A 226,623-nucleotide genomic window follows, 5' to 3' on the forward strand; every position below is an offset into this window, starting at 1 on the left:
TTGGCTCACACGTGAGCGTGAACTGGGACTACGGTCTCTACTTGCGGGATGGGTGGCACATTGAGGGAACTTTGGGATTCATCTCCTTGACTCCCTTTGAGAACAGCTTGCCGATCCGCGAATGTGTCTCGCATACTCCCTGGGACACCTTCAGTAGCACCGACGTGAACTGTGAGGGGCAGCCGATGCTCCCATACTCGCATCTGCGGGGCTACATCTCGCAAGCCCAGTTGCCAGGTACTGTTCCCCTGTACCGCTGCCGCCATCTCTGGGAGGGGAAGTCGCGGCATTTTGATACCCTTCGCGCGGATTGCGACGGGGCGCCTGGCGCTATCCTTGACGGTCCTTTGGGTTACGTCTTCATGTGATCGCCTGCTGCCCAGCCATGGCTGGGCAGTTCAAGGTACGGGCAATCGCAGATTCTCGCCGTTGTTCCGCGGCGACGTGTTGACCGTGCGACTGACGCGGGAGGCCTCCATCACCGGCGGCTAGCTAGTCGTCCTTTCGTATCCACGCGAACATGTGGGGCACATAGTCTGCCTTCCCCAGGGGGATGCCGTTGTGGCGTAGGATGCAGTAGGCGGTTATCAGGTGGAAGTAGAACTGAGGTGTTGCCCAGTTCGCTGCGTACTCCTCGCCCTTCATATCGAAGGCGAGGCCATCGGCTAGTTCGATCGCAACATGACGCGACGCGCCGGCATCGATCTCTTCCGCTTCACTGGTGGTCAAGTACTCCAGCGTTTGGTCTATGAGCGCACGTGCTTCGTCCATGTCGCTCGGAGGCTGGAGTGTCGGCAGGGGCTTGCCACCGAGACGGCTGATCACTTCACGGGCTTGGGTGCATACGAACTGAATCTGCTTGGCAAGGGGGTGCATATCTGGCGCCAATCGCGCTAACAGCAAGTTGCCCGGATCATATCCGAGGGTCTTGGCGTGGGCCTCGGCCTTTTCCAGTTGACCTCGGAGGGCGCGGAGCATCTGTGCTGAGCCACAAACGTTCAGTTGATGAATGGACATCGGGCTACCTTGTTTGCTGGAAACCTAGGCGGAATCGCTGGACCTTAGCAATTCGACGATCTTCTTGGCTCGGATGCATCGGGTTCACTGGACAGAACGGGCATAGAACATACATTTTTGGCTGACTTGAGGGGTGGCCAGACATCCCTGCATGGGTCTAGCGTTTTTGGTTCGGCGCGGCGCTTGGGGCCGCAGGCCGCTCGACCGGGGCGCGTGAGGAGCGGCTCGCCGACAAAGAGTCGAACCAGGCTCGACCCTGCGATTTTGGCAAATTGACGATTTCGTCCAGCGCCGATCAGTCGCCGGTGGGCGGCGCGGCAACTGGCTTCGGTGGCAACAGCGGTGGTGCTTCGGCAACGGCAACTGGGCAACCGTAGGTGCCAGCAACGTCCATGTACAGGCTGTAACGCTGGGTTGAAGCAAAACCCAAGCGCCATTCGGGATTGAACAACGGCCTGGGCCCAGGTGAAAGGCCTAGGTCCATCGGGAGGTTCAGAACTTCGTCGCCAATCATCACCGGCGTGGTTGCTTCCACGTACTGGATATCTTCGCTGCCTTCGGTGGTGATCACGTTCTTGCGCCGTATAGCAGCTGCCGGTGGGCGCGCGGGCAGCGTTCCGCGCGCCTGGAAGCCACCGTTGAATCCGGTATCCACCTTGACCAGCACATTCTGCTTGCCGGCACGGATCGGATAGCGGACGTCATACGCATCGCCCCACAGCGAGGATAGTGTCGCCATCCGTCGCGCGCATGGCACCGGGCTGGCAGCGGCCTGGATCACAAGGGCGTTTTGGTTGATACGCACCCGTCCAAGCGCGCGCAACACGTCCAGGCCGATGCGCGGTAGATCGTCCTTGCCCAGCACTGCAAAGGAGACATCGCGCACCAGAACACTTCCGATGTCCAGAGTCACCGGCGACGCCAGCGCATACACCGCCCCAGCCTTTCCATCGGCAACCATGAAACCTTCGGTGAGTTCCAGCCCGAGTTCGGCTGCCAGCGTGCGCCCGATGCGCGAATGCGCTGCGCCACTGTCCACGTGTACGCGCAGCTCGCGCTCACCGGCCTTAGTGCGAATCTTCAGGCTGAGTGTCGGCAGTTCGTTTTGCAATTGGATGGGAACATGGATATCGCTTGGAGGTGTTTGTGCCGCCAAGGCAGTGCGTGGCCAGGCTGTGAAGCGCTCGAAATGCGGCTCGCTGATGCCCGCTAGGTGGATGTCGCCCGCTTGCTGTTTGAGCATTGGGCGGATATCGCGGTCCAGCAGCGTTCGAACTTGGATCATCTGCGTCGCCCATCCGGCAATATCGCCCTGGATGAGTAAGTTGCCTGCCAAGGAGGCCGCACATAGGTACTCGATACCTTTTACCTGTTCGCGGGGCTCGTTGGCCACCGCCTGAAGACATTGCTCGGCGGCCTTGCTGGAGCGGTCGATTTCGCCGCGGACACGGTAGAAGCCTGTCTGGCCAAGCAGCCCCTTAGCGCCCTGCGTCTTGCCCATCGCCTGCAGCGCGCCCAGTTCAGCACGGCGTACGCTGCGGGTATAGCCGTAGGGATCGCTCAGTTCACCCTCGGGTGTGTCGGCTGTCGCAGCTGAAGCCACTGCCGTAACGAATAATGCACTCACGCCCCACCAGCGTCGATTCATTGAGGTTGCTCCCTTCTACCCGGTTGGAACCTAGCATGGCGGCCATCACGACTTCCATCGCCGCCGCTCGACCCCTGAACGACGGTATATGGGTTGCCTCGTGGATCAGCAAGGATGGTCCGGGCGGGCCGTTCCGCTGGTGCAGCAGCTACGCAGCGCCGCGCCGGTTCAGATCCAGTGGGCAGTGCTCCAGCCATAGTCTCGGCTTGCCAATGGACGCGCCCCATGAGCATCCTCAATGTTCTGATCAGCCGTGACCAGCTTGTCATTGCAGTAGATACGCTTGCGGAGGATGCGCTTACCGGTGCCCACTCTGCTGGTGCCAAGATGCTCCTGATACCGCAGCACAACGTGCTGCTGGCGGCGAGAGGTGCGGCCCAGTTTTTCCTGAAGATCTACGAGCTGGTCCTGCAGGCTAGCTTCCGTGCGGATTTCTCCATTGAGAAGCTGTCCGCCGAGATGGGATCAGTAATGGACCAGCTGTGGCTGAACTACGAGAGGGCGGCGGCGGAGGCTGACCTACCAATCGAACAACTGGGGACCGAGATCATCCTGGCCGGTTGGTCGTCGGGAAGTGGCCGGATGATGGCCACTGCCTATGCCAAGAGCAACAGTCGGCGCGCAACCACGGTCCAGCCGATTGGTGGCCATTTCGCATCACCTGGTGATCCACTTAAAGGTGTCGCGCCCAGCATGCTGCAGTCCGATCTGATGACGGCTGGGCGGCTCCAGGCCAACTACCTCAACGAGCAGATGGGCCGGCAGGTCGCTGGTGGCCGTCTGCTAATCGGGTTCCTTCAGCAGGGCCAGGCGGTCGTGAAGGACCTAGGGCCGATCTGGCGATTAGGGGCAGGAAGCTGGACGAATCGGTCACACTAGGCCGGAGAGTAGTCCGGCCGGCCGTGCCCGGGGCGTGTAGGCCAGCGGGAACCAAACTGTGACGGCATCCCATGGGTCAGCACGCGTCGTGAACATGTGTAGGCATAGGCTTCACAGTCTCTAGAGGATGACGGAGCCGGCCGTGCCAAATCGAGCGGTGGTATTTGTGAGTGAGGCGATGCCAGGGCTCGACAGTGCTCACCTTGTAGGGCTGATGGCGGACGCGAGGCGGTTCAACCGGGATGCAGGGGTCACTGGCGTGACCCTCTTCGATGGCAGCCGCTTCTTGGCGTACATGGAAGGCCCGCCAGATGGCTTAGATGTGGCCTTCTCCAGAGCCGCGGGCTCAACCAGCCACATTGAACTGATCGAGCTGGCCAGGGGGCGGGTGGGGCAGCGTCGGCTTCCATACTGGCCGATGCGTTTGGTCCCCGTATCGCCTGGAGAACTTTTGATGTTGGTTCGTGCTGACTGGATCGGCTTCCTCCAGCGCGGAGCCGAGCGCACGCCGCCAGCGACAGCCATGGAGATGCTGGGTGCGCTGGTCGAACCATTCGCCGAGGCTGCCTGAGCAAGGACGTTCCGGCGGCCAGCATCAGTCAGGGCAAACGCTATGCCGAGCGGTGGTGTGCGGCCAGGCTCTACCCGGAGATGCGCCTGCGCGCGGCTGTGGCGCGGCTGACTGACACCACGCCGATCCAGCCGGCACCCCCACCACCTGGCCTGCCGCCGACCCGCGAGCAGCAGCAACAGGCCCGGCGCCTGGCCGAGGCCGGAGCGAAGGAGGTCGAGCGGATCAAGGCGGCACTGGCGCCACGCAAGCCGCCGGCCGATACCAAGCCTAGGGCGAAGGATCCGATGAAGGCTTGGGTGACGGCAGGGCGGCGAACGCAAGGGCAGCCCTAAAAGGTAGCGCCCGGATAGACCGGGCGCTATGCATCAGAACAGGCTCAGCTGATGCGGGTAAGAGCGCCAGTGCTGGCAAACATGCTCCAGGCTGCCGAAGCGAATCCTGGTGTAAGCACGCACGCGCACGCTCTTGGGCTTGGCTGCAATGCAGTCCATGGCCAAAGTCCTCTAAGGGGCTTTGGAGGCGATATTTGCCCGCAGCCTAAAACGGGTGTTACAGTCCGCCCGTCTTTAAGAGACAGCTGCAGGTGGCAGAGGGACGCTCCACTGCCATGCCAGAGCCCGATAGCGTTGCCGCGCTATTGGGCTTTTTTTGGGGCCAGTTGACATGACTGTCAGCAAGAGCCAACATCATCCGCTCGGCCGAAATCTATGTTGTTCGGGGATGGCGGGTGAGCACCATTTGCATCCTCCATACCGAGTCAGCCCCTTCGGTTCGGGTCAGGTCCATCACCTGCGTTACTCCTCCTCTGACGCGGTTGCACCCGCGTCAGAGGGTTCAAATTTGATATCGCGACGCGCCGGTGCGTCGATGTAATTGCGACCACGTTCCGATAGCACGTACCGTCCGTCTGCTTGCAAGTCCAAAAAGCCGTACTTGGTTCGATAGGCGTACAAGAACGTGCTAAGTGAAGCGCGATTCATTTTGATACCGCGTCGCTCAGTGAACGCGAACGTTGTATCTGATGTGGCTGGGGCGCGCAGAAAGCGCAGGAGCTCAATTGCCTGTGCCGAGACTTGACGCTTCGGCAACACGAAATCGCCACTTTCGGACCTATGGACGCTTTCCCCTTTAAGTGGGTTCAGCATCGTTGGTCCTGGTGGTGGAGCAAAAAAGAAACTGGGCAGCGCAGCTCGCCCAACGAACGGCCCTGGCGGTGGCAGTGGCGGTGGCGGGACGAGTGTAGACGCCGTCGACCCGGACTGTACGGATGGATCAGTCTCAGCAGTAGGCAGCTTTGGAAGCGGCGGAGTCCCTGGATAAATCGGAGGGGAGTAGGTAGCTAGCGAGGGCGGCGCGGCAACTCGCGTCCGAACTTCCTCGCTTTCAACGGTGTACCAGTCCCCGCTGTCCAATCCCTTTAGCTTCCGTTCCAAGGCTGCATCGACATCGTCCGGTTCAGCATCAGCCAACCCCTCCAGCGCCGCGATGCGCCCGCGGCAAGCCGCGATCCGCTTCTCATACTCGGAAATCTTCGCGCGCTCCATAGCGATGGCAGCGGCATAGGGGTTGTTGAGACTGTCCATGATGCGAACTGTACCGCCCAGCTCAGCCAAATGGAAGCGTGATTCGGGATTCGGTCACGATTTCGCATGTGACCTTGGTTCTCGTCGCACTTTTATTAAATAAAATCAACAGCATACAAATTCATTTTGATGATTTGAATCATCTGACGTGGGGTGTCCGGTGATCTGGGGTGATCTGGGATGACCCACAATGAAGTCGCATAAGCTGAGATTCCCGCCGCCACGACTCGATTCGGTTATTCTTCGTTCATTAGATAGTTGGCCCAAGCTGCCATCAGGGATCACCGCTTTTCGAGCATAGTTCCCCTTTTATAGGCGGCCTTCGCCTTGTCGCGAATCCGATGGGCGAGTGCGGCTTCCGACAGGTCGTCGGGGAAGTCGGTGGTCTCGCTGGACCAGTCCTTGAACGTCGATCTGAACCCATGGACGGTAACGTGGCGATAGCCCATACGTTTCAGTAGGGCGAGCATGGCGTTTTCGCTTAGAGGCTCATTGCTGACATCGTGGTGAACAGAAGACGGAATTCTGTGTCGGCCTGGTCAAAATGGCTTCAGGCTTACTCTCGAGCCTCTGTCGCAGGACGAGTTGGACCGACCCATGCTGATCATCGTAGGGTCCGATGAGCGCTAACTGAGGGACGCCCGCAAGGCCTGGGTGTGGGTAGGGCTACAACAGCTGCGGCGGGGTGTTTGAGCGAAGCTGGACCCAAGCCGGTCCCAGCAGTCTTGCAAGTCATTGATTTAACGCGCGGTGGAAGCCCCCTCCTAAGGGGAAGGTCGCCCGTTCGAATCGGGCCGGGGTCACCAGAATCAGTCACTTGCGACGATTGGTGATCGTGTGGCGCTCCTTGTTCCACGGCACCTTCCAGTGCTTTGGTCGCAGTGGTCACAATGGCCAGTCAACAGGCGGCCCTCGCCACGAAGCCGTCCTCCCCTTCAGGCATCAGGTGCGCAGAAGGGCCCAGACTGTCGAGCCTGTCATATTTGCCCATATACCTGCGGGGTAGACTCGGTTGGCACGCATGAGGCGTGCACTACGCCAATACCGAGGACGATAGTCATGTTGAAGGGATTGAAACCTCTCACCGCTGCCGCCGTGTGCCTGCTCGGCCTGTCTGCCTTTGCCCAGAGCGCTGCTGCGGCACAATGGGTAGACAGCGGCCGCACCGCGTACGTAAAGACCAGTTTCTTCGGCAGTTTCGTCTACCACACCTGCGACTCCAGCGGTGCGCAGATCCAGGGGTATCCGGGTAGCTGCGGCAGCGATGCCGGCAGTGGCTGGACGTCCAACTACACGGCCTCCAGTGACCTTGCCAACAGTCAGCTCATGGCCTGCAACCACAATCCGTTCCAGCTCGGCTCGGCCTGCTACGGCCTGGCGTATGCGATCAATGGCCAAGCGTACGCTGGCGGGCTGCCTGCCGCCTGCAATCTTGGCGCGCGCGCGGTGGTCACCGCGTCCAGCATGGAAACCGTCGAGATCCAATACGAAGAGCTCGACGTGGACACCATCGAATCGGCACGCGAGTACGTCTGCCGGTAAAGCGCCGACAGGTCGCCGCCGTCGAGTGCGGCGGCTTCCTGCAGGGGACATCCGTCCCACGCACTGTTACCGCAGCCCAGTTCGCGCAAGCACGTCCGCTGCAAGCGCCTGCTCATCACCCTGCAATCCAGGCAGCGACCGCGGCAGGTTGACGGGACCACACAGGCATCCATATGCCCGCACAGTTGCAGCCGGTTCAACCTCGGCATTACCCGCGTATCGCTGGCTGGCTCGATTCGGTTGCAGCGACGTAACGCTGGGCTGGCCCGGGCGTTGCGTTTCCTCTGCTGCCTGAGGCATTCGCACGGGCTCTTGAACTGGCCGAGCGCCCGGGTTGGGTGCTGTTGGACGGGGAGGGTGCTTGCATGGGGTTCGGCCAGTACTGGTTGACCGCGCCCGGCACTGCCCACCTGGGCCGCATCATTGTCTCGCCGCAGGCGCGTGGGCGCGGCCTGGGCCGGGTGCTGATGCAGTTGTTGTGTGCCGAGGCCCTGCGGTCGCCGGATGTGCAGCGCCTGAGCCTGCGTGTCTATCGTGACAACGTCGCAGCGTTGGCGCTCTACCGCGATGTCGGCTTCCAGCCGGTGGAAGATGCCTCGACGCTGGAATTGTTGTTCATGCTGCGCAGCGAGGGCTGAGCCGTGATCACGTGGGCAGCGGTACGGTCTGCTGCGCCTGCCATTCCCTGGCAGTGATGCGGCTGATGTGCTCGGTGCGGTAGTCGGCGAGGAAGCGGTTGAACTGGTTGACCTCGGTGTGGTGATGGCGGAAACCGCATTTGGCCTGCGCGCTCATTGATTGCAGGTTGTCGGCGAAGTAGCCGCACCACAACGCATCCAGCTGCAGATCCAGGAAGGCATGCCGCATCACCTCACGTACAGCTTCGGGTACCAGGCCACGACCCCAGTACGGTACGCCGATCCAGTAGGCGATCTCTCCCTCGCGCTCGCCCAAGCTGAAGTTGCTGTCAGCACCGATCAGGATGCCGACGCATCCGATGGCACGCCCGTTCTCGCGGCTCTGCAGGGCGTAGACCTCCGGTCGGTTGAACACGGTGCGGATGATGTCGGCACTCTCCTCTACGCTGGCATGCGGTGGCCAACCGGCGATGGGCCCCACGCGCGGGTCGCGGGCGTACTCGTACAGATCGGCGGCGTCACTGTCGCGCCAGGGGCGCAGGATCAAGCGTTGGGTGGCCAGTTGCATGGCGGGTCCGTCGGTGGAAAGAGAGTGCACAGGCTAGGTTTCGACGGGCGGGGAGCACAGGGCGGGACCTTGATGGTTTCGGTACTTTTCACAACTTCTTCGTTCGGGCGGATATGCTCTGCCGCGATATCCCAGTGGATCGGCCCATGGATCGCATTCCCCAGCTTCTGGAACAGGACGAATCCATGCGCTTGGAAGTCAGTACGTTGGCTGAAGGCTTGGGTGTTCCGCTGTCGTTCGGGCACGCCTATCTGACGGTGCTGGTGTGCGTGTCCGGGCGTGCGCGGTTCGCACTGAACTTCCGCGAAGTGGCGGTGCAGCGGCACGACGTACTGGTGCTGGCGGAGGATACGCTGACGCTGCTGCGGCAGCGTTCGCGCGGCTTCCTTGTGGTGGCCTGCCTGGTGCCGAAAGCGCTGGCCTCGGAGGTGGCCTATGTGCTGCCCAATGCACTGTTCAAGTTCCTGCACGAGCACCCTCATTGTGTACCGTCACCGCTGGAGGTGCCGCTGCTGCAGGGTTGGCTGCAGCAGTTGATGGATGCCCAGCACAACGGTGGCCGCCATCGGCAAGTGATGCTGCGCAACCTGCTGCAGACGTTTTTCCTGAAGTTCGCCACACTGCTCCCGGCATACTACGAGGCGGCGCCGCCGGTCGGCCGACGCGAGCGCCTGGCCTGGAGCTTCTGGGAACTGGTCGGCCAGCGCAGCACGCGCCAACGCGACGTGCAGTCCTACGCCGAGGCGCTGTGCATTACCCCGTTCTATCTCTCGCAGGTGACCCGGGAATGCTTCGGCGAAACGCCGAAGGCGTTGATCGACCGCCAGGTGGTGCTGGAGATCAAGGCGCTGCTGAGCTACAGCGAACTGCCGATCGGTCGCATCGCCGAACGCCTGTGTTTCGAGGACGCGTCCTACCTGTGCCGCTATTTCCGGCGGCACACCGGCCAATCGCTGACCGGCTACCGCCGGGCGGGGCAGGGCGGTATCAGTGCGATACGAACAAGGGCGCCGGTACTTCGGCAAGCAGATCCTCGGTGACCCCGCCGAGCACGCGTTCGACCACGCGACTGCGGCTGTAGGGCCCCAGCACCAGCAGATCGGCTTCGGCATCAAGTACATGCTGGCGAATGGTGGCAGCTACGCCCCCTTGGCTGGAGCTGATCGCCTGTATCTCCACTTCAACGCCGTGCCGCGCCAGATGCTGGGCCATTTCAGCGCCGGGTGCCGCTTCAGCCTTGGGCGTGTCGACCATCAGCAGGTGCACGGCCTGCGCCCGGGCCAGCAGAGGCAGGGCATCTGCCACCGCACGACGGGCCTGCTTGCTGGCATTCCAGGCCACCACGATACGCCGGCCGACCTGCTCGCCCTTCCAGTGCGGCGGCACCAGCAGCATCGGTACCCCGGTCTGGCGCAGCGTGCCCAGTGGATGCCAGCCGGAGGGCGCGCCTGGTGTGTGCGGATAGCCGGCGATGATCAGGTCGCAGTACAGCGACTGCAGCGCCAGGTCGGCGCCACCCAGGTAGTCCGAGACGATGCGCAGTTCGGTGCTGATCTGCAGCGGCTCGGACACGGCACGCAGGTTCTGCATCAGCTGTGCGGTGCAGGCGGCATCCGCGCGGGCCTCGTGGTCCAGCGCGGCGGCGATGCCGGCACCGCGCGCGAAGCCGTTGGCGATGTCGGTGGGATGCAGGGCCGTGGAGACTGCGACCAGATGCGCCTGCTGGGCCTGCGCCAGGTCGGCGGCGATGTTGAGAACGCGGTGCCCGGTGTCGCTGGCGTCGAACAGCACGGCGATATCGCGTAGTGGGTGCAGCATGGCGTTGTCTCCCTCGATGCCTGTGACGCGTTCCCTGCCGTGCACCGACCCGGGTGCACCGGACGCACCCCCGTTGTAGCGCATCCGTGATTCGGATGAATCATATTTGATTCAGTTTATTAATTGATGATTCATGCTAGCGTGAGGGCCAGCCCACACCCCATCGCTTTTCATGCGACCTGCCGCAGCACGTACACGACGCGACCTGCCCCATGCGCTGGCGGCCACCCTGGTCAGCCATCCACGCTGCACCCTCAGCGAACTCGCGCGCGGGGCGGGCATCAGCCGCGCGACCCTGTACCGGTTTGCGCCTACCCGGGAGGCGATCGACGAGGCCCTGTTCGCGGCCGGTTTCGAGCGCGTGGAAGCTGCGGCGGCCTGGTTCGACCAGGGCGGTGATGCACGCCACGTGCTGGAGCAGGTCACCGCCACGCTGCTGGCGGACTGGGAGCTGGTGACGCTGCTGTTCGCACGGATGATGGAAGAACAGCAGCGCCTGGGCGACCTGCACCTGCTGCCGGAGCGCTGGGCGCCGATCGGCGAGCGCTTCGAGGCCTTCTTCCTGCGGGGTCAGGCGGCCGGAGAGTTCAACGTCGGTTTCACCGCGGTGTGGCTCGCGGACTTCTACTGGAGCTGTTTCTACGGCATCACCTGGTCACTGGCACGCGGTCGGCTGGCGCCGGCAGCGGCAGCCTCTACGCTGCTGGCGTCGTTCCAGCGCGGGGCGATGATGGGTTGACCGCAGGGGTTTCCTGCGGGAGCGCCGTGGCTTACGCCTGCCTGAGCAGCTGCACCAGCTGGCGCAGGCGATAGGGCTTGGGCAGGAACTCCACCTGCTCGGGCAGCGGCGGCAGCTGCGAGCGGGCATAGCCGGACGAGAGGATCATCCGTGCCTGCGGCTGTTCGCGTGCCACATGCTCGCTCAGCTCGATGCCGGACATGCCGTTGGGCATGCTGACGTCGCTGAACACCACGTCGAAACGTGCTTCGCCCTTGAGCAGTTCCGCCGCCTCGTGGCCATCGGCGGTCGTGGCCACATCGATGCCGAGGTCGCGCAGGGCCAAGCCGATCATTTCACGCAGATCGGTCTGGTCTTCCACCATCAGTACGCGGATCGGGTCATCGGTCATCGGCAGGGTCCTCCATTGCGGGTAGCAGCAGGCTGACCGTGGTGCCGACACCGGGCGTGGTGGACACGTCGACGAAGCCGCCGCTCTGGGTAGTGAATCCGAACACCTGGCTCAGGCCCAGGCCGCTGCCTTTGCCGATGTCCTTGGTGGTGAAGAAGGGCTCGGTGGCCCGTTCGGCGATGTCGGCCGCCATCCCGTGGCCTTCATCGCAGACGCTGAGAGTGACATAGCCACGTTGCAGCGTGGAGTCCGCGTCCGGGTCGAGGCGATGCTCCAGCGCGGTGCCGATCAGGATGCGGCCGCCTTCAAGGGTAGCATCGGCGGCATTGGCGACCAGATTGGCCAGCGCCGTCTGCAGCTGCAGCGCATCGGTGTTGACCGCAGGCAGGCCGGGTGCCAGCTTGGCATCCAGCATCACCGTGGACGGGCAGGCGCGTTGCAGGTCCGGCAGCCACTGCTGTATCAGCACATTGATATCCAGTGGTTCGCGGATCAGGGTCTGGCCAGTGCTGAACGCCAGCAGCTGGCGGGTCAGCAGCGCACCACGATCGGTCGCGCTCTGCGCGGCATCGAGCAGCTCGGCGGCGCGCGCATCGTCACCGCCAACGCGCAGGGACAGCAGGTCCAGTGCGTTGCCGATGGTGGTCAGCAGGTTGTTGAACTCGTGCGACAGGCCGCGGCTGAGTCGGCCGACGGTCTCGAACTGTTGGGTATTGCGCAGCGCTCGTTGGGCATCACGCAGCAGGCGCTGTGCCTGCCACTGCTCGGTGATGTCGCGGGTGATCTTGACGAAGCCGAGCAGCTCACCCGCTTCAACCACCGGCTCGATGACAACACTGGCACGGAATGACGAGCCATCGCGGCGTACCCGCCAGCCCTCATTGGCAACGTGGCCATGCTGCGCTGCATGACGGAGCAGGCGTTGCGGTTCTCCTGCCTCGCGGTCGGCGGCCAGGTAGAAGCGACCAAAGTGGGTGCCCACCACTTCATCGGCTGAATAGCCCTTGATGCGCTCCGCACCAGGGTTCCAGCTGCAGACGATGCCATCAGGATCAAGCAGGTACAGCGCATGGTCGCGCACGCTGTCGATCAGCAGTCGCAGTTGGCGGGAAGGGTCCGTCAGCACGGACGTCGTAGAGGCGGCAGCGTCCACGTAAAAATAAGTGTTACCCCTGTGAGGGACGTGAAGCTAGGCATTCAAGTGTGAAGGAGGCGTGGAGGCGGGACACGTGCCATTTGTCCTGTGCGGCTGAATACGACACGGAGTACCATCACCCACCCTTTTTGTTCTGGAACCGACCTGCATGCGTCCTGGTGCGACTACGCGTGACCGCTGGATCTGGATGACGTCCGCCGTGCTACTGGCTGCGACCATCGCATTGGAGCTGGTGGTACCGCTCGGTTATGCAGTATGGCTGGCGTATTTCCTGGCCGTGGGCGTCACGGTGTTCCAGCGCAGTGCGCGCGCGCCGTTCATCGTGGCTGTGCTCGCCTGCGTCCTGCTGGTCATCGGTTTCAACATCGCCCCGGCCAGCTCGAACTCGGCGTTCTCGCTGGTCAACCGAAGCATCGGTGGTTGTGCGTTCCTGATGATCGCGCTGATCGTCTCCCGCGCGATCCAGGCACGCCGGGACGCAATGCGGGCGTTGTGGCTGCAGGAGGCCGAGAACGCGGTAGCGATGAGCCTGCGCGGCGACCTCGGCCCGGAGCAGATTGCCGAGGCGGCAGCCACCAGCTTGGGCGCGCAACTGGAGGCCGACGTCGGCGCCGTGTACCGGCTGGAAGGCGGACGACTGCAGCTGACCGGCGGCCTGGCGTTGCCGTCCGGCATGCCGGCGTCGCTGGCATTGCAGGAGGGCGTGGCCGGGCAGGTGGCGCGGGATGAGTGCATCCGTCACCTGGAGGGCAGCGACGATGCCGTACTTGAACTGCAGACCAGCCTGGGGCGGTTGCCGGTGCGCGAGCGCATCCTGGCGCCGATCAGCAGTGACGGCACCGTGGTAGGCATCGTCGAGCTGGGACGCGCCCGGGCGGGTGCGCAGCGCGACCTGGATCGCGAGCTGCTGGAGCGCTGCGCCGAGACCATCGGCATGGCGCTGCGTGCATCGCTGCTGCGCGCACAACTGGTGGTGCTGCTGGAGGAATCGCAGCGCCAGGGCGAGGAGCTGCAGGCCCAGCAGGAAGAGCTGCGCGTGGCCAATGAGGAACTGGAAGAGCAGAGCCGCAGCCTGCTGCAGTCGCAGAGCCATCTGGAAGAACAGCAGGCCGAGCTGGAACAGAGCAACGTCCAGCTGGAAGAGCGGACCCACGAGCTGGAGGCGCAGAAGCAGGCACTGCTGGTCGCGCAGAGCCAGCTGGTGCGCAACAGCAACGAACTGGCCGCGACATCGCGCTACAAGTCCGAGTTCCTGGCCAACATGTCGCACGAACTGCGCACGCCGCTGAACAGCTCGCTGATCCTGGCCAAGCTGCTGGCCGACAACAAGGACGGCACGCTCACCGAAGAACAGGTGAAGTATGCGCGTGCGATCCTGTCGTCCAACAACGATCTGCTGGCGCTGATCAACGACATCCTGGACCTGTCGCGCATCGAGGCCGGCCACGTCGAGCTGGCCGATGAAGTGGTGGTGACCGACAGCGTGCTGCAGCGCCTGCGCGAGACTTTCGAGCCGATGGCGCGGCAGAAGGGCCTGGCCCTGCAGATCGAGGCCGATGCGCTGGCGCCGAGCCAGCTGATGGTCGACAGCCAGCGACTGCAGCAGATCCTGAAGAACCTGCTGGCCAATGCGGTGAAGTTCACCGAGCATGGAAAGGTCAGCCTGCACGTGCGCGCGGCCGGCCAGGGGCGCATCCGTTTCGAGGTCTGCGACAGCGGTATCGGCATTGCCCGCGAGCAGCTGCAGGTCATCTTCGAAGCCTTCCGCCAGGCCGATGGCAGCACCCGTCGCCGCTACGGTGGCACCGGCCTGGGGCTGTCGATCTCGCGCGATCTGGCCGAGCGCATGGGCGGCAGCATCCAGGTCGACAGCGAACCGGGCCGTGGCAGCTGCTTCATTCTGGAACTGCCGTTGCAGGGCGCGCCCGCGTCGAGCGCCGCGGACATCGCCGCAGCCCCCGTGGCCTCGCCGGTCGCGGCCGCTGTGCCGGCGATGCAGGTGCCAGCAAGGGCTCCGGTGGCGCCGACGACGACGGTGCCCAGCGTGGCCGACGACCGCGGTCGTCGCCAGCACCCGGGCCGCCTGATCCTGGCCGTCGAGGACGACGCCACGTTCGCCGAAGCGCTGGTGGCCCTGGCCCATGAACTGGATTTCGACTGCGTGGTGGCCGGGACGGCCGAAGAGGCGCTGGCCCTGGCCGGCGAACTGCGACCGAACGGCATCCTGCTCGATATCGGCCTGCCGGACGTGTCCGGCCTGAGCGTGCTGGAGCGCCTGAAGCGCAACCCCGATACCCGCCATATTCCTGTGCACGTGGTCTCGGCAACGGACCGCAGCCAGGTGGCGCGCGAGCTTGGCGCGATCGGGTTTGCGATCAAGCCGACCACGCGCGAGCGCCTGGTAAGCGCCATCGAGCAGCTGGAACAGACCAGCCAGCGCGACGTGCGGCGCCTGCTGATCGTCGAGGACGACAGCGAGCTGCGCCACAACCTGGAACTGCTGCTGGGCCGTGATCAGCTGCAGATCGTCGCCGTGGGAACGCTTGCTGGCGCGCTGGAGCAGCTCAGCACGGTCACCTTTGATTGCATGGTGATGGACCTGTCACTGCCTGACGGCAGCGGCTACGACCTGCTCGAACACATGGCCGGCAACGATGACGTCGGCTTCCCGCCGGTGATCGTCTATACCGGTCGCGCGCTCGGTCGCGAGGAAGAACAGCGCCTGCGCCGCTATTCCAAGAGCATCATCATCAAGGGCGCACGTTCGCCCGAACGCCTGCTGGATGAAGTCACCCTGTTCCTGCACAGCGTGGAAGCCAGCCTGCCCACCGACCAGCAGCGCCTGCTGCGCGAGGCGCGCCGTCGCGACACCGTGCTCGATGGACGCACCGTACTGCTGGCCGAGGACGACGTGCGCAACATCTTTGCGCTGTCCAGCGTGCTCGAGCCGCTGGGCGTGACGCTGGAGATCGCGCGCAATGGGCAGGAGGCAGTGGACCGCCTGGCCGAGCGCGAAGTCGACCTGGTGCTGATGGACATCATGATGCCGGAGAAGGATGGCCTGGCCGCGATGCGCGAGATCCGCGCGCAGCGTCACCTGCAGGACCTGCCGATCATCGCGCTGACTGCCAAGGCCATGCCTGACGACCGTGAGCGTTGCCTGCAGGCGGGCGCCAACGATTACATCGCCAAGCCCATCGACGTCGACAAGCTGGTCTCGCTGTGCCGGGTCTGGTGCTCGCGGCAATGAACGAACAGGCGCTGTTCGACCTCGAACTGAAGGTCCTGCTGGAGGCGCTGTACCAGCGCTACCACTACGATTTCCGCAGCTATGCGGTGTCGTCGCTGCGCCGACGCATGCGCCAGGCGATGCAGCGCTATGAGTGCGAGCGGCTGGTCGACCTGCAGTACCGGCTGCTGCACGAGCCGGACCTGTTCGCCCAGGCCATGCAGTTCTTCACCGTGCAGGTCTCGGAGATGTTCCGTGACCCTGCGTATTTCCGTGAGCTGCGCGAGCAGGTGGTGCCAGTGCTGCGTACCTATCCCTCGGTGAAGCTGTGGGTGGCCGGCTGCAGCACGGGCGAGGAAGTGTGGTCGCTGGCGATCCTGCTGCATGAGGAAGGCCTGCTCGAGCGCAGCATCGTCTATGCCACCGACATCAATCCGGCCGCACTGGCCACCGCCGAGGCGGGCGCCTATGGCATCGACCGGATGGCCCAGTTCAGCCGCAACTACCTGGCCGCCGGTGGCACCGCGTCGCTGTCGGACTACTACGCTACCGCCTACGATGGTGCGGTGTTCGACCGCCAACTGCGCCGCAACGTGGTGTTCGCCGACCACAGCCTGGCCACCGATACCGTGTTCTCCGAAGTGCACCTGGTGTCGTGCCGCAACGTGCTGATCTATTTCAACCGCGACCTGCAGGATCGTGCCGTCGGCCTGTTCCGCGAAGCGCTGGTGCACCGGGGCTTCCTTGGCCTGGGCAGCAAGGAGTCGCTGCAGTTCGGGTGCCACCACGATGCCTTCGAGGTCTGTTCGCGAGAGCACCGCCTGTACCGGAAGGTGGCCTGATGACGCTGCCGGTGCGTCCGGCCGTGCTGGTGATCGGCGCGTCCGCCGGTGGCGTGGCGGCCCTGCAGGCGGTGCTCGGTGCACTGCCGGCGAAGCTGCCGGTACCGGTACTGGCCGTGCTGCACCTGCCGCGTGACCGTACCAGCCGCATCGCCGAGGTGCTGGCGCCGTACTGCGCGTTGCCGGTGCGCGAAGCCGAAGACAAGCAGCCGTTGCAGCCGGGCACGGTGACGTTCGCGCCGCCGGATTACCACCTGCTGGTGGAGGACGAGGGGGCGGTGGCGTTGTCGGTGGATGCACCGGTGCTGTTTTCCCGTCCGGCCATCGATCCGCTGTTCGACTCCGCTGCGGCGGTGTTCGGCGCGCAGGTATTGGCCCTGCTGCTGACCGGTGCCAGCAGTGATGGCAGCGAGGGCGTTGCCGCCGTGCGCCGTGCCGGTGGCCATGCCTGGCTGCAATGTCCCGAGGAAGCCGAGGCGTCGATGATGCCCGCTTCCGCCCTGCAGTACGCCGGCGCCGATGCCGTGCTGCCCCTTGAACTGATGTGTCGCCGCCTGAAGGAGTTGTTTGCATGAACCTGTTGCCACCGGAACCTGCGCAGTCGCGGACCCCGGTCAACCTGCTGATCGTCGATGACGTGCCGCAGAACCTGGTAGCCATGCAGGCCCTGCTGCAGCGCGAAGGGGTCAACCTGCTGCTGGCCGGCTCGGGCGCGCAGGCGTTGGAGCTGCTGCTCGAGCACGAGGTGGCATTGGCCCTGCTTGACGTGCACATGCCGGAGATCGATGGCTTCACCCTGGCCGAACTGATGCGCGGTTCGCATCGCAGCCGCGACGTGCCGATCATCTTCCTGACCGCCTCTCCGGATGATCCCCTGCGCGTGTTCAAGGGCTACGAAAGCGGTGCGGTCGATTTCCTGCACAAGCCGGTGGCGCCGCAGGTGATCCTGAGCAAGGTCAACGTCTTCATCGAGCTGTACCAGCAGCGGCAGCTGCTGAAGGCGCGCAACGAGGCACTGGAGCGCGCGCTGAAGCTCAACGAGACGATGGCTGCCGTTTTGACCCACGACCTGCGCACGCCGTTGTCGGCGATCCTGCTGTGTGCCGACAAGCTGGCGCTGGAGCTTCCGGAAGACAACGCAGGCGCGCAGCAGACCCTGCAGTACCTGGAAGCCAGCACCCTGCGGATGGCGCGGATGGTCGAGCAGCTGCTGGATTTTTCGCGGATCCGCAGCGGTGGCCTGAGGCTGGAGGCAAGTGCCTGCGATCTGGCCGACGTGACGCGCGCGGTAGTCGCCGAGGCGGGCAGCGCGCATGGGGCGGACCGGATCCACCTGGACCTGCAGGGAGACACGCGGCTGCAGGGCGATCTGGATCGCCTTGGCCAGGTCGCCGCCAACCTGGTCGGCAATGCGCTGACCCATGGCAGCGAGGCGAGGGTGGAGGTGGATGGGCGCGACCCGCGCGGCGTACTGCTGCGGGTCAGCAACGCCGGCCGGATCGATGACGCGCTGTTGCCGCGACTGTTCGAACCGTTCAAGGCCAGCTTCCACCAGAGCAAGGGCCTGGGCCTGGGCCTGTACATCGTCGATCAGTTCGTCCGCGCGCACGGCGGGCGCATTGCGGCCCGCAACGAAGCGGGCCAGGTGGTGTTCGAGGCAATGCTGCCACGACGCTGCGACGGCACGGTCTTGGCGGCAACCTGAACGCTTCGGCCAGCGTTCCGGCGGACTGAGACGGACTGGTCCGCAACTGCCAGCGTGGGTGCCTATTCTCGCCAGCTTTCCTGCAGTGACTGGTCCGGATTCTCCCGGCGCCTGCAGGGCGATCGTTCGGCACCGACGCCAGTGGACCTGCTCGATCAGGTGGTGCAGCCGGCGCTGCACGCAGGCTGATGGTCTGCGCCGGATTCAGCGCGAAGCAGCACCGCAGTACGCCGCATGCAGCGCCTGCAGCACGCCCAGTGCGGGCCCTTCAAGAACCCGGTAGTGGATCGCCTGCGCTTCGCGCCGGGTCGCCACGATATCCAGTCCGCGCAGCACCGCCAGATGCTGTGACAACGCCGATGCGCTCAGGCCGGTCAGTGCCTGCAGTTCCGGTACCGACGCTTCACCTTCCACCAGGCGGCACAGCACCCGCAGCCGGGCCGGGTGGGCCAGGCTTTTGAGCAGCGTGGCTGCCTGCGACGCGTGTTCGGCCATCGCGGCGCTGTCGAGCTGGGTCCGGGCCATGGTTGACCATTTTGTTTAGAATGATCTAATTTAGAATAATCTAAACAAATGGGCAATCCCATGTACGGCAGCGAAGAGGGCAGGGCATGAACCTGCCATGGAGTGCGGCGGCAGGTGGTGCGTTGATCGGCGCCGCCGCGGTGCTGTTGCTCGCCACCATCGGACGCGTGGCGGGCATCAGCGGCATCACCGCAGGCAGCCTGCGCGCAGGCAAGGGCGAGCGTGCCTGGCGCTGGGCCTTCCTGGCCGGCCTGACCGCATCGGCGGGGCTGGTGCTGTGGTGGCAATCGGTGCCCGAGGCATCGCCGCGTGCGCTGCTGCGTGATGCGCTGCCGGCATGGCAGTTGATGGGAGCCGGCCTGCTGGTCGGCTTCGGTACGCGGCTGGGCAACGGCTGCACCAGCGGTCACGGTGTGTGCGGCATGGCCCGCGCTTCGAAGCGATCGCTGGCGGCCGTGCTGGTGTTCATGGCCTGCGCGATGCTGACCACCTTCCTGGTCCGTCATGGCGGAGGCCCAACATGAGCCGCGCAGTCTGGGCCGCCGGCGCGGCGGGCGCATTGTTTGGCATGGGGTTGGCACTTTCGGGAATGACCGACGCGCGTCGTGTCCTCGGCTTCCTCGACATCACCGGTGACTTCGATCCCACGCTGCTGTGGGTGCTGGGCTCGGCGCTGCTGGTCAGCGCGATCGGGCAGCGGTGGGTGTTGCGGCGACAGCAGCCGCTGTACGCAGACCGCTTCCGGCTGCCTGTTACCCGGCGTGTGGATGCTCGCCTGCTGCTGGGTGCCGCGCTGTTCGGGATCGGCTGGGGCTGGGCGGGCTATTGCCCAGGCCCGGCCATCGCCGGGGTGGCCGTGGCGTCGCGCGAAGCCCTGTGGTTCGTGCCTTCGATGCTTGCAGGATTCTGGCTGCACGACCGCTTCGTCCGTTGAGGCTTTCACCCCTGTCTCACCCTGCCTGGGGTCCTATCTTCGGATCACGGGGAAAAGGAGTGCAACGACATGGCACGGATGAAGTGGATGGGAAGGGGAATGCTGGCGGTCGCGCTGGCCGCAGCCGTGGCACCGGCACTGGCCTGCACGCGCGCGGTGTACTTGGGTGACAACGGCGATGTGATCACCGCGCGCTCGATGGACTGGAAGGTCGATGTGGCGACCAACCTCTACATACTGCCGCGCGGCATTGCGCGCACCGGCCAGGCCGGCCCGAAGTCGCTGGCGTGGACCGCGCGCTACGGCTCGGTGGTGGCCACCGGCTACGACGTGTCGACCACCGATGGCATGAACGAAAAGGGCCTGGTAGCCAACCTGCTGTGGCTGGTCGAATCGGAGTATCCGCAGCAGCGTGGCAACAAGCCGGGCCTGGCGATTTCGCTGTGGGCGCAGTATGTGCTGGACAACTTCGCTACCGTGGAAGAGGCGGTCGCCGCGTTGAAGCGCGAGCCGTACTCGATCGTCACCGACAAGGTGCCCGGTGAAGATCGGCAGGCGACGCTGCACCTTTCGCTGTCCGATGCCAGCGGCGACAGTGCCATCGTCGAGTACATCGGCGGCCGCCAGGTGATCCACCATGACCGGCGCTACCAGGTGATGACCAATTCGCCGATCTTCGAGCAGCAGCTGGCGCTCAACAGCTACTGGCAGCAGATCGGCGGCACGGTGATGCTGCCGGGCACCAACCGCTCTGCTGACCGTTTCGCGCGCGCCTCGTTCTACATCAACGCCATTCCCAAGGCCGAGGATCCGGTGGAGGCCCTGGCCAGCGTGTTCAGCGTGATCCGCAACGCGTCGGTGCCGTATGGCATCACCACGCCGGGTGAGCCGAACATCTCATCCACGCGCTGGCGCACCGTGGCCGACCACAAGCGGCGGCTGTACTTCTTCGAATCGGCATTGACCCCGAACACCTTCTGGGTCGATCTGAACAAGGTCGATTTCGCCGGCAAGGTACTCAAGCTCGACCTCGGCAAGGACCAGCGCAATACCTTCGCCGGTGATGCACTGGGCCAGTTCGTGCCCAGCGCACCGTTCGCCTTCCTCGGCGTCGACGGTTAGTTCGACGCCTGGCTGGAGGCCGGGTAGACCGCCTGGATCGTGCAGCTGCCGCGCGTGTACTGCGGCAGCGGGGCGATGCTTTCACCGCGCAGATCGTCTGTCTCGAATTCGGCAGTCATGATCCGATCGCCGGGATTGCCACAGATCAGGCCGTTCTGCAGGCCCGAGTGGAAGCTCAGCTGCGGCGTGCGGTCGAGCTGGCGGCAGTGGCTGCCGAGTTCTACCCGGTAGTAGCGATGGCCGCCATTGCGGCGCGGGTTGGTCTCCACCAGCATGCCCTGCGGGTCGGATGACCAGGCACGCACGTTGCGCGTGGCAAAGCAGTAGGACGGTGAGCCGCCGAAGCTGCGACGCACCTCCTTGCGTTCGCGGATGGTCACGGCAGGCAGGGTAGCGGTGCGCAGGCGCTCGCTGTCGCGGGCGACGCTGGCATAGTCGCGATTCTGCAGCGGGGTGACTGCGCTGATGGTGCATTGGCGGCCGTCGACCACGACGCGTTCGCTGGGGCGGCCGCAGGCCCAGCCGGCGGGGGCTTCCAGTTTCAGCGAGGTGGCACTGCGGACGCCGGGACAATCTTCGTTGAAGTCGATCCGAAAGGGCTGGCCGGAGGCGGCGCGCAGTGCGATCGAGCGCGGTGATGCCTGCTCCACTTCCTGTACGCCGACAGCGTTCATGCAGTGCGGAGCCGGTGGCGTACGCGCCTGTGCGGAGACCGAAGCTGCGAGCGCCAGGCCGAGGCCGGTGGCGAGCGCCAGGGACACCTGCTGATGGGTCATGTCCTGCACTCCCTGCGTTGGATGACGGATCGACTATAGCAACGGTTTGCACGGCCGTTGTTACACGCGCACACTGCCCGCATGGGCGCCATCTTCCATCTGCGGCACTACGGCCAGGCCACCGGCCTGGACCGCCATGACTACGCGCAGTGGGTGCTGCCAGTGCAGGGTGAACTGCAGTTCGAAATGGAAGGCCGCGGAGGTCGGCTGGACGTGCTGCAGGGGGCATTCGTGGCCGCCGGTGAGGCGCATGACCAGATGGCTGATGGTCCCAATGGTTTCGTGATCGTTGACTGTCCTCCGGGCGTACTTGATGACGGCACGCAGGAGCATCTGTGCCGGCAGCGCTGGCTGCATCTGCCGCTGGCATTGCGCCGACGCCTGGCTGAGGTGCAGGCAGGGCAGTCAATGCCGGCGCTGCTGCCGCAGTTGCTGCAGGTATTTGCACCTGCCGGCAGTGGCGCGCGCATGCAGGGTCTGTGTGCGGCGGTCCAGGCCGACCCCGGGCAGGCGTGGCCGGTGGCGCGCATGGCGGGGTTCGTCGGGGTCAGCGAGAGCCGTTTGCATGCGCTGTTCCGGCAGGAGTTCGGGCTCAGCCCGCAGGCCTGGCTCAGTGCAAGCCGGTTGCGTTGGGCCAAGCACCAGCTGCGCACCAGCGTGGCGCCGATCAGCGATATCGCGCTGGCCGCGGGCTATTCCGAGCAGAGCGCACTGACCCGCGCGCTGCGCCGCGAGTGCGGCCAGACTCCCGCAGCGTGGCGCCGGGGCGCCGGACTGTAGGGTCGAGCCACGCTCGGCTTTGCACACGCGCGGCCGGTCAGGGCAATAGCCTCGGTCAAGAGCGCCCGCTGGCCAGCGCTTACACTGCGCGGCCTGTTCTCTCCCCCCGAAGAACCCGAATGCGCAACAACCCGATGGCCCTGGGCATCGCCAATGGCGTTGCCGCTGGCGCGCTGTGGGGCGTGGTCTTCCTCGCGCCCGCCGTGCTGCAGTCGTTCAACGCCCTGCAATTGTCGGCCGGTCGCTATCTGGTCTACGGCCTGATCGCCGTAGTACTGCTGCTCCCGCGCTGGAAGCGGCTGGCACCCCAGCTGGGTCGCACCGAATGGATCGGGCTGCTGTGGCTGAGCCTGGCCGGGAACCTGGTGTACTTCCTGCTGCTGGCCACGGCGGTGCAGTGGGCTGGCGGTGCGGCGGCGTCGCTGATTGTCGGCCTGATTCCGGTGGTGGTCACCCTGGTCGGCGTGCGCGAACAGGGTGCAGTGCCTTTGAAACAGCTGCTGCCGGCACTGGGCCTGTGCGTGCTGGGCGTGGCCCTGGTTGGTTGGGAAGCACTGATGTCCGAGCACCTGGCAACCCCGTGGCGGCAGCGCCTGATCGGCCTGCTGTGCGCGTTCGGCGCGCTGTTCTCGTGGGCGTTGTACTCGATCGGCAACAGCCGCTGGCTGGCGCGTCGACCGGACTTGTCCAGCCACGACTGGTCGCTGCTGACCGGCGTCACCACCGGCGGCCTGGCCCTGCTGCTGGTGCCGATGGCCTTCATCGGGCACACCAGCGGGCACACGGCGGCGCAGTGGAGTGGTTTCTGGGCAATCAGTGCCGGTGTGGCGGTGGTGGCCTCGATCCTCGGCAATGCGTTCTGGAACCGCGCCAGCCGCCTGCTGCCGCTGACCCTGACCGGACAGATGATCGTGTTCGAGACGCTGTTCGCGCTGGCGTATGCCTTCGCCTGGCAGCAGCGCTGGCCTTCACTGCTGGAAGCGCTGGCGATCGTGTTCCTGGTGGCCGGCGTGATGCTGTGCGCGCATGCCCATCGTAGTCCACGGGCGATCGCCGAACATGCCGACTGAATGCGTGCGTCAAGCGTGCTGATGCTGCCTTGGTCTCAGATGCAACCAAATGCCGGCACGTTGAGCGATGATCGCGGCACTGGTTTTTTGCATCGCAGCACTTGACAGCAGGCCGGCGCACAGTGTTTTCTGTGCGTCATGGTTCTTGATGCCGCCCACGCCAGCCTGATCGCTCCCGCTACCGCGGGCCGTTCGACTGCGCCGGTCGCCACCACCACCATTACCACCACCACCGTCACCACTGCCCTGGTGCGGCCCGTCGTCTTCGTGTAACTCCCGAAAACCACGGCCCCGCACCATACAGGTGGCGGGGAAACTCGACACCTGCATGCGACGGGGCCTCCTGCCGAGGTCTGCATGTCTTCCCACGCCCCCGCTCATCCCGTTGCCCCGGCCGATCTGGCTGCACCGTCCATCGTCGTGCACAAGTTCGGCGGCACCTCGGTGGCCGATGCCGAACGCTACCGCCATGTCGCGGGCCTGCTGCTGGCCCGTCCCGAATCGCTGCAGGTCACTGTCGTTTCGGCAATGAAGGGCGTCACTGACGCGCTGATCGAGCTGGCCCAGCTGGCGGCCAAGGGCGACGAAGCCTGGCGCGAGGCCTGGCATGCGCTGCGCGCGCGTCACCGTGGCGCCGCCGTGGCCCTGCTGGGCGAGCAGGTGGGCGAGACCGTCGAATGGATCGACGCCCGCTTCGATCAACTGGCCGAAGTGCTGGCGGCGCTGGCGGTGATCGGCGAGCTGCCGCGCGAAGTGCTCGACCGCGTGCAGGGCCTGGGCGAAGTATTCTCCGCGCAACTGCTTGGCACCCACCTGCGTGCCTTGGGCGAAGACTGTGCGGTACTCGATGCACGCGACGTGCTGGTGGTCGGGCATGGCGAACTGGGTGTGGATGTCGACTGGGAGTCCAGCGCGGACCGCCTGGCCAAGTGGCGCCTGCGGCATCCGCAGATGCGCCTGGTCGCCACCGGTTTCGTTGCCCGTGACCGCCATGACCGCATCACCACGCTCGGCCGCAATGGCAGCGACTATTCCGGCGCGATCTTCGCCGCGTTGTTCAATGCCGATGAACTGCACATCTGGACCGACGTCGACGGTGTGCTGTCGGCCGACCCGCGACTGGTGCCCGAAGCGGTGCAGCTGGAATCACTGAGCTACGACGAGGCCTGCGAGCTGGCTTATTTCGGCGCCAAGGTGGTGCACCCGCAGACGATGTCGCCGGCCATCCGCCTCGGCCTGCCGATCTTCATCCGCAATACCTTCCAGCCGGCGCATCCGGGGACGCGCATCAGCGCCGAGCGCTCGCCGCGCGGGCCGGTGAAGGGCCTGACCCTGAGCCCCGGGCTGTCCCTGTTGAACCTGGAAGGCACCGGCCTGATCGGTGTGCCCGGTACCGCCGAGCGCGTGTTCGCGGCGCTGCGCCAGGCGCAGGTGTCGGTGGTGATGATCTCGCAGGGTTCGTCAGAGCATTCGATCTGCTGCGTGGTGCGCGCTGCCGAAGCGGCGCGTGGCCGTGAGGCACTGCTGCACGCGTTCGCGCATGAACTGTCGGTAGGGCAGGTGCAGCGCGTGCAGGTCAGTGAGGGCGTCAGCGTGCTGGCGGCAGTGGGTGACGGCATGGCCGGCCAGCCCGGTGTGGCGGCGCGCCTGTTCGAGGCGCTGGGACGCGCGCAGGTGAACATCCTGGCGATCGCGCAGGGCTCGTCGGAGCGCAATATTTCTGTGGCGGTGGACAGTGCCGATGCCACCCGCGCATTGCGGGCCGCACATGCGGGCTTCTGGCTGTCGCCGCAGACGTTCGCGGTCGGTGTGATCGGGCCGGGCAACGTCGGCGCGGCACTGCTGGACCAGCTGCTGGCGGCCCGCCCGCAGCTGCTGGCCAAGGCCAATGTGGATCTTCGCCTGCGCGCGCTGGCCTCGCGTTCGCGCATGCGGATGGAAGTGGATGGCCTGCACGCCGATTGGCGGGAGGCATTGCAGGACGCGGGCGAGCCCAGCGACCTGGATCGCTTCACCGAACATCTGCTGGCCGCGCACCTGCCGCATGCGGTGGTGATCGACTGCAGTGGCAGCGCCGACGTGGCCGAGCGCTATGAGGGCTGGCTGGCTGCCGGCATCCACGTGGTGACCCCGAACAAGCAGGCCGGTGCTGGCCCGCTGCCGCGCTACCAGCGCATCCGTGCTGCTGCGGCGGCCAGTGGTGCGCGCTTCCGCTACGAAGCCACGGTGGGCGCGGGCCTGCCGGTGATCACCACGCTGCGTGATCTGGTCGATACGGGCGACGAGGTGCTGGCGATCGAAGGCATCTTCTCCGGCACGCTGGCGTGGCTGTTCAACCGCTTCGACGGCAGTCAGCCGTTCTCGCAGCTGGTCGCGCAGGCGCGGTCGATGGGCTACACCGAGCCGGACCCGCGCGATGATCTTTCGGGCGTGGACGTGGCGCGCAAGCTGGTGATCCTCGCCCGCGAGGCCGGCCACGCGCTCAGCCTGGAACAGGTACAGGTGGAAAGCCTGGTGCCGGCGCTGCTGCGCGACGGCAGCGTGGATGACTTCATGGCGCGGCTGGGCGAGTCCGATGCCAGCCTGTTGCAGCGGTTGCAGGACGCGCGGGCGCGTGGCGCGGTGCTGCGCTACGTGGCACGGCTGGGCGCTGACGGTGCCTCGGTGGGCCTGCAGGAACTGCCCACCGACCACGCCTTCGCCAACCTTCGGTTGACCGATAACGTGGTGCAGTTCCGTACCCGTCGCTACTGCGACAACCCGTTGGTGGTGCAGGGTCCGGGGGCCGGCCCGGAAGTCACCGCCGCCGGTGTGTTTGCCGACCTGCTGCGGGTCGCGGCCGGTGAAGGAGCGCGCCTGTGATCGCACGTGCGTTCGCGCCGGCCTCGGTGGCCAACGTGGCGGTGGGCTTCGACATTCTTGGTCATGCCATCGCCGGTGTTGGCGATACCGTGAGCGTGCGCCGCATCGATGAACCGCTGGTGCGCATCGAGGCGATCCGTGGCAGTGCGGTCGAGCTGCCGCTGGAGGCAGCCGGGAACACCGCCGGCGCTGCGCTGACGTCACTGCGCGAAGGCCTGGGCCTGGATTTCGGATTCGCGGTGGAGATCGACAAGGGCATTCCGTTCGGTTCCGGCATGGGCGGTTCGGCAGCGTCATGCGTTGCGGCGTTGGTTGCCGGCAACGCGCTGCTGGATGCACCGCTGTCGCGTGAGGCGCTGTATCCGTTTGCGCTCGATGGCGAGGCAGTGGCCAGCGGTGGCCGCCACGGCGACAACGTGGGGCCGCTGCTGCTGGGTGGTCTTGCGCTGTGTACGGCCGACCGCCTGCTGCCAATTCCTGTGCCGGCGGCCTGGCACAGCCTGCTGGTGCATCCGCACGCGGTGCTGGAAACACGCCGTGCGCGCCAGGTGCTGCAGGGCAGCTACGCGCTGGGTGAATTCGTGGCACAGAGTGCGAACCTCGCGCTGGTACTCAGTGGTTGCCATCGTAGTGATGCGGCGCTGGTGCGGGCTGGATTGCGCGATGTGCTGGTCGAACCACGGCGGGCCGGCCTGATTGCAGGTTTCGAAGCAGCCCGCGATGCGGCGCTGTCGGCCCATGCAATGGGTGCGGGCATCTCCGGTGCCGGACCCAGCGTGTTCGCCTGGTTCGAGGACGCCGACCAGGCCCGCGCCGCTGCCGCACCGGTGCAGGCGGCATTTGCCGCCGCCGGTTTCGACAGCGATGCCTGGGTGTCGCCGCTGGATGCAGCGGGAGCCCGCTTGTGCTGAATCCTTCCCCTTTACTGGATACCGAACCCATGCAATTTGTTTCGACCCGGGGTCAGTCCCCGGCCGTTGGCCTCAGTGCGGCGATCGCTGCAGGATTGGCGCCCGATGGAGGGCTGTATGTTCCGCAGGTGCTGCCGGCGCCACGTGAGCTGCGGGCCGGCGCAACGCTGGCCGATACCGCCGCCGATCTGCTGGCACCGTTCTTCGCAGGTGATGCTCTGGAGGCGGCGCTGCCATCGATCTGCCGCGAGGCGTTCGACTTTCCGGTGCCGCTGCGTCCACTGGGCGGCGGTGACCATGTGCTGGAGCTGTTCCATGGGCCGACGGCGGCGTTCAAGGATATCGGTGCGCGCTTCCTGGCCGGAACACTGTCGCGGCTGCAGGCCGGCAAGGACCGCGACCTGACGATCGTTGTCGCCACCTCTGGCGATACCGGTGCCGCCGTGGCGGCAGCCTTCCACCGCCAGCCGGGCGTGCGTGTGGTGGTGCTGTACCCGGATGGCCGCGTGTCACCGCGCCAGGCGCATCAGCTTGGCTGCTTCGGCGACAACATCCAGGCGCTGCGTGTGGCCGGGGCGTTTGACGATTGCCAGGCCATGGTCAAGCAGGCGCTGGCCGACCGTGACCTGCAGGCGCAGGTGCCGCTCAGCTCGGCCAACAGCATCAGCCTGGGCCGGCTGCTGCCGCAGATGAGTTACTACGCACATGCGGCGTTGACCCATTACGCAGCGCATCGTCGTCGGCTCAACCTGGTGGTGCCGACCGGCAATCTGGGCAATGCGATGGCGGCCGTGCTGGCGCGCGCGCTGGGCGTTCCGATCGGGCAGATCGTGCTGGCGAACAATGCCAATGCGGTGCTGCCGGCGTACTTCAACGGTGGCGACTATCAGCCGCAGGCCAGTGTGGCCACGGTTGCCAACGCAATGGATGTGGGGGCGCCCAGCAACTTTGAACGCCTGCGCTGGCTTTACCTCGGAGATGACGCCGAGCTGCGCGCTGCGTTCCGCGCGTTCGCGGTGGATGACGTGACCATCCGCGCGACGATTGCGGCGGCGCATGCCAGCAACGGCGAACTGTTCTGCCCGCATACGGCCACAGCGGTGAAGGTGCTGCAGGACCTGCGTGCGCGCGGCGCCAAGGGCGACTGGGCGGTGGTGGCCACGGCGCACCCGGCCAAGTTCGAGGCCGTGGTCGAGCCGCTGATCGGCGAAACGGTGGCGGTGCCGCCTGCGCTGGATGCGTTGCTGCAGCGGCCCGCGCACGCGGAACCGTTGGCCGCGGAGTATGCGGCGTTGCGCGAGGTGTTGCTGCGTTGACCGGAGATGGACGTGGTTGCCGGCCAGCGGCCGGCACTACCCGTGCTGCGTCCACCTGGTAGTGCCGGCCGCTGGCCGGCAACCCAGCCAACCGCGATGCGGTCAGATCAACCCTTCACCGGCCAGCGTGCGCAACCCGTCCTCGTCGAGGATCTCCACTACGTTCAGGTGGGGCAGGGCGATCAACCCCTGCTGGCGCAGCTTGGTGAAGGTACGGCTGACCGTTTCCATGGTCAGGCCCAGATGGTCGGCGATGTCGCCACGCCCCATCGGCAGCGAGACGCGCAGGCCATCGCCACCCAGCTTGGCCTCGCGCGCGGCCAGGCGCAGCAGGAAGTCGGCCACTTTCTCGGCCGGCTGCAGCCGCGCCAGTGCCAGCGCGGCATCCTGGGCGGCGTCCAGCTCCTGGCAGGCACGCTGCAGCAGCTTGCGTTCCAGGTGCGGGAAACGGCTGCGAAGCGCCTTCATCTGCGGCAGCGCGACACGGCATACGCGGCTGTCTGCGATGGCCTCGATATCGTAGCGGTGGTGGTCACTGCCGCTCAGGCCCAGGTAGTCGCCAGGAAGCACGAAGCCATTGATCTGGCGGCGGCCATCGGCCAGGGTGCGCACCAGGCGCAGGGCGCCGCCGGTCAATGTATAGACATGGTCGCGCTCTTCGCCGGTGCGGGCCAGGGTACTGCCCATGCTGACCTGCTGGGAAACGGTGACCTGTTCCAGTGCCTGCACTTCATCGGGCGACAGCGCCGAGCACACCGCAAGGTGGCGAACCGAGCAGTGCAGGCAGTCCAGCGTGTTGCAGGACGGCGAGGCGGGATCGTTGGTGGCGGGCGGAGCGCCGGAAGGCCGTGACATGTTGCGGGGGCGTATCGCGGGCGGGGAGGGCCTTATGATACTTCAAGCGGCCGTTCGACCCTGCCCGAGGCGGGGGCGCTAGAATGTCGCCCCCTCCCACGTCCCGTTCCAGCAGGAGTTCCGCCCGTGATCAAGCCCCGTACCCCGCCCGGCACCCTTGAACTGTTGCCGCGCGAGCAGATTGCGTTCCAGCGCATGCTGGACGTGATCCGTCGCAACTACGAGCGCTTCGGGTTCCTGCCGGTGGAGACGCCGGTGTTCGAGCTGTCCGACGTGCTGCTGACCAAGTCCGGTGGCGAGACCGAGCGCCAGGTGTATTTCGTGCAGTCCACCGGTGCGCTGGCCAACGCCGCCGAATCGGGTGACCGTTCGCTGCCGGAAATGGCGCTGCGCTTCGACCTGACCGTGCCGCTGGCGCGCTACGTGGCCGAGCACGAGCATGAACTGACCTTCCCGTTCCGTCGCTACCAGATGCAGCGGGTGTACCGCGGCGAGCGCGCCCAACGCGGCCGCTTCCGTGAGTTCTACCAGTGCGACATCGACGTGATCGGCAAGGACAGCCTGAGCGTGCGATACGACGCCGAAGTGCTGGCGGTCATCCACGCGGTGTTCTCGGAACTGCGCATCGGTGACTTCAGCATCCAGCTGAACAACCGCAAGTTGATGCGTGGCTTCTTCGAGAGCCTGGGCGTGGCGGAGGGCGAGCGCCAGCTGGCAGTGCTGCGCGAAGTGGACAAGCTGGACAAGCGCGGCGCCGATTACGTGCGCGAGACGCTGGTGGGCGAGGGCTTCGAGATTCCGGCCGAGCAGGTCGAGAAGATCCTGGCGTTCGTGGCCGTGCGTTCGCAGGGCCATGCCGATGCACTGGCGCAGCTGGCCACGCTTGAAGCCGACGCCGGTTCTTCGGAGATCCTGCGTACCGGCGTCGCCGAACTGCGCGAAGTGCTGCAGCTGGTGCAGGCGCTGGGCGTGCCGGAAACCGCGTACTGCCTGAATTTCTCCATTGCGCGCGGCCTGGACTACTACACCGGCACCGTCTACGAGACCACGCTGACCGACCACCCGCAGATCGGTTCGATCTGCTCGGGCGGCCGCTACGAAGACCTGGCCAGCCACTACAGCAAGTCGAAGCTGCCGGGCGTGGGCATCTCCATCGGCCTGTCGCGCCTGTTCTGGCAGCTGCGCGAAGCCGGCCTGATCGATGGCATCGAGGGCAGCAGCGTGCAGGCGCTGGTGGCGCTGATGGACGAGCAGGGCATGCCGCAGTCGCTGGACATCGCGCGCCGCCTTCGCGCCGGTGGCATCAACACCGAAGTGCAGATGGAGCCGAAGAAGATCGGCAAGCAGTTCCAGTACGCAGCCAAGGCCGGCATCCGCTTCGTGGTGCTGGCCGGTGAGGACGAGCTGGCGCGCGGCGTGGTGGCAGTGAAGGACCTGCTGCGCGAGCAGCAGTTCGAGGTCTCCCGCGACGAGCTGGCCAGCACCCTGCAGGTCGAGCTGGAGCAGTCGAAGGTGATGTAACGGCCGGTTGGCCGCACGCCGACACGCCACGAAACGCCCACCACCCGGTGGGCGTTTTCGTTTCCGGGCCGCGTTCCGGGGTCAGAGCCGTTTTCCTTCAGAAAACGGATCCGACCCCTTGCTGTTCCAACAGCTCGCAGGAAACTGTCGACGGCGGGGTGGGGCCGGAGGCAGGGGTGTCCGCGGCATGGATGCCGCGGACAAGCCCCCATGGACGGGTTTACGGCGTCCCCTGCCACCGGACCCACCCCGCCAACCCTCAGCCATCCAGCATTTGACGTCGCTTCGGCATCTAGCGGGTGCAGGGCGCAGCCCTGCCCACAAATCCCCCCAGATTTGACGCAGTGCGCAAGAATGCGCTAATGTACTAACGCGCTATTACATTGATGCATGGAAACGACCCCGTGAAAGCCCGCCCGGAGATTGCCGCCAAAGACCCTAAGGCCGACCTGGAAGCCCTGGCCCAAGCCTTTGCCGCCCTGCGCGAGCCGGAACAGGTCGAGGCCTTCCTGCGTGATCTGTGCACCCCGGCCGAGCTGGAAGCCATGGCCGACCGCTGGAAGGTGGTGCCGCTGCTGCAGCAGGGCGTGCCGTATCGCGAGATCCACGAGCGCACCGGGGTCAGCGTGACCACCACCGGACGGGTGGCGCGAACGCTCGAGCATGGCCATCGAGGTTATGCCGCCGCCATCGACCGCCTTGCTTCGCGCTGATCCGCGCCCCGTTCCGAACTTCGAGACCTCCCCCATGAGTGCAACCCAGGCAGCGCCGGCACGAGACCGGCTGCGTATCGCCATCCAGAAGAGTGGCCGGCTGGCCGAGCCCGCCCGCAACCTGCTCAGTGCCTGTGGCCTGAGCTGGCGCGAGAGCCGCGACAAGCTGTTCTGCTACGGCGAATCGCTGCCGGTGGACCTGCTGCTGGTGCGCGACGACGACATCCCCGGCCTGATCGCCGACGGCGTCTGCGACCTCGGCATCGTCGGCCGCAACGAGCTGGACGAGCAGGCTGCGGCACGTCGCCAGATCGGCCTGCCGGTTGCCTACCAGGCACTGCGCGGACTGGGCTTTGGCCAGTGCCGGCTGATGCTGGCGGTACCCGAGGAGTGGCAGTGGCAGGGACCGGCGCAGCTGGCCGGCACCCGCATTGCCACCAGCTACCCGGCCATCCTCAAGCAATGGCTGGCCGAACAGGGCGTGGACGCACAGGTGGTCGAGCTGTCCGGGTCGGTGGAAATCGCCCCGCGCCTGGGTACCGCCGACCTGATCTGCGACCTGGTCTCCAGTGGCGCCACGCTGCGCGCCAACCAGTTGACCCCGGTGCACAACCTGCTCGACAGCGAGGCGGTGCTGGCCGGTGCGGTGCGCGTGCCGGATGACGCACGTGCATCGCTGCGCGCGATGCTGCTGCGCCGCCTCGACGGCGTGGTGCAGCGCCAGGATCGCAAGCTGCTGATGTTCCGCGCCAGCGAGGATCGCGTCGACGCGCTGGCGCAGCTGCTGGCCGATGCCGAGCCGCTGGTTCGGCTGCCGGCCGATGGCGGCGCGCTGCGCCTGCAGACCATGTGCCCGGGCCCGCTGAGCTGGCAGCGCATGGAGGAACTCGAGCGCGCCGGCGCGCAGGGCTTGATGGTACTGAGCGTGGAGCGGTCGCTGGCATGAACCGTCTGATCTGGTCCCGACTTGATGAGACCGCGCGCAGCGCGGCGCTGACCCGCCCGGTGCAGACCGTGGCGCAGCAGACCCGCGACGCGGTGGCGACGCTGATTGCACAGGTGCGCACACAGGGCGACGACGCGCTGCGCGCGATCACCGCACGCTTCGATGGTGTCGAGCTGTCGTCCTTTGAAGTGAGCGAAGCCGAGTTTGCCGCGGCGGAAGCTGCGGTGCCGGCTGAGTTGCGCCAGGCCATGGTGGAAGCTGCCGAACGCATCGCGCGCTTCCACGCCGCCGGCATGGGCCAGGGATACGTGGTGGAAACCGCCCCGGGCGTGGTCTGCGAACGCATGCTGCGCCCGATCGGCCGGGTGGGCCTGTACGTACCGGCCGGTAGCGCACCGCTGCCGTCCACCGCGCTGATGCTGGGTGTGCCAGCGCAGCTGGCCGGCTGCCCGCAGGTGGTGCTGTGCACGCCGCCGCGTGCCGATGGCAGCGCGGATCCGGCGGTGCTGGTGGCCGCACGCCTGACCGGCGTGCAGCGCGTGTTCAAGCTGGGCGGCGCCCAGGCCATCGCTGCGATGGCTTACGGCACGGCCAGCATTCCGGCCTGTGACAAGCTGTTCGGGCCGGGCAACAGCTTCGTCACCGAAGCCAAGCAGCAGGTCGCACAGGACGGCGCCGCCGCCATCGACATGCCGGCCGGTCCCTCCGAAGTGCTGGTGATTGCCGATGCAGGTGCAAACCCGGCGTTCGTTGCAGCCGACCTGCTGTCGCAGGCCGAGCACGGCCCGGATTCGCAGGTGCTGCTGCTGACCGACGATACCGCGATGCTGGCGGCGGTCGAGGCTGAAGTCGAGCGCCAGGTGGCCTTGCTGCCGCGCCAGCAGATCGCACGCCAGGCGCTGTCGGCCTCGCGGCTGATCCAGGTCGACTCGTTGGACGAAGCCTTCGCGATCAGCAACCGCTATGCACCGGAGCACCTGATCCTGGCATTGCGTGATCCGCGTGCGTGGCTGGACAAGGTGCAGGCGGCCGGCTCGGTGTTCCTGGGTGATTACACCCCCGAGGCACTGGGCGACTACTGCAGCGGCACCAACCACGTGCTGCCCACCGCGGGTGCCGCACGTGCCTACAGTGGTGTCAGTGTGGCCAGCTTCCAGAACCTGATCAGCGTGCAGAGCGCCAGCGCCGCCGGCCTGGCAGCGATTGGCGGCTGCGCGCGCATCATCGCCAGTGCCGAAGGCCTGGATGCACATGAACGTGCGGTCGCAGTGCGCATGGAAGTGGCAGCATGAACGCGGCTATCAATGATGTGCTGGCACTGGTTCGCCCGGATCTGCAGGGCTTCGCCGGCTACAGCTCGGCGCGCAGTGCGGCGGTGCAGGGCGAGGTCTGGTTGAACGCCAATGAATCGGCCTGGGCCAATCCCGCTGATGCCGCGGGCAGCAGCCGGCGCTATCCCGAACCGCAGCCGTTGGCATTGCGTGAGGGACTGGCGGCGCTGTACGGCGTGACGCCACAGCAGCTGCTGATCGGTCGCGGCAGCGACGAAGCCATTGATCTGCTGGTGCGCGCGCTGTGCGTGCCGGGCCGCGATGGCGTGCTGGTCACGCCGCCGGTGTTCGGCATGTACGCCGTCTGCGCACGCCTGCAGGGCGCCGCATTGATTGAAGTGCCGCTGGTGGACAGCGAGGATGGCCTGCGCGCCGATCTGGATGCGGTGATCGACACCGCCAGGGCGCGCAATGCCAAGCTGGTGTTCCTGTGCGCACCGTCGAACCCGGCCGGCAGTGATATCGCCCTGGACGAGGTCGAACGGGTGGCGGTTGCGTTGCGCGGGCAGGCACTGGTGGTGGTGGACGAGGCCTATGTCGAGTACGCGCAGCGTCCGTCGGCGACCACGTTGCTGGCCGTGCACGCCAACCTGGCGGTGCTGCGCACGCTGTCGAAAGCACACGCACTCGCGGCCGCGCGCATTGGAACGCTGATCGCCGCGCCGGAACTGATTGCCGTGCTGCGCCGCTGCCAGGCGCCGTATCCGGTGCCGACCCCGTGCGCGGAACTGGCCGTGCAGGCCCTGCAGCCGGCCGCGCTGGCACGCACCGCCGAGCGCGTGGCCACGGTCATCGCCGAGCGCGAACGCCTGCGAACGGCACTGGCCAGCCTGCCCGGTGTACGCCGGGTGTACGCCTCGTCCGGCAACTACCTGCTGGTCCGCTTCGCCGATGCGCAGGCGGCGTTCGATACGCTGCTTGCTGCAGGGGTGGTGGTGCGCGACCAGCGCGCCGCGCCGCAGCTGGGCGATGCGCTTCGCATCAGTATCGGCAGCCCGGAAGAGAATGACCGCGTGCTCGCGGCCCTGTCGGCGCGGAGGGCCGCAGCATGACCCCGATCCTGTTCATCGACCGCGACGGCACCCTCATCGAGGAGCCGTCCGATTTCCAGATCGACGCCTACGAGAAGCTGCGCTTCGTGCCGCAGGTGATCCCGGCGCTGCTGAAGCTGCGGGATGCCGGCTACCAGTTCGTGATCGTCACCAACCAGGATGGCCTGGGCAGCGACAGCTACCCGCGTGCCAGCTTCGATGGCCCCAACGAGCTGATGCTGCAGATCTTCGAAAGCCAGGGCATCACTTTCCGTGACGTGCTGATCGACTGCAGCTGGCCGCACGACAACGCGCCGACCCGCAAGCCGGGCATCGGACTGATGACGGCTTATCTGCAGGACCGCAGCATCGACTGGGCGCGTTCGGGCATGGTCGGCGATCGCATCACCGACCTGCAGTTTGCCGACAACCTCAACATCCGCGGTTTCCAGCTGCGCACCGCGCAGTTTGGTGGCGAGTGGGATTGGCCGGGCATTGCCCATGCGCTGGCCGATGCGCCGCGCACCGCCGTGGTCCAGCGCAACACGAAAGAAACGAAGATCCGCGTCGAACTGGACCTGGATTGCGCGGGTGATGCACGCATCTCCACCGGCCTGCCGTTCTTCGACCACATGCTGGAACAGATCGGCAAGCACGGTGGCTTCGCGCTGGACATCCAGGCCGAGGGTGACCTGCACATCGACGAACACCACACCATCGAGGATACGGGGCTGGCCCTGGGCCAGGCGCTGCGCGAGGCGCTGGGCGACAAGCGCGGCATCGGCCGCTACGGTTTCACCCTGCCGATGGACGAGACGCTGGCCAGCGCTGCGCTGGACTTCAGTGGCCGCCCGTACTTCGTGTTCGAGGGCGAGTTCAAGCGCGAACGCGTGGGCGATATGCCGACCGAGCTGGTGCCGCATTTCTTCCGCTCGCTGTGCGATGCCAGCGGCCTGAACCTCAACCTGCAGGTACGCGGCGACAACGATCACCACAAGGTGGAGGCGTGCTTCAAGGCCCTGGCCCGCGCGCTGCGTCCGGCGCTGGCCCGGCAGGGCACGGCACTGCCGAGCACCAAGGGGGCGCTGTGAGTGACGTTGCGCTGATCGATGCCGGCGGCGCCAACCTGGGCTCGGTGCGCTACGCACTGGAGCGCCTGGGTGCGACTGTGCGGCTGGTGCGCGATGCGGACGGTCTGGTCGGTGCGCAGCGGGTGATCCTGCCCGGCGTCGGCGCCGCCGGTCCCGGCATGCAACGCCTGCATGCGCAAGGCCTGGTGGAACCGCTGCAGCGACTGGAGGTGCCGCTGATGGGAATCTGCCTGGGCATGCAGCTGCTGTTCGAACGCTCCGAGGAGGCGGGTGTGGAGACACTGGGCCTGATTCCCGGCGTGGTGCGCAAGCTGGTGCCGGCCTGCGGCATCCGGGTGCCGCACATGGGCTGGAACCGCCTGCTGCCGCTGCGCGAATCGCTGCTGCTGCGCGGCGTGCCGGAGCGTGCCAGCGCCTACTTCGTGCACAGCTACGCCGCGCCCCTCAATACCCACACCGTCGCTGCCTGCGACCACGGCGGCCTGTTCACTGCCGTGGTGGAGCAGGGGCGTTACTACGGCGCACAGTTCCACCCCGAGCGCTCCGGCGAGACCGGCTCGCTGATGCTGCGCAATTTTCTCGAGGGCACTGCTGCATGAGTTTCATCGTCTACCCCGCGCTGGATATCCGCGACGGCCGCGTGGTGCGGCTGCGCCAGGGCGACTACGCGCAGGAAACCTCGTATGGCGACGATCCGTTGCCACGCGCGCAGGCCTTCGCCGCGCAGGGTGCGCAGTGGATGCATCTGGTCGATCTGGACGCTGCGCGCGCCGGTGGCTATACGCTGGCGCCGCTACTGTCGTCGATCCGCGCGCAGACATCGCTGCAGGTGCAGACCGGCGGTGGCGTGCGCGGCCGCGACGATGTGGCGCGCATCCTCGATGCCGGCGCCGGTCGCGTGGTGGTCGGTTCGCTGGCGGTGCGTCGCCCCGATGAAGTGGTCGGCTGGCTGGAGGAATTCGGCGCCGATCGCATCACGGTTGCGCTGGACGCGCGCCAGGACGCACAGGGGCAGTGGCAATTGCCGGTGCATGGTTGGACCGAGAACGCCGGAGTGACCCTGGATGACCTGGCCCAGCGCTACGCGCGCGCCGGCATGCGCCACCTGCTGTGCACCGACATCGCCCGTGACGGCATGCTGGCCGGGCCCAATATCGACCTCTATCGGCACCTGTCCGGCTTGTTGCCGGGTGTGGCGGTGCAGGCGTCCGGTGGCATCCGTGACGTAGCCGATGTGGCCGAGGCCCGTGCCGCCGGCTGCGGCGGTGCGATTCTCGGCAAGGCACTGCTGGAGCAGCGCATGGACCTGGCGGAGGCACTGGCATGTTGAGCCGCCGCATCATTCCCTGCCTGGACGTGCGCGATGGCCGCGTGGTCAAGGGCGTGCGCTTCCGCGACCACGTCGACATGGGCGACATCGCCGAGTTGGCGCAGCGCTATCGCGACCAGGGGGCGGACGAGCTGGTGTTTTATGACATCGGCGCCAGCCCCGAGGCGCGTTCGGTCGACGTGGCGTGGATCGAGCGTATCGCGCGGCTGATCGACATTCCGTTCTGCGTGGCCGGTGGCATCGACAGCGTGGAGACCGCGCGCCGCGTGCTGTTTGCCGGTGCCGACAAGGTGTCGATCAACTCGCCGGCGCTGGGGCGCCCGGAGCTGATCACCGAGCTGGCGGACGAGTTCGGCGTGCAGTGCGTGGTGGTGGGCGTCGATTCGGTGCGCGAGGCCGACGGGCAATGGCGGGTGCGTCGTTTCAGCGGCGATCCGGACAAGACCCAGGCGGTGCCGCTGCGCACCCTGGACTGGATTGTCGAGGCGCAACGGCGTGGCGCGGGCGAGATCGTACTGAACTGCATGGACAGCGATGGCGTGCGCCGTGGCTACGATGTCGTGCAGCTGCAACAGGCGCGGGCACTGTGCCAGGTACCGTTGATCGCCTCGGGCGGTGCCGGTGCGATGGAGCACTTCGCCGAAGCCTTCGACCAGGCCGACGTCGACGGCGCGCTGGCCGCCAGCGTGTTCCACAGCGGCGCCATCGCCATTCCAGAATTGAAGCGCTACCTGCGCGGACAGCAGATCGAGGTGCGGGATGTCTATTGAAGTCAGGCCGTCGTTGGACGCATTGCAGGCGCTGGACTGGGCCAAGGGTGACGGCCTGCTGCCGGCGGTGGTTCAGGATGCCGATACCCTGCAGGTACTGATGCTCGGTTATGTCAGCGCCGAATCGCTGGCGGCCACGCTGGCCATCGGCCACATGACCTTCTTCAGCCGCAGCAAGCAACGGTTGTGGACCAAGGGCGAGCAGTCCGGCAACGTGCTGGTGGTGCAGTCGATCAGCGTCGACTGCGATGCCGATACTTTGCTGGTGATGGCACGGCCGGCGGGGCCAACCTGCCACACCGGTGCAGAGAGCTGCTTCGACCAGGCGCCGAAGGATTTCCTGGGCGGGCTGGGCCAGCTGGTGGCGATGCGTGAGGCGCAACGCCCGCCGGGCAGCTACACCACCAGCCTGTTCGAGGGCGGCATCCGCCGTATCGCACAGAAGGTGGGCGAGGAGGGTGTGGAGACCGCCCTGGCGGCGGTGGCGCAGGATGACGAGGCGCTGCTCGGCGAGGCCTCGGACCTGCTGTACCACCTGCTGGTGCTGCTGCGCGCGCGCAGGCTGTCGCTGGATGATGCGCGTGCGGTGCTGGAAAAACGCCATCGTTGACGTGTGGTAGTGCCGGCCGCTGGCCGGCAAGCCCCGGATGCCCGACGATCATGAGGTTGCCGGCCAGCGGCCGACACTACCGGCAATGCGTCATCGCGTGCGCGATGTCATCAACGGAATCTACAATAGGCGGTCTTTCTTTCCCGGACCGCCCATGAAACTGCCTGCCGCCTGGCTGTGCTGCCTGTTGCTGACCTCGCCGGCCTGGGCCGCGGACACCGTGGTCACCGGCAAGGTGTATCTGGAGCGTGACGGCAAACCTGGCCGCGGTGCGACCGATCCGGGCCTGGCCGGGGTGCAGGTCTCCAACGGCGAGGCCATCGTCAAGACCGCCGCCGACGGCAGCTACAGCCTGCCGGTGCGCGACGGACAGACCGTATTCGTGATCAAGCCCGATGCGTATTCGTTCCCGAAGGCGGCCGATGGCCTGCCTTCGTTCTGGCGCCACTATCGCCCGAACGGTTCGCCGGCGCTGAAGTACGGTGGCATCGCCGCCACCAGCGATGTCACCCGCAACTGGGATTTCGCCCTGCAGTCGGATCGCCATGACAGCCGCCGTGGTTTCCAGATGCTGGTGTTCACCGACTCCCAGACCGCCAGCCTGAAGGATATCGGCTACTACCAGCAGTCGATCGTCGCGCCATTGGTGGGACAGACCAAGGCGCGCATGGGCACCACCCTGGGTGACATCGTCAACGACGACCTGACCCTGTATCCGGCGATCAACAAGGTCACCACCGGACTTGGCGTACCGTGGTTCCACGTGCCGGGCAACCACGATCTCGACTTCGATGCGGCCAGCGACGAACACTCGCTGGACAGCTGGCGCAACATCTACGGTCCGGACACCTACGCGGTGGAAGAGGGCGGCGCCAGTTTCGTGTTCCTGGACGACGTGGTGTACGACCCCAAGGCCAAGCCGAAGTACATCGGCGGCCTGCGCGAAGACCAGTTCGCCTTCCTCGCCAGCTACCTGAAGAGCCTGCACAAGGATCGCCTGCTGGTGCTGGGCATGCACATCCCGCTGTTCGACGCGGCGCCGGGACGCGAGACCTTCCGCCATGCCGACCGCCAGCGCCTGTTCGACCTGCTGAAGGACTTCCGCAACGTGCTGGTGCTCAGCGGCCACAGCCACACCCAGCAGCACGTCTACCATGGCAAGGCCGAGGGCTGGAACGGCGACAAGCCGCTGCACGAATACAACGTCGGCGCCAACTGCGGTGCGTTCTGGTCGGGCGTCAAGAACGCCGCCGGCGTGCCGGACAGCACCATGAGCGATGGCACGCCGAAGGGCTATGCGTTGCTCGACGTGGCCGGCAATGGCAGCTACAGACTGCAGTACCGCGTGGCCGGAAAACCGGCCAGCGAGCAGATCGGCCTGCATGCGCCGAAGGTGCTGCGCCAGGGCGCCTACCCGGCCTGGGGCATCTATGCCAACGTCTACATGGGTGAGGATGCCAGCGTGGTCGAGTACCGCGTCGATGGTGGCGCCTGGCAGCCGATGAAGCAGGTCAGCCAACCCGATCCGCGCCTGATGGTGGAGAACGTGGCCGACGATCTTGCAGACAGCCTGCGTGGCTACGACCGCTCGCCGGAGGCCACCGCATCGCCGCACCTGTGGCGTGGCGCGCTGCCGACCGATCTGGCCGTGGGCAGCCACAAGGTCGAGGTACGCTCCACCCAGCCTGATGGTGCAGTGTTCACCGCCACCACCAGCTACAGCCTGCAGACTGCCCAGCCCTGATCCACGGCGCCGCTGCCCAACGCGAAAGGACCCCGCATGGATATCCGCTTCATGGCCGGCACCACGCCGGTGACCCTCAGCCGCCACTGGTTCACCGGCGCGATGCTGCTGCAGAGCGCTACCGAGAAGGTCTGGGTGCAGCACCCGCTGCATCCGGGCACCCACTTTTCGTTCTCGCTGGTACAGTCGTGGATGCGGCGGATCGCCGGCCACGAAGTACTGGTTGAGCGCACCCGGCCGTTGTTGTTCGCCGGCTTCCGCCCGCAGCGGCTGCGCGTGCTGGTGGATGGGGTGCAGGTGGCCGAACAGGAAGGCATGTAGGCCAACCTGAACCACCGGCGCGCTAGGCAAAGCCGTCCCGATGCCTGAGAATCGGGGCGATTCAATCGATCCAAGCAGGCCAGCGTGACCATCGCAGCAGCGTCCCCGGTTTCCTCCGACTCCGCCCGCGGCGGTCTTCCGCGCCATCTGGTCGTCGCCGATGTCGGCGGCACCTTTGCCCGCCTTGCGCTAGCTGAAACCCGATCCGGCCAGGCACCCCTGCTGGGCAGCCATCGCACCTATGCCTGCGCCGAGCATCCCAGCCTGGCCGCGATCCTGGCCGATTTCACCGCTGGCCTTGGCCAGCCGGTGCAGACCGCGGTGGTGGCCATTGCCGGCCTGCTCGATGGCGATGTGCTGATCAATTCCAACCTGCCGTGGACGGTGTCGCTGTCGGTCACCCGCGCGCAGTCCGGGCTGCACGAGCTGCAGCTGATCAACGATTTCGAGGCGGTGGCGCTGGCCATCCCTTATCTGCAGCCGGACACGCTGGTGCCGCTGAACGGCGATGCTGATCCGGCGCAGGCATTCCCGGCGCTGGTGCTGGGTGCCGGTACCGGCCTGGGCGCCGCACTGCGCTTTGCCGACGGCGAGCGCCCGGTGCTGGCCAGCGAGATCGGCCATGCCGCGCTTGGCGCCGGCAACGCGCTGGAACTGCAGGTGCTGGGCAAGCTGCTGCAGCGTTGGGCGCACGTGGACAACGAACGCGTGCTGTCCGGCAGCGGCCTGATGAACCTGTACCCGTGCCTGTGCGAACTGCGCGGCGTCACCCCGGTGTGGACCAGCACCGAGGCACTGATCGGCGCCGCACGCAGCGGCGAGGATGCGCTGGCCGTGGAAACACTGCAGGTGTTCTGTGCGTGGCTGGGCAGCCTGGCCGGCGACGCAGCGATCGCCGTCGGTGCACGTTCGGTGTACCTGGCCGGAGGCATTTCCGCGCATGTGCAGGATTTCCTGGCCGATGGCCGCTTCCGTGAGCGCTTCCTCAACAAGGGCGTGCTGACCGAGGTGCTGCGCCAGGTGCCGGTATGGCGAGTGGAGCACGGCCAGTTGGGCGTGCTCGGCGCAGCGGTCTGGCACGCCGCACGGCAGCCCACGCACGACTGATCGGCAGGGTCGGCATCGGGCCGGCCGTGCATTGCAGACTGGGAGGGGAAGATGATGGATCGCAGGCAGTTCCTGCAGGCCGGTGCACTGGCTGCAGGCATGGCGGCTTTGCCGGGCGTGCAGGCGCGCACGCAGAGTGGGGCCAAGGTGGTTTCGACCTGGGACTTCGGCGTACCGGCCAACCAGGCCGCGTGGAAGGTACTGGCGCAGGGCGGCAGCGCGCTGGATGCGGTGGAAGCAGGCGCACGCTGGGCCGAGAGCGAGCTGTGCAACCCCACCGTCGGCCATTGTGGCAACCCGGATCGCGACGGCGTGCTGAGCCTGGACGCGAGCATCATGGATGGCGATGGCCGTTGTGGCGCAGTGGCCGCGCTGGTCGACATCCTGCATCCGGTGTCGGTGGCCCGCAAAGTGATGGAGAACAGCCCACACGTGCTGCTGGTGGGCGAGGGCGCGCAGCAGTTCGCGATGCAGCAGGGTTTCGAGCGCAAGCACCTGCTGACGCCGCAGGCCGAAGCGGCCTGGCGCGAGTGGCTGAAGACGGAGAAGTATCAGCCGCAGATCAACGCCGAGCGCCGTGGTATTCCCGGCAACAGCGACAACCACGACACCATTGGCATGCTGGCGCTGGATGCCAAGGGCCACCTTGCAGGTGCCTGCACCACCAGCGGCATGGCCTGGAAGCTGCACGGCCGGGTCGGCGACAGCCCGATCATCGGTGCCGGCCTGTATGTCGACAACGACGTGGGCGCGGCCACTGCTTCGGGCGTGGGTGAAGAGATGATCCGCAACGCCGCTTCGTTCCTGGTGGTCGAACTGATGCGCCAGGGGCGCTCGCCGGCACAGGCCTGCCGTGAAGCCATCGACCGCGTGGTGCGCAAGCGCCCCGAAGCGAGCAAGACATTGCAGGTCTGCTTCCTGGCCATGAACAAGCAGGGCGAGGTGGGCGCCTACGCGTTGCATCGCGGCTTCGTCTACGCCGTGTGCGATGCGCAGCGCCAGGATGACCTGCGCGACTCGCCGTCGATCTACACGAGCACCCAGGCGTGAGCACGCGGCTGACCCTGGAGATCGCCAGCAACTCGCTGGCCTCGGCGCTGGCCGCCCAGGCCGGCGGCGCCGACCGCATCGAGCTGTTCGACAACCTGGCCGAGGGTGGCACCACGCCGTCGTTCGCCAGCATCGCGATTGCGCGCGAACGCCTGTCGATTCCGCTGTTCGTGCTGGTGCGACCCCGCCCGGGCGACTTCCACTACGACGCGCTGGAAACCGAACTGATGCTGCGTGACATCGCGCAGTGCCGCGCGTTGGGTTGCGATGGCGTGGTGATCGGTGCGCTGGATGTGCAGGGCGGCATCGACCTGGCGCTGTGCCGTGAACTGGTGCAGGCTGCAGGGTCGCTGCAGGTGACCTTCCACCGCGCCTTCGATGCCGCCCGCGATCTGCCGGCGGCACTGGAACAGGTGATCGAACTGGGTTGCCAGCGCGTGCTGACCTCGGGCGGGCAGGTCAGTGCCGAGGTCGGTGCCGATGTGCTGGCGGGCCTGGTCACCCAGGCGGCGGGACGTATCACGGTGATGGCCGGCGCCGGGCTGGGCCCGGCCAATGTCGCCGCCGTCGCACGACGCAGCGGCTGCACCGAACTGCACGCCTCGGCCAAAGGCCTGCGGCGCTCGGCCATGCAGTTCCAGAACCCGGACCTGCGCGGGCTGGACCCGGACTGGAGCCAGACCGCCACCGCGACCGTGGCCGCGCTGCGACAGGCGCTGGACGGCTGAGAGCTGCCCGGGGTCGGATCCCTTCGCAGAAGGGCTCTGACCCCACCCGACGCAATCGGGTCAGAGCCCCTCTGCGAGGGGATCCGACCCCGGACGCTGGCTTGCGCCGGACAAACCCGTTCCGCGCGCGATTGTCGCGATCATGTCATTGACGTGTGCGCTGTTCTCTCAGCGATGTTTCGCAACCCTTTGATTGTTCTGGATACCTGCGGCCGATAGCGGCATTGCACCGGGCATTGCTGCGTCGCCGCATGCCCGGCGTGGTTCAGCTGTGCTTTAGTTTGGATCGATCCACAGGGGAGGGCGTCGGGACGGTCTTGAACCGATCCAGGTGCCCGGATCAGCTGTAGTGCCGCGCCACCACCCGTCCGTGCGTCCACACTTTCGAAGAGCAACCACCCATGGCTCAGATCGTCCGCAAGCGTCGTCACCTGCTGTCCCAGGCCCTGGTCCTGGCCCTGTTGCCCCTGGCTGCCAGCGCGCAGGAGGCCGCCAGTTCATCCACCAAGGATCTCGACGCGGTCACCGTCACCGGCTCGCGCATCAAGCGCGCCAGCGTCGAAGGCCCGGCACCGGTCAACGTGATCACCGCCGCGCAGATCCAGAAGGAAGGCTTCGTCAGCGTGTACGACGCGCTGAAGACCCTCACCGAAGCGACCGGCACTGTTGAGGCCGCCTCGCAGTGGGGTTCGCATACGCCCAATGCCAGCGGCCTGAACCTGCGCGGGATGGGCCCGAACCGCTCGCTGCTGCTGGTCAACGGCCGTCGCGTGGCCGACTACCCGCTGCCCTATGGCGGCGAAACCAACTTCTCCAACTACGGCAACATTCCCGCTGCCGCAGTCGAACGCATCGAAGTGCTGACCGGTGGCGCCTCGGCCATCTATGGGTCGGATGCGATCGCCGGCGTGGTCAACGTCATCCTCAAGACCAACTACGACGGCGACGAGGTGCGCGTGCGTGGCGGCACCTCCACCGAGGGTGGGCGCGACACCTGGGACCTGTCCTGGGCCGGCGGCAAGACCGGCGACAACTGGAGCGTGACCTACGCGCTGCAGTACACCAAGCGCGATCCGTTGTTCGGCCGTGACCGCCCGCAGATGGACGACGCCGATGATGCGCCGTACCCGTCCTGGAACATGGAACAACGCAAGGTCGGCTTCCGTCCTACCGCCGGTCTGGCGCTGATCGATCCGACCACGGGCCAGCGCCTGGCGCCGCCCACCGGCACCTGCGAGAAGTTCGGCAGTGAGTACTACACCGCCGATCGACTGGTCTACAACTACGCCGCCAACACCATCACCAACACCGGTCGCCTGTGCGGCATGAGCGCCGACTACGCCAACTGGCTGCTTACCGGCGGCGCCGAGAACGTGTCCGGCAACCTGTATGCCACCTTCGATTTCAGCAATGACCTGCAGGCCTGGACCAATCTGGCGGTCTACCGTTCCGAAGCGATCTGGGGCACCAATCCGCCCGGCGTGTCGCTGGTCGACGATGACAACGGCTACTACTGGGACGCCAACCGCAACCGTCCGATTCTTGGCGTGCGCCAGTTCACCCCGAATGAGGTTGGCGGGCTGGATACGTTGCGCAACACCAACCGCGAACTGTCCTGGGACTGGAGCGCCGGCCTGCGTGGCCGCCTCGCCGACCGCTTCGACTGGAGCGCCACGGTAGGGCGCTCGTACTACCGCGTGGAAGAGCGGCAGAACGTGGTCGACAAGCAGAAGTCGTACGACTACTTCCTCGGCCCGAAGCTGGGCACCACGGCCGATGGCGAGGCGATCTACGCCTTGAACGAATCGCGCTGGTGGAATCCGCTGACGCCGGACCAGTACTGGCAGATGGGTACGGTGGCGAAGAACCGTGCGGCGTCCTGGGTCAACCAGGCCTCGGCGGATATCACCGGCGAACTGTACCAGGGCTGGGCCGGCCCGATCTCGTTCGCCGCGGTGGCTGAAGTCGCGCAGCAGGGTTATCACCTCAGCCCCGACCCACGCGCCGGCATCGACTTCGACCTGCAGAACGTCGATCGCGGTGGCGGCGAGCGCACCCGCTATTCGGCCGGCGTCGAATTCAAGATTCCGCTGCTGGACAGCGTGACCGCCACTGCGGCCGCGCGCTATGACCGCTATGGCAACTACAAGGCCGACGACAGCAGCGAAGCACTGAACATCGGCAGCCAGAAGGAAACCACCTGGAACGTCGGCCTGGAATGGCGCCCGGTTGAATCGTTGCTGGTGCGTGGCTCCTATGCCACCAGCTTCCATGCGCCGGACATGCATTACCTGCTGGGCCAGCCGAGCAGCTCCGAAGTGCAGACCTATGACCGCCTGCGCTGCATCCAGAGTGGCGCGTACCTGGTCAACAACTGCGGCGTGGGCAACACCGATGTCTGGTACACCTTCGACGTGAACCGGCGTGGCACGCCGCTGCTGCGCTCGGAAACCGGTGATTCGTGGACGGTCGGTTTCGTCTGGGACGTGATGCCGAACCTGTCGGTCAGTGCCGACTACTGGGCGATCAAGCTGGAAGACATGATCGTCGACGTCGGCGCCGATGAGGTGCTGGCCAGCGAGGCCGGCTGCCTGACCGGCAAGAACATCGATGGCACGCCATGGGCCAATCCGGCCGGTGGCGAATACTGCGCCGGCATCCTGGCCCGCGTGAACCGTGACAGCAGCGGCCGCCTGGTGTCGATCGAGCGCGGCCCGTTCAACCTGGCCAGCCGCGAAGTGCGTGGTGTCGACCTGACCGCACGCTATCGCCTGGAAACCGCGCAGTGGGGCAGCTTCCAGCTGGGCCTGAACTACACCAACCAGATCTCGACCAAGGAACAGCGCTACGCCAACGATCCGAATCCGGAACGCCGCGACCGCGACCTGCGCAGCAAGCTGCGCGCGAGCCTGGCCTGGCAGCGCGGCAACTGGAATGCCAATGTCTATGCCGACCGCGTGGGCTCGGTGCCGGGCGTGCGCTACCACTGGGGCACCGACCGCCTGGACAACCCCGGCGGCTGCCTGCCGTTCGCCGACGGCTACGTGCCCAGCGACAGCCCGTCGCTGAACTGCCTGGAGCCGGCGACACGTCCGGACGGCTCGCCGAACCCGAACCCCAATGCCGGGCAGCAGACGGCGCGCTACTACGGTCGAGTGGGGCCGTTCATCACCTGGAACTTCAACGTGGGCTACCAGGTGACCGAACACGCGAAGGTAAACGTGTACGTCAACAACGCCTTCAACGCCGCCAGCTGGAACCACAAGGACCCGTACAAGCTGGATTACGACTTCGCCCCGACCCGCCTGCTGGGGGCGGTCGGCCGCGAGTTCGCGTTGGAGTACGTGTTCACCTTCTGAGCAGACCCGCAGGGGGCGCCGGGCCTGATCCGCCTGGCGCCTCCGTCCGCTCAGCAGTTCCACGCCATGCGTGGATGAACCCCATCATGAACCCCCGGGGTGGCTGGATTTGACCTTCCCACGATGGCAAGGTTTAGCCTGTCCGCATCCAGAAGGAACCCCGGGAATCCGATCATGAGCATGCCCCGCGCCACTGCAGCCCCCGCAAGCCCTGCCACCATCAGCCTGCCCATCGAGGGCATGACCTGCGCCAGCTGTGTCGGCCGGGTCGAGGCGGCGCTGTCCAGGGTCGAAGGCGTGGGCAGTGTTTCGGTCAATCTGGCCACCGAACGCGCCGATATCCGCCCGTCCGGTCCGGTCGATCGGGCCGCGTTGATCCAGGCGGTGGAGCGGGTGGGCTACGACGTGCCCCCCGCCACCGTTGAACTGGCCGTGGAAGGCATGACCTGCGCCTCCTGCGTGGGCCGCGTGGAGCGCGCGTTGCTGGCGGTGCCAGGCGTGAGCCAGGCCAGCGTGAACCTGGCCACGGAGCGTGCGACCGTGCGCGGCGTGGCTGATACGGCCGCCCTGGTTGCGGCCATCGACAAGGTCGGCTACGCCGCCCGCCCGATCGAGGCCGGTGTGCAGTCTGATGATGAAGCCGCTGAAAAGAAGGATGCCGAGCGCGCCGAACTGAAGCGCGACCTGATCGTGGCGACCGCGCTGGCGCTGCCGGTGTTCGTGCTGGAGATGGGCTCGCACCTGATTCCCGGCATGCACGAATGGGTGATGGCCACCATCGGCATGCAGGCCAGCTGGTACCTGCAGTTCGTACTGACCCTGCTGGTGCTGGCCATTCCCGGCCGCCGTTTCTACCAGAAGGGGTTCCCGGCACTGCTGCGGCTGGCGCCGGACATGAATTCACTGGTGGCGGTGGGCACCGCCGCGGCGTTTGGCTACTCGGTGGTGGCGACCTTTGCACCGCGGCTGCTGCCGCCGGGCACGGTGAACGTCTACTACGAAGCGGCCGCGGTCATCGTTGCGCTGATCCTGCTCGGCCGCTTCCTCGAGGCCCGCGCCAAGGGCCGTACCTCCGAAGCGATCAAGCGTCTGGTCAACCTGCAGGCCAAGGTCGCCCATGTGTTCCGTGACGGCCGCACCGTCGACATCCCGGTCAATGAAGTGCAGAGCGGCGACATGGTGGAAGTGCGGCCGGGCGAGCGCGTGCCGGTCGATGGCGAGGTGGTTGAAGGCCGCAGCTACATCGACGAATCGATGATCAGCGGCGAGCCGATCCCGGTCCAGAAGCAGCCGGGCAGCAGCGTGGTGGGCGGTACGGTCAACCAGAAGGGCGCACTGACGGTACGTGCCACGGCGGTGGGCGCGCAGACCATGCTGGCGCAGATCATCCGCATGGTCGAACAGGCGCAGGGCTCGAAGCTGCCGATCCAGGCGGTGGTCGACAAGGTCACGCTGTGGTTCGTGCCGGCGGTGATGCTGGCCGCGCTGGCGACCTTCCTGGTCTGGTTGATCTTCGGTCCGTCACCGGCGCTGAGCTTCGCGCTGGTCAATGCGGTGGCGGTGCTGATCATTGCCTGCCCATGCGCGATGGGGTTGGCGACGCCGACCTCGATCATGGTCGGGACCGGCCGTGGCGCTGAAATGGGTGTGCTGTTCCGCAAGGGCGAGGCGCTGCAGCTGCTGAAGGACGCGCAGGTGGTGGCGGTGGACAAGACCGGTACGCTGACCGAGGGCCGCCCGCGCTTGACCGATCTGGAGATCGCCAGCGGTTTTGACCCCGGCACGGTGCTGGCGGCGGTGGCGGCGGTGGAGTCGCGCTCGGAGCATCCGATTGCCCGCGCCATCGTCGATGCAGCCACCGAGCAGGGCATCGCGCTGCCGTCGATGGTCGATTTCGAATCGGTCACCGGCATGGGCGTGCGTGCCAACGTTGATGGCGCGCGGGTGGAGGTCGGTGCCGATCGCTTCATGCGCGACCTGGGCGTGGACATCACTTTGTTCGCGACGCTGGCGGCAGAGCTGGGCACCCAGGGCAAGTCGCCGCTGTATGCCGCCATCGACGGCCGCCTGGCCGCAATCATCGCGGTATCCGATCCGATCAAGCCGAGCACGCCGGCCGCAATCGCGGCACTGCATCAGCTTGGCCTGAAGGTGGCGATGGTCACCGGTGACAACGCTGGTACCGCGCAGGCGATCGCGCGCCAGCTCGGCATCGACGAAGTGGTGGCCGAGGTGCTGCCGGAAGGCAAGGTCGAGGCGGTGCGCCGCTTGAAGGCCACGCATGGCCATGTCGCCTTCGTCGGCGACGGCATCAACGATGCGCCGGCACTGGCTGAAGCCGATGTCGGCCTGGCCATCGGGACCGGCACGGATATCGCAGTGGAATCGGCCGATGTGGTGCTGATGTCGGGCAACCTGCAGGGGGTGCCGAATGCCATCGCGCTGTCGAAGGCGACGCTGGGCAACATCCGGCAGAACCTGTTCTGGGCCTTCGCCTACAACACCGCGTTGATTCCGGTGGCCGCCGGCGTGCTGTACCCGGTCTGGGGCGTGCTGCTGTCACCGGTGTTCGCGGCCGGTGCAATGGCACTGTCCAGCGTGTTCGTACTGGGCAACGCGCTGCGCCTGCGCCGTTTCCAGCCACCGATGGCAGATGCCGCCGCAGCGACCCATTGAAGGAGATCCGTATGAACATCGGTGAAGCTGCCAAGGCCTCCAGCGTGTCGGCGAAGATGATCCGCTACTACGAACAGATCGGTCTGATTCCCGCCGCTGATAGAACCGAGTCGGGCTACCGGGCGTATTCGCAGGCGGACATCCACCGTCTGCGCTTCATTCGCCGCGCGCGCGATCTCGGCTTCCAGGTGGCCGAGATCACTGATCTTCTGGGCCTCTGGAATGACACCTCGCGGCACAGCGCCGACGTGAAGCACCTGGCCGAACAGCACATTGCCGATCTGGAACAGCGCATCGAGCACATGCGGCAGATGGCCGACACGCTGAAATCGCTGATCAGTTGTTGTGCCGGCGACGAGCGCCCGGAGTGCCCGATCCTGCAGCGGCTGGGTGAGGACGATCAGACGCCGGTGCCGGTCGATACCGCGAAGACCGGTGCGGTGCGGCGGCGTACGCACAAGCATTGACTCGATATCGCATGCATGAAAAAGCCCGCCGGGTGCAGCGGCACCGGGCGGGCTTTCCTGTGTGAGACGGGGGCAGGGGATCAGGCAGTACGCGGCGGGAAGCCTGCGTCGTTCACTGCGGCGAAGACGTCTTCCTGCGATGCGGTGGTCTGCACCTTGACCAGGCCGGTCGGCGGGTCGGCGACCACGCTGGCGTTGGGATCGATCTGCTGGATCGCACGGGTCACGCTGCGCGCGCAGCCGCCGCAGGTCATGCCATCGACATGGAATTCCATCTGTAGCTCCTTCGGTGCTCTTGGGGTGGAGTCAGTGTGCACCTTCCAACGATGGCAGGGTCAAGCGCCGGGCTGAACGAAAGGCAAGCGCCGACAAGAAAAAACGGCAGCCACCTGTACCAGCGCGGCTGCCGTGGAGGAACGTCCCCGCCAGGGCGGGGCGTGGGTTGCACCGGGGCACGCCCGGGCAACCCGGTGTTGCCTTAGAACTTCCAGGTAGCGCCGAAGTACAGCTGGCGGCCTGCATAGGTATTGGAGATCAGGCGTGCCTTGGTGTCGCTTCCCAGGTGCACGCGCTGCTCGGACTTGGTGGCATTGATCACCGAGGCGGTCAGGGTCCAGTCCGGGGTCAGGTTGTAGGCCACGTTCAGGTCCAGCTGGTCATACGGCTCGGTGTAGACGGTGAGGCCATTGTTGAGCCCACCGACCACCTGGCCGCGACGGTTGAACGAGGCGCGCGCGAGGAACTTCTCGTTCTCGTAGAAGACCGTCACGTTGGCCTGGTTCTTGGCGCTGCCGACCAGCGGCGAGGAGCCGATTTCCTGGCCGTCCAGAACAATGGAAGCCAGGTTGGTGTCGTTGTAGGTGTAGTTGGCCTGCACGCCGAAGCCGAAATCGAAGGTGTACTGGCCATACAGCTCGACGCCCTGCGACACACCATCGCGGCCATTGGCCTGGGTCTCGTAGCGCTGCACGTTCACCGCTTCACCGTTGATGACCATGGGCGTGTCGCGCACCACCGGCAGGGTGAAGTTGTCCACGTTCTTGCGGAACAGGCTGACGCCGGCGACCGCGCCCGGCTGGAAGTACCACTCCAGGCCCAGGTCGAACTGGGTGGCCTTGAACGGCTCCAGCTGCTTGTTGCTGCCCTGGCCGACCCAGCCTGCGGTCGATGCGCCACCGGCAACGCGGCGATCATTGACGTACTCCTCGCTGTAGTAGCTCAGTGCGCCCGGTGCTGCGATGTCGGTGTAGCCAGGGCGGGCGATCACCTTCGATGCGGCACCACGCAGCACCAGCGTGTCGGTGATGTCCCATGCAATGTTGAAACTCGGCAGCACGTCGGTGTAGGTGCGGTCCACGCCGATCAGGCTGTAGGTCTTGCTCTGCGCCAGGTCATGCGGCAGGCGCACGAAGCCGCTCTCGCAGCTGTAGGTCGGGTAGGCCGCAGCGGCGGGATCGGTGCACGCCATCGGCGCGCCGGACGCGTTGTCCAGGAAGTAGTCGTTGAACTTCTCGATCGAGTCGGAAGACTGCGCGAACTGCTTGGTGCGCACCACACGCACGCCGACATTGCCGCGCAGGCGCTCGGTGCGGAAGTTGGCCTGGAAGTAGCCGGAGTAGATCTTCTCGTTGACGTTGTAGACGAAGTCTTCCTCGGTACGGTTGTGCGAACCACCGTAGGTCTTGTTCAGATAGTCGATGTACGCCGGGTAGTTGATGCCCGGGAACACGTTGGCATTGAAGCCACCGGCAATGTTGCTGATCGGGTTCGACAGGAAGAAGCCGGGCTGCGCATCGCCGGCAGTCGGATCGCAGCCACTCTGGTAGCGGCTGTTGTCATAGTCGGCCGGGTCACGGCCCGGGCATACCCAGTAGGTGTTGCCGGTGTTGCGGTGGACCTTGCCATCACGGTACTTGGCACCGAACTGGATCGAATCCAGCCAACCGGACTCGAACAGCTTGGTCACGTCGGCCTGGAAGTAGTTCTGCTTGACCTCGGTGCGCTTCCACGACGAATCGGTCGAGCCGGTGTCGACTTCGGCGATGCCGTTCATCAACTGCTGCTGCAGGTCGGGCGAGAAGGTGGCAGACGGCGTGCCGGTCAGGTCCCATGCGCTGTACTGGTTACCGGACAGGTAGTCGTTGCCGACCTTGCGGCGCGGCTTGGCCGACATGCGGAAGTTCATCGACGGACCACCTTCAGACCAGGTGCGGCCACCGGTGAACGAGGCCTTCCACAGCGGGCTGATGTCCCAGTCGATGGTCAGGTCGGCGGTCTGCGACAGCGCCTTTTCCTTGCTGTAGCCACCGGTCAGCTGCGGTGTCGGAATCGTGCAGTCGTCCGGGCCCCAGCCGCCGGGCTTGAGGCCGGCGGCCTTGGCCTGGTCTTCGCTGCAGTAGTAGGTCTTTCCGGCCAGCTTTTCGAACTGGGCACCGGTGACGGTGTTGCCGCTGGGGTCGAAATCCAGGCCGTTGAGCAGGCGGCCGCCGGCCCAGTTTCCATCGCCGTTGAAGCGGGCCATGCTCCATTCCGGAATCTTCAGCATGTTCTGGGTGTAGTCACCCTGCAGCTCGAAGCGGAAGTAGTTGGCGGTCATCGTGACGTTGTCGACCGGCTTGAACTGGAAGGTCAGCTGGCCGCCCTTGCGCTCGCGCTTTTCTTGCTTCACGGCGAAGTTGACCGAGGTCGGCATGAAGAAGTCGCTGTAGTTGCCGCCGGTCTGGTTGTTGAAGCCGGACTTGCCCCACCAGTAGTGGATGCCGTCCTGCTGCTGCACGTTGCCATAGGCGTCGCGTGCCTTGCCGGCGCCGTACCACTGGTAGTCCTCGGTGCTGGCTTCCATGGTACGGGTCGTGCGCTTCTGCTGCGTCACGCCGACCAGCACGCCGAAACGCTCATCCTTGCTGTGCCACGAATACAGGGCCGAGGCCTGCGGGTCGATATCGTGGTGGGTATCGGAGGAGGTGCCCTCAAGCGTGACGAAGCCCGAGTTGGACTCCATGTCCAGCGGACGGCGGGTGTGCAGGATGACCGTACCGCCGATGCCGCCTTCGTCGATGCGTGCTTCCGGCGACTTGAACAGCTCGGCGCTGGACAGCATGTTCGACGGCAGCAGGGTGTAGTTGAACGAGCGGGTGGCTTCGTCGTTGGTTTCCGACGTGGCCACGTAGTTGCCATTCAACTGGGTCAGGGTCAGGTCCGGCGCAAGGCCGCGCACGCTGACACTCTTGCCTTCACCACCGCTGCGGGTGATGACCACGCCGGGCACGCGCTGCAGTGCGTCGGCCACGTTCTTGTCGGGGAACTTGCCGACGTCCTCGGCGGTGATCACTTCGACAACGGCGTTGGCGTCGCGCTTCTGCTCAAGGCTCTTTTCGATGGCGTAGCGGTAGCCGGTGACCTGGACGCTGTCCAGGTTGGTGGCTTCCTGCGAGCCGCTGGTGGTTGCCTGCTGCGCGGCGGCGCCGGCCGGAACGACGGCGGCGGCCAAGGCCAGCGCGACGGCCAGCGACAATGCGTCCTGGCCATGCGTACGTGTTGAATGCTTCATTCCCATCTCTCCCTCTCTCCTGGATTGATCCGGTGACGTGGCACGGACAACTTGAATCGATCTAATTTGAAGTGACATTGTCGCTATCGCCATGCAGTGGCAGTTGCACCGTGCGCGTGGCCTGGTACGTCCTGTTGCCGCTCCCCCAACTCCCGGCCATCGCAATGTCGTCTTGGATCGATCTAAGCGATGGGCGGGCGTTTTTTAGCATGGGTCGCCCGTGGGCGCATGCTGCTCCGCAATATGGTACTGGCGTGGCGAAGGGATGACGGTTTGCTGAAAACAGTGAAATCGTTTTCGTGCGCAGGGGAGGGTGGGTCGGCAGGGCTGCGCCCTGCACCCGCGGTGTGCCGGCCGCTGGCCGGCAACAACCCAAAGCCAAAGCGGCTCTGGTTTTCTGCTGGTTTGGTGGGGCGGTGTGGGCTGGCAGGACACGCCGTAAACCCCCCTTCCGGGGTCCGGCCCAGCCGCTGGCGGCTGTGCGTTCGGGCGCTTGCGAAGCAGTGCTTCGCAAGCAAAGCGCCCTCACCCCTGGGGGCTCGATGGCGCCATCCATGGCGCCAACGGTCCTGCCAGCCCACATCGCCCCACCTTTGACAGTTTCCCGGTGACGGTTGGACTGATCCTGGAACTACATGGGGTCCTGGGGTCAGATCCGTTTTCCTTTGGAAAACGGATCTGACCCCAATCGATTTCGATATCCGACAGAGATTCATCCACGCATGGCGTGGATCTACAGATCGCGGAAATCTGTCGAAGGCGGGGTGGGTCCGGTTGCGGGGGTGTCCGCGGCATGGATGCCGCGGCCAAGCCCCCAGGGACGGGTTTACGGCGTCCCCCGCAACCGGACCCACCCCGCCATCCCACGGATAGTCGGCTTTTGCTGTTGCTTCGGCTTCGGCAGGTGCAGGGCGCAGCCCTGCCGAACACCCCCTCTCATGCTGCGCCGCAGAATGCATTCGGCTGAAGCCGCATGCTCTACTTGAATCGATCTAAATCCACGGTCTGGTGGGTCGGGCGTCATTCCAGGGGGAGCTCTCTGCAGGTCAGGGCAGGGCTCAGCGGAACGGTGCCGGACGGCCCCGGCCGTCTGCCTCCGCGTCATCGACTACAGGAACCCGACATGCGTCCAGTGCCGTCCGCTCCCGCCGTCCCATTGTCCTCCCGCCCGCTGGCGCGCCTGGCCTGTCTGCTGGCGCTTTCGGCCATGCCGATGCTGCTGCAGGCCGCTCCGGCGGCGCTGGAGCGCGAGGTCAACACCTTCATCGGCAGCAAGGACGACGGCAATACCTTCCCCGGCGCATCGGCACCGTTCGGGCTGATCCAGGTCAGCCCGATCGGCAGCCACTATTCCGGCTGGCGCTACGACGACGAGAAGATCCGCGGTTTCGGCCACTCCTTCATCTCTGGCGCCGGTTGCTGGGAGCAGGGCGGGCAGGTGTCGATCCTGCCGGTCACCGGCAGCATCGGTCCGGGCGGCGATTTCGATACTGCTGACGCCAAGAACTTCAACCACAAGACCTATGCCGCTTCGTACACGCATGACGGCGAGATCGGCCAGGCCGGCTATTACAAGGTGCGCCTGACCAGCTACGGCGGCATCGATGCCGAGGCCACCGCGCGTACACGTGCCGCGGCCGAGCGCTACACCTTCAGCCAGCGCCAGGGCGAGGGCCACGTGCTGGTCAATGTTGGCCAAGCCAATGAGCGCCATTCGGTGATCGGCAGCGTGGTCGATGTGGTCGGCGACCGCGTGGTCGAGGGCAAGCTGGTGACCAAGAGTTTCTGCGGCGGCCATCAGTACACCACCTGGTTCCGCATCGAGTTCGACCGCCCGTTCAAGGCGCATGGCACCTGGGGCGAGGGCGGCGGCCTGCCGGGTGCGCGCCACAGCATGGAAGGCGAACAGAAGCCGAATGGTGCCTGGCTCAGCTTCGACCTCGCCAAGGGCCAGTCGGTAACGGCGATCAGCGCGATATCGCATGTGGATGCCGAAGGCGCGCGTACCAACCTGCGCGCGGAAGGCATGCAGGGCGGCGCGCTGCTCGGTTTCGATCGGATGCGGGCGCTGTCCCAGCAGTCGTGGCGCGAGCAGCTGGGCCGGGTGCGCGTGCAGGGCGGCACCGCCGACGACCGCGCCGTGTTCTACAGCGCGGTCTACCACGCGCTGCTGCAGCCGATGACCGGCAACGACGCCGACGGCCGCTACCGCGGCTATGACGATGGCATCCACCGTGCCGATGGCTGGACCTACTACGAGTACTTCTCGCTGTGGGATACCTACCGCGCGCAGAACCAGTGGCTGGCACTGACCCGCCCGGACGTGGCGCGCGACATCGGCCGTACCCTGCTGGCGATCGACGAGCAGGGCGGCTGGCTGCCGCGCTGGGGCTATGCCAACTTCGAGACCAACATCATGACCGGCGATCCGGTCACCCCGTTCATGGTCGACCTGTGGCGCTTCGGTGCGCTCAAGGGCCGTGAATCGCAGGCCTGGGATGCGCTGCGCCGCAATGCCTTCGGCACGCCGCCGCTGAACTCACGCATGGCCGGCCGTTCCGGCAACCCGACCTACCTGGACAAGGGCTATGTGGTCTACGACCGCGCGTTCCCGTCCAAGGGCATGGACGTCGATCCGCACCACGGCGGTTCGGCTACCTTGGAATACGCACTGGCCGACTGTGCGCTTTCGCAGATGGCCGATGGCCTCGGCCATGCGCAGGACGCGGCGACGCTGCGTGAGCGCGGCCGCAACTGGCGCAAGGTGTGGGACCCGCAGGTGCGCGACGCCGAGACCGGCTTCACCGGTTTCCCGCGCCCGCGCACCGAGGATGGCCAGTGGTACACCCCGGCCGATGGCCACTACAGTCCGCGTTCGCACCACGGTTTCCATGAGGGCACGGCGTGGCAGTACCAGTGGCTGGCGCAGCAGGACGTGCCGGGGCTGGTCGAAGCGATGCAGGGCCGCGAACAGGCCGGCCGCCGCCTCGACGCGTTCTTCGCCATGGACGCGCTGCAGGCCGATCCGCTCAATGCCGCCCGCAAGGAGTGGGTGGTCGGGCCGTACAGCTACTACAACCAGTTCCGCTACAACCCGAACAACGAGCCTGACCTGCACTCGCCGTGGCTGTACACGCTGATCGGCCAGCCGTGGAAGACCGCGGCCGTGGTGCGTGCCGCGCAGCAGCTGTTCACCAATGCGCCCAATGGCGTGACCGGCAACGACGACCTCGGCACGATGTCGGCCTGGTATCTCTTCAGCGCCATCGGCGTGTATCCGGCGGTGCCGGGCAGCGGCCAGTTCCTGCTGCACACCCCGCGCTTCAGCAAGGTGGAACTGGACATGGGCAATGGCCGGACGCTGCGCATCGACGCGCCGGGTGCCGATGGCCGCCGCCTGCAGTACGTTCAGGGCGTGCAGGTCGATGGCCAGGCGCATGCGCCGGTCTGGCTGGACTGGAACCAGCTGCAGCAGGGCCCGCGCCTGCAGTTCGCGCTTGACGCGAAGGCGCCGGAGCAGGGCTGGGGTACGGCGGTGAAGGACCTGCCGGTGTCCTGGTGCGCGGCACCGGGCAGCCAGCTGCGCTGAGCCGGACTGTGCCGTTCGCGGTGACCCAGCGAACGGCACGGCACGACACGGCCCTGATCCATTAGGCTTGAGCCTCCAGCGGAGTCCGGGAAGACGATGAACGACAACGGCAGCAGTCCCAGCAAGCGCGCCGGCAAGGCAGTGACGGTGACCGACATCGCGCGTGCCATCGGCGTGTCACGGGCGACCGTGTCGCTGGTGTTGCGCGGCAGCCCGCTGGTCAACGTCGATACCCGTGCCAAGGTCGAGGCCGAGCTGCGCCGGCAGCGCTATGTCTACAACCGCGCTGCCGCCAACCTGCGTCGACGTACCTCGTCGAGCATCGCGCTGGTGATCAACGATCTTTCCAACCCGTTCTTCGCCGAATTCGCGTCCGGCGTGGACGAGGCGCTGGGCGGACGCGGTTACGTGACCCTGCTCGGCAGCACTGGCGAATCGCCGGAGCGCCAGCAGGCCGTGCTGTCCACGTTGATGGAGCACACCCCCGCCGGCCTGATCCTGTCGCCGGCCGAGGGCAGCGATACCGTGCAGTTGCGACAGGCACTGGGTGCCAATGCCAACGTGCTGCTGTTCAACCGCGAGCTGGAAGGGGCCGACTGGGATTTCCTCACCTTGGACAACCAGCACGGTGCCTATCTGGCCACGCGCCACCTGATCGAGCGCGGACATCGCCAGATCGCCTTCTTCGGCGGCCACGCCGCATCGAGCTCGTGCCACCAGCGCCGTGCCGGTTTCCAGCAGGCGCTGGCCGAGGCCGGTCTGCCGCTGCCGCCGGGCTGGATGATCGAGTCGGCACCGAACCGCCTGGAAGCCGCAGCGCGCACCGATGAGCTGTTTGCCGATGGCCATCGGCCGAGTGCGGCGGTCTGCTACAACGACACCGTCGCGCTGGGCCTGATGCTGGGCTTGAATTCACGGGGCATCCGTCCGGGAGGTGACTTTGCCGTTACCGGCTTCGACGATATTTCCGAGGCTGCGGTGGCGGTGCCGCCGTTGACCACGCTCACCGCCGATCCGCGCGAGCGGGGCCGGCAAGCTGCGGCGCTGCTGCTGCAACGACTGGACGAACCGGACGCGCCGCCACGGCGCACGGTCGCGCCGGTGCAGTTGCGCATCCGCGAAAGCAGTGCCGCACGACCGAACTGATTTATTCCATACACCCCTTCCACGCAACAACGACCTTCCGCGCATCGAGGCGCGTACCGCATGCCGATCTCCGCAACGCCCCGTCCAACGGGATCTTCGGGCAACGCACCTGCCGTCACCAACGGCAAGGCGCTGGCCGTGGTCACCACGATCTTCTTCATGTGGGGCTTCCTGACCTGCCTCAATGACATCCTGATCCCGCACCTGAAGGCGGTGTTCGAGCTGAACTACGCCAAGGCGATGCTGGTGCAGTTCACCTTCTTCGGCACCTATTTCCTGATGTCGCTGCCGGCGGGTCGGCTGGTGGCGGCGCTGGGCTACAAGAAGGGCATCGTGGCCGGCCTGGTGATTGCCGGTATCGGTGCGCTGGGCTTCTGGCCGGCGGCCGAGCTGCGCGTGTATGGCGCCTTCCTGGGCGCACTGTTCGTTCTGGCCACCGGCATCACCGTGCTGCAGGTTGCTGCGAACCCCTACGTCGCGCTGCTGGGCCCGGAGCAGACCAGCTCCAGTCGCCTGACCCTGGCGCAGGCACTGAACTCGCTGGGCACGGCCATCGCCCCGATCTTCGGCGGCATGCTGATCCTGTCCAACACGGTGAAGAGTGCCGATGACATCGCGGCACTGCCGGCCGCCGAACAGCTGGCCTACCGTGCCGCCGAGGCGCAGGCCGTGCAGGGCCCGTACGTGGGGCTGGCCGTTGCGCTGGTGCTGCTGGCGCTGTTCGTATACCTGTTCCGCCTGCCGGCACTGAGCGACGCCACCGAGCAGGCCGACCAGGGCCACCACCACAGCTACCTGGATGCGCTGCGCAAGCGCCACCTGCTGCTGGGTGTGCTGGGCATCTTCTTCTACGTCGGTGCCGAAGTTTCGATCGGCAGCTTCCTGGTCAACTACCTGTCGATGCCCAACATCGGCGGCTTCAGCGAGCAGGAAGCCACGCATTACGTGTCGGCCTACTGGACGATGGCGATGATCGGCCGCTTCGCCGGCTCGGCGCTGCTGGCGCGCTTCTCGCCCAGCCGCCTGCTGGCGATCTTCGCGCTGGTCAACGTGGGGCTGCTGGTCACGACCATGCTGACCTCCGGCAACATCGCGCTGTACTCGGTGGTGGCGATCGGCCTGTTCAATTCGATCATGTTCCCGACCATCTTCGCGCTGAGCATCGAGCGCCTGGGCCCGCTGACCAACAAGGGTTCCAGCCTGCTGATCATGGCCATCGTCGGCGGTGCGGTGGTGCCGTACCTGCAGGGCGTGCTGGCCGACCACATCGGTGTGCAGGCCAGCTTCATCCTGCCGCTGCTGTGCTACGGCTACATCATTTTCTACGGACTGGTCGGCGCACGTACGCCGGCTTCCGCAACGCAGGGAGGCTGAGTCCGGAATGGGTTCCATCGTTTGCTTCGGCGAAATTTTGATCGATCTACTAGCGCAGCCGCCGGCCTCGGCCGATACGCCGCGGGCGTTCCTGCAGTACGCCGGCGGTGCGCCGGCCAACGTTGCCGTGGCCGCTGCGCGGCTGGGCGCGAAGACCCAGTTCGTCGGCATGCTCGGCCGTGACATGTTCGGTGACTTCCTGGCCGACAGCCTGGTCGAGCACGGCGTGGGCACGGATTACATCGTGCGTACCGATGCGGCGAAGACCGCGCTGGCCTTCGTCGCCCTCGACGCCAGTGGCGAGCGCAGCTTCAGCTTCTACCGCCCGCCGGCCGCCGACCTGCTGTTCCGTGACAGCGATTTCCAGGCCGCCTGCTTCGACAGCGCGCAGTGCTTCCACGTCTGCTCCAACAGCCTGACCGAGCCGGGCATCGCCGAGGCGACCTTTGCCGGCATGGACCGTGCACGTGCGGCCGGAGCGGTGGTCAGCCTCGATCTGAACCTGCGTCCCGCGCTGTGGCCGGCGAACGAGGATCCGACGCCGCGCCTGTGGCAGGCGCTGGAACGCGCCGATCTGGTCAAGCTGTCGCGCGAGGAACTGGACTACCTGGCCGCGCCGCTGGGCAGTGACGGCGAGGCGACGGTGCTGCGGCGCCTGCTGGCCGCGCAGGCGCGCTGGGTGATCGTCACCGATGGTGCGGCCACGCTGCACTGGTACACCCGCGACAACCACGGCACGGTCACCAGCTTCCGCGTGGCCACGGTCGATACCACGGCCGCCGGCGATGCCTTCGTCGGTGGCGTGCTGGTCGGCCTGCTGGAGCGCGGTGGGGCGGGTGCTGGTTTCGCTGCGTTCTGCCAGGATCCGGAGGCGATCACCGCCACGCTGCGCTTCGGCGCCGCCGTGGGGGCGCTGGCTGTTACCCGCAAGGGCGCGTTCGCCGCGATGCCCTCGCTCGATGAAGTGCAGCAGCTGCTGCAGGCCCAGGACATTACCGCATGAGCACCTTGCCCGATTTCCGTTCGCCCGCGTTCCTGCGCGCGCACATCGCCGATACCATGGCGTTCTACCATCCGCGCTGCATCGATCCGGACGGCGGCTTCTTCCACTACTTCCGGGATGACGGCAGCGTCTACGATGCCAGCCACCGCCACCTGGTGAGCAGCACGCGCTTCGTCTTCAACTACGCGATGGCCTACCGCGAATTCGGCAATGCCGAGTACCGCGAGGCGGTCGAGCACGGCGTGCGCTACCTGCGGGACGTGCACCGCAACCCGGCCACCGGTGGCTACGCCTGGACCCTGCGTGATGGCAAGGTCGAGGACGACATGAACCACTGCTACGGCGTGGCGTTCGTGCTGCTGGCCTACAGTTGCGCGCTGAAGGCCGGTATCGAACAGGCGCGTGTGTGGATGGACGAAACCTGGAAGCTGCTGGAAGCGCGCTTCTGGGAGCCACAGCACGGCCTGTACAAGGACGAGGCCGATGGCCAGTGGAACTTCACCGGCTATCGCGGCCAGAACGCCAACATGCACATGTGCGAGGCGATGCTGGCGGCGTTCGAGGCCAGTGGCGAGCAGCGCTATGTCCAGCGTGCGCTACAGCTGGCCGACAACATGACCCGCCGCCAGGCGGCCAAGGCCGGCGGGCTGGTCTGGGAGCACTACGATGAGAACTGGGAGATCGACTGGGACTACAACCTGGACGACCCCAAGCACCTGTTCCGCCCATGGGGCTTCCAGCCCGGCCACCAGACCGAATGGGCCAAGCTGTTGCTGATCCTCGATCGCCACGTGCAGGCCGACTGGCTGGTGCCGACCGCGCAGCACCTGTTCGATGTGGCCGTGGCGCGCAGCTGGGACGAAGCGCGCGGTGGTTTGTACTACGGTTTCGCACCGGAAACGCGCCGACAGCCGGGCATGGACGGTGCGCCGATCGGTGGCGACAGCTTCGTCTGCGACGACGACAAGTATTTCTGGGTGCAGGCCGAAACGCTGGCCACCGCCGCACTGATGGCCAAGCGCACCGGTGATGACCGCTACTGGCAGTGGTACGAGCGCATCTGGGCGTACTCGTGGGAGCATTTCGTCGACCACCAGTACGGTGCCTGGTTCCGCATCCTTGATGCGGACAACCGCAAGTACAGCGACGAGAAGAGCCCGGCCGGCAAGGTGGATTACCACACCATGGGCGCGTGCTACGAAGTGTTGAACGTGGTGCGCTGAAGATCGTTTGAATGCAGTAATGCCAGGCCATGCCTGGCAATCCGGAATCGGTAGCGCCGGGCGACGCCCGGCGGAAAAACAGGAGCTCCGCGTGCATCGCCTTTCCCTCGTTGTCCGTCTGCTCCTGCTGCTGATCGCAGCCTCCGCCTTCCCGGCAACTGCAGCCCCGCTGCAGGCACAGTGGGAATTCCGCATGCTGCCCGGTGATGCGCAGGGTGCAGCCCACCCGGGCCTGCAGCAATGGCGTGCGGCGAAGGTGCCGGGCAGCGTGCACACCGACCTGCTCGCCCACGCGCTGATCCGCGATCCGTACGTCGGTGCGCCTGAGGCAGAGCTGCAATGGATCGGGCTGGCTGCCTGGGAATACCGCGCCCGCTTCGACGTGGATGCGGCGACACTGGCCAAGCCCAATGCCGAGCTGCGCTTCGACGGGCTGGATACCTATGCCGAAGTCAGCCTCAACGGCAGGCCGCTGCTGAGCGCGGACAACGCGCACCGCACCTGGCGTGCGCGCGTGGACGGGCGCCTGCGCGCGAATGGCAATGAACTGCAGATCGTGTTCCGTTCACCAATCCGCACACTGCTTCCCGGTGTACAGGCGATGCCGCACAAGATCGCCGGCAACTATCCTTCGCCCTATGGCGATGAGCCCAAGGACGCGATGGTCGGCAACTTCGCGCGCAAGCCGGCCTATCACTTCGGCTGGGACTGGGGCCCGCGCTATGTCACCGCCGGCGTGTGGCGCGGGGTCGACCTGCAGGCCTGGGATGCGCACCGCCTGACCGATCTTGCCGTGCGTACCGATGCATTGAGCGCGGAGCAGGCGAAGCTGGCCGTGCTGCTGGAGATGGAGCAGGGCGCGGCGGCCGGTTCTGCGGTGGTCCATGTCGATGTGCGCGATCCGCAGGGTCGCAGCGTGGCCCAGGTGCAGCGCACGGTGCTGCTGAAGCCCGGCCAGAACGCCGTCGAAGTACCGGTCGAACTGGTCAAGCCGCAGCGCTGGTGGCCGGCCGGCCACGGTGCACAGGACCGCTACACCGTGCAGGTCCGCCTGGATGATGGTGTCGATGCAGCGCTGGTGCGCGAGCAGCGTATCGGCCTGCGCACGGTTGAACTGCGCCGCGAGGAAGACGGCAAGGGCGGGCAGGGCTTCGCTTTCGTCATCAACGGCGTGGAGATCTTCGCAAAGGGCGCCAACGTCATTCCGTTCGATGCCTTCCCCGCACGGGTCGACGCCGCGCGCCTGCGCCAGGTGCTGACCGCCGCACGCGACGCCAACATGAACATGCTGCGCAACTGGGGGGGCGGCTACTACGAGGACGATGCCTTCTTCGACATCGCCGACGAACTGGGCCTGCTGGTCTGGCAGGACTTCATGTTCGGTGGTGGCATGCAGCCGGGCTACGATCCGGCCTTCCGTGCCAGCGTGGTGGCCGAGGCACGCGACAATGTGCGCCGGCTGCGCCATCACCCCAGCATCGTGCTGTGGTGTGGCAACAACGAGGAAGAAACCGCCTGGAAGGACTGGGGCCACGGCCGCGACCTGAAGGCGGCCGACCCGGCGTTTGCCGAGAAGGTCTGGCAGGGCTATGTCGACCTGTTCGGCAATGACCTGCGCCAGGTAGTGGGTGAGGAGGGGCTGGGCGTGCCGTACTGGTCCAGCTCGCCCAGTAACGACCTGGACGAAAAGGCGAACGACTCGACCCGTGGCGACAAGCACTACTGGCAGGTCTGGGGCAATCCGGCGCTGCCGGTGCAGGCTTACCTGCGCGAGACGCCGCGCTTCATGTCCGAGTACGGCCTGCAGGCATGGCCGTCGGTGGCCACCGTGGACCAGATTGCCACCCGCGCCGAGCAGCGCATCGACAGCCCGGTGATCCGCGCGCACCAGAAATTCATGGCCGGCGAGGGCAACAGCCGCCTGCTGCACTACATCGAACTGGGCTACGGCACGCCGAAGGACTTCGAGGACTTCGTCTACCTCAGCCAGGTGATGCAGGCCGATGGCATCGCGCTGGCCGCGCTGCACCATCGCGCCTCGCGGCCGTACACGATGGGCTCGCTGTACTGGCAGCTCAACGACGTCTGGCCGGGTGCTTCATGGTCCAGCGTGGACTACTTCGGTCGCTGGAAGGCGCTGCACTACGCCGCGCGGCGCTTCTTCGCGCCGGTCACGCTGGCGGCATTGCGTGATGAGGGCAGTACGCGGGTGCGCCTGATCAATGATGGCGCTGCCGCAGACGCACGTTGGCGGCTGCGGGTGATGGATGTGGATGGCAAGGTGCTGCGTCGTCGCGAGGACGCGGTGGCGTTGACGGCGGCGGGCGTCACCTCGATTGGTGATTTCCGCGATGCCGAGCTGCTGGCCGGTGCCGATCCGAAGCGCACGGTGGCCGTGTTCGAGCTGCTGCAGAACGGGGCGGTCAGTGCCCGCCAGGTCGTCGGATTCGTCGAAGCCAAAGACCAGGTGTTGCCGCGGCAGAAGCTGAAGGCCACCTTGTCCATCGAAGGCGATCACTATCGTCTACGCCTGGAAAGCGCGGCTTACGTGCGCGCGACGTGGATCGATTTCGGCTCGCTGGATGTGCAGGTCGAAGACAACCTGCTGGACCTGCTGCCGGGCGAGACCCGGGACATTGCGGTGCGCGGCCCGGTGGACCTGACTGCCCTGCACGAAGCAATGAAGCTGAAGACCCTCAACGATCGTTGAGGGCGGCGTAGCCCGCATTGGCAGGTGCCAACCTTGGTTGGCACACCCGGAACATGCCAACCAAGGTTGGCATCCACCAGACGCGGAGCCGGGCAGGTGTGGACCGTTGGTCCGCACACCTTGATCGTTGAGGGCGGCACATCCTGTTTTGGTAGGTGCCAACCTTGGTTGGCACACCCCGAACATGCCAACCAAGGTTGGCATCTACCAGACGCGGAGACGGGTAGGTGCGGACCGTTGGTCCGCACACCTCTCTTCTTTACAGCTGGATCTGCTGGAAGTTCTCGACCCGCTCGTGGCCGTTGGCGGCCTGGCCGATGCGCGGCATCGGGTAATCGTCCAGGCGATCGATCAGGCGGGTCTGCAGGCCGGCTTCGCGGGCGGCGTCCAATTCCTCCACCACATCCGACAGGAACAGGATCTCGCCGGCCGGCACGCCGATCGCCTGCACGATGCGGCGGTAGCTGTCGGCCTCGCGCTTGCCACCGATCTCGGTATCGAACCAGCCCGACACCAGCGGGCTGAGGTCACCGGCATCGCTGAAACCGAAGAACAGCTTCTGCGCCGGCACCGAGCCGGAGGAGTACACGTACAGCGGCAGGCCGGCAGCGTGCCAGCCCTTCAGCACCGGCGCCACTTCCGGGTAGAAGTGCGCGGTGTAGTCGCCGCGGCGGTAGCCTTCATCCCAGATCAGGCCCTGCAGCGCCTTCAGCGCGGTGTGCTTGCGGTCCTGGTCGATCCAGCCCTGCAGCGTCTCGGCCACCAGGCTGTCCTGGCAGGCGCCGCCGATCTCGGTAGCCACCGCGTCCAGCCAGCGGCGGACCTCTGGCTGCTGGCCATGTTCGGCGACGAACGCCGGCAAGGCCTTGCGGGCATAGGGGAACAGCACGTTCTTGACGAACGAGATGCTGCTGGTGGTGCCTTCGATGTCGGTCAGGATGACGCGGGGCTGCATGGATCAGGACGCCTGGGTAGGTACGTAACGGGGGAACTTCTGCGCGATGTCGGTGCCGGTGAAATGACCCACCCAGCCGTCCGGCTCGGTGAAGAAGCGGATCGCCACGAAGCTCGGTTCATCGCCCATGTCGAACCAGTGGGTGGTGCCATCGGGCACGGCGATCAGGTCGTCCTTCACGCACTCGATCTCGTAGACCTTGTCGCCCACGTGCAGGGTGAACAGGCCGGAGCCTGCGACGAAGAAGCGCACCTCGTCTTCCTTGTGGAAGTGTTCGTCGAGGAACTTCTTCCGCAGCTCGGCGCGGTTGGGGTTGTCCGGGGCGATCGAGGCCACGTCCACGCTCTTGAAGCCGCGCTCGGCGACCAGGCGGTCGATGTCCGCACGGTAGGCAGCGAACACTTCCTCCTGGCTGGCGCCCGGCGCGACTGGCGCGGTGGCCTGCCAGCGCTCGAAGGTGACGCCGATCTTCTGCAGTTCGGCAGCGATGACCGCGCCGTCCTGGGTGTCCAGCAGCGGCGATTCGGGGCGGGTGTCGTCGTAGATGCGCAGTCGGCTCATGGCGGCAGCTTGAACGTCTCGGGGGGAAGACAGGGTAGCAGGGCGGGGGCGGGGCGCAGATTCCGGATCGGCATCTGCACCTGCGCACGGGTTCAGCCGCGCAGCCTGCGCAGTTCCAGTTCGCAGTGGAACAGGAATTCGAAGGCTTCCAGGTGGCGCCGCGCCTCGGCCATGTCACGGCCCCAGGCGTACAGGCCGTGGCCGTCGATCAGGTAGCCCCACAGGTTCTGGCGGTCGAGCAGATCATCGACCTGCTTCGAAAGCACGTTCATGTCTTGGGTGTTGGCGAACACCGGTACGTCGATGGCCATCTCGTGGGTGCTGTTGCCGGCGAAGGCCTTCAGCAGTTCGTAGCCTTCCAGGTGCACATGACCCTGCGGCGCGTACAGGCGCGAGGCAATGGTCTGCACCGGCGAATGGGTGTGCAGTACGCAGCCGATTTCCGGGAAGCGGCGGTACAGCTGGGTGTGCAGCAGGGTTTCGGCGGAGGGGCGCAGCGGGCGGCCGACGGCCTTGCCATCGAAGTCCACCACCATGATGTCGTCCTCGATCAGGCGGCCCTTGTCCTTGCCCGAGACGGTGATCGCGGCGTGGCGGTCATCCAGGCGGTGGGAGAAGTTGCTGCTGGTGGCCGGGGTCCAGCCGGCCTGGGCCAGTTCGCGGACGTTGTCGATCAGCAGCTGGGCCAGTTCGCCCAGGCGGGCGGTGTCGTAGGGGAAGGTGGTGGTGTCCATGGACGGCATTTTACGTGATCCGGCCCGATGCTGGGCCCGCGCGGCGACCTCCTGCCTGTTGCGTGGGCAACGCGAAGCGGTGTGCTGGCAGGCGGCGCGCAGGGGTTGGATCGAGGCAAGCACAGCGCTGGCTGAATGGGGAGGGCAGCGCTCCCGCTGGAAGCGATTCCGGTCGTGGACAGCCCTCTTGCCGCGAAACATCATCGGATTGCCGCAGAAGTTCCGGCGAGCGCCAAGGAAAGGAGTACTTCGATGATCGCGCGCGCGATGGGGATGATGGGGGCGATTGGCATCATGCTTGCCAGCAGTGGCTGCACGATGGAATGGGTGAAGATGGATGCGGGTGCGCGGTCATTCGGCCCCGCCCATTCGAGTTGCAGGGCGCAGGCCGACGATCACTGGCCGGTCAGGAATGAAGTGGCCACGCGCACCGTCTACGAAGACCGCAAGGTGCCCTGCAGGCTTGATGAAGTCTGCGCCATTGACGGCAAGTACAACATGGTACCCATGCCGAAAGAGGAGAGTTACATCGTGGACGTCAACGCGTCCGACCGCAGCAGCGAGTTCAATGCCTGCATGGCCGGTGCCGGCTGGCAGCAGCAGCTCATCTGGTTCAATCGCCGCTAGGCGGGGCCGACGCAGCGGACGACAGGGGCTCGACCGGTTGCTGCTCAACGGAGTCGAGGCAACAGGGGCCAGCGGAGAATGATCTGGCTCTGCGAACCGTTTAGGCGTTGAGGCTGGAGACGAGCAGGGGGCAGGACAAGAACACGTACGACGTGGACGGAAAGTACGAGCGCGTGCTGCGACCGGAAATCGAGAAGTGATGATGGAGATGGCTACGTGTATGCGAATGGCCGTTGCTGCGGGGCTTGCGCTGTTGACCGGCGGTTGTGCGACCGAATGGGCCCGCTTCAGTGATCATGCTGATCCGCTGGATGAGTCGCGGTGGCGCTGCAGGGCAGAGCGATGCTGATGCCAAAGACCGAGCGCTACACCGTGGACGTCAACGTCAACGGTAACCATGAGTACTTCATGGGTTGCATGGGCGGCGCAGGCTGGATACAGAAGACCATCTGGTTTGGCCGCAGATGATCATCGTCGGGCGCCTTGGTCGCTGGGAATGACCATCATCCACACATGGCGTGGATCTACCGGACGTGCCGGGAAAGTGTCAGGGGCGGGGAGGCATGGGTTCGCGGGGGTGTCCGCGGCATGGATGCCGCGGCCAAGCCTCCAGGGATGGATTCACGGCGTCCCCCGCTAACCCATGCCTCCCCGCGAAACCCTCAACCCAGCTGTTGCTCTGGAAGTTGCTCCGGCTCCGGCGGGTGCAGGGCCGCAGGCCCTGCAATCCCTTTATTTCGCGCGCAGGCGGCTGTGCCGGAACCCGTAGCAGAAATAGATCACGAAACCGACGAACGTCCACACCCCCATCAGCATCCAGTTGTGCATCGTCATCGCCGACAGCAGGGCAAGGCAGCTCAACACGCCCAGGCTGCAGATCAGCCACGCCATCGGCATGCGGAACGGGCGCGGCAGGTCCGGCTGGGTACGGCGCAGGATCAGCACGCCGGCGCAGACTGCGGCGAACGCGATCAGCGTGCCCATCGAGGTCAGCTCGCCGAGGATGTCCAGCGGGAACAGCGCCGCCAGCAGCGCGATGCCGATGCCGGTGATCACGGTGTTGATGTGCGGAGTGCGGTACTTCGGGTGGATCCTGGTGAACACCGGCGGCAGCAGGCCATCGCGGCCCATGATCATGAAGATGCGCGGCTGGCCGATGATCATCACCAGCACCACCGAGGACAGGCCGACCAGCGCGCCGACCTCGACCACCCAGCGCAGCCAGCCCAGCTGCGGATGCGCGGCCACGGCAGTCACCACCGGCTCGTCGGTGCCGAGCAGCTGGAACGGCACCAGGCCGGTCATCACCGCAGCCATCGCGATGTACAGCACGGTGCAGATCACCAGCGACAGCATCATGCCGAACGGCATGTCACGCTGCGGATTCTTCGATTCCTGCGCCGCCACCGACACCGCTTCGAAACCGATGTAGGCGAAGAACACCATCGCCGCGCCACGCAGCACGCCTTCCATGCCGTACTTGCCAGGCCCTTCGTTGGCGGGAATGAACGGCGTCCAGTTGCTGGTGTCCACGTACTTCCAGCCGACCACGATGACCAGCAGGATCAGGCCGGTCTTCAGCACGACCATTGCCATGTTCATCGCCGAGGACTTGCTGATGCCGACGTAGCACAGCCAGGTCAGCAGCAGTACCAGCGCAGCGGCCGGCAGGTTGGCGATCGCGCCGGTGGGGCGCAGCTGTGCATCGAGTGGGGCGCTGACCAGCGCCGCCGGTAGATGGATGTCGAACTGGCTGAGCAGGCTGAGGAAATAGCCGGTCCAGCTGACCGCGACCGCCGAGGCGGAGACGCCGTACTCGAGCACCAGCATCCAGCCGATGAACCAGGCCGAGAGCTCGCCGAAGGTGGCGTAGGTGTAGGTGTAGGCGCTGCCGGAGACCGGCACCATCGAGGCGAACTCGGCATAGGCCAGTGCGCAGAAGGCGCAGCAGATCGCGGCCAGCACGAAGGACAGCATGATGGCCGGGCCAGCGTGGTTGGCGGCGGCCTGGCCGGTGATGACGAAGATGCCGCCGCCGATCACCGCGCCGATACCGAGGGCGGTCAGGCCCCAGGGGCCGAGGTGGCGGCGCAGGCTCAGGCCGTTGGCGTCTTCATGGGCGGCATGCGGGTGCTTGGTGGCCCACAGTTGCTTGAACATGTGTGGTGGTCTTGTCGAAGCGCGCCACGGGCGGCGCGCGGGGAAAACGGACGGGCCGGCGCGAGGCCGGCCCGTAGGCGGATCAGGGCGACTTGGCCAGCTTGCTGTTGCGGATGCCGTAGCCCAGGTAGATCAGCAGGCCGAGCAGGGTCCAGCCAACGAACAGGTGCCAATGCACGACGAACGCCTGCCAGAACAGGAACAGGCAGGTGGCCGCGCCGAGCGGGCAGATGATCCACACCATCGGCACGCGGAACGGGCGGTGCAGGTCCGGCTTGGTATAGCGCAGCACCAGCACGCCGACGCAGACGGTGGCGAAGGCCAGCAGGGTGCCCATCGAGACGAGTTCGCCGAGCACGTTCAGCGGCACCAGGCCGGCCAGCGCGGCAGCGATCACGCCGACCACGATGGTGGCGACGTACGGGGTGCGGAAGCGGGCGTGGACCTTGCCGAAGAACTTCGGCAACAGGCCGTCGCGGGAGATGGTGTAAGCGATGCGGGTCTGGCCCATCATCATCACCAGCACCACCGAGGACAGGCCGGCGATGGCGCCGATTTCCACGAACGTCTTAAGCCAGGACAGGGTCGGGTAGGGCTCCAGCGCGGTGGCCACCGGCTTGTCGGTGCCCAGCAGGTGGTACGGCATCATGCCGGTCAGCACCGCACAGACGATGATGTAGACGATGGTGCACACCGCCAGCGAGCCGAGCAGGCCGATCGGCATGTTGCGCTGTGGGTCCTTGGTTTCACCGGCGGCGGTGGAGACCGCGTCGAAACCGATGTAGGCGAAGAACACGATGGTGGCCGCGCGGAAGATGCCGCTCCAGCCGAACTCACCCGGCACGCCGGTGTTTTCCGGGATGAACGGCTGCCAGTTGGCCGGGTCGATATGGGCCGCGCCGATGCCGATGAACAGGCAGATGACGGTGACCTTGATCGCCACGATGATCGCGTTGACGAAGGCCGACTGGGTCACGCCCACGTACAGCAGGCCGGACACCGCCGCCACGATCAGCACCGCCGGCAGGTTGAACAGCTTGCCGGAGGAGACGAACTCGCTGCCGGTCCAGGCGATGGGCGCGGCGCTGAGCAGGTCCGGGAACGGCATGTGCAAGGTGGTGGTGATGAAGCTGATCAGGTACGCCGACCAGCCCACCGCGACCGAGGCCGAGGCGAACAGGTACTCCAGCACCAGGCACCAGCCGATGAACCAGGCCATGCCTTCGCCCAGGGTGGCGTAGGAGTACGAGTAGGCACTGCCGGAGACCGGCATCATCGCCGCGAACTCGGCGTAGCACAGGCCCGCCAGGGCACAGGCGAAACCGGCCAGCACGAACGAAAGCATCACCGCCGGGCCGGCATGGTTGGCCGCGGCCTGGCCGGTCAGCACGAAGATACCAGCGCCGATCACCGCACCCACGCCAAGCAGGATGAGGTGTTTAGCCGTGAGGGTCCGTTTCAGCGTGGCTTCGCCGTCCAGGCTGCCTTCGATGGGTTCGCCGGCATCGACGTGCCCGGCCGGTTCAACCGGCTTGACCCTCAACAGAGCTTTCAGCATGCAGTACTTCCTAGTGATCGGATGGGGTGGGCCGCCGATACGTTGCCGGCAACCCTGGAATGGTGAAGGCCGCGCGAACGGCCCGCTGTACCTTAGCCAAAGCTGAAGCCAACGCACAAGCGCAATCGCAACAATGAACGGCGATAATGAGCAGTATTTTTCCAGACCGCCCCCATTCATGCGCCAGACCGCCGAAACCCTTGCCGTGCTTGACGATCGCTTGCGTGGCCTGCTGCGGGACTATGCCCGCCGTGAGCCTGCCCACGACGCACTGGCTGCCGAATTCGGCACATTGCTGGACGATCCGGAAGATCCGTTCCGCCGCGAGCGCCTGGCCGGCCACTTCACCGCCAGCTGCTGGCTGGTCAGTGCCGATGGCCAGCGCCTGCTGCTGACCCACCACCGCAAGCTGCAACGCTGGCTGCAGCTGGGCGGCCACGCCGACGGCGACCGTGACCTGGCCCAGGTGGCGCTGAAGGAGGCCGAAGAGGAGTCGGGCCTGAGCGGCCTGGTGCTGGAAGACCCGGCGATCTTCGATCTGGACAAGCACTGGATCCCGGAGCGCAAGGACGTGCCGGGGCACTGGCACTACGACGTGCGTTTCGTAATCCGCGCGCTGGGTGGCGAAGCCTTCGTGCTCAGCGAGGAGTCACTTGACCTGGCATGGCGGCCGGTGACCGAAGTCGTGTCCGATCCGGAATCGGACGAGTCCATGCAGCGCATGGCGCGACGCTGGCTGGCACGTTGAGGTAAAAAGGGGACGGAGGGGATTAAGTCGTTTATAGCGCATGTGCCGCAAACGACTTAATCCCCTCCGTCCCCTTTTTTCAATACAGGATGCGCGTCCGCAGCGTGCCCGGAATCGCGGCCAGTTCGTCGCGCACGGCGGCGGCCTGTGCCTCGCTGGCGGTGATGTCGATCACCACGTAGCCCACCTTCGGGTCGGTGCGCAGGAACTGGCCGTCGATGTTGACGTTGTGTCGCGAGAAGATCTCGTTGACCTTGGACAGCACGCCCGGCACGTTCTGGTGGATGTGCAGCAGGCGCAGGCTGTCTTCGTGTTCGGGCAGGGTCACTTCCGGGAAGTTGACCGCCGACAGGGTGCTGCCGTTGTCGCTGTAGCGCACCAGCTTGGCCGCCACCTCCACGCCGATGTTGTCCTGCGCCTCCAGCGTGCTGCCGCCCACGTGCGGGGTCAGGATCACATTGTCGTGGCGGGTCAGCGGCGATTCGAAGATATCGCCATTGCCCTTCGGCTCGACCGGGAACACGTCCAGCGCGGCGCCACCGACGTGGCCGCTGGCCAGCGCCGCGTCCAGCGCATCGATGTCGACCACGGTGCCGCGCGCGGCGTTGATCAGGTGCGCGCCCTTGCGCATCTTCGCCAGCTCGGTGCTGCCGATCATCCACTGCGTGGCCGGGGTCTCCGGCACATGCAGGGTGACGATGTCGGCGCGGGCCAGCAGGTCGTCCAGGCTGGCCGCAGCACGCGCATTGCCCAGCGCCAGCTTGGTTTCCACGTCGTGGAAGATCACCTGCATGCCCAGCGATTCGGCCAGCACGCCGACCTGGGTGCCGATGTGGCCATAGCCGATGATGCCCAGGGTCTTGCCACGCACCTCATGGCTGCCGCTGGCCGACTTCGACCAGCCGCCGCGATGGCACTCGGCATTCTTCTGCGGAATGCCACGGGTCAGCATGATCGCCTCGGCAATGACCAGCTCGGCCACGCTGCGGGTGTTGGAATAGGGCGCGTTGAACACCGGGATGCCGGCCAGCTCGGCCGCGTCCAGGTCGACCTGGTTGGTGCCGATGCAGAAGCAGCCCACCGCGATCAGGCGCTTGGCCTCGGCCAGCACCTCGGCGCTGAGCTGGGTGCGCGAGCGGATGCCGACGATGTGCGCCTCGGCGATGCGCGCCTTCAGTTCGTCCTCGGGCAGCGCCTTGGTGTGCGCCTCGATCTGGCTGTAGCCGGCGGCGCTGAACACCTCCACGGCGGTCTGGCTGACCCCCTCCAGCAACAGCACGCGGATATCCTGCTTGGGGAACGAGGTCTTCTTCGGCGACATGGGGCGACACGGCCAGTGGGACAGGGGCTGACCACTATGCCAGATCGAAGCGCCCATGGTGCAGTGCGCAATTGGTTGCATCCGTAGCTATCTGCAGCGCGGCGGGGCTGGACGCTGGCGCGTGCCGCTGGCACGCTTGCCCGTTCTTCACGCCCCGCGCTGGACCGTCATGACCGATTCCCGCATTGCCTCGCTGCAGCAGGCCTGTCCCGGCCTGAAGCTGAAGACCGACCCGGCCGACCTGGAGCACTACGGGCGCGACTGGACCCGGCGCTGGACGCCGGCGCCGCTGGCGATCGCACTGCCGGCCACGGTCGAGGAAGTGCAGGCGGTGATGCGCTGGAGTGCAGGCGAGGGCGTGGCCGTGGTGCCGTCCGGCGGCCGTACCGGCCTCTCCGGTGGCGCGGTGGCTGCCAACGGCGAGCTGGTGCTCAGCCTGGAACGGATGAACAAGGCGCTGGCCTACGACGCGGTCGATCGCACCCTGGTGGTGCAGGCCGGCATGCCGCTGGAAGCCGTGCACAACGCCGCGCTGGACCACGGCCTGATCTACCCGGTGGATTTCGCCGCGCGTGGTTCCTGCACGATCGGCGGCAACATCGCCACCAATGCCGGTGGCATCCGCGTGATCCGTTACGGCAACACCCGCGAGTGGATCGCCGGGCTGAAGGTGGTCACCGCCAGTGGCGAGTTGCTGGAGCTCAACAAGGGCCTGATCAAGAACTCCAGCGGCTATGACTTCCGCCAGCTGCTGATCGGTTCGGAAGGCACGCTGGGCGTGATCGTCGAAGCGACGGTGAAGCTGACCGATCCGCCGCCGGCCAGCAACGTGATGCTGCTGGCGCTGCCCAGCTTCGAAGTGCTGATGCAGGTATTCGCCGCGTTCCGCGCACGGCTGCAGCTGCAGGCCTTCGAATTCTTCACTGATCGCGCGCTGGAGCACGTGCTGGCGCATGGTGCGCAGGCACCGTTCGACGAGGTGCACCCGTATTACGTGGTCACCGAGTTCGCCGCCAACGACGAAGCGCAGGAAGCGGCGGCGATGGCGGCCTTCGAGGACTGCATGGGCAACGGCTGGGTCAGCGACGGCGTGATCAGTGCCAGCGATGCCCAGGCCGCCCAGTTGTGGCGCCTGCGCGAAGGCATCACCGAATCGCTGGCGCGCTACAAGCCCTACAAGAACGACGTCTCGGTGCGGATCTCGGCGATGCCGGCGTTCCTGGCCGAGACCCAGGCATTGATCGGGCAGGCCTACCCGCACTTCGATGTGGTGTGGTTCGGTCATATCGGTGACGGCAACCTGCACATCAACGTGCTCAAGCCCGATGACACCAGCGACGCCGATTTCGTGGCGCAGTGCGAGCATGTGACCAAGCTGCTGGCGCAGGTGCTGGCCCGGTTCGATGGCAGCATCTCGGCTGAACACGGCATCGGCCTGGTCAAGAAGGGCTACCTGGACAGCACCCGCGGCCCGGCCGAGATCGCCCTGATGAAGGCGGTCAAACGTGCGTTCGATCCCCAAGCGCGGCTGAATCCCGGCAAGCTGTTCGACGTTTGAGCCGGGCAAATCCTTCACGCACCCGTTACGCTCCACGCATCCTCACAACCGGCTTCGAACCGATGACCCGTCCGCTTCTGCTGCTCGCCCTGCTGTCCCTGCCGCTGGCCGGCTTCGCTTCCAGCTTCGCCGGCACCTCGGCCGGTTCCGCCACCGGTGCATCGTCGGGCTCTTCGGCCAGCAGCTCGGGCGACGACAAGGTGGTGCAGGCCGCACGCGACGATGCCGCCGCGTTCATCGCCAGCGACGGCCAGATCCGTGGCGCCCGCCTGCAGGCCGCGCTGGTCCACCTGCGTGAGCAGAGCGCTGCCGCGCAGCAGCAGAGCGACCTGGAACTGGCCCGCGCGCTGCTGGCGCGTTGATCCCGGGTAGTGCCGGCCGCTGGCTGGCAACGCCATGACATCTGCACGGAACGCAGCCAGGCATGGCCTGGCTCTACTGCTGGCCGTTCCGGCCGCACATGCCAGCAGCGACCTGCGCCTGGATCCGGAAGGGCTGAGCCCTGCACAGCAGCAGGTGGCGATGCAGACCCTGGCCGACGTGCAGTCCCTGCTGCCAGATGGCCTGCTGCGCTCACTGCCAGCACACGTGCAGGTGCGCTGGAGCGACCACCTGCCGGCCGATGTGCACGGTCGCGCTTTCGCCGGCCGCATCGACCTGCGTCGCGAGCTGCTGGATGATGCCGTGCCCGGCGCACGCCGTGCACGACGCAGCGCGCTGGTGCATGAACTGACCCATGTTGCAGACCGTAGCGGCGCGAACTGGTCGCGCAGTGCGCGCTGGCGCGACCTGGCCGGATGGCAGCGCAAGCCCTGGCATCTCGGCCGTGGTGGCAACGACTTCCGTGACCGTAGTCCGGATGCCTATGAACTGAAGGATCCGGCCGAGTACCTGGCAGTGAACGCCGAGCATTTCGTGCTCGACAGCGAGTTTGCCTGCCGGCGCCCGGCGCTGGCGCAGTGGTACCAGGCCCATTTCGGAACCCCGCCATCGCTGCCGCAGTCGCACTGCGCGGCCACGTTGCCATTGCTGCAGGCCGAATCGGAAGAGGGTGCGGCATCGCTGCTGCAGCTCGATCCTTCGCGCGTCTACGCCGTGGACTACCTGTTCGCCGAAGGCAGTGCGCAGCTGATGAGCCGCTGGGGGCACAGCATGCTGCGGCTGGTGATCTGCCGGCCGGGCCGTGCGCCGGGGCCGGACTGCCGCCTGGACCTGGAGCACCACCGCGTGCTGTCGTTCCGCGCATTCGTGGGTGATGTGCAGATTTCCAACTGGCGTGGCCTGACCGGCGGCTATCCCTCGCGGCTGTTCGTGCTGCCGCTGCAGCAGGTGGTGGACGAGTACACCAAGGTGGAACTGCGTGGGTTGCAGTCGCTGCCGTTGCAGTTGTCGCCCGGCGAGATCGCCGGCCTGCTCGAGCGCACTGCACAGGTGCACTGGAGCTACGACGGGCGCTATTACTTCGTCAGCAACAACTGCGCGGTGGAAACCGCAAAGCTGCTGCAGGCGGGCGTGCCGCGCCTGGGGGAGGCCGGGCTGGCCCAGCTGAGTCCGCGCGGGTTGAAGCGTCGGCTGTCCCGGCTGCATGTGCTGGACGAGCAGGTGCTGACGGACCGCAATGCAGCGCAGGCGCAGGGCTACTACTTTGCCTCGGCGCGCGATCACTATCAGCAGTTGTTCGCGGTGGCGAGCTCACAGCTGGGGCTGCCGGTGCGCGATGTGCGCGCCTGGCTGAAGCTGCCCGCACAGCAGCGTGCGCCCTGGCTGCTGCAGGGTGACCTGCGTGCCAGCGCCGGGCTGCTGCTGCTGGAACAGGCTGCGCAACGCCGCGCCGAACTGCGCGCGCGCGATGTGCTGAAACGGCGCCTGCTGGCGGCACCGGACAGTGCCGAGACGCGCGGCCTGCGCCAGCTGCTGGAGCAGGGTGGGCAATGGCTGCGCCCGGGTACGCTGCTGGTCGACGATGGCTACGGGTTGCCGCTTGCCGATGAGCAGGCGCTGTTGTCCGAGGTCGTGGCCACCGCCAGTGCGCAGGCGGTGCCGGCGTGGCAGGCGCTGCGCGTGCAGCTGCGCCAGCAGTTGCCGGCGGGCCAGCGCAACGAGATGGATGCGATCGATGCCAACCTCGCCGCGCTCGGCGCACGCCTGCGGGAACAGGCAGCCACGCCCGCTACTGGCGCGGAAGCTCGATGACGAAGCGGCTGCCGCCGGCGCTGCCGGGCGTGCAGTAGACGCGGCCGCCATGTGCATCGGCGATGGCCTTGACCACCGCCAGGCCCAGCCCGCTGCCGCCGCCCTGGCGGGAGCGCGAGCCGTCGGCGCGCATGAACGGAGTGAAGATGTCGGTGTGAAGTTCCGGGTCGATGCCCGGGCCTTCGTCCTCGATCGCCACCTGCACGTGTCCGGGCGTGTCGTGCACGGCAATCCGCACCTTGCCCGGGCTGGCGTAGCGGCGCGCATTCTCCAGCAGTGCCAGCAGGGCCTGGCGCAAGCGTGTCGGGTCACAGTGCGCGTTGTGTTCCTCGCGGCTGGTTTCCAGCTCCAGCACGAAGCCGGCGGCGCGGAACTGCGGGTCGACCAGGGTCATCACCGAATGCACTTCGGCCACCACGTCGGTGCGCGCGCGGCGTACGTCCAACCGCGCGTTGTCGGACAGGCTCAACACGCGCAGATCCTCGATCAGGCGTGAGAGGCCTTCGACCTGTGCCAGCAGGCTGCGGAACTGGGATTCGTCTGGCTGGAACACGCCCTCGGCCAGCCCCTGCAGGCGACCACGCAGGATCGTCACCGGAGTCCGCAGTTCATGGGCAATGGCCGCATGCCACATCGCGCGCTCGCTCTCCATGTGCTGCAGGCGGCGCGCCATCGCATTGAAATCCTCGACCAGGGTGGCCACTTCGCCGGGCGAGTTTTCCTGGGCGCTGGCGCGCGCACCGAGGTCGCCGCCGGCAAGCGCGCGCACGCTGTCGACCAGCGAATTCAAGGGCGACAGGATGCGGTGGGCAAGGCGGAACGAGGCGGCGATGGCCAGTGCCAGGCCGGTCAGGATCACCCCGACCATCCATGCCAGCTCCGGCCCGGTCGGCAGCCAGCTTTCCGGCTCTTCGGCACTGCCGGGGAAGAACTCGACCAGCACCGCGTACAGCAGCCACGATGACAGGATCATCATCACGATGACGCCGATCACCATCAGCGACATCGAGACGATGATGTGGCGACTGAGCCCGGAGCGGCGCAGGCGGGCCATCAGCGGTCGGCCATCAACCGGTAGCCGACACCGCGCACGCTGGCCGGAACATTGACCATGCCCACTTCATCCAGCTTGCGGCGCAGCTTGCTGACATGGCTGTCGACCGTGCGCTCCAGCGCCTCGCTTTCCGGCAGGCATTCGTGCATCAGTTCGCTGCGGCTGAAGATGCGGGTCGGCGCCAGCGCCATGCAGTGCAGCAGCTTGAACTCGGTGAGGGTGAGCAGCACTTCGTGGCTGTAGCCGTCGCCTTCCACATGCACGGCATGGGTGGCCGAGTCGATCAGCAACGGGCCCGCGCGCAGTGCGGTCGGTGCGTCCACGCGCGAGCCACGCAGCGTACGCCGCAGCACGGCGCGCACGCGCGCTGCCACTTCGGCTGGATTGAACGGCTTGACCACGTAGTCGTCGGCGCCCATGCGCAGCGCAGTCAGCTTGTCCAGGTCCTGGTCCAGCGCGGTCAGCATGATCACCGGCGTTTCGCCGCGCTGGCGTAGCTGGGTCAGTACGCTCCAGCCATCCAGCCGCGGCAGTTGTACGTCGAGCAGGACCAGGTCGGGGCGGGCGCTGCGGTGCAGGTCCAGTGCACTGTGGCCATCGGCGGCACGCAGGGTGCGTAGTCCTTCGCGTTCCAGGTAGGCGGTAAGAATATCGGCGATCTCGGCCTCATCCTCGACGATCAGGACGAGGGCGGCGAGGGCAGGGGAGGCATGCATGCAGGGGCGGGGCCTTAAGGTGCTTGCCTCCATCGTATCTCCACAGTTCCTCCATCGAAACCCCATCATCGCCCCGCAGACTGCACGCTTCAGAACCTATCAGCCGCCCGCGCGGCATTGTGCACAGCAATGAGAACCTTCAGGACTCCGGTCGCGTTGATCGCGGCCCTCGCCCTGGCCATGACGGCCTGCTCCGCCCCCGAAGCCACGCCCGAAGCGGCACCGCGCGTCAGCGTGGTCACTGTCGGCCCGCAGGTCGTGCAGCGCGATGACGAACTGCCCGGCCGCGTGGCCGCCGTACGCACCGCACAGATCCGTGCCCAGGTGGGCGGCATCGTGCAGCGCCGGCTGTTTGAGCAGGGTGCGGAAGTGCGCGCCGGCCAGGCCCTGTTCCAGATCGATCCGGCGGCGTTCCGTGCCGATGTCGACTCGGCACTGGCCGCGCTGCAGCGCAGTGAGGCAGCCCTGGGCCGCAGCCGCGTGCAGTCGCAGCGCCTGCATGCGCTGGCGGCCGCGCAGGCGGTCAGCCAGCAGCACCGCGACGATGCCAGTGCCGAGTACGAACAGGCCCGTGCCGCGGTGAACGAAGCGCGCGCGATCCTGGCGCGTCGCCAGCTCGATCTGCGCTATGCCACGGTCAGCGCGCCGATTGCCGGCCGCATCGACCAGGCGCTGGTGACCGAAGGTGCACTGGTCGGCGTGGCCGATGCCGAGCCGATGGCGGTGGTGCAGCAGATCGACCAGGTCTACGTCGATGTGCGCCAGCCAGCGGCGCAGCTCGAGTCGCTGCAACGCAGTGCCGGTGGCGGCGAGCTGCCGGTGACGATCATCGGTGCGGCCGGCAAGCCGCTGCCCGAACGTGGCCAGATGCTGTTCTCCGGTATCAATGTCGATGCGCGCACCGGTGATGTGATCCTGCGCATCCTGGTCGACAACCCGCAGCGCCAGCTGCTGCCCGGCATGTACGTGCGCGCGAAGGTGCCGCGGGGTGCGCCGGCCAGCGCACTGACCGTGCCACAGCAGGCCGTGCTGCGCAGTGCCGGTGGCCAGGCCTATGCCTGGGTGATCGGTGGCGATGGCAAGGCGGTGATCCGCACGCTGGAAGTGGACGGTAGTGTCGATCGCCAATGGCTGGTGCGCACCGGCCTGAAGGCGGGCGAAAAGGTGGTGGTCGAAGGCCAGGAACGCCTGCAGGAAGGCGTGGTGGTCGATGCGCGCGATTGGCAGATGCCGGTCGCCAGCGCCGGCGCGGTGCAGGCCGGCAGCAAGGGCTGAGCCTCTACCGGGCCGGTCCCTCCAGGAAAATCCAACATGGCACGTTTCTTCATCGATCGCCCGGTGTTCGCCTGGGTGCTGGCGATCTTCATCATCCTGGCCGGTGTGCTGGCGATCCCGCGGCTGGCGGTGGAGCGCTATCCGGCGGTTGCCCCGCCCAGCGTCAGCATCTACGCCAGTTACCCGGGTGCGAGCCCGCAGACGCTGAATGACGCGGTGGTCGGCCTGATCGAGCGCGAGCTGTCCAGCGTCAAGCACCTGCTGTACTTCGAGTCTTCGGTGGACACGTCCGGCGAAGCCTCGATCACCGCCACCTTCAAGCCGGGCACCAACCCGGAGCTGGCGCAGGTGGACGTGCAGAACCGGATCAAGGCGATCGAGCCGCGCCTGCCGCGCAGCGTGCGCCAGAACGGCCTGTTCGTGGAGGCCGCCGATTCCGGCTTCCTGATGCTGGTCGGCCTGCGTTCGCCGGATGCCAGCGTCAGCGAGGCCGCACTGGGCGACTTCATGGCGCGCAACATCATCGAGGAGCTGCGCCGCATCGATGGCGTCGGCCGCGTGCAGCTGTTCGGTGCCGAGCAGGCGATGCGCGTGTGGCTGGACCCGACCCGGTTGACCGGCTATGGGCTGACCATGGGTGACGTGGCCGCTGCCATCGAGCAGCAGAACCTGGAGATCTCGCCGGGGCGCATCGGCGATTCTCCGGGTGTTCCGGGCCAGCGCATCACCGTGCCGCTGAGTGCCGATGGCCAGCTGTCCACGCCGGAGCAGTTCGCTGCCATCGTGCTGCGCGCCGGGGCCGACGGCTCGCGGGTGGTGCTGGGCGATGTCGCCCGCGTTGAACTGGGCGCGCAGAGCTATGCTTGGGGCACCCGCGAGGATGGCCATCCGGCCACCGCCGCCGGCGTGCAGCTGCGTCCTGGCGCGAACGCGGTGCGTACCGCGTCGGCGGTGCGTGAGCGCATGGCCGAACTGGCGCCGCTGCTGCCGCGCGGCGTGGAGGCGAGCATTCCGTTCGACACCGCACCGTTCGTCAAGATCTCGATCCAGAAGGTGGTGCAGACGCTGCTGGAGGCGATGCTGCTGGTGTTCGCAGTGATGTACCTGTTTCTGCAGAACTGGCGCTACACGCTGATTCCGGCACTGGTCGCACCGATCGCGTTGCTGGGCACCTTCGCGGTGATGCTGGCGCTGGGCTTCTCGATCAATGTGCTGACCATGTTCGGCATGGTGCTGGCAATCGGCATCATCGTCGACGACGCCATCGTGGTGGTCGAGGGCGTGGAACGGATCATGGCCGAGGAAGACCTGCCGCCGCGCGAGGCCACCATCAAGGCGATGCGCGAACTGACCGGTGCGGTGATCGGCATCACCCTGGTGCTGACTGCGGTGTTCATTCCGATGGCGCTGGCCAGCGGCTCGGTGGGCGCGATCTACCGCCAGTTCACCGTGGCGATGGCGGTGTCGATCCTGTTCTCGGCGCTGCTGGCATTGAGCCTGACGCCGGCGCTGTGCGCGACCCTGCTGCGCCCGAACACCCATGGCCACCATGGTCGGGGCGGTCTGTTCGGCGCCTTCAATCGTGGCTTCGAGAAGATGACCGGGCGCTACCAGCGTGGCGTGGCGTCGGTGCTGCAGCGGAGCGGGCGGGTGATGGGCGTGTTCGCCGCGCTGGTGGCGGCGCTGCTGCTGGGCCTGCACTGGCTGCCGGGCGCCTTCCTGCCGGAAGAGGACCAGGGCTACTTCATGACCTCGATCCAGCTGCCGGCCGAAGCCACCGCCGAACGCACGCTGGCCGTGGTCGAAGCCTACGAACGGCACGTGGCGTCACGCCCGGGCATCGGCTCCAACCAGTCGATCCTCGGCTACAGCTTCTCCGGTTCCGGCCCGAGCGCGGCGCTGACCTACACGATGCTGAAGGACTGGGGCGAGCGTGCAGGGGCCACCGCGGCCGGCGAAGTGGAGGCCGCGCAGAAGGCGATGGCGACGATTGCCGAGGGCGAGGTGATGAGCGTGATGCCGCCGGCGATCGACAGCCTGGGCCGTTCGTCCGGCTTCTCGCTGGCGCTGCAGGCGCGCACCGGGCAGAGCCAGGCCGAACTGCGTGCGGCCCTGCAGCAGCTGCTGAAGCTGGCCGAGGCCAGTCCGCTGCTGTCGGAGGTGCATGCCGATGGCCTGCCGGCAGGTACCAGCGTGCGGCTGGACATCGATCGCGCCAAGGCCGAGGCGATGGGCGTGGGGTTCGAGCAGATCAGCAGCACGCTGTCGGCGGCGATGGGCTCGCAGTACGTCAACGACTTCCCCAACAAGGGGCGGCTGCAGCAGGTGATCCTGCAGGCCGATGCACCCCACCGGATGGAGCTGGAGGACGTGCTGAAGCTGTACGTGCGCAACAGCGAAGGCGGCATGGTGGCGTTGTCGGAGCTGGTGACGCCGCACTGGACCGAGGCGCCGCTGCAGCTGCAGCGCTATCTCGGCTTCCCGGCGCTGAACCTGTCCGGCGCACCGGCCTCCGGCGTGTCGACCGGCCAGGCCATGGCGGAGATGGAGCGGTTGGCGGAGAAGCTGCCGTCCGGTTTTGCCCTGCAGTGGACCAGCCAGTCGCTGCAGGAGCGGGAGTCCGGTGCGCAGGCGCCGTGGTTGCTGCTGTTGTCGATGCTGGTGGTGTTCCTGGTGCTGGCGGCACTGTACGAGAGCTGGTCGATCCCGCTGGCGGTGATGCTGGTGGTGCCGCTGGGCCTGCTCGGTGCGGTTGCTGCGGTGCTGTTGCGGGGCATGCCCAACGACGTGTTCTTCAAGGTCGGCATGATCACCGTGATCGGGCTGTCGGCGAAGAACGCGATCCTCATCGTCGAGTTCGCGCGCCAGCTGCAGCAGCAGGGTCGCGGCCTGGTTGAAGCGGCGTTGGAGGCGGCGCGGCTGCGCCTGCGGCCGATCGTGATGACCTCGTTGGCATTCGCGCTGGGCGTGGTGCCACTGATGCTGGCGCAGGGCGCGTCGAAGGAAACCCAGCAGGCGATTGGAACCGGTGTGTTCGGCGGCATGGTCAGTGCGACGGTGCTGGCGGTGTTCTTCGTGCCGGTCTTCTATGTAGTGGTGCAGGGCACGCGGCAGTGGATCGCGCAACGCCTGCGCAGGCGCCGGCCGATGCCGGAAGGATCCGTGGATGGAACGGGACATCGTTGAAGACCTGCATGAGCGGCAGTTGGCAGCGCTGGAACAGCGCCTGCGGCAGGCATTGCTGGATGACGACCACGATGCGCTGACTGCGCTGGTATCGCCGGCATTGTTCATGATGGACGGGCAGGGCGGGCGCTTGCTCGACCTGCCTTGGCTGGGCGACTGGCTGGCCGGAAACCTGCAGGTGCGCAGCCTGCAGTCGTACGCGGTGGAAACGCTGCTGTGCGGACGCCTGGCATTGTTGTCCAGCGACGTGCGCTTGTCGGTGCGCGGGCAGGGCCGGGAGCGCGAGCTGAAACTGCGCCTGCTGCGGGTGTGGACCTGCAGTTCCGGCGAAAGCGGCGCGCAGCTGTTGTCGATGGCGGTACTGGCCGCATGAGTGCGGTCAGGCCGCTTTCAGGCCCCGCTCACCGACAGGTGGTAGGGTCGAGCCTCTCTGTAGTGTCGACAAGGAGTCGAGCCATGCGTGTAGTTCCCAGTCTGTTGGCAGCCTCCCTCGGGTTGGTGCTGGCCGCGTGCCAGCCGGCCCAGCCGCCCGCCGCAGGCGGCAATGACGCCCCGCCTGCCGCGCCGCAGCCGAGCGCCAGCACCGAAGGTGGCAGCGAGACCACGTACCAGTGTGGTGATCTGAGCGTGCGCGCGACCTTCAATGGCGAGGATGCGGCCACGGTGGTGATCGGCGAACGCACCTTCGCCATGAGCTCCGAGCGTGCGGCGTCGGGTGCCAAGTACGGCGATGGCAAGGGCAACAGCTTCTGGACCAAGGGCAGCGATGACGGCCTGTTGAGCCTGAAGGGCGAAGCCGATCGCGAGTGCCATGCGGTCGAAGCCACTGAAGGCGATGGCAGCGCCGGCAATGCCGCGTTCCGTGCCACCGGCAATGAGCCGGGCTGGCTGGCGGTTGTCGACGGCGACACGCCGGGCCTGCAGGTGGAAGTGGATTACGGTGAGCGTCGTTTCGATGTCGCCCAGCCCACCGCAGGTGCTGACGGCTGGAGTGGCAAGGCGTCCGATGGCACCGACGTCAAGCTCAGCTTCCAGCGCATGACCTGCCAGGACGACATGAGTGGCGAGGCGTTCGATGCCAAGGTGAACCTGACCATCGGCACCCGCCAGTACCACGGCTGCGGCAATTTCGGCGCGAAGCAGCCGTAAGCTACCTGTAGAGCCGAGCCACGCTCGGCTGCAGTCCCTGTCCAACGCACAGCAGCCGAGCGTGGGCTCGGTGCTACACGACTGCTACATCCGATGGCCTGCCTGCGGCGAATGCGCCGCAGGCAGGGACAGGCAGCCGATCAGCGCGAGGCGATTAGTCGGCACGGCCCGCGAATTCGCCGGTGGCGGTGTTCACCAGCACGCGTTCGCCGTTGACGATGTACTCCGGCACCATGATCTCGATGCCGGTGTTGAGCTTGGCCGGCTTCGGGCGCTTGGTGGCGGTGCCACCCTTCAGTTCCGGCGGCGTCTCGATCACTTCCAGCACCACCGAGGCCGGCAGCTGGATCGCCACCGGCTGCTCGTCGATCACCTGCACGTAGATGCCGGTCAGGCCATCGGTGATGTAGCCAGCGTCGTCGCCGATCACGTCCGCGTCCAGGGTGTAGGGGGTGTAGTCCTCGTCATCGAGGAACACGAACGCGTCGCCGTCCTTGTACGAATAGGTGGACTGGCGGCGCAGCAGTTCGACCTCGACCAGGTTGTCGTCGGCATCGAAGCTGGCATCGAGCTTGTTGCCGCCCGGCACGCTGTACATGATGAAGCGGAAGCGGACGTTGCCGCCGCGACCCTGCGGCGAGCTGCGCTCGATGTCGCGGATCTGGTACACGCCGTTGTTGTACTCGACGACGTTGCCCTTCTTGATGTCGTTGGCTTTCATGGTGATCTAGGTCGTTGGGGGAGGGCGCCGTCCCGGCGCCCGGGGGGAATCACTTCGGAGCGAGGCGGGTAGCGCCGTCCAGGCGGATGGTCTCGCCGTTGAGGTAGGTGTTGCCGAGGATGAAGCCGACCAGGCTGGCGAAGTCTTCCGGCTTGCCCAGGCGCGACGGGAACGGAATCGAGGCGGCCAGCGACTGCTGCACGGCTTCGGGCATGCCGTCGACCATCGGCGTCCAGAACACGCCCGGAGCAATCGTATTGACGCGGATGCCGAAGCGCGACAGTTCGCGTGCCATCGGCAGCGTCATCGAGACCACGCCACCCTTGCTGGCGGCATACGCGGCCTGGCCGATCTGGCCTTCATAGGCGGCGATGCTGGCGGTGTTGATGATCACGCCGCGCTCGCCGTCAGTGCCCGCTTCGTTGTGCTGCATGCGGTTGGCCGCGGCCTTGGCCACGTTGAAGCTGCCGACCAGGTTCACCATCACCGTGCCCTGGAAGCCGGCCAGCGGCATCGGGCCTTCCTTGCCCAGCACGCGGCCGGCGCCCAGGATGCCGGCGCAGTTCATCGCCACGTTCAGGCCGCCGAGGAAATCGTGGGCCTGGTCGATGGCCGCGGTCACCGCCGCCTCATCGCTGACGTTGACGTTGAAATAGCGGGCCTTGTCGGCACCCAGCCCGGCAATGGCGGCAGCGCCCTTGTCGTCGTTGAGGTCGAACAGGGCCACCTTGCCGCCCTGGGCGACGAGGTGCTGGGCCACGGCCAGGCCGAGGCCGGAGACGCCGCCAGTGATCACGGCACGTACGGAAGACAGCTGCATTGAACGGTCCTGCAGGTTCGAGAACCGCCGATTCTAACGGAAGCCGCGACCGCCGCTGTTGTGCACTGCGCCGCCTTTGCGGGGCGGCGCAGCGCGGCGGTCAACCGGCGGCGGCCAGCGCCTGCCCGGTGCGGCTGGCGGTGGCGCGGCCGAGCAGGCCGGCCAGCCAGCGGCCGGTCTCGGCCAGTGCCGGCAGGTCCACGCCGCTGTCCAGGCCGAGGCCCTGCAGCAGGTAGACCACGTCTTCGCTGGCGACGTTGCCGCTGGCGCCCTTGGCATACGGGCAGCCACCGGCACCCGACACCGCACTGTCGACCACGCGCACGCCTGCTTCCAGGCAGGTGGCGATGTTGGCGATGGCCTGGCCGTAGGTGTCGTGGAAGTGCACGGCCAGTGCTTCCATCGGAATCTCGGCAGCGACCGCCTGCAGCATCGCCCGTGCCTTGCGTGGGGTGCCGACGCCGATGGTGTCGCCCAGCGAGATTTCGTAACAGCCCATCTGGTGCAGGGCGCGTGCAACGCGCACCACATCAGCCAGCGGCACTTCGCCCTGGTAGGGGCAGCCGAGCACGGTGGAGACGTAGCCGCGCACGCGCACGCCATCGGCGGCGGCACGGCGCAGGATCGGCTCGAAGCGCGCCAGCGATTCATCGATGCCGGCATTGGTATTGGTGCGGTTGAACGCCTCGGACGCGGCGGTGAACACCGCCACTTCCTCCGCGCCCACCGCACGGGCGTGGTCGTAGCCTTGTTCGTTCGGCACCAGTACCGGGTAGTGGATGCCGGGCCGGCGCTGGATGCCGGCGTAGACCTCGGCGGCATCGGCCAGCTGCGGGATCCACTTCGGGCTGACGAAGCTGGTCGCCTCGATGCTGCGCAGCCCGGTGGCCGACAGACGGTTGATCAGTTCGATCTTGTCGCCGGTGGAGACCGACTGCTTCTCGTTCTGCAGGCCGTCACGCGGCCCGACCTCGACGATGCGGACGTAGTCGCTCATGCGGTTGCCCCATTGGCAGGGCGGTGGCAGACCGCCTCGATGTTGTTGCCATCCGGGTCCAGCACGAAGGCGCCGTAGTAGTCCGGGTGATACCACGAGCGCAGGCCCGGGGCGCCGTTGTCGCGGCCACCGGCGGCGAGGGCGGCGGCATGGAAGGCGTCCACCTGGTCGCGGCTGGCGCAGGCGAAGGCCACATGCACGCCATGGCTGGCGGTGCCGCCATTGCCAAGCCAGAAGAACGGCTTGCCGTCGCTGCCGAAGCCGATGTGGTCATGCGCGCCGGTCTGTTCGGCGGTCACTTCCATCACCACGCCGATCTGCAGTGGCGCCAGTGCCTGCAGGAAGAAGGCCTTGCTGCGCGCCAGGTCGGCGCTGGTCAAACCAAGATGATCGAGCATGTTCAGGCTTCCGTGACCCAATGGGGGGCGCGCTTGTCGAGGAAGGCGCCCAGGCCTTCCTGGCCCTCGGCCGACACCCGCAGGCGCGCGATCAGGGCGGCATTATCGCGATCCAGGGTGTCGCGGTCATGGCTGTCGCGGACCTGGCGGACCAGTTGCTTGGCGGTGGACGAGGCGATCGGGCCGGCCTTGTCGAGCAGGGCCAGCTGGCGTTGCACGGCCTCGTCCAGGCGTTCGGGCTCGACCAGCTGGTGGACCAGGCCGATGCGCAGCGCGGTGTCGGCGTCGAAATGCTCGCCGGTGGCGAACCAGCGACGGGCCTGGCGCGGGCCGATGGCTTCGATCACATAGGGCGAGATCACCGCCGGCAGCAGGCCGAGGCGGCTTTCGGTCAAGCCGAAGCGGGCCGAGGTGCTGGCGATGGCGATGTCGCAGCAGGCGACCAGGCCGACGCCGCCGCCGAAGGCCGCGCCATGGACCCGGGCCAGGGTCGGCTTGGGCAGCTCGTCCAGGGTGCGCATCAGCCGGGCCAGGGCCAGCGAGTCCTCGCGGTTATCGGCTTCGCTGGCCGCCGCCATGCCGCGCATCCACTGCATGTCGGCACCGGCCGAGAAGGAGGCGCCGTGGCCGGCCAGCACCACCGCGCGCACCGAAGCATCGTGGCCGGCGGCCTCCAGTGCGGCGGTCAGCCGGGCGATCAGCCCGGCGTCAAAGGCGTTGTGCAGCTCCGGCCGGTTCAGCCAGAGGGTGAGGACGGCGCCGCTGCGCTCGATCTGCAAAGCATCGTTCATGGGATTCCAGGGTCACTCCATACCTGTATGGATCATAGCGGGCCATTGGTCATGGGCCATGACGCGACGCGGGAATGTTAGAATCGAGAACCATTTACATCCAGCAGAGAACACGCTAGATGACGCTGTCCGAACTGCCGCTGCACACCTCGGCCGTGGTCGAGTCCGTGCAGGACCTGCATGCCAACGATGCCATCGCCCGTCGCCTGCGCGAGCTGGGTTTCGTGAAGGGCGAGGAAGTGCGCCTGGTGGCCAAGGGTCCGGTGGGGGGAGAGCCGCTGCTGGTGCAGGTCGGGTTCACCCGTTTCGCGCTGCGGATCAGTGAAGCCAAGCGGGTCGTGGTCGACGCCGCCAGCCAGGAACGACGCGCATGACTGCTACTGCCACTACCGCCCCCCTGCGCGTTGCGCTGGTTGGTAACCCCAACAGCGGCAAGACCGCACTGTTCAACCAGCTGACCGGCAGCCGGCAGAAGGTTGCCAACTACACCGGCGTCACCGTCGAGCGCAAGGAAGGCCGTCTGCGTGCGCCGTCCGGCCGCGAGTTCGCGGTACTCGACCTTCCGGGCGCCTACAGCCTGCATCCGGCCAGCCTGGACGAGGCGATCACCCGTGACCTGTGCCGGGGCTTCTACCCGGGCGAAGCTGCGCCGGATGTGCTGCTGTGCGTGATCGACGCCACCAACCTGCGCCTGCACCTGCGCTTCGCGCTGGAACTGCGCGAGCTGGGCAAGCCGATGGTGGTGGCGCTGAACATGGTTGATGCGGCCCAGCGCCGTGGCATCCAGGTGGACGTGGCCGCGCTGGAGCGCGAGCTGGGCGTGCCGGTAGTGGAGACCGTGGCGGTGCGCAAGCAGGGCGCCAAGGCTCTGGTCGAACGCCTGGATGCGATGGTCCCGCACCTGGATGCACCGGTGCCGGGCCCGGAAGGTGGGCTCGATTACCACGCCAAGGTGCGCGAGATCCTGTCGGTGGCCGTGCGCATGCCGGCGCGGACCGCGAAGATCGACGACGCGCTGGACCGCTGGCTGCTGCACCCGGTGTTCGGGCTGATCAGCCTGGCGGTGGTGATGTTCCTGATCTTCCAGGCGGTGTACGCCTGGGCGACGCCGCTGATGGACGCCATCGAGGCCGGTTTCGCCTGGCTCGGCGCCTTCGTCGGCAGCGTGCTGCCGGAAGGCCCGCTGGCCAGCCTGCTGACCGACGGCATCATCGCCGGTGTCGGTGGCGTGGTGGTGTTCCTGCCGCAGATCCTGATCCTGTTCTTCTTCATCCTGGTGCTGGAGGAATCCGGCTACCTGCCGCGTGCGGCGTTCCTGCTCGACCGCATGATGGCCGCCGCCGGGCTGTCCGGCCGCTCGTTCATCCCGCTGCTGTCCAGCTTCGCCTGCGCGGTGCCGGGCATCATGTCCACGCGCAGCATCCAGGACCCGCGTGACCGCCTGGCCACGATCCTGGTGGCGCCGCTGATGACCTGTTCCGCACGCCTGCCGGTGTACGCGCTGCTGATCGGTGCGTTCATTCCGCAGAAGACGGTATGGGGCGTGTTCAACCAGCAGGGCCTGGTGCTGTTCGGCCTGTACGCGGCCGGCATCCTCAGCGCGCTGGCGATGTCGTGGATCATGAAGAAGTGGCGCCGCGACAAGAGCGAGCATCCGCTGATGCTGGAACTGCCGTCGTACCGCCTGCCGCACGTGCGTGACCTGGCGGTCGGCCTGTACGAGCGCGGCATGATCTTCCTCAAGCGCGTTGGCGGCATCATCCTGGCGCTGACCATCCTGCTGTGGGTGCTGTTGTCGTTCCCGGCAGCACCGGCGGGGGCCACCATGCCCGCGATCGATTACAGCTACGCCGGCCAGATCGGCCATGCAATGGCTGTGTTCTTCGCGCCGCTGGGCTTCAACTGGCAGATCTGCATCGCGCTGATCCCGGGCCTGGCCGCGCGTGAGGTGGCGGTGTCTTCGCTGGCCACCGTGTATGCGCTGTCGGCAGCCGATGACGATGCCGCCAGCCAGGCACTGACCCCGCTGATCAGCGATGGCTGGTCGCTGGCCACCGCACTGTCGCTGCTGGTCTGGTACATCTACGCCCCGATGTGCATCTCGACGCTGGCCACCATCAAGCGCGAGACCAACTCATGGAAACAGATGGGCTTCGCTGCGTTCTACCTGTTCGCGGCGGCCTACGTGGCCGCGCTGATCACCTACCAGGTGACCAGGGCGCTGGGAGGCGGCTGATGGATGCCGGGCTGCTGATCCAGTACCTGATCATCGCGGTGGCCGTGCTGGTCAGTGCCTGGGTGGTGCTGAAGAAGCAGTTCCCCGGTACCGTGCGCAAGCTGCGCGGGGCGTTGGCGCTGGCCCTGCTGAAGCCCGGTCGCGCCGCCTGGCTGCAGGCGCTGGGGCGGAAGGTCGCGCCACCGGCGAGCGGAAGTGGCGGTGCCTGTGGCGGTTGCGACAGTTGCGGGCCGACTCCGCCGAAGCGGCACTGACGCTGCTTCTCCTGCGCTGGTGGGTGCGAACCTTGGTTCGCACGCTTCCGGGGTTCAGACCTCTCTGCGGATGATCGCCCGGAAGCGTCCATCCCGATTCAATCGCCGCACCGATTCCCGGTTCCCATGGGTTGCCGCGAAGCCGGCCACGTCGGCAAGGGCATCGAGCAGCAGGCCTTTCAGTCCGTCGCGGTTACCAGCCTGCAGCAGGTCTTCAAGATCCTGCTGGATGAAGGCCCGGCGCAGGCCTGGTGTCTCTTCAATCCGCCAGTCGACGTGGGGCGTGGGAATGCTGGAGCGGTACCTGAAAGCCGTTTCAAGATCGTCAGGTGCGAGGGGATGCTTGAGCAGCTCTGGAAAGTAGAGTCCAGCATTCACATAGAAACCCCGGCTTTCGCTGGCACGCTGGTGATTCACGACAAGGAGGGCGTCATCCAGCAAGCGGTAGCGGGTAGTCGTGGTCCCGGCAAAGCCGGTCTTCCTGGCGCACTTGCTGAAGACAGTCGAGGATTTCATGGGCTTTGCCCGGGCCGGAACAGGGGGCCACAGCCTTGAGGTGCGGTGCCTGGCGGTCAATTGGCAAACGCGACACGCGGAACACTGGCCAGCATTTCATCCACGCATGGCGTGGATCTACCAGGCGCGTGAGCCCAGGTCCGCCGCCAGCGCCAGCCACTTGCTGCGTTGTGCCGGTGTACTGCTGCGTACGGCGCCAAGGCGGCTGACACGCACCGGGTGGATGCCGCAGAACTGCAGGATGGTGGCGCGGATCTGGGCGACGCCCGGGTCGCGGTAGATCCAGCGGTAGTACCAGGGCGGCGTATCCAGCGTGGTGATCACCCGCGCGCTGCGCCCGGCCAGCAGCCGGTCCCACCACACCGAATCGCGCCGGTAGCGGAAGGCGTACCCCGGCAGCAGCACGCGATCGAAGAAGCCCTTCAGCAGTGCCGGCATCGCGCCCCACCAGGTGGGGTAGACCAGCACCAGGTGATCGCAGGCCTCGATCGCTTCCGCGGCGTCCTGCAGGTCGGCTTCCAGCGGCTGGATCTGACGGTAGCCGTGGCGCAGTACCGGGTCGAACTGGAGGTCACCCAGCGCGATCAGGCGCACCCGGTGGCCAGCATTCTCGGCGGCGGTGGCATAGCGCTGGGCGAGGGCGCCGCACAGGCTGTCACGGTCAGGATGGCCCAGCAGGATCAGGATGGAACGGGACACGGCAACCTCGCGCAATGGAAAGTGCGCGAGGTTGGGGTCTGCCCCAGGGGCAGAGTCAAACCGGGGTGGTGCAGCCGCTGGGTTCCAGGATGCAGTCGCCGCTGCCGGAGTGCAGCCACTGCTGCAGTTCGTCGCTGACCAGCTGCAGGTCGCGCTCGACCTGTGCCAGCCGCATCCGCTCGTCGGCAATGCGGCCGCGCTGCTCCTCCAGCAAGGCCAGTACCGCTGGCCAGTCGAGCCGTCCATCGCGGCCCTGCAGGCGTGAGATCGCGGCCAGGGTGATGCCCAGCCCCAGTGCCTGGCGGATCAGCTGCACCCAGGCCACGTCCTGTTCGCTGTAGTCGCGATAGCGGTTCAGGCGTGGCACCGGCGGCAGCAGTCCGCGCGCCTCGTACAGGCGGATGGCCTTGGCACTGGCGCCGGTCAGGCGGCTGACTTCGGAGATGCGCATCGACTCAGTCCCGCACCAGCCCGCCATCGACCACCAGGTTCTGACCGGTCACCGCGCGCGACCAGGGGCTGGCGAAGAACAGCGCGGCATCGGCGAACTCGGCCGGCGTGGTGACGCTGCGCAGTGGCGTGTTGGCGGCGATGTAGTCGAACACTGCTTCCGGGGTGGCGGCGCTGGCATCGGTGGTGCGCAGCAGGCCGCCCGACAACATGTTCACGGTGATGCCATGCGGGCCGAGGTCGCCGGCCAGGGTACGGGTCAGCGACAGCAGTGCGGCCTTGGCGGCGGTGTAGTCGTGATAGGGCACCACCGGATTCTGGAACAGGTTGGTGCCGATGTTGATCACCCGACCGAAGCGACGGGCCTGCATGCCGGGCAGGGCGGCCTGCACGGTGTTCAGCGCGCCGCGCACGCTGCCCTCGAACTGCGCCTGGAACGCCGGCCAGCCGATGTCGGCGGCGCCGTCGCGGGCATCACCATTGAACGAGAACGCTGCCAGTGCGTTGTTGACTACGGTGGTGACGCCCTGGCCGAAGTGGGCGAGGGCGTGCTGCAGCATTGCATCGACCTCGGCGCGCTCAGTGACATCGGCCGGCAGCGCGATCGCCTGTCCGCCCAGCTCGGCAGCCAGAGCACGTGCAGCGCCTTCGCTTCGGTGGTAGTTGATGATGACGCGCGCGCCCTGCGCGGCGAAGGCGCGGGCGATGTGCTGGCCAAGTCCGCGCCCGGCACCGGTGACAAGCACCAGCTGTTCACTGATCTGCATGAGGGAACTGCCATCCATTGCATGAAAGGGCATGCAGCGTAGCAGCGATGGCGCTTGCCGGAGCGGGCGTGCTGCCGCTAGCCTGCAGGCATGAACCAGACTCCCCTGCGATTGCTCATCCACGGTGCCTCCGGGCGCATGGGCCAGGCCCTGCTGCGGCTGGCCGCCGAACATCCCGAAACCCTGCAGATCGCCGCTGCGGTGACGGGTCGTGCGCCGGCCCAGCGCGTGGTCGATGGCGTACCGTTCTTCGCGGCCAGCGAGCTGCCCGGTGCGCCGGCATTCGACGTGGCGATCGACTTCAGCCTGCCGGAGGGTTTCGACCCGATGCTGGCACTGTGCGTGGAACGTGGTGCGGGGCTGGTCTCGGGCACTACCGGCATCTCCAGCACGCAGCGCCAGGCGCTGGAGGCGGCGGCGGCGAGGATCCCGCTGGTCTGGGCCTCGAACTTCAGCCTGGGCGTGGCGGTGCTGGACGAGCTGGTCGAGCGCGCGGCGCAGGCGCTGGCCGGCTGGGACTGTGACATCGTCGAATCGCACCACACCCAGAAGAAGGACGCGCCGTCGGGCACTGCACTGACCCTGGGCGCGGCCGCGCAGCGGGGCGGGGCAGAGCCGCACTACGCCAGCCTGCGTGCCGGTGACATCGTGGGCGAGCACCTGGTGCAGTTCACCGGTCTGGGCGAGCGCATCGAGCTGGTGCATCGGGCCACCAACCGCGACATTTTCGCCCGCGGCGCCCTGTTCGCCGCCCGCCAGCTGCAGGGCCGCGCCCCGGGCAGCTACCGGGTACGGGACCTGCTGCAGTAAGGCGGGCTGATTCCTGGGGTCGGATCCCTTTCCTGCGGAAAGGGCTCTGACCCCATCCGAGGGCGCCTGGGGTCAGAGCCTTTCCGATTCGGGAAAGGATCCGACCCCACCTCCGGCCCGCATACGCCGCCGGATTGAAATGAATGCGCAATCGCCCGTTCATGAAGCGCGATAACCGCTGGCGCGAGCGCCCCGGCAGCGCTACAATTCGCACTCGCCGAATCACGAAAGCCGGACCGGTCCCAGACCGCACGTCCGCGCTTTTTTGCAACCGGATTTCCGTGAAGCGCAGGCGTGACTTCGGCAGCCCCCTCGGTAGCCAAAGTGAGATTCCCGTGACCCAAGCCGCAATCCTCGTCCTCGAAGACGGCACCGTATTCGAGGGCGAATCCGTAGGCGCGCCCGGCCTGTCCGTCGGTGAGGTGGTGTTCAACACCGCCATGACCGGCTACCAGGAAGTGCTGACCGACCCGTCCTACGCCCGGCAGATGGTCACGCTGACCTATCCGCATATCGGCAACACCGGCATGACCGACCAGGACAATGAAGCGTCCAAGGTGTGGTCGGCCGGCCTGATCGTGCGCGATGTTCCGCGTCGCCCCAGCAACTGGCGCAGCCAGGTGTCGCTGCAGGACTGGCTGATCCAGCGTGGCGTGGTTGCCATCGCCGGCATCGACACCCGCAAGCTGACCCGCATCCTGCGCGAGAAGGGCGCGCAGAACGGTGCGCTGATGGCCGGCGACATCGACGTGGAAAAGGCACTGGAAGCCGCCCGCAAGTTCCCGGGGCTGAAGGGCATGGATCTGGCCAAGGTCGTCACTACCGAGAAGACCTACACCTGGACCGAGGGCCAGCTGGACCTGGATGCCAATGCCTTCGTCAGCGTGCCGGCCAAGTACAAGGTCGTGGCCTACGATTTCGGCGTGAAGACCAACATCCTGCGCATGCTGGCCGAGCGCGGCTGCGAAGTGACCGTGGTGCCGGCACAGACCCCGGCCGCCGAAGTGCTGGCGCTGAAGCCGGATGGCGTGTTCCTGTCCAACGGCCCGGGTGACCCGGAACCGTGCGACTACGCCATCGAAGCGATCAAGACCTTCATCGACGTGAAGATCCCGACCTTCGGCATCTGCCTTGGCCACCAGCTGCTGGGCCTGGCCTCGGGCGCGCAGACCATGAAGATGGGCCACGGCCACCACGGTGCCAACCACCCGGTGCAGGACCTGGACAGCGGCCGGGTGATGATCACCTCGCAGAACCACGGCTTCGCGATCGATGAAGCGACCCTGCCGCCGACCCTGCGCGTGACCCACCGCTCGCTGTTCGATGGCACCAACCAGGGCGTGGCCCGCACCGACGTGCCGGCGTTCTCGTTCCAGGGCCATCCGGAAGCGTCGCCGGGCCCGACCGATGTCGGCCCGCTGTTCGACCGCTTCGTGGTGCTGATGGAGCAGGCCAAGGCGTGATCAGTACGCCGCCGGCCCCCCGGTGGCGTCGCGATGGACCGTAAACCCCGCATCGCTGCTGCCCCTGGCGCGGCGCTGCGGTTCAAGATTCCTGATCGACAGCGTGCGATCACTCCCCCTTGTCACGCTGTACTGACTTAGAGAAGAAAATGCCCAAGCGCACTGACCTCAAGACCATCCTCATCATCGGTGCTGGCCCGATCGTCATCGGCCAGGCCTGCGAGTTCGACTACTCCGGCGCCCAGGCCTGCAAGGCCCTGCGTGACGAGGGTTACCGCGTGGTGCTGGTCAACAGCAACCCGGCCACGATCATGACCGACCCGGAGATGGCCGACGCCGTCTACATCGAGCCGATCAACTGGCAGACGGTCGAGAAGATCATCGCCAAGGAAAAGCCCGATGCGCTGCTGCCGACCATGGGTGGCCAGACCGCGCTGAACTGCGCGCTGGACCTGGCCGACAACGGCGTGCTGGAGAAGTACAACGTCGAACTGATCGGCGCCAAGCGCGAAGCGATCCGCATGGCCGAAGACCGCGAGCTGTTCCGCGTGGCCATGGGTGAGATCGGCCTGGAATGCCCGACCGCCGCCGTCGCCCACACCCTGGACGAAGCGCTGGAGATCCAGACCCGCGTTGGCTACCCGACCATCATCCGCCCCAGCTTCACCCTGGGCGGCAGCGGTGGCGGCATCGCGTACAACCGCGAAGAGCTGGTCGAGATCGTCAGCCGTGGCCTGGAACTGTCGCCGACCACCGAAGTGCTGGTGGAAGAGTCGGTGCTGGGCTGGAAGGAGTTCGAGATGGAAGTGGTCCGCGATACCGCGGACAACTGCATCATCGTCTGCTCGATCGAAAACCTCGACCCGATGGGCGTGCACACCGGTGACTCGATCACCGTGGCCCCGGCGCAGACCCTGACCGACAAGGAATACCAGCGCCTGCGCGATGCCTCCATCGCCGTGCTGCGCAAGATCGGCGTCGATACCGGTGGCTCGAACGTGCAGTTCGGCATCAACCCGAAGACCGGCCGCGTGGTCGTCATCGAGATGAATCCGCGCGTGTCGCGTTCCTCGGCGCTGGCCTCCAAGGCCACCGGCTTCCCGATCGCCAAGGTCGCCGCCAAGCTCGCCGTGGGTTACACCCTGGACGAACTGAAGAACGAGATCACCGGCGGCCTGACCCCGGCCTCGTTCGAGCCGTCCATCGATTACGTCGTCACCAAGATCCCGCGCTTCGCCTTCGAGAAGTTCCCGGCCGCCGACGCCCGCCTGACCACCCAGATGAAGTCGGTGGGTGAGGTGATGGCGATGGGCCGCACCTTCCAGGAGTCGGTGCAGAAGGCCCTGCGTGGCCTGGAAACCGGCAAGGTCGGCTTCGACCCGACCGGCCTGGACCTGGGCAACGAAGACGACCTGCAGACCCTGCGCCGCGAACTGAAGGCACCGGGTCCGGAGCGCCTGTTCTTCGTCGCCGATGCATTCCGCGCCGGCATGAGCGTGGAAGAGATCTACGCGCTGTCGTTCATCGATCACTGGTTCCTGGACCAGATCGAGGAAATCATCGCTGCCGAAGCTGACGTCGCCGCGGGTGGCATCGACGCGCTGGACGCTGCACGCCTGCGCAAGCTGAAGCGCGCCGGCTTCTCCGACGCCCGCCTGGCGCAGCTGACCGGCACCAACGAAGCCGCCATCCGCGCGCTGCGTCGTGCGCACAAGGTGCGCCCGGTCTACAAGCGCGTGGACTCCTGTGCCGGTGAATTCTCCACCGGTACCGCCTACCTCTACTCGACCTACGAGGACGAGTGCGAGGCCGCGCCGAGCAACCGCGACAAGATCATGATCCTGGGCGGTGGCCCGAACCGCATCGGCCAGGGCATCGAGTTCGACTACTGCTGCGTGCACGCGGCACTGGCGCTGCGCGAGGATGGCTATGAAACCATCATGGTCAACTGCAACCCGGAAACCGTGTCGACCGACTACGACACCTCCGATCGCCTGTACTTCGAACCGCTGACCCTGGAAGACGTGCTGGAAATCGTCGAGCTGGAACAGCCGAAGGGCGTGATCGTGCAGTACGGCGGCCAGACCCCGCTGAAGCTGGCGCGCGCGCTGGAAGCCAACGGCGTGCCGGTGATCGGTACCAGCCCGGATTCGATCGACCTGGCCGAGGACCGCGAGCGCTTCCAGCAGCTGGTCGACAAGCTGGGCCTGAAGCAGCCGCCGAACCGCATCGCCCGCAACGACCAGGAAGCGCTGCTGCTGGCCCGCGAGATCGGCTACCCGCTGGTGGTGCGCCCGAGCTACGTGCTGGGCGGCCGTGCGATGGAAATCGTCTACGGCGAAGCCGACCTGGCCCGCTACGTGCGCGACGCGGTGAAGGTGTCCAACGATTCGCCGGTGCTGCTGGACCGCTTTCTCGACAACGCCGTGGAGTGCGACGTCGACATCATCGCCGACAAGGAGGGCAACGTCCTGATCGGTGGCGTGATGGAGCACATCGAAGAAGCCGGCGTGCACTCGGGCGATTCCTCCTGCTCGCTGCCGCCGTACTCGCTGTCGGCTGAAACCCAGGCCGAACTGCGCCGCCAGGTGGTGGAGCTGGCCAAGGCCCTGAACGTGGTGGGCCTGATGAACACCCAGTTCGCGATCCAGACCAGCGATGAAGGTGCCGACACCATCTACCTGCTGGAAGTGAACCCGCGTGCCTCGCGCACCGTGCCGTTCGTGTCCAAGGCCACCGGCATGCCGCTGGCCAAGATCGCGGCGCGCTGCATGGCCGGCAAGAGCCTGGCCGAGCAGGGCGCGACCAAGGAAATCGTGCCGGACTATTACTCGGTGAAGGAAGCGATCTTCCCGTTCGCCAAGTTCCAGGGCGTCGACCCGATCCTCGGGCCGGAGATGCGCTCCACCGGTGAGGTGATGGGCGTGGGCCGCAGCTTCAACGCCGCCTTCGCGCGTGCGCAGGAAGCCGGTGGCATCAAGGCACCGCCGGTCGGCAAGGCCTTCGTTTCGGTCCGCGATCCGGACAAGAAGCGCGTGCTGCCGGTGGCCAAGGCGCTGCTGGCGCGTGGCTACAGCCTGGTCGCGACCCGTGGCACCGCCGCGTGGCTGCAGCAGCACGGCATGGACTGCGAGATCATCAACAAGGTGGTCGAAGGCCGTCCGCACATCGTCGACTCGATCAAGAACGGCGAGATCGTCTACATCGTCAACACGACCGAAGGTCGTTCGGCGATCAACGACTCGTTCTCGATCCGTCGCGAGGCGCTGCAGCATCGCGTCACCTACTCGACCACCATTGCCGGCGCCAAGGCGCTGGTGGATTCACTGGAATTCCGCGGCACCGGCCCCGTCTGGTCGCTGCAGGAGCTGCACAAGGAGTTGAATGCATGAGAGCCCCCATCACGATGAAGGGCGCGCAGAAGCTGCGCGACGAACTGGATCACCTGAAGTCGGTCAAGCGCCCCAAGGTGATCGCCGCCATCGCCGAAGCGCGTGAGCATGGCGACCTGAAGGAGAATGCCGAGTACCACGCCGCGCGCGAGGAACAGGGCTTCATCGAAGGCCGCATCAAGCAGCTCGAAGGCGAGCTGTCGCACGCCGAGATCATCGACGTGAGCAAGCTCAATGCCGGCTCCAAGGTGGTGTTCGGCGCCAGCGTGACGCTGGCCGACGTGGAAACCGACGAAGAGAAGAAGTACCAGATCGTCGGTGACCTGGAGGCGGACATCAAGCAGGGCCTGATCGCGATTTCCTCGCCGGTGGCGCGCGCGATGATCGGCAAGCTGGAAGGTGATTCGATCGTGATCGACGCCCCGGCCGGCCAGCGCGAGTACGAGATCGTCAGCGTCAGCTACGTGGACTGACCCGGTGGCAACGGCGACCCTGCTGTTGCCGGCACGCAGCCGCTTTGCCGCGGCTGCGCTGCCGGACGATGTGGCGCGCGCGCTTGGCCGCGCCACGACGGTGCAGGTCGCACCGGGTGAACGCGCGCAGCTGACGCGCCATTTCACGGTCGCCGCGCCGCAATGGCCGGTGGCCGCGTTGACCCGCCAGCGCGACGTCGGCGATGCCGCTGGCGCCAGCTGGCTGCGTGCCGATCCGGCCTGCATGGTGCCGGACATGCATGGCGCGCGGATGATGGCCTACGGCGAAACGCTGCGACCGACCCTGGCCGACTGCCTGGCCCTGCTGCCGGTGCTGCAGCCGTTGTTCGCCGATGCCGGATTCGTGCTCGACGCACCGGACCCTTCGCGCTGGTACCTGCGCCTGCCGATCGACCTGGCCCTGCCGGACTTCGACAGTCCGGACGAGGTGCTGGGCGATGACCTGTTCTCGCACCTGCCGGAAGGCGAGGTCGGCCGCCGTTGGCGGGCGCTGATGACCGAAGCGCAGGTACTGCTGCACAACCATTCCTGGAACCAGCAGCGCGCCGCGCAGGGACAACAGCCGATCAATTCGCTGTGGTTCTGGGGTGGTGGCGTGATGCCGGTATCGGTCAGCACGCCGCATGCGCAGGTGCGCAGCCGCGATGCGCTGCTGCAGGGCCTGGCTCTTGCGGCTGGCGTAGCCGTGGATGGCGAGCAGGCGGTGGATGCACTGGTTGATCTGCGCCAGCTGCGCTCGCTGCAGCAGCTCGGCAACGATGCGATCCGTCCGCTGCTGGCCGCGCTGAAGCGCGGCGAGCTGCAGCGGCTGGTGCTGGATTTCGAGGACGGCCTGCAGTTCCAGCTGGATCGCGGACAGCGCTGGCAGTTCTGGAAGAAGCCGCGCCAGCTTCACGACTGATCGGGGCCTCGGCCGAGCGGGGTCGGATCCGTTTTCCTAGGGAAAACGGCTCTGACCCCATTTTGTCTATCGATATCTGAAAGATGTGTCGACCAAGGTCGACACCTACCAGCAGCGGCGTGAACCTGTCGAAGGTGGGGCGGTGTCGGATTGCGGGGTGTCAGCCGCATGGATGCGGCTGCCAAGCCTACAGGGACGTACTTGCGGCGTCCCCGCAATCCGACACCGCCCCGCCAACCCACGGACTCCCCGCTGTTGCTGTTGCTTCGGATGTTGCTTCGGCAGGTGCAGGGCGCAGCCCTGCAAACAATCACCTCACCGTGCTGACCACGGTCGGCAGCTGCCAATGCCCTCCCGCCACGCCGCGGCACTGCCCGGTGGTGAACTCGCCGCTCTTCACGAATCGCGCACCATCCCAGGCCCAGTCGTGGCCGGAGAAGCAGTCACCGATGCCGCGCCCACGGAAGCGCCCGCGCAGCGTCGCGTCATCGCGATCAAAGTCCTCCGCGTTGGAGGTCACGAACTTCGCCTGGTACGGCGCCTTGTCCTGCACTACCCAGTAGCCGCTGCTGAAGTTGTAGGCACCCATGAAGCAGCTGGTGCTTGCCAGTACATGCTGGGCGTCCAGTCGCTGGATCTCGATCTCGTCTGTCCCACCCTCGCTCAGGCGGCCGCACTCATCCGGCTTCGGCAGGCTGGCGATCAGTGCCTTGCGCAGGCCCGGTGCGTTCGCCAGTGCCGCGTCCGAGGCGCGCGGTGCCATCAGCGTGCCGCGCATGATCACTGGCACCGGCAACGCCGCAGGCACGCTCGCTTCGGGCTTGTCGCCACGCCGCACCAGCGCACCGGGTGTGCCCAGCCGGCCCTGGGCCTCGTCCATCTTCAGCAGTACGGCCGCTGCACCGCTGTCGGAGATCGGCCACGCCTTGCCCTTGCCGTCGATGATGTCGATGCGTGCGTGGCGCGGCAGCGCGGCGACCAGCGCATCGGTCTGTCCCTGCTGCAGCAGTACTTGATCTCCGTCGCCGGTGTCGCGCACCGGGCCCAGGTCCTTGCCGTTCAGGCGCAGGCGCAGCGCCCCGGTCGGCGTCGCGCTTTCGCCATCCTCGCCGTTGCGCAGCCGCGCGAGCACCTTCGTACCCGGGCCGCCCACGCGTTCCAGCATCAGGCTGAGCAGATTGCCGGGTTGTTCCGGACTGTAGCCGGCGGCGCGGCAGGTGCCGGTGTTGTCACAGGCCAGCGACCAGTCGTTGTGTTGGAACTGCACGCCGGCCTTCGGTTCGGGCGTGGCGGCGTGGGTGGCCGGGGCCAGGGCGAGGCCCAGCAGCGCGGGAAGGAGCGTACGATGCATGCGTTGAAGTCCATTTCCGGGCCGACAAGCATGGAAGATAGGCTGGCAGATTCCAAATGCCAGCGATCGGGGTGGAGCCTCCTGCGGGCAGAGAGATCCGACCCCGCGCTATCATGGGGATGTCTTCCGCAACCCGGCGATGCCGATGTCCCTTGCCGCCGATGCTGCGCAGCCGTCCTCTGATACGCCGATGATCCGCCGCCGCGATGCGGTCGTACCCGGCAGCTGGCCAGACGGCACGCTGCCACTGCTGGCGCGACTCTATGCCAGCCGCGGCGCCGGTACGCCAGAGCTGGCACTGCCGAAGCTGGGCAGCCTCCACGCGCCGGAGCTGCTGACCGGCATCGATGATGCGGTGGGTCTGCTGATCGAGGCCATCGCCAACGACAAGCGCATCCTGGTGGTCGGCGATTTCGATTGCGATGGCGCCACCGCCTGTGCGGTCGGCGTGCGTGGCCTGCGCATGCTCGGCGCGCAACACGTCTTCCACGCGGTGCCGAACCGCATGGTGCACGGCTACGGCCTGTCACCTTCTCTGGTGGAGGAGCTGGCCGCGCTGCAGCCGGACCTGCTGGTCACGGTCGACCACGGCATCGCCTGCCATGCGGGCGTGATCGCGGCCAAGGCGCGGGGCTGGCAGGTGCTGGTCACCGACCATCACCTTCCCGGGCCGCAGCTGCCGCCGGCCGATGTCATCGTCGATCCCAATCTCGACGGTGATGCGTTCCCCAGCAAGTCGCTGGCCGGCGTCGGTGTGATCTTCTACGTGCTGATGGCGCTGCGCCGTCACATGCGCGAGGCCGGCGTCTTCGCCGATGGCAAGGGGCCGGACCTGACCACGCTGCTGGACCTGGTGGCGGTCGGCACCGTCGCCGACCTGGTGGCGCTGGATCCGAACAACCGGGCACTGGTCAGCGCGGGCCTGCGCCGTCTGCGCGCGGGGCAGGGCTGCGTCGGTCTGCGAGCGCTGATCGAAGCCAGCGGCCGTGACGCGGCGCGGCTGACCGCCACCGACATCGGCTTCGCACTCGGCCCACGCCTGAACGCGGCGGGCCGGCTGGAAGACATGGCGCTGGGCATCGCGCTGTTGCTGACCGAAGACCCGCGCCAGGCGCGGGAGATCGCGCAGACGCTGGAGCAGATCAACTCGGAACGGCGCGCCGTCCAGCAGTCGATGACTGACGACGCCGAGCAGGCCTTGACCCGCGTGGTGCTGGACATGGCCGGTCAGCGACCGGTCGCGGCCTGCCTGTTCGATGCCGACTGGCATCCCGGTGTGGTCGGCCTGGTCGCTTCGAAGATGAAGGATCGCCTGCATCGCCCGGTGATCGCCTTTGCCCCGGCCGAACCGGGCGCCGACACCCTGCGTGGCTCGGCGCGCTCCATTCCCGGCCTGCACATCCGTGACGCGCTGGCGTTGGTCGATGCGCGCCATCCGGGCCTGATCGAGCGCTTCGGTGGGCATGCCATGGCGGCCGGGCTGAGCATGCGGCTGGATCACGTCGATGACTTCAAGGCCGCCTTCGTCGCCGTGGTGCTGGAGATGCTCGATCCGGCCGCACTGCAGCAGCAGGTGCTCAGTGACGGCGAACTGGCGGCGGATGAGCTGGACCATCGCCACGCCGATGCGCTGCGCCTGGCCGGGCCGTGGGGCCAGGGTTTCCCCGAGCCACTGTTCGACGGCCACTTCGAAGTGGCCAACTGGCGAGTACTGAAGGAACGCCACCTCAAGCTGGAACTGCGCCTGCCGGGCGTACCCGGCACGATCAACGCCATTCATTTCGGCGGCTGGCACGGCAACGCGCCATCACGTCACGTCCACCTGGCCTACCGACTGGCCTGCGATGACTACCGTGGCGGCAGCGCCATCCAGCTGATCATCGAACACTGCCTGCCCGCCTAAAAAAAGGGGACGGAGGGGATTAAGCCGCTTTTGCCTTGTTTGCCAATTGCGACTTAATCCCCTCCGTCCCCTTTTTGGGGGCCCGCCAACCCCGTTACGGTTGCTGGTGCGTTCAACGATCCACGATCCCACTGGAGTCCTGTCATGGTCTTCGCCCGTTGCTGCACTGTGTTGTTGCTGGCCCTTGCGGCCTGGCCCGCTGGCGCGCAGTCGCCGCCGATCTCCCGGCCGCAGGCCAGCACGCCGTTGCTGATTGCCCCGGCTGCCGAGCAGGCGGTCCAACTGCGACACGCCCGCATCGAAGGCGAGGTCCAGGCCGGCGTTGCCCAGACCCGGATCACCTTGGAATTCCACAACCCGAACCGTCGTGTGCTGGAGGGTGAGCTGCAGTTCCCGCTGGCTGATGGCCAGCAGATCACCGGCTTCGCGCTGGATATCAACGGCGAGATGCGTGACGCGGTGCCGGTGGCCAAGGACCGCGGCCGCCAGGTGTTCGAGGAAATCGCCCGCCGTGGTGTCGATCCGGGCCTGCTGGAACAGACCGCCGGCAACCAGTTCCGCCTGCGCGTCTACCCGCTGCCGGCCGGTGGCAGTCGGCGTGTGCAGCTGGTGATCCGCGAACCGCTGGCCTTCGCCGGCCAAAGCTGGCAGTGGACGCTGCCGCTGCAGTTCGCCGCCGGTGCAGCCTCGGTTGAACTGAAGGTGCATGCTCCCGACGCGGCCACCGCAGGTACTGCGCCATTCCGCATCAGCGCGGGCCAGCTGCAGTGGCAGGGCAAGGGTGCGCAGCTGCCGAAGCAACTCCAGTGGAACCTGCCGGCAGCCCGCCACGCACAGGTGCAGGTGGCGCCCTGGCAGGATGGGCACTACCTGTTGGCACAGCTGCCGGTGGCGGCCAGCAGTACACCCCGCACGTTGCCCAGCGAGATCGGCCTGCTTTGGGACGGCTCCGGTTCGGCGGGGCAGCGCGATCGCACGCGTGAGTTCGCCCTGCTGGATCGCTATTTCGCAGCGCTGGGTGACGGCACCGTGGCCTTGACCGTGCTGCGTGATCGCGCTGAACCGGTGCGTCGCTTCCGCATCCGCGCCGGTAACTGGAACGAGCTGCGCGCAGCACTGCAGGCGGTGCGCCCGGACGGTGCCAGCGCGCTGGCGCAGTGGCAGTCGCAGCCGGGCGTGAAGGAGTACCTGCTGGTCAGCGATGGGCTGTTGACCTACGGGCCGGAACAGCTGCCGGCGATGGCGCCGGATCAACGCCTGTTTGCGGTCAGCAGCGCCGGTGCGCGCACCGATGCCGTGCGACTGCGTGGTTGGACCGAAGCGCGTGGCGGCCGCTTCGTTGCGCTGGGCGAGGATGTTGATGCGGCGGCGCGCGAGCTGCTGTCGTCGCCGCTGGATGTGCAGGTCGATGCAGGGCGCGGCGTGCAGGACGTGGTGATCGATCGTCGCAGTGAAGCCCAGGGCTGGTTGTGGCTGCATGCACGACTGGCGGCCGACAGTGTGCCGATGCGGGTGCGCGTGGGTGGCGGCGAATGGCAGGCGCTGCCCGCCACGCAGAAGAGCAACGACGGAGAACTGCTGGCGGGCTTGTGGGCGCAGGCGCGCCTGCAGCAGCTGGCCGCCGACCGCCGTGGCAACCGCGAGGCGATGCAGCGGCTGTCGCAGCAGTTTGGCCTGGTCGGCCCGGACACCTCGCTGATCGTGCTGGAGACGTTGGAGGACTACCTGCGCTATGCGATCCGCCCTTCGGGCACGCTGCGCGCCGGGTACGACGCCAGGTTTGCAGTGCAGGTAAGAGATCGCGCCGCTGCTGATCGCGAGCGCATGGATGAAGTGGCGGCACGCTGGAAGGAGCGCCAGCAGTGGTGGAGCCGCAGCTGGCCGAAGGGTGTGCCGCCGCAGGCGAAGGGCGGGGCGCTGGAAGTGGCCTCGGCGGGCTACGCGATGGAATCGGCGCCGGTGGCAATGCTCGCCGCGCCGGCCCCTGCGGCACCGCCCGCCCCGGCACCGCTGGCCGCCGCCGCCGAGCAGCGCATGGAAGCCAGCAGCGCGCGTGCACGTCGCTCGGCGCCTGCATCGAACAAGGCCCTGGATTCAATCACGGTCACTGGTGGTCGTGTCGCTGCGCCCGCTGCCGCCAACGAGGGCGAGCTCGGTATCCAGCTGGCGGCCTGGCAGTCGGATTCGGCCATCGCCCGGCGCCTGCGCCAGGGCCCGGCGTCGCAACTGTATGACCGCTACCTGGCCGAGCGCGATGCGCATGCCGACAGCAGCGCGTTCTTCCTCGACGTAGCCGACCTGCTGCTGGAGCAGGGTCAGCGCGACCTGGCACTGCGTGTGCTGTCGAACCTGGCCGAGATGGACCTGGACAACCGGCACCTGCTGCGCGTGCTCGGTTACCGGCTGATGCAGGCTGATGCCCCCGCACTGGCGGTGCCGGTGTTCGAGCAGGTGCTGGCGATGGGCCAGGAAGAGCCGCAGAGCTTCCGCGACTTGGGCCTGGCACTGGCAGCGGCCGGCAAGCCGCAGCAGGCGCTGGCGCCGCTGTACCAGGTGGTGGTGCGGCCGTGGGACAGCCGCTTCGATGGCATCGCCCTGATCGCATTGGATGAACTGACCAACCTGGTGGCCCGCAGCACGCCCCGGCTGGATACCACCAGCATCGACCCGCGCCTGCTGCAGGCAATGCCACTGGACCTGCGCGTGGTGCTGTCGTGGGACGCCGACAACAGCGACATGGACCTGTGGGTGACCGACCCGAACGGCGAGCGCGCCTACTACGGCAACCGCCTGACCTACCAGGGCGGGCAGATGTCGCAGGACTTCACCGGCGGCTATGGTCCCGAGCAGTTCTCGCTACGCAATGCCAAGCCGGGCAAGTACAAGGTGGAGGCGAACTACTTCGGCAGCCGCCAGCAGCTGGTGACCGGGGCGACGACGCTGATGCTGCGCCTGACCACCCACTGGGGCACGTCGAAGCAAAAGGACCAGATGGTCACGATGCGGTTGAAGGATCGCGCCGAAACCGTGCTGGTGGGCGAATTCGAGGTGCGGTAGTGCCGGGCCATGCCCGGCGGCTGCACAGCCGGGGAAGGGCCTGTCCGCGCATGGCGTGGATCTACCGCACGTCTTCGACTGCTGGAAGGCGCTGGCGCGGAATCCACCGCGTCAGCGCCACGCCGCCGCCGAGGATCAACAGCGTGCCCACGGTCTGCCACAGCAGCTCGGTCGCCGGTACCTCCGGCAGCGCCGCAGTTCCGGCAAGCCAGTCGATCAACGGCCGCGCCAGCAGGTAGATCAGCACCACGCCCAACACGCGCAATATCCGCTGCACGATACCCTGCGGGTCCTTCGGCCAGCCACGCCATTGCAGCCACGCCACCAGCAGGCCCAGTGCGAGCAGTCGACCGGCTTCACCCACCGGAACGAAGCGGGTGGTTACCGCCGCCCAGGCCATCAGCACGCCCAGCCCCGGCAGGACCGGCAGCTGCCAACGCTGGTTTGAGCGCATGCCTGGCATCAACTGCCACGCCAGCAACGCAACACCGATGCCGACCAGCCAGCCGGCCAGCACGTCGGCCAGGAAATGCCGGCCCAGGTACATCCGTGACACCGCCATCAGCAGTGGCCAACCGAACGCCAATGCCCAGCGCAGCCAGCGGCGGCGGATGCCGAACGCCAGCAGCAGGCCCACGCCGGCGGCGGTGGCTACGCCGACGTGGCCACTGTTGAAGCCATAGTCGGCATCGGGCTGCGCGCGCAGCATCGCGGTGGCCCGGGAATCAGGCAGGGACCAGAACGTGTGCCCTCCGCCATCGACCACGAACGGATGCGACGGCACCCCTTTGTCCAGCACGCGTGCATCCACGTCCGATGGGCGGGGCAGGGCGGCACCCTGCTTGATCGCGTGGGTGGCGCAGGCCATCATCAGTACCGCCAGCATCACGCACAGGCCGGCGCGCAATCGTGCGCCGAACGCGCAGAGCAGGATCAGCGCGGTGTAGGCCATTTCGTAGCCGAGCAGGCTGATGAACTGCATCAGCGCCAGCATCCAGCCGCCGTCGAAGGTCTGCTGCAGCCACAGGTGCCAGTGGGTCTGGAACATCCGTTGTCCTCATCGCGCCGTGGCGGCGCGTACCGCCGGTGACGATAGCGGATCGGCCTTCAGGCCGAACAGGGGCCGCAGCCAGCGGGAGCGTCGGATCAGCAGTTCGTGGATCAGCATGCAGCCGCCGACGGTGCCGCCCAGCAGTAGCGACGGCTCCAGCCAAGGACCCAGTTGCAACGGCTTGAGCCAGAACAGCAGGGCGATGATCAGGCTCTGGTGCAGCATGTACCAGGGATAGATCGCCTCGGTGCAGTACGGCAGCCAGCGGAACGGGCGGTCGAGGAAGACTTTGCCCCAGCCGAGGATGCTCAGCAGCGCGGTCCAGACGTACAGCGACTGGCTGGCCCGGCCCTGCAGGTCCCAGAACGGTTCGGGCCATTGCCGCAGCGGTGAGTCGGCGGGCAGCACCTGGCCGAGGATGCGCAACCCCAGATACCAGCCAACGGCAGCAAGCGCCAGCCACAGCGTGGTGCGGCGCAGGGCGACCACGCGCTGCCAGAACACCGGCTCACGACCCAGCAGGTAGCCGGCCAGGAATACGGTTGCGTACTTCGCGTGCTGGTACCAGTCGCTGAGCAGGGCATTGGTGGACGGGTAGATCGGCTCCAGCCAGATCACCCAGGCCAGCAGCAGGGCGGACGGAAGGCCGATCAGCAGCATCGGCGATGCTGCGCAGAACGCCACCGCGCGGCGCACCACCGCCGTTCCCAGCAACGGCATCAAAAGGGCCAGGGCCAGCGTGTAGTTCCAGAGATACGCCAGGTACCACAGATGGTTCCAGGTGATGCCGTACTGCCAACCGGCAAAGCTCCCTTCCGGCCACGGCCGCACCTGCCAATAGCGCAGCAGGAAGTGGCCGAAGCCGGGTGCCACGTGGCCGTTGGCTACGCCTTCGCAGTAGGGTTGGATCGGCACGATCACGAACATGCCGAACAGCAGCGGCAGCAGCAGCCGCCAGGTGCGCAGGCCGGCGAAGCGCAGCAACCTGCCTTCCGGCCGCATCAGCGCGATGGCGATACCCGAGATCAGGAACAGCAGCGACATCCGCCAGCGGTTGACGAACAGCATCGGCCACTGCAGCCATTCGGCGGTATGCACGCTCTTGAGGTGAAAGCCCCAGTCGTCCACGTAGGCCATGGCGGTGTGGTAGAGGATCAGCAGGGCGAAGGCGAACACGCGCAGGGCGTCGATGTCGTAGCGTCGGGTCATGGTGGTGGTGTGCCGGAGAGTCGAGCCAAGGTGACGCCGTCCGGTCCGTGCGGCGACCGGCAAGGGGCCGCTGGAACCGACGCAGTGACCAATGGCGGGGGTGGTGGGACCAATGGAGCCGCTACCCTTGGTCCCTTGAGGCAGGCTGGAGCACCGCAACGACATGGATGCAGCAATGACCCAGGGCCGACCACCGCGCTGGCGCATTTCAACCCGACTGCTGGTATGGGCGGCAATCCTGTCGGCCTCGGCGGTGGCCAACGCGTTGGTCGATGTTATGGATGCCAGTCGCCGCGGCGCTGATCTCGGCTTGTGGGAACCCTTGATCTGGGAGTTCAGCAGCCTCGGCCTGATCCTGTTGACCCTGCCGTTGCTGTGGTGGAGCTGTGAGCGCTGGCCGCTGCATGCCGATACCTGGAAGCGGCGGTTGCCGCTGTATCTGCTGGCCAGCGTCGGCTGGTCGTTGCTGCATGTGGTGGGGATGATGCTGCTGCGGCACCTGGCCTACGCGTCGCTGGGCTACCGCTACCAGGATGATGCCGGCTGGTTGGAGCGTTTTGCGTATGAATACCTGAAGGATGTGCGCACGTTCGCGATTTTCGTCGCGCTGGAGCACTTCGCCAGCTGGTTCGGCCGGCGCAGGCAGGGCGAGGCGCGCCTGCTGGCCGAGCCCGACGTCGGCCCGCCGGTGGAACCGGTCGAGCGCCCCCAGCACTTCCTGGTGCGCAAGCTGGGCAAGGAGTTCCTGGTGGCCACGGCAGACGTGGAGTACGCCCAGGCGGCGGGGAACTACGTGAACTTGCGGGTACGCGGCCACGACTACCCGCTGCGCATCACCATGGCGGTGCTGGAGCAGCGGCTGGACCCGGGCGAGTTCCTGCGCCCGCACCGCAGCTGGCTGATCAATCGCGGCCAGTTGCGCTCGATCGAGCCGCTGGATGGCGGCGAGGCCCTGCTGCACATGGCCGATGGAGCCAAAGTGCCCTGCAGCCGGCGCCAGCTGCCGGTCCTGCGGCAGGCGCTGGGCGGCGCGGGCGCGGGTAGAGTCGACTGTTGGTCGACTATCGCGCGCAGCGCGGGCTCCACCGCAACCTGAATGAAAAGCAGTCGACTGACAGTCGACTCTACAGAGGCGGGTCTACCAGTGGTTGGCTCCCAGCGGCAGGCCTGGTCCCTCATTCCGGGCGCCCCCGGCCTGCGGTATCATTGGCAGTCATCTTTTGAATGCATAACCGCCGACATGATCGAACTGAATCCTGTCCGCCAGCGCATCACCGATCTGACCGATCGCGTGCTGTCGCTTCGGGGGTATCTTTGACTACGACGCCAAGAAAGAGCGTCTTGAAGAAGTAACGCGGGAGCTGGAAAGCCCCGACGTCTGGAACAACGCCGAGTACGCCCAGAACCTGGGCCGCGAACGTTCCAGCCTGGAAAAGACCGTGGGCGGCATCGCCTCGGTGCTGGATGGCCTGAACGACGCCACCGAACTGCTCGAGCTGGCCGAGTCCGAGCAGGACGAGGACACCGCACTGGCGGTGGTCGCCGACCTCGACAAGCACCAGGCGCACGTGGAGAAGCTGGAGTTCCAGCGCATGTTCTCCGGCGAGATGGACAATGCGGCCGCGTTCGTCGACATCCAGGCCGGTGCCGGTGGTACCGAAGCCCAGGACTGGGCCGAGATCCTGCTGCGCATGTACCTGCGCTGGTGTGAATCGCGTGGGTGGAAGACCGAGCTGATGGAAGTCTCCGGCGGCGACGTTGCTGGCATCAAGTCGGCCACGCTGCGCGTGGAAGGCGACTATGCCTATGGCTGGCTGAAGACCGAGACCGGTGTGCACCGCCTGGTGCGCAAGTCGCCGTTCGACTCGGACAACCGCCGCCACACCAGCTTCACCTCGGTGTTCGTGTCGCCGGAAATCGATGACAACATCGACATCACCATCAATCCGGCCGACCTGCGTACCGACGTGTACCGTTCGTCGGGTGCCGGTGGCCAGCACGTCAACAAGACCGAGTCGGCGGTGCGCATCACCCACATCCCGACCAACATCGTCGTGGCCTGCCAGACCGGCCGCAGCCAGCACCAGAACCGCGACAACGCGATGAAGATGCTGGCCGCCAAGCTGTACGAGCTGGAGATCCAGAAGCGCAACGCCGAAAAGGACGCCGTGGAAGCGACCAAGTCCGACATCGGCTGGGGCAGCCAGATCCGCAATTACGTGCTCGACCAGAGCCGCATCAAGGACCTGCGTACCGGCATCGAACGTTCGGATACGCAGAAGGTGCTGGACGGCGATCTGGACGAGTTCGTCGAGGCCAGCCTGAAGGCCGGCCTGGCCGTGGGCTCCAAGCGCGTCGATGCCTGATCGGCGCGCCTGCGCGGATGTCGTCACCCTCGTGCGCAACGCCGAGGGTGGCTGATCACGCTTCCGGTAGAGCCGAGCCCATGCTCGGCTGCTGTTGGCGCAGTAGCAGATGCGTCGAGCATGGCTCGACGCTACAACGGGTACGGCGGTAGCGATGATGCGCAGCGAAAGTGAACGCAAGGAACTCGGCGGCTTCCTCAAGGCGTGCCGCGCCCGTGTCGACCCCGCCACGCTCGGCCTGCCGGCCGGGCGGCGGCGCACCCCGGGCCTGAAGCGCGAGGAAGTGGCGCTGGCGATCGGGGTCAGCGTGAGCTGGTACACCTGGATCGAGCAGGGTCGTGAAGTGCGCGCCTCTCCCGAAGTGCTTGAGCGCCTGGCACAGGTGCTGCGCATGAGCGACGACGAACGCGCCTATGCCTTCGCGCTGTCCGGCTACGGCGTGCCGCTGGAATCACCGGACGAGAGTGTGACCGACGGCCTGCGCCAGCTGGTGGAGGCGATGCAGCCGATCCCGGCGTACGTGCGCAACACCCGCTTCGACATCCTGGCCTGGAACCCGGCCATCGCCGATCTGTTCGTGGACTACAGCCAGCTGGCGCCGCACGAGCGCAATACGCTGCGGCTGATGTTCCTGTACCCGCCGTACCGCACGCTGATCCTCAATTGGGAAGAAATGACCCGCGGCCTGCTGGCAGGCTTCCGCGCGGCGATGGCGCAGGCGCCAGACAAGGCGCCGTTCCTGGCGCTGGTCGAGGACATCTCGGCGCACAGCGAGGAGTTCCGCCAGTGGTGGCCGGAGCACGATGTGCGCCGGTTCGATGAAGGGGCGAAGAAGCTGAACCACCCTACGCGCGGGTTGCTGGACCTGCAGTACGTGGCGCTGGTGCCGGAGAGCCGGCATGACCTTTCCCTGGTGACCTACCTGCCGCGGAAGTAGGGGGGTGTTCGGCAGGGCTGCGCCCTGCACCCGCAGAGGCCGAAGCGACAGCAACGGCAACAGCAACAGCGGACTATCCGAGGGATGGCGGGGTGGTGTGGGTTGACAGGACACGCCGTAAACCCGTCCATGGGGGCTCGATGGCGCCATCCATGGCGCCAACGGTCCTGCCAACCCACACCACCCCACCTCAGACAGATTTCGCGCGGTTGTTGGCAACTGCGGCTTTGTTCCGCGCGGCTGTTGGTAGGTGTCGACCTTGGTCGACACGATTTTTCTCTCAGATATCGAATGAGTCATCCACGCATGGCGTGGATCTACTGTGTCGACCAAGGTCGACACCCACCAACAGCGACGCAGAGCGCCGTCCCGACAGATCGCAGAACTCTGTCGAAGGCGGGATGGGTCCGGTTGCGGGAGTGTCCGCGGCATGGATGCCGCGGCCAAGCCCCCATGGAAGGGTTTACGGCGTCTCCCGCAACCGGACCCACCCCGCCATCCCTCAGGAAACCAGCTTCTGCTGTTGCTGTTGCTGTTGCTGTTGCTCTGGATCGTAGCGGGTGCAGGGCGCAGCCCTGCCGAAAACCCCATTCAGGCAGGTAAGTGCAGGTCACAGGATAAGCAGACGCCTTGTTGCCTCCGCCATTCGGGTCCACATTCCTGTGCAGGAGACGGGCCACCGCCCGTTGTCGAGACAACAGGAGCCCTGCATGTCCGCTGCCCCCACCACCGCCATTTCCCGCGATCCGGCCACCGGCCAGCAGATCGCCAGCCATCCCTTCGCCACCGACGCCGAGCTGGAAACAATCCTGGATCGCGGCCAGGTCGGCTTTGCGGCCTGGAGCGTCAAGAACCTCGAACAGCGCGCAGACGTACTGCGTGCGATGGCCGCGGTACTACGCCGTGACCGTGAAAAGCTGGCCGCGCTGGCTACCGCCGAAATGGGCAAGGTCCAGGCCGAAGCGCTGGCCGAAATCGAGAAGTGTGCTGTGCTGTGCGACTGGTACGCCGACAACGGTGCGCAGTTCCTGCGCGACGAACCGACCCAGGTGCCCGACGACAAGGCTTACGTGTCCTACCTGCCGCTGGGCGTGGTGCTGGGCATCATGCCGTGGAACTTCCCGTACTGGCAGGTGATGCGCGCGGCGGTGCCGATCCTGATGGGCGGCAACGGCTTCCTGCTGAAGCCGGCCGAGAACATCGTCGGTACCGCGCAGCTGCTCGACGCCGCATGGCGCGATGCCGGCTTGCCGGAGGGCACCTTCATCGCGGCCAACATCAGCCGCGAGGGCACCAGCCGCGCGATCGCCGATGACCGCATCGCGGCGGTGACCCTGACCGGAAGTGTGGCCGCCGGCCGCAGCATTGCTGCCCAGGCCGGGCAGGCGCTGAAGAAGGTGGTGCTGGAACTGGGCGGTTCCGATCCGTTCATCGTCCTGGCCGATGCCGATCTTGATGCGGCCGTCGATGCGGCGGTGGCCTCGCGCTTCCAGAACACCGGGCAGGTCTGCATCGCCGGCAAGCGCATCATCGTCGAAGACGCGGTCTACGATCGTTTCGTGGCGCAGTTCTGCCGGAAGGTGCAGGCACTGACCATTGGCGACGGCCGTGACCCGGCAAACCGCATCGGCCCGATGGCGCGCCAGGATCTGCTGGAGCAGCTCGACGCGCAGGTACGCGCTTCGGTCGACGCCGGTGCGCAGCTGCTGGTCGGCGGGCACCAGCTGGATCGTCCGGGTGCGTTCTATGCACCCACCGTGCTGGCCGGGGTTGAGCCGGGCATGCAGGCCTTCGACACCGAAACGTTCGGGCCGGTGGCCTCGATCAGCCGCGCCCGCGACGCCGACCATGCGGTGGAACTGGCCAACCAGAGCGAGTTCGGCCTCAGCGGCAACCTGTGGAGTGGCGACCGCGCCCGTGCGATGCAGCTGGCGCGCCGGCTGCAGACCGGCGGTGTATTCGTCAACGGCTTCTCTGCGTCCGATCCGCGCGTGCCGATCGGCGGCGTGAAGAAGAGCGGCTTCGGCCGTGAGCTCTCGCACTTCGGCATCCGCGAATTCGTCAACGCGCAGACGGTGTGGTTCGACAAGCGTTGACGCGCAGCTTCCATCCTCCCTGCAACGATCCACCATCAGTCCAGCGAAAAGGACGGCATTCCAATGTCCAAGGGTTCAGATCTGCTTGTCGCCGCACTTGAGAACGAAGGCGTCGAGCGCATTTTCGGCATTCCCGGCGAAGAAAATCTCGACGTGGTCGAGTCGCTGCGTCATTCCAGCATCGAGCTGGTCATCACCCGCCACGAGCAGGCGGCGGTGTTCATGGCGGCCACCTATGGCCGCCTGACCGGCAAGCCGGGCGTGTGCCTGGCCACGCTCGGCCCCGGCGCGCTGAATTTCACCACCGGCGCCGCGTATGCGCTGCTTGGCGCATGGCCGGTCATCATGATCACCGGGCAGAAGGGCATCGTCGCCAGCAAGCAGGCGCGCTTCCAGATCGTCGACATCGTCAGCACGATGAAGCCGCTGACCAAGCTGGCGCGTCAGATCGTCTCGGCGCGCACCATCCCGACCATCGTCCGCGAGGCGTTCCGTGTCGCCCAGGAAGAGCGCCCGGGCCCGGTGCTGCTGGAGCTGCCCGAAGATATCGCCGCCGATGAGGTCGAGGGCGTGGCGCTGATTCCGCCGCACGCGGTGGATCGTCCCATTGCCAGTCCGGAGGCGCTGGATCGGGCGGCGGAGATCATCCGCAACGCCAAGCGCCCCCTGCTGATGATCGCCTCGGCGGCGTCGCGGCCGCAGTCCAGCGAAGCGCTGTCGGCGTTCGTGTTGCGCGCCGGCATTCCGTTCTTCACCACGCAGATGGGCAAGGGCGCGGTGGCCGGTGGTTCGGGCCTGTACATGGGCACCGCGGCGCTGACCGAGCGCGATTACGTGCACATGGCGATCGACCAGGCCGACGTGATCGTGACCATCGGCCACGAGGTCACCGAGAAGCCGCCGTTCGTGATGCGCCCGGGTGGGCCGACCGTGATCCATATCGGCTACTCGCAGGCGGCCGTGGAGCAGGTGTACTTCCCCCAGGTGGAAGTGATCGGTGACATCGGTCGTTCGCTGACCCAGTTGGCCGATCGTATCGAAGGCGCGGTGCCGAACGCTGACGCGCTGCTGCCGCTGCGCGCGACCATTCTGGAACATCTGGCTGACCGAGCCGAGGAGGCTGGATTCACGCCTCAGCGGCTGGTGCACGACGTGCGCCAGGTGATGCCGCCGGACGGCATCGTGGCGCTGGACAACGGCATGTACAAGATCTGGTTCGCGCGCAATTACCGCACCCAGGTGGCCAATACGCTGCTGCTGGACAATGCGTTGGCGACCATGGGCGCGGGCCTGCCGTCGGCGATCATGGCTTCGATCCTGTACCCGCAGCGGCGGGTGCTGGCGGTGTGCGGCGATGGCGGGTTCATGATGAACAGCCAGGAGCTGGAGACCGCGCGTCGGCTGGGCCTGAACCTGGTGGTGCTGATCCTCAACGACGGCGCCTACGGCATGATCCGCTGGAAGCAGGCGGTAGATGGCTTCACCGACTACGGCATGACCTTCAGCAACCCGGATTTCGTGAAGTACGCGGAAGCCTACGGCTGCAAGGGCCACGAGGTGCCCGCCATCGAGCAGTTCATCCCGACGCTGGAGGCGGCCTTCAACGAGGGCGGGGTGCACCTGGTGTCGGTGCCGGTGGACTATTCGGAGAACCAGCGGGTGCTGGTGGACGAGCTGCGGCAGGCGTTCCCTGGGAACGGTTGACGCCGGGACGAGCGCCAACCAAGGTTGGCGACTACCGGGGCGTCGTTCCCCGGAATCCGGTAGGTGTCGACCTTGGTCGACACACGGACCGCCAACCAAGGTTGGCGGCCATCTGGGCGGGCCCGGCCCAAGGCCGGGGCAGGGCGGTTTTGGTATGCTGGGCAACCGGCTGTGCCGGGTGCAACATCCCCCCTCACTACACGATTCCCGCAGATCCATGAGCGAAGCTACCGATACCCCCCCCGTTGACGAAAACAAGTTGATCGCCGAGCGCCGCGAGAAACTCAAAACGCTGCGTGGGCAGGGCATCGCGTACCCGAACGACTTCCGTCGCGAGGACTTCGCCGGCCGCCTGCAGGAAGAATTCGCCGATGCCGAGACCTGGACCGCCGAGGCGCTGGAAGGCAACGGCCGCCAGGTGAAGATGGCCGGCCGCCTGATGGCCAAGCGCATCATGGGCAAGGCCAGCTTCGCGCAGATCCAGGACGAGTCCGGCCGCATCCAGCTGTTCCTGCAGGGCGCGGTGCTGGGCGATGCCTACACGGCCTTCAAGGGCTGGGACGTGGGCGACATCATCGCCGTCGAAGGCGGCCTGACCCGTACCAAGACCGGCGAACTGTCGGTCAAGGCCGAGTCGATCCGCCTGCTGACCAAGTCGCTGCGCCCGCTGCCGGACAAGTGGCACGGCCTGGCCGACGTCGAGCAGCGCTACCGCCAGCGTTACGTCGATCTGATCGTGACCCCGGAATCGCGCGCAGTGTTCATCAAGCGCTCGAAGATCATCCGCGCCATGCGCGCGTGGCTGGACAACCGCGACTTCCTGGAAGTCGAGACGCCGATGATGCATTACATCCCCGGCGGCGCGGCGGCCAAGCCGTTCACCACCCATCACAACGCGCTGGACCTGGACCTGTACCTGCGCGTGGCGCCGGAGCTGTACCTCAAGCGCCTGACCGTGGGTGGCCTGGAGCGTGTGTACGAGATCAACCGCAACTTCCGCAATGAAGGCGTCAGCACCCGCCACAATCCGGAATTCACCATGATGGAACTGTACGAGGCCTATGCCACGTACAACGAAATCATGGACCTGACCGAGGGTGTGATCCGTGATGTGGCCAAGGCCGTGAACGGTGGCACCGAAGTGGAATGGGACGGCGCGAAGATCGACCTGGGCCCGGCGTTCCGCCGCTGGCGCATGGATGAGGCAGTGCGCCACCACAACCCGGAAATCTCGGCCGCTGATTGCACTGACCGCGATGCGCTGCTGCGCCATTGCGAGCGCTTGAACATCCGCGTCAAGCCGTCCTACGGCTGGGGCAAGCTGTTGCTGGAGATCTTCGAGGCCACGGTCGAGCACACCCTGATCCAGCCGACCTTCATCACCGACCATCCGGTCGAGGTCTCGCCGCTGGCCCGTGCCAATGACAACGACCCGGGCTACACGGATCGCTTCGAGCTGTTCGTCAACGGCAAGGAGCTGGCCAACGGCTTCTCCGAACTGAACGACCCGGAAGACCAGGCCCAGCGTTTCCAGGCCCAGGTGGCCGCGAAGGAAGGCGGCGACGACGAGGCGATGCATTACGACGCCGACTACATCCGTGCGCTGGAGTACGGCATGGCCCCGACCGGCGGCCTCGGCATCGGCGTTGATCGCCTGGTGATGCTTCTGACCGGCAGCAGCTCGATCCGTGACGTGCTGCTGTTCCCGTACATGCGTCCGGAGCAGTAAGTCGTCTTTTTGACTCCCGTTTGTGCGCGCCGTCCCGAAATGAGACGGCGCGATTGACGCCTCCCGCGCTCGGCGTATCGTTAATGCACTACCTTGACGTCTGTTATGGCTTGATCGGCGCCAGGGGGAGTGCGCATTGTGGAGAGTCCGCTTCACAATGTGATGACGATCATGAACCGGGACGCATGACACGGGAGTCGGGCCGATGCAGGGTGCGAGCGTTCGCAGCAGCAGGGTATCCTCGCCTGCTGATGATCCAGCATGGTCGAGAAACCAGGCGGAGTACGCGTTGAACATCGTCATTGTTGACGACCAGACGTCCGCGCGGACGATGCTGCGTCACGTCATCGAAGACATCGCGCCGGAACTGAGCGTGTATGACTTCGGTGATCCGCTGACCGCATTGGCCTGGTGCGAGGCGCACCCGGTCGACCTGCTGCTGCTCGATTACCGCATGCCGGAGATGGACGGGCTGGAGTTCGCCCGTCGATTCCGGCGCCTGCCCAAGCACCGCGATATCCCGGTGATCCTGATCACCGTGGTCGGCGACGAGCCGATCCGCCAGGCGGCGCTGGAAGCGGGGGTCATCGACTTCCTGGTCAAGCCGATCCGCCCGCGCGAACTGCGCGCGCGCTGCTACAACCTGCTGCAGCTGCGCCAGCAGACCGAGAACGTGAAGCAGCGGGCGTTGTCGCTGGAGCAGCGCCTGCTGGCCAGCATGCACGAGGTCGAGGAACGCGAACGCGAGACCCTGTCGCGATTGGCGCGGGCGATCGAGTTCCGTGATGCCGGCACCAGTGCCTATCTCGAACGCATGGCGCGCGTTGCGGGGCTGATCGCCGAGCAGCTTGGCCTGCCCGAAGACGACGTGCGCCTGATCGAGATGGCGGCACCGCTGCATGACATGGGCAAGATCGCCATTCCCGACGCGGTGCTGCTCAAGCAGGGCAAGCTCAATGACGAGGAGCTGGCGATCATGCGCCGGCACCCACGCATCGGCCACGAGCTGCTCAGTGGCAGCCAGAACCGTTTCATCCAGGTGGGCGCGCTCATCGCGCTGCGCCATCACGAGCGCTATGACGGCAGCGGCTATCCCGACGGCCTGGTCGGCGAAGCGATCCCGCTGGAAGCGCGGATCGTTGCTGTCGCCGACGTCTTCGATGCGCTGATCTCGCCCCGTCCGTACAAGGAAGCATGGACCATGGAAGCCACTCTGGCTTATCTGTACGCCCAGCGTGGGCGACTGTTCGATCCGCGTTGCGTGGATGCGCTGATGCGCGGCCACCAGCAGTTGATGGATATCTGCGCCCAGCACTCGACGGCATCGACGCGACCGGGTGGGTGACATGCAGGACCTGTTCGCACGCGTGAGGCGTCGGCTGGCGCAGCGTCCGGATTCGGAACATGGCCAGGCGATCGTGCGGGTGGTGCTGATCTCGCTGATCCTGGTCTATGTTCTGTTGTCCGGCGCCCGCCTGCACCGGCTGGATCAGTACCAGGGCGCGCTGGCAACGGCGTTGACCGGGCTGGGCCTGTCGCTGCTGTTGTTCGGCTGGCTGCTGTGGAAGCCGCAGCGCTCGGACCCGCGGCGGGTGGCCGGGATGCTGGCCGATTACGGCCTGATCGCGATCGGCATGATCCAGATGGGTGAGCCGCTGGCGTGGGTGTATGCGGTGGTGATGTGGGTCACGGTGGGCAACGGCCTGCGCTTCGGGCCGCGTTACCTGACCGCTGTCATCGTGCTGGCGATGATCAGTTTCGGCACTACCGTGCTGTTGACTCCCTATTGGCAGGCCAACCTGGGGCTGGCCATTTCCCTGTGGTTGGGGTTGCTGGCAGTACCGTTGTGCTGCTCCTCCCTGCTGCGCCGAAGGATGCGACATCCAACCATGGATACGATTCCCGCCGCTGGATCCGACAAGCGCTCGCTGTTGGCCCGCTTCAAGCAGCGCCTGTCCGGGCGCGAGGACAGCGAGCACGCGCAGAACCTGATCCGCATCATCATCACGGCACTGTTCATCAGCTATCTCGGCTGGCGCTCGCTGAGCGGCGGCGGTGAGGCGCTGACGGCGACGTGGCTGATCCTCGCCTTCGAGCTGACCATTTCCGCCGGCCTGCTGACCGCGATCCTGGTCAATCCGGGCGTGTCGCATGTGCGCCGGGTGATCGGCATGCTGACCGATTACACCTGCATGGCCTGGATCATGACCATCCAGGGCGAGCCGGCCGCACCGCTGTATGCGGTGATGCTGTGGGTGACGATCGGCAACGGCATGCGCTACGGCAGCACCTACCTGCGCGTGGCCACGGCCATGGGCTGCCTGGCCTTCCTGTGCACGGTGATGCTGTCGCCGTACTGGCGCGGCCACGATTATCTGGGCTGGGGCCTGTTGCTGGGCCTGGGTGCGATTCCGCTGTACTTCGATTCGCTGCTGCATGCCTTGACCCGGGCGGTGGCCGAGGCGCGCCAGGCCAACGAAGCCAAGAGCCGCTTCCTGGCCAACATGAGCCATGAGTTCCGCACGCCGTTGAACGGGCTGGCCGGCATGACCGAAGTGCTGGCCACCACCCGCCTGGACGACGAACAGCGCGAGTGCCTGAACACCATCCAGGCCTCGACCCGCAGCCTGCTGGCGCTGGTGGAAGAGGTGCTGGACATCTCCGCGATCGAAGCTGGCAAGGTGCGCGTGGAGTGGCACGAGTTCGCGCTGGCCGACGTGCTGCAGGCGATCAACCTGATCCTGACCCCGCAGACCCGCTCCAAATCGCTGGATTATCGCGTGCAGGTGGACGACAACGTGCCGCCGCGCCTGCTCGGGGATGCCGGGCATCTGCAGCAGATCCTGCTGAACCTGATGGGCAACGCGGTCAAGTTCACCGACAGTGGCTACGTGCACCTGCGCGTGTCCAGCCCCGATGCGCTGGGCAGCGAGCGGATGCGCCTGCGATTCGAGATCGTCGATACCGGCATCGGCGTGCCGGTGGCGTTGCGCGGACGCCTGTTCAATGCGTTCGAGCAGGGCGATGTCGGCCTGGCCCGTCGCCATGAAGGCACCGGTCTGGGCACCGCCATTGCCAAGGGCCTGGTCGAGTCGATGGGCGGGCAGGTCGGCTATGCGCCGAACAGCCCGCGCGGCAGCGTGTTCTGGGTCGAGATCACGCTGGACGTCGCAGACACCTCATCAGCCCCGGCGGTTCCGTCCGAGGTGGCTGAAGCCGGCAATGTCATCGCGTTTTCCAATCCCTTCCTGCGCCATCGCGCACGGGTGCGGAGCCTGCGGGTTCTGGTCGCCGACGACCACGAGGCCAACCGCATGGTGCTGCAGCGGCTGCTGGAGAAGGCCGGCCACAAGGTCACCTGCGTCAACGGCGGCGCCGAAGTGCTCGATGCGTTGGAGCAGGCCAGTTACGACGCAGCGATCGTCGACCTGCACATGCCCGGCATGAGCGGACTGGATCTGCTCAAGCAGTTGCGGGTGATGCAGGCCAGCGGCATGCCTTACGTTCCGGTCATGGTGCTGAGCGCAGACGTCACCCCCGAGTCCATCCTGCGTTGCGAGCAGGCCGGCGCCCGCGCCTTCCTTGCCAAGCCCGTGGTGGCCACCCGCCTGCTGGAAGTGCTGGCCGATGTCGCCGCCAACACCCGCGCCGAGCCCGGCATCCAGTCGGTGCCTGCATTGCCGGTCGGCGATGGCGTGCTCGATACCGCGGTGCTGGACGAGCTGGCGTCGCTGGGCATGGGCGATGGCTTCGAACGCAAGTTCATCGACCAGTGCCTGGCGGACGTCGACGCGAGCATGGGCCAGCTCCAGGGCTGCGGCGAGCGCCAGGCCTGGGAGGATTTCCGCGAGCACGCCCACGCGCTGCGCGGCGTGGCAAGCAACCTGGGGCTTGTCCAGGTTGCCGCCTCCAGTGGCGAAATCATGCGCATGGCGGACTGGCAGCTGAAGGGTGAATGGAGCTCCCGCCTCGGCAACCTGGCGACCGCTCTGCGCAACGGCAGGAATGCGTTGGCTGCCCGAAGTGCGGGGGCACCGCACCGCGACGACAGCGAGCGCAGCCCGTCCTGACCCGCCAGACGATCAGGCCGGGTCGCCATTGCGCCGGGCCTGCGCCCGTACCAGCCGATCCATGGTGCGCAGGGACTTCTCGCCGAGCTGCATCGCAGTGTCTACCCAGATCTCGGTGATCCGCATCATTTCATGCAGCGGCACCATGGTGGCGATCTCGTTGACCTCACGCATCGCCGCCCAGGCGTGTGGGATGCGTCGGCTTTCCTTGATCACCTGTTCGACTGCGGCAACACCTTCGCCCACCGGCACCACGATGTCGACCAGGCCCATTTCCTTCAGCTGGCTGGCGGTGTAGAGGTTGCCTTCCAGCATGATCTTCTCCGCCAGCCGCGGACTGATCCGCTGGCACAGGAAGGAGTAGGCACCCATGCCGGGGAACAGGTCGAACAGCACCTCCGGCAGGCCCATCAACACGCCTTCCTCGGCGACGATGGTGTGGCAGCTCAGTGCGGCCTCGAAGCCGCCCCCCAGTGCGTTTCCCTGGACCAGGGCGATGCTGTGGGCACGGGTGCCCAGGCCAGCATGGAAGGCATGCACGCCGCGCACGCAGCGCTGGGCATAGTCGAGCAGGCGGGCACGGTCGCCTTCGCGGATCAGGCGGCAGAACAGTTCGAGATCGCCGCCCAGGTTGAACACGTCGCTGTCCGAGGCAAGTACGACATGGGGTGACAGAGCGTGCGAGGCGCTGAGGCGATCGCCCAGTTCGCGCTGGTAGTCGACGATGTCATCGACCAGGCGCGAGGCGAAGCACGGCCGGCCTGGCTGGTTGACCAGGTTGGCGTGCATATGGATCCAGTAAACATCCCGCTCGGGTTCTTCGGTGATACGCAGGGTAGGGTGCTGCGAGGGGCGGGTAATGATGGGGCGTACTGCAGACATGGGAGTTCTCCGTATGACCGTCCGGCCAACCGCAGAGCGGACGGAGAGGAGTGAGGGGGCGAGCTGAACATGCGGCGGCGACTGATTCTATGCACCCGTCGTGAACCGCCCGCAAGCGCCGGGCCGGCCATGTTCCGGCAATAAAAAGACCCCGCCGTCTCCGGCGGGGTCCCCTGTACTGTCGTGTTGCCCGGAAACCCTTACTGGGCGGGCGTATCACGCAGCTCGCGACGGAGAATCTTGCCGACGTTGGTCTTCGGCAGCTCCTTTCGGAATTCTACGATTCTGGGGTGCTTGTAACCGGTCAGGTTGGCCCGGGCATGTTCCTTGACCATTTCCGCGGTCAGGTTCGGGTCCTTCTTCACGATCACGACCTTCACGACCTCGCCGGACTTCTCGTCCGGGACACCGACCGCAGCCACTTCCAACACGCCGGGCATCATCGCGATGACGTCCTCGACCTCGTTCGGGTACACGTTGAAGCCGGACACCAGGATCATGTCCTTCTTGCGGTCGACGATGTAGAAGAAGCCCTGTTCGTCCATCTTCGCCATGTCGCCGGTGTGCAGCCAGCCGTCGGCGTCGATGGCTGTGGCGGTTTCCTCCGGGCGCTGCCAGTAGCCCTTCATCACCTGCGGGCCCTTGATGCACAGCTCGCCCACTTCGCCCAGCGCCAGGATGTTGCCGTTGTCGTCCTTGATGCACGCATCGGTGGACGGGATCGGCAGGCCGATGGCGCCGTTGTACTCGGGCAGGGTGAGCGGGTTGATGCAGGCCGCCGGCGAGGTCTCGGTCAGGCCATAGGCTTCGACCAGGGTCACCCCGGTAACCTTCTTCCAGCGTTCGGCCACGGCACGTTGTACCGCCATGCCGCCGCCGAGGGTGAACTTGACCGAAGAGAAGTCGATCTCGTCGAAGCCGGGCGTGTTGAGCAGGCCGTTGAACAGCGTGTTGACGCCGGTGATGGCGGTGAAACGGGTGCCCTTGAGCTCCTTGACGAAGCCCTTCATGTCGCGCGGGTTGGTGATCAGGTGGTTGCAGCCACCGAACTTCATGAAGACCAGGCCGTTCGCGGTCAACGCGAAGATGTGGTACAGCGGCAAGGCAGTGATGATCACTTCCTTGCCCGGCTCGATGCCCGAGGTGGACAGCCACGCCGACGCCTGCTGCATGTTGGCAATCAGGTTGCGGTTGGTCAGCATCGCGCCCTTGGCCACGCCGGTGGTACCGCCGGTGTACTGCAGGAAAGCGATGTCGTCGTGGTCGATCTCGACCTTCGGAAGCGCGTGGCGGCTGCCCAGCTTGAGCGCCTGCCTGAAGCGGACGGCGCCCTTGATGTGGTAGTTGGGCACCATCTTCTTGACGTACTTCAGCACGAAGTTGACGATCGCGCCCTTGGCGCCGAGCAGGTCGCCCAGGCCGGTGGTGACCACGTGCTTGACCGGCGTATCGGCGATGACCTGTTCGACGGTGTCGCCGAAGTTGTCGACCACCACCAGCGCACTGACGCCCGCGTCGACCAGCTGGTGCTTGAGTTCGCGCGCGGTGTACAGCGGGTTGACGTTGACCACGGTCAGTCCGGCGCGCAACACGCCGAAGGTGGCCACCGGGTACTGCAGGCAGTTGGGCATCATCAGGGCGACGCGGTCACCCTTCTTGAGCTTGAGCTCACCCAGCAGGTAGGCGGCGAACTGGGTGACCAGCGCATCGGTCTCACCGTAGGTGAGCACTTTGCCGAAGCTGGAGTAGGCCGGACGGTCGCGGAATTTCGCGACGGAAGCGTCGAAGACCGAAGCTACCGAATGGAACTCGTTGATGTCGATTTCGGCGGGAACGCCTTTCGGATAGCTCTGCAGCCAGGGACGATCCAGACTCATATTCCCCCTCCAGGAATCGTGATGTATTAGGTTCCGGCCCTGAGCGTAGCGACAATGGCCGTTCATTGCAGCATACCCCGCCGTAGGGAAAACGCGAAGAGGCCCCGAAGGGCCTCTTTGCTTGGTCGTGCCGGCCGCTGGCCGGCATCTGCGCTCGATCGGGATTCCGGTGGATGCCGGCCAGCGGCCGGCACGACCGTGTCGCCAAGCGGGGCGCTTGCGTCAGTCCTGCTTGCGCACCGGTGCACCGTTGGCCTTGTAGTACGGCGCGGTGCTGCGGGCCAGCGGGGTGCGGCCGCGGATCACGTCGGCCAGCTTCTCGGCCATCATGATGGTCGGCGCGTTGAGGTTGCCGGTCACCACCTGCGGCATGATCGAGGCATCGACGATGCGCAGGCCTTCCAGCCCGTGCACGCGGCCCTGGCCGTCGACCACCGCCATCGGGTCATCGGCGTGGCCCATCTTGTTCGAGCACGACGGGTGGTAGGCGGTCTCGGCATGTTCGCGGACGAACGCATCGATCTGCGCATCGGTCTGCAGCGCGCTGCCCGGGGAAATCTCGCGGCCGCTGTACGGTGCCAGCGCCGGCTGCGCGAAGATCTCGCGGGTGATGCGGATCGCCGCGCGGAACTCGCGCCAGTCCTGCTCATGCGACATGTAGTTGAAGAGGATGCTCGGATGTTCGCGCGGATCCTTCGAACGCACGTGGATGCGGCCGCGGCTGGGCGAGCGCATCGAACCGACGTGCATCTGGAAGCTGTGCGCCTTGATCGGGTTGGAGCCGTTGTAATTGATCGCCACCGGCAGGAAGTGGTACTGCAGGTTCGGCCAGTCGAATTCGGCGTCGCTGCGGATGAAGCCGCCGGCCTCGAACTGGTTGCTGGCGCCGATGCCGGTGCCCAGGAACAGCCACTCGGCGCCGATGGCCGGCTGGTTGTACAGCTTCAGTGCCGGTGCCAGCGAGACCGGCTTCTTGCACTCGTACTGCAGGTACATCTCCAGGTGGTCCTGCAGGTTGGCGCCGACGCCCGGCAGGTGGTGCACCAGGTCGATGTCCAGGCTGCGCAGCAGGTCGGCCGGGCCGACGCCCGAACGCTGCAGGATCTGCGGCGAGGCGATGGCGCCGCCACACAGCAGTACTTCGCGGCGCGCGGTGGCACGCTGCGGCTGGTCGTTGCGCAGCCACTGCACGCCCACCGCACGCTTGCCCGAGAACAGGATGCGGTCGGTAAGCGCGTGGGTGACGATGGTCAGGTTCGGGCGCGGCTTGGCCAGGTCCAGGTAACCACGGGCGGTGCTGGAGCGACGGCCCTTCGGGGTCACCGTGCGGTCCATCGGGCCGAAGCCTTCCTGCTGGTAGCCGTTGAGGTCGTCGGTGCGCGGGTAGCCGGCCTGTACGCCGGCTTCGACCATCGCAGCGAACAGCTCGTTGTTACCGGCCTTCGGCGTGGTCACGCGCAGCGGGCCGTCGCCACCGTGGTAGTCATTGGGGCCGATGTCACGGGTTTCCGCCTTGCGGAAGTATGGCAGGCAGTCCAGGTAGGTCCAGTCTTCCAGGCCCGGCATGCTGGCCCAGTTGTCGTAATCCATCGCGTTGCCGCGGATGTAGCACATGCCGTTGATCAGCGACGAGCCGCCCAGGCCCTTGCCGCGGCCGCAGTCCATGCGGCGGTTGTTCATGAAGGGCTCGGGATCGGTCTTGTACGCCCAGTTGTAGCGCTTGCCCTGCAGCGGGAAGGCCAGTGCCGCCGGCATCTGGGTACGGAAGTCGAGCCGGTAGTCCGGGCCACCGGCTTCCAGCAGCAGCACGCTGACATCGGCATCTTCGGTGAGGCGGGTAGCCAGCACGTTGCCGGCCGAACCGGCGCCGATGATGATGTAGTCGTACTCGTTGTGGGTGCTCATGGGTGTCTCCTGCAGGCCGGGGCGCGCTGCGTGCAGGCGTCCCGGCGGAATGTCGGATCGGCGCGGTGGCCGGACGAGGGTGCGCGCTCGGGGCGCGCCGGTCAGAACACGCTGGCGTAGTCGCCCAGTTCCACCTGCACCGACTTGATGCGGGTGTAGTGGCCGAGGGTGGAAATGCCGTTCTCGCGGCCGACGCCGGATTCCTTGTAGCCACCGACCGGCATTTCGGCCGGAGACTCACCCCACGTATTGATCCAGCAGATGCCGGCTTCCAGGCGGTGGATGATGCGGTGGGCGCGGCTGATGTCCTTGCTGACCACGCCGGCGGCCAGACCGAAGGTGGTGTCGTTGGCGCGACGCACCACTTCGTCTTCGTCGTCGTAGGCGAGGATGCTCATGACCGGCCCGAAGATCTCTTCCTTGACGATGGTCATGTCATCGCGGCAGTCGGAGAACACGGTCGGCAGAACGTAGGCGCCATTGGCCAGCGCGCCTTCGGTGGCACGGCCACCGCCGGTCAGCAGGCGGGCGCCTTCGGCCTTGCCGCTTTCGATGTAGCGCAGCACGTTTTCCATGTGCGGGAAGCTGGTCAGCGGGCCGAAGTTGGTTTCGGCGGCCATCGGGTCGCCGATGCGGATGCGCTTGACGCGCTCGACAACGGCGGCCTCGAACGCGGCGAGCATGCTGCGCGGCACGAACACGCGGGTGCCGTTGGTGCAGACCTGGCCGGAGCTGAAGAAGTTGGCCATCACCGCGATGTCGGCGGCGCGGTCCAGGTCGGCGTCATCGCAGATCACCAGCGGCGACTTGCCGCCCAGCTCCATGGTCACTTCCTTCAGTGAGGAGGACGCGGCGCTGGCCATGACCTTCTTGCCGGTGGCGACGCCGCCGGTGAAGGAAATCTTCTCGATCACCGGGTGCTCGGTCAGCCACTGGCCGATCTCGCGGCCCGGGCCCTGCACGACGTTGAACACGCCAGCCGGCACGCCGGCTTCGGTGTAGATCTCGGCCAGCCGGATCGCGGTCAGCGGGGTCACTTCGGAGGGCTTGAACACCATCGCGTTGCCGGCAGCCAGCGCCGGGGCCGACTTCCACATGGCGATCTGGATCGGGTAGTTCCAGGCGCCGATGCCGGCGACCACGCCCAGCGGCTCGCGACGGGTGTAGAAGAAGCTCGATTCGCGCAGCGGCAGCTGGATGCCTTCGATGGCGGTGGCCAGGCCGGCGTAGTACTCGACCACGTCGGCGCCGGTGACGATGTCCACGGTGGTGGTTTCGGCCAGCGCCTTGCCGGTGTCCAGGGTTTCCAGGTGGGCCAGCTCGTCGTTGCGCTCACGCAGGATCTCAACGGCGCGGCGCAGGATGCGCGAGCGCTCCATCGCGGTCATCGCGGCCCACACCTTCTGGCCTTCGGACGCGCTCTGCACGGCACGCTCGACGTCGGCCTGGCTGGCAACCTGCACTTCGGCGATCACCTCACCGGTGGCCGGATTGACGGTCTTGAAGGTCTTGCCGCTGGTGGCATCGACGCGCTGGCCGTGGATGTAGAGCTGTTGGGCGGGCAGGGTGGTCATGGGGCGTACTCCTTGGAAGGGGGCGGGTGCTGGAGCGCTTATAGCGCGACAGCCTGCAACTGGAAGTCGATGTAGCCGTAAGCGATGCGCCGGGACTTCTCGGCGTTGAACTGGCCGCCGACCAGGCTGCCGCGCAGCCACAGGCCATCGATCATCGCGGCCAGCCCGCGGGCGGCCAGGCGGGCCTGCGGGTGGGGCAGCAGGCGGTTGAACTGGTGGCACAGGTTGGAGAACAGGCGCTGGTCGTTGGCGCGCTGCAGCCGGGCCAGTTCCGGCTGGTGCATGCTCGCGGCCCAGAAGGTGAGCCAGACGCGCATCGCGGTGCCGTTGATCTGGCTGTCGTCGAAGTTGCCGTCGACGATGGCGCGCAGCTGCTCGCGTGGGTCGTCGCTGGCGTCGGCGCGGTAGCGGGCGACCGCGTCCTTCAGCTCGCGCAGGATCTGCCGCATTGCAGCATTGAGCAGGCCGTCCTTGTCGCCGAAGTAGTGGGCGACGATGCCGCTGGACAGCCCTGCCTTCTTCGCGATGGTGGCGACGGTCGCATCGGCCATGCCGATCTCGTCGATGGTCTGGAAAGTGGCCCGGATCAGCTGTTCGCGCCGTACCGGTTCCACGCCTTTCTTCGGCATTGTCTCTCCACGGATTGCGACCCGAAGGATCGGGCTGCCCGCCATTATGCTTTTTATTGATTGAACGTTCAATCAATAAACCCTAGGATGCGCTCGCGCCCCACGCCATGGGCCCGGTTTACCGGTCCGGCCCCGCCCATGTGCTCCCTCGGACTTGATGAGACGACCCCATGTCTTCCCTGGCTCATCCCAAGCGTTCGCCCCTGCGCTTGAACCGTTTTGTCTTCTTCAGCTCCTCGGTGTCGATCGGCATCCTCGGGCTGCTCACCGTTCTCTATCCCGAAGGCAGCGAGCACTGGCTGCAATGGGCGCAGGCCGAGGTGTCGGCCGCGTTCGGCTGGTGGTACATGCTGCTGATCGTGCTGTGCCTGGGCTTCGTGCTGTGGCTGGCGTTCTCGCCGTATGGCCGCATCCGCCTGGGTCACAACGAGGAATCGCCGGCCTTCGGCTACGTCGCCTGGGTCTCGATGCTGTTCTCGGCCGGCATCGGCATCGCGCTGCTGTACTACGGCGCCTACGAGCCGCTGGACCACTTCCTGCATCCGCCCGGGCAACCCGGCGGCACCGTGGCCGCCGGCCGCGAGGCGATGGTGCTGACCTTCCTGCACTGGGGCCTGCACGGCTGGGCGCTGTATGCGCTGGTCGGCGTGGCACTGGGCTATTTCGCCTACCGCCGTGACCTGCCGCTGGCGCTGCGCTCGGCGCTGTACCCGATCTTCGGTGAGCGCATCCATGGTCGCATCGGCGACATGGTCGATGGCTTCGGCATCCTCGCCACGCTGATCTCGATGGTCACCAACCTCGGCATCGGCGCGCTGGTGGTGCAGTCCGGCCTGGTCTACCTGTTCCACATCCCGGATACGCCGCAGGTGCTGGTGGCGATCGTGCTGGTGATGATGGTGGTGGCCACCATCGGCGTGGTCGCCGGTGTGGAGAAGGGCATTGCCTGGTTGTCCAACCTCAACGTGCGCCTGCTGTGCGGCCTGCTGCTGTTCGTGCTGGTCACCGGCCCGACCCTGCACCTGTTCGATGGCCTGATCCAGAACACCGGCGATTACCTCGGTGCGTTCGTGCGCAAGAGTTTCGACATGTACCTCAACGACCCGAAGGGCCGTGAGTGGATGGGCTCGTGGACGCTGTTCTACTGGGCCTGGTGGATCGCCTGGGCGCCGTTCGTCGGCCTTTTCGTGGCACGCATCTCGCGTGGCCGCACCATCCGCGAAGTGATCATGGGCGTGCTACTGATCCCGCTCGGCTTCACCCTGGCGTGGCTGTCGATCTTCGGCAACACCGCCATCGACCTGGTGCTCAACCATGGCCAGGCGATCCTGGGTGACGTGGCCCAGCACGATGCGGCGATGACGCTGTTCAAGCTGCTGGAATACCTGCCCGCCGCGCCGTACGTGGCCGGTGCCGCGGTGGTGATCGGCTTCGTGCTGTTCCTGACCCCGGTCGATTCGGGCACGCTGATGATCGCCAACCTGTGTACCCGTCGCGTTGACGATGGCGTGGAAGACGGTCATGACGCGCCGATCTGGCTGCGCGTGTTCTGGGCCGTCGGCATCACCGTGGCCAGCGTCGGGCTGCTGCTGGCCGGCAATTTCAGCGCAATGCAGACGGCGGTGGTGCTGTGCGGCCTGCCATTCTCGTTCACCCTGGCGTTCTACATGTGGGGCCTGCTGAAGGCGCTGCGCACCGACCCGGACGCGCCGCGCCGCTGAGCGCGCACCTGGCGCCCATCCCGGTGCCGCCGGAGATGCGGTAGAGCCAGGCCATGCCTGTCTGCAGAGAAACAGGAAGGGCCGGATCCGCGAGGATCCGGCCCTTTTGTTGGGTAGTCGACCAGCAGTCGACTCTACCGAGAGCGGAACGTTACTTGCTGGCCAACTGGCGCAGCACGTACTGCAGCAGGCCGCCATGACGGAAGTACTCGACTTCCTTCGGGGTCAGCAGCATCACCGAAACCTCGAAGCTCTTCTTGGTGCCGTCGGCCTTGGTCGCGGTGACCGTGGCGCGCTTGCTGGCACCGTCCTGCAGGCCGGTGATGTCGATCACTTCCGAGCCGTCCAGGCCCAGGCTCTGCGCGTTCTCGCCATTGCGGAACTGCAGCGGCAGCACGCCCATGCCGACCAGGTTGGAGCGGTGGATGCGCTCGAAGCTCTCGGCGATGACCGCCTTCACCCCCAACAGCAGGGTGCCCTTTGCAGCCCAGTCACGCGACGAGCCGGTACCGTATTCCTTGCCGGCCAGCACCACCAGCGGCACCTTGTCGGCCTTGTACTTCATGGCCGCATCGTAGATCGCCAGCTTTTCCGGCTGGCCGCCACCGGCCGGGTAGTACAGGGTGTTGCCGCCTTCCTCGCCACCGAACATCAGGTTCTTGATGCGGATGTTGGCGAAGGTGCCGCGCACCATCACGTCATCATTGCCGCGGCGGCTGCCGTAGCTGTTGAAGTCGGCCGGCTGCACGCCACGTTCCTGCAGGAAGCGGCCCGCGGGCGAGTCCTTCTTGATGTTGCCGGCCGGGGAGATGTGGTCGGTGGTGATCGAATCGCCGAACAGGCCCATCACGCGCGCACCATGCACGTCGTCGATGCTGCCGGTCTGCATGGTCATGCCATCGAAGTAGGGCGGGTTCTTGATGTAGGTGGAGGCATCGCTCCACGCGTACAGGTTGCCGTCCGGCGAGGCGATGGTGTTCCAGCGGGTATCACCCTTGAACACGTCGGCGTAGTTCTGCTTGAACATCTCCGGCCCGATGGTGGCGGCGATGACGTCGCCGATTTCCTTGTTGCTCGGCCAGATGTCGCGCAGGAACACCGGCTGGCCATCGCTGCCGGTACCCAGCGGCTGGGTGGTCAGGTCGATGTCGGTGGTGCCGGCGATGGCGTAGGCCACCACCAGCGGCGGGCTGGCCAGGTAGTTCATCTTCACTTCGGGGTGCACGCGGCCCTCGAAGTTGCGATTGCCCGACAGCACCGAGGTGACCACCAGGTCGCCGGTGGCGATGCCGGCGCTGACTTCGGTCGGCAGCGGGCCGGAGTTGCCGATGCAGGTGGTGCAGCCGTAGCCGACCACGTAGAAGCCGATCTTTTCCAGCTCCTTCAGCACACCGGCCTTTTCCAGGTAGTCGGTGACGACACGCGAGCCCGGCCCGAGCGAGGTCTTCACCCACGGCTGGCGGTTCAGGCCCTTGGCGGCCGCATTGCGGGCCAGCAGGCCGGCGCCGATCATCACCGCCGGGTTGGAGGTATTGGTACACGAAGTGATGGCAGCGATGACCACCGCGCCGTCCTTCAGGCGGACCTTGCGGCCTTCGATCTCGATGTCGGCGAAGCCCTTGGCCAGCTGCTCGTTGCCGACCGCGGCGCCGCCGCCTTCGTTGACGAACGAGGAGACGTCGTCGCTGCGCTTGTCACGGTTGGCGGTCATGCCGACCAGGGCTTCACGGTAGTTCTTCTGCACGTCTTCCAGAAGCACGCGGTCCTGCGGGCGCTTCGGGCCGGCCAGCGACGGCTTCACCGTGCCCATGTCCAGTTCCAGCGTGGTGCTGTACTGGGCGTGCGGGCTGCCCGGCTCGTGCCACAGGCCCTGCGCCTTGGCGTAGGCCTCGACCAGGTTGATCTGCTCTTCGCTGCGGCCGGACAGGCGCAGGTAGTTCAGCGACTCGGCGTCGATCGGGAAGATGCCACAGGTGGCGCCGTATTCCGGGGCCATGTTGCCGATGGTGGCGCGGTCGGCCAGCGGCAGGTGCTGCAGGCCGTCACCGTAGAACTCGACGAACTTGCCGACGACGCCCAGCTTGCGCAGCATCTGGGTGACGGTCAGCACCAGGTCGGTGGCGGTGGCACCCTCGGGCAGCTTGCCGGTCAGCTTGAAGCCGACCACCTGCGGGATCAGCATCGACGATGGCTGGCCGAGCATGGCGGCCTCCGCTTCGATGCCGCCAACGCCCCAGCCCAGCACGCCGATGCCGTTGATCATCGTGGTGTGGCTGTCGGTACCGAACACGGTATCGGGGTAGGCCACGGCCTTGCCATCCTTGTCCGCGGTCATCACCACGCGGGCGAGGTTCTCCAGGTTCACCTGGTGGACGATGCCGGTGTTCGGCGGCACCACCTTGAAGTTGTCGAAGGCCTTCTGGCCCCAGCGCAGGAAGCCGTAGCGTTCCTGGTTGCGCTGGAATTCGATCTTGCCGTTGAGGTCCAGTGCGTCCGGCTTGCCGAACACATCGACCTGCACCGAGTGGTCGATGACCAGTTCGGAGGGAATCTGCGGGTTGATCTGCTCCGGCGAGCCGCCGAGCTTGACCACCGCATCGCGCATCGCGGCCAGGTCGACCACGCAGGGCACGCCGGTGAAATCCTGCAGGACCACGCGCGCCGGCATGAAGGCGATCTCGGTATCCGGTTCGGCCGCCGGATTCCAGCGGGCCACGGCTTCGATGTGGTCCTTGCCGACGGTGATGCCGCCGTCCTCGTGCCGGAGCAGATTCTCCAGCAGGATCTTCATCGAGTAGGGCAGGTGGGAGATATCGAAGCGCTGGCCCAGCGTGGGCAGGCTGAAGTAGTCGTAGGTCTTGCCGCCGACGTTCAGCTGGCTGCGGGTGGAGAACGAATCGCTCATGCGGGGTAACTCCTTCTTGCGGATGGCTTGCTCTGGCCCATGCGTGCAGGGGCCTGCTTGCGGTCGCCGGTGGCATTCCGGCCCCGGATCCTGCCCAGTATCGGCGATCCAGCGCCCGGCAATGACCCGGCTGGCTTGGAACGCAAGGTTACAGCGGTGTGTGTAGCCTTCGTGTCAGCGCGTGCGGTCGTCGCCCGCTGGCCCGAACGCAGACGGGACGCCCATGGGCGCCCCGTCCGGAAGTGCGTGTCGAGCAGGACTTACTTGCCGTTGGCGGCATCCAGCAGCGGATTGCCGGTCTTGCCAACAGCGTTGCTCTTGGACTTGGCCGTCAGCACACCCTGCTTGTTGAATTCCAGGACGGTCGCTTCCTGGATGTTCTTGCCGAAGGTCTTGATCTTCACGTAGTCGTAGTACCAGACCTGCGTGTCGCCCAGCTGTTCGCGGCGGCCGGGTGCGCCGAACTTCTCACGGACCTGGTCCTGGCTGGTCTTGCCGACTTCCAGGGTGTCCATCTGCTGTTGGGTGATCTCGACGCCGGTGGTGTAGGCGCCGAACGGATTGGCGTGGGCTGCCGTCGTCGAAAGGGCCAGCGGGGCAGCCAGCATCAGGGCAAGGGTCAAGGCGCGCATGGAACATCCTTTTATGGCGGGTAGGTGCGGGCGGCACGCGGTGCGTCCAGCCCGGGGCCGCAGCAGGTCGCTGCGGAGCCAGTCTAACCCCCGGATGCGACCAGCGCAGGATCGCGGTCACGGATTGGGCGGGTTTGTTCCAGATGCCGCGAGTATGTATAATTCATGCATACTTTTTGAGGCGTACCCCCCATGGAAGCCACCGTCGCTGAACGCGGACAGATCACCCTGCCCAAGGCGGTGCGTGATGCCCTCGGCCTGACCAAGGGCACGCTGCTGAAGGTCGAGCTGGACGGCAGCCGCATCATCCTGCGCAAGAGTGTTGACGATGCCATCTCACGGGCGCGCGGCAAGTTCGCGCTGGACGGCTTCGAATCGTCCGACGCGGCGGTGCGCGCGGTGCGTGACGAGGAGTAAGCGGTGATGATCGCCGTCGATTCACCAGTTCTGGTCGAGCTGCTCAGCAATGGTCCGCAGGCCGATGCGGTGGAAGCCATCCTGCGGCAGAGCCTGGTCGGCGGCCGCGTGGTGGTCTGTGGCGCAACGTTGGCCGAAGTCTGCGCATCGCTGCGCGGCGGTGCCGAAGTGCTCGAAGCGCTGGAAGAGATGGGCGTGCATTTCAACCCGATGGAAGCCAAGTCGGCACTGCGCGCCGGCGAGATGCACCGCCGTCATCGCCAGCGCGGCGGCAGCCGCCGCAGCCTGGACGAATTCATGGTCGGCGCCCACGCACTGCTGCAGTGCGACGGCCTGATCACCTGGAACGACACGTTTTACCGCGACTACTTCAAGGGCCTGAAGCTGATCGTGCCGCAAGCCTGAGCCCACTTTGTTATTTCAACCTACGCATTACCCGGGAGTTGTCATGTTGGAAGCCTACCGCCACCACGTCGCCGAGCGCGCTGCGCTTGGCATCCCGCCGCTGCCGCTGAGCGCGCAGCAGACGGCCGATGTCATCGAACTGCTGAAGAACCCGCCGCAGGGCGAGGCCGAGTTCCTGCTCGACCTGCTGACCCACCGCGTGCCGGCCGGCGTCGATGACGCAGCCAAGGTCAAGGCCTCGTACCTGGCCGCGATCGCGCTGGGCAGCGAGCAGAACCCGCTGATCAGCCGCGAGCGCGCCACCGAACTGCTGGGCACCATGCTCGGCGGTTACAACGTTGCGCCGCTGGTGCAGCTGCTGGACGACACCAGCGTCGGCACCATTGCTGCCAATGGCCTGAAGAAGACCCTGCTGGTGTTCGACGCGTTCCACGACGTGCAGGAAAAGGCCAAGGCCGGCAACGCCAACGCCCAGGCCGTGCTGCAGAGCTGGGCCGATGCCGAGTGGTTCACCAGCAACCCGGAAGTGCCGCAGAGCCTGACCGTCACCGTGTTCAAGGTGCCTGGCGAGACCAACACCGACGACCTGTCGCCGGCACCGGATGCGACCACCCGCCCGGACATCCCGATGCACGCCCTGGCGATGCTGAAGAACAAGCGCGACGACGCGCCGTTCACCCCGGAAGAAGACGGCAAGCGCGGCCCGATCCAGCAGATCCTCGACCTGAAGGACAAGGGCCACCTGGTTGCCTATGTCGGCGACGTGGTCGGTACCGGCTCCTCGCGCAAGTCGGCCACCAACAGCGTGCTGTGGTGGACCGGTGATGACATTCCGTTCATCCCGAACAAGCGCGCCGGTGGCGTCTGCCTGGGTTCGAAGATCGCCCCGATCTTCTACAACACCATGGAAGATGCCGGCGCACTGCCGATCGAGCTGGACGTGTCGAAGATGGAGCACGGCGATGTGGTCGAGCTGCGTCCGTACGAAGGCAAGGCGCTGAAGAACGGTGAAGTGATCGCCGAGTTCCAGGTCAAGTCCGAAGTGCTGTTCGACGAAGTGCGTGCCGGTGGCCGCATTCCGCTGATCATCGGCCGTGGCCTGACCGGCAAGGCGCGCGAAGCGCTGGGCCTGGCCCCGACCAACCTGTTCCGCCTGCCGGTGCAGCCGGCCGACACCGGCAAGGGCTTCTCGCTGGCACAGAAGATGGTCGGCCGCGCCTGTGGCCTGCCGGAAGGCCAGGGCATGCGCCCGGGCACCTACTGCGAACCGAAGATGACCTCGGTCGGCTCTCAGGACACCACCGGCCCGATGACCCGTGACGAGCTGAAGGACCTGGCCTGCCTGGGCTTCTCGGCCGATCTGGTGATGCAGTCGTTCTGCCACACCGCCGCCTACCCGAAGCCGGTGGACGTGAAGACCCACCACACCCTGCCGGAGTTCATCTCCACCCGTGGCGGCGTTTCGCTGCGCCCGGGCGACGGCGTGATCCATAGCTGGCTCAACCGCATGCTGCTGCCTGACACCGTGGGTACCGGTGGTGACTCGCACACCCGCTTCCCGGTGGGCATTTCGTTCCCGGCCGGTTCGGGCCTGGTCGCCTTCGCTGCGGCCACCGGCGTGATGCCGCTGGACATGCCGGAGTCGGTGCTGGTGCGCTTCAAGGGCAAGATGCAGCCGGGCGTGACCCTGCGTGACCTGGTCAACGCAATCCCGCTGTACGCGATCAAGTCGGGCCTGCTGACCGTGGCCAAGGCTGGCAAGAAGAACATCTTCTCCGGCCGCATCCTGGAAATCGAAGGCCTGCCGGAGCTGAAGGTCGAACAGGCGTTCGAACTGTCCGACGCCTCGGCCGAGCGTTCGGCGGCCGGTTGCTCGGTGCGCCTGAACAAGGAACCGATCATCGAGTACCTGACCAGCAACATCACGCTGCTGAAGTGGATGATTGCCGAGGGCTACCAGGATCCGCGTTCGCTGCAGCGTCGCATCGAGAAGATGGAGGCGTGGCTGGCCAACCCGCAGCTGCTGGAGCCGGATGCCGACGCCGAGTACGCCGCCGTCATCGAGATCGACCTGGCCGACATCCAGGAGCCGATCGTGGCCTGCCCGAACGATCCGGACGACGTGAAGACCCTGTCCGAAGTCGCTGGCGCCAAGATCGACGAAGTGTTCATCGGTTCGTGCATGACCAACATCGGTCACTTCCGTGCCGCTGCCAAGCTGCTGGAAGGCAAGCGTGACCTGCCGACCCGCCTGTGGGTGGCCCCGCCGACCAAGATGGACGCCTCGGAGCTGACCAAGGAAGGCGTGTACGGCACCTTCGGCGCCACCGGCGCCCGCATGGAAATGCCGGGCTGCTCGCTGTGCATGGGCAACCAGGCGCAGATCCGCGAAGGCTCCACCGCGATGTCGACCTCGACCCGCAACTTCCCGAACCGCCTGGGCCGCAACACCAACGTGTACCTGGGTTCGGCCGAACTGGCCGCGATCTGCTCGCGTCTGGGCCGCATCCCGACCAAGGAAGAGTACATGGCGGACATCGGCGTGATCAACGCCAATGGTGCGGAGATCTACCGCTACATGAACTTCGACCAGATCGAGGAATACCAGGACGTGGCCAACACGGTCGCTGCCTGATGCGGTAGTGCCGGCCGCTGGCCGGCACGCCGTTGAAACGAAGAACCCCCGGTGAGAGCCGGGGGTTCTTCGTTTGGGGGCGTACCCAGGTTCAGGCCTGGGTAACGGCCGCCGCTTCCTCGGTCACGGCCGGCGTTTCCGCCGGAAGCTCGGCTTCCACCGCAGGCTGCGGCAGAGCGCCATGGTCGGGGAACAGGCGGGGCAGCTCAGCCACGAAACGCGCGATGCAGGCCTCGGCGAACTCACGCGACGCCGCCTTGGCCTTCGCATAGTCGTCCGCCTGCCATTCCTGCAGCGGGGCAATCCGTGCTTCGTCCCGGCAGTGCACGCCCTGGCCGCCACTGGCGCTGCGGAACAGCTTGCGCACCACCGGGAAGCCGATGGTTACATCGTGGCGCAGCTCGTAGGGGGTCTCTGCATCGCTGAGCTTCTGGTACACCAGCGACCACTGGCCGGCGCTGGCTTCCACGGTGCGCTCGTCGCTGGGAATGGCGCCGGGGTGGGCCGCGAAATAGAGTGCCAGCTGCTCGCGGATCATGCCGGGCAATGCGCCGAAGGCCGGGCTGGGCACAGAGTTGATGTCCTCGCCACGGACGTTGTTCTTGCTGAAGCTGTTGCTGGTGCCGATGTCACCCACGCCAGTGACGAACGCCAGAGCAGACAGGCCGACCTTGGCCGCGGTGACGGCAGCGGTGTCGGCACGCATCACCAGGCGCAGCACGTGATCGCCCACGCGATTGCCGTTGGGGCCTGCACCCAGTCCGGAAGTGACCTTGATGTGCTGCAGGCTGCTGTAGTCAACAGGAGGTGCCACGGCGGCTGTGACATTCCCGATGCCCGGATCGGCCGCGGTGGGGGCGTGCGCCGCGTCTGGCGCGGTCGCCGCACCCGTTGCTGGATCGAGCGTTGACCCGCTGGTGACTGCGGAATCCACGGCAGGCGTGGGTGTGGGTGCTTCGTCGTTGGCGTAGGCCGACGGCGCCAGCAGCAGGGTGGCCGCGATCGCGGCGGTGAGGCAGGTTGGGCGTAATGCCACGGTAGTACTCCTTGGGGAAACGAAAATGAGGCGCTGTGCGCGCTCTGGTGGTTGATGCCCGGCGAAGGCCGAAGGTAGGGGAGCGATTGCTCAGCGCGGCGCGAACTCCCTGATCGGGAACGCATTGCAATGGGCGATCGCAGCGGCGATGTCGACCGGAGCATCGGCGGCGGCACTGCGGCGACTGTTCACCGTGGCCGCCTCTTCCCACAGGCTGGGCAATACCTGCGGTGCGTCCAGTACGCGTTCGCGCACGGCATCGTGAAGGGCGCTGCTGTAATCGGTAGCCGGTACCACCACGCACAGGCGTGTGCCGGGATTGCTGCTGGCCTGCTGCAGCATCTTCCGCAGTGCCTCGGTGCTGCCCGCGTCGTCGGTCAACCGTTCCGGTGCGCTGCCCTGACGGGCATCCTGGATCTGCAGCTGGCCTGGGCTGAACAGCAGGACCTGCATGTCCTGCCGCGGTTCAATGCGCACCGGCGCACGCGTGCCCTCACAGGTGCTGGGGGTCTTGCGTGCGACCTGTGGCGTCGTGCTGCCATCGGCGTGTACCTGGCGCAGATGCAGGCGGCACATCTTGTCGGCCACTTCCATTTCCACTTCGTAGTCCTGTCCGGGCCTGGCCACGAACTGACCCGACAACTGCCCGTCGCAGTACATGCGGCTTGATGCGTCGAAGCGCGCTTCGACGATCAGCGGCTTGCCGCCGGCGACTTCGTACTCCTGGTAGCTGAGCATGGAGAACCGCTCGTTCTCCTTGCTGCGCAGGGTTTCCGTGGCGGGGATGCCGAGCACGCCCTTGTCACCGGCGTTGTTGTACTTGACGTCGATCCTGTCGCGGTAGTCCTCGCGGCAGGCGGCGTCGGTGTACAGGGTGGTGGTCCGCCCCAGGCTGGCATAGATGCGCACCCGTGCCGGCGGCACGGCACCGCCTGCGTAGGCCGTGAGATCTTCAGCAGCAAGCGGGCGAGGGTACATCGCCGGAATTCGCTTGATGAGCTGCTCGGTGCACTTCATCGTGATCACCTGGGCGGCAATCTTGAGCCTGGCGTAGTCATTGGCCTGCCACTCGCCCAGGGTCGCCCGGTCGTCGCTGTCACTGCATCTGATGATTTCAGCCAGGGTGCCATCGGCACGGCGTTGCTCGATGGTGCTGACGTGGTTGAGGCGGTAAAGGGGATCCTTCCGCGTGTTGCCCTGGTGCACCAGCGCCCAGGTGTCTGCACTGAAACGCAGGGTGCTGCTCTGGTTGGGCAGCGCGTCAGGCGCATAGCTGAAGTAGCCACCCACCAGCGCCCTGGCTACGTTGGGCATCAGCGTGGTGGCGGGGCTGGCCTGGCTCTCGACGATGCTGCCGGGCAGGGTGTTGCGCCGGAAGTAGTCCGGCTCATTGCCGCTGAAGAGCAGTGCGAGGCCCTTTGGCGTGAGCGACTCGCTGTCATCGGGGGTGACGATGCGCAACGCCACGTCGGGTGCGTGGAGGCGCTTCGATGCGGTATCCGGACCACTCTGGATGTGGACGCGATCGGTCCAGGCGGTGCCCTTCGCGACGGGGGCGGCGGGAAGGCCCGGGGTGGCCTGCGGCGGTGCCGGCACGCCGGCAGCGGTAGCTGCCAGCGGAGCCAGCAGAGCGGCCGCCAGCAGTGACGGTTGGTAACGGAAGAGACGCAGGGCCATGGTCAAACTCCTTGGAAAACACGACAGCCGTGCCGGCCCTTCCGGGGCCGGCATCTGAAAGAGGAAATCAGGCGGTGCGATGCCGCGGACGATCAGCCGCGGGCGAGCGCCAACAGTCGTTCGGCGATCCGTTCCAATGGCACCTGTTCTTCGGCCGCTCCCAGTTTGAAGGCAGCGCCGGGCATGCCCCAGACCACGCTGGTGGCTTCATCCTGGACCAGCGTCGGCGCGCCGGCCTGGCGCATTTCCAGCAGGCCGCGCGCGCCATCGTCACCCATGCCGGTGAGGATGGCGCCGATGGCGTTGCCGCCCGCGCTCTGCGCGACCGAACGGAACAGCACGTCCACCGCGGGCTTGTGACGGTTCACCGCAGGGCCATCATCGACGCGGCAGCGCCAGCGCGCACCGTCGCGGATGATCCGCAGGTGCTTGCCGCCCGGTGGCAGGTAGGCATGGCCAGGCAGCACTGCCTCGCCGTCGCTGGCCTCACGCACGGCCATCGCGGAATGCCGGTCCAGGCGTTCGGCGAAGGCGCTGCTGAAGCTGGCAGGCAGGTGCTGGGTCATCACCACGGCAGGCGCATCGGCCGGCATGCCTTCCAGCACCACGCGCAGCGCCTCGGTGCCGCCGGCCGAAGAACCAATCGCGATCAGGCGGTCGGTGGTGCGGAACTGCGGTGCAGCCGGGCGCATTGCAGGAGCTGCTTCCAGCAGGAGTTTCGGAGCGGCAGCACGCACCAGCGGGCGCACCCGCGAGCGCGCCGCCATCTTCACCTTGGCGATGATCTCGTCGGCGTAGCCCTGCAGGCCGCGTGCGACGTCCAGCTTGGGCTTGGAGACGAAGTCCACGGCGCCCAGTGCCAGTGCCTGCAGCGTGGTATCGGCGCCGCGCTCGGTCAACGAGGAAATCATCACCACAGGCAGTGGGTGCAGCCGCATCAGGTTTTCCAGGAAGGCGAGGCCGTCCATGCGTGGCATTTCCACGTCCAGCGTGATCACGTCCGGGGCCAGACGCTTGATCTTCTCGCGCGCCAGCAGCGGGTCGGCAGCGGTGCCGACCACGTCGATGGCCGGATCGCTGGACAGGATTTCCGTGAGCATCTGGCGCACGACGGCGGAGTCGTCGACGATCAGGACCCGGCAGGGGGCGTTGCCGGTCAGGGTCATTCGAACAACTCCACGCCACCGGTGACCGGGGCCTTGGACAGGCGCGCACGCACTGCCGATTCGGTGGCAGCCACTTCGGCTTCGTGGGCATGCGGCAGGCGCTGCACCACCACGCGGCCGGTGTCGGCGAAGAACCAGATCTTGCGCGGATGGATGCCGCACAGGTCCTCGGCGATGATCGGAATATGCTCGGCCTGCAGGTACTGGCGCACGAACTCGGCGTTACGGGTACCGACCGGATTGCTGGTGAAGCCCTTCAGTACGTTGGCGCCGCCGAACACCTTGGCCTCGATGCGCTTGCGGTGCGCGCCGCGCTTGAGCATGTCGTTGATCAGCAGTTCCATCGCATAGCTGCCGTAACGCGCGGGCGCGCCGTCGCCAGCGTTGCCCTCCGGCAGCAGGAAGTGGTTCATGCCGCCGATCTTCAGCACCGGGTCGCGCAGGCAGGCGGCCACGCACGAACCCAGGGTGGTGGTCAGCGCGGTGGTGTCATCGACCACCAGGTACTGGGTGGGCAGCAGCTTGGCGGCAAGGGTCTGGAAGCGCGCATCCTGGTAGCGCATCACGTCGTCGGTACGCAGTGAGGCGTTCATGCGCCGGCCTTTGCCGCGCGGCGGTACAGGGTGCGCCCGCAGGGCTGGATCAGGTCGGCGGCGTGCAGGTAGTTCTCCGAGTGTCCGGTGTAGAGCAGGCCATCGTCGGCCAGGTGCTGCACCAGGCGGCCGAGGATGGCGCGCTGGGTCGGCTTGTCGAAGTAGATCATCACATTGCGGCAGAACAGCGCGTCGAACGGGCCGCCGACGTCGTAGCGCGGGGCGAGCAGGTTCAGTGGACGGAACTCGATCAGCTCGCGCAGCGCCGGCAGCACGCGGCACTGGCCCTCGTTGGGACCGCTGCCACGCTGGAAGTAGCGGCGGCGCAGGTCCGGGTCGAGATTGGCGACACGGTCAATGTTGTAGACGCCGCGGCCGGCGGTGGCCAGTACCTGGGTATCGACGTCGGTAGCGACGATGCGCACCGGCGGCTTCAGCGTACCGAAGGCTTCGCAGGCGGTGATCGCCATCGAATAGGGTTCCTCACCGGTGGACGCCGCGCACGACCACAGCAGCAGCGGCGAACGGCTGGAACGCTGCTGCAGCTCTTCGCGCAGCTTGTCGAAGTGGTGCGGCTCGCGGAAGAACGAGGTCAGGTTGGTGGTCAGTGCGTTGGTGAAGGCCTGCCACTCGTCACCGTCTTCCTGCTCAAGATGGTCCAGGTACTGCTGGAAGCTGCGCATGCCCAGCGTGCGCAGGCGGCGCGACAGGCGGCCATAGACCATGTCGCGCTTGGCCGGTGCGAGGGCGATGCCCACGCGCTGGTAGATCAGGTCGCAGACGCGGCGGAAATCACGGTCGGCGAACTCGAACTCGCGCGGGCCGGTGACGATGGGAGTAGGACTTTGCACGGGGGACGTGTCCATCGGCAGAGGCGGCGGCCGAAGCCGCCGCGGGTGGGTCTCAGAATTCCTGCCAGTCGCTGTCGCTGGCGGCGAAGGTGCTGGCGTTGCTGCTGCGACGTACCGGCGTGGGCGTGCTGGTCGGCTGCGGACGTGCCACGGTGGTGATGCGCGCCGGTTCCACGCGTTCGGCGACAGCCTTCACCGCGGCCGAGACCTGGTTGTCGAGGCGGAAGATCGCCACGGCGTCGGCCAGCTGCGCGGCCTGGTCTTCCATCGCACGTGCGGCGGCGGTGGCTTCTTCCACCAGTGCAGCATTCTGCTGGGTGGTCTCGTCCATCTGCACCACGGTCTGGTTGACCTGCTCGATGCCGGCCGACTGTTCCTGCGAGGCGGCGGAGATCTCGGCCATGATGTCGGTCACGCGCTGCACCGAGGCGACGATCTCGCCCATGGTGCTGCCGGCCTGGTGCACCAGGCTGGAGCCTTCGGCGACCTTGCCGACCGAATCATCGATCAGGCCCTTGATCTCCTTGGCCGCCGCAGCCGAACGCTGGGCGAGCGTACGCACTTCGCTGGCGACCACGGCGAAACCGCGGCCCTGCTCGCCGGCACGCGCGGCTTCCACTGCGGCGTTCAGCGCCAGGATGTTGGTCTGGAACGCGATGCCGTCGATGACGCTGATGATCTCGGCGATCTTCTTCGACGAGGCTTCGATGGCCGACATGGTGGTGACCACCTGGCCGACCACCTCGCCGCCCTGCGAAGCGACACCGTGCGCGCCGATGGCGAGCTGGTTGGCCTGGCGGGCGTGCTCGGCGTTCTGGCGCACGGTGGAGGTCAGTTCCTCCATCGAGGCGGCGGTCTCTTCCAGGTTGGCGGCCTGCTGCTCGGTACGGCGCGACAGGTCGCTGTTGCCGGACGCGATCTCGCCAGCGGCGAGGGTGATGCTGGAGGCACTGGCCTGGATCTGGCCAACGATCTGGGTCAGCTGCGTAACGGTGGTGTTGGCGTCGTCGCGCATGCGTGCGAACACGCCCTGATAGTCGCCGTGCATGCGTGCGGTCAGGTCGCCTTCGGCGATGGCCGACAGCAACTGCGAGAGCTTGCCGAGGTTGTCATCGCTGACCGCCATCATTGCGTTGAGGTTTTCCAGCATCAGGCGGAAATCGTGATCAAAGCGCTGCGCATCACCGCGCTGGCTGAAGTCGCCGGCGGCAGCGGCACTGGCCAGCTGCTTGATCTCGGCATTGATGCGGCCGAGGTTGGCCTTGACGGTGTCGACGGTGGTGGTCATCGCCGCCTTTTCGCCGGGGTAGCGGGCGATGTCGCGGCTCAGGTCGCCGACTGCGTACTGCTGTACCACGTCCAGCACGTCATGCAGGGTCTGCACATGGCTGCCGACCAGGGTGTTGGTCTCCTGCACCATCAGCCCGTACTCGCCGGGGAAGACACTGGCGTCGATGCGATAACTCAGTTCGCCGGCATCGTGACGGCGGGCCATTTCGCGCTGGCGGCCGATGACCGCATGCAGCTGCTGCTGCATGCCGGACATGGCCTCCAGCAGGCGACCGGGTTCGTCATGCGGCTGCGGGCCGATATGGCTGTCCAGCTTGCCATTGGCGATGCCTTCGGCGACGGCAGTAGCCTGCTTCAGCGGGCGCGCGATACGGTTGCCGATGACCCAGCTCAGGGCCAGCACGATCAGCACCAGCACACCACCGGAGATCGCCATGATGGCGGTGAACACCAGCGCCTGCCGCTGCACGTCGTCCATGTAGACGCCGCTGCTGACCACCCAGTTCCACGGCGCGAACAGGCCGGCGTAGGCGACCTTCTCGACCTCGCCCTTGCTGCCCGGCTTGGCCCATCGATAGTTGACGAAGCCACCGCCGGCCTTGGCCGCTTCGACCTGGTCGTAATAGATGCGCACGCCGTCGTCGGTGCGGAAGTCCTTCATGTCCTTGCCGACCAGGTCCTTGCGGAACGGGTGCATCAGCAGGCGGTAGCCGGTGTCGTAGATGTTGAAGTAGTACGTATCGTTCTCGGCGCGCATCACTTCCAGGGCCTGCAACGCGGCGCTCTTCGCGGCGTCCTCGCTGAGTTCGCCGGTGCCGGCCAGGCGGTGGTAGTGCTGGAGGATGCCGTAGCTGAGTTCGACCTGGGTCTTCAGCGCGGTCTTGCGGGTCTCGGTGAGGTCCAGGTACTGCATGCGGGCGGCGATCACCGAGAGCGCGATCACGCCGAGCGCGATGAGCAGCGTCAGCAGGTTGAGCTTGCGCCGGACGGAGAGATTGCTGAAGTAGTGTTGCCAGCGATGCAGGAGATTCATCGAGCAGGACCAAGTCGAAACGGGCGGGCGGCGCCGAGCCGGTCAGCGGCGGGATACGCCGTGACAACCCCGTTATCGGCCGCTGGGGCGGGGGATTGAGGTGCGGTGTCCGAACGTATTCAGGTTTTCTTGCAGCGGCGGCTGCGGCGCTGCCTGCGGCAGGCTTCTGAGGCAACGGCAACGGCAACGGCAACAGCATCAGCAACAGCAACAGCAACAGCAACAGCAACAGCGGTGGGTCGGCGCTGGATTGTCAGTAAGTGGCTGGGCCGGGGTGGGCAGGCAGGACGCGCCGTAAATCCGTTCGTGGGGGCTCGATGGCGCCATCCATGGCGCCAACGGTCCTGCCTACCCACCCCGGCCCAGCCCTCTCGGCATTTCGGTGTCGGACGGAAAGAGCGTTGGGTTTCCAAGTGGAAAGAGGGGTCAGATCCGTTTTCCTGCGGAAAACGGATCTGACCCCGGAAGTGACCTGGCTTTTGTTTTTTGCTCTTCTTTCTTCAATCCGGGGTGGACGCGCACGGAAACTGTCCGTGGCCGGGAGGGTGGGTTGCGCAGGGGCGTGAGCCGCATGGATGCGGCGACCGAGCTTACATGGACGTACTTGCAGCGGCCCCTGCGCAGCCCACCCTCGCGGCCAACCCTCAGTAACCCAGCGCTTCGACCGACCATCCCGAGGGGCTTCGCCGTTGGCTGGATATCCAGATACCCCGTAAACAAAAACGCCCCAGCGCAGGGCCAGGGCGTTCTCGTGCGTCAGGTCAGGCAGGCCTCAGAACTCCTGCCAGTCTCCGTCGGCCAGTTCGGTGGCCATCGGGCGACCACCCGCCGTGCGGCGGGCCGGCGGGGCAGCCGGGGACGGGGCAGCCGGTGCAGCGGCGCGCGGCGCCGGGGCGGTGACGCGCGGGGCGGCGACGACCTCGGCTTCGTCCACCACGAAGATCGACACCGCTTCGCTGAGCTGACCAGCCTGTTCTTCCATCGCACGCGCGGCAGCAGTGGCTTCTTCCACCAGCGCGGCATTCTGCTGGGTGGTTTCGTCCATCTGCACCACGGTCTGGTTGACCTGCTCGATGCCGGCGCTCTGTTCCTGCGAAGCGGCGGAGATCTCGGCCATGATGTCGGTCACGCGCTGCACCGAGGCGACGATCTCGCCCATGGTCGCGCCGGCCTTGTGCACCAGCGCCGAGCCGTCGTTGACCTTGCCGACCGAATCGTCGATCAGGCCCTTGATCTCCTTGGCGGCAGCGGCCGAACGCTGGGCGAGGGTACGCACTTCGCTGGCGACCACGGCGAAACCACGGCCCTGTTCACCGGCACGCGCGGCTTCCACTGCGGCGTTCAGCGCCAGGATGTTGGTCTGGAAAGCGATGCCGTCGATGACGCTGATGATCTCGGCGATCTTCTTCGACGAGGCTTCGATGGCGGACATGGTGGTGACCACCTGGCCGACCACCTCGCCGCCCTGCGAAGCGACGCCGTGCGCGCCGATGGCGAGCTGGTTGGCCTGGCGGGCGTGCTCGGCGTTCTGGCGCACGGTGGAGGTCAGTTCCTCCATCGAGGCGGCGGTCTCTTCCAGGTTGGCGGCCTGCTGCTCGGTACGGCGCGACAGGTCACTGTTGCCCGAGGCGATCTCACCGGCGGCCGAGCTGATCGCGCGGCTGGACTGCTTGATGCGGGTGACGATTTCACTCAGCTGCGCGGCGGTGGCGTTGGCGTCGTCGCGCATGCGGGCGAACACGCCCTGGTAGTCGCCGTGCATGCGCACGGTCAGGTCACCCTGCGACAGCGCGGCAAGCAGGCCGGAGATCTGTTCGATGCTGCCGGCGTTGGCGTCCAGCAGGCCGTTGATCTGCTGGGCCAGCTGCAGGAAGAAGCCTTCCTTGTCGCTGGCGTCGATGCGGCCGGACAGGTCGCCGGCGGCGGCCTGGGCGATCACGCGCGCCACTTCGGCTTCGACCAGTGCTTCCTGGGTGCGGTCGCGCCATTCCACCACGTAGCCGACGGTGTCGCCGCCTTCGTTGCGGATGGTCGACACCACCTGCGCGAACTGGGCATCGCCGTACTGCATCGGGCGACGGGCGACGCCGTGGGCCTTCAGGTTGCCCAACAGCGTCTGGTCCATCTCGCCGCGGTGTTCCAGCACGGTGACCGGCTTGCCGATCAACGAGGCCTGGGCGTCGAAGTCCGGCAGGTCGCGGCGGACTTCATCCTGGTACTGGCTGAGGGTCTGCTGCAGGGCGCGGTTGCTGTAGACGATGGTGTTGCTGGTATCGGTCAGGTAGACACCGGTCGAGCTGTAGTCCAGCGCGGTGCGGATGCGCAGGTTCTCGCGGGCAACGGCCTGGTCGGTTTCGATGCGTTCGCGCAGGTCGCGCTGCATCCGCTGCATGGCCTGCATCAGTTCGCCCACTTCATCCTGGCGGCTGACGTCGATGTGGCCATCGAGCTTGCCACCGGCCACGTCGTTGGCAACCGACACGGCGCCACGCACGCTGCCGACCAGGGCGCGCGCGAACAGCCAGACCAGCACCAGGCCGAGCGCGGCGCCGCCCAGCAGGGCGATCACGGTCAGCACGGCGGAGGCGGAATAGGTGGACGCGGCCTCTTCGCGCGAGGCGCGGGCGAGGCGGTTGTCTTCGGCGATCAGCGCTTCCAGCGCGGATGCAGCCTTGCGGTGCTTGGTGCGGGTCTCGCCCACGAAGGTATCGATGGCATCGTCCGGCAGGTCCAGCTCCAGCATCTCGGTGACGCTGTCGTAGGAGGCCAGGGCGTCCTTCCATTCCTTGGCGAAGGTATCGAACAGCTTCTTCTGCTGCGCGTTGTCGACCAGCTTCGGGTATTCCTTGATCGACGTGTCCATGCTGGTGCGCAGGTCGACGGCCTGCTTGCGCGCGTCGGACTTGACGTCATCGCTGGCGCGGATCAGCTGCTGGTAGGCAGCATTGCGGTACTCGCCCAGCATGCCGCGCATCTCGCCGGCCATGCGGATGCTTTCCATGCGCGAACCCGCCAACTCGGTGGTGACGTTGTTCAGCGAATGCAGTCCGCGATAGGCGACGATGCCCTGCAGCAGCATCACCAGCAGGAGGACGCCGAAGGTCAACAGCAGCTTCGGCATCAGTTTCAGGTTGTTGATCCACGGCATGGGCGTTGCGATCTCCTAAGGCAGACGCGTCCGGGCGTCGGGCCCGGTTGCAGCAGAAACCACGCCGGCACAAGCTCCGGCGTGGTTCGACGGACAGCGGATTACTTGATGTTGGCCAGCTTCAGGCCCGCCGGCGAGCTGACTTCGATTTCCGCGCGCGAGGCGTCGCGCTGGATCTTGCCGATCACGCACACGGTCTTGCCTTCCAGGGTTTCCAGCGGGAAGGAGAACTTGCCGCGGTTCTCGCCGGCGATGCGGGCCGAGAAGGTGTGGCGCGGGAAGGCACCGCCCATGTACAGGAAGGTCGGCTGGCCTTCGGAACCTTCGGCGTAGCGGGCCTTTTCGACCTTGCCACAGACCATGCCGTCCTTGCCGACCGAACGCGGGGCCAGTTCCGGCGGGATCATGTCGGCCGCCTGGGCGAACGCGGAGGAAGCGGTGGTGGCCAGGACAGCGGCCGAAACGAACGCAAGCAGGGACTTCATCGAGGTGTATCTCCGGGGATGGTGATGGTCGTTCCGGTTCCGCGCGCTCCTGCGCGACCGGCTTCTGTCCCCCTATCGGCACTGCTGGGGGGAACTGAAGGGTTTTGTGACCAGAACGTGAAGCAGGTCCGATGGATCAGGCGGCAGCGTCTTCGGCGAGGGAGGCCTGGCCCATGTCGGCGCTGTCGAGCAGGGTCTCGATGTCCAGCAGGATCAGCATGCGGTCGTCGTGGGTGCCGATGCCGGAGATGAAGCGGGTGTCGACTGCAGCGCCGAACTCCGGGGTCGGGCGGATCTGCTCGGCCGACAGCGGGATCACGTCCGACACGCTGTCGACCACGATGCCGACCACGCGGTCTTCGACGTTGAGCACGATCATCACGGTGAAAGCGTCGTAGCGGGCGTTGTCCAGGCGCAGCTTCAAGCGCAGGTCGATGACCGGCACGATGGTGCCGCGCAGGTTGATCACACCCTTGATGTAGTCCGGGGCGTCCGGCACGCGGGTGACCGCATCGTAGCCACGGATCTCCTGCACCTTGAGGATGTCCACGCCGTAGTGCTCGGCGCCGAGGGTGAAGCTGAGGAATTCGCCACCGGCGCTGGCGGCGGAGCTGGTCTTGTCGTTCATCGAGGGGTCCTGGTTCTGCCGGAAGTCCCGGTGTCAGGCTCGATATCGGCCCCGCGTGGGGGGACTTTAGGTGCCGGGGGAGAGGCATCCACGCATGGCGGGGATCTACCGCGGCGCGGCCGGCACGCGCATATGGCGTGGATCCGCCGAAGATCGGTAGTGCCGGCCGCTGGCCGGCGACGGCATCATGCGGGTTGCCGGCCGCCGGCCGGCACGAACGGTCGAACGGGCCTCAGAGCTCGCCGTTGCGGCGCGCCTTGCGCTGGCGGTCGATGCGGAAGATGTAGCGCTGGATGGCGCTGTCGCCGCCGCGCGGCAGGCTGTCAAAGCGCATTCCCACGCGCTTGACCTCGATGCCATTGGGCTGTCGCTGTGGCAGCAGGTTGCAGACCACCAGTTCGATGTCCAGGTCGGGGCCATCGGGCAGCGACAGCTGCGCCGGGTAGCGCTTCTGCAGGCCGAATACGGCGCAGTCGTTGGGAACCACTACGGCCAGGCCGCCACCGCTGATGTCCACCACCCGCATCGACAGCGCTTCGGCACGTGCTTCGCCGGGTGGCAGCAGCAGATGCGGCGAGTCGGTGACCGGGGTCTCCAGCCGGTACAGCTCACGGCGCTGCAGATGCACCAGTTCGTCCGGCAACGGGGCGCGGAAGGCGACGTGGCCATCGTTGTCCACGCGCTGCAGTTCGTGCAGGCGGAACCGCACAAGGACACGTTCAAGCTGGGCGAAGCAGAGCAGGTGGTCGGCCTGCTCGGCGGCACGGTTCGATGCCTCCTGCGGGCTGCCGTCGAGCAGCAGGTAGTCTTCGTCCTCGTCGAGATCAAGCAGGGCGGTCGGGAAGGAACGATCCCGGCCGTCGATATGCGCGTTGATCAGTGATCGCTGGTCGATCAGCGAGCGCAGCAGCTGCCGCAGCTGGCGGGGGTTGCGGACCAGGAAGCGTTCGTCCGCGGCGTCGGCCGCGTGGACATCATGCAGTTCAGTGTCGTGGCCGTCGGACATGGAGTCTGTGATCAGGGGCGGGCGCCAGCACGCGTTGGCGCAGGCTCGATGGGGATATCGGCCTCTTCATTGGATTATGAAGTGAGATTTGCATCACTTTCCATGCATAAGGGGTCAGATCCCTTTCCGGTGGGAAAGGGATCTGACCCCGTGGCCCGCCACGCTGGTGCATCCACCCCATGGGCGGATGCTTTCTGCGTGGGGTCAGAACTCCTGCCAATCACCCTCGGCAGCCAGCGCCGGCTGGGCGGCCGACGCCCGCAGCGGCCGTGTCGGTGCTGCCTTGGTGACGGGCAGGGCGGCCGCGACCTGACGTGGCTGCGGTGCATTGGCCAACCGTGCCGGCGCAGCGGCGACGCCCTGCGATGCCAGCCGGAAGCGCGCGACGGCTTCGCCCAGCTGCACGGCCTGGTCTTCCATGGCGCGTGCCGCAGCAGTCGCTTCCTCCACCAGCGCGGCGTTCTGCTGGGTGGTCTCGTCCATCTGCACCACGGTCTGGTTGACCTGCTCGATGCCGGCCGACTGTTCCTGCGAAGCGGCGGAGATCTCGGCCATGATGTCGGTCACGCGCTGCACCGAGGCGACGATCTCGCCCATGGTGCTGCCGGCCTGGTGGACCAGGCTGGAGCCTTCGGCGACCTTGCCGACCGAATCATCGATCAGGCCCTTGATTTCCTTGGCCGCCGCAGCCGAACGCTGGGCGAGCGTACGCACTTCGCTGGCGACCACGGCGAAACCACGGCCCTGCTCGCCGGCACGCGCGGCTTCCACTGCGGCGTTCAGCGCCAGGATGTTGGTCTGGAACGCGATGCCGTCGATGACAGAGATGATCTCGGCGATCTTCTTCGACGAGGCTTCGATGGCCGACATGGTGGTGACCACCTGGCCGACCACCTCGCCGCCCTGCGAAGCGACGCCATGCGCGCCGATGGCGAGCTGGTTGGCCTGGCGGGCGTGCTCGGCGTTCTGGCGCACGGTGGAGGTCAGTTCCTCCATCGAGGCGGCGGTCTCTTCCAGGTTGGCGGCCTGCTGCTCGGTACGGCGCGACAGGTCGCTGTTGCCGGACGCGATCTCGCCAGCGGCCAAGGTGATGCTGGAGGCACTGGCCTGGATCTGGCCGACGATCTGGGTCAGCTGTGCGACGGTGGTGTTGGCGTCGTCACGCATGCGCGCGAACACGCCGTTGAACTGGCCGTCCATGCGTGCGGTCAGGTCGCCGGCGGCGATCGACTGCAGCAGCTGCGAGAGCTGGCCGAGGTTGCCGTCGGCCACCTGCATCATGCTGTTGAGCTGCTCGATCATCACGCGGAAATCGTGATCGAAACGCTGCGCATCGCCGCGCTGGCTGAAGTCGCCGGCGGCGGCGGCCGAGGCCAGCTGCTGGATCTGCGTGTTGATGGCCAGCAGGCTGGCCTTGGCCGCGTCCATCGACTCGTGCAGGATCGCGCGGCTGCCGGGCAGGCGGCGGGCGTCCGGGGCGAGGTTGCCGGTGGCGTACTGGTTGAGTACTTCAATGGCATCGACGATCGCATCGAGGTGTTCGAAGATCACCGTGTTGATGCCGCTGGCCAGCTGGCCATACACACCCGGGAAATCCTCCGGGATGCGGTGGCTGATGTCCGGCCCAGCGTGCATCTGTGCCATCAACTGGGTCTGCTCGCTGAAGCGGCGCAGCATTGCGGTCATCTCGGCGGTGGCGGCCAGCATCTTGCCGGCTTCGTCCTTGCTGGTGGCCTGGGTGCTGACGCTGAGGTCGCCGCGGGCAACCGCCTGGATGGCATGCACGGCCTTGCCCAGCGGGCCAGTGACGGCGCGCGAGATGACGGTGGCCAGTGCGGCGGCCACCAACGAAAGCAGCACGATGCAGCTGATGATCGCGATCATGCTGTTGCGATGGGTGGCGTTGGCGTCGGCGATCTTGCCGTCCATCTGGCCGGCGATGTGGGTGCCCAGGGCCTTCATCGCAGCGAACAGGTCGCGACGCGCCGGGCGCGACTGCTCGTCGGAGATCTGCTGGGCCCGAGCGCCATCACCGGCGGCCACGGCGTCGCGCATCGCCTTGTTGGCGGCGAAGTAGCGGTCCAGCTGTGCGCTGGCCGCGCGATAGAGTTCACGCTCCTTGGCCAGCGCCGGCAGCGCCGAGTACGCGGCCAGCTCGTCATGCACGGCCTTGGCGGTGTCGTCCATGCGCTTGTTGTAGTCGGCGACCTTCTCCGGCTGGTCGAGCATGCTCAGCTGTGCAAGTTCATAGGTGCGGAATTCTCCCAGCTGCGAGCGCGCCTCGCCCAGGTGCTGGACCGAGGGGATGTCGTTGCCAGCCATCTCGCGCAACTGCGCGTTGGCTTCGCTCAGGCGCAGCAGTGCGAAGGCGCCGAGGATCAGGGTCATCAAGGTGGTGAGGGTGAACCCCACGGCCAGCTTGCGGGCGATGGGCAGATCTTGGAACCACTTCATGCAGGGTGCTCCAGGTGGGCAGAGTGCCGGCGTCTGTGCGCCGGTTCGGGAGTGGTTGCAGAGCGAACGGGGGTGCCCGGTGGGGTTCGGTGACGACCGTCATTGCGAAATAACGGCGCCGTTCGCGTGGACTTTATGGACGCAGATCACATTCGGTTGCGTAGGGATGACAGCGCGAAAGCGTTGCAGCGGCGTGCTTTCGCTTGGATGAAGTAGTTGCGCCCGCAACCATCATGGCGACGGAGTTCACAGAAGGGATGGGGTCAGAGCTCTTTCCTGCGGAAAGGAATGCGCCCCCCTTGGCAGAGCGCGCACAAACAAAAACCGCCGCCCCGAAGGGCGGCGGTCCAGTACACGCATGCAGCGTGGATCAGGCGGCCTGCGGCATCCGCAACGAGCGCACCAGTCCGCCGATGTCGACGATCAACGCGACGCGGCCGTCGCCAAGGATGGTGGCACCGGACACCCCGCCGATACGGCGGTAGTTGTTCTCGATGTTCTTCACCACCACCTGCTGCTGGCCGACCAGTTCATCCACTTCCAGTGCGATCTTCTGGCCATCGCCTTCGACCACGACCACCAGCGATTCACTGCCCGGCGCGCGGTTGCCGTAGCCGTAGTACTCGCTCAGCGAGAGGATCGGCAGGTACTCGCCACGTACGCGCAGCACGCGGCCTTCGCCGGCCATGCTGCGGATGTCCTCGGCCTGCGGCTGCAACGCCTCAAGCACATAGGCCAGCGGCAGGATCAGGGTTTCGCCGGCAACCGCCACGGTCATGCCGTCGAGGATGGCCAGGGTCAGCGGCAGGCGGATCAGCGTGCGGGTGCCAGTACCCAGGCTGCTTTCGATCTGGACCTCACCGCCCAGTGCCTGGATGTTGCGGCGAACCACGTCCATGCCGACGCCACGCCCGGACAGGTCGGTGACCGCATCGGCAGTGGAGAAGCCTGGCTGGAAGATCAGGTCCCAGACCTGCGAATCGGTCGGGTTGTCCGGTACGGCCAGGCCGCGTTCGGTGGCCTTGGCCAGGATCTTGGCGCGATCCAGGCCGCGGCCGTCGTCGCTCACTTCAATGACGATATGGCCGCCCTGGTGCGAAGCGGCCAGGGTGATCGTGCCGGTTTCGTCCTTGCCCGCGCCGCGACGCACGTCGGGCATTTCCAGGCCGTGGTCGATCGAGTTGCGCACCAGGTGCACCAGTGGATCGGCGATCTTCTCGATCAGCCCCTTGTCCAGCTCGGTGCCCTCGCCGACGGTGCGCAGGCGCACCTGCTTGCCGAGGCGGCTGGACAGGTCGCGGACCAGGCGCGGGAAGCGGCGGAACACCGCGTCGACCGGCAGCATGCGCACGCCGATCACCGCTTCCTGCAGATCGCGAGTGTTGCGTTCCAGCTGGTCCAGGCCGGCGAACAGGCTCTCGGCGTGGACCGGGTCCAGCGCGTGCGAGACCTGCTTGAGCATGGCCTGGGTGATGACCAGTTCGCCGACGAGGTTGATCAGCGCATCGACCTTGTCGACGCTGACGCGGATCGACGTTTCGGCTTCCTGGGTGGCAGCACCGCCGGCGGCAGGCGCAGCAGGCGCTGCCGGCACGACGGCAGCAGGTGTGGAAGGGGATGCAGCAACGGGCGCCTGGGTTGCCAGGCTCGGCGGCGCTGCCGGACGGATGTCCAGCTCGCAGTCGTCCAGTACCCAGGCGAAGGTGTCTTCGATCTTGCTGCGCGGCACCTTGCCGACCAGGCCCAGGTCCCACGCCAGGTGGGCCTCGAGCGGGTCGAGCTGGGCGAACCCCGGCAGGCGTTCCATGCGCGCGGCCACCTGCAGCGAGCCGAGGTGTTCCAGTTCGCGGATGATGCGCAACGGGTCGTTGCCGCTCATGAACAGCGAGGGCGCCGGAGTGAACCCGATCTGCCAGGCTTCCGGCGTATCGTCCACCTTGGCTGCGGTAGCGGCCGGCGCGCTTGGTGCGGCCTGGCCGGAGAGAACGGCTTCGAGGCGCGCCTTCACTGCGGCGACCGCAGCGGGGTCTGCGGCCTGGCCATGTTCGGCTTCGCGCAGCAGGGCGCGCAGTACATCCACCGAGGACAGCATGGCATCGACGGCATGGCCTTCCAGGGCCCGCTTGCCGGCACGCAGCTCATCGAGCAGCGTTTCCAGCACGTGGGTCAGGCCGGCGATGGCATCGAAGCCGAAGGTGCCGGCGCCGCCCTTGATCGAGTGGGCGGCGCGGAACACCGAATTGATGATCTCCGCGTCCTGCTGCCCCGATTCCAGGGCCAGCAGGCCAGCCTCCATCGCGTCGAGGCCTTCGCGGCTCTCCTCGAAGAAGGTGGCGTGGAAGCGTTGCAGGTCCATGCTCATGGCAGTGGTGGTCCGGAAGCGAAGAAGGGGAGCGGTGCGGGGCGATCAGCCCAGCACTTTCTGCACGGTGGCGACCAGCTGTTCCGGATTGAACGGCTTGACCAGCCAACCGGTGGCACCGGCGGCCTTGCCTTCGGACTTCTTGTCGGCGGCCGATTCGGTGGTCAGCATCAGCAGCGGGGTGAACTTGTAGTCCGGCAGCTGGCGCAGTTCGCGGATCAGCGCGATGCCGTCCATGTTCGGCATGTTGACGTCGGTGACCACCGCGTTGAAGCGCTGGCCCTTGGCGCGACCCAGCGCGACCGCGCCGTCTTCGGCTTCTTCGACGGCAAAACCGGCCGAGGTGAGGGCGAAGGAAACCATCTGGCGCATCGACGCCGAATCGTCCACCACCAAGATACGTGCGCTCATGCAGCGTTCTCCACAGATTTCAGGTTGTCATGGGTTACGTCCAGGCCCAGGGCCTGGGTGACGCCCAGCAGGCGTGCGGCGTCACGGAAGGTTGCGGTGCAACCGTGGAAGCCGGTGCCCAGGCCTGCATCGCGGCGGGCCTGCACGAATGCACACAGCACCTGCACGGCGGCCGTGTGGATGCGGGCGACCTGGCTTGCATCCAGGGTCAGCTCGCCTGCCTGCGCCACCAGCGGGGCGAGGCGGTTCTTGAGCTCGGTGCTGCTCTCGATGCCGAGATCCTCACCCAGTTCGACAGTGCTCATCGTTGCTCCGGACAAACGGTTCCGTGATCCATAACGGCACCCCGGCGGGGTTCTTTAGAGGAATCGACGCGGTGCGTCGATGCGGTCGCAGCTGAAAAGGGGACGGCGGGGATCAAGTCGCAAGCGACCTGGCTCTACTGCAGCCCCCTCGGCAACGGCGACCGCGCAGTGGGGACGCAAGGTGTTGATCCAACGGATCAACTCCTTGCGTCCCCGACAGGCACCGCTTCGGCGCAAAGCGCCGAGCCACTTGCGACTTAATCCCCTCCGTCCCCTTTTTTCCAGATCAACTCAGCAGCCGTGTGGCGTCCAGCAGGATCATCGGGCGCTGGCTGACCCGGGCGACGCCGCGGAACAGATCATTGGAGATCTGGCAGATGCGGGCGGTATCCGGGGGTTCGATCTGTGAATCGGTGAGGTTGGCGACATCTTCCACTGCCGACACGCGCAGGCCGATGGTCTCGCCGTCCTCTTCCAGCACCACGATGCGGGTCTGGGCATCGTCTTCTGCCGCTGCGGCGCCGAGGTGCAGGCCGAGGTCCATCACCGGCACCACCTGGCCACGCAGGTTCATGATCCCGAGCATCGCCGGTGCCGTGCCACGCAACGGCAGCAGTGGCACCGGCAACACCACTTCCTGCACTTTCAGCAGTTCCAGCGCATAGGCCTGGGTCCCGCAGCGCAGGCGCAGCCAGCGCGAGGTGCGCTCGCCGGCGCGGCGGTTCTGCGGGTGCGGGCTGCTGGCGGGCTGGTGCGCCTGCGCCTGCAGCTCCTGCCAGGTACCGGGACGGTTGGTGGCCGGGGCATCCAGGGCAACGCGGGGCGGCGGCGCGGCGGCAGCACGCGCGACCGGGGCGGGCGCGGGTGCAGCGCGCGGTGCCGGGGGCGCAACCACGGCCGGTGGCGGCGTGGGGACATCCTCGCCACCCGCAGCGGCTTCGAACGCAGCCTGCAGACCGGGGCTGTCAGTGTGGGCGAGCTGATGGCTGTCGGCCGCGTCGGTCTCGTAGATCACTTCGTCGGGCAGGTCGTCCCAGGTGGGCTCCGGGCCGGCCTGGGCCGGGGTCGTCTCGTGGATCACCTCGTCAGGCAGGTCATCCCAGGTCGGTTCGCGCTCGGGAGCGGCGACCGGCATTGCGGCGGCCTCGAAGGCGGCTTCCAGTGCTGCCTCGTCCTGTGCCGGGGCAGCGGCAACAGTGCCCGTCTCATAGATCACTTCGGCGGGCAGATCGTCCCAGGTGGGTTCGCGCTCGGCCGTTGTGGCCGCCTCGAAGGCGGCTTCGAGCGCGGCGTTGTCCACGGCAGGCCCCGCGGCAACGGTGTCGGTTTCGTAGATCACCTCGGCCGGCAGGTCATCCCAGGTCGGCTCGCGTTCCGGTTCCGATGTGCTGTCCGGAGCCGGGGCGGCGCTGTCCGGCGTTGGCAGCACGACGGCCGCCGGGGCGATCGCTTCGCCCAGCAGTTCGTCCAGGTAGTCGTCCAGTACGCCGGTGCTGTTCATGCGGCCTGCTCCAGGGCACGGGCATCCTCAACGAGGATCCAGTTCAGTGCGCGGCGATAGGCGGCCAGGCCGCGGCCCGGGTAGTCCTCACCAACGCTGGGCAGGGTCAGGCCTGCGGCATTGCTGATGCGGGTGTCGATCGGGATGGCGTCTTCCCACACGCGGGTGCCATGGCGATCCTGCATCGTGCGCAGCGACTCGTTGCCGGCGCGGGTGCGGCGGTCGAACAGGGTCGGCAGGATCGAGATCGGCAGCGGGCGGCGGCGCGAGCGCTCGACCATCTCGCCGGTGCGGACCATGCCGTCCAGGCCATGCAGGGCCAGCGGCTCGGCCTGGGTGGGAATGATCAGGCGGTCGGCAGCGGCCAGTGCGTTGATCATCAACAGGCCAAGGGTGGGGGCACAGTCCAGCAGGATGTAGTCGTGCTGGCCCTGGTGACGCGCCAGTGCGTTCTGCAGGGCCAGGCCGAGGCCGGGCTGGTTGGCGCTGCGGCGCTCCAGCGTGGCCAGCGCCGACTGCGCGCAGACGTAGTCCAGGCCGTGGATGCTGCTGGCATGGCACAGGCTGGAAAGATCGGCCGGCGGGGCGCCGAACAGTTCCAGCACGCCCGCCGGCGGCGGATCCACCGGCACGCCGAAGGCGCGGCTGAGCGAGGCATGCGGATCGAGGTCGATCAGCAGCACGCGATGGCCAAGCGCGGCCAGGCCGCGGCCGAGGGCGAGGGTGGTGGTGGTCTTGCCGACTCCGCCCTTCTGGTTGGCGACTGCCCAGATGCGCATCGGTTTACTCCTTCATTGCCGGGGGAACGGCGGCGCCGACGCGGCTGCCAGCCGGCACCGGCGGCAACTTCACCGGTGCGATGGGGGAGGTGGGGGCGGTAGCCGGAGTTGCGGCGGCTTGTTCGGTGGTGTTGTCGTCGACGGCGCCGGTGGCCGCATTGAGGCGCTGGCCAAGCGGATCCACCGAATGCGAGGTGTCGGCCAGAATGATGACCATCACCCGGCGGTTGCGGTTGCGCCCCTGCGCGCTGTCGTTCTCTTCGCGCGGACGGAACTGGCCATAGCCAACCATCGCCAGCCGTGATGGCTGCACGCCCTGGTCGGCGAACAGGTGCACCACGCTGGCGGCGCGTCCGGCCGACAGTTCCCAGTTCGAAGGGAAGGTGGCGGTGGCGATCGGCACGTTGTCGGTATGGCCTTCCACGCGCACGCTGTTGGGCACGTCGCGCAGCACCTCGGCCAGGCTGGCCAGCGTCTGCCGTGCATGCACGTCCAGCGCGGCCGAGCCGGTGGGGAACAGGATGTCGCTGTTGATCTCCACTTCGATCCACAACTCGGTGCGGCGCACGCTGATCATGCCGCGGTCGATCAGCGGTGCCAGCGCGGCGGTGAGGCGGTCGGCGATGCTGTTGAGCTGGCGCTCGGCACGGGCGATCTGTTCCTGGTTGTGCACGGAGACCGGCATGCGCATCTGCGAGGCCATCGACGGCAGCAGGGTCGGGTCGTGCGACGGCGCGGGCGCGGAGGGGCCGATCTTGGTGCCGGACTTGATCACCGAGGGGCTGTCCCAGCCGCCACCCTGCACCTGCTTGTTACCCACCTGCACCGGATTGATGGTGCGCGGTGCGCCGCCGAAGGCATCGGTGAGCGCGTCGGCCATGATCCGGTACTTGCCCTCGTTGACCGAGGAGATCGCGTACATGACCACGAAGAAGGCGAGCAGCAACGTCATCAGGTCGGCATAGGGGATCGCCCATGCTTCATGGTTGGCGTGCTCTTCGTGGTGCTTGCGGCGGGCCATGTCAGTGCAGGAAGCCGGAGAGGTTGGTTTCGATGTTGCGCGGGTTCTCGCCCTGGGCGATCGAAATCAGGCCTTCAATGACCATTTCGCGGTCGCGGGTGTTGTGCGAGATCACGCTCTTGAGCTTGGCGGCGATCGGCAGGAACAGCAGGTTGGCCGAGGCGATGCCGTAGATGGTGGCGGTGAACGCGGCGGCGATGCCGTGGCCGAGTTTGCTCGGGTCGGCCAGGTTCTTCATCACCGCGATCAGGCCGAGAACGGCACCGATGATGCCGAGCGTGGGCGCGTAGATGCCCATCGCTTCGAAGACCTTGGCGCCGGCCTGGTCCTGGTGCTCCTGGCTGCCCAGTTCGATCTCCAGCATGTGACGCATCGATTCGGGTTCAACGCCGTCCACCAGCAGCTGCAGGCCCTTGCGCAGGAACGGGTCCTGCTGCGCTTCCACCTGCGATTCCAGGCCCAGCAGGCCCTGGCGGCGGGCGATGTTGCTCCACTCGACGATCTGCTGGATCAGTTCGCGGCGATCGCTGTGCGGCGGGCGCACGACCCAGCGCACGATCTTGAACGCATGCTTGAACACCGCCGGCGAGGTGTGAAGCAGGATCGCGGCAACGGTACCGACGATGACGATCACGAACGCCGCAGGCGACCACAACGACGCCAGGCCAGCGCCCTTGAGGATGCTGCCACCGACCAGCGAGGCCAGGGCGAGAAAGAGTCCAATGAGGCTGAGTCTATCCATGGTTCCGGTATCGGCTTGTATGAATGGGACTTGAGACACCGGGAGAATGCGTACAGACGGTAGTCACAGTTTTCGGGTCGCCGGGCCATGCCCGGCGGCGTTCAGCGTATGCCGTCCACGTCCAGGATCAGTGCCATGCGACCATCGCCGATCAACGTTGCACCGGCATAACCGCGCAGGCCGCGCAGGGCTTTTGGCAGTGGCTTGATGACCACTTCCTCGCGCCCGCGCACCTGGTCCACGACCAGGCCGAAGCGCGCTTCGCCGGCCTGCAGCACCACGATGGTCAGCAGGGTTGACGCGGCCGGCGTCACATCCAGCCACTGGCGCAGGTCGACCAGCGGCAGGGTGTGCGAGCGGCGATCAAGCACGGCGCGGCCATCGAACCAGCCCAGCGAGGTGCGCGGCGCGTGCAGCACTTCCATCACGCGTGCCAGCGGTAGCGCGTAGACGTCCTCGCCGGCCTGCACCAGCAGGGTCGGCAGGATCGCGAGGGTGAGCGGCACGCGGATCAGGAAGCGGCTGCCACGACCCAGTTCCGACTGGATCTGGATCTGGCCGCTCAGTTCGCGGATGCGCGACTGCACCACGTCCATGCCGACGCCACGGCCGGAGATGTCGGTGACCTGCTGCTTGGTCGAGAAGCCGGGCAGGAACACCAGGTGCAGGCATTCCTCGCTGCTCAGGCGGGCGGCGGCTTCCGGATCGATCAGGCCTTTCTCACGCGCCTTCGCGCGCAGCTTCTCCGGGTCGATGCCGGCGCCATCGTCCTGCACCTCGATGCTGACGTAGTCGCCTTCCTGCTGCGCCGACAGGCGTACATGGCCCATCCGCGGCTTGCCTTGTGCTTCGCGCAGGTCGGGCATTTCCACGCCATGGTCGATGGCGTTGCGGACCAGGTGCACCAGCGGATCGGCCAGTGCTTCGACCAGGTTGCGGTCGAGTTCGGTTTCGGCGCCGACCAGCTCCAGGTCCACTTCCTTCTTCAGCGAGCGGGCGACGTCGCGGGCGACCTTGGGGAAGCGCGAGAACACCTTGCCCACCGGCTGCATGCGGGTACGCATCACCGCCGACTGCAGGCGGGCAGTGGCGATGTCCAGCGTCGATACGGCGCGGTCCAGCTCCTCGTCGCGCAGGCGTGCACGCAGGGTCTTCAGGCGGTTGCGGGAAAGCACCAGTTCGCCGATCAGGTTGACGATCGCATCCAGGCGCTTGGTGTCCACGCGCACGGTGTGCTCGGCCTCGGCCATCGGCTTGGGCGCCGGCTTGGCGGCGGGCGCCGGTACGGGCGCTGGGCGCGGTGCAGCGGCAGGTGCCGCCGCGACGGTGGCAGCAGGCTTCGCGCCTGGCGCAGCGCCGCCGTGCAGCTGGTCCAGCAGCGCTTCGAACTCGTCTTCGCTGATCAGGCCGTCGTCGGCCTTCCTGGCCGGCGCGACCGCGGTCGGTGCGTTGCCGCCATGCAGCTGGTCGAGCAGGGCCTCGAATTCGTCGTCGGTGATCAGGTCGCTGCCAGCTGCCGCAGGGGCGGCCGCAGCGACCGGCGCGGCAGTGCCACCGTTCATGTCGAACTGCGCGATCAGGTCCGGCGGCGCATAGCCTGGCTCGGTGCCGGAGGACACGGCGTCCAGCATCGACTGCAGGTAGTCCAGCGATTGCTGGGCGGCGTCGAAGTGGTGGGCCTGCAGCACCGCCTGCCCGGCACGCGCGATGCCCAGGGCCTCTTCAGCGGCGTGGCACAGTTCGACCATCGCGGTAACGCCAAGGAAGCCGGCACCGCCCTTGAGCGTGTGGTATCCACGGAACACGGCGTTGAGCTGCTCGGTGTCCTGCGGTGCCTGCTCCAGCGACACCAGCTGTTCGCCCAGGCGATCCAGGATTTCCTGTGCCTCGATGATGAAATCGGCAGTGATGTCGTCGGATACCGCGCTCATGCTTACAGCCCCAGATCCGACAACAGGTCGTCGGCGTCGTTCTGCGAGACCGCGTGGCGGTCCAGTCCCTTCAGTGCCGGCCCGGCCAGTTCCGGGTCGGTGCGATGCTGTTCCGGCGGCAGGCCGAGTGCGCCGAAGCCCTCGTGCACGCGGCGGACGATGCCGACCACGCGACGGATGATCTGCCCGGTCAGGTCCTGGTAGCTCTGGGTCAGGGCGATCTCGGTCAGGTTGTGGCGGATGCGCTCGAGCTGCGCGTCCTGGCCCGGCTGCAGGCCTTCAGCACGCAGCTGTTCGGTCAGGCTGCGGCATTCCTCGGCCAGGTCCAGGGTGCGGTGCGTGGCCTGTTCGGTCATTGCCACCACGTGGTCCAGGCGTGCGCAGGCGTCGTCCAGCTCACCGGCCTCGCTGGGCACGGTCGGCAGCTCACCCAGTGCCTGCCCCAGCTCGCGGGCCAGCCGCGAGAGGCCGCTCATCATCGGCTGCGTACGCAGCGCGACCAGTCCGTCGATGCGCTGCCGCCAGGCGGCCTCGTCACCGGACTCGAGTGCGTCCAGGGCTTCCTGCAGGCGCAGGGAGAGGGCGCTCTTGTCGACCGTGGTATCCATCAGGCGCTGGCCGCCAGGCGTTCGAAGATCTTGCCGAGCTTCTCTTCCAGCGTCTGCGCAGTGAACGGCTTGATGATGTAGCCGTTCACGCCGTTCTGGGCGGCTTCGATGATCTGTTCGCGCTTGGCTTCGGCGGTGACCATCAGCACTGGCAGGGTCTTCAGCTTGGCATCGGCACGGATCGCCTTCAGCAGCTCGATGCCGGTCATCACCGGCATGTTCCAGTCGGTGACCACGAAATCGAACGGCTGGCTCTGCAGCAGCGACAGCGCGGCATGCCCGTCCTCGGCTTCGGCGGTATTGGTGAAGCCCAGATCGCCCAGCAGGTTCTTGACGATCCGACGCATGGTCGAGAAGTCATCGACGATCAGGATGCGCATGTTCTTGTTCAAAGCAGAGTTCCTTTGTTGTTCATTCCGGGCGGCCGGGGGCAGCCGCCTCGGGCATGTTCATTCTTCCAGGCCGGCGTCCGCCGCCTCGAAAATCTTGAGCCGGCCACGCAGGCGCAGCACCGCCTGGCCGTGGATCTGGCAGACCCGCGACTCGCTCACGCCGAGCACCGCGCCGATCTCCTTCAGGTTCAGTTCCTGCTCGTAGTAGAGCGAGAGCACCAGCTGTTCGCGCTCGGGCAGGTGGCCGATGGCCTTGCCCAGCTCGCGGCCGAACTCACCACGCTCCAGTACCTGCTGCGGGGTCGGGCCGCCCTGGGCGACGGTGTCCAGCTCGCCCTGGTCCTCGATGCGCGACTCCAGGCTCAGCACCTGGCCACGGGCGGCGTCTTCCATCAACCGCAGGTATTCGGGCAGCGGCATCTCCATCGCTGCGGCCACTTCGGTGGCGCTGGCGGCGCGGCCGCTGCTCTGTTCCAGGCGGCGGATGGTGGCGGCGGCATCGCGTGCACGGCGGTGCACCGAGCGCGGCACCCAGTCGCCACGGCGGATCTCGTCGATCATCGAACCGCGGATGCGGATCGAGGCATAGGTCTCGAACGAGGCGCCCTGGTCGGCGTCGTAGCTGCGCGACGCTTCGATCAGGCCCATCATGCCGGCCTGGATCAGGTCGTCCACTTCAACGCTGGCCGGCAACCGGGCGGCCAGGTGGTGGGCGATGCGCCGCACCAGGTCCGAATGCTGGGCGATGACCTCGTTGGCCGCCGAGCGCTGGACTTCCCTGTACTGGGCTGCGCCTTTCATGCGGCCACCCCGCGCTGCTTGAGGATGCGCTCGAGGAAGAACTCGACGCCGCCACGCGGTTCGGTCGGCGCCTGCCAGCGTGCGGTGCGACGCGCGATCTCGGTGATCGCCAGCGCGGCCGGGCTGGACGGGTAGGCCTTCACCACCGGCTGCTGGCGCTGCACCGACAGGCGCAGCCAGTCGTCCTGCGGCACGCAGCCCAGGTAGTTCAGCGAGACATCGGCGAGGAACTTCTCGCACACGCGGGTCAGCTTTTCGTACAGCACGCGGCCCTCGTTGGGGTCGCGCACCATGTTGGCCACTACCTGGATGCGGTCCACGCCGCGTTCGCGCGACAGCACCTTGATCAGCGCGTAGGCGTCGGTGATCGAGGCCGGCTCGTCACAGACCACCACCACGGTGTCCTGCGCGGCCTGGCAGAAGGTCAGCACGCCGTCGGTGATGCCTGCGGCGGTGTCCACCACCATGATGTCCAGTTCGCGTTCCAGCTCGGAGAACACGTTGACCAGGCCGACGTGCTCGGCCGGGGCCAGCTCGGCCATGTGCCGGCGGCCGGACGCGGCCGGCACCACCAGCACGCCGTTCGGGCCTTCGACGATGACGTCGTCCAGCGAGCAGCGGCCGGCGACCAGGTCGGCCAGCGTGAAGGTCGGGTTCAGCCCCAGGATCACGTCGATGTTGGCCAGGCCCAGGTCGGCGTCCAGCAGCAGCGTGCGCTTGCCCATCCCGGCCAGTGCCACCGCCAGGTTGGCGGACACATTCGTCTTGCCCACGCCGCCCTTGCCGCCAGTGACGGCAATGGTGCGCACAGGGCCGAGCGGCTCGCTGCGGGTGGCCGACAGCGGGAAGGTCTTGGTCAGCTTGGCGTACTCACGCGACGGCATGGTTCAACTCCGGGTTGCAGGGCATATCGGCCGCGCGGCGCAAATCTTCAAGGCGAAGTACGAGATTGGCCGCACTGGCCCGGTGCAGGTCCTCCGGAACGTCCTGGCCATCGGTCACCCAGTTGATCGGGAGGGCGTGGTCCACGGCCACTGACAGGGCGTTGCCGAAGCGGCCGGTCTCGTCCAGCTTGCTCAGCACCAGGCCCTGCAGGTTGGCGGCGCCGAAGCGGCGGACCACCTCGTCCATGTCGCCGAAGCTGGTGTTGGCCGGCAGCACCAGCAGGGTGCGTACCTGGCGGGCGGCGCGCAGCCACTGCAGCTGCGCGGCCAGCGCGCGGTCGCGCGGGCCCAGGCCGGCGGTGTCGATCAGCACCAGCTTGTAGTCCTTCAGGCGTTCCAGCAGCTGGTCCAGGTCGGTGCCGCTGTTGGCCTCGTGCACCGCGATGCCGAGCTGGCGGCCGTAGCCGTACAGCTGCTCGCGGGCGCCGATGCGGGTGGTGTCGGTGGTCACCAGGGCCACATCGCGCGGCGCATGCTTCTCGGCGAAGCGCGAGGCCAGCTTGGCGATGGTGGTGGTCTTGCCGGCGCCGGTCGGGCCGACCAGGGCGATCACGCCGCCTTCTTCCAGCGGGTCGACCGGGGCGATCGGCAGCTTGCGCGAGATCAGCCCCAGCATCAGGCCGCGGCCACGATGGGCTTCGGTCTCCAGCGGGATCTGCATGGCCACGTCGCGGGCCAGCCCGGCGTCGAAACCGTACTCGTCCATCAGGTCCAGCGCGGTGGCGCGCACCGGGCTGCCACGCAGGCGCTCGTCGGTGAAGCGGTTCATCTCGCGCTCGATCACCTGGCGCATGCCGGCCACTTCCTGGCGCAGCTGGCGGATCTCGGCGTCGTCCTGGGCAACCACGGTCAGCGTCGGTGCCGGGGCCAGCATGGGGGCCGGGCTGGCTTCGCCGGCGGCTTCGAGCGCTGCCGTTTCGCTGGCGGCGATGTCAGGCTGGACATCGGCCATGGCAGCGCCCGGCAGCGGCGGCGGCTGCACGGCGGGGGGCACGCTTTCGTGATGCGTGTCGTGCGGCGGGTCGAGCTGGAAGCGGGCGCGGTTGGCCGGCGCGGTGACGGCCGGGCCCGGTGCGACGATGGCCTCGGCGAACGGGGCGAAGATCTGTTCGGGCAGCGCCGGTTCGTTGACGGCGGCGCGCGCCAGGGTGGCTGCGAAGCCGGTGCTGCCGCGGGTCGGCACGATCTCGTCGGCGCTGTCCAAGGTGCGGCCGGTGGCACCCACGGCCGCACGGGCGAGGGCGGCCACGGCCGAGGTGGTGGCGGCCACCGGCTCCGGCGCCGGGGCAGCGCTGCGGCGGCGGGTGACCGCGGCGATCACCGCGTCAGCAGCGGTGCGCGGCTTGGGAGCCGGCGGCGGTGCGACATCACGGCGCGAGGCTTCCAGTGCACGCTGCACGGCGCTCTCGTCGTAGTTGGCCGCGGCGACGATCTCGACGCCTTCCTCGATCCGGCGGTTGGACAGGATCACGGCGTCAGGACCATGTTCCTTGCGCACCAGGTTCATGGCCGAGCGCATGTCGGCGGCGACGAATCGTTTGATTTTCATGCTGTGGTCACGGGACGAAGACGGCGGGGTGGCGGTCGGAGAACTCGGGTGGTCGGTGGTCTGCACGGTGCGGGTTCCCCTTGGTATCTGTCTGTTGCGTTGGTTCGAAGGTGGTGTCTGTTTTCTGGCGCATCGGTGGGCGGCGTCAGCTGATCGTTCCGACCAGCTTCAGGCGCTTGTCCTCCGGCACCTCGCTGTAGGCCAGGACCGACAACGACGGAACGCTGTGGCGGACCAGGCGCGCCAGCGCGGCGCGCACCGGGCCCGGTACCAGCACGACCGCCGGCTCGTTTCGCGCTTCCTGCTTGCTGACACATTCGGCCAGGCTCTGGTGCAGTCGCTCTGCGAGTCCGGGTTCCAGCGCGGCGCCGTTGCCCTGCGTGGACTCCTGCAAGACACGTTCCAATTGCGGGTTGAGGGTGAACACCGGCAGCTCCGCCGACATTCCGGCGATCTCCTGCACGATGAAGCGGCCCAGCGCGGTGCGCACGGCAGCGGTCAGCACCGCCGGGTCCTGGCTGCTGGGCGCGTGTTCGACCAGCGCTTCGGCGATCTTGCGCAGCTGTCGGATCGGGATGCGCTCGACCAGCAGGTTCTGCAGCACGCGCACCACTGCCGACAGCGGCAGCGCCTTCGGCGTCAGATCTTCGACGAGCTTGGGCGCGCTCTTGGCCAGGTTGGCCAGCAGGTGCTGCACTTCCTCGTGGCCGAGCAGTTCCGGCGCATGTTCGCGGATCAGGTGCGAGAGGTGGGTGGCCACCACGGTGGCCGGGTCGACCACGGTGTAGCCCAGCGTTTCAGCCTGGGCACGCTGGTGCGGCTGGATCCAGGTGGCATCCAGGCCGAACGCGGGATCCTTGCCGGCAATGCCCTCCAGGGTGCCCAGCGCGCTGCCCGGGTCCAGCGCCAGTTCGCGGTCCGGGTGGATCTCGGCGGTGGCCACTGGCACGCCATGCACCAGCACGCGGTAGCCGTTGGCCGGCAGTTCCAGGTTGTCGCGGATGTGCACCGAGGGAATCAGGAAGCCGACGTCCTGGGTCAGCTTGCGGCGCACGCCCTTGATGCGCGCCATCAGTTCGCCGCCCTGGTTGCTGTCCACCAGCGGGATCAGCCGGTAGCCGACCTCAAGGCCCAGCGGATCGACCGGGCGCAGCTCGTCCCAGCTCAGTTCGGCGGTCGGCGCAGGTGCCGCCGGGCGGCCGAGTGCGTTGAGTGCGGCCGCGTCATTGCCGGCGGCTGCCGGGTCGGTGGCTGCGGCCTTGCCCTTGCGGTAGACCTTCCAGGCGATGAAGCCGAGGATAGCGGCCAGCGTCAGGAAAGCGACGTTGGGCATGCCCGGCACCAGGCCGACCACGCCGATGATGCCGGCGGTGATCGCCAGCGCGCGGTACTGGCCGAACACCTGGCCGGTCATCGCCTGGGCCATGTCCTGCGAGCGCGAGGCGCGGGTCACCAGCATCGCCACCGCGCTGGAGACCAGCAGGGCCGGCAGCTGCGCCACCAGGCCGTCACCGATGGACAGCAGGGTGTAGGTGGCAGCGGCTTCGCCGAACGGCATGCCATGCTGCAACACGCCCACGGCCAGGCCGCCGAGCATGTTGATGAACAGGATCAGGATGCCGGCGATGGCGTCACCGCGGATGAACTTGCTGGCGCCGTCCATCGCGCCGTAGAAGTCGGCTTCCTCGCGCACTTCCTCGCGGCGCAGCTTGGCTTCTTCACGCGTCAGCAAACCGGCGTTGAGGTCGGCGTCGATCGCCATCTGCTTGCCGGGCATCGCGTCGAGGATGAAGCGCGCGGTCACTTCCGAAACGCGGCCGGCGCCCTTGGTGATGACCACGAAGTTGATGATGGTCAGGATCGCGAACACCACGATGCCGACCGCATAGTTGCCGCCGATCACGAATTCGCCGAAGGCGGCGATGACCTTGCCGGCGGCGTCGTGGCCGTTCTGGCCGTTGAGCAGGATCACGCGGGTGGAGGCCACGTTCAGCGCCAGCCGCAGCATGGTGGTGATCAGCAGCACGATCGGGAAGATGGTGAAGTCCAGCGGGCGCTTCACGTAGACCACCGCCAGCAGCACCATCAGCGAGATGGCGATGTTGAAGGTGAACAGCGCATCGAGCACCGGCGCGGCCAGCGGCACCACGACCATGGCCAGCAGGGCCAGCACGATCAGCGGCGCGCCAAGGCCCTGGCGGATCATTTCCAGGGCACGGCGGGTGTTGAAGCCGGCGGAGGGCTGGGCGCTCACGGGCGGCCCCCCTTGCCGAATTCATCCACCTGGATGTGCGGGGCGTCCGGCATCGGGCCAGTGCGCCAGGCGCGCAGCTGGTAGACGTAGGACAGGACCTGGGCGACGGCCGAATACAGTCTCACGGGGATTTCCTTTCCGAGTTGGCCTTCCCGATACAAGGCGCGTGCCAAAGGCGGGGCGGAGACGATCGCGACCTTGTTGCCGTCGGCGACCTCACGGATGCGCAGGGCGGTTTCGTCCACGCCCAGGGCGACCACGGTGGGAGCATTCATGGTCCCACCCTCGTACTTCAGGGCCACCGCGTAGTGCGTCGGGTTGACCACCACCACGTCGGCGGTGGGTACCGCTTCCATCATCCGACGGTTGGCCATCTGCTGCTGCAGCTGGCGGATGCGGCCCTTCACCTCGGGGCTGCCCTCGCTCTCCTTCATTTCCCGGCGCAGCTCTTCACGGGTCATCTTCAGCTTGCGCATCCAGTTCCAGCGCTGGTAGGGCGCATCGATGGCGGCCAGCACCAGCATCGCGCCGGCGGTGGCCAGCAGCAGGCGCAGGGTGAAGCCCAGGCCATCGGTGATGGCGGTTTCCAGCGGGTGGTGGATCAGCCCGCGCAGGGTGTCGAAGCCGGTCCAGACCACCAGCCCTGCGGCGACGCCGACGAAGGCCACGCGCAGCAGCGATTTGGTGAATTCGGCAATCGCCTCCGGGCCATACAGGCGCTTGAGCCCGCTCATCGGGTTCATGCGGTTGATGTCGGGCAGCAACGCCTTCTGCGACCAGCGCAGGCCGCCCATCACCAACGGGGCGACGAAGCTGGCCAGCAGGCAGACCAGCACCAGCGGTGCGATCACCAGCATGAACTGCAGCAGCAGGTCGCCGAAGTGGCCGAACAGTTCCTTCGGGTTCTGCCGCAGGCCCTGTTCCGGGCTGAGCGCGTGCTTCATCCAGGCACTGGCGCCACGGCCGATCGAGCCGCTCATGGCCATCACCGCCAGCACGCCGGCACCGAACACGGCGGCGGTGCCAAGTTCGCGCGAGCGCGGCAGGTTGCCTTGTTCACGGGCGTCGCGCAGGCGTTTTTCGGTAGGTTGTTCGGTCTTTTCGCCGGCGGATTCGTTCTCGGACATCACGGGCACTGCGGCAGGGGATGCCGGGGTGCGTGCAAGAAGTGTTCCGTGATGGGCCGTTGCCTATCCACGCATGGTATGGATCTACTGTAGGGAGTCGCTGGCGGGGCGCAGGGGAATCGTCAGAACACTGTCGCTGTGCCAATCCACCTGCAGCGGGGTGCCCCCATCAGCGGCCGATTCGTCGCTGACATCGCGGCCGCTGCCGTGGTTGACCTGGTGCATGGCGTCCTTCAGCACATCCACCTTCACCAGCAGGCGGCTGCCGGCAGCCAGGCGGCGGGCGACCATGCGCGTGCGATCGAAGGGCAGGTGGGTCCATTGGCCGGGCTGCAGCAACTGGCGCGTACCCGGGTCACGCACGTGGCTGGCCCGGCCCATGTAATAGGACAGCTGCATCCGGTGTCCATCGGCCATCAGCTCGTACAGGGTGACGGTGAAATCGAAGTCGCGCTTGTTGATCCGTACCTTCAGGTCTCCGGAGAAGCTGCCTACCAGGTCCATGGGGCCGGTGAAGGGTTCCGAGACATAGGCCAGCGCGGTGTCGGCTTCATCCTGTGCTGCGACGATGGGGAACGGGTAGTAGCCGTGCCGCATTTCGTTGCGGTCGGCCATGTTCACGGTCTGCCCCAGCTGGCCCGGCGCTGGCGGCTGTTCCTGCAGGCGGTGGTAGCCATCGGGCGAAGCGGGTGCAGCCGACAGGTGGTAGCGGCGGTGGGCACCCGCGGCGGCGTCCAGTGTTGCCGCATGCCCCCAGCGATTGGCGCCCATCAGCTGGTAGTTCACGCGGTCAGGCACCAGCGCCGGGCGAGGGGCGCCGCGCAGCATATGGTCCAGCCACTGGAAGGTCAGTGCGGGCGTGTCGAACTGCGCGACAGGATCCAGCTCATGGCCACGTAGCTGCATCGGCTTGAGCGCCGACTGCGCACCGCGGTGGTCGTAGGGGCCGATCAGCAGGGCATGGTCGGCATCGGGGCGGTGCCGCAGGTGGTCCTTGAAGTACTGCAGTGCCGAGATCTGGCCGTCGTCGTAGTACCCGGTGATGGTCAGCACCGGGATGCGGATGTCGTCGAACTGGTCGCCATAGGGAACCATCGACTGCCAGTAGGCATCGTACGTCGGGTGATCGAGCCAGCGCTGCAGCCAGGGGTTGGGCGTGCCGTCGATCTGGTCGATCTGCCGGTAAGGGCGGCCGGAGGCATACCAGCGGCGGGGCAGCTGTGACCAGCGTTCGTTCTGGTTGTAGGTGTCGTTGTCCAGCATCGGGTCATTGGCCACATAGAACGCCCAACCGTAGTTGGCACTCAGGAACACGTTGTTCTCCATCGGCAGGCCCTGGCCGGGGATGGCGGCAACGTAGGGCACGATGGTCTTCAATGCGGGATGGTGATGGCGCGCCGCCGCCCAGGCAGTAAAGCCCTCGTAGCTGCCGCCATACATGGCCACCCGGCCATCGCTCCATGGCTGGCGGCTGATCCAGTCGATGGCCGCGTTGGCGTCCGCGCCGTCATGCTCGTAGGGGGCGATGGTGCCGCTGCCCTGGCCCTTGCCGCGCGCATCGACCACGATGCCGGCGTAGCCATGCGCGGCGGCCAGCAGCATCTTCTGCCGGTTCTTGGGTGGATCGGTGTAGATGGTGAACAGCATGGCCGCAGGCAGGGGCACCGATGCGGCGCGAGGGCGGGCCAGCTGCGCCGACAGCACGACGCCATCGCCAACGGGGATGCGCAATGCGTCGTCGATGGCGAAGCGGCGCTGCTCTTCCGCCGCGACCAGCGGAGGGGCCAGGGCAGCGGCCAGGGTCTGCGCACGCAGTGCCGCCCGCAGGCGCAGCAGTTCCAGGGCGACAGCCTCGGCAATGGTCGTCGCCCCCGCCTGTGCCGCGACGGCCTGCTCCAGCTGGGCGCGCACCGGGGCTGGCTCAACCGAGAGTGCGGCACCGGCCTGCACCGCGGCAACGTCGTCGAGGGCGGCGAAGGTGGCGTGGAAGGCGCGCGCATACTCCGCTGCGTCCTGCTCGCCGGCGGTGACGAGCAGCAGCATCGGTACCCAGCGTTGCACTGCTGCGGTATCACCGTCGCTTGCAAGCGATGCGCGTGCCTGCTGGATCGATCGCCGCGCTTCGGCCGTCTGGCCCGCCGCCACCAACGCGTGGCCGCGCTGTGCATCGGTCAGGCTGGGCGACTTCAGCATGCCCTTGCCAAGGGCCTGCAGGGCAGCGTCGACCTGGGCCGGGGAAGCATCGGCTGGCAATGACCACGGCAGATCAGCGGCGTTGGCGTGGCCGACAGCAAGGGCCAGCAACAGGCCAGCAAGAGTGGTGCGTAGGGCCACGGGCGCTTCCTTGGATGAGGGTGGAACGGCGCATCCACGCATGGCGTGGATCTACCGAAGGCCAACCAATGGTAGCGCCGGGCCGTGTCCGGCGGGAGCCGAGCGCAGGCTCGGCGCTACCGGGGCGCGTTGTCGCTGGGCGGCGGGCTCTGCGCCAGTTCCACCCGCGGCCGGGGCAGGTCGTGCAGCTGCATGAAGCGCGCCGCATCGACCGGCCGTCCCAGCAGGTAGCCCTGCAGGTAGTCGCAGCCCAGGCGCTCCAGGTAGGCGCGCTGGGCGGCGGTCTCCACGCCCTCGGCGACGATGTCCATGTCCAGCGCATGGCCCAGCGCCACGATCGCCGAGACGATCACCACGTCCTCTGCACTGTGTTCCAGGTCGCGCACGAACGCATGGTCGATCTTGATCTCGGTGGCTGGCAGCCGCTTCAGGTACAGCAGGCTGGAATAGCCGGTGCCGAAGTCATCGATGGAGATGCCTACGCCCAGCGCCGACAGCGCCTGCAGCAGGCGCAGGCTGGTGTCGGTATCGCGCATCACCGTGCTTTCGGTGATTTCCAGCACCAGGTGGCGCGGGGCGATGTTGTGGCGTTCGATCACCGCGCGCACATCCTGCAGCAGGTGCGGCGAACTGAACTGCACCGGCGACAGGTTCACGGACATCGACCAGCCTTCGTGACCGGCATCGTGCCAGCGCCGCAGCTGCAGGCAGGCCTGGTCCAGTGCCCAGCGCCCGATATCGTTGATGGCACCGCTGCGCTCGGCCAGGCGGATGAACCGATCGGGCGGAATCAGGCCATGCTCCGGGTGGTGCCAGCGGATCAATGCTTCGGCACCGGCCACCTTCTGCGTGGCCACGCGGATCTTGGGCTGGTAGTGCAGGAACAGCTGCTCGCTGCCGATGGCCCGGCGCAGGTCGGCCAGCAGCCGGAATTGTTGTTCGGCGCTGTCATTCATCCAGTCGGCGAACAGCACGAAGGCGTTGCGCCCGGATTCCTTGGCCTGGTACATCGCCGCGTCGGCAAAGGCCATCAGCTGCCGCTCGCTGGCGGCGTGATCCGGGCAGATCGCCACGCCGATGCTGGCGGTTACCTGCAGTTCGTTGTCCGGCAGCAGCGGTCCACTGCCGACCGCCTGCAGGATGCGCCGGGCGAGGGTTGGCAGATCCTCATCGTGCTCGATGCGCACCACCAGCACGAACTCATCGCCGCCCAGGCGCGCCAGCATGTCATGCGGGCGCAGCAGCTGGCGGGTGCGCTCGGCCACCGCCACCAGCAATGCGTCACCCGCCTGGTGGCCATAGGCATCGTTGACCTGCTTGAAGCCGTCCAGGTCCATGAACATCACCGCGAAGCGGCTGCCGCCCTGTTCGGCCTCGGCCAGTGCCTGCACGATGCGGCGCTGCAACAGCAGGCGGTTGGGCAGGCGGGTGAGCGGATCATGCAGTGCGGCCTGGGTCAGTTCCTGCTGCGCATCGGTCAACGAAGTGCTCAGCATGGAATTGCGCAGTCGTAGCAGCTGCGCCTCCACCCGCTGGTCCAGCCAGGACACCACCAGCACCACCGCGAGGATCGCGACCGTCAGCACCACTACCAGCATCGCCAGCCACTCGTTCTGCAGGCCATCGCCGACCGCCGCGCCGCAGATGCTGCCTTCCGGAAAGCGTGCGGCGGCCATGCCGGTGTAGTGCATGCCAACGATGGCCAGCCCGAGCAGGCCAGCGGCTGCCAGCCGGTCGCCGACACGGGTGCGCTGCGCGCGCAGGCGGAAGGCTACGTACAACGCAGTCCATGAGGCGGCGACCGCCACGATCAGCGAGAACAGCAGCCAGCCCGGGTCATAGTCGATGCCGGGTTGCATGCGCATCGCCGCCATGCCGACGTAGTGCATGCCGGCAATGCCGGTACCCATCAGCAATGCCCCGCCGGCCAGGCGTGGGTGCGGCAGGGTGCGCAGCGAAACCAGCCACAGCGCGAACACCGATGAGGCGATGGCCAGGGCCAGGGAGAGCAGGGTGATCGGCAGGTCGTAGCCGAGCGGAATGGGCAGGTCGAAGGCGAGCATGCCGATGAAGTGCATCGACCAGATACCCAGGCCCATGGCGAAGCCACCACCGAGGCGCCACCACCAGGCCGCGCCCTTGCCGGGTGCGGTGACCGTGCGCCCGGCCATCGCCAGCGCGGTGTATGACGCCATCACGGCAACCAGCAACGAGATCGCCACCAGCCACGGGTTGTACGTGCCTACCAGCATTCGTCAGTCTCCCGGACCTGCCTGTCGACGGAAACCACGGTGGGGCATGCATGAGGCAGGCCGACGCAGGGCGGCGGCCACGTGCGGCATCCCCCCGGTTGCCGCGCATTCACTCTAGCGCGCAGACCCGGGGGAAGGGCAAGCAGTAAAACGTGATGATCGGGTCAGTGTGTGACCGCGTCCGCAGCCTGGAAGGCGGCATCGAACAGGCGCTGTACCGGCGGACCCATTTCCCCGGCCAGCAGGGCCAGCAGGAACAGGCCCAGCAGCAGTGAGACCGGCAGGCCCAGCTGGATCGGATTCAGTGCCGGGGCAGCACGCGCCAGCACGCCGAAGGCCAGGTTCACCGCCAGCATCGCCACGGTCAGTGGAATGGCCAGGGTCAGTGCGCCGCGCAGCACGGTCAGCAGGAAGGTCGGAGCGATGCTGAAGAAGGCGTGCGGGTCCGGCAGCGGGGCGCCGATCGGCAGCGCCCGGTAGCTGTCCACCACCAGCGAGATCAGCGCCAGATGGCCGTTGGCGGTGAAGAACAGCAGGCCGAACAGCAGGTAGAACCACTGCCCGATCACGCCGGAGGTGCCACCACGAAGCGGGTCGCTCATCTGCGCGAAGGCCAGGCCGGTGCCCTGGGCGATCAGTTCGCCGGCCATCGCGCCGGCCTCGAACACCAGCCGGAGCAGGAAGCCGATGGACACGCCGATGGCCAGCTCGCGGGCGATGGTCAGTACGGTGGCAGCATCGAAGCCGGTCCAGTCCGGAACCGGCGGCAGCAGCGGTGCCAACGCGATGGCAAGGGTACCGGCCAGGATCACGCGGATCCGTGCCGGCACCGCACGGGTGCCGACCATGGGCATGGCCATGGCCACCGCGCCGATGCGCAGCATGGTCCACAGCACGGTGCCGATCATGCCGAAGGCCTGCAGGCCGTCGGCAGCCATCTGGGTGGCGGCGTCCATCGAGGCGCGTGTCCTAGCCGATCAGGTGTGGAATGCGCTGGAACAGCAGCGTGGTGAATTCAACCAGGTGGCCGATCAGCAGGCTGCCCAGCGCGAACAGCACCGCGGTCAGTGCCGCCGCCTTGGCAACGAAGGCGATGGTCGGTTCGTTGAGCTGGGTCGCGGCCTGCACCACGCCCACCACCACGCCCACCACCAGCACGGTGAGCAGCAGAGGGCCGGCCACCCACAACACGGTGATCAGGCCGCCACGCAGTTCGGTCAAGGCAAGTTCGGGAGACATTCGGGGTCCATCTGCTTGTGTGGAGTCGAGCCGCGCTCGACTGTGCTTCTGTAGAGCCGAGCCATGCCCGACTACCTCTCAATCACGCCGGATTGAAGCTCGCCGCCAACGTACCCACGGTCAGCACCCAGCCATCCACCAGCACGAACAGCAGGATCTTGAACGGTGCCGACACCAGCATCGGCGACAGCATCATCATGCCCATCGACATCAGCACGCTGGCCACGACCAGGTCGATGATCACGAACGGGATGAAGATCAGGAAGCCGATTTCGAAGGCGGTCTTCAGTTCGCTGGTGACGAACGATGCGACCAGTACCGGGAACGGGATCGCGTCGGGGCTGGCGTAGGTGCCGTGCCCGGCGATGCCGGCGAAGGTCATCAGGTCGGTCTCCCGGATCTGCGCCAGCATGAAGCCGCGCAACGGCGTGGTGGTCAGCGTCCAGGCGGTCTGGAAGTCGATCTCGCCGTTGAGGTACGGCGCCATGCCGGTGCTCCAGGCCTTGTCCCAGGTCGGCATCATCACCATCGCGGTGAGGAACAGGGCCAGGCCCAGCAGCACCTGGTTGGACGGCGTCTGCCCAGTACCCAGCGCCTGGCGCAGCAGGCCCAGCACGATGATGATGCGGGTGAACGAGGTCAGCACCAGCAACATCGACGGGATCAGGGTGATCGCCGTCATCAGCAGCAGGGTCTGCAGCGGCAGGCTGACCGGCGCACCACCGATCTTGCCGACGTTGATGTCCGGCAGTGGCGTGGTCGGTGCGCCGGGTGCAGCGAAGGCCAGTGCCGGCAACAGGCACAGGGCGAGCATCAGCAGCCACGGCATCAGGGTGGCAAGACGGGTACGGGTGACACGCATGTCAGGGGTCCTTGCGCAGCCGCTGCTGCAGCAGCTGGGCGAAACTCGGAAGATTCTTGAAGTCCGGCACGCGCACGGGCGCGGGCGGCGGCAGCGGTTCGGGCAGGGTGTGCAGGGTGTTGATGCCGCCGGCGGTGACGCCCAGCAGCAGCTGCTGGCCGTTGACCTCGACCACCACCACGCGCTCCTTGGCACCGACACTCAGGCTGGCCACCACCTTCATGCCTTCGGCCGGGCGGAAACCACTGCCGGGCAGGCGCTTGAGCAGCCAGCCGAGGCCGATGACCAGCGCCAGCACTGCCAGCAGCGCCAGCACCGCGCCGAACAGGCTCGGTGCGGCGGCTGCGTGCTGGCCGATCTGCGGTCCGGCCGGAGCGGCGGTCTTGCCGACCGCCAGCAGGGTGGAGGCCAGCAGGCTCAACGCAGTCTCCGGATCCGCTCGCTCGGGCTGACCACATCGGTCAGGCGCACGCCGAAGCGGTCATTGATCACCACCACTTCGCCATGGGCGATCAGGGTGCCGTTGACGAACACATCCAGCGACTCGCCGGCACCACGTTCCAGTTCCACCACCGAACCCTGGTTGAGCTGCAGCAGGTTGCGGATCGGCAGGCGCGCGCGACCGACTTCCAGCGACAGCGTCACCGGTACGTCGAGGATCACGTCCAGGTTCAGGTCCGGGCCGTTCGCCTCATCGGCCTGCAGGCTGCTGAACTGGGCCGGAGTGGGTTCGAGGGCGTCGATATCGTTCATTGCGGGTCTTCCTGGATGACGGGTACGCGCGGGCGGGTGCCCGGCGGATGGGTAGCGGTGATCTTCACGGCGTTCATGCCGTTGGCGATGCCGAACTCGCCGGTGAACACCGGGATGTTCTCCACGCACACCGGCACCTGCGGGCTCAGCTCGATCGGCAGGATGTCGCCGACCTTCAGCTGGGTCAGGTCACGCAGGGTCATGCGCTTGCTGGCCAGTACGCTGGACAGGGTGACTTCGGCGATGTTGAGCTGTTCACGCAGGGTCTTGCCCCAGCTCTCGTCGCGGTCGTTGCGGTCGCTCTGGATGCCTGCGTCGAGCAGCTCGCGGATCGGCTCCAGCATCGAATACGGCAGGGTGACGTGGATGTCGCCACCGCCGCCATCGAGTTCGACGTGCAGGCGGCACACCACGACGTATTCGCGTGGCGTCACGATGTTGGCGAAGTGCGGGTTGATCTCCGAGTTGATGTACTCGAAGTCGACGTCCATCACCGGTGCCCAGGCCTCGCGCAGGTCGGCGAAGGTCTGCTTCAGCAGCAGGTGGATCACCCGCATTTCGGTGGCGGTGAACTCGCGGCCTTCGATGCGGGTGGGGTAGCGCCCGTCGCCACCGAAGAAGTTGTCGACGATGGCGAACACCAGGGTCGGCTCGAACACGATCAGGCCGGTACCGCGCAGCGGTTTGAAGCGGATCAGGTTCAGGTTGGTCGGCACATACAGCGAGTGCATGTAGTCGTTGAACTTGATCAGCTCGATGCCGCGCACCGACAGCTCGGCCGAGCGGCGGATCAGGTTGAACAGGCCGATCCGCCACAGGCGCGCGAAACGCTCGTGGACCATTTCCAGGGTCGGCATGCGACCGCGGATGATGCGGTCCTGGCTGGCGAAGTCGTACGAGCGCGCTTCGCCTGACGGCGGTTCCGGATCGGTTTCGACCGCGCCACTGTCCACGCCGTGGAGCAGGGCATCGATCTCGTCCTGGGACAACAGATCATTCATCGGTGGGCCCTTACTGGGTCACGAAGCTGGTGAACAGCAGGTCGTCGGCACCATTGCTGCCGGTCTCGGCCTTGAGCACTTTCTGCACTTCGGCCAGCGACGCAGCCTGCAGCTTCTGCTTGCCGGCGACATCGGCGATCTGGTCCGGGCTGACCTGCGAGAACAGCATCAGCAGGCGTGCGCGGATGGCGGGTGCATGGGTCTTGATCGCTTCCAGCGCAGCCGGGTCGCGGGTCATCAGCTGCACTTCCAGCTGCAGGTAGCGCGGGCCGTCGACCGGGCCGTTGAGGTTGACCACGAAGGCCGGGTCCAGCGCGAAATACTGGGCCGGTGCCGGGGTCGTGGTCTTCTTCGGGGCCTGCGCGGCCTTGTCTTCGTGCTTGGACTGGGTGAAGAACCAGACGCCGCCACCGGCGGCAGCGGCGGCCAGTACGGCCACCAGCGCGGTGATCAGGATCGGACTGCGCGGCTTGGCGGCCTTGTCCTTCTCGGCGGTCTTCTTGGTTTTGTCAGCGGCTGCGGCCACGGGGTGAAGCTCCTGAGGGTTGCTTCACCGGGATATGCAAGGGGTGTGCCGAAGGCGGGGCAGAGGGGTGCGACGGAATTCCGTCGGGGGGCGGTGGGGCCGTGCGGAGCAAGCTCCGCACCCACCAACGCGATACTGGCCGGTGCCAACCGCATCGCCCTGGTGGGTGCCAACCGCCCCGCTCTGGTGGGTGCCAACCTTGGTTGGCACGCCTGTCAGGCGTAGGCGTCCAGCAACCCGCGCTGGCGGATCAGCTGTGCGGACGACACGTTGGTGTCGCCCGGCGACGGTTCTCCGTCACCGGCGGTCCCACCGTTGCCAGATGCTCCCGACGCATTGCCGTCGCCCCCCGGGGCCTGGTGGCCAACATCAGCGTGTGCCAGCTGGAAGCCCTGTTCGCCCAGCAGCTCGCGCAGGCGCGGCAGGCTGCTTTCCAGAGCCTGTCGCACGTCCACGTGCGGGCTGCTGAAGCTGGCATGCACCTTGTCGCCGTTCAACTGCAGGCGAACATCCACCGGGCCCATGTCGTCCGGGCTCAGGCGGATGTGGGCGTGGCCGATTTTCTGGTCGGCCAGCCAGCCCAGGCGTGCGCCGATGGCCTGGTCGAAGCCGTCGTCACCCAGCACGGGCTTCGGTGTGGGTTCGCCATTGAAGATCGCGTTGCCGGTGGCGAGCGCCGCCTTCAGGTCCTGTACGGCGGCCCCCGCCGGTGCATGCAGCAGTGGTGCACTGGCGCGGTCGCCGAGGACAGCCACGTCGCTGCCTTCGCCGCGCTCGCTGCGCTTGCCGGGCAGGATCATCTCCGGCAGTGGCAGCGCGCTGGCATCGTCCGCGCTGGTCGCCGCCGGTTTGCCGTCGGCCGTCGCTGCGGCTGCGGTGGCCGCTGCTGGCGCGGTTGCAGGCAGTGCCGGGTTCGCGGCAGGGGCAACGGGCAGTGCGCTGCCGTCGCTGGCCTGCGACGGTGCAGCGGTGGTCGGCAGGGCAGCGGCCGCATCCACGGGCGTCGGCATCGCCAGCACCAGGCCGGCCAGACCGAGCGGCGGCCAAGGGGCGTCTTCGGTCGCGGCGGGCTTGTCCTTGTCGGTAGCGGGTGCAGCCGGGGTCACGGCAACGGGCGGCAGCGGCGGCGCTTCAGCGGTTACCGCTTCGGCGTCGCTGCGTTCGCCTGGTGCCTGGCCACTGCTGTCTGTGGTCGACGGCTGGCTCGACGTGGATGGCGACGGCGTGGTGGCGCTGCCGGCAGGGGCGGGTGCAGAGGGCGCGCCGTCCTGCAGCAGCTGGCTGAAGTCCTTTCCGCCTTCGCTGCGCGGGCCGCGCGCCGCACTGTTGCTGGTGGCCGGCGTGACAGGGTTGGCACTGCCGGCGAGTGGGGAGGGCATCACGAGCGACCTCCCTGCTCGGTGCCGTCCTGGTCTTCGGCCTGGACCAGGCGCGCGCGGCGCGCACCGATATCGTCCATCTCGCGCTGGTCGCGGCGGTCGGTCACCACTTTTTCCTGCGCCCGGTAGCTGGCGGCAAGCTGTTCCAGCACGGCCTTGTCACGGCTGGCCAGGATCAGCCGGGCGCGCTCGGCTTCCACCTTTTCGCGGTTGCCATTGACCGTGGCCTGCTGCTGTTCAACGGCACTGTCCAACCGGTCGAGGAAAGCGCGTCGGTTCAGCAGCTGCGCCGGGCTGGTGGCGGCCATCTGAGCGTTGGCGTACTCCTCGGCGTAGCGGCGCAGTTCGTCCAGTCGCGATAGATGGGTATCGAGCACGCGCTGGCGTTCGGCCAGGTCGCGGGCAACCGCGTCCTCGTGTTCCTGGGCCCGCTTGAGCAGGGGATCAATGCGCTTGGACTGATTCATGGCTTAACTCTCTTGTTCCACCAGGCGCTGCAGCGCCGCCTGGCTGTGAGGGAGATCTGCGGCCTTGGCAACGTCCTGGCCGAGGAACTCCATGATTTCCGGCCAGCGTTCCAGGGCTTCGTCGGTGGCCGCGTCGTTGCCGCGCTGGTAAGCACCGATCGCGATCAGGTCCCGGTTGGCCGAATAGGCCGAGACCAGTCGCTTCAACTTGCGGATGCGCAGGCGCCACGGTTCGTCGGCGATTTCCGTGACCACGCGGCTGACCGACGACTCGACGTCGATGGCCGGGTACAAGCCGCTGTCGGCCACGCGGCGCGAGAGCAGGATGTGGCCGTCGAGGATCGCGCGCGCGGCATCGGCGATCGGATCCTGCGGATCATCGCCTTCGGTCAGCACCGTGTAGAACGCGGTGATCGAGCCACGGCCCTTGGCGCCATTGCCGGCGCGTTCGACCAGTGCCGGCAGCTTGGCGAACACCGACGGCGGATAGCCGCGGGTGGTCGGCGGTTCGCCGACCGACAGGCCGATCTCGCGCTGCGCCTGGGCGAAGCGGGTCAGCGAGTCCATCAGCAGCAGCACGTTCAGGCCCTGGTCGCGGAACCACTCGGCAATGGCGGTGGAGCGGTAGGCACCATGCAGACGCGCCAGCGGCGGCCGGTCGGCAGGGCTGGCGACCACCACGGCGCGGCGCAGGCCTTCCTCGCCCAGCGTGGTCTCGACGAAATCGCGCACTTCGCGGCCGCGTTCACCGATCAGGCCGACCACGATCACGTCGGCGGCGGTGTAGCGGGTCATCATGCCCAGCAGCGTCGACTTGCCGACGCCGGAGCCGGCGAACAGGCCGACACGCTGGCCGCGGCCGATCGGCAGCAGCGCGTTGATCGCGCGCACGCCCACGTCCAGCGGCTGGGTGATCGGTTCACGCGCCAGCGGATTGATCGACACGCCGGCCATGCCAACATGGCCTTCGGCGCGGATCGGGCCCTTGCCATCCAGCGGCACGCCGTCGCTGTCGATGACGCGGCCGAGCAGGCCTTCGCCCACTTCCACGCCGCCCCGGCGCGCCGATGGCACCACCCGGGCATTGGGCAGCAGGCCATGCAGTTCGGCGCTGGGCATCAGGTAGGTGCGCTCGCCGGCGAAGCCGACCACTTCGGCGTCGACCCAGCCACCATCGACCACTTCCACCTTGCAGCTGGCACCCAGCGGCGCTTCGCAGCCGACCGCCTCCAGGGTGAGCCCGACCGCACGGCGCAACACGCCCTCGCGGATCAGGCCACGACCATGCGCGGTGTCCACGCGCAGGCCATCCAGGCGCCGCGCCAGGCGCAGGTTGCGGGCTACGGCCCAGTCGGCCGGCGGCGGAGTGGTTTGCGGTCCGACGCTCATGCGGTGGCTCCGGTCTGGCGGATCACCGCATCCAGGGCCCCGCGCAGGCGGGCTTCCAGGGTGCCGTCGATGCGCACGGCTTCGGCGTGCACGCGCAGGTCGCCACGGCTGAGGCTGGTATCCGGTACCAGGCGCTGCACCGGTGAAAGGTTCAGCAGCGGGGCGAGGGCAGCGATGTCATCCGGGTGCAGCCGCACTTCAACCTCGCGGGTGCTGCCGCCCACGGCGTCGATCGCTTCGCCGACCAGCTGCGCCAGCAGTGCCGGCTCGGCTTCGTAGGCGCGGCCGACCAGTGCGCCGGCGATGCGCACCGCCAGTTCGCCGAGTGCACCGACCACTTCGTTCTCCAGCCGCACCAGCGGCCGGCTGAAGTTGTCCAGGATCCCTTCGATCTGCGCGGCGAGGCGACGTACTTCGGCCTGGCCCTGGCCGTAGCCGTCGGCATGGCCCTGTTCGAACCCTTCCTTCTCGGCGCTGTCCTGGATCGCCTGGATCTCTTCAAGGGTCGGCAGCTGCAGCGGCGGCTCCGGATCGTGTTCCGGATCCGGCTCGGTGAGTTCGAACGCACCCTCCTGCTCCAGTACCGGTTCGGGCTGGGCCAGCAGGTCCGGGGCAAGCCAGCGCACGACGTTGCTCACAGCATGGCCTCCGCGCTGCCACCGATGGTGACGGTGCCTTCATCGGCCATGCGCTTGACGATCGCCAGGATCTCGCGCTGTGCGCCTTCCACGTCGGACAGGCGCACCGGGCCGCGGGCTTCCATGTCCTCCAGCAGGATCTCGGCCGCGCGCTGCGACATGTTGCGGGTGATCTTGTCGCGCACCTTGATGTCGGCGCCGCGCAGGGCCAGGCCCAGGCGCTCGCCGCTCACCTCGCGCAGCACCAGCTGCATCTCGCGATCGTCCAGGTCGACCAGGTCGTCGAACACGAACATCAGGTCCTGGATGCGGTTGCTCAACGGCGCATCGATGCGCGCGATTTCGCCCAGGATTGCCTGGTCCTGGCCGCTGTCCATGAAGTTCAGGATGTTGGCCGCGCACTGCACGCCGCCGATGTTCGACGACTTCAGGTTCTGGTTGCCGGCGAACTGGCGCTCCATGATCTCGTTGAGTTCATTGAGCGCGTTCGGCGGAATACCGTCGAGGGTGGCGATGCGCAGCAGCACATCCACGCGGGTACGGTCCGGCAGCAGCTTCAGCGCGTCGGCGGCCTGGTCGGTTTCCAGGTGCGCCATCACGATGGCGATGATCTGCGGGTGCTCGTTGCGCACCAGGTCGGCCACTGCACGCGGGTCCATCCACTTCAGCGCGTCCAGGCCGGTGGTGTTGCGGCCGAGCAGGATGCGGTCGATCAGGTTGCCGGCCTTCTCGCTGCCCAGCGCCTGCACCAGCATGTTGCGGATGTAGTCATCCGAGCCCACGCCCAGCGAGGTCTTCGAGCCCAGTTCCTGGCCGAACTGGTCCATCACCCGCTCCACCTGCTCGCGGGTGATGTCGGTCATGGTGGCCATGGCGATGCCGATCTTCTGTACTTCCTTGGGTTCCATGTGGCGCAGCACTTCGGCCGCATCCAGCTCACCCAGCGAAAGCAGCAGCACGGCCGCGCGCTGTACTCCGGTCAGTTGTGCCTCAGTCATTGGCCACCCAGCCTTTGACCACCTGGGCCACGCGCTTGGAGTCGGTCTTCACGGCTTCACGCGCCATCCGCAGTCGTTCCTCATATGAATCCACCGGCAGTGCGAGCGCATCCGGTCCGCCCAGGCTTGCCCGGTCGGTGCCCAGCGCTGGCAGCGCAATGCCATCGTCATCGACCAGCTGCACATCCGCCGTATGCGGCTCCAGCGCCTGCTCGTCTGCCTTCCTGCTCTGGCCGGTGATCGCGCGCAGCGCCGGACGCAGCACGCCGAACAGCAGCGCCAGCACCACCACCGCGCCCAGCAGCATGCGGCCGGCATCGTGCACCCACGGCAGCTCCCACCAGGCCGGGCCTTGTTCGGGCGTGGTCTCGCGCACGAACGGGGCATTCATCACCGACACGGTGTCGCCACGCTCGGCGTTGAAGCCGACGGCCTGCTTGACCAGCGCCTCGACGCGGGTCAGTTCGGCGGCCGACAGCGGCTGCGGGCTCATCTTGCCGTTGGCGCCGGCGCGCGGCACGTTGTCCACCAGCACCGCCACCGACACGCGCTTGATGCGGCCGGCCGGCTGGCGGGTGTGCTGCAGGGTGCGGTCCAGCTCGTAGTTGCGGGTGGCGTTCTTGCTGCTTTCGGTCGGGGTCTGCGCGGTGGCCGGCGCGGCCTGCTGGCCCGGCGGACTGTTGCTGGTGGCACCCGGCACGCCCTGCGGACCCGGCGTGCTGCTGGTGTTCTCGCTCATCTGCTCGCTGCGCAGCTTCTGCGGTTCACCGTTGTAGAGCTCACGGGCTTCCTCGGTCACCGAGAAGTCCATGTCCACGCTCACTTCCGGGTTGACGCGGCCGGGGCCGGTCATCGGCTCCAGCAGCTCGCGGATGCGCTGGTTGAACGAGGTTTCCTGGCGCCGCACCTGCTCGAACTGCGCGGCGTTGACCGCCGCCTCGCTGTTCGGGTCGGTGATGCTGAGCATGCGCCCGCTCTGGTCGACCACGGTCACCCGTTCCGGCGCCAGGTCCGGAATGCTGGCCGCGACCATGTGCACGATGGCGTCCACCTGGCTGCGTTCCAGCTGCTGGCCGCCCCGCAGTTCCAGGGTGACCGAGGCGCTGGCCACGTCACGCTGGCGGGTGAAGGCGCTGGGCTTGGGAATGGCCAGATGCACGCGTGAATCACGTACCGGGCGCAGCGTGTTGATGGTGCGCGACAGCTCGGTTTCCAGCGCGTGCTGGTAGCGCGCGCTTTCCACGAACTGGCTGACGCCGAAGCCCGGGTCGCGTTCCATCAGCTCGAAGCCGAGCTTGCCACTGTCGGTCAGGCCGGAGCCGGCCAGCTTCAGGCGGGCGTCGTGCAGGTTCTTTTCCGGGACGGTGATGCCACCGGTGGCCGGATCGAGCGCGAACGGAATCTGCGCGGCGCGCAGCAGGTCGGTCGCCTCAGCGGTCGCCTTCTGGTCCAGGCCGGTGTACAGCGGGACCATGCCCGGCTTCTGTGACCAGAAGAACACGGACAGGCCTGCCGCCACCGCCACCGCGATCATCGCCATCAGGCCCAGCCGACGGGTGATCTGCAGACTCTGCAGGCGGTCGAACCATTGCCCGGCCTTCTCGGCGTTCAGGCTGTCCTTGGAGAGCGTCAGTGCCATGCGTCAATGTTCCTTACAGCGGCATGTTCATCACGTCCTGGTAGGCCTGGACGAGACGGTTGCGGACTTCCACGGTGGCGCGGAAGGCGATCTGGGACTGCTGCGAGGCGACCATCACCTTGGCCAGGTCGGCGCTGGGGTCGCCCATTTCAAAGGCCTTGGCGAGGGCGCCGGACTTCTGCTGCGCATCGTTGACGCCGGCAATCGCACCACGCAGGGTTTCGGTGAAGCTGGCCGGCTGGGCCTGCGGCGCGTCCAGCACCGTGCCCGGCAGGGCGTTGCTGCGCGGCGTTTCGCCCAGCGGGTTGAGCGCCGGCTGCCCCATCTGGGTCTGATAGGAGCGGATCTGCGAAAGGATCGAAGTGACGGAGTGGGACATCTGCAACGGTTCCAGAAACAGGGATGGGGTTGTCTGCTGGAGCAGGTGCAAGTGCCGTGCCGAAACCGGTTTTCGATTCAGTGACGTGAGGGTCTGGTGTGTGTGTGCTGGCAGGGCTGCGCCCTGCACCCGCCGAATCAACGTCAACGTCAACGTCAAAATCGGGCTATCCGTGGCGTGGCGGGCTGGGTCCGGCGACAGGTGGCCGCGATCTGTTGAAACCTGCTACTGATGGTGGGTGCCGACCGTTGGTCGGCACGGGGTCGGATCCCGTTGCAACGCAACGGGCTCTAACCCCATTGAAGGCGCCATTTAACCGGCGTCGGTTTTCTGGCCTACGGCTGCAGGGTCCAGTGGCCGGAATTCTGGCGCTGGCGCGGCGCGATGGGGCCGTCGTGCTGGGTGTAGATGAAGCGGCCCTGGCGGTCGCTCAGGCAGGTCAGCAGCAGGGTGTAGCGTGCGGGGCCGGCCGGGTGGCTTTCGCTCATCTGGATCTCCGCGATATGCGGGGCCAGGCGCTGGTAGCGGTAGCTGCCGCCGATGCGCAGGTCGGTGCCGAGGATATCCAGCACGTACTGGTTGCCGGTGAAGCTGACCTGCACCATGCGTCCGGCGTTCGGATTGTCCGGCGCATACAACGGATCGCTGAGGTTGGTGAAGTGGCGCTGGTCCAGCGTGACAGGTAGCGTGCAGTTGGCCGCGGTGGCCAGGGCCGGGCAGAGCAGGGTGGCGAGCAGGGCAAGGCGATGCATGGTGGAACCTCCTTGGGGGTGTCCTCGCCATGCTCCGCACTGCGGCGGTGTTGTCTCTAGGAAAACGTGCAAAAGCAATGGGCTCAGATCCCGCTCCGCAGCAAGGGGATGTGAGCCCAGGGGCCCAAAACACCAACGCCCGGGCGAGCCCAGGCGTTCGTGCCCCCTTCATGCTGGTGGCGCGGTTCAGCCGGCCAGTTCGGCCTGCTCGCGTTCGATGCCGTACTTGCGCAGCTTTTCCACCAGGGTGGTGCGGCGCAGGCCCAGCAGTTGGGCGGCGTGGGCAACCACGCCCTGGGTGCGTTCCAGGGCTTCGTTGATCAGGCCCAGTTCGATGCTGGCCATGTGGTTGCGCAGGTCCAGGCCGTCGTCGGGCAGGGCCGCCGGGGCGTTGGCGCGGTTCACTGCGATGCCGTGTTCCAGCGCCGGCTGGCCGCCGCTGCCGGGGGTGTGGAAGGAGAAGCTGCGCAGGTCCAGGCGGTCTTCGCTGCTGGCCACCGGCGTAGGGGCAGGGGCGGGCGCCACCGGGGCCAGCGCGGCGTCGCCACGGTAGCGGGCCGGCAGGTCCTGCACGCGCACCGAGCCACCCGGGTGCAGCACGGCCAGGCGCTCGACCAGGTTGGTCAGTTCGCGCACGTTGCCCGGCCATTCGTAGCCGGCCAGCGCCTGCAGGGCCTCGGGGGTGAAGCGCACTTCGCCACGGCCGGTGCGGGCCAGCTGCGCGGCGATGGTTTCCACCAGCGCGGGCAGGTCTTCGCGGCGTTCGCGCAGGGCCGGTACGTCGATCGGGAACACGTTCAGGCGGTAGAACAGATCCTCGCGGAACTTGCCTTCGGCAATGCGGCTTTCCAGATCCCGATGGGTCGCGGCGACCACGCGCACGTTGCAGCGGATGGTCTGGTTGCCGCCCACGCGTTCGAAGCTGCGTTCCTGCAGCACGCGCAGCAGCTTCACCTGCATCGGCAGGCTCATGTCGCCGATTTCGTCCAGCAGCAGGGTGCCGCCCTCGGCCATTTCGAAACGGCCCTTGCGCGCGGTCAGTGCGCCGGTGAAGGCGCCCTTTTCGTGACCGAATAGTTCGCTTTCCAGCAGGTCGGCCGGAATGGCGCCACAGTTGATCGCAACGAACGGGCCGTCACGGCGCGGCGAGCGCTGGTGGATGGCGCGCGAGACGACTTCCTTGCCGGTGCCCGATTCGCCCAGCACCAGCACGGTGGTGTCGAAGGCGGCCACCTGTTCGATCATGGTGCGCAGGGTGGTCACTGCCGGGCCGGTGCCGGTCGGGCCCTGGTCCTGCACGGCGCCGGCCTGGTGCTCGGCATCCAGCCGCTTCAGGCTGGCACGTCGCAGCAGGGCTTCCATCTGCGCGTGGCGCAGCGGTGCTTCCAGCGGCCAGATGTTGGCTTCGTGCAGGCCATGCTGGTGGGCGAACGTGGCGGCATCGCCATCGGCCAGCAGCACCGGCGGCGGCAGGCTGCTGCCACCAAGCCACGCGTACAGCGCGGTGCTGGCCGGGCTTTCGTCCAGGCTGCCGACGATCACCGCCATCCAGTCGTTCTGGCGCTGGCGGCCCAGGTCGAAATCGGCCGCGTCGGAGACCCAGCGCGGGTTGAAATCCATGAATTCCAGCAGGGCAACGGTGCGCTCGGCGCGCACGGCATCGTTGTCCAGTACCAGGATGCGCGATTCGCTCACGATCTATCCTCCCTGAGGCCTTCCAGGATCGGCATGACTTCCTGGATATAGGACAGCTTGCTGACGAAGTTGTCGGCGCCGGCGCGCAGCGCGTGTTCGCGGTGCTCGACGTCGTCGAAGTGGCTGGCAATCACGATGTACGGGGCATCATCCTGCGATTTGATCAGGCGGGTGGCCTGCAGGCCGCCCATTTCCGGCATGGCCAGATCCATCAGCACCACCTGCGGGCGCAGGCTTTCCGAGCGCTCGATCGCTTCCAGGCCGTTGCCGGCGCTGCCAACGATCTGCAGCCAGTCGATCTTGCGGAAATGACGCATGGCGGCGTTGATGAAACCTTCATGGTCATCGACCAGCAGCACTGTGAGCTTGTTCATGTCCAACATCCTTTTCAGCCCACCCGGGCCAGCTGGGGTTGCCTGGCGCTGATCCGGCGCCGTTCGCGGGCCGGAGCGATATCCAGTTGTTCGCGGTATTTTGCGACGGTTCGGCGGGCAATGTTCACCCCCTGTCGCGACAGCAGGCCGGCGATGGCCTCGTCGGCCAGCGGGCGGCCGGCCGGCTCGGCGTCGATCAGGCGGCGCACCATGGCTTTCACGGCCTGCCCGGACACGCTGGCACCTTCCAGGCGCACGGCGAAGAAGTGCTTCAATTCGAAGGTGCCGCGCGGGGTCTGCAGGTACTTGCCGGTGGTGATGCGCGAAACGGTGGATTCGTGCATACCAATTTCTTCGGCCACTTCCTTCAGGGTCAGCGGTGCCATGGCTTCGTCGCCACGGACCAGGAAGGCGGCCTGGCGTTCGACGATCACCCGCGCGGTGCGCAGCAGGGTGTCGTAGCGCATGGACAGGCCGCGGCTGAACCAGCGGGCTTCCTGCAGCATTTCGCGCAGGGCAGGGGCGGCATCGGCGGTATCGGCCAGGGCCTGTTCGTACTGGCTGTTGATCGACACGCGGCGGCTGGTGGCCGGGTTCAACGCCACCTTCCACTGCTCGTCGGTATGCCAGGCCACCACGTCCGGTACCACGGCCACGTTGCTGTCGGTCTGCAGGCTGTCGCCCGGGCGCGGCTGCAGGGACAGGATCAGGCGCACCGCTTCACGCACGTCGTCCACTTCAGCGTCGTGCTGGCGGGCCAGGGCCAGGTAGTCGTGGGCGGCCAGGGCGTCGAGCGCACCTTCCAGGATGCGCCCGGCCAGGTGCCGGCCCGGTACCAGACCCTGCAGGCTGTACAGCTGGGCCAGCAGGCATTCGCGCAGGTCCTGCGCGGCCATGCCGGCCGGTTCGCCGTGCAGCAGCTGCTGGCGGATGGCTTCCACGCCTGCGGCGTCGACATCGAACTGGGCGCTGGCCAGCAGGTGCAGCTGGGCCAGCGGGGCCTGCAGGTAGCCGGCGTCATCGCAGTGTTCCAGCCAGAACGCGGCGATGGCCAGGCCACGGTCGTCCAGGTCCAGTGCCAGGCGCTGCAGCACGCGCAGCTGCGGGTCGCTGGATTCGCCGGCGGCAATGCGCGCCATGCGGTCATCGTCGCCGTCCTGCCAGCTGGTGCCGGCCACGTCCCACATGGACGATTCGGGCAGCTCATCGAAGGCCGCCGTTTCCAGGGTGGTGGCGGTGGCATCGCTGGCGTCGGCAACGGGTGCCTCGGCTTCTTCGATTTCCAGCAGCGGATTGGAATCGAGCAGGCGCTGGATTTCCTGTTCCAGGTGCAGGCCATCGAGCTGCAGCAGGCGGATCGACTGCAGCAGCTGCGGCGTCAGGTGTAGTTGTTGGCCCAGCTGGGTCGAGAGTGCAGCCTTCATCGTGGTTCCCCGGCACCGCTCCCCGGCGCCTTGTGGAACACATCTTGCTTTTGATCCGGCAGGTCCGGAATCGGGGGGTTCCTGAGGCGCTTGGTTGAGTTCCCGACACGCTGTAGGGGAAATCCCTACGAAAGCGCGGGAAGTTGACGATGGCCGCGGCTAAATCGTTGATTGCTGGTGAGCAAAGCCGGGCAAAGGTGGGTCGGGCTGTACGGAAACCTGTCAGGGTCTGTCGGGGTGACGGGAAGTCGTCGCCGATGCAGGGCCCGGGTCGGTAGGGTCGACCGTTGGTCGACCAACGCGCAATGCGCGGGGTTTCCGGCGGACGATCATTCCAACTCGTGCTGGTGGCGGGCGGCCAGCAGCAGCAGATCGTTGGCGCGGCGGCAGCCCAGCGATTCCATCATGCGCGCGCGATGGGTCTCCACCGTCTTCACGCTGATGCCCAGGTCGGCGGCGATTTCCTTGTTGCTTTCGCCCTTGCCGATCTGCCGCAGGATCTCGCGCTGGCGCGGCGACAGCGCGGCAATGCCGGTGGGCTTTTCGCGGCCCAGCATGGGCGCCAGCATCTTGGCCGAGATCTGCGGGCTCAGGAACACCTGGCCGGCATGGGCGGCACGCAGGGCCAGTTCCAGTTCCTGCGGCGCGGCATCCTTCACCACGAAACCCACGGCGCCGCGGTCCAGTGCATCGCGCACATGGGCGGCGTCGTCATGCATGGTCATCATCACCACCCGGGTGCCGGGTGCGCGCAGGCGGATGTCGCTCAGCGCTTCCAGGCCGGTGCGGCCGGGCAGGGAAAGATCCATCAGCACCACGTCAGGTGCATGCTGCAGGGCCAGTTGCAGCGCCTGTTCGGCGTTGCTCGCTTCGGCCACCAGCTGCACGTCGGCAAACCCCTGCAACAGCCGCGCCAGGCCGGCGCGAACCAGAGTGTGATCGTCGACGATGAGAACTCGCACAGGCACGCAGCAGGTCCGTGAGGGGAGTCCACCTTAACTTAGCTGAACGGGCCCGCCAAGGCCCGTCGGCCACGCACTACGGTGACGGCGTTCAGCGCGCCCGGCGCGCTTCGGCAACCTGTCGACGGTGTAGACGGAAAAGGTGGCGTTCCATGGCCATTTCCAGGCCATCGCCCAGATGACTGAAGCGCAGCCACAGGAAGTGGCCGCCGCTGCCGTCGGCGGCTTCGGCCACCACTTCCACCGGCAGGTCGATATGGTCGGGCAGCCAGTCGCTGGGCTGCAGGCGGACGACGCCGGCCTGGCCCGGGCTGGCGCCGCTGCGCGGGCCCAGCTGCAGGCGGATGCCGCGGCGCGACCAGCGTACCGGGCGCAGGGGCAGGTCGTGGCCCTGCTGGCGCACCAGCCGGCCCAGCAGCACCATGGTCAGGTCCAGCTTGGCTTCCAGGCGCTGCAGCTGCAGGGTGGCTTCGCTGCGCTCCTCGTGCTCGTCAACTCTGCTGTCTTCCACCAGGGCCAGGCTGCGCAGCAGGGCTTCGGCATTGCCGGTACGGCCCAGCGCGCTGCCGGCCTGGTACTCGGCAGGCAGGGCCAGTTCGCAGCTGAGCGTTTCGTCGAACAGCTCGCTTTCGGCCGGGTGGTGCAGCGAGGTGGTCGGCAGCAGGGTCATGCCAGCGATTCTGCCTGCAGGTATGCATGGGCTGCGCGAAGGGAGGTGCGGCCCTGCTGCAGGTGGCTGGCCGCTTCATCGCGCAGCAGGCGCATGCGCGCGCTCAGGTCGTGCTGGTGCTGCAGCAGGCCCTGCAGCGCATCGGCGCCCAGGATCGCACCGTGCACGTCCATGGCCTTGCGCAGGTTGGCATCGTACTGGCCCAGCAGCGCGGCGCAGTCTTCGCCCGAAACGGTGGTCAGCGCAGCGTCTAGGGCGTCCAGTTCGGCGTGCAGCGGGGCAAGCACGGCGTCCATCAGGCAGGAGCCCCGGCGGCGCGCTGGCGCTGGTCCTGCGGAATCGCATTCCAGGCCGCGTCGATCTCGGTCAGCAGCTGCAGGGCTTCCTGCAGGGCCACCACATCGTTGTGCAGGTTGGCTTCGGTCAGGCGCTGCTGCACGTAGTCGTACAGCGCCGACAGATTGCCGGCGATCTCGCCGCCGGCCTCATGGTCCAGCGAACCATTGAGGTGGCCGACGATGGCGCAGGCCTCGCCGATGGCCTTGCCCTTGCGCGCCTGGTCGTTGCGCTCGATGCAGGCTTCGGCCAGGCGGATGCGTTCGCACGCTCCGGTCAGCAGCAGTGCAACCAACTTGTGCGGGTCGGCGTCGGACACGGCGGTGTTCACCCCGACCTTGCGGTACTGCTCTGCGTACTGACGGCTGGAACCGTACATTGAATGAGTCTCCTGGTTGGCCACCCGGCGCATGGCCTGTCGGTGGCATCAGGGCCCGCCACGGGCCCTGCATTGTGTTGCTGTTTGTATCGGCGCCGGCGGCGCCAAACTTGAGCGCCGCCGTGCGGGTTCAGCTGCTGGTCTTCTTGGCCAGCTGCTGGGTCAGGTAGTCGCTGGTGGTCTGCATCTGGCTGACCAGCGACTCCATCGAGGTGAACTGCTTGGTGTAGCGGGTGGACACCTGTTCCATGCGCGCATCCAGATCGTCCAGGCGCTTTTCCAGATCCTTGATCTGCTTGTTCAGCGTGTTGGTGCGCTGGGTGATGGTGCCGGTGGTGGCGTCCAGGTTGCTCTTCAGCATGTCGGTCATCGACTTGCCGACCTTGCCGTCGGCGCCGAACATGTTGGCGACCGATTCGGGGTCCTTGGCGATGGCCGCGTCCAGTTTGGTGCTGTCCAGCGTCAAGGTGCCGTCGGTGGCCAGGGTGATGCCCAGCGCCTTCAGTTCATTCACGTTGGGGCTCAGCTGCCCGCGTAGCTGCTGCTGCAGGCCACGCACCATGGCATCGCCAGTCAGTGCCGAGGCCGTATTGGTCGTGCTGTTGTAGGCGGTGGCGGACTTCAGCTGCGTGTTGATCGCGTTGTAGGCAGTCACGAAGGCGGTCAGGTTGGCCTTCAGCGCGCTGTTGTCGCGGCCGACGGTCAGGGTCTGCTTCACGTCCGGGTTGGCCTTGGTCAGCGTGAGCGTGACGCCCGGCACCAGGTCGGAAATGGTGTTGGAGCTGGAGGTACGGGTGAAGCCGTCCACGATCACGATCGCGTCCTTGGCTTCCACCATCACTTCCATCTTCGAGGAGGCGGTGCCGTCGTAAGCCAGGTCATCCAGGGTGCCGTTGCCGCCGGACGGGGTGACCGTGATCGCGCCGGCTTCGCCGGAATCCACCGCGGTCAGTACCAGGTGCTGGCCATCGTCGGCGGTCACCACCGAGGCGACCACGCCCTTGCCGCCGGAGGCCTTGTTGATCGCCTTGGCCACGTCGGCCAGCTTGCTGTCGGCGGCAATGTCCACGTCCAGGCTGGTGTCGCCGTAGCCGATCGTCAATTTACCGCCGCCGATCGCCGCATCCTTGTCGAATGCCTTGGAGCTGAGCTTCTGGTTCTGTGCCAGCTGCTGCACCTGCACCTGGTGGGTGCCGGCCACCGGGCTGGTGGCGTTGTCGCCGGTATCGACGGCGGCGGTGAAGGTGACATCGGTGCCCAGGGTGGTCTTGTAGCCGGGGTTGTCGGCACTCTTGACCAAAGCGGCCAGCGCGGTCTGCAGATTGGACAGGCCACTCTTGATGGTGCTGATGGCCGACAGCTTCGAGGTCGCCGCCGTGCCCAGCGCGTTGATCTGGTTTTCCTGCGGCTCGCGCTCCTTGGCAACCAGCTGCGCAACCAGGGTGGGGATGTCGAGACCGGTACCGATGGTGCCGATGGCCATGAGAAGTCCTTGTGCTGTGGGCGGGCGAAGCCACTGCCGTTGCAATGGCTATCGGCCGCCGGAATGGAAGCTTGAGCGCACATGCGTGCGCCGATGCATGCGCCGCTGCAAGGCCTGTGCCAGCCGGGGGGGGCGCTGGACGCCGGCCGCGGTCACAGACGCAGAAAGGCCGCCCGAAGGCGGCCTTTCTGTACTGCCTGAACCGGTGCGGGGGATCAGCCCTGCAGCAGGCTCATCACGCTGGACGGCGACTGGTTGGCCTGGGCCAGCATCGCGGTACCGGCCTGCTGCAGGATCTGCGTGCGGGTCAGTTCAGCGGTTTCCTTGGCGTAGTCGGTGTCGCGGATACGGCTGCGCGAGGCCGACAGGTTTTCCGAGGTGGTGTTCAGGCTGGCGATGGTGGAGGTGAAGCGGTTCTGGATCGCACCCATGTCGGCACGCGAGGAGTTCACCGAAGTCAATGCATCGTCAACGATGGACAGAGCGCGCTGGGCGCCTTCCACCGTGGTGATGTCCAGGTCGGCGACGGTCTTCTTCTCCGAAGCGACAACCGCGGTGGCAGTGCCGCCGATACCAGCGAAGTCAATGGCCAGATCGGCCGGCGGATTGGCGGGGTCAGCGTCCGGAGTGCCGCCGCCGTCGGCAGTGCCGGCGGTGAAGGTGAAATCCTTGCCCGACTTCAGCGAGGTGAGCTCCAGATTGCCGTCCTTGTCCAGCTTGGCGTAGACGCCGGTCTGGTCCATCTTGTCATTGATCGCGTTGACGATGCCGTTGTTGATGTCGCTGGCTGTTGCGCCGGCCTTGAAGCTCACATCAGCGATGGCGACGCCATTGATCTCCATGCCGGTGATCTTGCCGTCCGACTCCGCAGCATCAGCCACCACTGCGGCAGTGCTCGTCTGCGTTGCGGCGAACAGGCCCGAACCCAGCGAGCTGGTGCGGGCATTGACGATCGAGTTGATGCCAATGGTCTGGCCTGCATCCGCGCCAACCTGGAACAGGGCGCCGGAGAACGTGCCGTCCAGCAGGCTGGTGCCGTTGAAGTTGGTCTGGCGGGCAACGCGGTCGATTTCCGAGGTCAGCTGCTTGACTTCGGCATCCAGTGCCTCGCGGTCGCTGCTGGAATTGGTAGCGTTGGCCGACTGCACCGACAGCTCGCGGATGCGCTGCAGGTTATTGCCGATTTCAACCATCGCGCCTTCGGCGGTCTGGGCCAGCGAGATGCCGTCGTTGGCGTTGCGCACGGCAACGTCCAGACCGCGGATCTGGGTGCTGAAACGCTCGGAGATCGCCAGGCCGGCGGCGTCGTCCTTGGCGCTGTTGATGCGCAGGCCTGAGGACAGGCGCTGGATGGTGGTGGCCAGGCTGGAACCGCTGGTGGACAGGTTGCGCTGGGCGTTCAGCGACATCACGTTGGTATTGATGACTTGTGCCATTTTCTTGCTCCTGGTGGCGATGATGTCGCCGACGGTTGAGAGGCCTCCCGTAGGAGGGGCCGTTGCAGTTTTAATGCCTCGGCTGATATCAATAACGGCGACATGTCAACTGTCTTTAGCGGGAATTTGCGGTGTTCTGCAGGTCGTGTTCATGCGCTCGCGTTACTGCCAGAGCCCGGAGCTGCAGACGCAGAAAGGCCGCCCGAAGGCGGCCTTTCTGTGTTGCCTGAAACGGGGCAGGGATCAGCCCTGCAGCAGGCTCATCACGCTGGACGGCGACTGGTTGGCCTGGGCCAGCATCGCGGTACCGGCCTGCTGCAGGATCTGCGTGCGGGTCAGTTCAGCGGTTTCCTTGGCGTAGTCGGTGTCGCGGATACGGCTGCGCGAGGCCGACAGATTTTCCGAGGTGGTGTTCAGGCTGGCGATGGTGGAGGTGAAGCGGTTCTGGATCGCACCCATGTCGGCACGCGAGGAGTTCACCGAAGTCAATGCATCGTCAACGATGGACAGAGCGCGCTGGGCGCCTTCCACCGTGGTGATGTCCAGGTCGGCGACGGTCTTCTTCTCCGAAGCGACAACCGCGGTGGCAGTGCCGCCGATGCCGGTGAAGTCAACGGCCAGATCGGCCGGCGGATTGGCGGGGTCGGCGTCCGGAGTGCCGCCGCCGTCGGCAGTGCCGGCGGTGAAGGTGAAATCCTTGCCGGATTTCAGCGAGGTGAGCTCCAGATTGCCGTCCTTGTCCAGCTTGGCGTAGACGCCGGTCTGGTCCATCTTGTCATTGATCGCGTTGACGATGCCGTTGTTGATGTCGCTGGCCGTTGCGCCGGCCTTGAAGCTCACGTCAGCGATGGCGACGCCATTGATCTCCATGCCGGTGATCTTGCCGTCCGACTCCGCAGCATCAGCCACCACTGCGGCATCGCTCGTCTGCGTTGCAGCGAACAGACCCGAACCCAACGAGCTGGTGCGGGCGTTTACAACGCTGCTGATGCCGATCGTCTGGCCCGAATCAGCACCCACCTGGAACAGGGCGCCGGAGAACGTGCCGTCCAGCAGGTTGGTGCCGTTGAAGTTGGTCTGGCGGGCAACGCGGTCGATTTCCGAGGTCAGCTGCTTGACTTCGGCATCCAGTGCCTCGCGGTCGCTGCTGGAATTGGTAGCATTGGCCGACTGCACCGACAGCTCGCGGATGCGCTGCAGGTTATTACCGATTTCAACCATCGCGCCTTCGGCGGTCTGGGCCAGCGAGATGCCGTCGTTGGCGTTGCGCACGGCAACGTCCAGGCCGCGGATCTGCGTGCTGAAACGCTCGGAGATCGCCAGGCCGGCGGCGTCGTCCTTGGCGCTGTTGATGCGCAGGCCCGAGGACAGGCGCTGGATGGTGGTGGCGAGGCTGGAGCCGCTGGTCGACAGGTTGCGCTGTGCGTTCAGGGACATCACGTTGGTGTTGATGACTTGTGCCATTGCCGTTCTCCGAGAGTTGTATCTGGTGCTGGAAAGGGGAGGTCCCCGGGGGAGGACCGCTGGGGTGTTGTGCCCCGTTGATACCAATAACGACACCCCGCGCCAGACCTTTAGGGACTGCGCGAAAAGTTTTTTCGCCAATGTCAACGGGGGCGTGATTCCGCTCTCGCCCACACGCAGAAAGGCCGCCCGAAGGCGGCCTTTCCGTGGTGTTGCATGAACCGGTGCGGGGGATCAGCCCTGCAGCAGGCTCATCACGCTGGACGGCGACTGGTTGGCCTGGGCCAGCATCGCGGTACCGGCCTGCTGCAGGATCTGCGTGCGGGTCAGTTCAGCGGTTTCCTTGGCGTAGTCGGTGTCGCGGATACGGCTGCGCGAGGCCGACAGGTTTTCCGAGGTGGTGTTCAGGCTGGCGATGGTGGAGGTGAAGCGGTTCTGGATCGCACCCATGTCGGCACGCGAGGAGTTCACCGAAGTCAATGCGTCGTCAACGATGGACAGAGCGCGCTGGGCGCCTTCCACCGTGGTGATGTCCAGGTCGGCGACGGTCTTCTTCTCCGAAGCGACAACCGCGGTGGCAGTGCCGCCGATACCAGCGAAGTCAATGGCCAGATCGGCCGGCGGATTGGCGGGGTCAGCGTCCGGAGTGCCGCCGCCGTCGGCAGTGCCGGCGGTGAAGGTGAAATCCTTGCCCGACTTCAGCGAGGTGAGCTCCAGATTGCCGTCCTTGTCCAGCTTGGCGTAGACGCCGGTCTGGTCCATCTTGTCATTGATCGCGTTGACGATGCCGTTGTTGATGTCGCTGGCTGTTGCGCCGGCCTTGAAGCTCACATCAGCGATGGCGACGCCATTGATCTCCATGCCGGTGATCTTGCCGTCCGACTCCGCAGCATCAGCCACCACTGCGGCAGTGCTCGTCTGGGTTGCGGCGAACAGACCCGAACCCAGCGAGCTGGTGCGGGCATTGACGATCGAGTTGATGCCAATGGTCTGGCCCGCATCCGCGCCGATCTGGAACTGCGCGCCGGAGAACGTGCCGTCCAGCAGGCTGGTGCCGTTGAAGTTGGTCTGGCGGGCAACGCGGTCGATTTCCGAGGTCAGCTGCTTGACTTCGCCGTTCAGTGCTTCGCGGTCGCTGTCGGAGTTGGTGGCATTGGCCGACTGCACCGACAGTTCACGGATGCGCTGCAGGTTGTTGCCGATTTCAACCATCGCGCCTTCGGCGGTCTGGGCCAGCGAGATGCCGTCGTTGGCGTTGCGCACGGCAACGTCCAGACCGCGGATCTGGGTGCTGAAACGCTCGGAGATCGCCAGGCCGGCGGCGTCGTCCTTGGCGCTGTTGATGCGCAGGCCCGAGGACAGGCGCTGGATCGTGGTCGCCAGGCTGTTGCCGCTGGTGGACAGATTGCGCTGAGCGTTCAGCGACATCACGTTGGTATTGATGACTTGTGCCATTTTTTCTCTTCCTGTGGGCGAAGGCCGGCGCGAGGTGGCCGACCGATGCACGACGCGAAGGTGTTTCGCGTTTGCAAGGTCCAGTAACGGCGCCAGGAAGGCGGTCTTTAGCACAAACGCCAACGCCACCGTCCCGAAGGGCGGTGGTTGGGTGCCGCAGCCCAGGCGGGCTGCGGTTCAGCGGCCTTCGTCGCGCGGCCCGGGGGAGTGCCGCGCGACGAAGGCGCCTGCTCAGCGGATCGCGTTGAACAGCGACATCTGCTGCATCTGGGTAAAGATCGTCTGCGCGGCCTGCAGCGCGATCTGTTCAAGCTGGTACTGGCCCACGGCTTCGGCGTAATCCAGGTCGCGGATCGACGACAGCGTGGTTTTCAGGGTGACCGCGTTGGATTCGCGGGTGGCGGCGGCATCGTCGATGGCCTTCAGCTGCGCACCACCGGCCGAGCGCGCGTCGATGAACTGTTCGGCGGCGCGGGCGATATCGCGGATGCCCGACTGCAGTGCGTTCTGCTGGTTGGCCACCTCGGCGGGGGTGTTGGCGGCGGTGTTGAGCGCATCGATCATGCCCTGCACCGTGGAAAACACATCGCGGGTGCCCGACGGGCCGATGCTGAAGCTGTCGCCGGCCGCGGGCGCGCCTTCGATACGCATCGACACGCCTTCGAAGCTGATGTCCTCGCCGGCCTTGAACGTGCCGGTGCCGACCACGGTGCCGGTGGAATCGAGCACTTCGTACTGGTCGGCAGCGGTAAAGTTCAAGGAATAGCTGCCGCCATTCCAATTGCCGGAAGAAGAATTCAAACCAAAGGTGGTGAGCACGCCATTGCCGGTATTGCCGGCTGCAGCCGCACCATCCAGGGTGCCATCGCCGGTGCGGATGCGCAGGAAAATCTCGCTGCCGGGCAGGGCATCCTTCACGAAGGTATCCGGTGCCACTTCCACCTGGCGCTGGGTCTGGTCGCCGTTGTAGCTGACCGTACCGTTACTCAGCTTGAACGGCGCGTCGGCATCGTCGGTGCCGCCGAACAGGTAGCGGCCCGTGCCGTCGGTGGTGTTGGCCAGCGACAGCAGGCTGTCGTACACCGTCTGCAGCTCCGAGCCGATCGACTTCAGGTCGGCCGCCGACAGGGCAGGGTTGTTGGCCTGCAGGGTCAATTCGGTAATGCGCGCCATCAGTTCGTTGGCGCCGGACAGGGCGTTTTCCTGCAGGCCCAGACGGTTCTGCACCACGTCGGCGTTGGATTTGAAGCGGTCCAGTTCGGCCACGGCGCGGTCCAGGCTGACCGCGGTGCCGGCGGCGACCGGGTCGTCCTTGGCCGACACCAGGCGCTGGCCGGTGGCCAGCTGCTGTTCCAGGTGACTCATCTTGGCCTGCTTGGACAACATCAGCGAGACGGACTGGCTGAACATCATCCCGGTGGAAATGCGGTTGTTCATCGCGATACAGCTCCCAGGATGGTCTGGAACATGGTGTCGGCAGTGGAAATCAGCTGCGAGGCGGCCTGGTAGGCCTGTTGCAGGCGCAGCATGTCGGCAGCTTCTTCATCCAGGTTCACCCCGGAAATCGAATCGCGCGCGGACTGTGCCTGGTCGGTGATCACCTGCTGCGCATCCAGCGAATATTCCGCTGCACGGGCGGCGGCGCCCACCTGCGTGGTCAGCCCGCCCAGTGCGCCGTTCAACGTGATGGTGCCGGCGTTGAATGCCTTGGCGTCCTCGACCTTGGCCAGGGCCAGGGCATTGCTGTTGTCGGACGAACCGACCGGGGTGGGGGTGATGTTGAAGGTATCGCCGGTCTTCGGCGCGCCATCGAGCACGAAACTCCAGCCATTGGCGGTGATCGCCTGGCCGGCGGTGTAGGTGAACGGTCCATTGCCATCGATGGTGTATTCGGTGGCCGAGGTGAACACGATTGCGGCAGGGTTGCGCAGGTTGGCGTTGCTGGCGTCGGCCACCTTCACGTCGCTCAGCTTGCCGGTGCCGGTGTTGGCCAGCGCGGCACTGCCCTTGATCGGCGCGGCCGCGGCCAGGCGCGAGGTATCGGTGATCGCCACGCCGATGCTGCCGGCCACGCCCGCGGTGGGCTGCAGCAGGAAGCGGTCATTGGTGGCCGGGGTGCCGCTCACCACCAGCTCCACGCCATTGATCTTCAGCGGATCGGTGGCGGTGCCGGTACCGGTCATGGCCACGCTGGCGCCGGTGTCCGAACGCATCGCCAGCCACTGGGTGCCGTCATACTTCAGCACGATGTTCTGTGCATCCAGCGATGACAGGTCGCCGTAGCTGGCGGTGATCGAGGCAGTGCCGGTATTGCTGGTATTGCCGGTCACCCGCGGGCTGCCGATGTTGAACAGGTCGCCGCCCATGTTGCCGTACAGATCCACGCCGTTGCGGTGGGTCTCGTTGAACGTGGTCGCCAGGCCCACGGCCAGCTTGCCCAGTTCGGCCTGGGCCGGGGTCAGCACGGTGTCGCGGAATTCCAGCATGCCACCGACCTGGCCGCCCAGCTGCTTCGGGTCCAGGGTGATCTTGCCGCCCTGGGTCTGCAGCGCCAGTTGCAGGCGCTCGGGCTGGTAGGGGTCGGTGACCGTGGTCACCTTCGAGGCGGTGGTACCGACCACCAGGGCCTGGCCGCCGGCGGTGTACACGTTCAGGGTGCCGCCATCCTGGGCCACGGCGGTGCCGCCGGTGTAGCCCACCAGGTTGGCGATCAGCTGGTCACGGCGGTCCAGCAGGTCGGGCGCAGCAGTGGCCGCATTGCTGCCGATCACCCCGTTGATCTGGGCGATTTCCGCAGCCAGCCGGTTGATTTCGGTGGCGGCCGCGGTCAGGCCGTTGTTCACTTCGCTGTTGAGCGTGTTCAGGCTGTTGTTGAGCTGCTGGAAGCGGTTGGCCAGCGTGTTGGCGCTGTCCAGCACGTTCTGCCGGTCGGCGCTGCCCGACGCGTTGGACGACAGGCCGCTGACCGAATCGAAGAAGTTGGACCACACGCCGGACACATTGGTGGCGGTGTCCGAGAACAGCGCATCGACGCGGTCGGCCATGGTGGAAAGCTGCTTCAGCCGCGCCAGTTCGCCGCTGCTGTCCAGCAGGCGGGAAATGGCCAGCTGGTCGGCGGTGCGGCGGATGTCAACGATACGCGTACCGTTGCCGACATCACCGTAGCCGAAGTTCTGCGGATCGGCGGTGGCAAAGTCGACCTTCTGCCGGCTGTAGCCGGGCGTGTTGATGTTGGCGACGTTGTGGCTGGTCGTCGCCAGGGCACGCTGGAAGGCGAGCAGGGCGTTGGTACCGGTGGAAAGGACGCTGGACATGGGGTTCCTCAACGGCGGGTGATACCCAGCGCCGCGGTTGCGGTGCTGGCGAAGGTCTGGCCAAGGCGGGCGCCGGCATCGGTCACCGCGGCTACCGCGCGTTCGATGGTCGGGCCACCGGCAATGGCGGCGATCTTGGCGGCGTAGCTCGGGTCGGTGGCATAGCCGGCACGCTGCAGGCCACGGGCGAAGCCCTGCACATCGGTGCCGGCCTGCAGGGCCTGCTGGTAGCGCGGGCTGGTCTTCAGCAGGCGCACGTAATCGGCGAAGCTTTCGGCCGGCGAGCTGTAGGCGCGGAAGCTGGCGGTTTCGTTACGGCGCACGCCATCCACGTATTCGTGGGTGCCGGCCACCGCGCTCTGGCCGTTCCAGCCGGTGGCCTTGATGCCGAACAGGTTGTGCGAGGTGCTGCCGTCGGCATGCTTGATCTGGCGCTTGCCCCAGCCGGTTTCCAGCGCGGCCTGGGCCACCAGGGCGCGGGCATCCACGCCCAGTTCCTTGGCCGCGTTCTGCGCATGCGGCCAGATGCTGGCCACGAAGCCTTCCGGCGTGTGTGCGCCCAGCTGGGCCACCGCGGTGCGGCTGGCCAGCGCGTCGGCGGCGGTGGCGGTGCTGCCACGGTTGCTGGCCGTGGGCGCCCACTGGTCGCTGGCGGCGGCCCAATCGGCACCGCCAATGCTGCCCGCATACGGATCCTCGGTGCCCAGCGCACGGTGCGCGCTGCTGCTCTCGCGGCCGGCAATCAGGTCCAGCGCCTGTTCCATCGGTGCCACCGACGATTGCGCGCCGTCCTGCACGCCTGCGGACATCTGCTGCAGGATGCGCAGTGCGTTGCTGGCATCTTCCAGCGGCAGCGACGGCGCCTGCGCCGGTGCGTTCAACTGGTAGGCGCGGCTGGCCTTGGCCGGGTCCACGCGGGTGTCCAGCGCCGGGGCGTCGCCCTGGTTGCCGGACAACTGGCGGGCGATGGTTTCGTGCAGGCCCAGGCCCTTGCCGCGGGTCAGGGTCTCGGCAATCTTCTGGTCGTACATGTCCCGGAAGACCTTGTTTTCACCCGGGAACAGCGAATCGCCGAAGCTGGCATCGCGCATGCTCTTCACCAGCATCTGCGCGAACTGGCCTTCCAGCTGGCGTGCGACCTTGTCGATCTTGGCCGGATCGTTCTGCTGCGTCGGGTGCAGCTCAAGGGCGGGGGTGATACGCATGTCAGATCACCTCAAGCTCGGCGCTCAGCGCACCAGCCTGCTTCAGGGCTTCCAGGATCGCAATCAGGTCGCCCGGCGCGGCACCCACCGCGTTCACCGCGTGCACGATTTCATCCAGGCTGGTGCCGCCGCTGAACTTGAACATGCGGCTGCCATCGTTGGTGGCGGTAATGGTCGATTGCGGGGTCACCACGGTCTGGCCACCGGCCAGCGCGTTGGGCTGGCTGACGTTGGCGTTTTCCTGGATGGTCACGGTGAGCGAGCCGTGCGAGATGGCTGCCGGCCCCACGCGCACCTGCTGGCCGATCACCACGGTGCCGGTGCGCGAATTGACCACCACCTTGGCCGGTGCGCTGCCCGGGGTCAGTTCCAGGTTTTCAATGCGGGCCAGCAGACCGATGCGGGCACCGGGATCGGTGGGCGCACGCACGGCCACGGTCACGCCGTCCACCGCACGCGCGGCGCCTTCGCCGAAGGCATTGTTCAGCGCGCCAACCATGCGCGAGACGGTGGTGAAATCGTTGTTGTGCAGGTTCAGGGTGATCTCGCCGTTGGCACCGAACACATCGGGCAGCGCACGTTCAACGGTGGCACCGCCGGGAATGCGGCCCACGCTGGGCACGTTCACCGACACGCGCGAACCATCCTTGCCCTGCGCACCGAAGCCGCCCACGATCAGGTTGCCCTGGGCAATCGCATAGATCTGGCCGTCGGCACCGCGCAGCGGCGCCATCAGCAGCGAACCGCCGCGCAGCGACACGGCGTTGCCGATGGAAGACACGGTGATGTCGATCGGCTGGCCCGGCTTGGCGAACGGCGGCAGTTCGGCGTGGATCGCCACGGCGGCCACGTTCTTCAGCTGCGGATTGACGTTCGGCGGCACGTTCACGCCCAGCTCGCCAAGCAGGTTTTTCAGGCTCTGCACTGTAAAGGGTGCCTGGCTGGTACGGTCGCCGCTGCCATCCAGGCCGACCACCAGGCCATAGCCCACCAGCGCATTGCCGCGCACGCCGCCGACCTGGGCCAGGTCCTTGATGCGCTCGGCGCTGGCAGGCGCAGCCATTGCCAGCAGAAGGAAGAATGATCCGTAGAGCGACGCCATGCGTCGCTGCCACGTAGAAGAGAAGAGAGCTTTCATGGCCATACTCAGAACGGCGTCAGGCCGGAATTGAAGAAGCGGCTCAGCCAGCCCATCGCGTTGGACTGCGCGACCGGGCCGCGGCCGCCGTAGACGATGCGGGCCTCGGCCACGCGGCTGGAAGGGATGGTGTTGTCCTGGCTGATGTCGCCCGGGCGCACGATGCCCTGCACCTGCACCAGTTCATCACCCTGGTTCAGCCGCAGGTTTTTCTGCCCCTGCACCACCAGGTTGCCGTTGGGCAGCCGCTGGATCACCGTGACCGTGACGCTGCCCTGCAGGCGGTTGCTCTGCGCGCTGTTGCCCTTGCCGGTGAACTCGCGTTCGCCATTGGCGCTGGCGCTCAGAATGTCCTTGCCGCCCAGGGTGACCGGCGCGCCGAACAGCGAGGGTGAGCCGATGGTCAGGCCCGATTCCTTGCTGGTTGCAGTGTTGGCACTGGTCTGCGCGGTGGTGTTTTCCAGCAGGGTGATGGTCAGCAGATCACCGACATCGCGGGCGCGGCGGTCGGCATACAGGTTCAGCGTCGGGCCGGCGGCATAGATGGCGCCGGCGGTGGGCGCGGCCTGCATCGGCACGATCGGCTGCACCGGGGCCATGGCCGGGTAGGGGCGCACGTCGCCGGCAATCACGCAGCCGCCCAGCAGGGCGGTCACGGCGCAGCACAGCGCGGTGCGGGCGAGGGTAGAGAAGGGCGACATGGCGGTATCCCGGTGGTTGCGGTCAGACGTTCTGGTTCAGGTAGCCGAGCATGGCGTCGGTGGTGGAAATGGCCTTGGCGTTCATTTCGTAGGCGCGCTGGGTTTCGATCATCGACACCAGCTCTTCCACCACGTTCACGTTGCTGCCTTCCAGCGCACCCTGCACCACGGTGCCCAGACCGTTCAGGCCGGGGTTGCCGTTCTGTGCGGGGCCCGATGCCGTGGTTTCCAGGAACAGGTTTTCACCGCGGGCCTGCAGGCCGGCCGGGTTCACGAAATCGGTCAGGGTCAGTGCGCCCACCTCCACCGAAGCGGCGTCGTCGGCCATCTTTACGCTGATGGTGCCGTCGCTGCCGATGGTGACCGACTGCGCGCCTTCGGGAATCTGGATGCCCGGCTGCACCGGATAGCCGGTGTTGGTCACCAGCTCGCTGTCCTGGTTGATCTTGAACGAGCCATCACGGGTGTACGCGGAACTGCCGTCGGGCAGCTGCACTTCGAAGAAGCCGCGGCCGTTGACCATCACGTCCAGCGCGCGGCCGGTCTGCTGCTGGCTGCCCTGTTCGAAGTTCTTCGAGGTGGCCACCACGCGCACGCCGGTACCCAGCTGCAGGCCGGTCGGCAGCTGCGTCTGTGCCGAACTGGCGCCGCCGGGCTGGCGCACCTGTTGGTACAGCAGGTCTTCGAAGCTGGCGCGGTCCTGCTTGAAACCGGTGGTGTTGGTATTGGCGAGGTTGTTGGAAACCACCGACATGCGCGTCTGCTGCGCATCCAGTCCGGTTTTTGCGATCCACAATGCCTGGTTCATCTTCGGAATCCTGTCTGGCTGAAGCGGGCCGCGCGGTGCGGCCGTTGGTGAAGGCTGTGCAAGCGGTGTGCCAACGCCGGCCCGTGCCGGCGCCGGAATTCCGTCAGCCGCCCAGGCGCAGCAGGCTGTTGGCGCTGCGCGCGTTCTCGTCGCCGTGCTTGATTACCTGCACCTGCATTTCGTACTGGCGCTGCAGCTGGATCATCTGCACCAGCGCGCCGGCGGCGTCCACGTTGCTGCCTTCCAGCTGGCCGCTGTGCACGGTGGCGCCCTGCGCCTGGGCGAAGGGCTGCTGCGGGTCGGTGTTGCGGAACAGGCCGTCCAGGCCGCGCTCCAGGCGCTCGTCCGGCGCCTGCACGATCTTGATGCGGCCGATCATCGCCATGGTCTGCGGGCCTTCGCCCTGCGGAATGATCGAGATCGTGCCGTCGTTGCCCACTTCCATCGCCTGGTAGGGCGGAATGGCGATCGGGTTGTTGTTGTCATCCAGCACCGCACGGCCGCTGGAGGTCACCAGCTGGCCGTTGGGGGTGACCGACAGCGCGGCCCCCCGGGTGTAGGCTTCGCTGCCATCGGTGGCCTGCACGGCCAGCCAGGTGCCGGTCTGCAACGACAGGTCCAGCGGCTTGCCGGTGATGTGCTGCGCGCCGGCGCTGCGGTTGAAACCGGCGTCGACGTGCAGCGCATCCACCCGCGAGGCATAGCCCTGCCCACGGATCGGGAAGGCCTCGGTGTTGGCCAGCGCTTCCTTGAAGCCGGGGGTGTCGGAGTTGGCGAGGTTGTGGCTGAGCGTACCCTGCGCCTGCAGGGAGGCGCGGGCACCGGTCATCGCCACGTAAAGGGCTTTATCCATGCGGGGAGTTCCGTGACAGGGTCAGCAGCTCATCAACGGATGTTGATGACGGTCTGGGTGATCTGGTCCTGCGTGGTGATCATCTGCGCGTTGGCCTGGAAGTTGCGCTGGGCCACGATCATGTTCACCAGCTGCTCGGTCAGGTCCACGGTGGACGATTCCAGCGCGCCGGCCTGGATCTTGCCCAGGTTCGAGGTGTCCGGAGAGCCGGTGCGCGGGGTGCCCGAATCGAAGGTTTCCACCCACAGGTTGTTGCCCTTGGCTTCCAGGCCCTGCGGATTGTTGAAGGTGGTCAGCGCCACCTGGCCCAGCGCCTTGTCATCGCCGTTGGAGTAGCGGGCAAACACCACGCCGCTTTCCGAAACGGTGATTTCATTGAGCTTGCCGGCCGCGTAGCCATCCTGCTGGGTGTTGCGCAGGGCGAACTTCTCGCCGTACTGGGTCGAGCCGGTCACATCCAGGGTCATGTTCAGCACGCCCGCGCCGGTGGTCGGGGTGAACGTGCCCAGGCTGATCTTGCCGTCGGCCGGGTCGATCAGGGTGCCGGCGTTGTCGAATTCCAGGTCGGTGGGCGTGCCCGCGGCCTGGCCGTCAACGTAGTTGTGCACGCGCCACTGGTTCACGCCCGGCAGCTTTTCGAAGTACGAGACCTGGGTGTGGCTGACGCCCAGCGAGTCGTACACGGTGATGCCGCCGCTGGAGAAGTTGTAGCTGTTCGAATCGGTCGGGTCGAAGGTGCCCACGGTCGGTACGCTGGCGTTGGCCGGCAGGGTGAAGCCCACCTTCACTTCGCTGGTCTGCTTGGGCGGGCTGTCGGTGGTCAGCAGCTGCAGGTCGACCAGGCGGCCGGCGTCGAAGTTGGTGCCATCGGCGTTCGGCGCGAACACCTGCAGGCGTGCGCCCTGCGGGTTGATCACGTAGCCGGCCGAATCGGTCTGGAAGTTGCCGGCACGGGTGTAGACGCGCGCACCGTTCATGTTCATGGTGAAGAAGCCCTCACCGGAAACGGCCATGTCCAGGCTGCGCCCGGTCTGCTCGTTGTTGCCCTGCAGGAACTGCTGGGCCACGTTGGAAACGCGCACGCCCGAACCGATCGAGTTCTTCGACAGGCCATAGCTGGTGGCCGAGAACAGGTCGGCGAATTCGGCGCGCGATTCCTTGAAGCCGGTGGTGTTGACGTTGGCGACGTTGTTGGCGGTGACGCTCAGGTCGGAGTTGGCGGCATTGATGCCGGACAGTGAAATGTTGAAGCCCATGGGATGCTCCTGGTAGATGCGGGATGTGCGGCTCAGCTGACGCGGAGCACGTAGTCGATCGGGGCCGTGCCCAGGCCCTTCAGGTTCAGGTACAGGCCGTCCGAGCCGACGGTCACGCTTTCCACTGGCGCCTGCACATAGGTGGACAGCTTGGTTTCCGCGCCAGCGGTGTCGGTGTGGGTGGCGGCAATGGTGTAATCGCCGGCAGCCACGCGGTTGCCGTTGGCATCCTTGCCGTCCCACTCGAAGGCGGTTTCGCCGGCGGCGGTAGCTTCAACACTCAGCTGGGTGACCGTGTTGCCGTTGGCATCGGTCACCGTCACGTTCACGATGCCGGCGCCCGGTGCGGCAACCACGCCGCTGGCACCGCCTTCATCGCCCAGCACCATCTTGGTGGAAGGCACCAGCACTTCGTGGCCGACCAGTGCCGCGCCGCGCAGCACCTGGTCGCTGGCCATCGATTCCTGAAAGCCCTGCACCGTGGTGTTCAGATCGGTAATGCCCTGCACGGTGGACATCTGCGCCATCTGCGCGACCATCTGCGTGTTGTCCATCGGCTTCAGCGGGTCCTGGTGCTGCAGCTGTTCGGTCATCAGGCGCAGGAAATCGGCCTGATCCAGCGTGCTCTTGCGCGTGCTGGCGTTGCTGTTGGGGGCAGTCAGGCCCAGGGCGCTGTACACGTCCTGGCTGGTCTGGGTAGAGACGGTGGTCATCGGGTAATCCTCAAGGGTCCGCCTCAGCGGCCCATGGTCAGGGTGGCCAGGGCCAGTTCCTTGGCGGTGGTCAGCATCTCCACGCCGGCCTGGTAATTGCGCGAGGTCGAGATCAGGTTGACCATCTGCGCCACCGGATCGACGTCGGGCTGGTAGATGTAGCCATCGGCGTCTGCCAGCGGGTGGCCCGGCTCGTAGCGCTTGATCGGCGCCGCCTCGCTCTGGGTGATCTCCTTCACCTTCACCGAGGTGATGTTGGGATCGTTCTTGCTGGTGACGGCCTGGAAGATCGGCTCCAGCGGCTTGTACACGGCGTCGGCAGAACCGGCGATGGTGTCGGCATTGGAGAGGTTGGAGGCGATGGTGCTCATGCGCACCGACTGCGCCTGCAGCGCGGAGCCGGCGATATCGAAGATCGGCAGGTTGCTCATGGCTTATTGCCCCGTGATCGCGGTCAGCATGGAACGCACCTTGCTCTCGACGAAGCTGAGCGAGGCGCGGTACTCGAGCGCGGCTCGGCCATAGGCGGCACGCTCGGCATCGGGATCGACGGTGTTGCCGTCCAGGCTGGGCTGCACGCCCTCGCGCGCGATCTGGAACGGGTTCAGGCCACTACTGATTTCGTAGTGCTGCTCATGGGTGGTGGCCATCAGGCCGTTGGCATCCTGCCCCTGGGCATGGCGCAGGGCAGCATCGAAGTCCAGGTCCTGGGCCTTGTAGCCGGGCGTGTCGGCATTGCCGAGGTTGCTGGCGATCAGCTTCATCCGCTGTTCGCGCAACGGCATGGCCTGGGCGTGGACGCCCAGGTAGTCGGTAATCAGGTTGCGCACGGTGCACTCCCACGGGAACGTTGCCCGGGAAGCTGCAAGGGGTGTGCCAAATTCGAGAGGGTTGTGCCGGCCGCGGGCCGGCTCCCCGATGGATCTGCGGTTGCCGGCCAGCGGCCGGCACTACCGGATCAGTGGCCGTCAGGCCGCCATCGCCACCTTGCGCAGGCGGTCCAGCACGAAGTCAGCCAGCTCGTGCGGCGAGTACTTGGCGACGAAGGCGTTGGCGCCGACACGCTCGACCATGGCGTTGTTGAAGACACCCGACAGCGAGGTGTGCAGCAGCACGTAGAGGCCGGCCAGGCCCGGATGGCGCCGGATTTCCGTCGTCAGCGTGTACCCGTCCATGGCCGGCATCTCGATGTCGGAGATGACCATGGCATAGCGTTCGGCGGGGTTTTCGCCCGAGGCTTGGATCTGCAAGAGGTGGTCGAGAGCCTGCTTGCCATCGGAAAGCAGGGTGGCACCCACGCCCAACTGATCCAGCACGCTGCGGATCTGCTGGCGGGCCACGCGCGAGTCGTCCACCACCAGCACCTGCAGCTGGGGGCCATCGGCGGGCATTGCCATCGCCGGATCGAGTACGGCGTCACCGCGGACCTGGGCGATATCGGCCAGCACGCTTTCAACGTCGATCACCTGGATCAGCTCACCCTGGAAGCGGGTTACCGCAGTCAGGTAGCTCGACTCGGCGCCAAGCTCCGGCGGCGGGTGGATGTCTTCCACCGCGATGTTGACGATGCGTTCGACGCCGCTGACCAGGAACCCCTGGATCGAGCGGTTGAATTCGGTGACGACCAGGTAACCCGGCGAGGTATCGGCATCGGGCTCACGTTCGGGGTGGCCGATGGCCAGGCCCAGGTCCAGCACCGGCACCGAGCGGCCGCGCACGTCGGCCACGCCGGCGAACTGGCTGGGCAGGCCGGGTACCTGGAACAGCTCCGGGCGCCGCAGGACTTCCTGCACCTTGAAGACATTGACGCCAAAAAGCTGACGTCCGCCGAGACGGAACAGCAGCAGCGCCAGGCGGTTGTGGCCGGCCAGGCGGGTCCGCTGGTCGATCCGGTTGAGCAGGTCATGGGACATGGCTGCTGTATCGGCGCGTTGGGTGCCAAACTTGAGGGCGCTCTGCCACTGCGCGCTCCACACCGCAATTGTGTTGTCGCGCCATGTTCGACCGAGGCTCTTGTAGCCTCGAGCGATGCTCGGCTGGCTGTTGGGCGCAAAGCGGTCGAGCATGGCCTGACTCTACAAGTGCCCCTCTGGCACACCCCTTGCACGCACCTGGGCCAGCTCTTGCCGATTGAAGGAGGCGCCATGTGCCGGGTCACATCTCTATTCGCCATCGCGCTGGCCGTGGCCTCGCCGTGGGCGGCTGCCGCCGACTGGCAGCCGGTGGCAAGCATCCGCGCGGCGGCCTTGTCGACGCTGCCGGCGGGCAGCGAGGGCGAGGCCCAGGTGGCCGATGCGCTGCGCCTGCCGAAGTGCGGGGGGGCGTTACAGGTGCAGCCCACCGCCAACACCACGGTGGAAGTCAGCTGTCCGGACGCGGGCGGCTGGCGCCTGTTCGTGCCGGTAAAGGTGCGGCGCAACCAGACCGTACTGGTGCTCAACCGCGGAATCGGCACTGGAGAAACCCTCACTGCCGCCGATATCACCACTGCCCAGCGTGACGCTGCCCGGATTGCCGGCGCGGTGCTGTCCGATCCCAATGCAGCGATCGGCCGCGTCGCCCGCCGTCCGTTGCAGGCCGGAGCCCTGCTGTCGAACAACGATCTGGTGGTGCAGCGTCTCATCAAGCGAGGAGACAATGTGGCCCTGGTGTCGCGTCGCGGCTCGGTCGAGGTCCGCATTGCCGGCCGTGCGATGGGTGATGCCGGTGAGAACGAACGGGTCTCGGTCGAGAACCTGTCCTCGCGGCGGATCGTGCAAGGCACGGTCGATGCCGCAGGTGACGTAATCGTGGCGCGTTGAATTACCGCAAAATATCCCTAAAGATCACGGCCCTGCGGCCGTTATCCCTTGTGAACGGCAACTCCAGGACACCCCATGAGCCAGAAAATCGACGGCAACCTGCAGGTCCCCCAGGCACTGCGCAGCGTGACGACCCCGGCCAACAAGCCCGGTGTCAGCACCGATGCGGCGGCGCGCCCGGTCGAGGCGGCCGACAGCCTGCGCCTGACCGGTGAGGCCACCAATCTGCAGGCCATCGAGCGCGAGCTGACCACCGCCCCGGCGATCGACGCCCAGCGCGTGGCCGCCGTGCGCGAGTCGCTGCAGAACGGCACCTACAAGATCAATCCGGACGCGATCGCATCGCGCATGCTCGATCTGGACCAGCAGCTGCACGGATGACTGCGGCGATGAGCGAGCCGCTGCAGCGTCTCGCCCAGGCCCTGGACGTTGAACGCCAGGCCCTGGTCGAGCACGACGTGCACGCCCTGATCCGGGCTACCGGCGCCAAGCTGGAAGCGTTGCGTGCGCTGGAAGGCGCGCCACCGGTGGGCGAGGGCGAACAGCTGCAGGAACTGGCCGAGCGCAACCGGGCCAACGGCGTGCTGCTGTCGCGCCGCCGCCGCGAGGTGAACTGGGCGCTGCGCCAGCTCGGCCGCACCGAAGACGCCTCGGCCTACGATGCCAAGGGCCAGTCGCACACGGTCAGCATCGGCCGGCCCCTCGCCGTCGCCTGAGGCGACGGCGGTCGCATAACCCCTCACGGCGGGCTGAAGCCCGCTGCATGACCGCGTATATTGGGCGCCTGTTCGAACGTCCCGAGTCGCCGTGTCCGCTGCCAACGCCCTGGTTACCGCCCCCCTTCCGCCGCAGCCGGTGCTGCAGGCCCTGCTTGAGCGCCTGCGCGAAGGCCTGCTGCTGTTCACCGATGACGGGCGGGTGGCCCTGGCCAATCCGGCCGCACAGAACCTGCTGGCCAGTGGCGAGGGCGGCGGGTTGCCGCCGCCGCAGCGCCTGCGCGAACTGCTGCCGCCCGATGCGCTGGAACAGGCTCGCCAGCATGGTCACTGGAATGGCAGCCTGCCGCTGGGCGAGGGCGTGGTCATCGCCCATCTGTACCACCATGGTCCGGTCGGCCAGGGGCATTTCCTCGCCCTGTTCCGCCACATCGAAGGGCAGGAAGACTACGAACGCGAGCTGCAGCAGCGCCATGCCGAACTGCGCCAGGCCTACCTGCGCCTCAATGGCACCCAGGAAAAGCTGCTGCAGTCGGAGAAGATGGCGTCGATCGGCCAGCTGGCCGCCGGCGTCGCGCACGAGATCAACAACCCGATCGGTTACGTGCACTCCAACCTGGGCAGCCTGCAGGAATACCTGCGCAGCCTGTTCACCGTGATCGAAGCCTACGAGCGCGCCCTGCGCGCGCCGGACCCGAAAGCGCTGATTCCGGAAATCGATGATATCCGTGACCGTCTGGATATCGATTTCATCAGCCGCGACCTGCCGCAGCTGATGGCGGAATCGCGCGAAGGCATCGAGCGGGTCACCCGCATCGTGCGCGACCTGAAGGATTTCTCGTATTCCGGCCGCGACGAGTCGTGGAAGCTGGTCGACCTGCACGCGGGCCTGGAATCGACCATCAACATCATCTGGAACGAACTCAAGTACAAGGTCACCCTGGTGCGCGAGTTCGGCCAGTTGCCCCTGGTGGAGTGCCTGCCATCGGAGTTGAACCAGGTCTACATGAACCTGCTGCTCAACGCCGGCCATGCCATCGCCGAGCGCGGCACGATCACGGTGCGTACCGGCGTTGATGGCGATCACGTTTGGGTCGAGTTCGAAGATACCGGCGGTGGCATCTCGCCGGAACTGCGCCAGCGCATCTTCGATCCGTTCTTCACCACCAAGCCGGTGGGCAGTGGCACCGGCCTGGGCCTGTCGATCTCCTACAGCATCATCAACAAGCACCACGGCCGCATCGACCTGGACAGCACGCCCGGCGTGGGCTCGCGCTTCCGCGTGGTGCTGCCGGTCAAGCAGCCGCGCTGACCGCTTCTGGCAGTGCCGGCCGCTGGCCGGCAACCTCATTGAACCCGATTTCCAGAGCAGCCGGCCAGCGGCCGGCTCTACCAGAGGGGATGGTTACCGCAATGGGCGCTCCTCGCCGCCATCTCCGCTCTCCACCGGCGCCGGGCCGGCATTGCTGCGGCGCTGTTCCTCGTACGTGCGGAACGCCTGGTGGATGTGCTTGCGCAGCTCGTCGTCGTTCCACGGCTTGGTCAGGAAGCGATAGATCGCGCCGCGGTTGATCGCATCGGTCACCGTGTTCAGATCGGTGTAGCCCGACAGCACCAGGCGGATCGTATCCGGGTACAGCATCTTCACCCGGCCCAGGAACTCGGTGCCGCTCATGTCGCTCATTCGCTGGTCGGACAGGATCACCTGCACGTCGTTGATCGCCAGCAGGTCGAACGCATCGCGCACGTTGCCGGCGGCCAGGATGCGGTAGCCGTCGCGGCGGAACAGGCGCACCAGTGAGCGCAGCACGTTTTCCTCATCATCCAGCAGCAGCAGCGTCCGGTCCGGGCGCGTCTCGGCGAAGGCTTCCGGGCGCAGGTAGCGGCGGCGCAGGGTCATGCCGGCGGCATCGGCCGACATCGGTTCGCCGAACAGGTAGCCCTGGAACACGTCGCAGTCGTTGCGGCGCAGGAAGCCCAGCTGCGCCTGCGATTCCACGCCGTTGGCGATCACGGTCATGCCCAGCTGGTGGCCCATGGCGATGATCGCGCGGGCGATGGCCGCTTCACGATTGCCGGCCGGCGCGCTCTTGATGAAACTGCGGTCGATCTTCAGCTTGTCCACCGGGTAGCGCACCAGCGCGCTGAGGCTGGAGTCGCCGGTACCGAAGTTGTCCAGGCTCAGGCTGATGCCTTCATTGCGCAGGTTGGCCAGCGTTTCGTGGACGAAATTGACGTTGTTGGTCAGCGCACTCTCGTTGATCTCCAGCGTCAGCATGTGCGCCGGTACGCCCGCCGCCTGCAGCAGTGACATCACTTCGGCGAAGAAGTTCGGCCGCAGCAGCTGCAGGGTGGACACGTTCACTGCGATGGTGAAGTCATCGAAGCCCTGGTCGCGCCACAGCCGCGCCTGCTTCAAGGCGCCTTCCAGCACCCAGGTGCCGATCTGCACGATGATCCCCAGGCGTTCGGCGGTGCGCATGAAGCGCTCCGGCACCAGCATGCCCAGGGTCGGCGACTGCCAACGCAGCAGCGCTTCCATGCCCACCACGTGGCCGTCGCGCGCGCTTACCAGTGGCTGGTAGCGCAGCTTCAGCTCGCCATTGGGAATGGCATCGACGATCTGGCGCGCGATGATGCTCTCGCTGTGCGCGCTTGGCGGGGTGTCCACCGCATGGATGCGCACGGCATTGCCGCCTTCGCGGGCGGCCTGGTACAGCGCATCCTCGGCATGGTCGAGCAGGCGCGAGGTGCTGCTGGCATGTTCCGGGCACAGGCTCACGCCCAGCTTGCCGGTCATGAACAACGTGTACGGCAGCACCGACAACGGCAGCTCCATCTGTTGGCGGATCTCCTCGGCGAAATCCTCCGGCAACGGCAGATCGGCGGTGCGCGCCACCGCGATCAGGAACTCGTCGCTGCCATGTCGCCACAACTTGCCGCGCCCGCGCAGGTAGGACTGCAGGCGCTGTGCCACCAGCACCAGCGCCTGGTCGCCCACTTCGGCACTCATGTTTTCATTGACCGATGCGAAATGGTCGATGTCCACGTGCATCAGCATCAGTGCGATGCCGCCTGAGGCTGCCTCGGCAACCATTGCCTGCAGCTCGGGGTTGCCGGCGCCAAGGCGGTCGGGAGCGTCATCGATGCTGACCGGGGGCAGGTTGGGATTCCACATGGTTCAGTATTCCGGTGAATCGACGGCAGCCCTGCTGGCCGCCTGGTAGGGGAGGTGGACATCGACCAGGGTGCCTTCGCCATGCGCGGATTCAATCCGCACGTGGCCACCGACGCTCTGTGCGCGCTCGCGCATCACGATGAGGCCCAGGCCGCGCGGGCCGTCCGGATCGAAGCCTTCGCCGTCATCGCGGATCTGCAGGTGCAGGCCGCGCTGGCCGACATCGCGCAGCTGCAGCAGGACCTGGCTGGCGCGCGCATGGCGCAGCGCATTGGTCAGGCTTTCCTGTGCGATGCGGAAGCAGGCCTGTTCGATGCTGTTGTCGGGGCGATGCGGCAACGGCTCGATCTCGGCCAGCAGCTCCACCGGCGAGGAGCGGAACAGAACCCGCGCCTGCCAGCTGAGTGCTGCCTCCAGGCCCAGTGCATCCAGCTGCGGGGGGCGCAGCAGGGTGGAGATGTCGCGCAGTTTGGCCACGGTGGTGTCGGCCAGGCTGACGATCTGCGCCAGATCCTGCCCACGCCGCTGCGGATCGTCCTCTTCCAGCGCCGCGTGCGCCGACAGCTTGATCGCGGTGATGGCCTGGCCGATGTCATCGTGCAGATCGCGCGAAATCGCACGACGTTCGTCCTCCTGCAGCGAGAACAGCCGCCCGGCCATCGCCTGCAGTTCGCGGTTGCTGGTTTCCAGCGCGCTGCGGATGCGCTCGGAATCACTGAGGTCGCGCACGATCAGCAGCTTGCAGTCGCGGCCACCGTAGCGCACGTCGCCCACCGCCAGGCCGGCATGGAAGCTGCGGCCGTCGCCGCGCTGCATGGCCACCACGCTGCTGTGGCCTGGTCCCAGGTGCGGCTGGCCGGCACGCAGCTGGCTGCGCACCCGCGGCAGGTCTGCGGCAGCGACCAGCGCCGACAAGGGCTCGCCCAGCAGGGTATGGCTGCCGTAGCCGAACAGGCCGGCGGCCCAGGCGTTGGCGTACAACACATGTTCGTCGGAGAGGATCACCACGCCGTCGGGCAGTACCCGCACCAGCTCGCGGAACTGCTCCTCGCGCTCGCGCAGCAGTCGCCGCGACTGCTCGCGTTCGGTCACGTCCTGCAGCGTGCCCAGCACGCGGTTGCGGCCAGCCTCATCGAGACCACTGGCGGCACGCAGGTGCACCATCAGCGCGCGCCCGTCCATCGACAGCAGCGGCAGCAGCACGTCCACCTGTACCGGCTCGCCGGAGCACAGCTCGGCCAGCAGCTGCTCGGTCTGGGTGGCGGTGGCCGGGTCGGCCGGCACCAGCAGTTCGTCGAAGCGGTGCCAGCGGCGGGCTTCGGGCGGGCGGCGGCCGAGCAGGCGATAGACCTGGTTGGAATAGCGGCCCAGCCCGGTGGACGGGTCCAGCTCCCAGGCGCCGATGCGGGCCAGTTCGTGGGCTTCTTCCACCCGTGCCAGCGCCTGGTCGCGACGCAGCTGGGCCAGGTCCTCGGCAGTGCGATCGATGGCGATCAGCAGGCGCGCATTGTGACCGTCGTAACTGATCGCGTTGGAGCGCAGTTCCATCTGCCGCAGCGCGCCATCGCGCAGCTGCAGCTGCGCGCGCAGGATGCACAGCTCGTCGGGCGCCTCGCGGATCGCCTCCAGCTTGGCCTGCAGCGCCTGGCCCTGGCCGGGTGGCCACAAGGCGTCGATGGTCTGTTCCAGCAGCTCATCGCGCTCCCAGCCGAAAGCGGTGCAGGCGGCTGGGTTGGCGTCGAGGATCGCCAATGTGTCCAGGTCATAGACGAGGATCGGGCCGGGGTTGCCCTCGAACATCTGCCGCAGGCGCAGCTCCGAGGCCTGCTGGCGGGCGTGGGTATGCAGCACGTGCTCGGCCAGCGGGCGCAGCAGCAGGTACAGCAGGCCCGCGCTGGCCAGGGCGAAGAACGAGCCCTTCAGGCCCTGCCACAGGGCCGCCTGCTGCGGATCGGGCACCAGCGCCTGCACCACGCTGTCGGTGGAGATCATCCAGGCCAGCGCCATCACCAGGTAGCTCAACACCACCCGTCGCCGGTCACGGCTCAGCGCCTGCGCCATCCGCGGGTCGGGAACTGGGGCGTTGCCGGTCGGTTCTGCGGGCATGGACGGGGAGGGTGAAAGGGGCGCCGGTCATCTTACCCCGCAGCGTGCCGTCACCACTCAATTATCCGCCGCAGGCGCCGTTAACCACTGCGTGCCCCGCTGACGGGCGAGTCATCCGGAGCAAGATCGCGTGGACCAAGGGATCATCGCCAGCCTGCTGCAGCACCCGCTTGCGTCGGCGCTGGTCATCGTCGACCGTACCGGGCGCCCGCTGGCGGCCAATCCGGCCGCGCGCGAGCATGGCCTGCCGGCCACCGTGGCTGCCTATGCGCCAATGCTGGAAGATCTACGCCTGATGGCCGCCGATGGCGGCATCGTGCCCTGCACGCTGCCAGGCGGCCCGCGCGGCCACTACGACGGCCACCTGCGCGCCGTGCATGACGGTGCCGGCAACCTGCTGGCGTTCACCCTGAGCATTCCCGAGCCGGTGCCGGTCGATGGGGGTGGGCGCTGGGAACTGGCACTGGACAGCGCCGGTCATAGCCTGTGGGACTGGGACATCCCCAGTGACCGGGTGGCGCGCACGCCGGCGCTGGGCGACGAGACGGCCACCGAACTGCTGTCGCGCGTGCACAGCGAGGACATCGACCAGGTGCGTGCCGCGCTCGACGAGCACCTGCGCGGGCGCAGTGAGCAGTACAGTGCACAGTTCCGCTTCCGCCAGGCCGATGGCCAGTGGCGTTGGGTGCTGGATCGCGGCCGCGTGGTCGCGCGCACCGCTGATGGCCAGCCGCTGCGCATGGTCGGCACGCATACCGATATCGAGCAGCAGAAGCAGCTCGAATCGCTGCTGCAGGAACAGCAGCTGCACCTGAGCGAGGCCCAGCGCATCGCCAGCATGGGCAGCTGGTCGTTCGACCCCAACAGCGGGCACTTCTGGTGGTCGCCGGAACTGCGATCGCTGCTGGCGCTGGAGCACGGCGCCGTGCCCGGCCAGCGGCGCTGGCTGAAGCAGCTGCATCCGCGCTCGCGTGGCGCGTTGCGTGCGGCATGGCGGCGGCTGTGGCGCGATGGTCGTGCCGCCAATCTCGAGCTGGAGCTGACCCGTGGCCATGAGCCATCACAGCACCTGCGGCTGTGGATGCAGCCGCTGCTGGACATGGACGGGCAGCCCAAGCGCCTGCTCGGCCAGGTGCAGAACATCACCGAACAGCACCAGACCGACGCGTTGATTCGCTGGCGCACCGAACTGCTGAACCGGGTTTCCGCGCTGGGCCGCATCGGCGGCTGCGAGATCGAGGTGCAGACCCGGAGCATGCAATGGACCGAGGAATGCTATCGCATCCACGGCCTGCGCAAGGAGCCGATCACCCTCGATCAGGCGATGGCGCTGTATACCGAAGACTCGCGCGATGCGTTCGAGGCGGCACTGGCCCGCATCGCCAACGGCGGCCTGCCCGAGCAGCTGGACCTGTGCTTCTACCGCCAGTCCGGCCTGCGTGTCTGGGTGCAGGTGCTGATCGAGCTGGATCGTCGTGACGGACTGCCGCCGCGCTTCGTGGTGCTTTTCCGTGATATCACCCGCGAGCGCGAGGCCAACGAGCGCATTGAACTGCTGGCCCACTACGACCTGCTGACCGGCCTGCCCAATCGCGTGCTGCTCGGCGAACAGACCGCCGAGGCCATCGAGGAGGCGCGTGATCGCGGCACCTCGTTGGCGATGCTGTTCATCGACCTGGACGGCTTCAAGACCATCAACGACAGCTTCGGCCACGCCACGGGTGATGCGCTGCTGAAGGCTGCCGCGACCCGCCTGCACCAGAACCTGCGCAACAATGATCTGTTTGGCCGTTTCAGCGGCGACGAGTTCATCGTCGTACTGCGCGACCTGGCTGAGCCCGAGGATGCGGGACATGTCGCCCGCAAGCTGATCGCCTCGCTGGCCGAGCCGCTGCGCCGTGGCGAGACCACGCTGAAGGTCGGTGCCAGTGTCGGCATCGCGATGCTGGGTGATGCGCAGACCGATTTCGATTCACTGCTGCGCGCTGCCGACGCCGCGATGTACGCGGCCAAGGAAGCCGGACGCAACACCTACCAGTATTACAGCCAGGATGCCCTGGCCCGCATCCAGCGCAGGCTGGAGCTCGAGCACGCGCTGCACGGTGCGATCGAGCGCGAGGAGTTCAGCCTGGCCTATCAACCGCTGCTGCATGCCCACCAGGGCGAGCCGCCGGCAATCGAAGCACTGCTGCGCTGGCATCGCCCCGGCATCGGCTATTGCAGCCCGGCCGAGTTCATTCCCATCGCCGAGAAATGCGGCGAGATCGTACGCATCGGCGACTGGGTACTGAACGAAGCCTGCCGTCAGGCAACCGCCTGGGACCGGGCTGGACTGCACTTCGACCGCATCGCGGTCAACGTGTCGGCGGTGCAGCTGCGCGACCGTGGCTTCGCCGAACGTGTGATCGAGATCTGCCATGCCCACGGCTGGCCGCCGCAGCGGCTGGAGCTGGAGCTGACCGAATCGGCGCTGATCCGTGACACCGACATCCTGCGCCACTGCTTCGACGTGCTCGAACGGCACGGCGTGCCGCTGGCGGTGGACGACTTCGGTACCGGCTTCTCCAACCTCAACTACCTCAACCGCTTCCCGGTGGGTCGCCTGAAGATCGACCGTAGTTTCGTGCAGGGCATGCTGCACGATTCGGGCACGGCCGAAGTGACCCAGGCCATCGTGCACCTGGGCCACGCGCTGGGCATGAAGGTGGTGGCCGAGGGCGTGGAGACGCACCAGGAAGAAGACATGCTGCGCCGCCAGGGCTGCGACGAAATCCAGGGTTACCTGTACTCGCGCCCGCTCAGCCCGCGTGACCTGGCGCAGTGGCTGCGTCAGCAGCGTCCGTTACCGATGCGCACCGACGCCAGCAGCGAAGCAGTGCTGGTGCGCTGACCACCCGCCGCTGGTAGGTGCCGACCGTTGGTCGGCACGGTTGCCGCATGGCGTGGATCTACTCAAAGAGCCAGCATCTGGTAGTTGCCGACCTTGGTCGGCGTGCACGCTGGTTCGCCCGTTGATGTGTCCGCCGTCAGCGACGCTGCGCAAGCTCTGCGAGCACATCCAGCGCCTTGCGTTTTACCAGGCTGCCTAGCCGCCAGCCGTGCTCTGACACCGGCTCCTTCGAGCTGTAAATCTCTCCGTCGCCCAGCGGCCCCAACATCTCACGGGCTCGCCAGAACATTGGCTCCCCGTCCTCGGCCAGAACATCCAGTTCGGCAGCATCCAATGCAAGCAGGAAGTCGTGCAGGCGTCTGTCGCGGTCGATGTTGCTTGCTGGAAGAGTCAGTGTTGCTGGCGCGCATAGGTAACCTTCGTGGGGTTCAAGCGTGAGTTCGACTCCGGTTCGCTCGCCACAGATCAGCATCTGGCCGAATGGCGAGATCGCATAGACATGGAAATCATCTTTGCCCCATAGAGGGCTGCCCGCCAGAAGGGCGGCGAGCACCGATTTGTACCCCGCAGGGTTCACCAAAGCCAGTCGATCATCGTGATAGCGCGCAAGACCGTCGCGCTGCCACAGTGCCAGCAATGCGTCCGTGAACCTGCCTTTCCAGAGCGTCAGCATGGTGTCAGCAACAGGCGAGCCTGGAGTACTGGTTTGCAGTTGATCCAGAAGGCTCGTCGTGAAGAGGGCGGAAGTATCGGTATCCACGACTGCCGAGACGTTCTCCGGGTGGTCCCGGTCCTCCGGACCTTCCGGCAGCAGGTTGAGAAATGTCAGCATGCTCTCGGCCCGTGCAAGCTCCAGGTTCGATTCCTCGCCCGGAATGGCGCTTGCCTTGCTTCCGGAGACAAGCAACAAGGCGCCCGTTGGAAGCTCATGCCACGGGGCTTTAAGGATCAGATAACGTCGCGGCGCCTGTTCGGCATCATCGTCAAGGATGATGACTGGCGGGCCGTCTTGCACGCACCCCGCGGACACTTCAACTGCTGCATCGATCACACCCGCTTCAGGATCGTACGCATTGATCGGAGCGGAGTAGGGCTGCTGGAACGCTCCAAACGTCTTCAGCGCCTGCTGAAGCGCCCCAAGGGAATCGGGATCCACGGTCAATGGGACAAGGGGGTGCCGGAAGCTGCAAAGCAACTGAGAGGCAGAGAAGGGCGCTGGTCATCGGGCTGGCTTGATCTGAACCGCAATCGGCCCCTTCACGATGAAGGGCGCATGGTTCACGGTCCATGCAAACAGTCGGAAATGCTGGCATCGCGGGGCATCATCCACGCACGGCGTGGATCTACCTTGGAAACTCCGCCTTCAACTGCATGCGCAGCGCCTCGACAATGGCCGCATAGCGCCGCTTCTGCACCAGATAGCTGGCCAGGAACAGTGGCAGTACCAGCAGCATCGGCGCCACCATCGGGCGCATCGCCACCAGTGGCAACAGCAGCAGCGACAGCATCGCCACGAACCAGCTGCACAGGCCGATCACCCGCACCTCGTGCCGCCGTGCGTTGAGCACGATGCGTCCACGCATCACCGGGAAGTAGCGCAGGCCGAAGCTCGGCGCGAAGCTCTCGCGGAACGCCATGCTGCCATCGGGCAGCGCATGGAAGGCCAGCCGCAGCCACTTGTCCTGCGGCAGGTCACGCTCCAGGCTGCCCAGCGAGAGCCGGGCCTGCATGGCCGGCGGCGCCGCGATGCGTTCGTTGAACAGGGTGATGCCCCAGCTGAAATAGCCGGCCACCCAGGCCATCAGGAGGACGGTCTCCAACAGCACGAGTGCGATCAGGGTGATGGCCATAGGTCTTCCATGGACGGGACCGGGCAATCATGCCATGCGGGATGCCCCACCCACGCAGGGCGTGGATCTACTTCAGGGCTTCGCCATCCAACCCCAGGTCCCACGCCAGCCCCAACAGCTCGTCGTCCGCCGGCGATGGCGCCGGGCGCGCGTCCGCCAGCTGCTGCAGCTCGCAGATTTCCTCGCGGGCGACCTCTTCCAGCTTTTGCAGCTGCTCACGCACGCTCGCGTTGCGCGGGCGCTCGGTGTCGGTGAGGGCGGGCAGGGCGCGGATCAGGGTCATGGCGCGTACAGGATGCATCCAGCGGCGGGTTACAGGCAAAGGCCCCGGACGAACCGGGGCCTTGCGGGCTGCCGGCGAGGGCAGCGGACATCAGGATCAGAACAGCTCTACCGTGCCGGCACCCATGCTCTGCTGGGCAACCGGCTTGTGCGGCGGGCGTTCCCATTCGCTGCGCAGTTCGCGCAGGCGGTTGCCGGTGCGCTGCAGGGCCGTGGCGATCTCTTCGTCGAACACGCCGCCATTGCGGTGCAGCAGTTCCTGCAGGGCCACCGCTTCACGGTTGATCGCGGTCAGGCGGTCCAGGTGGGTGTGCACGCCGCCCAGCGCCTGGGTGGCGATGTCTTCGAACTGCAGGGCGCGCACGGCTTCGGCCACGCTGCCATCGATCGCACGTGCGCACTCGGAGACTTCGCGCATGCCGTCGCCGAGCGAGGCATTGATCTGCGCGACATTGTCGAGCATTGCCGCCGCTTCCTGGCGTGCTTCGCGGGAGCGGTCCATGTCACGCGAGGCCATGTGCGAGACCGTCTCGCGCACCTTGGCGATGGCGTCCTTGGAGCTGTGCGCCAGCTTGCGGATCTGCTCGTTGAAGGTGGTCGAGCGCTCGGACAGGTTGCGCACTTCGTCGGCGACCACCGCGAAGCCTCGGCCGGCTTCACCGGCACGCGCGGCTTCGATGGCGGCGTTCAGCGCCAGCAGGTTGGTCTGGTCGGCGATCGACTTGACGTCTTCCAGCAGCGCGAAGATGCCATCCAGGTGCTGTGCCATCTGGTCGATGTGCTGCACGGTGGTGCTGCTCTGGCCGCTCACCTGTTCCAGCGCTTCCACCAGCTGTTCCATGCGGTGGCTGGCGTGCTGGGCGAAACGGGCAACGTCGAGGCCGGCATTGCCTTCATCGCCGGCGCGGTCGACGATGCGCGACAGCGCCTGGCTCTGCTGGCGCGACTTGCGGTTCATCGCATCGAAGCTGCCGCCCAGGCTGGAAACCGCCTGGCGGATCAGGTCGCGGGCGCGTTCCACTTCACCACGCGAACCGTCGATTTCGTTGCCGACGAAGTTGCGCAGTTCGGTCAGCAGCTGGTCCTGCTCACGCAGGACACGGGCATGTTCCGGGGAACGATGCGCCTGGGCGCGGGTGGTCCACCACGCAAAGCCGAGCCAGCTCAGCGTCATCGTGGTCAGGATCGCCCAGCGCAGGGCGGCCGGCCATTCGAAACCGATGGCGAAGGGGAGCAGCAGGGTCAGAGCCAGGGGGGCGGCCAGACGGATGAAAATGCGTGAGTACATGGACGTTCTCGGGAGGTGCACGGAGGATGTATCGGCCGTACCCCCTTTCTCTTTAACGTCGATGTGCTTGGAAGTGCATTCTGAATGCGCCGGTTTTCCGGCGCTTGGCGGCTTCGGGGTCGGATCCCTTTCCGTGCCGGAAAGGGATCCGACCCCTGGGTAGGCAGCGGCGGGGTCGGATCCCTTTTTATGGAAAAGGGCTCTGACCCCACACCCTTACGCCAGCTGCCGGTCCACGGCCTCGATCATCGCCTTGCGGCCGAACAGGAAGTCCCAGTAGCTGCCGCCCAGCTGGCGCCACAGCACTGCCGAGCGCACCGCGGCCAACAGCAGGGCACGGATCTCGGCCACCACGCCGGCCTGGCCCAGGTAGTGCGGGTTGCCTTGCACCATCACCCGCGGCTTGAGGTGGCTGATGGTGTCCGCGTACAGGCTTCCCAGGCTGGCCAGCACATCCGGGTGGCCGCTGTCGCCCAGTTCGGTGGCCTGGCGCTGGGCACGCTCGATGCCCGAAGCAACCTTGTTCACGGTGGCGCCATCCTGAACGAAGCGGCGCTCCAGCTGCAGCACCGACAGCGCCAGTTTCGGCAGGATCGGATCCTGGCCCTGGTTGCGGAAGTAGTTGTGCAGCAGGCGCAGCCCGGCCTTCAGTGCATGGCGGTCACCGAACACCGCCTGCGGCGAGGACGCATCGACACGGAACACGCTGTCCACGGCGGTGCGCACGGCGGCGGCGTCGGAATGGCCGGTATCGGCGATGCGGCGTACCTGCTGCAGGGCCTGGGCAATGCCGGCCAGGGCCAGGACGCGGTCGTCGACAGTGAAACTCATGCAGCGATTACCTCAAAAGGGGAGGGGGTGGTGCGCAGGCGCTGTTCCAGCGGCGCATCGGTGGCGGCGATCACCGCGCCACCCAGGCACACATCACCGTCATACAGCACCAGCGATTGACCGGGGGTAACGGCACGCTGCGGGCGCGCGAAAGTGACCAGCACGCTGCCATCGTCCAGCACGTCGACCGTACACGGCTCATCGGGCTGGCGGTAGCGGGTCTGGGCGGTGCATTCGAAGCGTCGCGCGGGTGGCGAGCCCGAGATCCAATGCGCCGGCTCCGATCGCAGGCGATCGGACAGCATCCATGGGCTGTCGCGGTCCTGGTCGACGTACAGCACGTTGCTGGCCACATCCTTGCCGACCACGTACCACGGTGCGGCCGGGCGGCCGCGTACGCCGCCGATGTTCAGGCCCTCGCGCTGGCCCAGGGTGAAATAGAACACGCCCGGATGTTCGGCGATCACGCTGCCGTCGGCCGGGTCAAGGATCTGGCCGGGCCTGGCCGGCAGGTAGCGGCCGAGGAAGTCGCGGAAATCCCGCTCGCCGATGAAGCAGATGCCGGTGGAATCCTTCTTGGCGTGGGTCGGCAGGCCGACGTCGCGCGCAATCCGTCGCAGGTCGGTCTTCTCCAGGTCGCCGATCGGGAACAGGGTGGCCGCCAGCTGCTCCTGGCCCAGCTGGTGCAGGAAGTAGCTCTGGTCCTTGGAGCGGTCGGCACCGCGCAGCAGCAGCCACTGGTGGCCGCGCTGGGTCACCCGCGCGTAGTGGCCGGTGGCGATGCGCTCGGCGCCCAGCTCGCGGGCGGCATCCAGGAAATGCTTGAACTTCACCTCGCGGTTGCACAGCACGTCCGGGTTCGGCGTGCGGCCAGCGGCGTATTCGGCCAGGAAGTGCTCGAACACGCCCTGCCAGTACTCGCTGGAAAAGTCCCGGAAGTGGAACGGGATACCGAGCAGGCCGCATACGGCGACCGCATCGCGGCGGTCATCCTCGGCACGGCAGTCACCGCTGCCGTCGTCGGCCCAGTTCTGCATGAACAGGCCGGCCACGGCCTCGCCCTGCTGGACCAGGCGCCAGGCGGCGACCGAAGAGTCGACACCACCCGAGACGCCCACCATCACGCGCGGCGTGCTCATGCGACCTCGCGGACCAGCGAAAGCGGGTGGCGCTGGCCACCCAGGTAATCCGCCACCACCTGCCAGACCAGCGGGCTGCGCTGGCGCTCACCGGCGGCCTGCAGCTCGGCCGGGGTCAGCCACAGCGCGCGGTCGATGCCGGTGTCCAGCGGTTGGGCCGGGTCGTGCGAGACCGGGTGTGCTGCGTAGCAGAAGCGCAGGAAGGCGGTGCCGTCGCCGGCAGTCCACTGGTAGCAGCCGATGAAATGGGTCAGCTGCACGGTCCAGCCGGTTTCCTCCCGGGTCTCGCGCAGGGCTGCCTCGGCCAGGCTTTCGCCTGGCTCGAGGTGGCCGGCCGGCTGGTTCAGCACCTGGCGGCCTTCAATGGTCTCTTCGACCAGCAGCACGCGGCCGCCGTCAACCACTACCGTGGCGACGGTGGCGTGCGGTGCCCAGCGCGGGTCCGGCGTGGCGTTCAACTCAGAACTCGTCCTTCTTGGTCAGCTCCAGCTCCATCGCGTCGGCGGTGCGGATGGCCGCATCGATGGCGTCGCTGAGCTGGTCCGGGGTGGCATCGGCGTCGATCTTGACCACGAACATGGCGGTGGTGTCCTGCTTTACCCAGCCCCCCATCTTGGCGTCCTGCGAATCCTCCAGCAGGCGGTTGGCCACGGCCACCGGGAACTGCTTGGTCTTGGCGTTGTAGGCCGGCGACCAGATCTCACGGATGTTGTGGCTGCCGAAATCCTCCACCGCCGAGCGCACGTAGACCATCTGGGTGCGGTCACCCTCGACGTCGAACACCATGCGGTAGTCGCCATCCTCGTCGACTTCGTAGGTATAGCCCAGCTTGTCCAGATGGCGGGCCACGGACTTGTCGGCGCTGGTTGCGGCAGTGGCAGAGCCGGCAGCGGCCAGCGCGATCAGCAGGGCGGGAAGAAGGGTCCTTTTCATGAAGATCCTGTGAAACAGTGTTGGGAGAGGGTGCAATTGTGACGGTGGGCGTGCGTGCCGTCCAATCTGCGGCGGGCCGACGCAGGCCTGCCCGAGCCCCTATAATGGATGGATGCCCCATGAGTCCTCCCCCGATTCCCAGCACGAGCACGGCGTTGCCGTAGAGCCCGCGCGCCCGGAAGTGGCGCCGCCGCCGTTCTACCAGGTGATGCTGCTCAACGACGACTACACCCCGATGGATTTCGTGGTGGATGTGCTGCAGCAGTTCTTCAGCATGGACCTGGACAAGGCCACCCAGGTGATGCTGCACGTTCATACCCGCGGCCGCGGCGTCTGCGGTGTCTTCACCCGCGAAGTAGCCGAGACCAAGGTTGCCCAGGTCAACGAGTACTCGCGGATGAACCAGCATCCGCTGCTGTGCACGATGGAAAAGGCCTGACCGGCTGCCGATTCGCGTCCGGGCACAACGATCCCGGACCCAGTGTGCCCACCAAGGTGGGCACCTACCAAAGCAGAGGCCTGTATCGATCGTGGATGGAGCGCCCCCAGCAAGGTAGGCACCTGCCAAGCGCGGGTCTCAGCTCTCCGCCAGCGCCTCCAGCGCCATCCGCGCCACCGCCTCGTCCACTTCGGCCGGGTCGCCGTCATCCCTGAACCACACTGCCGACAGCGCCATGCTGGCCGCGATCCAGCGCAGCAGGCGCGTGCGCTCCAGGCCGGCCAGTGCGCTGACCTGTTCCAGCCGGGCAGCAAACCGCTCCGGCCGCGTGGCCACGTGGATGCCCGGGCCACAGAGATCCGGATTGCTGAAC

The 226,623-nt window shown here is 66.8% G+C and carries 199 protein-coding genes, 1 tRNA gene and 1 pseudogene (2 of these 201 only partly in view); 84 read left to right on the plus strand and 117 right to left on the minus strand.

What is annotated here, in order from left to right:
* A protein-coding gene (locus ACSYAO_RS09005) for a hypothetical protein (RefSeq protein WP_076738973.1) crosses the window boundary here: on the plus strand, positions 1 to 368 show its 3' portion. Its footprint begins 208 nt before the window's first position; only the last 368 of its 576 coding nucleotides appear in the window; the start codon falls outside the window, past its left edge; it ends in the stop codon at positions 366 to 368.
* Between the two features lie 124 nt (positions 369 to 492).
* Here ACSYAO_RS09005 and ACSYAO_RS09010 read toward each other — a convergent pair whose 3' ends face one another.
* Both ACSYAO_RS09010 and ACSYAO_RS09015 read right to left on the minus strand, forming a co-directional pair.
* On the minus strand, positions 493 to 1,017 hold the full coding sequence (locus tag ACSYAO_RS09010) for a DUF1993 domain-containing protein (protein WP_076738974.1): 525 nt from the start codon (positions 1,015 to 1,017) through the stop codon (positions 493 to 495).
* Between the two features lie 295 nt (positions 1,018 to 1,312).
* Positions 1,313 to 2,665, minus strand: coding sequence for an aspartyl protease family protein (locus tag ACSYAO_RS09015; protein WP_076738975.1), 1,353 nt, complete (start codon positions 2,663 to 2,665; stop codon positions 1,313 to 1,315).
* A 225-nt stretch (positions 2,666 to 2,890) separates the two neighbouring features.
* On the opposite strand from ACSYAO_RS09015, the gene ACSYAO_RS09020 reads away from it, so the two are divergent.
* The 3 genes from ACSYAO_RS09020 to ACSYAO_RS09030 all read left to right on the plus strand — a co-directional run bounded on the left by ACSYAO_RS09020 (position 2,891) and on the right by ACSYAO_RS09030 (position 4,450).
* A complete protein-coding gene (locus tag ACSYAO_RS09020; protein WP_076738976.1) occupies positions 2,891 to 3,544 on the plus strand; it encodes a hypothetical protein in 654 nt (217 codons plus the stop codon).
* Between the two features lie 142 nt (positions 3,545 to 3,686).
* A complete protein-coding gene (locus ACSYAO_RS09025) occupies positions 3,687 to 4,115 on the plus strand; it encodes a BLUF domain-containing protein (RefSeq protein WP_076739013.1) in 429 nt (142 codons plus the stop codon).
* Between the two features lie 80 nt (positions 4,116 to 4,195).
* Entirely contained in the window at positions 4,196 to 4,450 is a 255-nt protein-coding gene (locus ACSYAO_RS09030; protein ID WP_224481848.1) for a hypothetical protein, read from the plus strand.
* A gap of 1,532 nt (positions 4,451 to 5,982) precedes the next feature.
* Here ACSYAO_RS09030 and ACSYAO_RS09035 read toward each other — a convergent pair.
* Complete coding sequence (locus ACSYAO_RS09035) at positions 5,983 to 6,171, minus strand: hypothetical protein (RefSeq protein WP_076738979.1); 189 nt, start codon at positions 6,169 to 6,171, stop codon at positions 5,983 to 5,985.
* Positions 6,172 to 6,403: 232 nt separating this feature from the next.
* Between ACSYAO_RS09035 and ACSYAO_RS09040 the strand changes: the two genes are divergently transcribed.
* From ACSYAO_RS09040 to ACSYAO_RS09050, 3 genes and pseudogenes are all read left to right on the plus strand, one after another.
* Positions 6,404 to 6,507 (plus strand) — tRNA-Ser (locus ACSYAO_RS09040).
* Positions 6,508 to 6,760: 253 nt separating this feature from the next.
* A complete protein-coding gene (locus tag ACSYAO_RS09045; RefSeq protein ID WP_076738980.1) occupies positions 6,761 to 7,243 on the plus strand; it encodes a hypothetical protein in 483 nt (160 codons plus the stop codon).
* Between the two features lie 173 nt (positions 7,244 to 7,416).
* Positions 7,417 to 7,881: pseudogene (locus tag ACSYAO_RS09050) on the plus strand (GNAT family N-acetyltransferase).
* 7 nt (positions 7,882 to 7,888) lie between these two features.
* On the opposite strand, the gene ACSYAO_RS09055 reads toward ACSYAO_RS09050, so the two are convergent.
* Positions 7,889 to 8,449: a GNAT family N-acetyltransferase gene (locus ACSYAO_RS09055; RefSeq protein WP_099485195.1), complete on the minus strand. Its 561-nt coding sequence runs from the start codon at positions 8,447 to 8,449 to the stop codon at positions 7,889 to 7,891.
* 146 nt (positions 8,450 to 8,595) lie between these two features.
* Here ACSYAO_RS09055 and ACSYAO_RS09060 point away from each other — a divergent pair, with 146 nt between their 5' ends.
* Positions 8,596 to 9,489 carry an AraC family transcriptional regulator gene (locus ACSYAO_RS09060; protein WP_076738982.1) on the plus strand — a complete coding sequence of 298 codons (894 nt, stop codon included), beginning with the start codon at positions 8,596 to 8,598 and terminating at the stop codon, positions 9,487 to 9,489.
* On the opposite strand, the gene ACSYAO_RS09065 is transcribed toward ACSYAO_RS09060, so the two are convergent.
* A complete protein-coding gene (locus ACSYAO_RS09065; RefSeq protein WP_005409403.1) occupies positions 9,437 to 10,267 on the minus strand; it encodes a universal stress protein in 831 nt (276 codons plus the stop codon). The two genes, ACSYAO_RS09060 and ACSYAO_RS09065, sit on opposite strands and share 53 nt — an antisense overlap.
* A gap of 172 nt (positions 10,268 to 10,439) precedes the next feature.
* Between ACSYAO_RS09065 and ACSYAO_RS09070 the strand changes: the two genes are divergently transcribed.
* The gene (locus ACSYAO_RS09070) at positions 10,440 to 11,006 is read left to right on the plus strand and encodes a TetR/AcrR family transcriptional regulator (protein WP_005409404.1); all 567 of its coding nucleotides are present in this window, start codon (positions 10,440 to 10,442) and stop codon (positions 11,004 to 11,006) included.
* Between the two features lie 31 nt (positions 11,007 to 11,037).
* On the opposite strand, the gene ACSYAO_RS09075 is transcribed toward ACSYAO_RS09070, so the two are convergent.
* Together ACSYAO_RS09075 and ACSYAO_RS09080 are read right to left on the minus strand one after the other, a co-directional pair.
* The gene (locus ACSYAO_RS09075) at positions 11,038 to 11,397 is read right to left on the minus strand and encodes a response regulator (protein ID WP_005409405.1); all 360 of its coding nucleotides are present in this window, start codon (positions 11,395 to 11,397) and stop codon (positions 11,038 to 11,040) included.
* Positions 11,387 to 12,550 carry a two-component system sensor histidine kinase NtrB gene (locus tag ACSYAO_RS09080; RefSeq protein ID WP_394764588.1) on the minus strand — a complete coding sequence of 388 codons (1,164 nt, stop codon included), beginning with the start codon at positions 12,548 to 12,550 and terminating at the stop codon, positions 11,387 to 11,389. The genes ACSYAO_RS09075 and ACSYAO_RS09080 overlap by 11 nt, the downstream gene beginning before the upstream one ends.
* Before the next feature lie 151 nt (positions 12,551 to 12,701).
* Here ACSYAO_RS09080 and ACSYAO_RS09085 point away from each other — a divergent pair, with 151 nt between their 5' ends.
* Genes ACSYAO_RS09085 through ACSYAO_RS09105 form a run of 5 tightly spaced genes read left to right on the plus strand, consistent with a single transcriptional unit; the run spans position 12,702 to position 18,518 of the window.
* A complete protein-coding gene (locus tag ACSYAO_RS09085; RefSeq protein ID WP_043035067.1) occupies positions 12,702 to 15,803 on the plus strand; it encodes a hybrid sensor histidine kinase/response regulator in 3,102 nt (1,033 codons plus the stop codon).
* Entirely contained in the window at positions 15,800 to 16,624 is an 825-nt protein-coding gene (locus ACSYAO_RS09090; RefSeq protein ID WP_005409408.1) for a CheR family methyltransferase, read from the plus strand. Before ACSYAO_RS09085 ends, ACSYAO_RS09090 begins: the two co-directional genes overlap by 4 nt.
* On the plus strand, positions 16,624 to 17,199 hold the full coding sequence (locus ACSYAO_RS09095) for a chemotaxis protein CheB (protein ID WP_005409409.1): 576 nt from the start codon (positions 16,624 to 16,626) through the stop codon (positions 17,197 to 17,199). Before ACSYAO_RS09090 ends, ACSYAO_RS09095 begins: the two co-directional genes overlap by 1 nt.
* Positions 17,196 to 18,329 (plus strand): hybrid sensor histidine kinase/response regulator, encoded by a 1,134-nt coding sequence (locus tag ACSYAO_RS09100; RefSeq protein WP_043035068.1) that lies wholly within the window; start codon positions 17,196 to 17,198, stop codon positions 18,327 to 18,329. Before ACSYAO_RS09095 ends, ACSYAO_RS09100 begins: the two co-directional genes overlap by 4 nt.
* A 54-nt stretch (positions 18,330 to 18,383) precedes the next feature.
* A complete protein-coding gene (locus ACSYAO_RS09105; RefSeq protein ID WP_005413152.1) occupies positions 18,384 to 18,518 on the plus strand; it encodes a hypothetical protein in 135 nt (44 codons plus the stop codon).
* A 15-nt stretch (positions 18,519 to 18,533) separates the two neighbouring features.
* On the opposite strand, the gene ACSYAO_RS09110 is transcribed toward ACSYAO_RS09105, so the two are convergent.
* Complete coding sequence (locus ACSYAO_RS09110) at positions 18,534 to 18,854, minus strand: ArsR/SmtB family transcription factor (RefSeq protein ID WP_043035069.1); 321 nt, start codon at positions 18,852 to 18,854, stop codon at positions 18,534 to 18,536.
* Between the two features lie 86 nt (positions 18,855 to 18,940).
* On the opposite strand from ACSYAO_RS09110, the gene ACSYAO_RS09115 reads away from it, so the two are divergent.
* From ACSYAO_RS09115 to ACSYAO_RS09125, 3 genes are all read left to right on the plus strand, one after another.
* Positions 18,941 to 19,378 (plus strand): YeeE/YedE family protein, encoded by a 438-nt coding sequence (locus ACSYAO_RS09115; RefSeq protein ID WP_043035070.1) that lies wholly within the window; start codon positions 18,941 to 18,943, stop codon positions 19,376 to 19,378.
* The gene (locus ACSYAO_RS09120) at positions 19,375 to 19,788 is read left to right on the plus strand and encodes a DUF6691 family protein (protein WP_005409414.1); all 414 of its coding nucleotides are present in this window, start codon (positions 19,375 to 19,377) and stop codon (positions 19,786 to 19,788) included. The genes ACSYAO_RS09115 and ACSYAO_RS09120 overlap by 4 nt, the downstream gene beginning before the upstream one ends.
* A 69-nt stretch (positions 19,789 to 19,857) precedes the next feature.
* The gene (locus ACSYAO_RS09125) at positions 19,858 to 20,910 is read left to right on the plus strand and encodes a linear amide C-N hydrolase (protein WP_012480021.1); all 1,053 of its coding nucleotides are present in this window, start codon (positions 19,858 to 19,860) and stop codon (positions 20,908 to 20,910) included.
* Here the strand turns inward: ACSYAO_RS09125 and ACSYAO_RS09130 are convergent.
* Positions 20,907 to 21,686 carry a DUF6491 family protein gene (locus ACSYAO_RS09130; protein WP_043035071.1) on the minus strand — a complete coding sequence of 260 codons (780 nt, stop codon included), beginning with the start codon at positions 21,684 to 21,686 and terminating at the stop codon, positions 20,907 to 20,909. The genes ACSYAO_RS09125 and ACSYAO_RS09130 overlap by 4 nt on opposite strands.
* Before the next feature lie 81 nt (positions 21,687 to 21,767).
* On the opposite strand from ACSYAO_RS09130, the gene ACSYAO_RS09135 reads away from it, so the two are divergent.
* Together ACSYAO_RS09135 and ACSYAO_RS09140 are read left to right on the plus strand one after the other, a co-directional pair.
* The gene (locus ACSYAO_RS09135; RefSeq protein ID WP_005409417.1) at positions 21,768 to 22,466 is read left to right on the plus strand and encodes a helix-turn-helix transcriptional regulator; all 699 of its coding nucleotides are present in this window, start codon (positions 21,768 to 21,770) and stop codon (positions 22,464 to 22,466) included.
* 119 nt (positions 22,467 to 22,585) lie between these two features.
* On the plus strand, positions 22,586 to 23,536 hold the full coding sequence (locus ACSYAO_RS09140; RefSeq protein ID WP_043035072.1) for a DMT family transporter: 951 nt from the start codon (positions 22,586 to 22,588) through the stop codon (positions 23,534 to 23,536).
* A 9-nt stretch (positions 23,537 to 23,545) separates the two neighbouring features.
* Here ACSYAO_RS09140 and ACSYAO_RS09145 read toward each other — a convergent pair whose 3' ends face one another.
* Entirely contained in the window at positions 23,546 to 23,866 is a 321-nt protein-coding gene (locus ACSYAO_RS09145; protein ID WP_162292024.1) for a hypothetical protein, read from the minus strand.
* A gap of 27 nt (positions 23,867 to 23,893) precedes the next feature.
* On the opposite strand from ACSYAO_RS09145, the gene thrA reads away from it, so the two are divergent.
* The 3 genes from thrA to thrC are packed head-to-tail and all read left to right on the plus strand — an operon-like array spanning position 23,894 to position 28,625.
* Positions 23,894 to 26,398, plus strand: a complete 2,505-nt coding sequence (gene thrA / locus ACSYAO_RS09150; RefSeq protein ID WP_043035073.1) for a bifunctional aspartate kinase/homoserine dehydrogenase I — start codon at positions 23,894 to 23,896, stop codon at positions 26,396 to 26,398.
* Entirely contained in the window at positions 26,395 to 27,309 is a 915-nt protein-coding gene (locus ACSYAO_RS09155; protein ID WP_076738983.1) for a homoserine kinase, read from the plus strand. Before thrA ends, ACSYAO_RS09155 begins: the two co-directional genes overlap by 4 nt.
* 29 nt (positions 27,310 to 27,338) lie before the next feature.
* Positions 27,339 to 28,625, plus strand: a complete 1,287-nt coding sequence (thrC, locus tag ACSYAO_RS09160; RefSeq protein WP_076738984.1) for a threonine synthase — start codon at positions 27,339 to 27,341, stop codon at positions 28,623 to 28,625.
* A gap of 102 nt (positions 28,626 to 28,727) precedes the next feature.
* Here thrC and ACSYAO_RS09165 read toward each other — a convergent pair whose 3' ends face one another.
* Positions 28,728 to 29,480, minus strand: coding sequence for a Crp/Fnr family transcriptional regulator (locus ACSYAO_RS09165; RefSeq protein ID WP_005409422.1), 753 nt, complete (start codon positions 29,478 to 29,480; stop codon positions 28,728 to 28,730).
* A 126-nt stretch (positions 29,481 to 29,606) separates the two neighbouring features.
* Here ACSYAO_RS09165 and hisS point away from each other — a divergent pair, with 126 nt between their 5' ends.
* The 18 genes from hisS (at position 29,607) to cueR (ending at position 50,275) form a co-directional block, all read left to right on the plus strand.
* Entirely contained in the window at positions 29,607 to 31,001 is a 1,395-nt protein-coding gene (gene hisS / locus ACSYAO_RS09170; protein ID WP_005413164.1) for a histidine--tRNA ligase, read from the plus strand.
* A gap of 404 nt (positions 31,002 to 31,405) precedes the next feature.
* Positions 31,406 to 31,714 carry a YerC/YecD family TrpR-related protein gene (locus ACSYAO_RS09175; RefSeq protein WP_088025802.1) on the plus strand — a complete coding sequence of 103 codons (309 nt, stop codon included), beginning with the start codon at positions 31,406 to 31,408 and terminating at the stop codon, positions 31,712 to 31,714.
* A gap of 34 nt (positions 31,715 to 31,748) precedes the next feature.
* Positions 31,749 to 32,660, plus strand: coding sequence for an ATP phosphoribosyltransferase (hisG, locus tag ACSYAO_RS09180; protein ID WP_099562583.1), 912 nt, complete (start codon positions 31,749 to 31,751; stop codon positions 32,658 to 32,660).
* A complete protein-coding gene (gene hisD / locus ACSYAO_RS09185; protein ID WP_076738986.1) occupies positions 32,657 to 33,952 on the plus strand; it encodes a histidinol dehydrogenase in 1,296 nt (431 codons plus the stop codon). The genes hisG and hisD overlap by 4 nt, the downstream gene beginning before the upstream one ends.
* Positions 33,949 to 35,043, plus strand: a complete 1,095-nt coding sequence (gene hisC / locus ACSYAO_RS09190) for a histidinol-phosphate transaminase (RefSeq protein ID WP_076738987.1) — start codon at positions 33,949 to 33,951, stop codon at positions 35,041 to 35,043. Before hisD ends, hisC begins: the two co-directional genes overlap by 4 nt.
* Positions 35,040 to 36,113 carry a bifunctional histidinol-phosphatase/imidazoleglycerol-phosphate dehydratase HisB gene (gene hisB, locus ACSYAO_RS09195; protein ID WP_005409428.1) on the plus strand — a complete coding sequence of 358 codons (1,074 nt, stop codon included), beginning with the start codon at positions 35,040 to 35,042 and terminating at the stop codon, positions 36,111 to 36,113. The genes hisC and hisB overlap by 4 nt, the downstream gene beginning before the upstream one ends.
* A complete protein-coding gene (gene hisH / locus ACSYAO_RS09200; RefSeq protein WP_024956882.1) occupies positions 36,110 to 36,712 on the plus strand; it encodes an imidazole glycerol phosphate synthase subunit HisH in 603 nt (200 codons plus the stop codon). Before hisB ends, hisH begins: the two co-directional genes overlap by 4 nt.
* On the plus strand, positions 36,709 to 37,443 hold the full coding sequence (gene hisA, locus ACSYAO_RS09205; RefSeq protein WP_076738988.1) for a 1-(5-phosphoribosyl)-5-[(5-phosphoribosylamino)methylideneamino]imidazole-4-carboxamide isomerase: 735 nt from the start codon (positions 36,709 to 36,711) through the stop codon (positions 37,441 to 37,443). The genes hisH and hisA overlap by 4 nt, the downstream gene beginning before the upstream one ends.
* The gene (gene hisF / locus ACSYAO_RS09210) at positions 37,437 to 38,213 is read left to right on the plus strand and encodes an imidazole glycerol phosphate synthase subunit HisF (RefSeq protein WP_005409431.1); all 777 of its coding nucleotides are present in this window, start codon (positions 37,437 to 37,439) and stop codon (positions 38,211 to 38,213) included. The genes hisA and hisF overlap by 7 nt, the downstream gene beginning before the upstream one ends.
* Positions 38,203 to 38,823 carry a bifunctional phosphoribosyl-AMP cyclohydrolase/phosphoribosyl-ATP diphosphatase HisIE gene (gene hisIE, locus ACSYAO_RS09215; protein ID WP_076738989.1) on the plus strand — a complete coding sequence of 207 codons (621 nt, stop codon included), beginning with the start codon at positions 38,203 to 38,205 and terminating at the stop codon, positions 38,821 to 38,823. The genes hisF and hisIE overlap by 11 nt, the downstream gene beginning before the upstream one ends.
* Before the next feature lie 154 nt (positions 38,824 to 38,977).
* Positions 38,978 to 40,567 carry a calcineurin-like phosphoesterase C-terminal domain-containing protein gene (locus ACSYAO_RS09220; RefSeq protein WP_076738990.1) on the plus strand — a complete coding sequence of 530 codons (1,590 nt, stop codon included), beginning with the start codon at positions 38,978 to 38,980 and terminating at the stop codon, positions 40,565 to 40,567.
* 36 nt (positions 40,568 to 40,603) lie between these two features.
* Positions 40,604 to 40,888, plus strand: coding sequence for a hypothetical protein (locus ACSYAO_RS09225; protein WP_076738991.1), 285 nt, complete (start codon positions 40,604 to 40,606; stop codon positions 40,886 to 40,888).
* An 84-nt stretch (positions 40,889 to 40,972) separates the two neighbouring features.
* Complete coding sequence (locus tag ACSYAO_RS09230; RefSeq protein ID WP_076738992.1) at positions 40,973 to 41,995, plus strand: glucokinase; 1,023 nt, start codon at positions 40,973 to 40,975, stop codon at positions 41,993 to 41,995.
* A gap of 51 nt (positions 41,996 to 42,046) precedes the next feature.
* A complete protein-coding gene (locus tag ACSYAO_RS09235) occupies positions 42,047 to 43,045 on the plus strand; it encodes a N(4)-(beta-N-acetylglucosaminyl)-L-asparaginase (RefSeq protein ID WP_076738993.1) in 999 nt (332 codons plus the stop codon).
* Positions 43,042 to 43,773 (plus strand): copper homeostasis protein CutC, encoded by a 732-nt coding sequence (locus ACSYAO_RS09240; protein WP_099497639.1) that lies wholly within the window; start codon positions 43,042 to 43,044, stop codon positions 43,771 to 43,773. Before ACSYAO_RS09235 ends, ACSYAO_RS09240 begins: the two co-directional genes overlap by 4 nt.
* A 401-nt stretch (positions 43,774 to 44,174) precedes the next feature.
* Positions 44,175 to 47,132: a TonB-dependent receptor plug domain-containing protein gene (locus ACSYAO_RS09245; protein WP_076738995.1), complete on the plus strand. Its 2,958-nt coding sequence runs from the start codon at positions 44,175 to 44,177 to the stop codon at positions 47,130 to 47,132.
* Between the two features lie 174 nt (positions 47,133 to 47,306).
* A complete protein-coding gene (locus ACSYAO_RS09250; RefSeq protein WP_076738996.1) occupies positions 47,307 to 49,808 on the plus strand; it encodes a heavy metal translocating P-type ATPase in 2,502 nt (833 codons plus the stop codon).
* A gap of 11 nt (positions 49,809 to 49,819) precedes the next feature.
* Entirely contained in the window at positions 49,820 to 50,275 is a 456-nt protein-coding gene (gene cueR, locus ACSYAO_RS09255; protein ID WP_005409440.1) for a Cu(I)-responsive transcriptional regulator, read from the plus strand.
* An 80-nt stretch (positions 50,276 to 50,355) separates the two neighbouring features.
* On the opposite strand, the gene ACSYAO_RS09260 is transcribed toward cueR, so the two are convergent.
* Together ACSYAO_RS09260 and ACSYAO_RS09265 are read right to left on the minus strand one after the other, a co-directional pair.
* The gene (locus ACSYAO_RS09260; RefSeq protein WP_005409441.1) at positions 50,356 to 50,550 is read right to left on the minus strand and encodes a heavy-metal-associated domain-containing protein; all 195 of its coding nucleotides are present in this window, start codon (positions 50,548 to 50,550) and stop codon (positions 50,356 to 50,358) included.
* A 203-nt stretch (positions 50,551 to 50,753) separates the two neighbouring features.
* Positions 50,754 to 53,831 carry a TonB-dependent receptor gene (locus ACSYAO_RS09265; RefSeq protein ID WP_440566849.1) on the minus strand — a complete coding sequence of 1,026 codons (3,078 nt, stop codon included), beginning with the start codon at positions 53,829 to 53,831 and terminating at the stop codon, positions 50,754 to 50,756.
* Positions 53,832 to 54,948: 1,117 nt separating this feature from the next.
* Between ACSYAO_RS09265 and ACSYAO_RS09270 the strand changes: the two genes are divergently transcribed.
* From ACSYAO_RS09270 to ACSYAO_RS09295, 6 genes are all read left to right on the plus strand, one after another.
* Positions 54,949 to 57,414, plus strand: coding sequence for a GH92 family glycosyl hydrolase (locus ACSYAO_RS09270; protein ID WP_049459806.1), 2,466 nt, complete (start codon positions 54,949 to 54,951; stop codon positions 57,412 to 57,414).
* Positions 57,415 to 57,510: 96 nt separating this feature from the next.
* Positions 57,511 to 58,560 (plus strand): LacI family DNA-binding transcriptional regulator, encoded by a 1,050-nt coding sequence (locus tag ACSYAO_RS09275; RefSeq protein ID WP_005409445.1) that lies wholly within the window; start codon positions 57,511 to 57,513, stop codon positions 58,558 to 58,560.
* A 60-nt stretch (positions 58,561 to 58,620) separates the two neighbouring features.
* Positions 58,621 to 59,934, plus strand: coding sequence for an L-fucose:H+ symporter permease (fucP, locus tag ACSYAO_RS09280; RefSeq protein WP_005409446.1), 1,314 nt, complete (start codon positions 58,621 to 58,623; stop codon positions 59,932 to 59,934).
* A gap of 7 nt (positions 59,935 to 59,941) precedes the next feature.
* A complete protein-coding gene (locus ACSYAO_RS09285) occupies positions 59,942 to 60,937 on the plus strand; it encodes a carbohydrate kinase family protein (RefSeq protein ID WP_043035615.1) in 996 nt (331 codons plus the stop codon).
* A complete protein-coding gene (locus ACSYAO_RS09290) occupies positions 60,934 to 62,160 on the plus strand; it encodes an AGE family epimerase/isomerase (protein WP_049459807.1) in 1,227 nt (408 codons plus the stop codon). The genes ACSYAO_RS09285 and ACSYAO_RS09290 overlap by 4 nt, the downstream gene beginning before the upstream one ends.
* Positions 62,161 to 62,251: 91 nt before the next feature.
* Positions 62,252 to 64,870, plus strand: a complete 2,619-nt coding sequence (locus ACSYAO_RS09295) for a beta-mannosidase (protein ID WP_076738997.1) — start codon at positions 62,252 to 62,254, stop codon at positions 64,868 to 64,870.
* 259 nt (positions 64,871 to 65,129) lie between these two features.
* Here the strand turns inward: ACSYAO_RS09295 and mtnC are convergent, their stop codons facing one another.
* From mtnC to ACSYAO_RS09310, 3 genes are all read right to left on the minus strand, one after another.
* Entirely contained in the window at positions 65,130 to 65,825 is a 696-nt protein-coding gene (mtnC, locus tag ACSYAO_RS09300; protein ID WP_033833463.1) for an acireductone synthase, read from the minus strand.
* Positions 65,826 to 65,828: 3 nt separating this feature from the next.
* Entirely contained in the window at positions 65,829 to 66,386 is a 558-nt protein-coding gene (locus ACSYAO_RS09305) for a 1,2-dihydroxy-3-keto-5-methylthiopentene dioxygenase (protein WP_005409451.1), read from the minus strand.
* 92 nt (positions 66,387 to 66,478) lie between these two features.
* The gene (locus ACSYAO_RS09310; RefSeq protein ID WP_043035629.1) at positions 66,479 to 67,120 is read right to left on the minus strand and encodes a methylthioribulose 1-phosphate dehydratase; all 642 of its coding nucleotides are present in this window, start codon (positions 67,118 to 67,120) and stop codon (positions 66,479 to 66,481) included.
* 252 nt (positions 67,121 to 67,372) lie between these two features.
* On the opposite strand from ACSYAO_RS09310, the gene ACSYAO_RS09315 reads away from it, so the two are divergent.
* Positions 67,373 to 67,747 carry a hypothetical protein gene (locus tag ACSYAO_RS09315; protein WP_032957971.1) on the plus strand — a complete coding sequence of 125 codons (375 nt, stop codon included), beginning with the start codon at positions 67,373 to 67,375 and terminating at the stop codon, positions 67,745 to 67,747.
* A 321-nt stretch (positions 67,748 to 68,068) separates the two neighbouring features.
* Positions 68,069 to 68,215, plus strand: a complete 147-nt coding sequence (locus ACSYAO_RS09320) for a hypothetical protein (protein WP_239510425.1) — start codon at positions 68,069 to 68,071, stop codon at positions 68,213 to 68,215.
* A gap of 264 nt (positions 68,216 to 68,479) precedes the next feature.
* Here ACSYAO_RS09320 and ACSYAO_RS09325 read toward each other — a convergent pair whose 3' ends face one another.
* Positions 68,480 to 69,907 (minus strand): amino acid permease, encoded by a 1,428-nt coding sequence (locus tag ACSYAO_RS09325; RefSeq protein WP_012480054.1) that lies wholly within the window; start codon positions 69,905 to 69,907, stop codon positions 68,480 to 68,482.
* 82 nt (positions 69,908 to 69,989) lie between these two features.
* Complete coding sequence (locus ACSYAO_RS09330) at positions 69,990 to 71,465, minus strand: amino acid permease (protein ID WP_005409456.1); 1,476 nt, start codon at positions 71,463 to 71,465, stop codon at positions 69,990 to 69,992.
* A gap of 133 nt (positions 71,466 to 71,598) precedes the next feature.
* Between ACSYAO_RS09330 and ACSYAO_RS09335 the strand changes: the two genes are divergently transcribed.
* Positions 71,599 to 72,213 (plus strand): NUDIX hydrolase, encoded by a 615-nt coding sequence (locus ACSYAO_RS09335; protein ID WP_012480055.1) that lies wholly within the window; start codon positions 71,599 to 71,601, stop codon positions 72,211 to 72,213.
* Between the two features lie 79 nt (positions 72,214 to 72,292).
* On the opposite strand, the gene serA is transcribed toward ACSYAO_RS09335, so the two are convergent.
* Complete coding sequence (gene serA, locus ACSYAO_RS09340) at positions 72,293 to 73,534, minus strand: phosphoglycerate dehydrogenase (RefSeq protein ID WP_005409458.1); 1,242 nt, start codon at positions 73,532 to 73,534, stop codon at positions 72,293 to 72,295.
* Between the two features lie 169 nt (positions 73,535 to 73,703).
* Here serA and ACSYAO_RS09345 point away from each other — a divergent pair, with 169 nt between their 5' ends.
* The 3 genes from ACSYAO_RS09345 to ACSYAO_RS09355 all read left to right on the plus strand — a co-directional run bounded on the left by ACSYAO_RS09345 (position 73,704) and on the right by ACSYAO_RS09355 (position 77,285).
* Entirely contained in the window at positions 73,704 to 75,092 is a 1,389-nt protein-coding gene (locus ACSYAO_RS09345) for an FAD-binding oxidoreductase (protein ID WP_024958330.1), read from the plus strand.
* Positions 75,093 to 75,154: 62 nt separating this feature from the next.
* Positions 75,155 to 75,454 (plus strand): DUF2388 domain-containing protein, encoded by a 300-nt coding sequence (locus ACSYAO_RS09350; RefSeq protein WP_005409460.1) that lies wholly within the window; start codon positions 75,155 to 75,157, stop codon positions 75,452 to 75,454.
* Positions 75,455 to 75,488: 34 nt separating this feature from the next.
* Positions 75,489 to 77,285, plus strand: a complete 1,797-nt coding sequence (locus ACSYAO_RS09355; protein ID WP_076738998.1) for a DUF7844 domain-containing protein — start codon at positions 75,489 to 75,491, stop codon at positions 77,283 to 77,285.
* Here the strand turns inward: ACSYAO_RS09355 and ACSYAO_RS09360 are convergent.
* Complete coding sequence (locus tag ACSYAO_RS09360; protein ID WP_005409462.1) at positions 77,263 to 78,339, minus strand: ATP-binding protein; 1,077 nt, start codon at positions 78,337 to 78,339, stop codon at positions 77,263 to 77,265. The two genes, ACSYAO_RS09355 and ACSYAO_RS09360, sit on opposite strands and share 23 nt — an antisense overlap.
* Positions 78,339 to 79,055 carry a response regulator gene (locus ACSYAO_RS09365; RefSeq protein WP_005413196.1) on the minus strand — a complete coding sequence of 239 codons (717 nt, stop codon included), beginning with the start codon at positions 79,053 to 79,055 and terminating at the stop codon, positions 78,339 to 78,341. Before ACSYAO_RS09365 ends, ACSYAO_RS09360 begins: the two co-directional genes overlap by 1 nt.
* Positions 79,056 to 79,184: 129 nt before the next feature.
* Between ACSYAO_RS09365 and ACSYAO_RS09370 the strand changes: the two genes are divergently transcribed.
* From ACSYAO_RS09370 to ACSYAO_RS09385, 4 genes are all read left to right on the plus strand, one after another.
* Entirely contained in the window at positions 79,185 to 80,330 is a 1,146-nt protein-coding gene (locus ACSYAO_RS09370) for an efflux RND transporter periplasmic adaptor subunit (RefSeq protein WP_024958332.1), read from the plus strand.
* A gap of 36 nt (positions 80,331 to 80,366) precedes the next feature.
* Positions 80,367 to 83,516: a multidrug efflux RND transporter permease subunit gene (locus ACSYAO_RS09375; RefSeq protein ID WP_076738999.1), complete on the plus strand. Its 3,150-nt coding sequence runs from the start codon at positions 80,367 to 80,369 to the stop codon at positions 83,514 to 83,516.
* Positions 83,497 to 83,889: a nuclear transport factor 2 family protein gene (locus ACSYAO_RS09380; protein WP_005409466.1), complete on the plus strand. Its 393-nt coding sequence runs from the start codon at positions 83,497 to 83,499 to the stop codon at positions 83,887 to 83,889. The genes ACSYAO_RS09375 and ACSYAO_RS09380 overlap by 20 nt, the downstream gene beginning before the upstream one ends.
* Before the next feature lie 83 nt (positions 83,890 to 83,972).
* On the plus strand, positions 83,973 to 84,665 hold the full coding sequence (locus ACSYAO_RS09385; protein ID WP_076739000.1) for a COG3650 family protein: 693 nt from the start codon (positions 83,973 to 83,975) through the stop codon (positions 84,663 to 84,665).
* Between the two features lie 154 nt (positions 84,666 to 84,819).
* Here ACSYAO_RS09385 and yeiP read toward each other — a convergent pair whose 3' ends face one another.
* The 5 genes from yeiP to ACSYAO_RS09410 form a co-directional block, all read right to left on the minus strand.
* A complete protein-coding gene (gene yeiP, locus ACSYAO_RS09390; RefSeq protein WP_005409468.1) occupies positions 84,820 to 85,386 on the minus strand; it encodes an elongation factor P-like protein YeiP in 567 nt (188 codons plus the stop codon).
* A gap of 49 nt (positions 85,387 to 85,435) precedes the next feature.
* Positions 85,436 to 86,206, minus strand: a complete 771-nt coding sequence (locus tag ACSYAO_RS09395; RefSeq protein ID WP_005409469.1) for an SDR family oxidoreductase — start codon at positions 86,204 to 86,206, stop codon at positions 85,436 to 85,438.
* Positions 86,207 to 86,306: 100 nt separating this feature from the next.
* On the minus strand, positions 86,307 to 87,203 hold the full coding sequence (locus ACSYAO_RS09400; protein ID WP_076739001.1) for a hydroxymethylglutaryl-CoA lyase: 897 nt from the start codon (positions 87,201 to 87,203) through the stop codon (positions 86,307 to 86,309).
* Positions 87,200 to 87,601 carry a VOC family protein gene (locus ACSYAO_RS09405; RefSeq protein ID WP_043035388.1) on the minus strand — a complete coding sequence of 134 codons (402 nt, stop codon included), beginning with the start codon at positions 87,599 to 87,601 and terminating at the stop codon, positions 87,200 to 87,202. Before ACSYAO_RS09405 ends, ACSYAO_RS09400 begins: the two co-directional genes overlap by 4 nt.
* A gap of 2 nt (positions 87,602 to 87,603) precedes the next feature.
* Positions 87,604 to 88,392 (minus strand): enoyl-CoA hydratase/isomerase family protein, encoded by a 789-nt coding sequence (locus ACSYAO_RS09410; RefSeq protein WP_005409472.1) that lies wholly within the window; start codon positions 88,390 to 88,392, stop codon positions 87,604 to 87,606.
* Between the two features lie 119 nt (positions 88,393 to 88,511).
* Between ACSYAO_RS09410 and ACSYAO_RS09415 the strand changes: the two genes are divergently transcribed.
* From ACSYAO_RS09415 to ACSYAO_RS09425, 3 genes are read left to right on the plus strand one after another with little or no spacing between them, the layout of a single operon-like run.
* Positions 88,512 to 88,766: a FeoA family protein gene (locus tag ACSYAO_RS09415; RefSeq protein ID WP_005409473.1), complete on the plus strand. Its 255-nt coding sequence runs from the start codon at positions 88,512 to 88,514 to the stop codon at positions 88,764 to 88,766.
* On the plus strand, positions 88,763 to 90,628 hold the full coding sequence (gene feoB, locus ACSYAO_RS09420) for a ferrous iron transport protein B (RefSeq protein WP_049459816.1): 1,866 nt from the start codon (positions 88,763 to 88,765) through the stop codon (positions 90,626 to 90,628). The genes ACSYAO_RS09415 and feoB overlap by 4 nt, the downstream gene beginning before the upstream one ends.
* Complete coding sequence (locus tag ACSYAO_RS09425; RefSeq protein ID WP_005409475.1) at positions 90,628 to 90,882, plus strand: DUF6587 family protein; 255 nt, start codon at positions 90,628 to 90,630, stop codon at positions 90,880 to 90,882. Before feoB ends, ACSYAO_RS09425 begins: the two co-directional genes overlap by 1 nt.
* Positions 90,883 to 90,936: 54 nt before the next feature.
* On the opposite strand, the gene ACSYAO_RS09430 is transcribed toward ACSYAO_RS09425, so the two are convergent.
* From ACSYAO_RS09430 to ACSYAO_RS09445, 4 genes are all read right to left on the minus strand, one after another.
* A complete protein-coding gene (locus ACSYAO_RS09430; RefSeq protein ID WP_049459817.1) occupies positions 90,937 to 91,398 on the minus strand; it encodes a DUF4304 domain-containing protein in 462 nt (153 codons plus the stop codon).
* Positions 91,399 to 91,515: 117 nt separating this feature from the next.
* Positions 91,516 to 92,097, minus strand: coding sequence for an NAD(P)H-dependent oxidoreductase (locus tag ACSYAO_RS09435; protein WP_005413208.1), 582 nt, complete (start codon positions 92,095 to 92,097; stop codon positions 91,516 to 91,518).
* Positions 92,098 to 92,152: 55 nt separating this feature from the next.
* On the minus strand, positions 92,153 to 92,548 hold the full coding sequence (locus ACSYAO_RS09440; RefSeq protein ID WP_049459818.1) for a MerR family transcriptional regulator: 396 nt from the start codon (positions 92,546 to 92,548) through the stop codon (positions 92,153 to 92,155).
* Positions 92,549 to 92,552: 4 nt separating this feature from the next.
* Complete coding sequence (locus ACSYAO_RS09445; protein ID WP_414486345.1) at positions 92,553 to 93,314, minus strand: 3-oxoacyl-ACP reductase; 762 nt, start codon at positions 93,312 to 93,314, stop codon at positions 92,553 to 92,555.
* 138 nt (positions 93,315 to 93,452) lie between these two features.
* Between ACSYAO_RS09445 and ACSYAO_RS09450 the strand changes: the two genes are divergently transcribed.
* The 5 genes from ACSYAO_RS09450 (at position 93,453) to ACSYAO_RS09470 (ending at position 100,374) form a co-directional block, all read left to right on the plus strand.
* Positions 93,453 to 94,124 carry a 4-hydroxy-tetrahydrodipicolinate reductase gene (locus tag ACSYAO_RS09450; RefSeq protein ID WP_032966043.1) on the plus strand — a complete coding sequence of 224 codons (672 nt, stop codon included), beginning with the start codon at positions 93,453 to 93,455 and terminating at the stop codon, positions 94,122 to 94,124.
* A gap of 335 nt (positions 94,125 to 94,459) precedes the next feature.
* A complete protein-coding gene (gene carA, locus ACSYAO_RS09455) occupies positions 94,460 to 95,587 on the plus strand; it encodes a glutamine-hydrolyzing carbamoyl-phosphate synthase small subunit (protein WP_005413213.1) in 1,128 nt (375 codons plus the stop codon).
* Positions 95,588 to 95,736: 149 nt separating this feature from the next.
* Positions 95,737 to 98,979 (plus strand): carbamoyl-phosphate synthase large subunit, encoded by a 3,243-nt coding sequence (carB, locus tag ACSYAO_RS09460; RefSeq protein WP_049448962.1) that lies wholly within the window; start codon positions 95,737 to 95,739, stop codon positions 98,977 to 98,979.
* The gene (gene greA / locus ACSYAO_RS09465) at positions 98,976 to 99,452 is read left to right on the plus strand and encodes a transcription elongation factor GreA (RefSeq protein WP_005409483.1); all 477 of its coding nucleotides are present in this window, start codon (positions 98,976 to 98,978) and stop codon (positions 99,450 to 99,452) included. Before carB ends, greA begins: the two co-directional genes overlap by 4 nt.
* A 4-nt stretch (positions 99,453 to 99,456) precedes the next feature.
* Positions 99,457 to 100,374: a hypothetical protein gene (locus tag ACSYAO_RS09470; protein WP_012480070.1), complete on the plus strand. Its 918-nt coding sequence runs from the start codon at positions 99,457 to 99,459 to the stop codon at positions 100,372 to 100,374.
* Between the two features lie 310 nt (positions 100,375 to 100,684).
* Here ACSYAO_RS09470 and ACSYAO_RS09475 read toward each other — a convergent pair whose 3' ends face one another.
* On the minus strand, positions 100,685 to 101,725 hold the full coding sequence (locus ACSYAO_RS09475; protein WP_043035391.1) for a DUF1176 domain-containing protein: 1,041 nt from the start codon (positions 101,723 to 101,725) through the stop codon (positions 100,685 to 100,687).
* Positions 101,726 to 101,870: 145 nt separating this feature from the next.
* Here ACSYAO_RS09475 and recJ point away from each other — a divergent pair, with 145 nt between their 5' ends.
* Positions 101,871 to 103,628 carry a single-stranded-DNA-specific exonuclease RecJ gene (gene recJ / locus ACSYAO_RS09480; protein WP_062605963.1) on the plus strand — a complete coding sequence of 586 codons (1,758 nt, stop codon included), beginning with the start codon at positions 101,871 to 101,873 and terminating at the stop codon, positions 103,626 to 103,628.
* Between the two features lie 144 nt (positions 103,629 to 103,772).
* On the plus strand, positions 103,773 to 106,685 hold the full coding sequence (locus tag ACSYAO_RS09485; protein ID WP_414574484.1) for a VIT domain-containing protein: 2,913 nt from the start codon (positions 103,773 to 103,775) through the stop codon (positions 106,683 to 106,685).
* A 61-nt stretch (positions 106,686 to 106,746) separates the two neighbouring features.
* Here the strand turns inward: ACSYAO_RS09485 and ACSYAO_RS09490 are convergent, their stop codons facing one another.
* Both ACSYAO_RS09490 and ACSYAO_RS09495 read right to left on the minus strand, forming a co-directional pair.
* On the minus strand, positions 106,747 to 107,733 hold the full coding sequence (locus ACSYAO_RS09490; protein WP_049460697.1) for a phosphatase PAP2 family protein: 987 nt from the start codon (positions 107,731 to 107,733) through the stop codon (positions 106,747 to 106,749).
* A 9-nt stretch (positions 107,734 to 107,742) separates the two neighbouring features.
* Positions 107,743 to 108,945 carry an acyltransferase family protein gene (locus tag ACSYAO_RS09495; protein WP_049475981.1) on the minus strand — a complete coding sequence of 401 codons (1,203 nt, stop codon included), beginning with the start codon at positions 108,943 to 108,945 and terminating at the stop codon, positions 107,743 to 107,745.
* Positions 108,946 to 109,120: 175 nt separating this feature from the next.
* Between ACSYAO_RS09495 and ACSYAO_RS09500 the strand changes: the two genes are divergently transcribed.
* The 8 genes from ACSYAO_RS09500 (at position 109,121) to ACSYAO_RS09535 (ending at position 121,847) form a co-directional block, all read left to right on the plus strand.
* Positions 109,121 to 110,041, plus strand: a complete 921-nt coding sequence (locus ACSYAO_RS09500; RefSeq protein ID WP_032966701.1) for a LytTR family DNA-binding domain-containing protein — start codon at positions 109,121 to 109,123, stop codon at positions 110,039 to 110,041.
* A gap of 144 nt (positions 110,042 to 110,185) precedes the next feature.
* Positions 110,186 to 111,311 (plus strand): peptide chain release factor 2 gene (gene prfB, locus ACSYAO_RS09505; protein WP_014037064.1). Its coding sequence is split into 2 segments (ribosomal slippage): positions 110,186 to 110,260 and positions 110,262 to 111,311, totalling 1,125 coding nucleotides; the frame shifts between segments, so codons are not numbered across the junction.
* Between the two features lie 154 nt (positions 111,312 to 111,465).
* Positions 111,466 to 112,248, plus strand: a complete 783-nt coding sequence (locus ACSYAO_RS09510) for a helix-turn-helix transcriptional regulator (RefSeq protein ID WP_005409491.1) — start codon at positions 111,466 to 111,468, stop codon at positions 112,246 to 112,248.
* A gap of 710 nt (positions 112,249 to 112,958) precedes the next feature.
* Positions 112,959 to 114,344, plus strand: coding sequence for an NAD-dependent succinate-semialdehyde dehydrogenase (locus ACSYAO_RS09515; protein WP_076739004.1), 1,386 nt, complete (start codon positions 112,959 to 112,961; stop codon positions 114,342 to 114,344).
* Between the two features lie 63 nt (positions 114,345 to 114,407).
* Complete coding sequence (locus ACSYAO_RS09520; protein ID WP_076739005.1) at positions 114,408 to 116,048, plus strand: acetolactate synthase large subunit; 1,641 nt, start codon at positions 114,408 to 114,410, stop codon at positions 116,046 to 116,048.
* A gap of 217 nt (positions 116,049 to 116,265) precedes the next feature.
* Positions 116,266 to 117,777: a lysine--tRNA ligase gene (lysS, locus tag ACSYAO_RS09525; protein WP_005409494.1), complete on the plus strand. Its 1,512-nt coding sequence runs from the start codon at positions 116,266 to 116,268 to the stop codon at positions 117,775 to 117,777.
* Between the two features lie 205 nt (positions 117,778 to 117,982).
* Complete coding sequence (locus ACSYAO_RS09530; RefSeq protein ID WP_005409495.1) at positions 117,983 to 119,122, plus strand: response regulator; 1,140 nt, start codon at positions 117,983 to 117,985, stop codon at positions 119,120 to 119,122.
* Position 119,123: 1 nt separating this feature from the next.
* Positions 119,124 to 121,847, plus strand: coding sequence for a response regulator (locus tag ACSYAO_RS09535; RefSeq protein WP_083714068.1), 2,724 nt, complete (start codon positions 119,124 to 119,126; stop codon positions 121,845 to 121,847).
* Between the two features lie 12 nt (positions 121,848 to 121,859).
* On the opposite strand, the gene ACSYAO_RS09540 is transcribed toward ACSYAO_RS09535, so the two are convergent.
* From ACSYAO_RS09540 to betI, 5 genes are all read right to left on the minus strand, one after another.
* Positions 121,860 to 122,729 carry a crotonase/enoyl-CoA hydratase family protein gene (locus ACSYAO_RS09540; protein WP_012480080.1) on the minus strand — a complete coding sequence of 290 codons (870 nt, stop codon included), beginning with the start codon at positions 122,727 to 122,729 and terminating at the stop codon, positions 121,860 to 121,862.
* Positions 122,730 to 122,929: 200 nt separating this feature from the next.
* Positions 122,930 to 124,606 (minus strand): long-chain fatty acid--CoA ligase, encoded by a 1,677-nt coding sequence (locus ACSYAO_RS09545; protein WP_076739006.1) that lies wholly within the window; start codon positions 124,604 to 124,606, stop codon positions 122,930 to 122,932.
* Between the two features lie 222 nt (positions 124,607 to 124,828).
* Positions 124,829 to 126,511 carry a choline dehydrogenase gene (betA, locus tag ACSYAO_RS09550; protein ID WP_012480082.1) on the minus strand — a complete coding sequence of 561 codons (1,683 nt, stop codon included), beginning with the start codon at positions 126,509 to 126,511 and terminating at the stop codon, positions 124,829 to 124,831.
* Positions 126,512 to 126,612: 101 nt separating this feature from the next.
* On the minus strand, positions 126,613 to 128,085 hold the full coding sequence (betB, locus tag ACSYAO_RS09555; RefSeq protein WP_076739008.1) for a betaine-aldehyde dehydrogenase: 1,473 nt from the start codon (positions 128,083 to 128,085) through the stop codon (positions 126,613 to 126,615).
* A 38-nt stretch (positions 128,086 to 128,123) separates the two neighbouring features.
* On the minus strand, positions 128,124 to 128,714 hold the full coding sequence (gene betI / locus ACSYAO_RS09560) for a transcriptional regulator BetI (RefSeq protein ID WP_005409501.1): 591 nt from the start codon (positions 128,712 to 128,714) through the stop codon (positions 128,124 to 128,126).
* A 170-nt stretch (positions 128,715 to 128,884) separates the two neighbouring features.
* Here betI and ACSYAO_RS09565 point away from each other — a divergent pair, with 170 nt between their 5' ends.
* Complete coding sequence (locus ACSYAO_RS09565) at positions 128,885 to 130,435, plus strand: BCCT family transporter (RefSeq protein WP_005409502.1); 1,551 nt, start codon at positions 128,885 to 128,887, stop codon at positions 130,433 to 130,435.
* A gap of 151 nt (positions 130,436 to 130,586) precedes the next feature.
* Here the strand turns inward: ACSYAO_RS09565 and acnA are convergent, their stop codons facing one another.
* Together acnA and bamE are read right to left on the minus strand one after the other, a co-directional pair.
* A complete protein-coding gene (acnA, locus tag ACSYAO_RS09570; protein ID WP_099562502.1) occupies positions 130,587 to 133,340 on the minus strand; it encodes an aconitate hydratase AcnA in 2,754 nt (917 codons plus the stop codon).
* A 260-nt stretch (positions 133,341 to 133,600) separates the two neighbouring features.
* Complete coding sequence (gene bamE / locus ACSYAO_RS09575; protein WP_005409504.1) at positions 133,601 to 133,972, minus strand: outer membrane protein assembly factor BamE domain-containing protein; 372 nt, start codon at positions 133,970 to 133,972, stop codon at positions 133,601 to 133,603.
* Between the two features lie 192 nt (positions 133,973 to 134,164).
* Here bamE and ACSYAO_RS09580 point away from each other — a divergent pair, with 192 nt between their 5' ends.
* The 3 genes from ACSYAO_RS09580 to acnB are packed head-to-tail and all read left to right on the plus strand — an operon-like array spanning position 134,165 to position 137,429.
* The gene (locus ACSYAO_RS09580) at positions 134,165 to 134,389 is read left to right on the plus strand and encodes an AbrB/MazE/SpoVT family DNA-binding domain-containing protein (protein WP_005409505.1); all 225 of its coding nucleotides are present in this window, start codon (positions 134,165 to 134,167) and stop codon (positions 134,387 to 134,389) included.
* A gap of 6 nt (positions 134,390 to 134,395) precedes the next feature.
* Positions 134,396 to 134,794: a type II toxin-antitoxin system VapC family toxin gene (locus tag ACSYAO_RS09585; protein WP_005409506.1), complete on the plus strand. Its 399-nt coding sequence runs from the start codon at positions 134,396 to 134,398 to the stop codon at positions 134,792 to 134,794.
* A 43-nt stretch (positions 134,795 to 134,837) separates the two neighbouring features.
* Complete coding sequence (gene acnB, locus ACSYAO_RS09590; protein WP_076739010.1) at positions 134,838 to 137,429, plus strand: bifunctional aconitate hydratase 2/2-methylisocitrate dehydratase; 2,592 nt, start codon at positions 134,838 to 134,840, stop codon at positions 137,427 to 137,429.
* A 91-nt stretch (positions 137,430 to 137,520) separates the two neighbouring features.
* Here the strand turns inward: acnB and ACSYAO_RS09595 are convergent, their stop codons facing one another.
* The 66 genes from ACSYAO_RS09595 to ACSYAO_RS09920 form a co-directional block, all read right to left on the minus strand.
* On the minus strand, positions 137,521 to 138,465 hold the full coding sequence (locus ACSYAO_RS09595) for a hypothetical protein (protein WP_076739011.1): 945 nt from the start codon (positions 138,463 to 138,465) through the stop codon (positions 137,521 to 137,523).
* A gap of 90 nt (positions 138,466 to 138,555) precedes the next feature.
* Positions 138,556 to 140,142, minus strand: coding sequence for a hypothetical protein (locus ACSYAO_RS09600; protein ID WP_005409509.1), 1,587 nt, complete (start codon positions 140,140 to 140,142; stop codon positions 138,556 to 138,558).
* Positions 140,143 to 140,234: 92 nt separating this feature from the next.
* Positions 140,235 to 141,308: a protein-glutamate methylesterase/protein-glutamine glutaminase gene (locus ACSYAO_RS09605; RefSeq protein WP_005409510.1), complete on the minus strand. Its 1,074-nt coding sequence runs from the start codon at positions 141,306 to 141,308 to the stop codon at positions 140,235 to 140,237.
* Positions 141,305 to 141,901 carry a chemoreceptor glutamine deamidase CheD gene (gene cheD / locus ACSYAO_RS09610; protein ID WP_005409511.1) on the minus strand — a complete coding sequence of 199 codons (597 nt, stop codon included), beginning with the start codon at positions 141,899 to 141,901 and terminating at the stop codon, positions 141,305 to 141,307. Before cheD ends, ACSYAO_RS09605 begins: the two co-directional genes overlap by 4 nt.
* Entirely contained in the window at positions 141,898 to 142,767 is an 870-nt protein-coding gene (locus tag ACSYAO_RS09615; protein ID WP_005409512.1) for a CheR family methyltransferase, read from the minus strand. The genes cheD and ACSYAO_RS09615 overlap by 4 nt, the downstream gene beginning before the upstream one ends.
* 37 nt (positions 142,768 to 142,804) lie before the next feature.
* Positions 142,805 to 145,075, minus strand: a complete 2,271-nt coding sequence (locus ACSYAO_RS09620) for a methyl-accepting chemotaxis protein (RefSeq protein ID WP_005409513.1) — start codon at positions 145,073 to 145,075, stop codon at positions 142,805 to 142,807.
* A gap of 772 nt (positions 145,076 to 145,847) precedes the next feature.
* On the minus strand, positions 145,848 to 148,223 hold the full coding sequence (locus ACSYAO_RS09625) for a methyl-accepting chemotaxis protein (RefSeq protein WP_024957771.1): 2,376 nt from the start codon (positions 148,221 to 148,223) through the stop codon (positions 145,848 to 145,850).
* Positions 148,224 to 148,324: 101 nt separating this feature from the next.
* The gene (locus ACSYAO_RS09630; RefSeq protein ID WP_005409515.1) at positions 148,325 to 148,708 is read right to left on the minus strand and encodes a hypothetical protein; all 384 of its coding nucleotides are present in this window, start codon (positions 148,706 to 148,708) and stop codon (positions 148,325 to 148,327) included.
* A gap of 136 nt (positions 148,709 to 148,844) precedes the next feature.
* The gene (locus ACSYAO_RS09635) at positions 148,845 to 149,336 is read right to left on the minus strand and encodes a chemotaxis protein CheW (protein WP_005409516.1); all 492 of its coding nucleotides are present in this window, start codon (positions 149,334 to 149,336) and stop codon (positions 148,845 to 148,847) included.
* A 232-nt stretch (positions 149,337 to 149,568) separates the two neighbouring features.
* A complete protein-coding gene (locus ACSYAO_RS09640) occupies positions 149,569 to 150,342 on the minus strand; it encodes a flagellar brake protein (protein ID WP_005413239.1) in 774 nt (257 codons plus the stop codon).
* Between the two features lie 204 nt (positions 150,343 to 150,546).
* Positions 150,547 to 152,796, minus strand: coding sequence for a methyl-accepting chemotaxis protein (locus tag ACSYAO_RS09645; protein ID WP_005413240.1), 2,250 nt, complete (start codon positions 152,794 to 152,796; stop codon positions 150,547 to 150,549).
* Positions 152,797 to 153,166: 370 nt separating this feature from the next.
* A complete protein-coding gene (locus tag ACSYAO_RS09650) occupies positions 153,167 to 155,158 on the minus strand; it encodes a chemotaxis protein CheA (protein WP_012480093.1) in 1,992 nt (663 codons plus the stop codon).
* A gap of 45 nt (positions 155,159 to 155,203) precedes the next feature.
* Positions 155,204 to 155,569 (minus strand): response regulator, encoded by a 366-nt coding sequence (locus tag ACSYAO_RS09655; RefSeq protein WP_005409521.1) that lies wholly within the window; start codon positions 155,567 to 155,569, stop codon positions 155,204 to 155,206.
* A complete protein-coding gene (locus tag ACSYAO_RS09660; RefSeq protein ID WP_012480094.1) occupies positions 155,566 to 155,874 on the minus strand; it encodes an STAS domain-containing protein in 309 nt (102 codons plus the stop codon). Before ACSYAO_RS09660 ends, ACSYAO_RS09655 begins: the two co-directional genes overlap by 4 nt.
* A 286-nt stretch (positions 155,875 to 156,160) precedes the next feature.
* Complete coding sequence (locus tag ACSYAO_RS09665; protein ID WP_012480095.1) at positions 156,161 to 157,375, minus strand: chemotaxis protein CheW; 1,215 nt, start codon at positions 157,373 to 157,375, stop codon at positions 156,161 to 156,163.
* Positions 157,372 to 158,154 (minus strand): ParA family protein, encoded by a 783-nt coding sequence (locus tag ACSYAO_RS09670; protein WP_012480096.1) that lies wholly within the window; start codon positions 158,152 to 158,154, stop codon positions 157,372 to 157,374. The genes ACSYAO_RS09665 and ACSYAO_RS09670 overlap by 4 nt, the downstream gene beginning before the upstream one ends.
* Positions 158,155 to 158,158: 4 nt before the next feature.
* Positions 158,159 to 159,175, minus strand: coding sequence for a flagellar motor protein MotD (motD, locus tag ACSYAO_RS09675; protein ID WP_012480097.1), 1,017 nt, complete (start codon positions 159,173 to 159,175; stop codon positions 158,159 to 158,161).
* A 1-nt stretch (position 159,176) separates the two neighbouring features.
* Positions 159,177 to 159,917 carry a flagellar motor protein gene (locus ACSYAO_RS09680; RefSeq protein ID WP_005409527.1) on the minus strand — a complete coding sequence of 247 codons (741 nt, stop codon included), beginning with the start codon at positions 159,915 to 159,917 and terminating at the stop codon, positions 159,177 to 159,179.
* 101 nt (positions 159,918 to 160,018) lie between these two features.
* Positions 160,019 to 161,848 carry a chemotaxis protein CheA gene (locus ACSYAO_RS09685; protein ID WP_012480098.1) on the minus strand — a complete coding sequence of 610 codons (1,830 nt, stop codon included), beginning with the start codon at positions 161,846 to 161,848 and terminating at the stop codon, positions 160,019 to 160,021.
* A gap of 2 nt (positions 161,849 to 161,850) precedes the next feature.
* Positions 161,851 to 162,456 (minus strand): protein phosphatase CheZ, encoded by a 606-nt coding sequence (locus tag ACSYAO_RS09690; protein ID WP_012480099.1) that lies wholly within the window; start codon positions 162,454 to 162,456, stop codon positions 161,851 to 161,853.
* A complete protein-coding gene (cheY, locus tag ACSYAO_RS09695; protein WP_005413247.1) occupies positions 162,456 to 162,848 on the minus strand; it encodes a chemotaxis response regulator CheY in 393 nt (130 codons plus the stop codon). Before cheY ends, ACSYAO_RS09690 begins: the two co-directional genes overlap by 1 nt.
* A 57-nt stretch (positions 162,849 to 162,905) precedes the next feature.
* Positions 162,906 to 163,649, minus strand: coding sequence for an RNA polymerase sigma factor FliA (locus ACSYAO_RS09700; RefSeq protein ID WP_005413248.1), 744 nt, complete (start codon positions 163,647 to 163,649; stop codon positions 162,906 to 162,908).
* On the minus strand, positions 163,646 to 164,533 hold the full coding sequence (locus tag ACSYAO_RS09705; RefSeq protein ID WP_005409532.1) for a MinD/ParA family ATP-binding protein: 888 nt from the start codon (positions 164,531 to 164,533) through the stop codon (positions 163,646 to 163,648). Before ACSYAO_RS09705 ends, ACSYAO_RS09700 begins: the two co-directional genes overlap by 4 nt.
* Complete coding sequence (gene flhF, locus ACSYAO_RS09710) at positions 164,520 to 166,142, minus strand: flagellar biosynthesis protein FlhF (RefSeq protein ID WP_012480100.1); 1,623 nt, start codon at positions 166,140 to 166,142, stop codon at positions 164,520 to 164,522. Before flhF ends, ACSYAO_RS09705 begins: the two co-directional genes overlap by 14 nt.
* Positions 166,143 to 166,287: 145 nt before the next feature.
* Entirely contained in the window at positions 166,288 to 168,348 is a 2,061-nt protein-coding gene (flhA, locus tag ACSYAO_RS09715; RefSeq protein ID WP_169449112.1) for a flagellar biosynthesis protein FlhA, read from the minus strand.
* Positions 168,349 to 168,392: 44 nt separating this feature from the next.
* Positions 168,393 to 169,523, minus strand: coding sequence for a flagellar biosynthesis protein FlhB (gene flhB / locus ACSYAO_RS09720; RefSeq protein ID WP_012480102.1), 1,131 nt, complete (start codon positions 169,521 to 169,523; stop codon positions 168,393 to 168,395).
* A gap of 84 nt (positions 169,524 to 169,607) precedes the next feature.
* Complete coding sequence (locus ACSYAO_RS09725) at positions 169,608 to 171,857, minus strand: CocE/NonD family hydrolase (protein WP_099596033.1); 2,250 nt, start codon at positions 171,855 to 171,857, stop codon at positions 169,608 to 169,610.
* Positions 171,858 to 171,973: 116 nt separating this feature from the next.
* The gene (locus ACSYAO_RS09730; RefSeq protein WP_099596034.1) at positions 171,974 to 174,109 is read right to left on the minus strand and encodes a putative bifunctional diguanylate cyclase/phosphodiesterase; all 2,136 of its coding nucleotides are present in this window, start codon (positions 174,107 to 174,109) and stop codon (positions 171,974 to 171,976) included.
* 164 nt (positions 174,110 to 174,273) lie between these two features.
* Entirely contained in the window at positions 174,274 to 175,065 is a 792-nt protein-coding gene (gene fliR, locus ACSYAO_RS09735; RefSeq protein ID WP_005409539.1) for a flagellar biosynthetic protein FliR, read from the minus strand.
* Positions 175,066 to 175,078: 13 nt separating this feature from the next.
* Complete coding sequence (locus ACSYAO_RS09740; RefSeq protein ID WP_005413254.1) at positions 175,079 to 175,348, minus strand: flagellar biosynthetic protein FliQ; 270 nt, start codon at positions 175,346 to 175,348, stop codon at positions 175,079 to 175,081.
* A gap of 82 nt (positions 175,349 to 175,430) precedes the next feature.
* Positions 175,431 to 176,210 carry a flagellar type III secretion system pore protein FliP gene (gene fliP, locus ACSYAO_RS09745; protein WP_005409541.1) on the minus strand — a complete coding sequence of 260 codons (780 nt, stop codon included), beginning with the start codon at positions 176,208 to 176,210 and terminating at the stop codon, positions 175,431 to 175,433.
* A gap of 1 nt (position 176,211) precedes the next feature.
* A complete protein-coding gene (fliO, locus tag ACSYAO_RS09750) occupies positions 176,212 to 176,631 on the minus strand; it encodes a flagellar biosynthetic protein FliO (protein WP_012480106.1) in 420 nt (139 codons plus the stop codon).
* Positions 176,628 to 176,963, minus strand: coding sequence for a flagellar motor switch protein FliN (gene fliN, locus ACSYAO_RS09755; protein WP_005409543.1), 336 nt, complete (start codon positions 176,961 to 176,963; stop codon positions 176,628 to 176,630). Before fliN ends, fliO begins: the two co-directional genes overlap by 4 nt.
* Positions 176,960 to 177,964: a flagellar motor switch protein FliM gene (fliM, locus tag ACSYAO_RS09760; protein ID WP_005409544.1), complete on the minus strand. Its 1,005-nt coding sequence runs from the start codon at positions 177,962 to 177,964 to the stop codon at positions 176,960 to 176,962. The genes fliN and fliM overlap by 4 nt, the downstream gene beginning before the upstream one ends.
* Before the next feature lie 10 nt (positions 177,965 to 177,974).
* Positions 177,975 to 178,490 carry a flagellar basal body-associated FliL family protein gene (locus ACSYAO_RS09765; protein WP_012480107.1) on the minus strand — a complete coding sequence of 172 codons (516 nt, stop codon included), beginning with the start codon at positions 178,488 to 178,490 and terminating at the stop codon, positions 177,975 to 177,977.
* A gap of 215 nt (positions 178,491 to 178,705) precedes the next feature.
* Positions 178,706 to 179,869 carry a flagellar hook-length control protein FliK gene (locus ACSYAO_RS09770; RefSeq protein ID WP_012480108.1) on the minus strand — a complete coding sequence of 388 codons (1,164 nt, stop codon included), beginning with the start codon at positions 179,867 to 179,869 and terminating at the stop codon, positions 178,706 to 178,708.
* Positions 179,869 to 180,336: a flagellar export protein FliJ gene (fliJ, locus tag ACSYAO_RS09775; protein ID WP_005413256.1), complete on the minus strand. Its 468-nt coding sequence runs from the start codon at positions 180,334 to 180,336 to the stop codon at positions 179,869 to 179,871. The genes ACSYAO_RS09770 and fliJ overlap by 1 nt, the downstream gene beginning before the upstream one ends.
* A 3-nt stretch (positions 180,337 to 180,339) precedes the next feature.
* On the minus strand, positions 180,340 to 181,725 hold the full coding sequence (locus ACSYAO_RS09780) for a FliI/YscN family ATPase (RefSeq protein WP_049460591.1): 1,386 nt from the start codon (positions 181,723 to 181,725) through the stop codon (positions 180,340 to 180,342).
* Positions 181,722 to 182,363, minus strand: a complete 642-nt coding sequence (locus tag ACSYAO_RS09785) for a FliH/SctL family protein (protein WP_049460592.1) — start codon at positions 182,361 to 182,363, stop codon at positions 181,722 to 181,724. The genes ACSYAO_RS09780 and ACSYAO_RS09785 overlap by 4 nt, the downstream gene beginning before the upstream one ends.
* Positions 182,360 to 183,346 (minus strand): flagellar motor switch protein FliG, encoded by a 987-nt coding sequence (gene fliG / locus ACSYAO_RS09790; RefSeq protein WP_024958226.1) that lies wholly within the window; start codon positions 183,344 to 183,346, stop codon positions 182,360 to 182,362. The genes ACSYAO_RS09785 and fliG overlap by 4 nt, the downstream gene beginning before the upstream one ends.
* 7 nt (positions 183,347 to 183,353) lie before the next feature.
* A complete protein-coding gene (fliF, locus tag ACSYAO_RS09795; RefSeq protein WP_049460594.1) occupies positions 183,354 to 185,000 on the minus strand; it encodes a flagellar basal-body MS-ring/collar protein FliF in 1,647 nt (548 codons plus the stop codon).
* Between the two features lie 13 nt (positions 185,001 to 185,013).
* Positions 185,014 to 185,379 (minus strand): flagellar hook-basal body complex protein FliE, encoded by a 366-nt coding sequence (fliE, locus tag ACSYAO_RS09800; RefSeq protein WP_005409552.1) that lies wholly within the window; start codon positions 185,377 to 185,379, stop codon positions 185,014 to 185,016.
* Between the two features lie 335 nt (positions 185,380 to 185,714).
* Positions 185,715 to 186,131 carry a hypothetical protein gene (locus ACSYAO_RS09805; RefSeq protein ID WP_049460596.1) on the minus strand — a complete coding sequence of 139 codons (417 nt, stop codon included), beginning with the start codon at positions 186,129 to 186,131 and terminating at the stop codon, positions 185,715 to 185,717.
* 186 nt (positions 186,132 to 186,317) lie between these two features.
* Positions 186,318 to 187,826 (minus strand): sigma-54 dependent transcriptional regulator, encoded by a 1,509-nt coding sequence (locus ACSYAO_RS09810; RefSeq protein ID WP_049460598.1) that lies wholly within the window; start codon positions 187,824 to 187,826, stop codon positions 186,318 to 186,320.
* Positions 187,823 to 188,200: a response regulator gene (locus ACSYAO_RS09815; protein ID WP_049460600.1), complete on the minus strand. Its 378-nt coding sequence runs from the start codon at positions 188,198 to 188,200 to the stop codon at positions 187,823 to 187,825. The genes ACSYAO_RS09810 and ACSYAO_RS09815 overlap by 4 nt, the downstream gene beginning before the upstream one ends.
* A 14-nt stretch (positions 188,201 to 188,214) precedes the next feature.
* On the minus strand, positions 188,215 to 189,624 hold the full coding sequence (gene rpoN, locus ACSYAO_RS09820) for an RNA polymerase factor sigma-54 (protein ID WP_049460602.1): 1,410 nt from the start codon (positions 189,622 to 189,624) through the stop codon (positions 188,215 to 188,217).
* A 329-nt stretch (positions 189,625 to 189,953) separates the two neighbouring features.
* Positions 189,954 to 190,586 carry a response regulator gene (locus ACSYAO_RS09825; protein ID WP_049460605.1) on the minus strand — a complete coding sequence of 211 codons (633 nt, stop codon included), beginning with the start codon at positions 190,584 to 190,586 and terminating at the stop codon, positions 189,954 to 189,956.
* Positions 190,587 to 190,677: 91 nt separating this feature from the next.
* On the minus strand, positions 190,678 to 191,256 hold the full coding sequence (locus ACSYAO_RS09830) for a PilZ domain-containing protein (protein ID WP_049460606.1): 579 nt from the start codon (positions 191,254 to 191,256) through the stop codon (positions 190,678 to 190,680).
* Positions 191,253 to 191,552: a hypothetical protein gene (locus ACSYAO_RS09835; RefSeq protein WP_049461874.1), complete on the minus strand. Its 300-nt coding sequence runs from the start codon at positions 191,550 to 191,552 to the stop codon at positions 191,253 to 191,255. The genes ACSYAO_RS09830 and ACSYAO_RS09835 overlap by 4 nt, the downstream gene beginning before the upstream one ends.
* A complete protein-coding gene (gene fliS, locus ACSYAO_RS09840; protein WP_049460610.1) occupies positions 191,552 to 191,971 on the minus strand; it encodes a flagellar export chaperone FliS in 420 nt (139 codons plus the stop codon). The genes ACSYAO_RS09835 and fliS overlap by 1 nt, the downstream gene beginning before the upstream one ends.
* A 130-nt stretch (positions 191,972 to 192,101) precedes the next feature.
* Positions 192,102 to 193,454 (minus strand): flagellar filament capping protein FliD, encoded by a 1,353-nt coding sequence (fliD, locus tag ACSYAO_RS09845; protein WP_049460612.1) that lies wholly within the window; start codon positions 193,452 to 193,454, stop codon positions 192,102 to 192,104.
* A gap of 215 nt (positions 193,455 to 193,669) precedes the next feature.
* A complete protein-coding gene (locus ACSYAO_RS09850; protein ID WP_100437622.1) occupies positions 193,670 to 194,890 on the minus strand; it encodes a flagellin in 1,221 nt (406 codons plus the stop codon).
* Between the two features lie 243 nt (positions 194,891 to 195,133).
* A complete protein-coding gene (locus tag ACSYAO_RS09855; RefSeq protein WP_099562400.1) occupies positions 195,134 to 196,354 on the minus strand; it encodes a flagellin in 1,221 nt (406 codons plus the stop codon).
* 234 nt (positions 196,355 to 196,588) lie between these two features.
* On the minus strand, positions 196,589 to 197,809 hold the full coding sequence (locus ACSYAO_RS09860) for a flagellin (RefSeq protein ID WP_087786535.1): 1,221 nt from the start codon (positions 197,807 to 197,809) through the stop codon (positions 196,589 to 196,591).
* 231 nt (positions 197,810 to 198,040) lie between these two features.
* The gene (gene flgL, locus ACSYAO_RS09865) at positions 198,041 to 199,246 is read right to left on the minus strand and encodes a flagellar hook-associated protein FlgL (protein WP_049461054.1); all 1,206 of its coding nucleotides are present in this window, start codon (positions 199,244 to 199,246) and stop codon (positions 198,041 to 198,043) included.
* Entirely contained in the window at positions 199,243 to 201,123 is a 1,881-nt protein-coding gene (flgK, locus tag ACSYAO_RS09870) for a flagellar hook-associated protein FlgK (RefSeq protein WP_049461056.1), read from the minus strand. Before flgK ends, flgL begins: the two co-directional genes overlap by 4 nt.
* 8 nt (positions 201,124 to 201,131) lie before the next feature.
* Positions 201,132 to 202,328 carry a flagellar assembly peptidoglycan hydrolase FlgJ gene (flgJ, locus tag ACSYAO_RS09875; protein WP_049461058.1) on the minus strand — a complete coding sequence of 399 codons (1,197 nt, stop codon included), beginning with the start codon at positions 202,326 to 202,328 and terminating at the stop codon, positions 201,132 to 201,134.
* A 1-nt stretch (position 202,329) separates the two neighbouring features.
* Positions 202,330 to 203,472, minus strand: a complete 1,143-nt coding sequence (locus ACSYAO_RS09880) for a flagellar basal body P-ring protein FlgI (protein WP_087786533.1) — start codon at positions 203,470 to 203,472, stop codon at positions 202,330 to 202,332.
* 2 nt (positions 203,473 to 203,474) lie between these two features.
* A complete protein-coding gene (gene flgH, locus ACSYAO_RS09885; RefSeq protein ID WP_049461061.1) occupies positions 203,475 to 204,167 on the minus strand; it encodes a flagellar basal body L-ring protein FlgH in 693 nt (230 codons plus the stop codon).
* Positions 204,168 to 204,189: 22 nt separating this feature from the next.
* Positions 204,190 to 204,975 carry a flagellar basal-body rod protein FlgG gene (gene flgG, locus ACSYAO_RS09890; protein WP_049461063.1) on the minus strand — a complete coding sequence of 262 codons (786 nt, stop codon included), beginning with the start codon at positions 204,973 to 204,975 and terminating at the stop codon, positions 204,190 to 204,192.
* Between the two features lie 103 nt (positions 204,976 to 205,078).
* A complete protein-coding gene (locus ACSYAO_RS09895) occupies positions 205,079 to 205,828 on the minus strand; it encodes a flagellar basal body rod protein FlgF (protein ID WP_049461065.1) in 750 nt (249 codons plus the stop codon).
* A gap of 32 nt (positions 205,829 to 205,860) precedes the next feature.
* Positions 205,861 to 207,084 carry a flagellar hook protein FlgE gene (gene flgE, locus ACSYAO_RS09900; protein ID WP_049461067.1) on the minus strand — a complete coding sequence of 408 codons (1,224 nt, stop codon included), beginning with the start codon at positions 207,082 to 207,084 and terminating at the stop codon, positions 205,861 to 205,863.
* A 32-nt stretch (positions 207,085 to 207,116) separates the two neighbouring features.
* On the minus strand, positions 207,117 to 207,797 hold the full coding sequence (locus ACSYAO_RS09905; protein WP_049461069.1) for a flagellar hook assembly protein FlgD: 681 nt from the start codon (positions 207,795 to 207,797) through the stop codon (positions 207,117 to 207,119).
* 23 nt (positions 207,798 to 207,820) lie between these two features.
* A complete protein-coding gene (flgC, locus tag ACSYAO_RS09910; RefSeq protein WP_049461071.1) occupies positions 207,821 to 208,228 on the minus strand; it encodes a flagellar basal body rod protein FlgC in 408 nt (135 codons plus the stop codon).
* A gap of 3 nt (positions 208,229 to 208,231) precedes the next feature.
* The gene (gene flgB / locus ACSYAO_RS09915; protein WP_005409576.1) at positions 208,232 to 208,627 is read right to left on the minus strand and encodes a flagellar basal body rod protein FlgB; all 396 of its coding nucleotides are present in this window, start codon (positions 208,625 to 208,627) and stop codon (positions 208,232 to 208,234) included.
* 138 nt (positions 208,628 to 208,765) lie between these two features.
* Complete coding sequence (locus tag ACSYAO_RS09920; protein WP_005416462.1) at positions 208,766 to 209,710, minus strand: chemotaxis protein; 945 nt, start codon at positions 209,708 to 209,710, stop codon at positions 208,766 to 208,768.
* Positions 209,711 to 209,941: 231 nt separating this feature from the next.
* On the opposite strand from ACSYAO_RS09920, the gene flgA reads away from it, so the two are divergent.
* The 4 genes from flgA (at position 209,942) to ACSYAO_RS09940 (ending at position 212,626) form a co-directional block, all read left to right on the plus strand.
* Positions 209,942 to 210,598: a flagellar basal body P-ring formation chaperone FlgA gene (gene flgA / locus ACSYAO_RS09925; RefSeq protein WP_005416463.1), complete on the plus strand. Its 657-nt coding sequence runs from the start codon at positions 209,942 to 209,944 to the stop codon at positions 210,596 to 210,598.
* A 75-nt stretch (positions 210,599 to 210,673) separates the two neighbouring features.
* Positions 210,674 to 210,979 (plus strand): flagellar biosynthesis anti-sigma factor FlgM, encoded by a 306-nt coding sequence (gene flgM, locus ACSYAO_RS09930; RefSeq protein ID WP_005409579.1) that lies wholly within the window; start codon positions 210,674 to 210,676, stop codon positions 210,977 to 210,979.
* Positions 210,976 to 211,314 (plus strand): FlgN family protein, encoded by a 339-nt coding sequence (locus ACSYAO_RS09935; RefSeq protein ID WP_014037132.1) that lies wholly within the window; start codon positions 210,976 to 210,978, stop codon positions 211,312 to 211,314. The genes flgM and ACSYAO_RS09935 overlap by 4 nt, the downstream gene beginning before the upstream one ends.
* 91 nt (positions 211,315 to 211,405) lie before the next feature.
* Complete coding sequence (locus tag ACSYAO_RS09940) at positions 211,406 to 212,626, plus strand: ATP-binding protein (protein WP_049461073.1); 1,221 nt, start codon at positions 211,406 to 211,408, stop codon at positions 212,624 to 212,626.
* Positions 212,627 to 212,719: 93 nt separating this feature from the next.
* Here ACSYAO_RS09940 and ACSYAO_RS09945 read toward each other — a convergent pair whose 3' ends face one another.
* Together ACSYAO_RS09945 and ACSYAO_RS09950 are read right to left on the minus strand one after the other, a co-directional pair.
* Positions 212,720 to 214,492 carry an EAL domain-containing protein gene (locus tag ACSYAO_RS09945; protein WP_049461075.1) on the minus strand — a complete coding sequence of 591 codons (1,773 nt, stop codon included), beginning with the start codon at positions 214,490 to 214,492 and terminating at the stop codon, positions 212,720 to 212,722.
* A gap of 3 nt (positions 214,493 to 214,495) precedes the next feature.
* On the minus strand, positions 214,496 to 216,598 hold the full coding sequence (locus ACSYAO_RS09950) for a sensor histidine kinase (RefSeq protein WP_032954159.1): 2,103 nt from the start codon (positions 216,596 to 216,598) through the stop codon (positions 214,496 to 214,498).
* Between the two features lie 130 nt (positions 216,599 to 216,728).
* Between ACSYAO_RS09950 and ACSYAO_RS09955 the strand changes: the two genes are divergently transcribed.
* A complete protein-coding gene (locus tag ACSYAO_RS09955) occupies positions 216,729 to 219,488 on the plus strand; it encodes a bifunctional diguanylate cyclase/phosphodiesterase (protein WP_049461077.1) in 2,760 nt (919 codons plus the stop codon).
* A 136-nt stretch (positions 219,489 to 219,624) separates the two neighbouring features.
* Here the strand turns inward: ACSYAO_RS09955 and ACSYAO_RS09960 are convergent, their stop codons facing one another.
* The 8 genes from ACSYAO_RS09960 to ACSYAO_RS09995 all read right to left on the minus strand — a co-directional run bounded on the left by ACSYAO_RS09960 (position 219,625) and on the right by ACSYAO_RS09995 (position 225,811).
* Positions 219,625 to 220,644 carry a GAD-like domain-containing protein gene (locus ACSYAO_RS09960; RefSeq protein WP_049471549.1) on the minus strand — a complete coding sequence of 340 codons (1,020 nt, stop codon included), beginning with the start codon at positions 220,642 to 220,644 and terminating at the stop codon, positions 219,625 to 219,627.
* Positions 220,645 to 220,831: 187 nt separating this feature from the next.
* Positions 220,832 to 221,338, minus strand: coding sequence for a hypothetical protein (locus ACSYAO_RS09965; RefSeq protein ID WP_049461081.1), 507 nt, complete (start codon positions 221,336 to 221,338; stop codon positions 220,832 to 220,834).
* Between the two features lie 67 nt (positions 221,339 to 221,405).
* A complete protein-coding gene (locus tag ACSYAO_RS09970) occupies positions 221,406 to 221,621 on the minus strand; it encodes a hypothetical protein (protein ID WP_049461083.1) in 216 nt (71 codons plus the stop codon).
* A gap of 96 nt (positions 221,622 to 221,717) precedes the next feature.
* Positions 221,718 to 222,908, minus strand: a complete 1,191-nt coding sequence (locus tag ACSYAO_RS09975) for a methyl-accepting chemotaxis protein (protein WP_005416472.1) — start codon at positions 222,906 to 222,908, stop codon at positions 221,718 to 221,720.
* 216 nt (positions 222,909 to 223,124) lie between these two features.
* A complete protein-coding gene (gene hflD, locus ACSYAO_RS09980) occupies positions 223,125 to 223,739 on the minus strand; it encodes a high frequency lysogenization protein HflD (RefSeq protein WP_005416473.1) in 615 nt (204 codons plus the stop codon).
* Positions 223,736 to 224,878 carry a tRNA 2-thiouridine(34) synthase MnmA gene (gene mnmA / locus ACSYAO_RS09985; RefSeq protein WP_049460788.1) on the minus strand — a complete coding sequence of 381 codons (1,143 nt, stop codon included), beginning with the start codon at positions 224,876 to 224,878 and terminating at the stop codon, positions 223,736 to 223,738. Before mnmA ends, hflD begins: the two co-directional genes overlap by 4 nt.
* Complete coding sequence (locus ACSYAO_RS09990; RefSeq protein ID WP_049460786.1) at positions 224,875 to 225,336, minus strand: NUDIX hydrolase; 462 nt, start codon at positions 225,334 to 225,336, stop codon at positions 224,875 to 224,877. Before ACSYAO_RS09990 ends, mnmA begins: the two co-directional genes overlap by 4 nt.
* A gap of 1 nt (position 225,337) precedes the next feature.
* The gene (locus ACSYAO_RS09995) at positions 225,338 to 225,811 is read right to left on the minus strand and encodes a hypothetical protein (protein WP_005416476.1); all 474 of its coding nucleotides are present in this window, start codon (positions 225,809 to 225,811) and stop codon (positions 225,338 to 225,340) included.
* Between the two features lie 112 nt (positions 225,812 to 225,923).
* On the opposite strand from ACSYAO_RS09995, the gene clpS reads away from it, so the two are divergent.
* Positions 225,924 to 226,250, plus strand: coding sequence for an ATP-dependent Clp protease adapter ClpS (clpS, locus tag ACSYAO_RS10000; protein WP_005416477.1), 327 nt, complete (start codon positions 225,924 to 225,926; stop codon positions 226,248 to 226,250).
* Positions 226,251 to 226,388: 138 nt separating this feature from the next.
* On the opposite strand, the gene ACSYAO_RS10005 is transcribed toward clpS, so the two are convergent.
* Positions 226,389 to 226,623, minus strand: the 3' portion of a protein-coding gene (locus ACSYAO_RS10005; RefSeq protein WP_049460784.1) for an APH(6) family putative aminoglycoside O-phosphotransferase. The gene runs 578 nt beyond the window's last position; 235 of the gene's 813 nt are visible here — the last part of the coding sequence; its start codon lies off the right edge, out of view; its stop codon occupies positions 226,389 to 226,391.

It is taken from the genome of Stenotrophomonas sp. STK16_22, from assembly GCF_051984505.1.
Lineage (GTDB): Bacteria > Pseudomonadota > Gammaproteobacteria > Xanthomonadales > Xanthomonadaceae > Stenotrophomonas > Stenotrophomonas maltophilia_A.

What these genes read in the sequence shown, in the direction of transcription:
- ACSYAO_RS09585 (WP_005409506.1), top strand. Translation starts at nt 134,396, where the DNA reads ATGATCGCCGTCGATTCACCAGTTCTGGTCGAGCTGCTCAGCAATGGT.
- hisIE (WP_076738989.1), top strand. Translation starts at nt 38,203, where the DNA reads ATGTCTATTGAAGTCAGGCCGTCGTTGGACGCATTGCAGGCGCTGGAC.
- ACSYAO_RS09540 (WP_012480080.1), bottom strand. Translation starts at nt 122,729, where the DNA reads ATGTCTGCAGTACGCCCCATCATTACCCGCCCCTCGCAGCACCCTACC.
- flgM (WP_005409579.1), top strand. Translation starts at nt 210,674, where the DNA reads ATGAGCCAGAAAATCGACGGCAACCTGCAGGTCCCCCAGGCACTGCGC.
- ACSYAO_RS09690 (WP_012480099.1), bottom strand. Translation starts at nt 162,456, where the DNA reads ATGGATACCACGGTCGACAAGAGCGCCCTCTCCCTGCGCCTGCAGGAA.
- yeiP (WP_005409468.1), bottom strand. Translation starts at nt 85,386, where the DNA reads ATGAAAGCCAACGACATCAAGAAGGGCAACGTCGTCGAGTACAACAAC.
- ACSYAO_RS09620 (WP_005409513.1), bottom strand. Translation starts at nt 145,075, where the DNA reads ATGAATCTCCTGCATCGCTGGCAACACTACTTCAGCAATCTCTCCGTC.
- ACSYAO_RS09935 (WP_014037132.1), top strand. Translation starts at nt 210,976, where the DNA reads ATGACTGCGGCGATGAGCGAGCCGCTGCAGCGTCTCGCCCAGGCCCTG.
- ACSYAO_RS09495 (WP_049475981.1), bottom strand. Translation starts at nt 108,945, where the DNA reads ATGACCCGACGCTACGACATCGACGCCCTGCGCGTGTTCGCCTTCGCC.
- mtnC (WP_033833463.1), bottom strand. Translation starts at nt 65,825, where the DNA reads ATGCAGCCCCGCGTCATCCTGACCGACATCGAAGGCACCACCAGCAGC.
- ACSYAO_RS09640 (WP_005413239.1), bottom strand. Translation starts at nt 150,342, where the DNA reads ATGTCCGACGGCCACGACACTGAACTGCATGATGTCCACGCGGCCGAC.
- ACSYAO_RS09035 (WP_076738979.1), bottom strand. Translation starts at nt 6,171, where the DNA reads ATGCTCGCCCTACTGAAACGTATGGGCTATCGCCACGTTACCGTCCAT.
- thrA (WP_043035073.1), top strand. Translation starts at nt 23,894, where the DNA reads ATGTCTTCCCACGCCCCCGCTCATCCCGTTGCCCCGGCCGATCTGGCT.
- ACSYAO_RS09045 (WP_076738980.1), top strand. Translation starts at nt 6,761, where the DNA reads ATGTTGAAGGGATTGAAACCTCTCACCGCTGCCGCCGTGTGCCTGCTC.
- mnmA (WP_049460788.1), bottom strand. Translation starts at nt 224,878, where the DNA reads ATGAGCACGCCGCGCGTGATGGTGGGCGTCTCGGGTGGTGTCGACTCT.
- ACSYAO_RS09625 (WP_024957771.1), bottom strand. Translation starts at nt 148,223, where the DNA reads ATGCCGTGGATCAACAACCTGAAACTGATGCCGAAGCTGCTGTTGACC.
- thrC (WP_076738984.1), top strand. Translation starts at nt 27,339, where the DNA reads ATGCAATTTGTTTCGACCCGGGGTCAGTCCCCGGCCGTTGGCCTCAGT.
- ACSYAO_RS09115 (WP_043035070.1), top strand. Translation starts at nt 18,941, where the DNA reads ATGAACCTGCCATGGAGTGCGGCGGCAGGTGGTGCGTTGATCGGCGCC.
- ACSYAO_RS09565 (WP_005409502.1), top strand. Translation starts at nt 128,885, where the DNA reads ATGTCTTCCCTGGCTCATCCCAAGCGTTCGCCCCTGCGCTTGAACCGT.
- ACSYAO_RS09605 (WP_005409510.1), bottom strand. Translation starts at nt 141,308, where the DNA reads ATGACCCTGACCGGCAACGCCCCCTGCCGGGTCCTGATCGTCGACGAC.
- betA (WP_012480082.1), bottom strand. Translation starts at nt 126,511, where the DNA reads ATGAGCACCCACAACGAGTACGACTACATCATCATCGGCGCCGGTTCG.
- ACSYAO_RS09855 (WP_099562400.1), bottom strand. Translation starts at nt 196,354, where the DNA reads ATGGCACAAGTCATCAACACCAACGTGATGTCCCTGAACGCACAGCGC.
- ACSYAO_RS09535 (WP_083714068.1), top strand. Translation starts at nt 119,124, where the DNA reads ATGCAGGACCTGTTCGCACGCGTGAGGCGTCGGCTGGCGCAGCGTCCG.
- flgC (WP_049461071.1), bottom strand. Translation starts at nt 208,228, where the DNA reads ATGAGCAACCTGCCGATCTTCGATATCGCCGGCTCCGCGCTGCAGGCG.
- flhB (WP_012480102.1), bottom strand. Translation starts at nt 169,523, where the DNA reads ATGTCCGAGAACGAATCCGCCGGCGAAAAGACCGAACAACCTACCGAA.
- ACSYAO_RS09325 (WP_012480054.1), bottom strand. Translation starts at nt 69,907, where the DNA reads ATGTTCAAGCAACTGTGGGCCACCAAGCACCCGCATGCCGCCCATGAA.
- ACSYAO_RS09070 (WP_005409404.1), top strand. Translation starts at nt 10,440, where the DNA reads ATGCGACCTGCCGCAGCACGTACACGACGCGACCTGCCCCATGCGCTG.
- ACSYAO_RS09135 (WP_005409417.1), top strand. Translation starts at nt 21,768, where the DNA reads ATGGGCGCCATCTTCCATCTGCGGCACTACGGCCAGGCCACCGGCCTG.
- ACSYAO_RS09165 (WP_005409422.1), bottom strand. Translation starts at nt 29,480, where the DNA reads ATGTCACGGCCTTCCGGCGCTCCGCCCGCCACCAACGATCCCGCCTCG.
- flgJ (WP_049461058.1), bottom strand. Translation starts at nt 202,328, where the DNA reads ATGCGTATCACCCCCGCCCTTGAGCTGCACCCGACGCAGCAGAACGAT.
- ACSYAO_RS09140 (WP_043035072.1), top strand. Translation starts at nt 22,586, where the DNA reads ATGCGCAACAACCCGATGGCCCTGGGCATCGCCAATGGCGTTGCCGCT.
- ACSYAO_RS09265 (WP_440566849.1), bottom strand. Translation starts at nt 53,831, where the DNA reads ATGGGAATGAAGCATTCAACACGTACGCATGGCCAGGACGCATTGTCG.
- hisA (WP_076738988.1), top strand. Translation starts at nt 36,709, where the DNA reads ATGAGTTTCATCGTCTACCCCGCGCTGGATATCCGCGACGGCCGCGTG.
- flgG (WP_049461063.1), bottom strand. Translation starts at nt 204,975, where the DNA reads ATGAACCAGGCATTGTGGATCGCAAAAACCGGACTGGATGCGCAGCAG.
- ACSYAO_RS09580 (WP_005409505.1), top strand. Translation starts at nt 134,165, where the DNA reads ATGGAAGCCACCGTCGCTGAACGCGGACAGATCACCCTGCCCAAGGCG.
- ACSYAO_RS09250 (WP_076738996.1), top strand. Translation starts at nt 47,307, where the DNA reads ATGAGCATGCCCCGCGCCACTGCAGCCCCCGCAAGCCCTGCCACCATC.
- ACSYAO_RS09370 (WP_024958332.1), top strand. Translation starts at nt 79,185, where the DNA reads ATGAGAACCTTCAGGACTCCGGTCGCGTTGATCGCGGCCCTCGCCCTG.
- ACSYAO_RS09310 (WP_043035629.1), bottom strand. Translation starts at nt 67,120, where the DNA reads ATGGACACCACCACCTTCCCCTACGACACCGCCCGCCTGGGCGAACTG.
- ACSYAO_RS09950 (WP_032954159.1), bottom strand. Translation starts at nt 216,598, where the DNA reads ATGCCCGCAGAACCGACCGGCAACGCCCCAGTTCCCGACCCGCGGATG.
- betI (WP_005409501.1), bottom strand. Translation starts at nt 128,714, where the DNA reads ATGCCGAAGAAAGGCGTGGAACCGGTACGGCGCGAACAGCTGATCCGG.
- ACSYAO_RS09375 (WP_076738999.1), top strand. Translation starts at nt 80,367, where the DNA reads ATGGCACGTTTCTTCATCGATCGCCCGGTGTTCGCCTGGGTGCTGGCG.
- greA (WP_005409483.1), top strand. Translation starts at nt 98,976, where the DNA reads ATGAGAGCCCCCATCACGATGAAGGGCGCGCAGAAGCTGCGCGACGAA.
- hisF (WP_005409431.1), top strand. Translation starts at nt 37,437, where the DNA reads ATGTTGAGCCGCCGCATCATTCCCTGCCTGGACGTGCGCGATGGCCGC.
- serA (WP_005409458.1), bottom strand. Translation starts at nt 73,534, where the DNA reads ATGTCGCCGAAGAAGACCTCGTTCCCCAAGCAGGATATCCGCGTGCTG.
- ACSYAO_RS09850 (WP_100437622.1), bottom strand. Translation starts at nt 194,890, where the DNA reads ATGGCACAAGTCATCAATACCAACGTGATGTCGCTGAACGCCCAGCGC.
- ACSYAO_RS09510 (WP_005409491.1), top strand. Translation starts at nt 111,466, where the DNA reads ATGATGCGCAGCGAAAGTGAACGCAAGGAACTCGGCGGCTTCCTCAAG.
- lysS (WP_005409494.1), top strand. Translation starts at nt 116,266, where the DNA reads ATGAGCGAAGCTACCGATACCCCCCCCGTTGACGAAAACAAGTTGATC.
- fliN (WP_005409543.1), bottom strand. Translation starts at nt 176,963, where the DNA reads ATGAACGATATCGACGCCCTCGAACCCACTCCGGCCCAGTTCAGCAGC.
- ACSYAO_RS09260 (WP_005409441.1), bottom strand. Translation starts at nt 50,550, where the DNA reads ATGGAATTCCATGTCGATGGCATGACCTGCGGCGGCTGCGCGCGCAGC.
- ACSYAO_RS09650 (WP_012480093.1), bottom strand. Translation starts at nt 155,158, where the DNA reads ATGAGCATGGACCTGCAACGCTTCCACGCCACCTTCTTCGAGGAGAGC.
- flhA (WP_169449112.1), bottom strand. Translation starts at nt 168,348, where the DNA reads ATGATCCGCCAGGGCCTTGGCGCGCCGCTGATCGTGCTGGCCCTGCTG.
- flgA (WP_005416463.1), top strand. Translation starts at nt 209,942, where the DNA reads ATGTGCCGGGTCACATCTCTATTCGCCATCGCGCTGGCCGTGGCCTCG.
- ACSYAO_RS09380 (WP_005409466.1), top strand. Translation starts at nt 83,497, where the DNA reads ATGGAACGGGACATCGTTGAAGACCTGCATGAGCGGCAGTTGGCAGCG.
- ACSYAO_RS09075 (WP_005409405.1), bottom strand. Translation starts at nt 11,397, where the DNA reads ATGACCGATGACCCGATCCGCGTACTGATGGTGGAAGACCAGACCGAT.
- ACSYAO_RS09655 (WP_005409521.1), bottom strand. Translation starts at nt 155,569, where the DNA reads ATGAGCGCACGTATCTTGGTGGTGGACGATTCGGCGTCGATGCGCCAG.
- fliP (WP_005409541.1), bottom strand. Translation starts at nt 176,210, where the DNA reads ATGCGTGTCACCCGTACCCGTCTTGCCACCCTGATGCCGTGGCTGCTG.
- ACSYAO_RS09305 (WP_005409451.1), bottom strand. Translation starts at nt 66,386, where the DNA reads ATGAGCCGACTGCGCATCTACGACGACACCCGCCCCGAATCGCCGCTG.
- feoB (WP_049459816.1), top strand. Translation starts at nt 88,763, where the DNA reads ATGACTGCTACTGCCACTACCGCCCCCCTGCGCGTTGCGCTGGTTGGT.
- motD (WP_012480097.1), bottom strand. Translation starts at nt 159,175, where the DNA reads ATGGCCCGCCGCAAGCACCACGAAGAGCACGCCAACCATGAAGCATGG.
- ACSYAO_RS09065 (WP_005409403.1), bottom strand. Translation starts at nt 10,267, where the DNA reads ATGCTGCACCCACTACGCGATATCGCCGTGCTGTTCGACGCCAGCGAC.
- ACSYAO_RS09630 (WP_005409515.1), bottom strand. Translation starts at nt 148,708, where the DNA reads ATGAAGTCCCTGCTTGCGTTCGTTTCGGCCGCTGTCCTGGCCACCACC.
- flgL (WP_049461054.1), bottom strand. Translation starts at nt 199,246, where the DNA reads ATGAACAACCGCATTTCCACCGGGATGATGTTCAGCCAGTCCGTCTCG.
- ACSYAO_RS09615 (WP_005409512.1), bottom strand. Translation starts at nt 142,767, where the DNA reads ATGGACACGTCCCCCGTGCAAAGTCCTACTCCCATCGTCACCGGCCCG.
- fliE (WP_005409552.1), bottom strand. Translation starts at nt 185,379, where the DNA reads ATGTCCCACTCCGTCACTTCGATCCTTTCGCAGATCCGCTCCTATCAG.
- ACSYAO_RS09895 (WP_049461065.1), bottom strand. Translation starts at nt 205,828, where the DNA reads ATGGATAAAGCCCTTTACGTGGCGATGACCGGTGCCCGCGCCTCCCTG.
- fliS (WP_049460610.1), bottom strand. Translation starts at nt 191,971, where the DNA reads ATGTACGGTTCCAGCCGTCAGTACGCAGAGCAGTACCGCAAGGTCGGG.
- ACSYAO_RS09835 (WP_049461874.1), bottom strand. Translation starts at nt 191,552, where the DNA reads ATGGACGCCGTGCTTGCCCCGCTGCACGCCGAACTGGACGCCCTAGAC.
- ACSYAO_RS09125 (WP_012480021.1), top strand. Translation starts at nt 19,858, where the DNA reads ATGGCACGGATGAAGTGGATGGGAAGGGGAATGCTGGCGGTCGCGCTG.
- ACSYAO_RS09430 (WP_049459817.1), bottom strand. Translation starts at nt 91,398, where the DNA reads ATGAAATCCTCGACTGTCTTCAGCAAGTGCGCCAGGAAGACCGGCTTT.
- ACSYAO_RS09415 (WP_005409473.1), top strand. Translation starts at nt 88,512, where the DNA reads ATGACGCTGTCCGAACTGCCGCTGCACACCTCGGCCGTGGTCGAGTCC.
- ACSYAO_RS09130 (WP_043035071.1), bottom strand. Translation starts at nt 21,686, where the DNA reads ATGACCCATCAGCAGGTGTCCCTGGCGCTCGCCACCGGCCTCGGCCTG.
- ACSYAO_RS09290 (WP_049459807.1), top strand. Translation starts at nt 60,934, where the DNA reads ATGAGCACCTTGCCCGATTTCCGTTCGCCCGCGTTCCTGCGCGCGCAC.
- ACSYAO_RS09970 (WP_049461083.1), bottom strand. Translation starts at nt 221,621, where the DNA reads ATGACCCTGATCCGCGCCCTGCCCGCCCTCACCGACACCGAGCGCCCG.
- ACSYAO_RS09275 (WP_005409445.1), top strand. Translation starts at nt 57,511, where the DNA reads ATGAACGACAACGGCAGCAGTCCCAGCAAGCGCGCCGGCAAGGCAGTG.
- ACSYAO_RS09685 (WP_012480098.1), bottom strand. Translation starts at nt 161,848, where the DNA reads ATGAGCGCGGTATCCGACGACATCACTGCCGATTTCATCATCGAGGCA.
- ACSYAO_RS09965 (WP_049461081.1), bottom strand. Translation starts at nt 221,338, where the DNA reads ATGGCCATCACCCTGATCGCACTCGTGCTGTTGGAGACCGTCCTCCTG.
- ACSYAO_RS09880 (WP_087786533.1), bottom strand. Translation starts at nt 203,472, where the DNA reads ATGGCCATGAAAGCTCTCTTCTCTTCTACGTGGCAGCGACGCATGGCG.
- ACSYAO_RS09860 (WP_087786535.1), bottom strand. Translation starts at nt 197,809, where the DNA reads ATGGCACAAGTCATCAATACCAACGTGATGTCGCTGAACGCTCAGCGC.
- ACSYAO_RS09815 (WP_049460600.1), bottom strand. Translation starts at nt 188,200, where the DNA reads ATGAACAAGCTCACAGTGCTGCTGGTCGATGACCATGAAGGTTTCATC.
- ACSYAO_RS09600 (WP_005409509.1), bottom strand. Translation starts at nt 140,142, where the DNA reads ATGGCCCTGCGTCTCTTCCGTTACCAACCGTCACTGCTGGCGGCCGCT.
- ACSYAO_RS09645 (WP_005413240.1), bottom strand. Translation starts at nt 152,796, where the DNA reads ATGAAGTGGTTCCAAGATCTGCCCATCGCCCGCAAGCTGGCCGTGGGG.
- ACSYAO_RS09315 (WP_032957971.1), top strand. Translation starts at nt 67,373, where the DNA reads ATGATCGCGCGCGCGATGGGGATGATGGGGGCGATTGGCATCATGCTT.
- ACSYAO_RS09120 (WP_005409414.1), top strand. Translation starts at nt 19,375, where the DNA reads ATGAGCCGCGCAGTCTGGGCCGCCGGCGCGGCGGGCGCATTGTTTGGC.
- ACSYAO_RS09360 (WP_005409462.1), bottom strand. Translation starts at nt 78,339, where the DNA reads ATGGCCCGCCTGCGCCGCTCCGGGCTCAGTCGCCACATCATCGTCTCG.
- ACSYAO_RS09730 (WP_099596034.1), bottom strand. Translation starts at nt 174,109, where the DNA reads ATGCTGGTAGGCACGTACAACCCGTGGCTGGTGGCGATCTCGTTGCTG.
- hflD (WP_005416473.1), bottom strand. Translation starts at nt 223,739, where the DNA reads ATGAGTTTCACTGTCGACGACCGCGTCCTGGCCCTGGCCGGCATTGCC.
- ACSYAO_RS09700 (WP_005413248.1), bottom strand. Translation starts at nt 163,649, where the DNA reads ATGAAAGGCGCAGCCCAGTACAGGGAAGTCCAGCGCTCGGCGGCCAAC.
- ACSYAO_RS09270 (WP_049459806.1), top strand. Translation starts at nt 54,949, where the DNA reads ATGCGTCCAGTGCCGTCCGCTCCCGCCGTCCCATTGTCCTCCCGCCCG.
- ACSYAO_RS09975 (WP_005416472.1), bottom strand. Translation starts at nt 222,908, where the DNA reads ATGTACTCACGCATTTTCATCCGTCTGGCCGCCCCCCTGGCTCTGACC.
- ACSYAO_RS09660 (WP_012480094.1), bottom strand. Translation starts at nt 155,874, where the DNA reads ATGAGCACTGTCGAACTGGGTGAGGATCTCGGCATCGAGAGCAGCACC.
- ACSYAO_RS09780 (WP_049460591.1), bottom strand. Translation starts at nt 181,725, where the DNA reads ATGAGCGTCGGACCGCAAACCACTCCGCCGCCGGCCGACTGGGCCGTA.
- ACSYAO_RS09395 (WP_005409469.1), bottom strand. Translation starts at nt 86,206, where the DNA reads ATGCAGCTGTCTTCCGTACGTGCCGTGATCACTGGCGGCGTCTCCGGC.
- ACSYAO_RS09030 (WP_224481848.1), top strand. Translation starts at nt 4,196, where the DNA reads ATGCGCCTGCGCGCGGCTGTGGCGCGGCTGACTGACACCACGCCGATC.
- ACSYAO_RS09485 (WP_414574484.1), top strand. Translation starts at nt 103,773, where the DNA reads ATGGTCTTCGCCCGTTGCTGCACTGTGTTGTTGCTGGCCCTTGCGGCC.
- ACSYAO_RS09235 (WP_076738993.1), top strand. Translation starts at nt 42,047, where the DNA reads ATGATGGATCGCAGGCAGTTCCTGCAGGCCGGTGCACTGGCTGCAGGC.
- ACSYAO_RS09100 (WP_043035068.1), top strand. Translation starts at nt 17,196, where the DNA reads ATGAACCTGTTGCCACCGGAACCTGCGCAGTCGCGGACCCCGGTCAAC.
- ACSYAO_RS09090 (WP_005409408.1), top strand. Translation starts at nt 15,800, where the DNA reads ATGAACGAACAGGCGCTGTTCGACCTCGAACTGAAGGTCCTGCTGGAG.
- hisD (WP_076738986.1), top strand. Translation starts at nt 32,657, where the DNA reads ATGAACCGTCTGATCTGGTCCCGACTTGATGAGACCGCGCGCAGCGCG.
- ACSYAO_RS09740 (WP_005413254.1), bottom strand. Translation starts at nt 175,348, where the DNA reads ATGTCTCCCGAACTTGCCTTGACCGAACTGCGTGGCGGCCTGATCACC.
- ACSYAO_RS09770 (WP_012480108.1), bottom strand. Translation starts at nt 179,869, where the DNA reads ATGCCCTCCCCACTCGCCGGCAGTGCCAACCCTGTCACGCCGGCCACC.
- ACSYAO_RS09220 (WP_076738990.1), top strand. Translation starts at nt 38,978, where the DNA reads ATGAAACTGCCTGCCGCCTGGCTGTGCTGCCTGTTGCTGACCTCGCCG.
- ACSYAO_RS09920 (WP_005416462.1), bottom strand. Translation starts at nt 209,710, where the DNA reads ATGTCCCATGACCTGCTCAACCGGATCGACCAGCGGACCCGCCTGGCC.
- ACSYAO_RS09015 (WP_076738975.1), bottom strand. Translation starts at nt 2,665, where the DNA reads ATGAATCGACGCTGGTGGGGCGTGAGTGCATTATTCGTTACGGCAGTG.
- ACSYAO_RS09145 (WP_162292024.1), bottom strand. Translation starts at nt 23,866, where the DNA reads ATGCAGGTGTCGAGTTTCCCCGCCACCTGTATGGTGCGGGGCCGTGGT.
- carB (WP_049448962.1), top strand. Translation starts at nt 95,737, where the DNA reads ATGCCCAAGCGCACTGACCTCAAGACCATCCTCATCATCGGTGCTGGC.
- fliD (WP_049460612.1), bottom strand. Translation starts at nt 193,454, where the DNA reads ATGGCCATCGGCACCATCGGTACCGGTCTCGACATCCCCACCCTGGTT.
- ACSYAO_RS09805 (WP_049460596.1), bottom strand. Translation starts at nt 186,131, where the DNA reads ATGCATCGCCTTGCCCTGCTCGCCACCCTGCTCTGCCCGGCCCTGGCC.
- flgK (WP_049461056.1), bottom strand. Translation starts at nt 201,123, where the DNA reads ATGTCCAGCGTCCTTTCCACCGGTACCAACGCCCTGCTCGCCTTCCAG.
- ACSYAO_RS09345 (WP_024958330.1), top strand. Translation starts at nt 73,704, where the DNA reads ATGACCGATTCCCGCATTGCCTCGCTGCAGCAGGCCTGTCCCGGCCTG.
- ACSYAO_RS09400 (WP_076739001.1), bottom strand. Translation starts at nt 87,203, where the DNA reads ATGAGCGACTACGTCCGCATCGTCGAGGTCGGGCCGCGTGACGGCCTG.
- ACSYAO_RS09515 (WP_076739004.1), top strand. Translation starts at nt 112,959, where the DNA reads ATGTCCGCTGCCCCCACCACCGCCATTTCCCGCGATCCGGCCACCGGC.
- ACSYAO_RS09285 (WP_043035615.1), top strand. Translation starts at nt 59,942, where the DNA reads ATGGGTTCCATCGTTTGCTTCGGCGAAATTTTGATCGATCTACTAGCG.
- ACSYAO_RS09410 (WP_005409472.1), bottom strand. Translation starts at nt 88,392, where the DNA reads ATGAACGATGCTTTGCAGATCGAGCGCAGCGGCGCCGTCCTCACCCTC.
- ACSYAO_RS09830 (WP_049460606.1), bottom strand. Translation starts at nt 191,256, where the DNA reads ATGACCCTGCTGCCGACCACCTCGCTGCACCACCCGGCCGAAAGCGAG.
- flgE (WP_049461067.1), bottom strand. Translation starts at nt 207,084, where the DNA reads ATGGGCTTCAACATTTCACTGTCCGGCATCAATGCCGCCAACTCCGAC.
- ACSYAO_RS09500 (WP_032966701.1), top strand. Translation starts at nt 109,121, where the DNA reads ATGACCCAGGGCCGACCACCGCGCTGGCGCATTTCAACCCGACTGCTG.
- hisC (WP_076738987.1), top strand. Translation starts at nt 33,949, where the DNA reads ATGAACGCGGCTATCAATGATGTGCTGGCACTGGTTCGCCCGGATCTG.
- ACSYAO_RS09095 (WP_005409409.1), top strand. Translation starts at nt 16,624, where the DNA reads ATGACGCTGCCGGTGCGTCCGGCCGTGCTGGTGATCGGCGCGTCCGCC.
- ACSYAO_RS09945 (WP_049461075.1), bottom strand. Translation starts at nt 214,492, where the DNA reads ATGTGGAATCCCAACCTGCCCCCGGTCAGCATCGATGACGCTCCCGAC.
- ACSYAO_RS09440 (WP_049459818.1), bottom strand. Translation starts at nt 92,548, where the DNA reads ATGCGCATCTCCGAAGTCAGCCGCCTGACCGGCGCCAGTGCCAAGGCC.
- ACSYAO_RS09085 (WP_043035067.1), top strand. Translation starts at nt 12,702, where the DNA reads ATGCGTCCTGGTGCGACTACGCGTGACCGCTGGATCTGGATGACGTCC.
- fliM (WP_005409544.1), bottom strand. Translation starts at nt 177,964, where the DNA reads ATGAATGATCTGTTGTCCCAGGACGAGATCGATGCCCTGCTCCACGGC.
- rpoN (WP_049460602.1), bottom strand. Translation starts at nt 189,624, where the DNA reads ATGAAGGCTGCACTCTCGACCCAGCTGGGCCAACAACTACACCTGACG.
- fucP (WP_005409446.1), top strand. Translation starts at nt 58,621, where the DNA reads ATGCCGATCTCCGCAACGCCCCGTCCAACGGGATCTTCGGGCAACGCA.
- ACSYAO_RS09490 (WP_049460697.1), bottom strand. Translation starts at nt 107,733, where the DNA reads ATGTTCCAGACCCACTGGCACCTGTGGCTGCAGCAGACCTTCGACGGC.
- ACSYAO_RS09680 (WP_005409527.1), bottom strand. Translation starts at nt 159,917, where the DNA reads ATGGATAGACTCAGCCTCATTGGACTCTTTCTCGCCCTGGCCTCGCTG.
- ACSYAO_RS09350 (WP_005409460.1), top strand. Translation starts at nt 75,155, where the DNA reads ATGACCCGTCCGCTTCTGCTGCTCGCCCTGCTGTCCCTGCCGCTGGCC.
- cheD (WP_005409511.1), bottom strand. Translation starts at nt 141,901, where the DNA reads ATGAACGCCTCACTGCGTACCGACGACGTGATGCGCTACCAGGATGCG.
- acnB (WP_076739010.1), top strand. Translation starts at nt 134,838, where the DNA reads ATGTTGGAAGCCTACCGCCACCACGTCGCCGAGCGCGCTGCGCTTGGC.
- hisG (WP_099562583.1), top strand. Translation starts at nt 31,749, where the DNA reads ATGAGTGCAACCCAGGCAGCGCCGGCACGAGACCGGCTGCGTATCGCC.
- fliF (WP_049460594.1), bottom strand. Translation starts at nt 185,000, where the DNA reads ATGGCACTGACGCTCTCCAAGGACAGCCTGAACGCCGAGAAGGCCGGG.
- cueR (WP_005409440.1), top strand. Translation starts at nt 49,820, where the DNA reads ATGAACATCGGTGAAGCTGCCAAGGCCTCCAGCGTGTCGGCGAAGATG.
- ACSYAO_RS09110 (WP_043035069.1), bottom strand. Translation starts at nt 18,854, where the DNA reads ATGGCCCGGACCCAGCTCGACAGCGCCGCGATGGCCGAACACGCGTCG.
- flgH (WP_049461061.1), bottom strand. Translation starts at nt 204,167, where the DNA reads ATGTCGCCCTTCTCTACCCTCGCCCGCACCGCGCTGTGCTGCGCCGTG.
- ACSYAO_RS09665 (WP_012480095.1), bottom strand. Translation starts at nt 157,375, where the DNA reads ATGAACAGCACCGGCGTACTGGACGACTACCTGGACGAACTGCTGGGC.
- ACSYAO_RS09355 (WP_076738998.1), top strand. Translation starts at nt 75,489, where the DNA reads ATGACATCTGCACGGAACGCAGCCAGGCATGGCCTGGCTCTACTGCTG.
- ACSYAO_RS09530 (WP_005409495.1), top strand. Translation starts at nt 117,983, where the DNA reads ATGCAGGGTGCGAGCGTTCGCAGCAGCAGGGTATCCTCGCCTGCTGAT.
- ACSYAO_RS09055 (WP_099485195.1), bottom strand. Translation starts at nt 8,449, where the DNA reads ATGCAACTGGCCACCCAACGCTTGATCCTGCGCCCCTGGCGCGACAGT.
- ACSYAO_RS09450 (WP_032966043.1), top strand. Translation starts at nt 93,453, where the DNA reads ATGGGCCAGGCCCTGCTGCGGCTGGCCGCCGAACATCCCGAAACCCTG.
- ACSYAO_RS09670 (WP_012480096.1), bottom strand. Translation starts at nt 158,154, where the DNA reads ATGCGCATCTGGGCAGTCGCCAACCAGAAGGGCGGAGTCGGCAAGACC.
- ACSYAO_RS09705 (WP_005409532.1), bottom strand. Translation starts at nt 164,533, where the DNA reads ATGCCGTCGCGTGAGTACGCCAAGCTGACCAAGACCTTCCCGCTGTCG.
- clpS (WP_005416477.1), top strand. Translation starts at nt 225,924, where the DNA reads ATGCCCCATGAGTCCTCCCCCGATTCCCAGCACGAGCACGGCGTTGCC.
- ACSYAO_RS09330 (WP_005409456.1), bottom strand. Translation starts at nt 71,465, where the DNA reads ATGCTGAAAGCTCTGTTGAGGGTCAAGCCGGTTGAACCGGCCGGGCAC.
- ACSYAO_RS09245 (WP_076738995.1), top strand. Translation starts at nt 44,175, where the DNA reads ATGGCTCAGATCGTCCGCAAGCGTCGTCACCTGCTGTCCCAGGCCCTG.
- ACSYAO_RS09475 (WP_043035391.1), bottom strand. Translation starts at nt 101,725, where the DNA reads ATGCATCGTACGCTCCTTCCCGCGCTGCTGGGCCTCGCCCTGGCCCCG.
- ACSYAO_RS09445 (WP_414486345.1), bottom strand. Translation starts at nt 93,314, where the DNA reads ATGCAGATCAGTGAACAGCTGGTGCTTGTCACCGGTGCCGGGCGCGGA.
- betB (WP_076739008.1), bottom strand. Translation starts at nt 128,085, where the DNA reads ATGACCACCCTGCCCGCCCAACAGCTCTACATCCACGGCCAGCGCGTC.
- ACSYAO_RS09520 (WP_076739005.1), top strand. Translation starts at nt 114,408, where the DNA reads ATGTCCAAGGGTTCAGATCTGCTTGTCGCCGCACTTGAGAACGAAGGC.
- ACSYAO_RS09545 (WP_076739006.1), bottom strand. Translation starts at nt 124,606, where the DNA reads ATGAGTCTGGATCGTCCCTGGCTGCAGAGCTATCCGAAAGGCGTTCCC.
- ACSYAO_RS09225 (WP_076738991.1), top strand. Translation starts at nt 40,604, where the DNA reads ATGGATATCCGCTTCATGGCCGGCACCACGCCGGTGACCCTCAGCCGC.
- ACSYAO_RS09010 (WP_076738974.1), bottom strand. Translation starts at nt 1,017, where the DNA reads ATGTCCATTCATCAACTGAACGTTTGTGGCTCAGCACAGATGCTCCGC.
- ACSYAO_RS09365 (WP_005413196.1), bottom strand. Translation starts at nt 79,055, where the DNA reads ATGCATGCCTCCCCTGCCCTCGCCGCCCTCGTCCTGATCGTCGAGGAT.
- acnA (WP_099562502.1), bottom strand. Translation starts at nt 133,340, where the DNA reads ATGAGCGATTCGTTCTCCACCCGCAGCCAGCTGAACGTCGGCGGCAAG.
- ACSYAO_RS09635 (WP_005409516.1), bottom strand. Translation starts at nt 149,336, where the DNA reads ATGAACGACAAGACCAGCTCCGCCGCCAGCGCCGGTGGCGAATTCCTC.
- ACSYAO_RS09020 (WP_076738976.1), top strand. Translation starts at nt 2,891, where the DNA reads ATGAGCATCCTCAATGTTCTGATCAGCCGTGACCAGCTTGTCATTGCA.
- recJ (WP_062605963.1), top strand. Translation starts at nt 101,871, where the DNA reads ATGTCCCTTGCCGCCGATGCTGCGCAGCCGTCCTCTGATACGCCGATG.
- ACSYAO_RS09905 (WP_049461069.1), bottom strand. Translation starts at nt 207,797, where the DNA reads ATGACCACCGTCTCTACCCAGACCAGCCAGGACGTGTACAGCGCCCTG.
- ACSYAO_RS09385 (WP_076739000.1), top strand. Translation starts at nt 83,973, where the DNA reads ATGCGTGTAGTTCCCAGTCTGTTGGCAGCCTCCCTCGGGTTGGTGCTG.
- bamE (WP_005409504.1), bottom strand. Translation starts at nt 133,972, where the DNA reads ATGCGCGCCTTGACCCTTGCCCTGATGCTGGCTGCCCCGCTGGCCCTT.
- hisB (WP_005409428.1), top strand. Translation starts at nt 35,040, where the DNA reads ATGACCCCGATCCTGTTCATCGACCGCGACGGCACCCTCATCGAGGAG.
- ACSYAO_RS09425 (WP_005409475.1), top strand. Translation starts at nt 90,628, where the DNA reads ATGGATGCCGGGCTGCTGATCCAGTACCTGATCATCGCGGTGGCCGTG.
- ACSYAO_RS09060 (WP_076738982.1), top strand. Translation starts at nt 8,596, where the DNA reads ATGGATCGCATTCCCCAGCTTCTGGAACAGGACGAATCCATGCGCTTG.
- flhF (WP_012480100.1), bottom strand. Translation starts at nt 166,142, where the DNA reads ATGAAAATCAAACGATTCGTCGCCGCCGACATGCGCTCGGCCATGAAC.
- fliJ (WP_005413256.1), bottom strand. Translation starts at nt 180,336, where the DNA reads ATGAATCAGTCCAAGCGCATTGATCCCCTGCTCAAGCGGGCCCAGGAA.
- ACSYAO_RS09995 (WP_005416476.1), bottom strand. Translation starts at nt 225,811, where the DNA reads ATGAAAAGGACCCTTCTTCCCGCCCTGCTGATCGCGCTGGCCGCTGCC.
- fliR (WP_005409539.1), bottom strand. Translation starts at nt 175,065, where the DNA reads ATGGACGCCGCCACCCAGATGGCTGCCGACGGCCTGCAGGCCTTCGGC.
- ACSYAO_RS09335 (WP_012480055.1), top strand. Translation starts at nt 71,599, where the DNA reads ATGAACGGCGATAATGAGCAGTATTTTTCCAGACCGCCCCCATTCATG.
- ACSYAO_RS09405 (WP_043035388.1), bottom strand. Translation starts at nt 87,601, where the DNA reads ATGCTCGATCATCTTGGTTTGACCAGCGCCGACCTGGCGCGCAGCAAG.